Genomic DNA, 230,686 nt, shown 5'->3' on the forward strand with positions numbered 1-230,686 from the left:
GGTTCATTGACCGTGCCGGCCTGGCTCGAAGACGAATCACTCACGTTGACCGTTCTGCCCGGCGGACACTACAGGCTCACCGATCCAAAAGGGCGAACCCTGCTAACGGGCGCACCTGGCGTACCGACCCAGGCCAACGGCGTGGCGCTCACGATGGATCGCCTCATCGCGCGCCCCGGAACGGAATTCACGCTCGTGCGCTTTAGCGATGTCAAGGCAATCGAGCGTTTTCAGCATCAGTTGAAAGTCAGCGAGTCGGGTAAGGACACCGGGGTCGTGCAAATCATCTACGAGAATCCCGATCCGGAACTGGCTCGCGCAATCGCCAACGGCATTGCCCAAGGCTATATCGCTTCTCATATCGCGCAGCATCGCGCCGAAGCGCTGACCACTCGCGAATTTATCGTGGGCGAGTTGCCGCAGCTTCACGCTAACCTGACGCAGGCAGAAGCCGAACTGAGTCAGTTCAGAACTGCATCGAGCTCGATGCAGGCGAGTACCGAAGCCGCGTCCTATCTCCAGGGCAGCATTGAGTTTGACCGTCAGATCGCAATGCTCAAGGTGCAGAAAGCCGGTTTGGAAAGTCACTTTGCAGCGAACTCGCGCGACGTGCAGGCCATCGATAACCAGCTCCAGCTCCTTGAAAATGCCAAGAGCGCTTTCGAGGCGCGCTTTGATCAATTACCCGCGTCCGAGCGACGGTCGGCTGACCTCACGCGCAACGTCAAGGTCGCCGAGGATATCTATGTAGCGATGGTCAACAAATCCAACGAACTGGCGGTGACGCAGGCCGGAACGCTGGGGAACGTACATATCATCGACACCGCCCTGTTGCCCGTAGACCCTGTGAAGCCGAAGCGACCGCTGGTGATAGCCGTGGGCGCCGCTGGCGGTCTGATCCTGGCGATCCTGTACGTCTTTATCCGGCGCCTGTCGTCGTCCGCGCTTGGGAACTCGATCGTGGCCGAGCGCCATCTGAACCTGCCCGTCTTTGGTCACGTATTGTTCAGTGACGAGCAGGCGCGCCTTGACCGCGTGCAGAATTCGAACTCGCAGCTGGCGAAAAAAGGGCTTTCCGGTAAGGTGCAGCAGACAGTGGCCGCAAGCGCAACAGGATCGGCGCTCAGATTGACCTATAGCGGCGTTACTCCTCAAGACAGTATGTTGGCCGGCGGCCGCTTCCTGCTCGCCACTGACGGGTACGACGACATACCGCTTGAGGCTTTGCGCGGTATACGCGCGACCTTGCAACGGCAGATTCAGGACGCGGCCAATAACGTGCTCGTGGTAACGGGCGCGACGCCCGGCACGGGAAAGAGCTTTATCTCGTCGAATCTGGCCGTGCTCAGCGCCGAGGCCGGCAAACGGGTGTTGCTGATCGACGGCGATATGCGCCGGGGCCAACTGGCCGCGATAATGAAGCAGACCGGTGCGGGCGGTCTCTCCGAAGTTCTGACTGGCCGGATCGATGTCGACCACGTCATTCGAAACACAGATGTTCATGGACTTTCGTTCATCGCTGCTGGGCGCTATCCGTCCAATCCGTCGCAGCTGCTCTCGACATCGCGCATGCAACAGCTACTCGAGCGACTTGGCGAATTGTATGACGTGGTCATTGTCGACACTCCGCCCGTGCTGGCGGTGAGTGATGCAAACCTGATCGCCTCTCTTGCAGGATCGACTGTGCTCGTGGTGCGTCCGGATGCCCAGAGCGACCGGGAGCTGGAGGAGGCCGCGCAACGTCTCGATCGCGCCGGCGCCCGTCTGGTCGGCATGATATTCAACGCGATGCCGCGACGGCGCAGCGAGAAGCGCAGCTACGGCTATGCGGCTGCCTATTCCGCAGCGAGCGTCCCACCCCAGCAACAGCATGGCGCCTCGTAATCGCTGCCGGCCACCGGCCGGCTGTCGTGCGTCCCTGCTTTGAGAAAACAATGTACCCCAGACTGGTATCCCTGCTGTTCTACATGTTCTTTACCTGCGTGATTCTCAATCCGCAGGTGAACGGAATCACGCTTTATTTCTACCTCGTGATCCCGTTTCTCGATCCGGATTTTTCCCGCTTCCTCGCGAGCACGGCGCGTCGCTGGGCTGGTCCGTTGCTGATCGCGGTAATCGCGAGTGCATTGACTTCTCCTTCCTCCGCCGTGCGGATCCTGTCGATCGGCATCTGCATTGGCTACCTGATGTATACGACAGAGCGCCGCATCGGTTATCTCCATACATGGATGGTGATCAACATCCTGTTTGCGACCGTGCAGTTCGCGATGTACTACATCAATCGGGATTTCTCGATCCAGCTCGGACCAACGAACCTTTCGACGTTGATCTGGGGTGACTATGCGACGATGACCAACACGAACTTCTACGAGGTGTTCTACTTTACGCGCGTGTCCGGATTTTCGCGCGAGGCGGGGTTCTTCTCTTCGCTGCTGGTGGCTTCCCTTATCCTGCATCTTTTCAGCGATTCGCCCAATAAAAAACTCATCGCTCTTTACCTGTTCGGCCTCTTCATCAGCTTCTCGAAGTCGTCGATGGTGCTTTTCCTTTTCGCCGCGCTCTATCCGTTCCGTGACAGATTGCGCCAGGTCCATCCGCTGGTAGTCATGATCGCCTACTACGTAGTGGTTTCAGCGATCTCGGTCTACCTTGCACACAATGATTTCTTCGGCTCGGACACATTTGCCCATCGGCTAGCCGGCTACGCGTTCATGTTCGATGCGCGGCTGGAAGATATCGTCAAGGGTATTACTGCACAGGACATGATGGCGCACTACAAGTACCTGCCCTACATTCGTTTAATCCAGGACGATATGTCGCTCGGTGCGCTGTTCGGCGGCCTTCCCGGCACGATAGCGGAATTGGGAATCTTCAGCGCGCTGGTCGTTTTTGCGGTCATCGCTTTTACCGCAAGCGACGGTTTCGTCATGATGATATTTCTGTTCATCAGCGCTACCGTAAGCGTCACTACCGTTACCTCTTTTATTCCACTTGCGTATCTGATCTGCTATTGGCCTCGATTCGTTGAATACAGCGCGCAGCGGGTGAAATCTGCGCATCACTATCAGCCGCTCCCGGGGTATTGCAAGACCTAGATTGGCCGGGTCGGAATGCATTGGTGGAACGCGGTGGTCACGCGCGTAGCCGGGCACCGACCGGCGCCCCATAGCCGAGGCGTCCATCGTATTGATGGACACCTCGCGTTTTTCTGGAAAGCCCGCCGCTGCGTAATCAGGCCATCTGCTGCAGCAGCGTCTGCTTGAACTGGCCGAGCGTATGGCGCGATAGCAGGTCGTCGCGTGCGGACGGCGCGGCTTGCGGCGCGTGCGGCCATGAAGTCATCGTCTCGGTGATCGCACGGCCGATCGACGCGGAGCTCAGGTCGCTCAGGATCGGCCCCAGTTCGCAACGCCGGCTGAACCAGCCGATCAAACCGTCTTCCGTCGCGATGACAGGCTTGCCGAAGCGGTACGCCTGCACCAGCACGCCGCTCATGCCGTAGTGCCCCTTATAGCCGAGCCAGACCGCGTCGCACGCGGAGAACAGATCGCGCTCGGTGTCGTTGGAAATGAAGGCGTCGAGTATCAGCGGCGCGGGCTTGAGACTGCGCACGTGATTGCGCATGAAGTGGCGCGTGCCCGCGTCCTGTTCGCCGGCGACGATCAGCGTAGGCGCATGGTCGAGACGCGTGAGCGCATGCACCAGTTCGTAGATGCCCTTGCGTTCCGTGATTGCGCCGTACACCAGCAGATAGCGCTGATCGGGATCCAGCCCCAGACGCTGGCGGGCCAGTGCGGGATTTTCCGCCTGTTCGTCGGGAAAGGGATCGGCCACATAGGCAATGGCCGCGCTGTGTTTCGACGTACTGCGCGCCGCCCATTCCGGCAATGTGGGGTCGATCGTCAGCAGCGTGCGCAGGCCGGTGGTGCGGATTGCGCGCTTGAAGAGCTGCGCCTTGATCGCGTTGACGAACGGACGATCGGGCGCCTTGATGCCGACCTTGTGATGATGGAACGTCGCGCGCATCGTGATGCCGATCCACGGCGTGTCGCCGAACGGCGAGCCGAGAAACGGCAGCGAGTAAAAGAAGTAATCGACATAGGGCACCACCACGAGCCGGATTGCCTGCATGCGGCTGATGATCGTGTACACGCGCCTGAAATAGCGGTGGAAACGCCAGTATTCGTTGGGTTCGCGCAGGCGGTTGCGCGGCCGCTCCTCGGGATCGACGAAGGCGATCTGCTGGTCCGGGCGGTTGGCGGCGGTGATCTGCCGCGCGAGCCGGTGATCTTCATTCGCGCATTCGGTCACGAGCATGCACGGATAGCCGGCCTCCGCGCAGGCCTGCATGGTCCACTCGACATATCGCCAGCGGTGGCCGGTGAGATTCGGTTCCACAATCAGGACATAGTCTTGTTCCATCGCGTCGGCAGCCATTTGCGTTGTGTGAAAAAGTGCCCGGGCGCCGGTGCCCGCACGGCCCTGGCTGAGCAACGTTAGCACTGCCGGAATCCGTGGAACCACTAATTTGACCCGCTTTGTGGGTAAACGTACTAGGGGGCGCCGGCTTCGGCTGAACCGGCCTAGCTGATGGCGGTTGTTAGCGATTCTCTCGCGGTAAGGTCGTGCTTGGAATTCGATGAAAAACTTCGCCAGCTTGCTGGTGCAACCTAACTGATTATGCGCCGGCGGCGTTCGCAGCGATGCGTGAAATCGCTGTGCGTGGCCGGGTCAACGGCGCTGCGATTCGACGGAGAAACAGCTTGCGGGCGATCAGGCTTCCGGCGTTCTCGATGGCGGGCAGCTTCGGCGCGAGCGCGGCGACGTGGGTCCTGCTGCAACAGTTCGCCGTGCGTGGACTTGTAGCGATCAAATTTCTGGCGATCGGCCGGATGCTCGGGCCGGCGGCGATCGGCAGCGTGAGCGTGGCTTTGCTCGCGGTGGCGATTGCCGAGGCGCTCTCCGATACCGGACTCGCGCAGGCGGTCATTCAGGGCGAACACCCGCCGTCGCGCTCGCAACTCGGTGCGGTGTGGACGACATTGACGGCGCGCGGCGTGCTCATCTCGCTGCTGCTGGTCGCGCTCGCTCCTTTGTTGAGTAGCCAGTTCCATCTGAACGGCTCGCTGGTGCTGATCCAGCTCGCGGCGCTGCTGCCGTTGCTGCGCGGCCTGGCGTCGCCCGCTTATTACGTGGTGCAGCGCGAGCGGCGTTTCCAGCACATCGCCGGAGTGGAAGTGGCGGCGGCGTTCGTCGATTGCGCGGTCGGGCTCGTGCTCGCGTATTTCGGCGCTGGCGCGGCCTCGGTGCTGATCGGCCTCGTGGCCGGTGAAAGCCTGAAAAGCACGCTGACCTGGGCGACCATGAAACCGCGCCCGCCGATCCGCGCCGTGTGGTCGGGCATCGGCCACTACGTCGGCTTCAGCCGCTGGATCTGGGCAAGCAGCGTGATCAATCTGCTGCTTAACCAGTTCGACAAGGTGGTGGTCGGCAAGCTGCTCGGGCCGGCGCAACTGGGTAGCTATCAGATGTCGTCGCGGCTCGCGCAGATGCTGCTCGCGGATGCTGCGATCGCCATGTCGCAATACCTGTTCCCCACTTTCGCCGCGCATTACCGGCGCAATCCGCAGGCGGCCTCGCGTGTCATCAAGATTTACCTGCTGGTGATCGCGATCGGGCTCACTGCTTTCGTCGCGTTGCTCAGGCTGATCGCCGAGCCGCTGTTCTCGCTGATTCTCGGCGCGGCGTGGCTGCCGGCGGTGCCGCTCTTCAGAATCCTCGTGATCAACATGGCGATCGGCGCGTTGATCGCGGTACTGGTGGCTTATCTGCGCGCGGTGGGCGACGCGAAGGCGACCGTGCACGCCTCGGCGATTCAGGTCGTGGTGTTGCTGTTGAGCGCGCCTCCCGCGGTTCACTTCTGGGGCGTGACCGGCATTGCCTGGTCCATGACGCTCGGCCTTGGCTGCGCCGCCGCGTGGATGCTGTTCCGAACGCTGACGGCAAGGACCTCATGATGCGCGTCTTTCATCTGGTCCTGGCGCCGCGGTTGTCGGGCGCCGAAGTCCTCGCCAAGGACCTCGCGCTCGATCAGTGCGCCGAGGGCATGGCGGTGTGCGTGGCGTCGCTGTTGCCGGCGCATGCCGAGTTCGCACCCTTACAGGACGACTTGCAGCGCCACGGCGTGCAGTGCGTGTTTCCGCGGCGGCGGCATCGCGCGCTGGTCAAGTTGTGCCATCTGTTCGGCGCGGTGCGGCGCTTTCGTCCGGATGTGATTTTCGCGCATGCGACCATTCCGTCGTTTTACGCGCGCGCGTTGCCGCTGCGCGTGCCGGTGGTCTATGTCATGCATTCGGCGACCAACGATTTCGAGCGCCCGCTGTTCAGACGCATCGAACATATTCTCTCGGGACGCGCCCGCGTGGTGATCGGCGTGTCGGAGCAGGGCGTGACGGACTATGTGCAGGCCATCGGGCCGCATCCTTCAATGACCGTGGTGCCGAACGGCGTGGACCTCGCGCGCTTTTCGTTTACCGACGGCGTGGAGCGCGACGGCCGCACGCCGCAAGTGGTGCAGATTGGCCGATACGCGGCCGTGAAGAATCAACTGGCGACGGTGCGGGCTTTCAGTGAAGTGCTCATGAAGGGGAAAGACGCGCGTCTGGTGTTGTACGGCGTGGTCGAAGATCCCGACTATCAGCGCGCGGTCGTCGCGCTGGCGAAGGAACTGGGCATTGCGGAGCGCGTCGTGGTAGCCGGCCCGCGCACCGATGTCGCCACGGTGCTATCGGAGTCGAACGTTTTCGTCATGCCGTCGCAATCCGAGGCGCACAGTGTGGCTTTTCTGGAGGCGCTCGCCTCCGGCGTGCCGATCGTGGCGAGCAAGATTCCGGCCTTCGCCTTCGCGAACGGCTTTCCCGGTGTCCAGCTGATCGATACCGACAATGTGCAGTGCTATGCCGAGGCAGTGATCGCAGCGCTGGGGCAGGAGCGGGCGCAACGCTCGCTGACCGGGCTGACGCTCAGGGATACCGCCGACCGTTATCGCGCGATTGCACGGCAGGTGAGTCTCGCCGTGCCGGCCCGTTAGCGCGCATCGAACACACCTTCGGCTCGCGGCCGGGCCGCAAGGCCACTGCATCATCATCAATGATGGCTGTTCAGGTCGCGCATGTCGGGTGCGGGCTCGGGTGCGGGCTCCACAGGCGGTGGAATCTGGAGTTGGGCTTCGTGTTGCGCGAGCATCACGAGGCGCTGGGCTTCCTTGCTGCTCGAATCGATCTGCAGCGCGGTGCCGGCATTGTGCGACACGCAGTTCCAGCGCGCGATATATCCGCAGCCGCGCGCCAGGCTCAGCAGCGCATCGCGCTGCTGTTCGCGTGCGTTCAGTGTTGCGCGCATATTCAACGCGTCGCGATTGTCGGGTTGCACGGAAATCGCCGCCGCAAGCCGCACTCTGGTCGCCGACAGATTGTTCTGCTGCAGATCGGCACGCGCGGCTCTGAGATGCCGGGACACGTCCGCGCGCGGTTTGTCCGGCGGTTTGCCTGACTGGCCGCCCGGATTGCGTTTCGCATCGGGCTCGACGGAGGCGACGCGGCGCGAAAGCGGCGGCGTGGCGGCGGCTGGCGGAGCCGGCGGCGAACGCACTGGCGCGCTCCGGATGGCGGCGCCGCTCGCGGGCTTCTGCGCGACCACGATGGCCGCGGGCTTTTGCGGCACGGCGGCGGCCGGCGTCTGCGCCAGAATCGTTATGGATTTCTGAGGAATTGCGGTTGCGGATCGCTGGGTAACAGCCGCCGCGGGCTGCTGGGGAACGACGGCAAGCGGCGCGGCATTCTGTGTCTGCACCTTGCCGGAGACCGCGATAGGTGTGCCGACTTTCGAGTCGTTGCTATGGATGAACCCCAGGTACACCGCGGATGTCACCGTCAGCGCCGACGCGGCGACCACGAGGGGCTGGCGCAGTCGCTGATAGGCGGACACGGCGACGGCGGGTTCCTCGACGAACTCATAGGAGTTGACCAGCGCGCGCGAGGACGGATCCCATAGCTTGCGCGCCGGCAGCCGGCTGTCGACCAGCGATTGTGGATCGTTCAGTGGCTCGTTTAACGGGACTTTCAGGGAAGGACGCGGCGCCGCATGGGCGCGAGGTGCATCGACCGGCCGCTGATGACACGAAGGACAGGGCGTGAAGCGACCGGCTAGCGGGACACCGCAGTGCCCGCATCGGGGTGAGTCGTGCTGATCGGAGGTCAAGTCGCTAAGCATCGCCGTGTCGCTAAAGGGCGTCGAATGCCGGCGCCACAATCAGAAAAACAGGGCACCGCAACGAGGCTTGCAAGCAGGGTTACTGTGCGACGACGTAACCCCGCGCCTGCATGCACGCGCCATACGCGGCCCAATACTGTGTCATTGGCGGCTCCGGTGCCGGCAGCGGCGGCAGCTTCACGCCGGATGCCGCCGCTACCTGTGCCGCGCTCGCAGCCGCCGTTTCCGAGGCGCCGTTGTCCGCGCTGGTTGCGGATGCACCCGTGGCGGCCGTAGCCGTGGCCGTAGTCGTGGTGCCTGCCTGAGTCGCGCTCGCCGCTTTGGGCGCGGCGGCGCCTCTGGCCGCCGCCGCCGTGGTTGCGGCGGGCGCGCTTGCACCCGGCGCTTCGGCTGCGGCCGGCATGCTCGCGCCGATCGGCGTGCTCGAGAAGGTGCTGGAAGGCAACGGCGGCCGTGACGGCACGCCGGTCGACGACGTTTTGGCGGCAGCCGGCTTGCGCGGCGGAGTCTGTGGTTCCCGGGCGATGTTGACCTTGGTCTGCCTGTTGGCAGTCGCATAGCACATCGCGGTATCGATGCTGCGCTGATAAGGGCTTTGACTTCGAATCGGATAGGTAAGCGGCTGCCATGCGAAGGCAGCACTGCTAAACACCACTAGCGTCAGTACGGTATATGTTTTGATTTGCATCGCAGTCGCTCCCGCAGCGATGTTTCGCCTCTCGTAGGCAATCGCGCTTCGCGGTATGTTCTTGATAGCTGCTGATTCTGCCGCTGAACGGCGGCTCACTGCCGCGAAGGCTGCTTTCCCGAGCGTAACACCGTGTATTGTCGACGCAATACACTGGATAGCGCGCGAAACCGCCATCCTGCAGTCGAATCAAGCCAGACGGCTGTGAAGTGGCGGAAAAGTCAGGGGTATCCCTGGGCGATGCTGCTTTCCTGCGCGATCTATGGATTGGGCTTGGCGCGGCCCGATTGCTCGACGTCGCGGAACCAGTGTTCCGCGCGAGAGCGTTCGGCAACGGAGGATTGAGGCCGTCGCGCGATCAATTCACGATCGATGAACTGATAGCCCCATTCCACCCCGTCCCTGACGGCTTCCTCTTCAGTCAGCCATTCCGGTTGGGTTGTCATGGGACGGTCATAGACCGGCGTTCCGGCACCTCGACTGATGCTTACGCTGGCAACCCACGCGCCGCGCTCGTTGGGTTCGGGCCGTACGACGATCTCAAACTCGCCATAAGAAACAGTGCATGTCGGCATCGTTTTCTCCTTTGCAGCGTTCGTGATCGGCATTCGGCGCGGCTGCTTCCCGCAAGAGCCCATCATGCCGTAATTCCATCACCCCCGACAGCAGGATATTCAGCCTGGTTTCGGCGCGGTGAGGCATGATATACGGGTATGGCCGGTGAGAGGGATCGGCGATACCGGGCTTCACGCTACCGCGTGTCAAGCGAATCCACGCAAGGGGGAAAATCATGGCGCAGCAACAGAGTGAGTTGAGTGGGGAGTTCATCGCGCAACAGCGCGAGCGTCTCGAGGCGCTTCGCCGGGAAGTGCTGGGCGGAGAGGAGAACACGCTCTCCGAGGAGCAGGCGGCTCAGGGGGAGCGTGGCGACGAAGCCGAGGAGTACGAGGACGAAGCGCAGACAATGGCACAGAAGGAGGTCAGCCAGGCGTTGCGTGACGTGAACGAGCATCGCATTGCGGACATTCAGCGCGCATTGCAGAAGATCGAGCAGGGCACCTACGGTCTGTCCGACGAGAGCGGTCTGCCGATTCCAAAAGCGCGGCTCGAAGCCACGCCGGAGGCGATCTTCACCGTTGAGGAGCAGAGCCGCCGCGAGACCGGCAAGTGAGCGCTTCTCCGTGACGCCTCGCGGCCGCAGTCGCCAATGCCTGTCATCGGAAAAATCAATATTTCCTTCTTTATGATCCGTTCATAGAATGGCATTGGCGCAATTGTGGGGCCTTGCGCCGTGGGTGGCGTAAGCCCCTTCGAGTCAGCCTCCAGGGCCCCTGAAGCAGTTCATGGAGTCTCCTATGACCACGCGACGCGAAGTTCCGGGAATCCGGCCGTATGACGGTCCGGCCGGCGGTTGGGGCGCGCTGCGGGCGACGGCTCAGGCCGTTCGCACGCAGATGGAGAACATCGAGGCGCCGATTACGCTGATGCGGACCAATCAGCCCGATGGGTTCGATTGTCCGGGTTGCGCGTGGCCGGACAAGGAGCACAAGTCCACTTTCCAGTTCTGCGAAAACGGCGCCAAAGCGGTGACATGGGAAGCGACCACCAGGCGCGTGGGACCGGAGTTTTTCGAAAACAACACGGTGTCCTCGCTGCTGCAACGCTCGGATTTCGAACTGGAGGATCTCGGCCGGCTGACACATCCTCTCGTCTACGACCGCGCCACCGACAAGTTCCGGGCAGTGGAATGGGAGGACGCCTTCGCCCGGATCGGTGAAGTGCTGCGCGGCTTGTCCTCTCCCGACGAGGCCGAGTTCTACACATCAGGCAGGGCGTCGAACGAAGCCGCGTACCTGTTCCAGTTGCTCGCGCGGGAATACGGCACGAACAATTTCCCCGACTGCTCGAACATGTGCCACGAGCCGACCAGCGTCGGCCTGCCGCAGTCGATCGGGATCGGCAAAGGCACGGTGTCGCTGGACGACTTCGACTCGACCGAGCTCATCCTCTCGATCGGTCACAATCCCGGCACGAACCACCCCCGGATGATGGGCACGCTGCACGAATGCTCGCGGCGCAATGTGCCGATCATCGTGTTCAATCCGCTGCGCGAGCGCGCGCTCGAACGCTTCGCCGATCCGCAGAGCGTGGTTGAAATGGCGACCTTCGGCTCGACCCGCATCGCGTCGACCTATTTTCAGGTCGATGCCGGCGGAGACGCGGCCGCCCTCAAAGGCATCATGAAGGCGCTTCTCGTGATGGACGCGGAGCAGGGAAAAACCGTCCTCGACCACGAGTTCATCGCGACACATACCCAGGGTTTCGAAGCGTTCGCGGCGGATCTGGAAGCGACCTCATGGGACGACATCGAAAAGGCGAGCGGGCTGACCCGTGAAGATCTCGAAGAGGTCGCCATTGCCTATGCGAAATCGAACGCGACGATCGTCACTTACGGAATGGGCGTGACCCAGCATAACAAGGGCACCGCCAATGTCCGGCTGATTGCCGATCTGCTGTTACTGCGCGGCAATATCGGCAAACCGGGCGCGGGCATCTGTCCGTTGCGCGGACATTCGAACGTGCAGGGCAACCGGACCGTCGGCATTACCGAAAAGCCTTCCGAAGCCTTCCTCAAGCAGATCGAGAACGTGCTCGGGTTCAAGCCACCCGCGGCGCACGGACACGACGCGGTCCAGGCAATGCAGGCGATGATCGCCGGCACGGCCAGGGTGCTGATCTGTCTCGGCGGCAACTTCGCTGTGGCGTTGCCGGACTCCGGGCAGTCGTTTCCCGCCATGAGCAAGCTCGATCTGAGCGTTCACCTCGGCACCAAGCTCAACCGTTCTCACCTGCTTGTGGCGAAAGAAACGTATGTGCTGCCCGTGCTCGGCCGCACGGAACTCGACATACAGGCAAACGGCCGGCAATCCATCACCGTTGAAGATTCGATGTCGATGGTCCACGCTTCCTCGGGCAAGCTGAAACCTGCTTCAGAGCACCTGCGATCCGAGCCGGCGATCATCGCGGGTATCGCCACGGCCGCGTTGCCGAACAGCAAGGTCGCATGGTCGGAACTGGTGGCCGACTACGACAGGATCCGCGATCTGATCGAGCAAACCGTGCCGGGATTCGAAGCATTCAATGCACGAATCCGGGTGCCGGGAGGATTCCGTATGCCGCTTCCGCCGACGGAGCGCGCGTGGCCCACGCCGTCGGGAAAAGCGATGTTCTCGGTGTACGGCGGCGTCAGGGAAGACGCCGACGTGCTCGGCGCCGACAATGTGCTGCGTCTCATCACGATCCGCAGCCACGACCAGTACAACACCACCATCTACGCGCTGGACGATCGTTACCGGGGTGTGTTCGGCCGGCGCGACGTGCTGTTCATGAACGAGGACGATCTGGCCGAACGCGGACTCGAACATGGTGATCTGGTCGACATCGAAACCGTTCTGGCCGGCAGGCAGCTTCGCCTGAAGAAGATTACTGCAATCGCGTACAACATCGCGCCGGGTTCGGTGGCGGCCTATTATCCGGAAGCCAACGTGCTGGTGCCACTCGACTTCATCGACAAGGAGAGCGGCACGCCTTCGTACAAGTCTGTTCCGGTTCATGTCATGCGCTCAGCGGAAACCTGATTTTCCGCACAAACGCCGCTATCACCTGGAGCCGTTCACCCATTATGGAAATCTTCGATGCATTCCACCTTGCCAGGTTGCAGTTTGCATTCACGGTTTCGTTTCATATTATTTTCCCCGCCATCAGCATCGGCATGGCCAGCTTCCTCGCCGTGCTGGAATGGCGCTGGCTGCTGACCGGCGACGTCGCCTACAAGGACATGTTCCTGTTCTGGTCGAAGATCTTTGCGGTCGGCTTCGGCATGGGGGTGGTCTCGGGCGTGGTGATGGCCTACGAGTTCGGCACTAACTGGAGCGGTTTTTCCAGTGTGGCCGGCAATATCACGGGACCGCTCCTGACCTATGAAGTGCTGACGGCGTTCTTTCTCGAAGCCGGCTTTCTCGGCGTCATGCTGTTCGGCTGGGAACGGGTCACGCCGCGCGCGCATTTCTTCGCCACGCTCATGGTCGCGGTGGGCACGCTGATTTCCACTTTCTGGATTCTCGCGTCGAACAGCTTCATGCAGACGCCGCAAGGATTCGCTATCGAGGGTGGCCGTATCGTGCCGGTTGACTGGATGAAGGTGATTTTCAATCCATCGTTTCCGTATCGCCTCGCGCATATGACCATTGCCGCGTTCATCGTGGCGGGCTTCATCGTTGCCGCTTGCGGCGCGTGGCATCTGTTGCAGGGGCGGCGCGACAAACCCGTCACGCGTAGTTTTTCGATGGCGCTATGGATTCTGCTTTTCCTCACGCCGATACAGATCTTCGTCGGCGATGCGCATGGTCTGAACACACGCGAATATCAGCCGGCCAAGATCGCCGCGATCGAAGGGTTGTGGGAAACCGAGAAGGGCGGCACGGCGCTGAACCTGGTCGGTCTGCCCGACATGGATGCGGAAGTGACGCGATATACGCTGCAAGTGCCGCATCTGGGCAGCCTTATCCTGACGCACAGCTGGGACGGAGAAATTCGCGGCCTGAAGGAATTTCCCCCGCAGGACCGCCCGTATTCGCCGATCGTGTTCTGGACGTTCCGGATCATGGCGGGTCTGGGCATGCTGATGCTATTGACCACGCTGCTCGGCCTCGTGCTCAGAGTGCGCGGCCGCCTCTACGAGACGCGGTGGTTTCAGCGTTTCGTTCTGTGCATGGGGCCTTCGGGAATCGTGGCGTTGCTGGCCGGGTGGATAACCACGGAAGTCGGCCGTCAACCCTGGACGGTGTACGGCGTTCTGCGCACAGCGGACTCTGTGTCGCCGATCGGTTCCCAGCAAGCGGGCGTTTCATTGCTGATCTTCGTGATGGTGTACTTCCTGGTATTCGGCATGGGCTTCTACTACATGATGAAAATGATGAAGCGCGGACCGGAAGAGCATGTCGAGCGCCGTGATTCACGCAGGCATCCGGTCCTGCGCAATCGCCCGCTGGATGCACTGGAAGGGGAGTGACGCCATGCAGATCGATCTTCCTGTCGTATGGGCCGCGATCATCGGACTCGGCGTCTTCATCTACGTGATGCTGGACGGTTTCGATCTCGGCATTGGCCTGCTGTTTCCGTTCTTCGAGGAGAAAGGCGACCGGCAGGTGATGCTCAATACCATCGCGCCGGTCTGGGACGGCAACGAGACGTTTCTCGTGCTCGGCGGCGCCGGGCTTTACGGGGCGTTTCCGGTGGTCTATTCGACACTGCTGCCGGCTAACTATCTCCCGCTCATCCTGATGGTGGTGGGCCTGATCTTCCGCGGAGCGGCCTTCGAACTGCGCGGCAAGGCAGTCAGGACCCAGCATGCGTGGGACCTCGCCTTCATGGGCGGTTCCGCGCTCGCGGGGCTTTGCCAGGGCATCGTGCTGGGGTCGCTGCTGCAAGGCATCCGGATCGTCGACGGCCGTTTCGCCGGCGGCCCGTTCGACTGGCTCTCGCCGTTCAGCCTGTTCTGCGGAATCGGTGTGCTCACCACCTATGCGGCGCTCGGCTGCGGCTGGCTCATCCTGAAGACGGATGGTGAATTGCAACGCAAGATGCGCGAGGTGATGCGCCCGCTCGTGAGCGTTCTGCTCGGCGTCATGGCCGTCGTGAGTCTATGGACGGTGATCGGCTTGCCGGCAGTCGCACATCGCTGGTTCGGCAGCGGCAATCTCGGCTGGTTCCTGCCGGTGCCGGTTCTCGTGATCGTATGCGTGTGGGGCATCTTCCGCTCGCTGCGGTTGCGGCACGAAGCGACGCCTTTCCTTCTCACGCTCGCGCTATGCTTTCTCGGCTACAGCGGTCTGCTCATCAGCATCTGGCCGAACATCGTTCCGCCTTCCCTGACGATCTGGGAAGCGTCGTCGAGTCATTCGAGCCAGCTGTTTACGCTGGTCGGCACGGTGATCGTGCTGCCGGTCATTCTTGTCTACAACGTCATGCAGTATCGCGTGTTCCGCGGCAAGGTGAGGGAAGGGGACGCCGGCTACCATTGAGGGTGACGGCGCAGTCGGGTGATTACAAGAGCACATCATGATTGTGAGGCCAGGGCAAAACTGGTTCCGGCTGCTGTTTGTCTGGAACGGTTCCGTGTTGCAGTCGATCATTCCCCAGCTGATCTTCATGGCGATTGTCAGCAGTCTCGCCGTTCTGACACAGGGGCGTATTTTCGGCGCGAAGATTCCGCTCAATACGGCGCCCTTTACCTTATTCGGCCTCGCTCTGGCGATCTTCCTTGCGTTCCGCAACAACGCAAGTTACGAGCGCTTCAACGAGGCGCGTCATCTCTGGGGCAGCCTTCTGATCTCGGCACGCGCGCTGACCTCGCAGATGCTGTGCTATGTCCCGCGCGGCGAAGACAGGATTCGAATGGCTCATGGATTGATTGCGTGTGTGTACGCGCTCAAGCATCAATTGCGCGGGACCGATCCGAATCCCGATCTCATCCGCTTTCTCGGCCGCACCCGAACCGAGGCGTTGCAGCACGCCTGTTACAAACCGGCCGCGCTTCTCAATGAGCTTCGGCGCGACTTTGCCGATCTGCAGGTCCGGGCCGTGGTGTCGGAGACCAAGCTGTGGATGTTCGATGCGCAGGTCAACGAATTGGGAAAGACCATTGGCGGATGCGAGCGGATCGCCTCCACGCCGATTCCGTTTGCCTACAGTGTGTTGCTTCACCGCACCGTCTATGCCTATTGCGTTTTACTGCCATTCGGTCTCGTCGACTCGACGGAGTTTTTCACGCCGCTTCTTTGCGTTTTCATTTCCTATACGCTGATCGCGCTCGAAGCGATTGCCAGCGAAGTGGCTGAGCCGTTTACCGTCGCGCCGAATGCACTGGCGCTCGACGCAATGACCCGCAATATCGAACGATCGATTCTCGAACTATGTGGCTGCGAGCTGCCCGATGAGGTCGTGCCGGTGCGCCCGTATCAGCTGACGTGAGTTGTCTTCATCGACGCATCCTGTCGGTCCGCTTCGCTGTTGCACCGGACGACACCCGATGACACCAGACGCGGCGCACAAACTGTACTCCTGGAATTCCGCGCAGACTGTGCGTCCCCTACACAGCGCCCGCGCACTATCCTGCCCGCAGGTCGATCATGGGCTGGCGGCGCGTGCTGTCAGCCAGGTTGACCGCCACCGTTTCGTATCCCGCCGCACGCTGCCCACTTCCGGATAGACCGTGACCATCATCGACCTGCCAGTAGCCGCTGATATGGCATCCCGCTTTGGCGTAACCGCCGGCGGGGTTGTGTCCACGTTCGACAAGCTCGGTCGTCCGCTGCGGGATCTGCGTCTGTCCGTCATCGATCAATGCAATTTCCGCTGTACGTACTGCATGCCGCGAGAAACTTTCGGCGCGGACTATCCGTTCCTGGCGTCTTCGGAACGCATGTCGTTCGAACAGATTCTCAAGCTCGCGAAAGCGTTCACGCTTCTCGGTGTGGAGAAGATCCGCATCACCGGCGGCGAGCCGCTCCTGCGGCGCGGGCTCGAATCCCTGATCGAACAGCTCGCGAAACTGACGACTGCGAGCGGCAAGCCGGTCGAACTCGCATTGACGACCAACGGCTCGCTGCTCGCCGCGAAGGCGCGCTCGCTGCGCGACGCCGGCCTCGGTCGGGTGACCGTGAGCCTCGACGCTGTGGAGGACGCCGTGTTTCGCCGGATGAGTGACGTCGACATGTCCGTTGCACGAATACTGGATGGGATCGAGGCAGCGCGCGCAGTGGGACTCGAACCGATCAAGGTCAATTCAGTGATCGAGCGGGGCGTGAACGAGAGTCAGATCCTGCCGCTCGTGCGGCAGTTCAGAGGCACCGGCGTAGCGGTGCGTTTCATCGAATATATGGACGTGGGCGGCGCGGGCGGCTGGTCGAACACGAAGGTAATGACCGCCCGCGAGATACGCGGGATCGTCGAATCGGAGTTTCCTCTGGTGCCCGTCGTCGTTCGTGAGCAGAGCGGCACCGCCGTCAATTATCTCCATGCCGACGGCGCGGGCGAAGTCGGATTCATAGCGAGCGTGTCGCAACCGTTCTGCGGGTCCTGTTCGCGCGCCCGCGTATCCGCCGACGGTCAGCTTTATTCCTGTCTGTTCGCCACACATGGCACGGATCTCAGGCCCTGGCTTACCGACACCGCCACTGCCGGCCAACTGGCGGAGCGTGTGCGCAGCCGCTGGACGCAACGCGACGATCGCTACTCGGAGCTACGCTCGACACAGCGCAAGCCGGCATCGGGAAAAGTCTATCCGACGGTGCGCATGTCGCTGGTCGGCGGTTGAGGCTTCGTCGGTCTTTGTGAAGGACGCCGGGCACAACGTGCAGAGCCGCCATGAAAGCGCGGGCGGCGACGGCCGGCATACCGCTAACTGGCACACATCGAAACGAGCTTGCCGACGGTAATCACCGCCTGCTCGATTTCGCCCGACCACGGGCTGCTGTAATTGAGGCGGATGAAATTCCGGTAGGTCGTCTCCGAAACCGAGAACATATAGCCCGGTCCGATCGTGATGCCCTGATCGAGAGCGAGTTTATAGAGCCGCATCGAGTCGACCCTGGGCGGCAATTCGACCCACAGCACGTATCCGCCCGCAGGGTTGGACATGCGTGTGCCCTCGGGAAAGAAACGCGAGACGATCGCTTTCATGAGATTGGCCTGCTGCGCATACGCTTTGCGCACCTTGCGCAGATGATGCTCGAAGCCATCGCGTTCGAGGAATTCCGCAATCGCCAGTTGCGGGATCGACGGAGAGGTCAGCGTGTTGAGGAACTTGAGCTTCTCGACCTGATCGCGATAGCGCCCCGGCAACGCCCAGCCGATCCGGTACGCCGAGGTAAGGCTCTTCGAGAAAGACGAGCAGTGAAGCACCAGCCCTTTCGTGTCGAACGACTTCAACGTGCTCGGGTGCGGACTGTCGAAGTGCAGTTCATTGTAGACACCGTTTTCTATGACCGGAATGTTCCGCTTCGTCAGGAGTTCGACCAGTTCGCGCTTGCGTTCGTCGGGCATCAGAAAACCCAGCGGATTCTGGAAGTTCGGCATGACCATGCAGGCGGCGATGGGTTGCGATTCCACGATCGCCGCAAGCGCCTCGATATCGATGCCATGTTCCGGATGGGTCGACACCTCGATCGCCTTCATGCCCATCCGTTCGATTGCGTGGAGCATTGCGTAGAACGTCGGTGACTCGACAGCGATCACATCACCGGGTTTCGCGACCGCCTGAAGGCAGAGGTTGATCGCCTCTGTCGCGCCGACCGTGATGATGATCTCGTTCGGATCGACGGCCATGCCATTCTCGAGGTAGCGGCGCGCGATCTGGCGCACGAGCTTCGCATTGCCGGGCGGCAGCGCGTCCGTAACGCCCCATTGCGCCTTGCCGCGCCCGGCGTCGTAGGCGTAGCGGTTGATCCTTTCGAATGGGAACAGGCTAGGGTCGGGGTAGGGCGAACCGAGCGGCACCGCATCGTCCACACCGATCGAGCGCAGCGTCGAGAGCACCAGCCGGCTGACGTCGACAGGCGAAGAAATCGGGATCGGTTTCGACGGCCGGAGCTCCAGCGCCTTACGCTCGCTCTCGTCGCGGCGATTGACGAAATAGCCCGACTGGGGCCGGCTTGTCACGAGGCCACGGCTTTCGAGCAGCAGATACGCGCGGATCGCGGTGGTGACGCTGATCCGGTGCTGCTGGCTGATCTGCCGTACCGACGGCAGGCGTTCGCCATGACGGTACACGCCTTGCCGGATCGATGTTTCGATGTCTTCTGCAAGCTTCTCATAGAGATTCATCGCACGATTCCTTTGGTGCTTTGCTGCGGCATGGTGGCGTGCCCGGTGCAGGGCTTCCGGCATAACTGTACTGGCGCGAGCCGGGCCGATTTGTGCACTCTGCGGCTGACAACATCCCCTTACTCTGTTCTCCATTGAAATGCACGTTGCCGGATCCCGGGGCCGGGATCCCGCGACACGCCAGGATTGGAGCCCAAGCATGGAAGACGCAAAACGGAAGCGAAGAACCCGAGCCTACCGGCAGATCGCCGCAAAGGCAGGACAGACAACATGAATCTGCTGGAAGCCATGCGGATTTACGTCAGGGTGGTTGAGCGGGGCAATATCTCCAGCGCGGCAAGAGACCTCGATATCGGCCAGCCTGCTGCGAGCGAGCGTATCGACCGGCTCGAGAAGTACCTTGGCTGCCGGTTGCTGCTCCGCAGTGCGCGCGCACTCAATTGCACGCCCGATGGCGTGACCTTCTACGAGCGCAGCAGGAGGATTCTGAACGCGGTGGAGCAGGCGGTCGCCGAAGTGTCGAATGAAGAGCAGGCTCTCAGGGGAACGGTTCGCATCGCGGCGCCTCACTGCTTTGGCGAGACGGTCGTGCCGCGGGCGCTGACCCTGGTTCGCGCGGCCTATCCCCAACTGGATCTCGAACTGATCCTGAACGACAGGACCGTCGATCTCGCCACCGAAGGTGTGGACGCGTCCTTTCGTCTTGGGCAACTCGGAGAAGGAGCGTTCATTGCCTGTCAGCTCGGTCAGGTTGGGCGCGTTCTCGTGGCGGCGCCGGAGTATCTGAGCCGGCATGGTCCGGTTGCGGCGCCGCCGGACCTGGTCAAGCACCCGTTCATCCGGCTTCAGGGCATGTTCGGTACGGACCAGCTGCCGCTCAGGCGCATGGAGAACGTCGTGGAGAGCGCGCCGGTTCATACCGTGGTCAAAACCAGTCATTGGCGGCCCATGTATGAAATGATCGTCTCGGGCGCCGGCATTGGAGTGGTGGAAGAACCCGCGTGCGTCGATGCGCTGACGGACGGCCGCCTCGTGCGCATACTGCCGCGATTCGATGCGCTCCCTTTCGATCTGCATGTGCTGACCCAGGCGCAACGTCCTGTGCCGGCACGGGTACGAATGGTTGTGACGATGCTGAAGACGTGCATTCAGGAAATCCTGCTGGGCGTGCACGTCGATGGCAGAAGCGTGGCGAGCCGCCTCGAAGTACTGCCGGAGGACGAGGCGTCCACGCTCCTCAAGTCATCGTTGCGTGCGTGAGCCCGCAACGATGACGCGCACCTGGCTACCGGTTCTGGCCGGCAGCACTTGACCGGCAGAGCGTGCAGCCGGGTAAGGCCATCAAGGCCATCAAGGCCCATCAAGGCCCATCAAGGCCCATCAAGGCCCATCAAGGCCATTGCCGGCGCATGGAGCGGCTTATTCCGCCTGCGTCACTGAAACCGATGCTTCGCTCGTCAGCATCAGGAACGTCAGCGTTTCGCGCAGATAGAGACGCACCACGGTGTCCGTATGGCTCGTGTAGCCGATCGACAGATCTTCGCCGAGGTGAAGCTCGAAGTCGCCGCCGCGCGTGGACAGCACGCTGCCGCCGGCGAGCGCCGGTGCCCAGATGATGTCGCCATTCACGATCCGCTTGATGTGCTCGATGACCGGGTAGCCCTGGTCGCGTGCCTCACCCAGTGCGGTGTACGCATCGGCGCCCAGCAGGACGGAATACGGGCCGTCCACGCCGGCGAGACGCAGTTGTTCGAGCGCGTTGCTGATGGCGTTCGGATAGTCGCTGACGTCGGCCGGCAGCGCAAGCGAAGGGTTCGACGAGCCTTCGCGAATCCCGCCGATGCCGGCTGCCTGATAGCCGTCGAAGATCGCGCGATCTTCGGCGTAGGCGAGTTGCTTTGCTGCTTCTTTGGCGGGTTGCCAGTCGGCATCTTTCGCGCCGCGCACCACGCTGTCGATCGCCTCGCGCTGCAATTCGAACGGCACGGTCAATTCGACGAGGCTCTTCACCTCGGACAGTTTCGCGACGACGCCCTGCTGCGGCGCCGCGATCGCGGTCTGATGCCCGGTGCCGACGCCGGAGAGTTCCGTTCCGCCGGGGCCCTTCACGTCGACCACGCGACGGCCGGCGACGCTGCGCCTGAAGGTGCGCGCCACTTCATCTTCGATCTGCGACCAGGCCGCACGGGAGATGGGGGCGAGCTCGCGATGCAGGTTATTCATATTGGGAGATTCCCTTGAGAGAGCCAATGTTCAACGAGCCGCCTTCCTGCGGCTCTGCGGACGAAGACGTATCGGGCTGTTGCCCGCCATCGGCAGCGGCAGCGCTCGCTTGCGGATCGCGGTCTGCGAGTGCTTCGAGCAGGGTAGCCGATGGGACGAAGAAGAGGCCGCCGGTAACCGCGCGGCTATAGTCGAGCAGCCGGTCGTAGTTGCCCGGCGGCCGCCCGACGAACATGTTTTCCAGCATCTGCTCGGTCGGTGCGGGCGAGCGGGCATAACCGATGAAGTAGGTGCCGAACTCGCCTGCGCCGGGCCTGCCGAACGGCATGTTGTCGCGCAGGATCTTCACTTCCTCGCCGTTCTCGGTGAGGGTGGTGAGCGAGCTGTGCGAGCACGACGGCTTCACCGCTTCATCCAGTTCGATGTCGGATAATTTCGTGCGGCCGATAATGCGCTCCTGAGTCTCGACGGAGAGCGCATTCCAGCCGGCCATGTCATGCAGGTACTTCTGCACGATAACGTAGCTGCCGCCCTCGAACTCGGGATCCTCATCGGCGATCAGCGTGAATTTCTCAGCGGCGCGACCCGCCGGATTTTCCGTGCCATCGACGAAGCCCACCATCGCGCGCATGTCGAAGTTGCGAAAGCCGTGAACTTCGTCAGTTACCGTGACTGCGTCGCCGAGCGCTCCCAGCAGTTGCGTGGCGAGCTCGAAACAGAGGTCCATGTGCTCGGCGCGAATATGCAGCAGGATGTCGCCGGGGGTCGCTACAGCCAGGCGTTCGCCCGAGCCGAATTCCCGGAACGGGTGCAGGCCTGCGGGGCGCGGGGCGCCGAATAGCGTATCCCATGCGTCGGAGCCGAAGCCGCACACGCACGACAGATTGCCGGAGGGGACCCGCCTGCCGACCGAGCGCACGAGGGCGGCAACATCGCCGCACCATGCACGCACCTTGTCTGCGTGATCGCGGCCGGCTTCGATCGTCGCGACAATGAAGATCGCGCTACGGGTAACGTCATTACAAATGGCTTGCGGCTCTGGGATGTCTTTGGGCATCGGGTTGGGTATGGATAGATCGTTGCGAATTCCGGCAGCAGTACTGCGAATGCGGTTCCGACTGCGCGATCACCTGCCCGGGACAGCCAGGAAGGGTTCGTTCGATTGACTGAAGCAGGTTCGCCGCGGTGTCCGTGTCAGGCATCCGTATAGCGTTGGCTTACCGCTATGAGGAGCGTAACTGCGCAACGTGACTGCACGACGAAGTTGGCGTTCACGATTTTCACAGATCTTATACCGCTGCGGCACTTTATGGAAACTCCATAAAGGCATTGGCGTTCAATTTCCATATGCATGTCTTGTCGATACCGCATGGCGATACCACGACTGCTTTCCGATACTTGATATCGGAATCCGCAGCTTCTTATTTTCTGTCACATGGTTATTAAAATGCATTGCGCCGGACAGCGGGTCCGAACGCGGGCGCGTTGCTGGATCCCGCACGGAAAACGTGTAGTATGGTTCGGTCCACGCCTTGCCGTGCGCATTCGCCCATTCGCCAGGAGTATCGGAATATGACCCTGCCCGCCGACGAACATCTCACTCGTCAAACGATCGAAGGGTTCTATCGCGCCATCGAGCAGAAGAGCGTCGCATTGCTGCGGCAGGTCGTCACCCCGGACTGGGAATATATTCCCGAGCCCGTCGGGGCTGCCGCGGGACCCGACCAGATGGTGCAGTTCTTCGAGAACATCGCTAAAGCAATTCCCGACATGAAAGTCACTATTCTCGACGTGCTCGTTCATGGCGATCGGGTGGGCGTGCGCGCGGAAATCAGCGGCACTCAAACCGGGACATTACTTGGCATTGCCGCGAGTTCCAAACACATCAGATTCGCGATTCACTCTTTCCACCAGATGCGCGGAAATCTGATTGCGAAAACATGGCACCTGGAAGATTGGCTGTCTGTGTTCCGGCAACTTGGGGCGTTACCCCAGACTCTTGAGCGGTCGTGAGCGCGCAGACTGCGTAGACCAAAGGGGACGTCATGTCACAGATAAGTCGCGACAACCGCAAAGCATCTCGTCGGAGCCTGCTCTGGTTCGTTGCATTGTGGGTGCTAGGAGTCGCTGGCGCCGCGCTGCTTGCGCTACCGTTTCATCTTCTTGTCGCTGCGGCGCTGCATCGGTAATCGCGCCGGATGGCGGTTACCCGGTCTGTCTTTACGGCAGGCGGATCGCGTCGTCGATCTGGTCGATCATCGACAGCAGGCGTGTGACTCGCCGGGCACCATCAGGAAGCGATCCCTGCTCTGTTTCGAGCGCTGTAATGCGCTGCCGCCAATAGCCTAGTCCAAGCGCACTGTTGGCGACGAGTTGCGGGAATATGTGTTCCAGGTGAGCGAGATCCTGTTCCAGCTGATGATGCGACACGTCGGTCCTTGCTATGGAGGTGAATCCGGAGCGCCCCACCTGGCGGCGTTCGTCTTTTCCCGCCCAATGAATCTTCCTGTCCGACTCAACTTCCTTCCAGCGCCACTGAATAGCGCCACTTGCTGGCGTTGGAATCAATGCGGGCGTCGTTGACGCGCCGCTGTTCCGCCCGTGCCTGGTCCGCCTGTTCGAGCATGAGTGCTTGTGCCTGACGCGACAGGGCATACTCGCTCATGCCGCCGCTCGTACGTGGTGCAACTTTGGTTTGTGATCGCATGGTCATTCCGAGAACAAAGGGGCGCTGAACGCGTCCCGTACTCCGACTGTATACCCTTCAGTCGCTGCAAGCACGCTTTCCTTTGCAACGGTTGCAACCATTGGCACCGGAACGGCCATTTCCCGTTCGCCGCGAACGCGAAACGCAGATGTCATCGGCGTTGCCAACAATTCGTAGCCCGAAGTGCGCATCGCGGGTATGACCGCAGATGCAAACTGTCATGAGGACGCCAAGGCAGGCAGTGCGATGAGCAAGACGGATTTCAGCCGGGTACGCCACCGTACCGACTTCCGGTCGCTGTACGGGCGCCGTTGGCCGGCAGGCCCGGCCTCGCGTAGCTGGCTATAGCACACCAGCTATAGCAAAGGGAACGCGCTCGCAAACGGGAACGCGCTCGCGTGTGAAGAATTCGCCCGGCACGCTCAAATGCGTGCGAGGAAAGCTCAACGTCAAACTACCGCTTCGACCCGGGAGAATCAACGTGACATCCGCTGTCGTGCCGGCGCCGATCCCTGAAGCGGCAAGCCAGCCGGACGCCGTGCCCGGCACCGGTTTGAGCAGCACTGAAGCACGCCGTCGGCTTGCCGAGTCGGGCGCTAACACGCTCCCCGATACGGCGGCGAGCACGTGGCGCATGATGCTTGGGAAATTCTGGGCGCCCGTGCCGTGGATGCTGGAAGCGGCCGTGGTATTGCAATGCGTGCTCGGCCGTTTCGTCGAAGCCGGAATCATTGCCGGACTGCTGGTATTCAACGCCATTCTGGGTGTTTTCCAGGAAAGCCGGGCACAGGCCACACTGGCCGCATTGAAGTCGCGCCTCGCCATGAATGCCTCCGTGCTGCGCGACGGGGCATGGTCGATCGTCCCGGCAGCGGATCTGGTTAAGGGCGATGTCGTCAAGCTCTCGCTCGGCGGCGTGGTGGCGGCGGATATGCGGATCGTCTCCGGCAATGCGCTGCTCGACCATTCGATGCTGACTGGCGAATCCGTACCTATCGAAGCCACGTCCGGCACTCAGACGTTCGCCGGCGCGCTGGTGCGGCGCGGAGAGGCATTGGCGCTCGTGACGGCCACCGGTACGCACACGCGTTTTGGCCGGACCGCGGAACTGGTCCGTACCGCGCATATAGCGAGTTCTCAGCAAACAGCCGTGCTGCTGGTGGTCCGCAATCTCGCCGCATTCAGCGTGGCCGTGATCGCGTTGCTGGTGGGCTACGCGTTATATCTGCACATGCCGCTCGCCGACATCGTGCCGTTGATCCTGACAGCGGTGCTGGCGTCGATTCCCGTTGCGCTGCCCGCTACCTTCACGCTGTCGGCCGCGCTCGGCGCGCGTGCGCTCGCGGCGCAGGGCGTGCTGTCGACCCGGCTGTCCGCCGTCGATGAGGCCGGCACGATGGACGTGCTGTGCGCCGACAAAACCGGCACGCTGACCTGCAATGCGCTGACCGTGAGCACCGTTGCGCCGATGCCGGGCTTCGACATGAACCGCGTGCTGATACTGGCGGCACTGGCGAGCGCTGCCGGCAGCCAGGATCCCGTCGACAAAGCGATTCTCGATGCGGCGTCGAGCGTTGCGCCTACCCCCGAGGACAGCGTGCTGAAACTGGTCGCGCTCAAGCCATTCGATCCGTCGACCAGGACGTCGGAAGCGAGCGTCAGCGATCCTTCGCATGGGATCCAGCGGATCGTCAAAGGGGCATCCGCAGCCGTGATCTCGCTTTCGCAAGCTTCGCCGGAGGCCGCGGCGCGGACGGCGGAACTTGAAGGGCAGGGCCTGCGCGTGCTGGCGGTAGCGGCGGGCACGGCCGATGCCTTGCAGGTGGTTGGACTCGTCGCGCTGAGCGACCCGCCGCGCGCCGATTCGGCTGCATTCATCGAGGAATTGCACGGGCTCGGCGTGCGCGTGGTGATGGTATCGGGCGATGCCCCGGCCACGGCCGCGAGCGTCGCGCAGGCAATCGGACTCACCGGTCCGGTTTGCCCGCCGGGCAGCATGCCCGATCGGGCCGACCCGCAGTCGTTCGCCGTGTTCGCCGGCGTCCTGCCGGAAGACAAATACAAGCTCGTGAAGGCGTTCCAGCAGACCGGCCATACCGTAGGCATGTGCGGTGACGGCGCCAACGACGCGCCCGCGCTGCGCCAGGCTCAGATCGGCATCGCGGTTTCGACCGCCACGGATGTTGCCCGCTCTGCCGCCGGCATGGTGCTCACCGAAGCCGGGCTGGGCGGCATCGTCACGGCGGTCAAGGAGGGCCGCCTCACGTTCCAGCGCATCCTCACCTACATGCTGAATTCGGTCCTCAAGAAGATCGCCACCGCGTTCATGCTGGTGATCGGCCTGCTAGTTACCGGGCACGCCATTCTGACTCCGCTGCTGATGGTGATTCTGATGATCGCGGGTGATTTTCTCGCGATGTCGCTCACCACCGATCGCGTCGAGCCGTCTCCGTCGCCGAATGTCTGGCGCATTTCGAATCTGACCGTGGTCGGTGTGTTCGTCGGGTTCGCGCTCGTGGCGTTCTGCAGCGGTGTGCTCGCGCTCGGCAAGTTTGCGATGGGCCTGAATCTCGACGCCTTGCGCACACTGACCTTCGTGCTCCTCGTGTTCGGTGGGCAGGCCACGTTATACGCGATCCGGCACCGGCGGCACATGTGGGGTACGCGGCCGAGTGTGTGGGTGATGGCGTCGTCGGTTGCGGATGTGCTGATTGCCGCCGGCCTTGCGATCGGCGGAATCGCGATGACGGCGCTGCCGCCGATGCTGATTGGCGGGGTGTTGGCGGCCACAGTGGTTTTCGCTTTCGTGCTCGCGGCCGCCAAAATCCCGCTGTTTGCGCGGCTGAAGATCAGTTAGACGTTGCATGAATCCGCGCCGCGTGTGGTGTCGTGTCGTGTCGTGAATGGACCCGATCACCTCGAATGCGATCCGCGCCGCCTAATGAAGCCGAATCTCCCGGCGAGCCAGCCAGATGCCGGGCAGCATCGGTAGCCAGAAGGTCAGCGCGCGCAACAGAAGCGTGGCGGCGAGCGCCGCCTCCACCGACACGCCGAGCAGATTCAGCATTCCCACGGAGGTGGCTTCGAAGGTCCCCAGGCCGACCGGAATCGGACCGATGGTGGCCACCATCGACGCAATGATGAAGCTCACGAACACGACCCAAAGCGGCGGCACTTCGCCGATCGCATTGAACGCGAGCCAGAGCGTCAGGGCATCGCAGACGAAGATGGCCAGTTGCAGCCCGACAGTTTGCAGTAGCAGGCGCGGGCTGCGTAGAAGATGAGTGGGCGCGTCGGTCAATTGTCGAAGCAGTGTGGTGACGCCCAGCCACTTGCTGAGCCACGCGATCGGCGCACGTTGGCCCCATTGTTTGAGTCCCAGCACGGCGGCCGGCACCGCTACGGTGACCACTACGAAGACCGCCACGCCGATGACCAATGCCGTGTTCAGCCGGTGCTGCCACCACAGCATGCCGGCGCTTGCGAGCACCACGAGCAGATAGGCGATGTCGTAGGACACCATGCCGACCAGCATGGCCGCCATCGCTATTCCGGCCGGGACGTGCCGGCCGGTCAGGCCACGCACCACCAGCATCGTGCCGCTGATGCCGCCGCTCGGCAACACCTGATCCGTGAATACCTTGGCGATGCCGAGTGGTGTCAAGGTGCGCAGGGACAGAGGATGTCCGGCCTCGCGCAAAGTCTGGCGCCATACGAACGCCGCGCTGACATACGTGCCGCATTGAACGGCGAGTGCGACCAGCATCCAGCCGGGGCGCGCCGAGCGTATCAGTTCGGCCATCTTCTGCAGTGAGCCGAGGTGCAGCACCACCAGGATGACGGCGATACAGCCCATCACTCCGACGACCCAGACCATGACTGAGCGCAGCCGCGATGTTTTGCCGAGCAGGCCAGGCGCGATACGCACGAGGCCGGTCTCGACGCCAGGCTTCGCCGGCGGCGGCAACGCGCCGCTTTCCGGCATGAGCGGGGTGCTGGCGGAGCGGCGCTGCGGAGTGCTCATGGGTCGGGACGCGTCGGGACGCAATAGAAGGCACTGCAGGAGTGCGAGCCCGGACGCGTAGCCGCGCTTCGCTCCAGTGCCGAAATGATTCTAAAGCAGGTTGCTCGCGGGATGGCGGGCGCCGCGGCCGGCGAGCGCGCTCGAGTTCATCATTGCGGCTGGGCGTCGCCACCATGCACGTGGCCGCCGCTAACGGGCAATTCGTACATCGCCGCGGCGACGTCGGCGTGTCCCGGTCTCGCGGCCTGCACGACCGTGGTCTGCGCTTGCCGGCTCGGCACCAGCAATACCGGCAGGCTCGCACTGCGTACCACGCGCTCGGCCACGCTGCCTAGAAACAGTCGCTTGAAACCTCGTCGTCCGTGTGTGCCGAGCACCAGCAGGTCCGCATTGAATTCGTTGGCCGAAATGCGGATCCGCTCCGAGATGTCTTCGCCGATCGGCGCGACGTCGACGATGCGCGGCTCGCCGGCCACGTTCTCATGTTTCATGCGCGCCAGTGCATCCGCCAGCAACTGCCGGCCTTCCTGCATGGAGGCATCGCGCAAGGCGGTCGGATCGTAGCCGGACGCGTCGTATGCCATCAACGGGTTGTCGATGACATAGAGCGGTTGCAACTGCGCGCCGTTGTCGCGAGCGAGTTGCAACGCGGTGTCGAACGCATGTCCAGACGTCTCGCTGCCATCGATCGCCACCAGAATGCGTTTATACATATTGGCCTCCAGGAATTCGTGCGGACCGCGAGCACCGTCGCCGACGACGACGGGCTACTCCCGACAGTTTACTCCGCTGGCTACGGACTTCGACAGCGTAACAGCCGGTCGGAAACAGCGCGGTGAGTGGCGCTACCTTGCGCTCAATGACGGCGTAACGCAATGAACACATCGCCGCGATGCCGCGATGCCGCGACGCCGCGATGCGGTACGGCACCGTACCGACTTCGATCGCCGTGACGCGCACCGTGGCAGTGGAAGTTTTTCTGCCTACCTGACATCTTCATTTCATTCGCTCCGGCATTCGTCACGGGATCGTCACGAGCCGGGCACGCTCACTTCAAATCAGGAGCTTCACGCCATGACTTTTCTCAAATCACCACCGCCCACGCCCGAGGACGTCGCCGATGAATACGCCGCCACGATCTCGGGTTCATCGCTGCCCAAGTACCGGATTCCGGAGGCGTCGTCCGATCGCCGCGCGGTATTCGATCTGGTGCGCGACGAACTGTTCATGGACGGCAATTCACGGCAGAACGTCGCGACGTTCTGCACCACGTATGCCGACGACGAAGTGCGCCACCTGATGGATCTGTCGATCGACAAGAACATGATCGACAAGGACGAGTATCCGCAAACGGCGGAGATCGAAATGCGCTGCGTGCACATGCTCGCGGATCTGTGGCATGCCAGCAAGGCATGGAAGACCACCGGATGTTCGACCACGGGTTCGAGCGAGGCTTGCATGCTCGGCGGTCTCGCGCTCAAGTGGCAATGGAAGAAGCGCCGGGAAGCACAGGGCAAGCCGACCGACAAGCCGAACTTCGTGTGCGGACCGGTGCAGGTGTGCTGGGCCAAATTCGCCCGCTACTTCGACGTCGAGATGCGCCAGGTGCCCTTGCGCGGCGAGGCAACCGGGCTGACGCCGGAAGATCTGGCCGAGTATTGCGACGAGAACACGATCGGCGTGGTGGCCACACTCGGCATTACCTTCACCTGCGTCTATGAACCGGTGAAGGCGCTGGCAGGCGCACTCGACGCGTTGCAAGCCAATGTCGGACTCGATATTCCGATTCACGTCGACGCTGCCAGCGGCGGCTTCGTCGCGCCGTTCATCCAGCCGGACCTCGAGTGGGACTTCAGCGTGCCGCGCGTGAAATCCATCAACGCGTCGGGCCACAAATACGGACTCGCGCCGCTCGGGGTCGGCTGGGTAGTCTGGCGCAGCACTCAGGATCTGCCCGACGAACTGATTTTCCGGGTCGATTATCTGGGCGGCGACATGCCCACGTTCGCACTGAATTTCTCCCGTCCGGCCGGACAGATCATCGCGCAGTACTACATGCTGCTGCGCCTGGGCCGCGAAGGCTACCGGCGGATCCAGCAGGAATGCGCCGACACCGCGCAGGCGCTGGCCGACGGGCTGGCGAAGATCGACCAGCTGGAAATGATCTACGACGGGCGCGGCGCGCTGCCGGCTGTCTGCTACAAGCTGAAGCATCCGGAAACAGCGGGCTTCACGCTATTCGACCTGTCCGATCAGGTCCGCATGCGCGGCTGGCAGATCGCCTCGTACGAACTGCCGGCAGGGCGGGAAGACACCATCGTGCAACGCGTGTTGATCCGGCGTGGTGTGACGCGCGACATGGCGGCGATGCTGCTTGAAGACATCAGGCACGCCATCGGGCATCTGACGAAGAATCCGGTGCTGCATTCGAGCGCCGGTCCGACCTTCCACCACAATTGATATCGCCTGTTCACAGGGGCACACGAAATGGACAACACAGTCACCGCCGCGGCCGCAGCGCCGGCAGCGGACGCCGCAAAACGCGGCAAGTATCTGAGCGTGACGGCGATCGGTCTGATGACGGCCGCCGCCGTGGTCACGAGTCTGCGCGGACTTCCTTTACTGGCGAAGGAGGAGATGACGATGTTCGTCTATCTCGCCTTCACGGTCGTTTTCTACCTGATCCCAGCGTCGCTGATTTCCGCCGAACTGGGCGGCGCGTTCGCCGACCGGCCCGGCGGCATCTACACGTGGGTCGCGGAGGCGTTCGGCACGCGCTGGGGTTTTCTCGCGATCTGGCTGCAATGGATCCAGAACGTCGTGTGGTATCCGGTCGCGCTGACCTTCGGCGCGGCGGCGCTCGCCTATACGATCGGCCGGCCGGAACTGGCGAAGAACGGCGTGTATGTCGGCATCTTCTGCATCGTCGCGTATTGGCTCGCGACGTGGGTCGTGCTGCAAGGCGTCGAAGTCTTCGCGAGGATCGCCAACTGGACCTTCGTGATCGGCACCATCGTGCCGGGCCTCGTGCTGCTTGCGCTGCTGGGCTACTGGATCAGCAGCGGACACCCGCTCGGCTGGCAACACCTGAACGATGCGGCTCTCTCGCAAGACGGTCACGCGCGCTTCTGGCCCGCGATTCACGGCTTCGGCACGATCTCGTTTCTGGCCGGCATCATGTTGCTGTTTGCCGGTGTGGAGGTGCAGGCGGTTCATGTGATCGACATGCGCAGCCCGAGTCGCGGTTATCCCGCGGCGATCGGACTGGGTGCGCTGATTTCGGTGCTGATTTTCGCGCTCGGCGCGTTGCCGATTGCAGCGATCTTGCCGTACGAGAAGATATCGCTGCAATCCGGCGTGTTCGACGCATTCAGCGCGGTGCTGGTGGACATCTGGCACATGAACTGGGCTGTGTCGGCGTTGTCGCTGCTGGTCGGCGTCGGGGCGATCAGTGGGGTGCTGGCCTGGCTCGGCAGTCCGTCGCGCGGCCTGCTTGAAACCGCGCACGAAGGCGAATTGCCGCCGATCCTTCAGGCTAAGAATCGCAAGGGCATGCCCACTCATATTCTGCTGGTGCAAGGCCTGATCGTGACGGTCATCTCGTGCTTCTACTTCGTGATCCGTGATGTGTCGGTCGCGTTCTTTCTGATCTCCGCCATGACGATCGCGCTCTACCTGATCGCCTACATGCTGATGTACGCGGCGGCGATCCGGCTGCGCTACTCGGCACCGGCCTTGCCGCGTCCGTTCACGGTGCCCGGCGGCTTTGCCGGCATGTGGCTGACCGCCGGCATCGGCTTTGCCGGGGTGCTGTTCAGCTTCGTCGTGTCGTTCTTTCCGCCGGATCAGTTGCCGGTCGGTTCGCCTTGGCTTTATACGGGACTCGTCGTTATCGGCATTGTGGTGTTCGCGGGGATTCCCCTGATCATCCACCACGTGCGCCGCAGCGACTGGGCGAGCGTGCACGACACGCCGCGCGTTCCTCCGGCCGTGATCCCGGTGGAGTAGGTACGCGCGTGCGTGGCTGGATCGTCAGGTAAGCCAGGTGAAGCTGTCTGACTGGACTTCGGGGCAGCGTGTCCACGAGTGTCCGTCAGCAAGGCCTCTCCTGGCTGCCGGCCGTCAGGCGGTTTCGTGCGTGGAGGGTTCGGCGGGCGTGAGGCCTTCGTGCGAATCGAGGCGCGTGGGTTGATGGAGCGCGAGAACGGCCTTTGCGCGCGCCATTTCGTCGGGCGTGCCGTGACCCATCACGATGAATCCGTCGGCCTTGATGGCGGCCTCGTAATGGATCACGCTGTCCTTCGGCAGCCCCATATGCACGAGCGTTGCACCCAAAGCACTGAGGGCGCCTACAACGACCGCCCCTTCGACAGCCGACACGATCATGACGGCGAGATGACCCAGCACGACGACCGGGCCGAGCACCGGAATCGTCAGGAATACGCCGCCCATCAGCAAGCCCCACAGGCCGCCCCAGAACGCGCCGTATTTGCCCCACATTTTCATGCGGTCGCCGACCGTGTAGAGACCGACGATCTTTTCCTCGGTGTGATAACCCTTGCCGATCACACTGAAATTCTTCATGTCGAAGCCGCCGTCTATCAGCTTGCGCACGGCGGCGTCGGCATTATGGTGGTCATCGAAGACCGCGATTACGACATCATAGGGAGTCATGCGGGTTGTCCTTGAAAGATGAGCGGTACGCAGACCATTGCGTCATGCACAATGGGGATTGAAAGTGCGGTGGTGTGCTATTTCAGACTGTCGAGCTCGGCACGCGCAAGCGCTTCGACCGATTCCCATGCGAAATCTTCGCGTTCGAAAACGGCATCGAGTTTGATGAGCTGGTTGCCCTTGGGTGCGCCCTTTGGAACGATACACACGCTTGCCACCCATCCATCGGCAATATGGTCCTCGACGCTCATGTGAGCGTCGTGAGTCGTGCCTGAAATGATTCTGTCTGCCATAGCCGCCGTCCGTCTGATTGAACGACGGCCACACGGGCGTCGTCACTGCCGGGTGAAGTTTCTGTCTGTTCGCGTCTGCCTGCGTTTCGCCAATGAACTTCGGTGTTGCTACATCCCGAACTTATGTTCCGCAATGTATTTGTCGCCGTACGCAAGGGCAGCCGCATAGCCTTCCTCGCTCGTCGAAAAAACGCCGACCTCATAGTGCCTGTCAGCCGAAGGAAGCGTGCCCTCCACCGCATGCCGAAGATGAAAATCGAATGTACCGTCCTGCAGTTCCACACATTCGGGGGTGAATGTATGAATACGGGCCTGGCATAGCTTCTGAATGTTTTGTCTCATGACCTGCTCTCGCGTTTTAATGCTTCCGGGTACTTTCGTTTTCGATTGATCCGGCACTGTCCGGATTCGACGAGGACCGCGGTCCGCGCGGCACCTCATTGCGATGGGATTTTCTCGTCGCCGGCACCCGGCCAATATCCCTGCTTGTCATAAAACCGATGCAGATCGACTTCGTAGCGCCGGCCGACCGGCATCGAGTCGTCATAAGCCGGGCTATTCCTGATGACGTCGCGCGTCAATGCTGTCGATACGGTCGAATCGAGCCAATTTACTGCGTCTATCCAGCGAGTCGCGATCAGCACCGCTTTGCCGCCGGGCCACCAGTTGCGCGTCTCCACGACCAGGTAGCGGATCGCCCAGTCGGTGTCGTCATAGATGAAATCGGATACGTGACCGATGCTGCCGTCGGCGGTTTTGAGGTGATAGCCCTTGACCTCGTTGGTGCTGCGCAGATGAACGTCGGGCTGCGTGTCGTTCGCGGGCAAGGTGGGATCTGGCGGCGCGTCGGGCACGGCGTCCGGCGCCACACCTGTTGGATCATAGGCGGGGTAGGCGCCCATGCCCCACAGGTTCGGACCGCCCCAATAAGTCGGATAGCTGTAGTAGTGCAGATATTCGATCTCGTGCTGCCGCGACACCGGCTTGTGGGTGTCCAGTATCGGGCTGTCGCTCACCTGCTGCCGCGAAAGGCTGACATGCACGATATCCGATCCCGGGTCGGTATGTTCCACCGAATACGGCGAAACCAGCACCTGCCGGTCATTGAGCCAGTTGCCCGTGTCGACCACCAGATAACGCACGCCCCATGACTCGTCGTCGAAATAAGCCTGAACGACCGAGCCGATGTCGCCGTCCAGCGCGCTGACGGTGCTGCCGTGCAAGTCTTGTATGCTTCGCAACATGGTTTTTCCACTCTGTGTCAACGATGTGTGTCAACGACGAGGGGCGCGCATCGCGCGCTCCCCGGTTTGAATGTCAAAGCGACGTGAGCCGCGTGACTTTGGTGCCTTGCAGCGACGCACCCGCCATCAGGCCGGTGTTGGTCAGCACGAAAGCGTCGACCTGTCCGCTCGCCGTACTGGTGTCGAGATCGCCGTTCGCTCCGACTTTCAGCACGGCCACGGAGGCATCGCCGCCGGCCGACCAGCCGTCTCTGCTCCGGAAGCGGTTGAGCGAATCGTCGGTCATGAACAGGAATACGATCGCGCGCGATTGCGCGCCGATCTGCCAGCCGATCGAACCGGTCGCCGTACTGTAGTAGCCGACCGTGCGCCCGCCGACCCGCAAGGACCCCTCGCCATACTGGCCGCCGACCACGAAGCCGGCGTCGATCACGGAGGGGAACGTCAGTACGCCGTGCGCCTTGCCGACCAGTTCGCGCGAGCCGCCCGCGAGCCCATAGACGCGCGCGAGAGTCGAGTCGACACCTGCGTCGATAGAGCGGCGCTTGTCCCTCTGCTCGCTACGGCTCGCATCGGAGGAAGGCGTGGTGGTACAGCCTGAGAGCACAGTGCCAAGTGCCAGAAGCGATCCGGGCGTGCCCCAGATAAAGGTGCGTCTAAGCATGATTTTCTCCCCGCTGGTCGACGATAAGAGACACGCTACGCGCTCGCGCGGGAGAATGCGGTACGACAACGTACAGACCGCTGTCTATGTTCGAACGCACAATCCATGCTGGCTCGCGGTCGCGAATTGCTCAATCTCATGGCGATCCCGTTCCGGCAGCGAATGCGGCTCCCGGCGACAACAGCGAGTTCACGCTCACGCCGCGCAACCCACCTTGCGCCGTGGCGCGATGCCATGCCAGGGCGCGAATCTGCGTCGTAGTACCATCGCGACTTATAATCAGCTACATAACGGCCAGACTTTGGGGCGCACGAAGATTGCCGCCTCGCGCCGTGCTGCGGTCTGGTCCGTCGAGACCCTGGAGCATTCCTCCTTCTATCCATTTTTATCGTCAGGAAATCGTCGGCGAAAGCGGCGCGGTTCCGGGCGAGTTGCGGAGAGTGTGAAATGGCCCAAGGTCATCAGGAAAACGAAAATCATCTGCTGGCCGTGCTGCCCGACCTGGAGTGGGAGCGTTTGGCGCCACATCTTGTGCTCATGGATATGCCGTTGGGCAACGTCGTCTACGAATCGGGCGATCGCCTCAATTACGTGTATTTCCCGACCACCTGTATCGTGTCGCTGCTGTACGTGATGGAGGACGGTGCTTCCGCCGAAATCGCGATTGTCGGCAACGAGGGGCTTATTGGCATCGCGCTGTTCATGGGTGGCGAGACCACGCCCAGCCGGGCGGTCGTGCAGAGCGCCGGCAAGGCGTATCGGCTGGACGCTCAAATCCTGAAAGAAGAATTTCATCGCGCGGGCCCCGTGCAGCGCCTTCTGCTTCGCTATACGCAGGCGCTGATCACGCAGATGGCGCAGACCGCCGTGTGCAATCGACACCATTCGATTGACCAGCAGTTGTGCAGGTGGCTTCTGCTCAGCATTGACCGCCTGTCTTCAAACGAATTGAAGATGACCCAGGAACTGATCGCCAATATGCTGGGTGTGCGCCGGTCCGGGGTAACCGAGGCCGCGCTGAAATTGCAGGACGCGGGGTTGATTCGCTACAGTCACGGCCACATCGAGGTACAGGACAGACCGGGGCTCGAAAAACGTGTGTGCGAATGTTATGGCGTGGTGAAGCGCGAATTCGACCGGTTGTTGCCTGCTTTGAAAGCGTTATAAGGATCTCGCGAGGATCTGGCGTCGGCCGGCTGGAAAATCCTGCTTCTTGCGTACCAAGGCATTTCCTGGTGCGGCGGCCGTCAATTAACTTCGAACTTTCCGGAGCGCATCCGGAAATAGAACGACCAACAACTGATCCTGGGGCATTAGTCCTGAGTGGCCATATCGGTAGCGTCGGCTTGTACCAGGGCACGCACGAGCAGGTACACGGCCGGCAGGTCGTCGTCGTCACGTTTCCAGTCGACGGGTTCGTCGAGATCCACCCCGGACAAGCGACTGTCGCCAAACCGGACAAACGTTGAGCGTACGGCCTCGTTGTGCCTTGCCCGGAAGCCCCGATTCTCAAAGACCTGTTCGTCGATTGTCAGCAGCGTGCGCCACGTGGGCGATCGCGCGCCACTTGAGTAACGGCGACGGCCACTGTCGAGATAACGACCGGCGACCGTGGCGATGATCTGCTGGAGGTCGAGCGACGCGCTGCGGAGTGCGCGTTCGAGGGCAGCGGGGTTGAGGTCATGGGCGTCCATATCGAGATCAGCCTCGTTAATCATACGGTTATCTTCCTGAAGACTCGCAACTCGCAGCATCAAAGTTGATGTTTCAACGATGCCCGGTTTCGCTGTGCCAACAGCTGGCGGATCTGGGCAAGATAGTCGTCGCCGACCGTGCAGTCTTCAACAGGCCGGCCAGGCTGACGAGGCATTGGTGGACGTACGCCGAGATAGCGGCACACCGCGGACAGGTACGGTTTGCCGTTGCTTCCCAGATGCCGCGCAGCAGCGGCCACGCGCACGTCTCCGACATGCTTGCGCAACCACTCAAGCGTTTCGCGGTCACCGTCGTTCAAGATGCGGATGAGCTGGTTCATGGCCGATCCTGTATATAAGCACAGTACTGTTAATTTATACAGTATTTGACTGGGATGCAAGTCAATTCGCAGGATGTTGGACATGGCGGAGAAAGAAGACGGCGGTCAAGGTCGATGCGCAATTGGTGGTAGGGCAAGCAGCGGCGGCCGGCGCACTTCTACCGTGCCGCGCGGCGCGAGATGGGCGGTCTATAAAGACCATGAAAGTTCCGGCCCGCATGACATCGGGAGCGCAGCGATCGGCGGTGGCGTGGCATCAGCAACTGTGGGGTCTGGAGTGAGCGGTGACGCTCGAGAGCGCATCTCAGTGAGGGCGGGCACTAACCAATTCATGGTCATTGCACCGACGACGAACAAATCGAGTAAGGGGTTTCCCTGGACGGCGGGACCTACTACTCCGGACGAACGAACGCCGCCAGATAGGGCGTTGCGCCGCACTGTGGTGTGGCCGTACTGTGCATGCGATGTCGCGAATAGGTGGGTTCTGCTATAAGTATTTGTTTTTACTATAAATAGTCTACTGAGGTGGCGGGCCGGGCACGGCCCGCGAGTTCGACCTTAGATGAGCAGAGTTCAAAACCGCGCGAATCTCGACAACGAAGTTAAGTGAACCTCCGCCGTCATCCCTTCTTGAATTTGTCACCACCCGTCCATATAATTAGCACTCGCTGCACGAGAGTGCTAACAACATCGCCGGTTGGCTCAGCCAGCCGGGTTTTCTCAGCGTTCTTCAGTCTCAATCAAGAGAGGAGTATGTATGAACCTTCGTCCTTTGCATGATCGCGTGATCGTCAAACGTCTGGATCAAGAAACCAAGACTGCGTCGGGCATCGTGATCCCCGAAGCCGCAGCAGAAAAGCCGGATCAAGGCGAAATTCTGGCAGTCGGCCCGGGCAAGCGTGACGACAAGGGCGCACAAATCGCGCTCGACGTGAAGGTTGGTGACCGCGTCCTGTTCGGCAAGTACGCAGGCCAGACCGTCAAGGTCGACGGCAACGAACTGCTCGTGATGCGCGAAGAAGACATCATGGCCGTGGTGCAGAAGTAAGCGCAAGCCGCTACTTTTCCCGGTTATATCCCAGAGAATTCAAGGAGTTAGAAGATGGCAGCTAAAGACGTCGTATTCGGTGATTCCGCCCGTGCCAAGATGGTTGAAGGCGTGAACATCCTCGCGAACGCTGTGAAGGTCACGCTGGGCCCGAAGGGTCGCAACGTTGTCCTGGAACGCAGCTTCGGCGGCCCCACGGTCACGAAAGACGGTGTGTCGGTCGCGAAAGAGATCGAACTGAAAGACAAGCTCCAGAACATGGGCGCGCAAATGGTCAAGGAAGTGGCTTCCAAGACCAGCGACAACGCAGGTGACGGCACCACGACCGCAACGGTCCTGGCACAGTCCATCGTTCGCGAAGGCATGAAGTACGTTGCATCGGGCATGAACCCGATGGACCTGAAGCGCGGTATCGACAAGGCTGTGTTCGCAGCGATCGAAGAACTGCGCAAGATCAGCAAGCCGTGCACGACCAACAAGGAAATTGCACAAGTCGGCGCGATCTCGGCAAACAGCGACTCGTCGATCGGCGATCGTATCGCTGAAGCAATGGACAAGGTCGGCAAGGAAGGCGTCATCACCGTCGAAGACGGCAAGTCGCTGCAAGACGAGTTGGACGTTGTCGAAGGTATGCAGTTCGACCGCGGCTACCTGTCGCCGTACTTCATCAACAACCCGGACAAGCAGGTTGCCGTGTTGGAGAACCCGTTCGTGCTGCTGCACGACAAGAAGGTGTCGAACATCCGTGATCTGCTGCCGATTCTGGAACAGGTCGCCAAGGCTGGCCGTCCGCTGCTGATCATCGCGGAAGACGTTGAAGGCGAAGCACTGGCTACGCTGGTGGTGAACAACATCCGCGGCATTCTGAAGACCGTTGCTGTCAAGGCTCCGGGCTTCGGCGATCGTCGTAAGGCCATGCTGGAAGACATCGCGATCCTGACCGGTGGTCAGGTCATCGCTGAAGAAACCGGCCTGACGCTCGAAAAGGCAACGCTGGCCGAACTGGGTCAGGCGAAGCGTATCGAAGTGGCGAAGGAAAACACCACGATCATCGACGGCGCAGGCGAAGCGGCCAACATCGAAGCACGTGTGAAGCAGGTTCGCACGCAAATCGAAGAAGCTACGTCGGACTACGACCGTGAAAAGCTGCAGGAACGCGTTGCCAAGCTGGCAGGCGGCGTTGCAGTAATCAAGGTCGGCGCTGCGACCGAAGTCGAAATGAAGGAAAAGAAGGCACGTGTCGAAGACGCACTGCACGCAACGCGCGCAGCTGTGGAAGAAGGCATCGTCGCTGGCGGCGGCGTCGCGCTGATCCGCGCACGTACGGCTATCGCTGGCCTGAAGGGCGCTAACGCCGATCAGGACGCAGGTATCAAGATCGTGCTGCGCGCGATGGAAGAGCCGCTGCGTCAGATCGTCACGAACGGTGGCGAAGAAGCCAGCGTCGTGGTGGCGGCAGTTGCTGCTGGCACGGGCAACTACGGCTACAACGCTGCAACCGGCGAGTACGTCGACCTGGTCGACGCTGGTGTTGTCGACCCGACGAAGGTAACGCGCACGGCGCTGCAGAACGCAGCTTCGGTGGCAGGTCTCCTGCTGACCACCGACGCAGCTGTTTGCGAACTGCCGAAGGAAGATGCACCGATGGCCGGCGGCATGCCCGGCGGCATGGGCGGCATGGGCATGGACATGTAATTCCGGGTTGGGCCTCATTGCGAGGCTCACCAGGAAGACATGGGGAAGCGCGCTGAAAGGCGTGCTTCCCATAAAAAAACCCGCAGACACTGCGGGTTTTTTTATGGGCGCTCGCCGCAAGCTGAAGCGCCCGGATCAGAAGGCGCGGCCCCAGCTCGGGTGGCCGGCGCGCACCTCGCGCAAGCGCTCAGTGGCGCGCTTCGCCTGGTGCTGCGTCCTTGCCGGCGGCCGGCGGCGTTTCGTCATCGCTGCTGCGCGCCCAGAAGAACCGGTCCGGCATATACGCGCCCATGCCCGGCCGGAACGCGTTGCGCACGGCCTGATACAGATACTCCTGCGCCTCGCGCACGGCTTCAGCCGGCTCCTGGCCGTTGGCCAGCAACGCGGCGATGGCCGACCCCAGCGTATCCGTCAGCCCCATGATCCGATGGCTGCCACGGTCCCACATGTCCTGGCGCAACTGGCCGTCTTCGCTGAACAGCGTGTTGACATGCCGGTGCGTGCCGGTTTCCGTCGACAGAATATATTCGCAGCCTTGCGACAGCAGATGCGAGATCGCGGCGTCGAGGCTCGGTGCTTCGGCGTCGCCGTCCGGTTGAGCGAGCGCGAGCAGCGTGGTCGCGTCGGCGACCAGCAGGGTGGTTTGCGGCGCGAGCAGATCGGCGATCGCTTCGCGCAGTTCGTCGGCGGAGAGCACGTGCTCGTCGTCGAGCGTGAAGTCGGGGGCGAGAATCAGCGGAATGTCGTCGTAATCGGCGACGACTTCGGCAATCGCGCTCACGACTTCCGCGCGCGTGCAGGCGCCCACCTTGAACGCGGCGATCGGCATGTCTTCGAGCAGCATCCGGGCCTGGGTCGCGACCACTTCGGGGTCGAGTCCGGTGACTTCGTCGCAGCTCGCCGAGTCGCGCACGGTGTAGCCCGTGAGCACGGAGACGCCGTGGCAGCCCATGCTGGCAAGGGTCATCAGGTCGGCTTGCAGGCCGGAGCCGCCGGTGGGATCGGAAAGGCCGAAGGTGAGGACGATCGGAGGCGTGTCGCTGGGCATGAAGATTGGCTGAAAGAGGCTGAATTTGGGCGCAGAGGGTGCGCAATCGGCTCAATTATGCGGCCTAAACCGCCGCCGGGGCGTTTTTTCGCATCCCGCCACGCGTTGCCGCGGACGGGCGGCGGCCGGGCGCGGCAACGCGCCGCAACCGCGGTGGCGGCCGACGCAAACGGCATAGCCGAAGGCCGTCGCAGGCTACGATTGCGTGTTTCTGGTTGCTAGGCATTGGGGCGGCAACACGGTACCATCATGGCTCCCGTTTCCACGGACTCTACGACGCGACACAAGAATGGAATATCAAAGCTGGATGTGCCTGATTTGCGGGTGGATTTACGACGAAGAAGCCGGTTTGCCGGAGGAGGGCATTGCGCCGGGCACCCGCTGGGAAGACGTTCCCATCAACTGGACCTGTCCGGAGTGCGGCGCGCGGAAAGAAGACTTCGAGATGGTCCAGATCTGAAGTGCGGGCGCAGCCGGCATGCCGGTCCAGGGCGCGTGCCGCGTATTCCGGGCGCGGCGGCGGCACCGTGTTTCGCGGCCGGCGTGGCGCACCGGACCGAATGCGCCGGGCGCGCTCCGGGTTCTGCCCCGATGCGTCCACGCGGAACGTCCTCGCTCGCGCTGTGTCGCAACGTTAGTCTGTCATTGTCCTGTCGCCGGTTCGCGCGTTAGCCGATCAGTCGGCGCGCGGCGCGAAGCGACGGCCCGTCAGCTTCGTGTCGCCTGCCCATGACCCTTCGATCCGCTGCACCCGTTTCCTTCGATGCCTTGCCGAATCCGCGCGGCGGCGCTGTCCGTCCCGCCGAACTCGCGTTGGCCGAGGCGCTGCTGGCGTTCGAACAGCACGGCGAGAGCACCTCGGCGCTGCTGCGTGCGTCGCATGCATTACGCGGGGCCGGCTGGCTGAGCGCGCAGCGCTTTGCCGACGCGCTGGTGCGGCTCTCGCCGCTCGCGGCGGGCGACCCGGCCGAGGCGGCAAGCGCGCGGCCCGTGTTCGGCGCGGCTTTGCGCGACTTCCGCGCGGCGCTCGAACGTCACAATCTGCGCGAGCTGTCCTGTTCGCCCGTGCTGTTCGATCATTACCGGGCGCTCTGCGCGCATCTGTCCGAGCACACACCCGGTTCAACCGTCGCGTTCGAAGATCTCGCGCTGACCGCGCGGCCGGTGCCGCCGGTGTCGCTGCATGCCAGGTCCGCCGACCAGCTGGCCCATCTGCGCGCACGCTATGAGCGCGCGCTGCTGCCGGTGCTGCGCTCGCAGGCCGATACCGGCAGTGCTGCGGCGCTCGCCGTCACCAACGCGGCGCTCGACGAACTGGACGCCGTTTTCAGCGAACTTGCCGGCCCGGACCCCTACGATTTCTGGCGCCTCGCCAAGGCTTGCGGCAAGGCCTTGCGGGCCGGCGGCCGCGCCGCGGGTGAAACCGACGCACGGCGTTTCTACGCCCGTTGCAACCTCGCGCTGGCCGACCACGCACGCGGTATCGAGCTTGCGCCGCGCTCCCTCGTGCGCGCGACGCTCGCGCTGCTGTGGCGCGACTACGCGCTGTTCGGCGCCGCCGCGGAAGACGCCGATCAGGTGGAACTGCTGCACGACTACGGCTTGACGGTCGACTGGCATGTTGCGGGCACCCAGGCATCGGAAATGCTTTGGGAAGCGGGCGCGTTGCAGGCCCAGGCCGTCAGCGCCACCCGCAGCGCACTGACGCGCGAATTGGGCGTGCTGACCGTCAATGCGAACGCGTACGAAGATTTTCTGCAGACGGCAGATGCCTCGATCGCCGCGCTGACCGAACATGCCCGTGCGGCCGACCAGCCGGAGAAAGCCGATCCCAGCGAAGCACTGCAAGCGGGCGACGCCGCCTACCGGCTCGGCTCCGCCGCGTGCGCGCTGGGGCTCGGCCACGTTGCGCTGCTGGCCGATGCGCTGGGACTTGCCTGGCGGCGTCGGGCGCATGCTGGCGTGTCGACGCCCGCGGTGCGCGCGCATGTGATCGTGGGCGCGCCTGCGGCGAGCACGCTCGAACAGGCCGCGGAGGCCTTGCGCGCCACGCTGCACAAAGTCGCCGCGGGCGTCGCACCAGCCGGTGGCAACGCCGCGCTGGCGGCGTTGACGCGTTCGATCGAACAGGGCGGCGCGTAAGCTGTATTCATGAGCTGTATTTGTGCGAGGCAGGCGCGCTGAGCCGTATATAAGCCGCATATGAGCCGGCGGCAACGGGCCGCCATCACACAACCCGGGCGGCACGCAACAGCTGTGCCGCAAAACAGCGCGAACCCGCACGGTGGCGAGCGCCCGCGTGCGTGATAGAGTGCAACCTGATTCGCCGTCGATGGCTCACGGCTCGCTTCATGGCACACATCGCGGTTCCACGCTCAAAGCCCCGCCATCCTGCATCGTCTTTGCTAAAATCCGAACTATGTCCAAGAGTACCGATCGCATCAATCTGACCAACCAGTTCCTGATCGCCATGCCGAACATGGCGGATCCGACGTTTTCAGGAACGGTGGTCTACCTTTGCGATCACAGTGAGCGCGGCGCGCTCGGCCTCGTGATCAACCGGCCGACCGATATCGACCTGCAAGCGCTCTTCAGTCGCATCGATCTCAAGCTCGAGATCGAACCCCTTCTCCATGTACCCGTGTATTTCGGCGGCCCGGTGCAAACCGAGCGCGGCTTCGTGCTGCACGATCCAAAAGACGGCAACGCGTACACCTCGTCCATGTCGGTGCCGGGCGGTCTCGAAATGACCACCTCGAAAGACGTGCTCGAAGCCGTGGCGAGCGGCACGGGGCCCGAACGTTTCCTGCTCACGCTCGGCCATGCCGGCTGGGGCGCGGGGCAGCTCGAAGAAGAGATTTCGAAAAACGGCTGGCTGACGGTCGAAGCCGACCCGAAAATCGTTTTCGACGTGCCCGCCGAAGAGCGCCTCGAAGCGGCTTTGGCTCTTCTCGGCATCAATCTGTCGATGCTTTCGGGCGAGGCGGGTCACGCATGAGCCTGGCCGCCGGACGTGAGGCGACGCTGCTTGCGTTCGACTACGGTGAAAAACGCATCGGCGTGGCGGTCGGCAATTCACTGACGAAGAGCGCGCGGCCGCTCGTGATCGTGCAGAACCGCAGCCGCGAATACCGGTTCGAAGCGGTCGGCAAACTGATCGCCGAGTGGAAGCCGAACGCGCTGGTGGTCGGCTTGCCGATGCATCCAGACGGTACGCCGCACGAAATGACACAACTCGCGAAGCGCTTCGGCAATCAGCTGAACGGCCGCTTCAATCTCCCGGTCACGTGGATCGACGAACGCTATTCGTCGGTCGAGGCGAAGGCGGAGATCCGCGCCGGCAACGGCCGCGCCGACATGCTCGACGCCGAAGCCGCCAGCATCATCCTCCAGCAGTATCTAGACGGACTTTCCGACGATCATGAGTTCCATTGACGCCGAAGCGCTCTATCGCGCGTTGCTCGACCAGATTCGCGCGGTATATGGCGACAGGCTCGGCGCCGCGCAGGACGGCAACGAAGGCGCCGTGCTGGCGGGCATCTACAGCGGCGGCGCGTGGCTCGCCGGGCGGCTGGCGCGCGACCTGAACCTGCCGGGCTTCGGCGTGGTGAACGTGGCGCTGCATCGCGACGACTACGCGAAGAAAGGCCTGCACTCGCAGGCGAGCCCGACCTCGCTGCCGTTTCCGGTCGACGGCCGCCGTATCGTGCTGGTCGACGACGTGCTGTACACCGGCCGCACGATTCGCGCGGCGCTGAACGAGTTGTACGACTACGGCCGCCCGGCAGCGGTCGATCTGGCGGTGCTCGCCGATCGCGGCGGGCGCGAATTGCCGGTGGCGGCACGCTTTGTCGGCGGCGTGGTGGACATTCCCGCCGACGCCACGCTCGTGCTGGCCCGCACCGAAAGCAGTGAGGCGGACGGCACGCCCGGTTCGCAGCGTTTCACTTTTCACACTGAAGCACGCGTCGATTGAGCGCGGCGATATGCGCGATGCGCATGTCGCGCCCGCGCCGCAATTGGCGCGTCGATCAGCGCATCGATCGGCATCGGCGGCATTGCACCGCGTCATGAGCACCGCGCAAAAAAGATTGGTCGAGCCGCTCACCGCAACGTCGCGCGAATGCCAGCCCGGCATCGTCACACGCAGTCCGCTCGACACCGGTCACGTTGAAGCCCGTATTTGAAGCAGGTATACCCATGAACACCGCCACCCAGGCTCCCAAGGATTCCGCCGACAGCGCCACCGAGCGCTTCCGTTATGGCTTCCTGAAGGGCAACCCGCAGCTCACGAAAAACGGCGAGCTGAAACATCTGTTGTCGATCGAGGGTTTGCCGAAGGCGATCGTCAATCACATTCTCGACACCGCCGACCAGTTCGTCAGCGTGACCGATCGCGAAGTGAAGAAGGTGCCGCTGCTGCGCGGCAAGTCGGTGTTCAATCTGTTCTTCGAGAACTCGACGCGCACCCGCACCACTTTCGAGATCGCCGCGACGCGTCTTTCTGCGGACGTGCTCAATCTGAACATCAACGCGTCGTCGACCAGCAAGGGCGAATCGCTGCTCGACACGATCAACAACCTCTCGGCGATGCACGCCGATATGTTCGTCGTGCGCCACGCATCGAGCGGCGCGCCGTATCTGATCGCCCAGCATTGCGCGCCGCACGTGCACGTGATCAATGCCGGCGACGGCCGTCATGCGCACCCTACGCAGGGGCTGCTCGACATGTACACGATCCGCCACTACAAGAAGGATTTCACCAAGCTGCGCGTGGCGATCGTCGGCGATATTCTGCATTCGCGGGTCGCGCGCTCGGACATCCATGCGCTGACCACGCTCGGCGTGCCGGAAGTGCGCGCGATCGGTCCGCGCACGCTGCTGCCGGGCGGCCTCGAACAGATGGGCGTGCGCGTGTTCCACAATCTCGACGAAGGCCTGAAGGACGTCGACGTGATCATCATGCTGCGTCTGCAGAACGAACGGATGAGCGGCGCGTTGCTGCCGTCGGCGCAGGAGTACTTCAAGAGCTGGGGCTTGACGCCCGAGCGTCTCGCGCTCGCCGCGCCAGAGGCGATCGTGATGCACCCGGGCCCGATGAATCGCGGCGTCGAAATCGATTCGCAGGTGGCCGACGGACCGCAGTCGGTGATTCTGAATCAGGTGACCTTCGGTATCGCCGTGCGCATGGCGGTGATGGGGATCGTGGCCGGCAATCACGACTGATCCCGCAGGCGGCAAGCGGCGTCACGCGACAAGCGTCACGGCACCGCGAAAGCACAGTGCGAACACGCGGCTTGGCACGCGCAACGCAGCTGAACACCAGGCTGAACATAAGGTAGCGCATGAAGATTCATATTCAAGGCGGCACGCTGATCGATCCGGCGGCGGGCACCGAACAGCAGCAGGACATTTTTATCGCGGCGGGCAAGATCGCCGCCATCGGCAATGCGCCTGCGGATTTCAACGCGGACAAGACGATCGACGCCCAGGGCCTCCATGTCATGCCGGGTCTGGTCGATCTGTCCGCGCGTTTGCGCGAGCCGGGCTACGAACACAAGGCCACGCTCGAATCCGAAATGACCGCGGCGCTCGCAGGTGGCGTGACGAGCCTCGTCTGTCCGCCGGACACCGATCCGACGCTCGATGAACCCGGCCTCGTCGAGATGCTCAAGTTCCGCGCGCGCAATCTGAACCAGGCGCATGTGTATCCGCTCGGCGCGCTGACGGTCGGCCTCAAGGGGCAGGTCATCACCGAGATGGTCGAGTTGACCGAAGCGGGCTGCATCGGCTTTTCGCAGGCCGACGTGCCTGTGGTCGATACGCAGGTGCTGCTGCGCGCGCTGCAATACGCGAAGACCTACGGCTATACCGTGTGGCTGCGTCCGGTGGATGCGTATCTCGGCAAGGGCGGCGTGGCCGCGAGCGGCGCGCTGGCGTCGCGGCTCGGGCTGTCGGGCGTGCCGGTATCGGCGGAAACCATCGCACTGCACACCATCTTCGAACTGGTGCGCGTGACTGGCGCGCGGGTGCATCTGTCGCATGTGTCGTCGGCGGCGGGCATTGCGTTGATGCGCGCGGCGAAGGCCGAGGGCTTGCCGGTATCGTGCGACGTCACGGTGAATCACGTGCACCTGATCGACCTCGACATCGGCTACTTCGACGCGCAGTTCCGGCTCGATCCGCCGCTGCGCCAGCAGCGCGATCGCGAGGCGATCCGCGCGGGTCTCGTCGACGGCACGATCGACGCGATCTGCTCCGACCACACGCCCGTGGACGACGACGAAAAGCTGCTGCCGTTCGCCGAAGCGACGCCCGGCGCGACCGGACTGGAGCTGTTCCTGTCCTTGACGGTGAAGTGGGCGGACGAAGCGCGCGTGCCGCTCGCCAAGGCGCTGAACCGCATCACCGCGGCGCCCGCCAAGGTGCTCGAACTGGACGCGGCAGGCCGTATCGCGGTGGGCGGCGTGGCCGATCTGTGCGTGTTCGATCGCAACGCGCATTGGCGCGTTGAGCCGCGTGCGCTGAAGAGCCAGGGGCACAACACGCCGTTCCTCGGCTACGAACTGCCGGCACGTGTGCACGCGACGATCGTGTCCGGTCACGTCGCATTCGAACAGCGCTGATGGCCGCGGCGTTGCCGCGCTTATTGTCCAGTAAATTGGCCGGCTTGCCGGCCAGTCAAGGAACGCCCCGACCATGAAGCTCGCGTTACGCAAGGCCCGTCTCGTCGTTCATCTGCTGCACGGCATGTGGACCGTGGCGACGCGCTTTCCCAAAGCCAGCGCGGACGTGCGCCACACGCTCAACCGCGAATGGTCGCTGAAAATGCTGCGCCTGTGCGGCATGCGGCTCGTCGTGCATAACGACAGCGCGCGGCTCGATCGCGGCGCGCTGGTGGTCGCCAACCACATCTCGTGGATCGACATCTACGTGATCAACGCGTGGCGGCCCACGCCGTTCGTCTCGAAGGCCGAGATCCGGCAATGGCCGGTGGTCGGCTGGCTCGCGCAGCAACTGGACACGGTGTTCATTCAGCGCGAGAAGCGCAGCGACGCGAAGCGCATCATGCATGAACTGTCCGACCGCCTGGGCGCGGGCGAGTTGATGTGTGTGTTTCCCGAGGGCACCACGTCCAATGGTCTCGCGGTGTTGCCGTTTCACGCGAACATGTTTCAGGCGGCCGTGTCGGCGTCCGTGCCGGTGCAGCCGCTGTGCATCATGTATGAGGACGCGCAGGGCCGGCAATCTACCGCGCCGGCTTATATCGACGATCTGTCGCTCGCCGATTCGCTGAATCTGCTGCTGCGCGGCGGCCCGCTGACCGCGCATGTTCATGTCGGTGCGCCGCTGGCGCCGGGCGCGGACCGGCGTACGCTGGCGGCGGAAGCGGAAGGCGTGATCGTGGCCGCGTTACGGCAGATGCAAAGCGGCAGCGCGATTAGCGGTGCGGTCATGGCCGGGCAGGCCGCCACGCCCGCGCCCACGGCCACGCGGATCGAACCGGCCAACCAGGCCGGCCAGGCGGGTCAGGTGGATGAGGTCGATCAGATCGATCAGTCAGGGCGATCGGCCTAGCGGCCGACCGGGGTTGCGGCGCCTAGTTGCCGCCGCCCGGTGCGCGGCAGTTTTCGCAACCCACCTGCGTCAGCGTGCGTTCCGCGGGGTTTTGCGCAAGACGCACGGCGGACAGTTTTTCGCCCCACACGCAGCCCGAGTCGAGTCCGATCAGATTGTCGCGCAAGGTCAGGCCGAGCGCGGCCCAATGGCCGAATACGACCGTGACGCCGGCGGTTTCGCGCGACGGCACATCGAACCACGGCATGCAACCGGGCGGCGCCGCGTTCAGGCCGCCGCTGCTGCTGAAATCCATTACGCCTTCGGCGGTGCAGAAGCGCATTCGGGTCAGCGCGCTGCAGGTCAGGCGCAGCCGCTCGATACCCTTCAGGCCGGGCTTCCAGCGGTTCGGCTCGTTGCCGTACAAACCGGCAAGCGTCTCTTTCCAGTTCGGCGCGCACAAGGCGCGGTGCAATTCGTCGGCGAGTTCGAGCGTCATGGTCACATCCCACTGCGGCAGAACGCCCGCATGCACCATCAGCATGCCGTTGTCGAAATGCGCGAGCGGACGGTGGCGGACCCAATCGAGCAGGTCGGCGGCGTCCGGCGCGGTGAGAATCTCGTCGATGGTGTCGCCTTTCTTCGACTTGCGAATCCCCGCCGATACCGACAGCAGATGCAGGTCGTGATTGCCCAGCACCGGCACCGCGCGCTCGCCCAGCGCGATCACGTCGCGCAGCGTGGCGAGCGATTCGGCGCCGCGGTTGATCAGGTCGCCCGCGAACCACAGCGGCGTGCCGGCCGGCGGCGCGGCCTTGGCGAGCAGTTGCTGGAACGGCGTGCGGCAGCCTTGCAGATCGCCGAAAGCGAGCGGGACGAGGGGCTGACCGGAAGGAGCGGGAGACGAAGTGGCGGGTGTCATCAAGGAAGTGAGTGCGGTTTGATACACGCTGTTACGCACGAGGCGTGCCGCGTTGGGCGGTGCAGCATACTAGCGTGACATAATAGCCCGTTTGAAGTGCCCATATCGCGTCAGGCGGCGTAAGGCGCCGCTGGCAAGCGTCACGGCGAACGGCGCGCGTGATAGTGCGGCACAACACGACGACCCTCGTGAACGGAGAAAAGCATGTCGTCTCTTCATGCAAAGCAGCCTATCCGTACGCTCGTTACCGGCGCAAGCGGCTTTACCGGCCGCTACCTGGTCGATAACCTGCTCGGCCGGGGCCACACTGTGATCGAAACGGTCGCCGGGCGCGATGAGCCTGAAACGCCAACCCGCGTGAGGCTCGACATCACGTCGCCGGACGCCTGCCGGCGCGCGATCGAAATCGCGCGCCCCGACTATATTGTCCATCTGGCTGCGATCAGTTTCGTGGGGCATAACGACCCGCTCGACTTTTACCGCGTCAACGTGATCGGCACGCTGAATCTGCTGGAGGCCTGTGCCGCCGTCGGGCATACGCCGCGCAAGCTGCTGATCGCGAGCAGCGCGAACGTCTACGGCAACGTGACGAGCGAGGCTATCGACGAGAGCTTTCCGGTCACGCCGGTCAATCACTACGCCGCCAGCAAGGCGGCGATGGAAACGATGGTGCGGACCTGGTTCGACCGGCTGCCGATCCTGATTGTGCGGCCGTTCAACTATACCGGGCGCGGCCAGGCGTCGAACTTCCTCGTGCCGAAGATCGTCGGGCACTTCGCGCGTCGCGAAGCGTCGATCGAACTCGGCAATATCGATGTCGCGCGCGATTTCTCCGACGTACGGTATGTGGCAAGCGCTTATGAAGCGCTGCTCGACTCGGAGGCCGCGGCCGAAACCGTCAATGTCTGCACCGGCACGCCTTTTACGCTGCGCGAAATTCTCGCGGCGGCAAGCGATCTGACCGGACATGAGTTGGAGATTCAGATCAATCCCGCCTTCGTGCGGCAAACCGACGTGAAAATGCTGGCCGGTTCGCCCGCCAGACTGCGCACGCTCGTGCCGACCGTCGAGGCGATTCCGTTCATGGATACGCTGCGCTGGATGCTTGCGGCATAAACCCGCATCGGCGCTGATCGGCGGTTCTTTTTGAGTCGTGATGACGCGCGACTTTCGTTCGCGTATAAACAATCGTAGTGCGCCGCGCGGACGCTGCGGGTTTGTTCAGACATGTGCGGCGTCCGATTCCCGTTTTCCCTCACGCGCATTGCGCTGATTCAGCTGCCAGCCGTTTCATCGGTATGACGATTCGTCATGCTTGCGGTCGCTTGCCGCGACATTCGTCGTGAAAGTGACGACCGAATTAAACGATCGAAACCAAATTTGTCAAGCTGTTTCAAGTTGTTAGGGTTCTAGTTTTTAACCTGGGTCCCTTTATAATCGGGGCTTCATAAGATTGGCGTTTGAACGCCCGCCTGCTGTGCAAGGCGGTGGCGGCGGGCGTCGACAAGATTCCGCACCACAACGCGCGGTGGCAGATCTGCCAACCATCCGATCTGCGGCCAACATCTAGAAGGGAATTTCATGATTCTGGTAACGGGCGGCGCCGGTTTTATCGGCGCCAATTTCGTGCTCGACTGGCTCAATGCCTCGGACGAAGCGGTACTGAACGTGGACAAGCTGACGTATGCCGGCAATCTGGGTACGCTCAAGTCACAACAGGGCAACCCGAAACACGTTTTCGTGCGCGCGGATATCTGCGATCGCAGCGCACTCGACGCGTTGTTTGCCGAGCACAAGCCGCGTGCCGTGCTGCACTTTGCCGCGGAAAGCCACGTGGACCGTTCGATTCATGGACCGGCCGATTTCGTGCAGACGAACGTGGTCGGCACCTTCACGCTGCTCGAAGCAACCCGCCAGTACTGGAACGCGCTCGGCGAAGCCGGCAAGGCCGCGTTCCGCTTCCTGCACGTTTCGACCGACGAAGTTTTCGGCTCGCTGTCCGCTACCGATCCGCAGTTCTCCGAAACCACGCCGTATGCGCCGAACAGTCCTTACTCGGCCACCAAGGCCGGTTCCGACCACCTCGTGCGCGCCTACCATCATACGTATGGGCTGCCGGTGCTGACCACGAACTGCTCGAACAACTACGGTCCGTACCAGTTCCCCGAAAAGCTGATTCCGCTGATGATCGCCAATGCGCTCGCCGGCAAGGCGCTGCCGGTCTACGGCGACGGCCAGAACGTGCGCGACTGGCTGTACGTGGGCGACCACTGCAGCGCGATCCGCGAGGTGCTCGCGCGCGGCACACCCGGCGAGACGTACAACGTGGGCGGCTGGAACGAGAAGAAGAACCTCGAAGTGGTCCACACGCTGTGCGACCTGCTCGACCAGTTGCGTCCGAAGGCGGGCGGGTCGTACCACGACCAGATCACGTATGTGAAAGATCGTCCGGGCCACGACCGCCGTTATGCGATCGACGCGCGCAAGCTCGAACGTGAGCTTGGGTGGAAGCCCGCGGAAACGTTCGAAACGGGTCTCGCGAAGACGGTCCAGTGGTATCTGGACAATCAGGCGTGGTCGGACGAAGTCGCCTCGGGCGAGTACCGCAAGTGGGTGGCCAAGCAATATGCGTGATAAGGCCAGTTCGGTGCCCATCCTCCTTGTTACCGGAAGTCGAGGCCAAGTTGGCTTTGAGTTGCGCCGGAGTTTGGCTTCGCTCGGCAACGTGGTAGCGCTCGACCGTTCGGTCTGCGATCTGAGGAGTCCCGACTCCATCCGTAGCGTGGTGCGAGAAGTGCAGCCGGACGTGATTGTGAACCCGGCCGCGTACACGGCCGTTGACGCAGCGGAAAACGACGCGGAACTCGCATACGCCATAAACGGCGTGGCCGCCGGCGTGCTGGCTGAAGAAGCAAAGTCGCTTGGCGGCCTCCTGGTGCACTATTCGACCGACTATGTTTTCGATGGTCGGAAGGATGGTCCATACGTCGAGACCGACGTTGTCAATCCCCAATCTGTCTATGGCAAAAGTAAGCTTGCCGGCGAGCAGGCTATTGCGGAAAGAGGTGCAACGGCAATCGTGCTGCGCACTTGTTGGGTAGCTGGTGCGCATGGCAGCAACTTCGCCAAGACTATGCTGAGGCTCGGTCGCGAACGCGACAGCCTGCGCGTGATCGCTGACCAATACGGAGCGCCGACGACAGCGGCGTTGATCGCCGACGTGACCGCGCAGATCGTCGCGCGCCACTGGCTTCACGGGGATCGCGCGGCATTCGCGTCGGGTGTCTACCATCTTGCTGCGGCCGGCCAAACATCGTGGCATGGCTACGCAACCGAGGTGCTGCAATTTGCTGCGGCGCGCGGCGTCGAACTGAAAGTCGATCTCGCCCGTATCGAGCCCATTGCTACAGCTGACTATCCGCTACCCGCTCCGCGTCCGGCCAATTCCCGTCTCGATACGCACAAGCTGCGCCAAACCTTCGGTATCAATCTCCCCGATTGGCGCGACGGTGTGCACCACCTGCTAGAACAGATTCTTCCGTGAGTAAAAAACATGCGTAAAGGCATTATCCTAGCCGGTGGGTCCGGCACGCGTCTTTACCCGATCACGCGGTCGGTGTCGAAGCAACTGCTACCCGTCTACGACAAGCCGATGATCTACTATCCGCTGTCGACGCTGATGCTGGCGGGTATTCGCGACATCCTTGTGATCTCCACGGCGGAAGATACGCCGCGTTTTGCAGAGATGCTCGGCGACGGCAGCGCTTGGGGCATCGATCTGCAATACGCCGTGCAGCCTTCGCCCGATGGACTTGCGCAGGCCTTTATTATCGGCCGTGAATTCATCGGCTCTGATCCTTGCACGTTGATTCTCGGCGACAACATTTTCCACGGGCATGATCTCGTGCGTCAGCTGACACGTGCGGGGCAGTCCGAGCAGGGCGCGACTGTATTCGCCTATCACGTGCACGATCCGGAGCGTTATGGGGTAGTTGAGTTCGACGAGAATTTCCACGCGCTATCGCTGGAAGAAAAGCCGCTCAAGCCGCGCTCCAATTATGCGGTGACTGGTCTTTATTTCTACGACAACCAGGTCTGCGACATTGCAGCTGACGTCAAGCCGTCAGCACGTGGCGAGCTCGAAATCACGGATGTCAACAAACGATATCTGGAAATAGCTCAGCTCGACGTTGAGATCATGGGGCGTGGATATGCGTGGCTGGATACAGGCACGCACGATTCGCTGCTTGAGGCCGCCAGTTTCATAGCGACGCTGCAGAGTCGGCAGGGGCTGATGGTGGCCTGCCCGGAAGAGATTGCGTACCGCAGCCATTGGATCAGTGCCGAACAGGTCGAACGCCTCGCTGGACCGCTTGCCAAAAATCGATACGGCCAATACCTGAAACAGATCATTTCGGAAGCAGTTAAATGAGCATGACCGTCATCGCAACCGAGATCCCGGACGTATTGATCCTCGAACCCAAGGTGTTCGGAGATGATCGCGGCTTCTTTTATGAAAGCTTTAATGCTCGTCGTTTCGAGGAGCTCACTGGTGTGAAGCGCGAGTTCGTTCAAGACAATCATTCGCGGTCGGCGCGCAACGTGCTGCGAGGACTGCATTACCAGATTCAAAATCCGCAAGGGAAGCTGGTGCGCGTCGTAACCGGTGAGGTATTCGACGTAGCGGTAGACCTGCGCAAGCAATCGCCGACATTTGGGCGTTGGGTGGGCGTCACACTGTCGGCAGAGAACAAACGGCAGTTGTGGGTGCCGGAAGGCTTTGCGCACGGCTTCGTCGTGACTTCCGAATATGCCGAGTTTCTGTATAAGACTACGGACTATTGGTACGCGGAACATGAGCGCAGTATTGTTTGGAACGATCCTCAGATTGGCATCCAGTGGCCGATCGTTGGCCAGCCGGCGCTTTCGGGAAAGGATGCTGCAGGGGTCAGCTTCGAGTCAGCTGAGGTCTATCGGTGAATCCACATGCACCCTATTCAACGGGGCCGCTTAGCGTCGTACGCAGTGTCACGAACCATCGTCAGCTGATCAGGCAACTCGTCGCACGCGAGGTGGTGGGCCGGTATCGTGGATCGATCATGGGTCTGGCGTGGTCGTTCCTCAACCCGCTGCTGATGCTCATCATTTACACATTCGTCTTTTCCGTAGTTTTCAAGGCGCGCTGGGGGACCGGAGGTACTGAGGATCGCAGCGAGTTTGCTCTGATCCTGTTCGCCGGACTGATCATGCATACGCTGTTTAGCGAGTGCGTAATCCGTGCGCCCGGCGTTGTTCTTGGTAATGCGAACTATGTCAAGAAGGTCGTGTTCCCTCTGGAGATTCTTTGCTGGGTGAGCCTGGGCTCGGCTCTGTTTCATGCTCTCGTTAGCTGCGGCGTGCTGCTGGTTGCCATGGTCGTGATTCGCCATACTATGCCCTGGACTGTTGTCCTGTTTCCGCTGGTGCTAATCCCATTCGTGCTTGGGGTGATCGGCCTAAGTTGGGCGCTGGCCGCATTCGGCGTATTTGTCAGGGATATCGGTCAGTTGATGGGGATGGTGACAACGATCCTGATGTTCTTGACGCCGATCTTTTATCCGGTGACTTCGTTGCCGGAGCGCTTTCGTGTCTGGGTCTATCTGAATCCATTGACCTGGGTAGTTGAGCAAGCGAGGAACACATTGATCTTCGGCAAGGTACCGTCTTTCCATGGCTGGGCGATCAGCATGATTCTCGGTGCGCTCGTTGCATGGGGTGGCTTCTGGCTTTTCCAAAGGCTGCGCAGAGGATTTTCCGATGTCATCTGAGATTGTCATTCGCGTTAAGAATCTCTCGAAGTGTTTCAATATTTATGATCAGCCTCGAGACAGGTTGAAACAAGCGATCTTGCCGCGCCTGCAGCGCTTGTTCGGCCGGCCGCAAAAGAGCTATCACAAAGAATTCTGGGCACTCAGAAACGCGGACTTCGAGATCAGAAGAGGGGAGACGGTTGGGATTATCGGCCGTAACGGCTCGGGAAAGTCTACCTTGTTGCAGTTGCTGTGCGGCACTCTGACGCCGACTCACGGAGATATCGAGGTCACCGGAAAAGTCGCCGCGTTGCTCGAACTGGGCGCAGGTTTCAATCCGGAATTCACCGGCCGTGAGAACGTGTTTTTAAGCGGTTCCTTCTATGGACTGACTCGCGAGCAGGTGCAGGAGCGTTTTGATCGCATCGCAGCGTTTGCAGACATCGGCGACCATATCGAACAGCCGGTCAAGACGTATTCGAGCGGTATGTTCGTGCGCCTCGCGTTCGCAGTGATTGCGCACGTCGACGCCGATATTCTTGTGATCGACGAGGCGCTGTCGGTCGGCGACGCGGTATTTACGCAGAAATGCATGCGCTTCATCCGCTCATTTCAGGAGAAGGGGACGCTGTTATTCGTGAGCCATGATATGCAGTCAGTCGTGAATCTGTGCCGCAATGCGATCTGGCTGAATGCGGGCGAAACGAGGATGAAAGGCACTTCCAAAAATGTGTCGGAGGCTTACCTCAAGTACACGTTGCAGGAAGTCTACGGGGAAGAGGCGATTCTGCTGTCGGCCGCGCCGAAAGAAAGCACGCTGGATGCGCCGATGTTTGAGGAAGCGGGTCCGCCGATGCTGGACTATGAAGCGGTCGCATCTGTGAGCTCTAACTTGTTTGACGCGAAAGGTTGGAAGACTGGCGACGCGGAAATTGAAGCGGTACAACTCGAGAGTCTCACCGGCGAGAACGATGGCATTTTGCGAGGCGGTGAATTGGTCAGAATGGTGGTCAGGGCTCGTGCGCACCAACCGCTTGAGCGGCCAGTTATAGGTTTTATGGTGCGTGACCGTCTTGGTCAGAACTTGTTCGGGGAAAACACATTGTCGCTTACTGCTCTCGATCAGGCGCGCGTTGCTGCCGGCCAGATGTTCGAGGGGGAGTTCGTATTCCGCCTGCCAATGTTGCCGGATGGGCAGTACTCAGTCACCGCGTCGGTGGCAGACGGAGATCTCCATAACAACGTACAGCATCATTTGCTTCACGACGCACTTATCATCAACGTGGCGTCGAGCAAGGTTCGCTGGGGATTGGTCGGTGTGCCCTTCGAGCGGGTTACCCTGAATTGCATATGATGAAATCGATAAGACAACTCTACAAAGAGCACGAAGGCAAAGTCTCCGACAAATGGTCGCTTTACCTCGATGAATACAATCGTCTGTTTGCACCGTATCGGGACCAGCCGATCCGCATGCTCGAAATTGGCATCCAGAACGGCGGTTCGCTGGAAATCTGGTCCAAATACTTTGCGCAAGCAAGGACCCTGGTCGGGTGCGACATCAATCCCGATTGCTCGAAACTGATCTATGCGGATCCCCGTATTTCTGTGGTGGTCGGTGATGCGAATACCGATGAAAGTGCCGCGGAGATCCTTGGCCACTCGGCTCGCTTCGATGTGGTTATCGATGATGGATCGCATCGTTCCAGTGACATCGTGCGCTCATTCGCACGCTATTTTCCTGCACTCAACGACGGCGGCATTTTCGTTGCGGAAGATTTGCATTGCAGCTATTGGCAGGACTTCGAAGGCGGACTTTACGATCCGTACTCGTCGATCAATTTTTTCAAACGTATCGCCGATGTTGTCAACCATGAGCATTGGGGCGTAGCGAAAGCAAACCGCACTGTGCTTCAGGGAATGTTCAAACGGTATGGCTGCGAATTGTCTGACGCTGAGCTTGATCGCATTCATTCGGTGGAGTTTATCAATTCGATCTGCGTAATCCGGAAAGCGCCACCCGACCAGAACCGCTTGGGCAAACGTTTCATCGCCGGTGAGCTTGAAGTTGTCGTGCCGGGCCATCGAGCGCTTCTTGGCACGGATGCGGATGTGCCGGATCAGTCCGCCAATCCGTGGACGGTCATGGCGATGCCACCGGACGAGGAATATGAACTCCTCAAGACGCAAATCGAGTATCTGAAGCGCGCGGCGAGCGTGCACGACCAAGAACTCCGTGCGCGAGACACGGTGATCAGGCAGCGCGATCAGGAGATCGAGCGGCTCAACGGCGTCGTCAATGAATTCAAAAACGAAATCGGCAAATATCATGGCGTCGTCATGTCGCGTGATGCTGAGCTCGAAGCAATCAGAACCTCTAACAGTTGGCGTATCACCGCGCCCTTGCGTCGGGTAGGCGGGGTTGCGCCGAAGCTGCGCTATCGCGTCGGCGGAGTGGCCGGCCTCGTGCGTCGGCATGGCGTCGGCTATCTGGCCGGCAAAGCATGGGATATTTTCCGCCAGCAGGGCGCGGGCGGTTTGCGCCAGCGCGCTTCGCTTACATTGCGGCAGCATCACCTCAGCGTAGCGCCGCCCGTTGCGCTTCGCCATCCTGAGGCGAACTATTTTCCAGTTACGCCGGTCGATCGTCCGCCGCTGCCTGCGGTAACAGTCGACGTTGTGATTCCCGTATATCGAGGTCTCGATGAAACACGCAAATGTATCGAGTCCGTGCTGAAAGCGCATTGTGCAGCCAACATGCGCGTCATCGTGATCGACGATGCGAGCCCTGAGCCTGCAGTTTCCGCTTATCTCGACAGCCTGCCACAAACGCCGGAATTCAAGGTCATGCGCAATGAAGTCAATCTCGGCTTCGTCAAGACAGTGAACCGCGGTATGCGGCTTGAACCTGCCAATGACATTGTCCTGCTGAATAGCGACACCGAGGTGGCTGATGGCTGGTTGGACAGACTCGTCTGGCACGCGTACAGCCAGTCGAAAATCGCATCGGTGACCCCGTTTTCCAACAACGCTACGATTTGTAGCTATCCGACTATCTATGGCACGCGCGTGTTGCCGCATGGGGAAACGCTCGAAGCTCTGAATCAGGCTTTCTATACGGCCAATGCTGGGCGCGCGGTCGAGTTGCCGACAGGTGTCGGTTTTTGCATGTACATCCGTCGCGCGTGTCTCGATGAATTGGGTCTGTTCGATGAGGAAGCGTTCGGCAAAGGCTACGGCGAAGAGAACGATTTCTGTCTGCGCGCGTTAGCGCGCGGTTGGACGCACTTGCTGGCGACCGACACATTCGTGTATCACGCCGGGGAGGTCAGCTTCGCGGATTCCAGCTCACCGGGCAAAGCGCGGGCTATGGAAGTTCTGCGTGAGCGTTACCCCGATTACGAAACCAGGATCGTCGAACACGTGACTCAAGGTGACGCTGAGCCGTTCCGCATTGCAGCGACGGCAGCGCGCTTCCGGCTTAGCCGTAAACCCGTCACGCTCATGATCGGTCATCATCTGGGCGGCGGTACCGAGAAGCATCTGCTAGATCTGGCTGATAGCCTCGTGCCGGACGCGTTTTGTCTGGTGCTGTCGCCGGCGAGTGACGTTGCTAACCGGATAGTCTTGCGCGCGGCTAATGTCGCCGACAGCTTCGAACTGCCGCTTGATCTACCGCAACATGAACGTTTCCTTTGGGAATTGCTGAAGTCGTTTGGCGTAACGCGCGTTCACTTTCATCATTTGCTCGGTTTGCCCGAATCGGTCCGGGAGGTCGTTCGGCAGCTTGGTGTACCGCACGACTTTACGGTGCACGACTATTACACCATCTGCCCCCAGGTCAATCTCGCGATTGAAGGGCGTTATTGCGGTGAGCCGGAAAACGGCAAATGCAACGCTTGTATTGCAAAGCGCCCATCGCACGGTGCGCAGGATATCGATTGGTGGCGCCAGAAGCACGCGTGGGTCATTGATGACGCGGCCCGGGTAATGTGCCCGACGCACGATGTGGCGCAACGCATCCGCCGTTACCGTCCGGCAGCCAACACGGTTGTCGCCAGCCATGAGTGTGCAGCGCCGGTACCTGTGAAGGCGCCGACGCTGAGCGCTGACGAACCACTGCGTGTGGTGATGCTCGGCTGGCTCGCCACTCACAAGGGTGGCCCACTGGTCGCCGAATGCGTCGACTTCGCCAGACGCCAGAAGCGTCCGATGCACTTCCACCTTATCGGTCGCTCGGTCGATCCGATTGAAACGTCGAGCACATATAGCGAAACAGGCGAATACACGGACGACAATGTCCAGAGCCTGATTACCGAAGCCGATCCACACCTGATCTGGCTACCGTCGACCTGGCCCGAGACGTACAGCTACACGCTCAGCGCAGCGTTGACTGCCGGCGTGCCGGTGGCTGCGCCGAACATCGGTGCCTTTCCGGAGCGCTTGAGTGGCCGCGATTGGAGCTGGATCGTTCCGTGGGATAGCACGGCCCTGCAGATGCTGGACTTCTTCGAGGAAGCACGTGCGTTCCTTGAGCGTGGTCTGTCGCCGGCTCCAGGTGAGGGCGGCGAAGCTCCTCCGCAAGGTTTTTATAACGGTGCCTATCAGGCTGAGTTGACGAACGCGCAAGTTACACCGATTGACCTACGGCGTCCGGGTGTACCCAGTGTGCTTGCCGTTGTGGAGACCTACGGCAAGCATGCTAGCCCGTGTGCTTATATTCGAGTTCTACTACCGTTGCTGAAGATTGCATCGAAACGACCGTTGACTGTCAAAGTCGTCGAAGCAGACTACCTCAGCGATTACGTTGCAGATGTAGTCTATACGCATCGAGTCGCGCTTTCGGGTGGCGACGCACTTACCGCGGTCGAGCATTGCCGCCGCAACGACATGCGGCTTGTGTACGATCTCGACGATGATCTGCTCGCCATTGCCGAAAGCGATCATCCGGAACGTGAAGCGTATGCCGGCTACGCGCAGAGTATTCGTCTGCTGGTGTCCGAGGCGTCCAGCGTGCATGTTTCAACCGATCCATTGCGCCAGAAACTAGCAGCATTCAGTCGCCATGTGAAGCTCGTTCCGAACGCTTTGGACGACGGTCTGTGGCACCTGTCCGACGCGAGACCGGCCCGAGCGTCTGGGCAGTCGGTATCGATCCTGTACATGGGTACGCAAACGCATGCCGTCGATTTTGAAATGGTCAAACCGGCCCTCGCTCGTCTGAAGAGCAAGTATCGCGACCAGGTGAGGATTTGCGTGATCGGGGTGACGCAAGATCGCGAGAAATCCGATGTCTACGAATTCGTCGATGCGCCGTCGCGGGTGAGCGGCAGCTACGCCGCCTTCGTTGAATGGCTGGTCGAGAAAGGCAACTTCGATATCGGGATTGCGCCGCTGCTTGATAGCGAATTTAACGCCGGCAAAAGTGGCATCAAGTTCCTCGACTATGCAGCGTTGGGCTTGGCGATCGCGTGTTCGGACGTGCGTTCCTATCGCTCCGTAGTTAGGCATGAGGAAACTGGTGTGCTGGTCAAGAACGACGAGAATGCGTGGTACGAGGCGTTGGACCGACTTGTGTCCGATTCGCAATATCGCACCCGTCTTGCGACCAATGGACGAGCTGATTTGATCGCGCATCACACGCTGTCGAGCGTATACGAGAATTTCCCGGGAATGTGGTTGCTCTGAACCCAAGCCGAATCGCGTCGACAACTATGTCGACCCTGAGGTCAAGGAGCTGGCGCAAGGCAGCTCCTTTGTTTGACAACCCCGGTCCGACGGGTTTGCCGTCGCAGAAGGATGCCGAGTTCCATGAGAGAGTTGTCTCCGCAAACGATGGATGTCCGGGTCGACGAGTCCACTGAGGCTCGTCTTTCGTCGAAAGGTTGGATTGCCGTTGCGGCACTAGCCGTCGTGACCTATTTCATCCGCGATTGCTACCAATTTCTTAAACCCCAGTTTTGGGCTGAAGATGCGACGATTTTCCTCGCAATGTCAGTTCGTGAGGCGTTGCTCAATTTAGTCCACCCCTACGCCGGCTATTTTCATTTTGCCCCAAGAACGCTTGCGCTTCTGGGCGCATTTTTCCCTACCGTACTAGCGCCCGCAGTTTTCTATTATGGCGCGGTCGCCGCTGCCGTCGCATCGTGCGTCGCTATCTACCTCATGGTGGGCACATTCCCTACACATCTGCGCATCCTGTTTGCGCTAGCGCCAATGCTTGTTTTGCCGGCGGGCGAAGTCTATGGGAACGTCACCAACATCCAATGGTTCTTCGGCGTCGCATTTGGAGTCCTCGTGCTCACTTACCGCGGAGACACGTTTCGTTCGCGCGGTTGGCTTGTGATGGGCGAAGTGCTTGCGCTAACCGGCCCATTTTCCGTTGTCTTCTGGCCTTGCCTGCTGGTCTGGTCCTGGCTAACCGGAAGGTTACCGGTCAATGCGAAGATGCTCGTTGTCGTTGGTATCGGGGCGTTTGTTCAGCTTGCCGCCGTGGTGTTGATGGGTGTGAACAAGTATGGCGTGGGCATTGCTGCGGCGTCGGCGTGGGTGCGCGCTGTCAAAATTTTTGTGGGTAGTTTCGTTACGCTGAGCGGCGTTACCGGCGGCGTTGCCGTTCTCGCAATTTTCGTCTTGCTGGCGTTCGGCCTTCGCCGAAATTTCGTGGAAAGGCTGCGAGGCGGCTATCTGCCGTTCGGACTTGTCTGCATGGCATTGCTGACTCTGTTGATGGGCTTGTGGACCCACAAACACATGCCAGACGAGATCAATCCACTCGGGCCCGGAGAGCGCTACTTTTTCCTGCCGTTCAATTTCCTGTTTATGGCCGTGATCGCGTCTGCACAGGCGGTAGGGAAAAAATACCACTGGTTTTGCCTCGTTGTAGCTCTATCGCTGGTGTTCGGTTGGAGCCGCCATTTCCGCAAGGGTGAGCTGAGCGATTTTAGGTGGCGCGACTACTATGCGTTGTCGCAAGTAACGCAGGATTCGCTGATCCCGATCCAACCGGGATGGGTATTGCGTCTTAATAATGACCGACCGGATCGCCTCGTTTCTGTGATGCCGGTTGATCTGTCTAGATTAGAGCCGTTTTATGGTGTCCTTCATACAGATGGTGACGAGACGACGCTAATCGAGGAGCGGGTATCAGGTGATCCTGCATCGCAGATCGTATTCGACGTTCCGTCGTCCTGTCTTAAAACCGAACATCGTTTTGTGCGCGTGGCACTTAAGGATGCCGCGCGAGTTCATCTTTACCTGCCCGATGTCAACGATATTTCTTCGAAATCGGCGTCGCTGATTTGGCACGTTGGTGCGAACGACCATTGGTACTTCGACGTACCAAATCGGGTCAGTACGAAGATAGTCCGCCTCGGTGTAACCAGCGACTCAGGCGGTATAGTGCGCGGTTTGAAGTTATCTTGGGTTTGCTGGTAAAAGGATCAAGTTTGAGCGAAGCAGAAAATGAGTTCATCCAAGACGCTCGGCAACCGTGTGCCGAGGTATCGATGACAGCGCGCAAGCTGACATGCGGCATTGCTATGTGCACATGCAACGGTGCGGCTTACCTTGGTGCGCAGTTAAGCTCGCTCATCGAGCAAACACGCTTACCCGATTCTATTGCTATCAGCGATGACAGGTCAGATGACGGTACCTGGGATGTGTTGAATGCATGGGCGGCCGAGGTCCGTTCTGTGCATGCGATACAGGTGGTCCTGATGCGCAACGAAACGCGACTCGGCGTCACTCGGAATTTCGAACAGGCAATCGGAGCGTTGGATACAGATATCATATTTCTCGCGGACCAGGACGATATTTGGGCAAACAACAAGATCGAGATGTTGGCTGGGACACTCGAAACCGATTCCGACGTTTTATTGGTTCATTCTGATGCGTTTCTTATAGATGAGGACGGCGCAGACATCGGACGATCACTTTTCGAAGCGCTCTACCTTACGTCCGCAGATCGTGAACTGGCACGGCAGCAACGTTTCTTTGAAGTGTATTGTCGTCGCAACCTCGTTACCGGCACCACAGCGGCTTTTCGGCGTAAATTGCTCGAGCTCGCGCTGCCGTTTCCCGACACCTGGATCCATGACGAATGGCTGGCGGCGTGCGCGGCCGCATGGAGACGCGTGGCGATGCTGCCGGACAAGCTGACGTTTTATCGGCAACACGGTCGCAATGTGATCGGCGTGCCGGCAGGTCGGTTGTCACTTCTCGTCAGGTATGTGCGGCGGGTGTTGGAAATTCCGCGGGATGACTATCTTGCGGGCAAGATCAACCGACTCGGAGCGCTTCACAAAAGACTGGACGAGACGAGTTTGGCACGCGACGACGCCCAGGTATTGCTTGTTGAAGCTGAACAGCATTTCATCCGACGAAGGGCGTTTAACAGGCGATTTCCATCACGACTCGTTTCGATCATCCGCGAGTCGCGCCGGAATGGCTATAGGCGGTTTGCTGACGGTGCTGCGGGCATGCTTCGGGACATCATCGATCTTTGACGCCGATTTACCGCAGGTAGTCACAGCGCCTGGAGCTGCCGCGGCAAACTCGGTTCCAGGCAAGGGATTTCCATGTCGGCCGTTTCAGGCTGCGCTCTTTCTGCCCGCAGAGCCGTCAAACGGTAAGCGCGCAGCAAACCCATCTTGACGGGTCGGGTTAGTCGACGATCCCCGTTGGTTGCCAGCGATGCGGCAACAATGCCGAGATGTCGCTGGCCTTGTGGATAGGAAGCCGCGTGAGGATGTCCTTCAGATAGGCGTGCGGGTCATGGCCGTTAAGTTGTGCCGACCTTATCAGGCTCATGATGGCGGCAGCGCGTTGACCCGCCCGTAGCGAGCCGGCAAATAACCAGTTGGCCCTCCCGATGGCCCATGGACGGATCTGGTTTTCTACCCAGTTGTTATCTATTGGCACGTGTCCGTCGTCGAGATAACGCGTGAGCGCCTCCCAACGCTTGAGACTGTAATCCAGCGCTTTTGCAATCGCTGAACCTTCCGAAACCAGCTTGCGCTGCGCCACCATCCATTCGTAAAGTGCGTCGCACAATGGTTTGGCCCGGCTCTGCCGCAGTTTGCGCCGTTCCTCTGCATCGAGCACTGCAGCGTCGCGCTCGATATCGTAAAGCGCAGCGAAGAATGGCATGGCCTGTCCGGCAACCTGACTGCTGTGATTGGCATGCAGGTCGAAGAACTTGCGCCGTGCGTGCGCAGCGCATCCGATTTCAGTGATGCCCTGCTGGAAGCCAGCCTTGTAGCCGCCGTAATCGTCGCACACCAGTTTGCCCTGCCAGTCAGCGAGGAACGCACGGGCATGTTCGCCTGCACGGCTGACGGCGAAGTCGTAGACCACAGCGCGAAGCTCGCTGAAGTGCGTGGGTGTATACGCCCACAGGTACGCCCGGTGTGTCTTCCCTTTACCGGGACTGAGCATCTGCACCGGTGTCTCATCCGCGTGCAGCACGCCCTGCTGCAGGAGTTCCTGATGGAGCGCGTCGACCAGTGGCTGCAACTGTGCGCCGCACGTGCCAACCCACGCACCCAATGTCGATCGCGGTATCGCCAGACCCGCCCGCGCAAAGATCTGTTCCTGACGATACAGCGGAAGGTGATCCGCATATTTGGCGACCAGCACCGAGGCCAGCAGTCCCGTAGTCGGGATACCCTTGTCGATGACGTGTGCGGGCACCGGCGCCTGAATCAGCGTTTCACAGTTCTTGCACACCCACTTGCCACGGATATGTCGCTCTACTGCAAAGACACCGGGCGTGTAGTCCAGCTTCTCGCTTATGTCCTCACCGATTCGCACGCGCTCGCAGCCACAGTGACACAGGATGCTGTCCGGTTCGTGGTGGATCTCCGTGCGCGGCAGTTGCGCTGGCAGCGATGTGCGCTTCGGTTGCTGGGTTGACTGGTCGGCGGGCGCTTGTGGCTGAAGCTGCTCGAGCTCCAGTTCGATGGCGGCCAGATCGGCGTCGATTGCTTCGTCCAGCAGGCTCATCTGCTCGCTGGTGAACTGTTCGCTACGCCGGCCAAACTGCTGGCGTTTGAGGATGGATATCTCGTGGCTTAACTGCTCGATACGCGTCTGCCGGTAATGCAGTTCGCGTTCGTTCTCTTCGACCTCCCGCGTCTTCTCCTCAATCTCCCGGTCCCTGTCCTGCACCTGGGCAATCAGCTGCGCGGCAAGGGCGCGTAACTGTTCCGGGCTAAGGGCGTTGAGGTCGGCGGGCAGGGTCATGCAAACCAGTCTGCCAGAACCCCAGGCACCGTGGAAGCGCAACTGTTTACGTCCCTGTTGGCCTCATACGACGCGGATCACACCATTCGGGCCGATGCGCTGCCACGGCAAGCCCACCACCAGAGCGGCGAGCTGTTCCTGCGTGAGTGCATGTTGCTTCGGCTCGCTGCCAGCGTGAGGCCAGGCGAACTGTCCCTCGTTCAAACGTCGCGCTGCCAGCCATATCCCGATTCCGTCGTGAACCAGCACCTTCAGGCGATTGGCCCGCCGGTTGGCAAAGAGGTAAGCATGGTGCGGATGCGCAGCGCCGAACACCTTGACCACACGCGCCAGTGCGGTGTCGAAGCCCGCACGCATATCCAGCGGCTCGACTGCCAGCCACACTTCATCAATGCGGATCACGCGAGCCACTCCCGCAGCCAGGCGGCGCATTGCGCCGCCTCTGATGTCGGCCAGCTAACCGTAATCGACTGGTCCGCGCGACGAACTTCCACGCGGATCTCAGCCGCACGCGCGGTCCGCGTCTCCAGAGGAAGCGGAACGAACGCCGGTGCCGCTACTGATGGTGCTGATATGTCGCCACGCGCCACCAGCACGCAATCGTTCCTTTCGGCCTGCTCTACCCAACGTCGCAGCAGATTCGCGTTCAGCTTGTGGTGCAATGCGATGGCCGCGAGCGACACCCCGGGGCCTTGGCAAGCCGCCACCACCTGGGCTTTGTACTCGACGCTATAGCGCCGGCGTCGACGACGGCCAAGTGGCGCTTCTTCTTCGATAGTGTTCACGTGTCCACCTATTCAAGTGGATACGATGCTCCCAAGACCCTCCACGCAACTCAAGACGGGATGGCCGTGCGCTTACGTCAAACGGCATCCAAGTGAGCGCCGTATCGAGCCTGCCTCCTCATCTGATACCATAAGATTATTCGACGGCCACGGAAGGTGCTTACAGCATGGACAGGCGAGATGCGGTACTCAAGTTTCTCACGAAAGATATGAGGGGCTTGGAAATTGGTCCGTGGTTCAACCCACTTGCTCCAAAGGCAGAAGGATATAATTGTTTGGTGCTCGACGTTTTCGATTCCGACGCGTTGCGTGAGCGGGCTCGAAGCGTTGCGAATGTCCCGATGATCTTGTGGGACAGAATTGAAGACGTGGATGTTGTTGGTTCGTCAACGCACATTGACGAACTGATTCATGAGGTGGCGAGCTCGGCACGTTCGACTATATCGTGTCATCGCACAATTTCGAGCACCTTCCCAACCCGATCCGATTTCTTCGAGGCTGTGCGAAAGTGCTCCGTCCGGGCGGCGTTATTTCGATGGCGATTCCTGATCGTCGCGCATGCTTTGACTATTTTAGGCCTGTGACAACGCTTTCTGCATGGATTGCTGCGTTTCTGGAGGATGTAAGTCGTCCAAGCCGGGCCCAATATTTCGATATGGTGACGTGTACCGGTCTCTTTGATACAGGAGACAGTAAGACTATCTCTTTCCATCGTGGTGTTGAACCAGAAAAGGTGTCGGCGGGGTTACGACTCGACGAATCTTTCGCTGAGTGGACAGATCAATCGCGTGACGGTGAGTATTTTGACTCACACTGCTCGGTGTTCACGCCGTCATCATTTGAGTTGCTGATTAGAGATGTGGCTTATCTTGGACTGGCTCCATTTGAGGTTGTGGAGATCTTCGATTCGCCCGGAGTGGAATTCTATGTGCGCCTTAAGATGAATGACTCAAAGGAGGCGCTGCGGCCAGAGGGCTATGAAGAGATGCGCAATCTGCTGCTGCATCGGATTCTCGATGAGGCGGCCGAAACATCCTCCACATATATGACCGCACGTGAACTGCCCGGCACGGTGGCGTCTCTGCAGGAACGACTCGCTGCCTTCCAAAAAAGTACTGCTGTTCTGGAGGAGGATCTAGAGACGAGACGCGCCGAGGTTGAGCGGCTAGCAGAGAGGGGCCGTATTCTCGAAAGTGACCTGCAGGCTATACGCGCATCGACAAGTTGGAAGGTTACGTCACCTCTCAGGCGCATGATAGGCAAGTTTCGGTAATCTGTTTTGACAATGTGGGTACTTCATCCGTGAGTTCGAACTATGACTGAAGTACTGGTAAAATTTTCGATTGCCTCAGGCCAAGTTTTGATCGGGCTGAATGATTTCAAAAATTTACAGATTAAATAAGCTTTCCAGTCATTTATAAAAAGTACCAATCTCCAGGCAGTCTGAAAAAAGAATCCCGGTGAGAATGGCATATTTGTAGGCTGCAGGGTTATATTGTGGATTCGACTCCTTCACAAATCCAATCAAGTACCACGTCCACGCGGGGGCCATTTGCGGCGCCCCTTGCAATTTTTGCGCTAGTGTTGTCGGCGCTACTTGTTATCCCTTTTTTACCTGCCATGCCGTCAAGTGGGCTGGATGCCTCTTGGGGATATGCGCTCAATGAAGCAATCGATCGTCGCATCGTATTCGGAAAGGATCTGATCTTCACTTTCGGACCGTTGGGGTCCGCCTATACGCAGATGTACCATCCCGCAACGGATGGGATCATGCTGCTGACATGTACGGTACTGTCTGTTGCTCTATGTGCAGGATTTGCGGTTCTAGCGATTCCACGTCGGCCGCTCGCACTTCTTCTGCTGCCCGTCGTGTTGGCGACGGCTCAGAGTCGTGATGCGATCTTTGTCGCGATTCCATTCTGTATGGCGATGGCCACGTTTGTGGTAACGCGTCGGGGTCGTGGCGGTGTGACTCGTGCGCTGCCGAAACCGGTCTGCGCGGCATTGATCTTTATCGGTGCCGCGTGCGGGATGTTGCCCTTGGTCAAGGGCAGCTTCGTTGCCGTGACGTTGTTCTTGTGCTGCTGCTCGATCGTATTGCTGGCGAGGGCGCGCCATTTCAAACTCGCGGTCGCAATCCCGATCGTGGTACTGGTCTCGATGGTTGGGTGTTGGATCGGCGTTGGCCAATCTTTGTTCACGCTCCCGAATTTCTTTATCGCGCAACTCCCGATCATTTCCGGGTACGCGGGAGCCATGTCATCCGAAGGATCATTTTGGGTCGTGGCAATCTGGCTGCTGCCGACCGCCGCCGCTCTGGCTATCGTCTATTTTTGCTTGAGTCGCGGGGAGGGCGCTGACGGCGTGGTGCTGTGGATAGGCGTTCTTGGATATTTCTTTATAACATTCAAGGCGAGTTTTGTTCGTCAAGACGATGGGCACCTGTATACGGCGCTGGCAGCGCTGAGCCTCGTGTCGCTGATTTTCGTCATGTCGGTGCGGCTGCGCATCGCACTGCTGTACGCGGTGCTAGCGTTCTTTAGCTGGTCCTCGATCGAAATTCAGACGAACAACTTTCATCCGAGACAAACAGCAATGTCGACCTGGTACGCGGTCCACCGCACGGCCGTCGGAATGAAATTGCGGCTGGCGTCACCTAGGCGCTTGCGCACTGACTTCGATAATGCGAATTCGGCAATAAGGGCAGCTTTTCCGATCGGAAAGGTGGAAGAGCCTGTCGATATCTATCCGACCGAGCTTGCCCCGATTTTCGCGCACGATTTGAAGTGGGCAGGGCGACCAGTGCCACAAAGTTATTCTGCTTACACACCGACTTTGGACTTAAAAGACGCTGAACATCTTAAGGGAGCTAATGCCCCCCGGACGGTGTTCTATTCGGTGGCATCTATCGATCTGCGTCTTCCATCGTTGGAAGACTCTAGTAGCTTACCGATTCTGCTAACGCAATATCGTGTCGCCGGGAGGTCGGAGACGGCCTTGCAGTTTGTGCGTTCGCCTCATCCGGCGGCGATTGATTTTAGAAAGCTTGACGAGCGTGAGGCTGAACTCAATAAGGACATCAATGTTCCGCCGTCTCGTGATCCAGTGCTAGCCAAGATCGTCGTGCGTCAAACTATCTTGGGAAAGCTCATGTCGGCCGCTTTCAAGCTTCCGTCGCTGTACATCGAGACCAAGTTTGAGGACGGACGGGTCCAACGGAACCGGTTTATTCCCGGAATGGCCAAGAATGGCTTCGTAGTCGCGCCATACGTTGGGTCGGTCGATAGCGTCGTAGACATAGCCGCTGATATGTCTACGAAGGAGGTTAAGCAGATCCGGATTGTGGGTTCGGAGGCGGGGTACTGGAGAAAAAAGATTCATGTGGAGTTCTTTTCATTCCCGGTAAGCCCTCAAGATACGGCCATGTCTTTAGCGGGCGTAGCGCCGAAGTCTGCATCTCCAGCCTTACTGCACGGGGTGTCCTCGACACTGGCGCAGTGTTACCTAGAGTCGATCAACGGTGTTTCTAAGGCAAAATTCCCCGCTGACGGCGTCGAAACAGGAAATGCCGCGTCCGTGGTCGGGTGGGCATCACCATCTACCGAAAAAGGGATTGCCCCGGACGAAATATGGCTGGCGCTCGCGTCAGAAAGCGGCGCAACAGAGTTCTACAAGGCTCGCATAAAGGAGCGTTCGGACGTCGCGGCAGCTTTCCATCATGCCGAGATGGCTAATGTTGGATTTAACGTCAAAGTGCGCGAAACAGCCACGGGACCGATGAGCATAAGCATCCTCACCGTTCGGGAGGGTGTCGTACAGGACTGTGGAATCAGACAGCGGGTGATATTTGCGAAGTAATTTTGGCGCGGCACGACAAGATCGTGCCGCGAAGGCTTGGCCGCTAGTATGCGCAGCCTGTTGCCAGCTCAGTGCTTAAAACTCCACCGCTTATGCCCCACATAACTCGTAAAGACCGGCACAGCGACTCCGACCGCATGCGCAACATCTCGCGCATGCCAAGTCATCCCCGTCCGAGGGAACACGTAGTAAGCCAGTCCAACGCTGACTGCCCACGTTTGTACGACGGCAACCAGATTCACGAGAGTAAAGAAGAACACTGACCGCCCTGTCGATTGTGTACTCTCCGTAAATACAAACAGCTTCGCGAGCACGAACGCCGTAATCATCCCAGTGATATAGGCGACCACGATCGCGGCCGAGTACGGCATCCACAGATTGTAGACCATCCGGCTGCACCAGTTGACCGCGGCGGCGAAGCCGCCGGCCAACAGAAACAGCAGGAAGCTCTTCGAGACGAATGCACGTTTGACGACCGTGTGAGCGCGCGTCATATCATCTTTGCCATCTTGCGGGACAGTCCGATACTCTCCGAGATGCCACGATCTTCGGGATAGTAGTAGGAGGTGTCCGCCACGAGCAAGCCCTTTACAGGAAGCTGGATTGGAGGCAGGCGGTCCAAGTACCCCGGTTCGCAAATCGGTTGCGCAAAACGATAACGGCTCGCGCGAACGTCAATAAAGTCGCCCTGCGTAAGCGCCGGATTGATCTTCATCAGGTAGCGTTTCACCTTATCGATAAACACTGAATTCGCTTCCTGATACTTCGGGTGCTCGCCCGGAATATAGAAAGGCACGTAGACGACGTGGTGATCGAGCGGACGCAGGTTCGTGTATTCCACGATGCCCGGAATATCCATCTCAGGATCGTTCGTATTCAGCCAGAAGTTTTCCGTGACGGGCTTCTTCAGCTTCGCGATGACGCACACCACCGCCACGTTCTTGACACTGCGAAACGCATCGAGAATGCTCGCCGGCAGGTCGGGTATCACGCCCGGCACGTAGGGCAGCGGAATCGTGCTAATGACCTTATCGAACGGCAGAAACTCGCCGCCTGCTTCGATGCCGGTAACTTCGCCGTTCTCGATGACGACCTTCTGCGCTGGCGTGCCGAGGCGAAATTCACCGCCGTTCGCTACGATGTAATCACGCATTCCGTTGAGCAGCGTATCGGACCCTCCTTCAAGATAGCCAAGCTTTTCGTGAAAGAGGTTGTAGCGCGACCGGCCGATGCGGCGGATGCGACTCCAGATCCAGGCTGCGGAAAGGTTATAGGCGTAGTCGTAAAACTTGTAGTCGAACAGTCTGCGCCACAGCACTTCCCATGCTTCTTCACCGATCCAGCGGCGAATCCAACCGGTTGCCTCGACATGATCGAGAGGCTCCCAGTCGTTACGCTTGGTCGACAGAAATGCATGCAAGCCATAGCGGAATTTAGCTTGAAGGCTGAGGCCCTTGAACTTCAGCAGGGCCATCGGGTTACCCCAGGGCTGCACGCGACCTTGATAGAAGTAGCCCATCTTGGTCTCGCGCCACTGCATTTTCTTTTCGATGCCGAGCTCGCGCAGCAGCTCAAAAAAGGCGTGGTCGGAGATAGCGTGGAAATGATAGTAGCGTTCGATCGACAGGCCACCGAAATCGAAACACGCAGCCATCCCACCGACGCGGTCGTCCGCTTCGAAAATGATCGGCTTGCGGCCGTCTTTGACGAGCTGATAGGCCGCGCCGAGACCCATGGGGCCGGCGCCCAGTACTGCAATACGTTCTGCGCTCATAGTGTTCGTCCGCCTCAGAATTCAAGTGCGATATGGCTATACGTTGGATCGTTGAAGGTTTCGTCCATTGCCTTCGCAAACGGAGTAGCACGGATCTTAAAGATGCCCTCCCAGTCGATCACTTCGAATTCGTCACCGGCCGTCAGTGCTTTGAGCTGGTCGGCGGTAAAGGGCGGATTCTTGCTGAAGAGCGCATAGACCTTCAGCAGCACATAGAAGAGGCCGTAGGGAATCCGGACGATCGCACAGCGGGCTTTCGTGGCGCGCTTGATCTGTCGAATGATGTCGATATAGTCGACGCGCTCCAGCCCGGTAATGTTGAACGCTTGGCCTTTGATGCGCGATTCGATGCAACTGATGATCACGTTGCAGAAGTCTCCGACGTACAACGGCTGGCGCATGTAGCGTCCGCTGCCCGGAATCGGAAATACCGGAACGCGATGCATGAAGCGCGACAGCCAGCCCAGATGTTTGCGGTCGAACCAGCCAAACATCAAAGTGGGCCGCAGCACGACGCATTCGATGCCCGACGCGAGCACGATTTCCTCCTGCTCGCGTTTGGTGTCCGTATAGAAATCTTCGCCGACCGAATTCACGACCGAGGAGCTGATGTGTACGGTGTACGGGATCTGGTAACGCTTGATCACCTCAAGCAGATTTCGCGTCGACGTGATGTTGTTGCGAATGAACGGCTCGAGCGTCGGTGCGCCGATCTGCGCCTGCAACATGACGACGAGATCGGCAGCCTTGAAGTGCTGTTCCCATTCGCCTCGCTCGGCCAGATCGGCGTAAATTGCCGTGACGTCCGGATGGACCTGGCGAAGCACTTCGAGGTTGGCCTTATGCTTGTCGATCACGACCAGATTGCTATACCCGCGCGCTTTCAGTCGCGCGACGAGGTTCTGGCCGACAAGGCCGGCGCCGCCTGGAAGAAGAATGCGGGTTTGGTTCATACGGAGCTCGTTGAATAGGGGTGTTCTGCAACTTTGTGAGGGCTAGATCATACAAGCAAGCCCGAAACGTCTAGAAAAATGCCTGGTTTGACGACGTGGCGAAACTACGTGGCCGCCTACCTGGCCGGAATTTGCAGTGTCGCGGACATCGGCCTATCCGCAGCCAAGGCGCAATACTCATCTCCAGCCGTCTGCCCATTTACTCGTATCCCGCCGCTTGCCGGGGCCGTAAAGAATGCGGTCCAACCGCTGTGCAAGGCGTTCCCGCTGTATGTCCCGCGAAGATCGTTGCGCTCGCCGCCAGTCACGCCTGTGCCTAACGTTGCGTGGGTGGTGGCGTCGGTCAGAACGACGGCCCGAGGTGTGTGGCCACGAGCTGTCTCGTAGATCCACCCCGTTGCACGATAGACGCCGGGAGTTGTGGTGGCCGATATTCTGTCGAGAGATCCGTCGCACAAAACGGTGGGGTCAACGGTAACCGGTGCTACCAGATAGTCCGGCTGATTGGGTGCGAAAATCGAGAGCTGGGCGGCCTCTGCCAGCTTTGCGTCGTTAACCAAAATCTCGGGAAACGGATAGACTGCCTTGGTGATGTCTGGATCATATACATGGGCTCTCAGCGCCAAGCCCGCGACGAGACGAGCGTAGCTGACGTCGCGATCAGCCCTGAAACTCAGGCGCTGCCCTGAGGCAACCAGCAGCGTTGCCAGTACAGTTACGAACAGCACGCGCCTGCATTGTTTGCCAGCCTCGACGTTCAACACGGCAAAGATGCCAATCGCGAGCCAACCCATCAGCGAAGCTGTCGTGTAGCGCGAGGCAAGGGCGGTTCCGAGACCGAACCACAGGCGTCCGCTCGCCGTCAGTAACGCGTTGCCCGTGACGAACAAGGCAAATGCAAGCAGGGATACGCCACGCGGACGACTTTCTCCGGACTTGACAGCATTGATGCTGTATACCGCTAGCGCAGTCAACGCGAGCGCTCCCGTCACGTACGAAGCTGGGACACCAAGCCGTACGTTGAACGCGGGTGCGCCAAGATAGAGCAGCATGTATTGAAGCGCAGCAAACGGATGCTGAGGCAAGCTGGTCATCAAATCGCCGCTGCTCGCCGACTTTTGCCAGTCGACGAAATACACGACCCAGACTGCGACTGTTACGGCGCAAATGACGGTGAGGTCGCGCCGCCTCAATCGCCGATAAATCGCTTGAACGATCAGGACTGGAAACACGAGAACGCCGCTCGACATCGAATACGCCGCGACTGTCGCGCTTATGAGTGCCACCGCTAGCCATCCGTGCGACTTCGCTCGCTCGCTTTGGGCGAGCGCTTCGGCCGTACGGTCGAGTGCATGGAACGCAAGTAGAGCAAAGAGATAGACAGCGAACCACTGGCTTTGGAAGCCCCACGTGAAGTTCTCTTTCTGAGCCCACGAAAAGACGAACACGAGGACGGCGCCTGCGAGTCCGAGGCGCGCTTCGCGCCCAAGCGTGGCGCAGTGGTGGACTGCAATGCGAAAGAAGGTCATCGCGAGCAGGGCCGCCAGTGCGAGATTCGCCACGAGCGAGAAGACGTTTCGTCCACCAAAAAAACGAACGTCGGCGAAAAAGATTAGCCGTGAGAATGCGAGGCGGTGCTCATTGTGTTGTTCGAAGAACGCATGCCATGGGTTTTGTATGGCACGCATATAGAAGCCGATGGCCCCGTCCCACGAATCGCCGAATGGTAGGGGCGAAAAGTGCTGCCAAACCCCGAGTGTCGTTGTCGTGAGCGTAAAGACGCCCAGTGCGAACACTGCAAAGTTACCAATTCTTTCTCCTCGACTCATAGTTACCGCCGCCTCACAGCGACGCGCGCTTGAACAGGAATCGCGGCACGCAGCGGATGATCAGCATGATGATTGCCCAGAACCAGCGGGTGTACAGGACGTCCTTGCGCTTTTCGACCGCCCGTACGATGTCGGTCGCCACTTGATCGGGCGTTGCAACGAGTGGTCCCGGCAAAGGCAAACCTGCCGTCATCGGCGTAGCGACGAACCCGGGCTTGACCGTCATGACATGTACGCCAGACTTGAATAGCCTTGCATTCAATCCTTCGCAGAATGCGGAAAGCGCCGCCTTCGCGCTGCCGTACAGATAGTTCGACGGACGGCCGCGATCACCCGCCACGGACGAGATTACCGCCAACGCGCCGCGCTTTTGCGCTTCGAGGATGTTCGCGATTGGCGTCAACAGGGCAATGACCGAGACGGCATTGGTGTTAAATTCGCGCACCGCCAGTGCGGGATCCGCTTGGCACCTGGCCTGGTCCGGCAGCGTGCCGGGCGCGACCAGTACGATATCGAGCGCGCCCAGTTCGGTCTTGCAGCGCTCGAGCATGCCCGCATGACGATCCAGACTGTCGATGTCGAGTTGATGGCACGCGGCGAGTTGAGCGCCGCGCGAGGTCAGATCGTCGGCGATCTGCTGGAGGCGTTCGCCATTGCGAGCCACCAGAAAAAAGCGTGCGCCTTCTGAAGCCCATTTGCGGGCACAAGCAATGGCAATCGCCGACGTAGCGCCGACGATAAGAATGTTTTTCATGTTCGAGTAGTCCGTTCCCAGAAGCGCGAAAGCAGGGCAGGGTCGCGCAGCGCTTCGAGTTGATGCCATTGAGGGTAGGCGGTGCGAAAGTCGGCGCCAGACATGTGCGCGTCCTTGGCCGGGTAGATGCGACCACCCGCTTCGCTCACGATCGCATCGAGTCTGGCGAAAAGTCGTGTATTCAACGCATCGCGCTGGGGGAAATCAAGTGCGAGCGATGTGCCTTCGCGCGGAAAGGATAACAAACCGGGCGAACGCAAATCGCCGCAGCGTTTCATCACCGCGAGAAACGAGCCGGTGCCGCTTTCGGAAATGGCGTCGAGAATCTCGCGCGTTGCTTCACGTGCCGAGCTCGGCGGCACCACGCACTGATACTGCTGAAAGCCCGCGCGGCCATAGATGCGGTTCCATTCCAGCAAGCTGTCCAGCGGGTAGAAGTAGGTGTCGTAACTGACCGTTGCGCTGACTTCGCCGCTTTGTTGCTTCTGATAGTAGAGCTCGTTGAGTGCACGTAATGTAACGCGGTTGAACACTGGAATCGGCAGCGTAAACGGGACGATGCGCTTCGTGCGGCGTTCAACTTCGAGCGGGCCCTCCGTTGCATGGTCGCCCACCATGAAGATGCCGCGCCCGAGCGCCGAGCCGCGGCTTTGGCAATCAACCCATGCAACGCTGTATTCGTGCAGGGGGTCGAGCCGTTCGGATAGTGCGAAGAACTCGTCGAGATTGGTGAAGCGAATGCTCTTCATGGCGATCATGCTCGAGCGGATCGGCATCAATTGAATCTCCGCCCACAGGATCAAACCGGTGAGACCGAGTCCACCAATTGTTGCGGCGAAGAATTCAGGCTGTTCGTCGGGTGAGCATTCAAACTGCGTGCCGTCACTGCGCGCGAGCGCAAAGCGGCGCACGTGCCGGCCGAAGGTGCCGCGCACGTGATGATTCTTGCCGTGGACATCGTTGGCGATAGCGCCGCCCAAAGTCGCGTATTTGGTGCCAGGCGTCACCGGCAACATCCAGCCGCGGGGAATGGCGACATCGAGAATCTGTTCGAGTGTCACGCCAGGTTCCGCGCGCAGCACGCCGGTTTGCCAGTCCGCTGCAATCAGGCGGTCGAGCGCTAGAGTCTGCACGACATGGCCCGAGGCGGCGAGACAACTGTCGCCATAACTGCGGCCATTGCCGAACGCGAGGGTGGTTCCGCTTTCGCGGCTCGCGTCCAGCCACGCGGCTTGTGCGGAGTCACGCCATGCAACGCCGTGGACTTCCTGCGGCAGATGTGGGTAACGTCCCCAGGACAGTACAGTACTCATCGATTAGATGGCCGCCCAGAAAACCAGGCCGCACAGCACGACGACAGCGAGGCTGACACGATCGCGCGCCGCGAAAACGATCGGGTCGTCGTGCATCAGACCGCGATGCGCAATGATCCAGGTGCGGCTGACCCAGTAGAGCAGTAGCGGGCAGGCAAGCCAGATGACTTGCGGATGACGATACATGCCGGCGGTTTTTGCGTCCTGAATGTAGAGAGCAAGCACGAGCACGGCCAGATAACCAGACGAAGTCCCGAGCGACGAGATGAGCGACAGGTCACTTGCGACATAACCGCGCCCGCGCGTTTTAACGAGACCTCGCTCTTTCATCGAATGCAGTTCCGCGTATCGCTTGACAAGCGCGAGACTCAGGAAGATGAACATCGAGAAAGCTAGCAGCCAGAACGTCAACTGCGCGCCGACTCCCGCTGTGCCGGCGATGATCCGGATCGTGTACAGCATGGCCAGCACGACGACGTCGACCATCACCTGACGCTTGAGGAACATCGAGTACGCCAGCGTCAATGCGTAATAGCCAAGCAGGACCACTGAGAATCGCCACGGCAGGAAGAACCACGCCATGGTGAACGAGCCGACCAATAGGACAGGAAAGAGGCCTAGTCCCCAAGTGAGTGGCAGCGCGCCTGACGCGAGCGGACGCCTGCGCTTGACGGGGTGGTGGCGGTCGTCTTCGAGATCGAGCAAGTCGTTGAGCAGATAAACACTCGATGCACACAGGCCGAACGTGAGAAACGCCACGATGGCAGCAATCGCGAGGTCCGGGGACGACAACTTGTGTCCCGCCAGCAACGGGACGAAGATTAGCAGGTTCTTCAGCCACTGATGTAGGCGCAACGATTTGGCCCAGGTCCTCGCGAAAGGGGGGCGGGATTCGATCACACGCTCCACGTTGCCGATCTCGCGAGCGGCGCGCTCCACACCATTCGAGGGGTTGACCACGTACGCGCGGTCGGCGGATTGCCACACCGCTACGTCGTCATGCGAGTTGCCGGCATAGTCGAAGCCTTTTTCGCCGTATTCGGCTACGAGTTTTTCCCGCTTTTTGTGGGCCGATAAGTTTACGTTTTCATTGCTGGCGAACGTTTTGTCGAACAGACCTAGATGCGCCGAAATGGCCTGCGCGTAGCGCTCATGGCTTGCGGTGGCCAGTACCAGCGTGCGGCCGGATTTGCGCTCCGTTTTCAGCCATTCGAGCACGGTGGCGTCGTAGGGCAGAACGGCAACGTCGACGTTGGTCGCCCCGGCAAGACGCGCCTTCAGGCCAGGCTTGCCCTCGCGCGCGAGCCACAGCAGCGGCTCGTAGAAGCGGTGAGGGGCGGCCTTCAGGTAGGCGAAACCCGACTCGATCAGGACGTCTGAGCGAATCAAAGTGCCATCTAGGTCGACGACGAGTGGTTTGCTGCGCATTCAGTCTGCCCTATGGGCGATAGTCATTTTGATGAGCGACGGGCCGCCGTGGGAGACGCCGTACTGCCGCTTTTGTTTCGCCCAGTTACTGGGCGCTCGGAGTTGGGCGGCGTTACTTTACTATTCCGTGATAGCGGGCACAACCTTACATGTGAAAGTGCTCAATTTTGAGGCACAACTACCGATCTGGGGAGAAAAATAGGGCTGATGCATGCGTATCTGGCAGTAACAAAAGGAAAGGCGGGTTGCCGAAGCTTGGAATTTTGAGCAAAATTCCGGTTTGTTGCGGCCACACAACGAAGCACCCACACAACGTGCCCACCCATAAGGCACGCAGTTACTACACATGAAAGCTACGCACGCGCCGCATTCCGAATCCGAGGGGTTGTCCGTGTCGGTGGTGACCTACCGCCCGGATATCGAACAACTAACGTCCACGCTCGCCGGCCTTGCGGCGGCATGTGACGCGTTACGTGTCGGCCGCCCTGCTTTGCCGGTGGTGCTGTTTCTGGTGGATAACGGTGGTCTGCCTGCCATTCAGGCTGCACTGGCCGAACTCCAACGGCACGACGTATCCACGACCATCATCGCTGGACACGGTAATGTGGGCTACGGCCGTGGTCACAATCTCGCGATTGAACGGAGCGCCAGTCAGTATCACCTTGTGCTGAACCCCGACATCGATCTCGCTCGTGACGCGCTTAGCGAAGCCTTTGATTTTTTCGAGGCGCATGCCGAAGCGGGGCTCATCACGCCGTGGATCGGCGACGAGCATGGCGATCAACAGTTTCTGTGCCGGCGCTATCCGACTTTAATCGATCTGTTTGCGCGCGGCTTTTTGCCTGCGGGGTTGCGGCGACTATTCTCGCGTCGCCTCGCTCGCTACGAGATGCGTGACCAGATCAACGCGCGCGATATCGTCTGGGATCCACCGATCGTCAGCGGCTGTTTCATGTTGTTTCGCACGAGCGTTCTGAAGCGGTTGGCGGGTTTCGACACCCGTTACTTCCTGTACTTTGAGGATTACGATTTGAGCCTTCGCGCACATGACGTAACGCGTGTCGTCTACGCGCCTTCGGTGCGCGTATTGCATCACGGCGGCGGGGCGGTGCGCAAAGGCTCCGCGCACATTCGCATGTTCATGGCGTCGGCGTATAAATTCTTCAACCGGTTTGGCTGGAAGTGGCTATGAGTCATGTGCTCGTCACGGGGGCCAACGGCTTTGTCGGTCATGCGCTATGCCGCGCATTGCTTAACGCTGGACATACGGTCACCGGCCTCGTTAGGCGCTCAGGGCAGCTTGAAAGCGATGTGAACGAATGGGTCGATGTCAGCGTGGATTTCGCCGACGTCGACGCGACATGGCCCGCCGCGCTGCAAGTGGACTGTGTCGTGCACCTAGCGGCGCGAGTCCACGTGATGCGCGAAGAGTCTGCCGATCCCGACGCGGCGTTTCGCGCGACCAACGTTGATGGCGCGCTTCGCGTTGCCCAGGCCGCACGGCGTCATGGCGTGAGGCGTTTTGTCTTTGTCAGCAGCGTTAAGGCGCTGGCCGAAGGCGATTCGGGCCGTCCGGTGTGCGAAGACGATCCACCGATGCCACAGGACGCATATGGGCGCTCGAAGCTAGCCGCCGAACAGGCGTTGTGCAGCTACGGCGAAGAGTCCGGCTTGGACGTCGTGATTGTGCGGCCGCCACTCGTGTATGGGCCACAGGTACGCGCCAATTTCTTGCGATTGATGGACGCGGTCTGGAAGGGGATGCCGTTGCCGCTAGCTTCGATCGACGCGCGGCGCAGCCTGATCTATGTCGGGAACCTTGCAGACGCCCTGATGCATTGCGCGGTAGATCCGCGCGCAGCGTACCAGTGCTTCCATGTTGCAGACGCCGCTGCTCCGACGGTCGCCGAGCTGGCCCGGTCGCTCGCTGGGTATCTGCAAAAGACCTCACGGTTGCTGCCAGTACCGCTGGGCTTGTTGCATATCGCGGGTCGGCTGACAGGCCGCTCGGCGCACGTGGACCGCCTTGTGTGCTCCCTCCAGCTCGACACCACGCGTATACGCACAATGCTCAGCTGGCAACCGCCATATTCCACCGACGAGGGGCTGGCCGAAACCGCCCGTTGGTATCGATCCACGCATTGAGGGAGCGCATGCTGATGCACCTTTCGACCTTCCCAACGTGGGTTGCCGTAACCTTGATCGCGCTTGGCGCTGCCTGCGCATGCGCCGCCATTCTGTGGACGCTACTCCGAACCGGCATCGCATGGCGGCTTGCCACGGATATCCCCAACGACCGCTCACTACACGTCTTGCCGACGCCGCGCGTCGGCGGCTGGGGCATTGTGCCGGTGGCCGTAGTGGCGACCTTGCTGCTGGCGCCAAGCCTTTGGTATGCCGCTCTTGGTACCGCTTTCCTAGCTGCGGTTTCGCAAATCGACGACCGGCGCGGATTATCTGCGAGAGTCAGGTTCGCCGCGCATCTGATTGCTGTGGTCGGCATAGTAGTACTTTTTCCCGCTGATGCCCGTTGGTGGGTCTTGGTAATCCTTGTTTTTTTGATGATCTGGCTGGTCAATCTTTACAATTTCATGGATGGCGCGGACGGTTTGGCGGGCGGCATGGCGCTGTTCGGCTTCGCCGGTTACGCGGCCGGTGCACTGCTTAGCAAGCATCCTTTGCCAGAATTGGCGTGGTCAGCGACGGCGATTTCGGGTGCCGCGCTAGGCTTCCTGTTGTTTAATTTCCACCCGGCACGCATTTTTCTTGGCGATGCTGGATCAATCGCGCTGGGCTTTCTTGCTGGAGCGCTTGGTTATTGGGGGTGGCGCGGAGGAGTGTGGCCTGTTTGGTTCCCGATCTTGGTGTTCGCGCCGTTTATCGCCGATGCGTCGATCACGCTGGCCCGTAGGTTGCTACATGGCGAAAGATTTTGGCAAGCGCACCGCGAGCACTACTATCAGCGTATGGTGCGTTCCGGGACCGGACACGCCAGGACAGCTTTTACGTGGTATGTAGTAATGGTGGCTGGCATAATGTTTGCTATTTATGCGCTTGGCCGCTCAGTAATTTTTCAGTCATGTGTGCTGGCCGTTTGGATCGCCGTTCTCTGTGTAGCAGGCGCTTTGGTCGATTTGCGCTGGCGTCGTTTCCAATCAACACTGTCCGATAACTGAGGTATAACGCTGATGCTAAGAAGCAAGGCCGCTTGGCTGTCTTTCAGCGCTTTCCTTTTCGACTTATGCGCGGTCGCGGCCGCTTGGCTGATCGCGTACATCATTCGTTTCAACGGCTTGGTTCCCGAAGATTTTCGGCTCGGGGCGATGCACTCGCTCGTCTGGGTCCTGCCGACGTACGGCATCATGTTCCGCATCTTCGGCTTGTACCGCGGCATGTGGGTGTTTGCGAGCTTGCCGGATCTCGTACGTATATCGAAAGCAGTTATCGCCGGGGCGCTCGTCGCCATGGTCGTTTCGGTGCTGGTCCAACCTATGCCGATCGTGCCGCGCTCGGTGCTGGTGGTGTCGCCGCTATTCCTGTTTCTCGCGATGGGCGGATCGCGCGCGCTGTACCGTGCGACCAAAGAGTTCTACCTGTATGGCGGCCTCGTTGCGCAGGGTAAGCCGGTCGTTGTGCTTGGCGCCGGCAACGCGGGCGCGAGTCTCGCCCGCGAGCTGTCGCGTTCGAGCGAATGGCGTCTGGTGGGCTTGCTCGACGACGATGTCTCCAAGCATGGGCGCGAAATTTACGGCTACAAGGTATTTGGCTCGATAAGCGAATTACCGCAATTGGCTGAGACGCTGAAAACTGAATACGCGATCATTGCCATTCCGTCCGCTACAGTGGATGTACAGCGGCGTGTAGCGACGCTATGTGTGCGCGCCGGCGTACGGGCACTCGTGCTGCCTGCGCTAACCGACGTCACGCAAGGCCAGGCGTTTCTGTCGCGCGTGCGACAGATTGACCTCGAAGATTTGCTGGGCCGTGATCCTATCAATATCGATACGCCCCATGTAGAAGCCCTGTTGCATGACAGAGTGGTGATGGTCACCGGCGCAGGCGGGTCTATAGGCTCCGAATTGTGCCGCCAAATCTTGCGATTCCAGCCGGCTCAACTGATTGCTTATGACTTGTCCGAATTCGCGATCTATCGGCTTACTGAAGAGTTGAGCGAGCGTTTTCCAGGCGTGTCAGTAATTCCGGTTATCGGAGATGCGAAGGATTCGCTGCTGCTCGATGAGGTGATGTCGCGTCATACGCCGCACATCGTATTTCATGCGGCCGCGTATAAACACGTCCCGCTAATGGAAGAGCAGAACGCATGGCAGGCCGTGCGTAACAACGTGCTCGGCACGTACCGGGTAGGTCGCGCTGCGATTCGTCACGATGTAAAGCATTTCGTGCTGATCTCCACCGACAAAGCAGTCAATCCGACCAACGTTATGGGTGCGAGTAAACGTCTTGCGGAAATGGCGTGTCAGGCCTTGCAGCAGACCAGCCCGCGCACCCAGTTCGAGACAGTTCGGTTCGGGAACGTACTCGGGAGCGCCGGGAGTGTCATACCGAAGTTCCAGCAGCAGATTGCAAAGGGCGGTCCCGTCACGGTGACGCACCCGGAGATCACGCGCTTCTTCATGACCATCCCGGAAGCGTCGCAACTGGTGCTACAAGCGTCCAGCATGGGGCACGGCGGCGAGATTTTCATCCTCGACATGGGCGAACCGGTAAAGATCGTCGACCTGGCTCGCGATTTGATTCGTTTGTACGGATTTAACGAGGAGCAGATCCGGATCGTGTTTACTGGTCTACGGCCTGGTGAAAAGCTCTACGAAGAACTGCTGGCTTGCGACGAGACGACAACACGTACACCTCATCCTAAGTTGCGGACTGCGCGTGCGCGTGAAGTATCAGACGATCTGTTGGATAAGTTGTTGCCGTGGCTTATGCAGCATCGCGTGTTAGGCGACGACGAAGTACGCCGCGACTTGCGTCGCTGGGTGCCGGAATATCAACCGGCAAGCTCGCCGACGCTTCACAGCGTCGCCGCGTTTCCCCGTGCTTCGTAGCGCTATGCGGAAGGGCGTCAGGAAATCACGATCTTGTGTACCATTCGCGCTTGATTTCGCGAGCGGCCTACGTCTTAAAAGGAAACCAGTTCGAGTGGTTTTGTAGATCACCTGGAAGCTCTGCTTGGCGTTGCGTCGCTGTAGGTCATTTAATGGTCTGGATGGAAATCGGATCCTAAACAGCTAAATGGACGAAGCCGATATGGAAAATTCATGGCCCGCAACTGACGTTGGCGTGCGCTTTGATCGTTTTTTAATAGTGCCGGTTTTCCTTGCGATTGGGGGCGTGCAACTGGCGATATTGTTCGCCGGGTACCCGATATTTCTGGGGGGCAGGATGCTTCGCTAATTGGTGCCAAAATCCGCTGGCGCTATTCGCAATTCTTAAAAGCGGCACTTTTATATCTTCAACGCTCAATTCGAATGCATGGGCGCTGGAGATCGAGATGCTTGCATCGGCAATTTTGCCTATCATCGTATGGTGATAGGGGCAGCGTAGCGCCCTACGAACGGTTCCTGAGGAAATGCGATCTGTGGTGACAGCCGGCTGGCAATCAAAGGTCCCACTGCCGCTCCTTTCTCAAACGGGTTTGTGCGCGTCGTCCCGTACTATGGACGCTTGATCCGTAATAAATGCGTTGCCTGCCGTGGATCTGGATTTGGTTCTTTTCATCGATAAAGCACGCTTCTCAACGACGTGAAATGAGATCCACGCAACGAGCATTGACAGAACAGTGCTCAAGGCAATCAAGTATCCATTTTGTAAAGCATCAATTTTCCACGAGCGGATCAGTTCGGCGACCGCGAAATGGTAGATGTAAATACCATAGGAAATGTCCCCGAGCATCTTGGGCACCGGGATGACAATCTTTTGAGCTACTCCGATTCCTATGATTGTTAGGGGAAACAAAACCATTTCCGTGACATCATAGACACGTCGATCATGTCCGAAAAGCGCGATCAGCCATATCACTATGAATAATGGTGCGCAGCTCGCAAGCAGCTTTGCATTGGGCGCGAGAAGTGCAATTGCTGAGCCGGTCAAAAGGTAAAACACACAGATCAGTCCAAGGCGAACCGGGAAGGTGAAAAGAATCATCTGCCCGGCCTGCATCGAGAGAAGGCTTGAAAACGATAGGGTTGAATAGTCGAAGTGGATAAACACCGAAAAGACGAGCGCCAAAAGAATGGCAAGCAGCTTGCCGTAGTGCATCCATCGTCCCAATAAACCAACAAAAACGTAAAAACCGAGTTCCGCAGTCAATGAATAGAGCTGGGCAACTAGGGGGGCACCTCCAAAGACTCCGGGCAAAGTCGGATTGAGCGGAAATACAAAGATAGTACCGAGGAAGTGCCACATTCCTGGGGACGAAAAATAGCTTGTAAATTTTAGGTCCGACACCATCGGACCCAAAACTAGGGCCATCAATGGGATCGCCAGAAGTAAGGCAGGGAAAATGCGAAGCGCACGCGAGGTGAAGAACGCTGCCGGCTCGTTCCTCATCCGGCTATTCGTAATCAGAAAACCGCTGATTACGCAAAAGATGTTTAGTCCGATCCCGCCTAGAGACTGATTGCCAGTCATGCCAGCGATTGGATCCGATCCGAGCATGACGTCGAACGTATGGCTTACCGCGACAAGAAGTGCGCCAGCTAGCCGGAGTACGTCGAAGTTATTTGACCTGGTGGACATTGTTGCGCGAAAAGCTTACGAGAAGTTACGGTAGCGGATGCTAGCACAAGGCAGGAATAGACGGTTGTGCTGGGTCGGTCGGGCAGCTGGCCATTCTCGCGCCACCGTGAGGCTCCGCGAGCTTGGAAAATAGCGACAGTCACTGACGGTCCTAGTGCTGGAGTCGCAGGTATGGTGCGCCAACCCGGCCAGAAACGCACGGCACTACATCGGCTTAGATGGTATTGAGCGCGTTTGACCTCGGCTTGGACGGCGACAATGAACTTGTCTGGTCGCCAAGATGTTTGTCGGTAAACCACACTTCCTGCTTGACGCTGTCCACGGCTAGAATCCGACTGAAAAAGTGATCCCCAAACCGAACTGCATCGCGCCCTACTTCAAATTCGAGGCTGGAGGGTGTGGCACCTTTCGTCGACACCGGCGCCTGAAGATAGAAAACCTTACGTTGCTGGCGAGCTCTACAAAGAGGCGCAAGGCTGGGCGATTCGAAGGTAACCGTCCGACCGCGACCGTTCTTGACGGCGTGGCGAGTCAAGCGACGTCATGGTGGAGTTGATCGGCGACGACCCATGGCAACAGTTCGTCGACGCGATTGACAGGGTGCTCGGCGATGCGAGCGATGACGTGGCGCAGGTAGGCCTCGGGATCAAGGCCGTTTAGTTTGGCGGTACCGACCAGGGTATAGATTGCGGCGCCACGTTCGCCGCCGCTGTCGGAACCGAAGTGCAGGAAGTTTTTTCGGCCGAGAGCGACGGCACGTAAAGCGCGTTCGGCTGCGTTATTGTCGATTTCCACGGCGCCGTCATCGACGTACAGCGTGAGCGCTGCCCACTGATTCAGCGCGTAGTTGATGGCTTTGGCGGTATCGCCTTTCTGCGACACCGCACCCAATGTCGAGCGCAGCCAGATCTCGAAAGCAGCGAGTAACGGACGCGCCTGCTCCTGCCTGACACGTCTTCGTTCGTCTGGTGGTTTGCCACGAATCGCGGCCTCAATTGCGTACAGTTCGCCGATCCGGCGCAACGCTTCAGTGTTAACCTCGTTCCTGCGTGCGACGAACAGATCGTGGAATTTGCGGCGCGCGTGCGCCATGCATGCAGCCTCACGCACATCACCACGTTCGTAGATTGCGTTGTACCCCGCGAACGCATCGGCCTGCAACGTTCCCCTGAAGTCCTTCAGATGGGCCTGTGGATATTCACCAGCCCGTGTGGGACTGTATGCGAACCAGACCGCCGGCGCGTCCTTCGAGCCAGCCGGCCGGTCATCCCGGACGTATGTCCAGAGACGTGCGGTACGGGTCTTGCCATTGCCGGGCTCGAGCACAGGTACCGGCGTGTCATCCGTGTGGATCTTCGGGGCGGCCATCACGTAACGGCGAACGACCTCTACGAGTGGCCGGAGCAACGCACTGCACTGGCCGACCCAGTCCGCGAGTGTCGAACGGCTGAGTTCCACGCCGTCGCGCGCGTAAATCACTGACTGCCGGTACAGGGGAAGGTGGTCACAGAATTTGGCGACCAGAACATGCGCGAGCAACCCGGGACCGGGCATGCCGCGATCGATTGGCCGGCTGGGCGCAGCCGCCTGCACGATGCAGTCGCAACAGCTACAGGCCTTCTTGAGCCGGCGGTGACGAATCACTCGCCAATGCCCCGGTACATAGTCGAGTTGCTCGGAAACGTCCTCGCCGAGGTCGCCAAGCGCGCCACCGCATTGCGGACAGCAGGCGTCGTCGGGATGATGAACAACATCTTCGCGCGGTAGATGTTCTGGAAGTGGCTTGCGTCCCGTCGGCTTGCCAGCTTCTGAGCGGGGCCTTGTCGGTGCGTCGACCGTCGCCGCACCATCGTCGGCCTGCAGATCTTCGAGACGCAATTCGAGTTGCTCGATCTGGCGATCAATCTTCTCCGATTTGCGACCAAACTGCATGCGCTGGAGTTTCGCGATCCACAGCTTCAGGTGCTCGATCTCGAGCGCCCGGTCGGAGAGTGTCTTCTGGAGCGTCGTTACAGTGTCGCGCAGATCCGTGAGCTCGCCTTCGCGCTCACGTAACGCAGCCTCACGCGCGAGCAGGAGAGCCTTCAAGGCCTCGATATCGTCTGGAAACGTAGCGTCGCTGGATGCCATGGAGGCAGTTTACGCGCGTGCATTGCGCTACGCCCGGGTTGTCACATACGTTTACAAAGCACTGCAGGGGCGCGCTGCATCGACGGGCTGTCGCCAGTCGAATCCTTCGAGTAGGAGGCCGAGTTGAGCGCTGGTCAGCGAAACAACACCGCCGTCAGCACGAGGCCACGCAAAGCGCCCACGCTCCAGGCGTTTGGCGAACAGGCATAGGCCGCCGTCGCGCCAGTACAGGCACTTGATGAGGTCGCCACGTTTGCCTCTGAACACGAAGATGTGGCCAGAGAATGGATCCTTCGCCAGCACGGTCTGCACCTTCGCGGCCAGGCCGTCGAAGCCGCAGCGCATATCCGTAAATCCGGCGGCAACCCAGATGCGCGTGTTTGTGAGCGGACCAATCATCGGCTCAGGCACTGGATCACCACGCGCAGCGTGTCGGGATCAACGCTCCCTTCAACGTGTATCTCGCCTCGCGGCAACTGGATGCGTATCTTGCCGGACACCGGTGCCGAAGGCGTAGATGCTGCCGGTTCGGCCACGCCGCTGTCGCTAGCGTCATTCACGGTGACCGGCAGCAACGCGCATTCGTGACCGTTCACGCCAAGTCGTCCATCCAGATACTGCTTACGCCAGTCGAACAGCTGATTCGCGTTCAATTCGTGACTGCGTGCAATCTCCGCCACCGAACGACCACTGGATAACGTCTCTTCGACGATCTGGCGTTTCTCGTCCACGCTACGCCGGCGATACTTCCGGGCGACTTTGACTTCGGAGAATTCAGTCACTGTGTCCATGATTCCTTTGTGGACACAGTCACATTTGTGCCCCGGGAAAGCATGGCTTCGCCTTCATCAGGCGTCTATACGGTCAGGGTCGGACGGTTACATTCGAAGCGCTGCGGGAACGACATCAGCGACCACCAGACGTCGCTAGTCCACTAGCATCATGGACATATGGTCGCGCGTTGATACCACACCCTTGCACTACCGCTTACTTGCGCGCTTCGTAGCCTCCAACCTGTAACCACCCGCGCGTTCCTGGCGAGTCCCCGCCAGCAGTTCGATCGCGAGGTATGATTTCTGCTGAAAGCCGGTCGAACGACGATTTGGTGTCGGGTTATATATCGACCCGCATCCGAGGCGCGAGCTAGATTCAGAAAAATAATTTGCGGTTACGAACAAATTTTTCTCTAAATGGATTGTATACCTTCGGGAACTAGATTTATGTTGACGCAACTTCAATGTCCATCGTGTGGCGGTAGGTTGTTAAGTAATAAAGAGGGGCGCAATTCTATATTGTGTCAGTCGTGTAAAAAAGAATTTAGCGCGCGCGAGGGGGTTTTGTGTTTTGTGCCAGATAACGTGTTTACGCAATTGGATAATATTGATTATGACAAGCACTACTCGATTTCTGATGAGTCGTCGCAGCAGGCTTTTGCGAGCCTAAAGGGTGTGCTGGGAAATAGGCTGAAGAATAACTATGGAGTTTTGCTGGAGATCGGGGCTGGAACCGGCGGGTTTACAAAAGGGCTGCTAACCAATATCAAGGTTAATAGAGCAATAGTTACGGATATTTCGCCAAAAATGTTGTCGATTTGTAGGAAGAGGGTGCTTGGGGAAAGTCATTTGGCCGATGATGTTATTTTTGCGACATATAGCACCGGAGAAAATATCCTTCCTTCCAATAGCATTGACTGCATCATTGGGAGCTTCGTTCTGCATCATATTTTGGATTATAAAAGTTTTATTAGAAAATCATATGACCTGCTAAAGAAGGATGGCGCGTTTATCTTTTCGGAGCCCTGCTATAAATTCCATGATGCTTTGGTGTTGACAATGTCGGAGATATTGGAGACGCTAATAGGTGAGGGTGATAATTCTGAAGTGGATTTGACTCGTCTAAGCAACTGGATTCATGAGTTGCATTTCAATCTTAAATATGTCGGCGATCAGGATGTATTATCTGGGCGGGAAGATAAACATCTCTTTATAAGGAGTGAAGTTGAAAATTCTGCGTTTGATGTGGGCTTCGAATTGGTGGAGATATTACCGTATGGCGACCCTGACGCAATCAACCAGTGCCTTTTAAGTTACTTGCCACAGCTTGACCTATCACATATTTTTTTACAAAAAGTTAGCAATTTGTTCGATTTGTACCATATTAAATATTTTGGCCTTATTGAAAGAGAAGATGCTGTGCCGGCCTACGTCTTTTTTTTCAAAAAAAAGATGAATCTATTTTCGAGGCTATTTAAAAATGTTTAATTTAATAGAATATAATTCGCTGCGATTTAATTTGGAGTTTTCTATTGATAGGTCGAAGGATGTCGGGCGTATAAAAATTTTTGGTTGGATATGTTGCCGTGCTGACATTTTCAAATTAGTTGTATATCTTGATCAAGCAGTTTTCTATGCTCCTGTCGGGTTTCCTCGTCCTGACGTGTTTAAGGCAATCAACCCGGATCGTAGATATCCATTTATGAATTCATATTTCTGTGGGGTTGATTCTACCTTTAATTTTCCTGCTGAAAGTCTATCCAACGCGTCCGGTTTGACGTGCAGGGCTTCGATGTCTGATAAAAGGGATATGATTTTTGCAGATGTGCCTTTCGAATTTGATTCGAATGACGAAGCAAGCCTGCATGCGTAGAAACGCAGTGGTGGGTACCGTATTCAAGGCCGTCCTGGCAACCTTCACAGCCTTGCGATGAGGCGCTGAAAGTTGGATCGGGAAGCGAAATTGGCCGGCTTGGCCAAGGTTGAGATGAGTGATTTAGGTGTGGCCGCCTTCGATGCGTAAGATCGGTTTTGTGAGGGCTGAAACGTCATTCACCATCGACTGGCAAGATCGTCATCTTTCGTGACGTCTCAGACGGTCTCCAGTATAAGCCAAAGAAGTAAAAGCAGATGCCGAGTTTCAGTTTTAACGGTACGAAACGCCGTGCAGCGCCAGCACCACGGCGATGCATGCCAAGGTAGTAGCGCTACGGAAAACGATCTTTCCATCGAACTTTGGCTTTGGCACACGTTTCATGCCGACATCATTTCGCAAACACAACAGAGATCAGCGCAGCCAACCAAGCTTTACCTTGATAGTCGGCCCTCAATAAAGCGTTTCATCCGCGGTCGGCGTCAGACGGCGGACGTTGTCTGATCGACAGGAACGAACAACGCAACGAGAACGAGGGCGCAAAAAAGCCGCAGCGTCCTGAGGATCATCCGCGGGTTGTGACCGGCGCCGCACAGCACCGCGTGCATCGCGTCGCCGAGTGCGCCTTTGAGCCAGTTGCGATCAGGTTTTCCGTCTGTCTTCATGTGACCGATGGCTGGCTGGATCGCGCTGCGCCGTCTGATCATTGCACGTAGTGCGCGTGTGATGCCGCGCCGCAAGCCCGGGTGGTAGATTTCACACCGTCGATGGCGACGCCCTTGTAACTGCGGTCGACGACGGCGACCCCCGGCGTGACGTCGCTGAGGATCGCCGCCTGCTCCAGCGCCTCGGCCAGCGTGGCCATCGTACGGGTTGCCCGGCATTGAGCGCATTCCCACCACGAGCCCTTCCTTGTGAGTCGTCGTGATCGACACCTTCACGCCGAATTCGTATGGCGTGCGCGCCTTGCCCTTGGCCAGACACTCGACTTCCGGCGCGTGCAGCGCATACGGCTTGTTCTTGTCCTTTGGCTTCTGCGACAGAATCCGCCTGGTGCGGCCAATCAGCTCCTGCAACGCCGCGCGGCCGCAATCTGCCACGGCGTCGAGTTGCCGCTCGACGTCGCGCATCGCCCGGCCTACACGCGAGCGCAACGTGCGTAGTGCCTTTCTCATCCGTTTGTATTGCTTCGCATGTGCGTAACGACCGATCTGGCTGGCCAGCCGTGGCGCCTCGCGGTCGTAGTTCTGCCGCAGCTTCAGGCCGTGCCTCGCGGCGGCCTTCACCAGATGTTCGCGACATCGCTCGAGCAGCCGTGAATCGGTCGGATGCGCGATCGCCTCTGCACGACGGTCGTGTCGACGATTACGCGTTTCACGCTCGAGGCCTTGATCACGCCGGCGCGCTTTGCCGCTTCAATCGTCTCTGCCAGCAGTCCTCAACTCCGGCTTCGCCCAGCCGCTTGCGCCAGCGTGTCAGGCTCGATGGGTCGATTGGTGGTTCCGTCTGCAGGTAAGTCTCGCCGGTGAACACCTGCCAATACGGGTTCTCGAGCCATTGCCAGACGACCTCTTCGTCGGACAGGTCAAAGGCGTGTTGCAGGTAGAGCAGACCCGCAATCAGACGCGGCGATGTAGCTGGGCGCCCCTTGCCGGACACGAAGCTCTCACTCATCGACGCGGCCCAGCCGTTCCCAGTTGATCAGATCCGTCAGGCGCACCAGCGGATGCTTCAGGTTGATCTGTTCACGCAGCGGTTGCCGGAAGAATGAGCTTGCCCCGGAAAAACGAATCCCTTGCTGAGCAGGTAAACTCAAGCAAGGAGAAGAACTATGACAAGCAAGGCAAAGCGAGCGCAGTACACGCTCGAGTTCAAGCTGGAAGCGGTGCGACTGGTCAAAGCCGGGCAAAGCATGGCGGCGGTGGCGGCGACACTGAGTGTGGTTGAACAGACGCTGTACAACTGGGTGAAGGCTGACCGGGAAGGCAAGCTGACGGGAGCCGGCACGAAGCCTGTGAGTCCGGAGCAGATGGAGCTGGCGCGGCTGCGTGCCGAAGTGGCTCGCCTGAAGATGGAGCGAGATATTTTAAAAAAAGCAACCGCGTACTTCGCCAAGGAGTCGATGTGAAGTACGCGTTCATCGAGCGCAATCGACACCACTGGCCGGTCTCGGTGCTATGTGAAGTGCTGGAAGTCAGTCCCAGCGGATATCATCAGCGCAGGCAACGCACCGCGCAGGCCAAGCCGCACCGAGGCCGCGTGAGTGACGACGCACTGCTTGCGCACATCAAGACGATTCACACGCAGGTCAGGGGCGAATACGGCTGGCCGCGCATGTGGAAGGAGCTGCTCACGCATGGCGTGCGCGTGGGCAAGGAGCGGGTTCGCAAACTGATGGCACAGCATGGCATTCGAGCCCGGCACAAGCGCAAGTACATCGCGACGACAAACTCGAACCACGATTTGCCGGTTGCGCCAAATCTGCTGGAGCGCAATTTCACTGCAACTGCACCGAACCAGGTCTGGACGACCGACATCACGTATCTGGCGACAGCCGAGGGCTGGGTGTACCTCGCGGTCATCATCGACCTGTTCAGCCGGCAGGTGGTGGGCTGGTCGATGCAGCCGCACATGAAGGCTGAACTGGTCACGGACGCATTGCGCATGGCGTGGTTCCGACGCCGCCCTGAAGCCGGCGTAATCGTGCATAGCGACAGGGGCAGCCAGTATTGCAGCGGCCTGTTTCAGGACACGTTGAAGGCCTATGGCATGCGTTCGTCAATGAGCCGGCGCGGCGATTGTTGGGATAACGCGCCTACTGAAAGTCTATGGAGTTCGCTAAAGGTCGCACGTATGCATGGGCGGCACTTCGCCACGCGGCGTGCCGCAATGGATGAAGTGATTGATTGGCTAGGCTTTTACAATGCGCGGCGCCTACACTCGACGCTCAACTACGTCAGCCCCATGACGTTCGAGAAAAACTGGGCCGCAGTTCAGCGAGGCGAAGCGGCCTGATTTCCGTGGCTATGGGATTCGTCAAACAGGGGCAAGGTCAGAAATCTCCCTCCGTCACAGGCGTCTTTGGACCCATCCGAACCTCGTCAGAAATTGCAGGATTCACGTATCAATATGCCAGGCCCCTGCAATTCCCACAACACCATTTCGGCCTTAAAGCCTCGCCACATAAGGGTTTCCGGATTGTTTGGGTTCGACTTGATAATCATCGTCGCTTGGAAAGTATTCACATGGGCTCACCATGTAATGATTTCTTCGATATAGCCACGGCGCAAAGGATAAGGGTATCGAGACGCATGAACACCGCTGTCGTCACGATATAGTTCGCGTACGGTATGCGAGTTGAACTCGTGGTTGATTGAAAGCACTTTGCACGTCGAATTGCGTGCAAACTTCCAGTAAGAGTGAGCCACGTCCTTTGGCATTTCTGTCCAAGAATCAACATTGACGATAAGATCGTATTTCTCGTCGTGTCCGTCGATTTCCGTATTGGACATAACCCGAATGGGGCTGATGCTCTGCTCTGAACCAAGCGAGACCTCGCCGTCGCCCAAGACGCGACCCAGAAAATATCCCTGAGCGGCGTTTGTCAGCGGTAGATCTACGATTGTGTAATTTTTCACGCCGAACTGACGCGCGAAGTATGCGGTACGCCCAAGCCCGGCACCAATTTCCATAACCCGAAATTCAGGCTTGCCCTGCGCCAGTTGCCCAATACGCCAGCCTTGATACAAAGACTGAACCGAACGAAACCCGATGACGCCGCGCTTGGACGAAACGCCAAGTTCATTGGGATATGGGTTGGGGAAGGCGAGTTGAATTCGCAGTTCACTTTCTATCTCGTCGAGCAAAGAGTCGACATCGAGTACGCCTGAGCGATCGGCCAGAGTCTTATCGACCTCGTATTCTGGATAGTCCGCTCTGCGTGCGCCGATGGCTTCCGAGAGGCTAACCAGCGCGTCGGAGATCCAGTATGAATACAGTTCGCGCCAATCCGCCTTCCTACTGAGCCGTGTCAGTACTAGCTCGTGGGGCTCCATCTCGCCTTCTGGCGAACTTGCAATCGCATCGAAACCCCAGAAGAATGCGCTTGATGCCGGATCCCTGAGAAATCGAGCGGCAGTGTCAACATCGTCGCCAGAAAGCGCGTCATGAATTGGCTTCTTGAGAGCAAAATGCCAAACGTCCCAGAATCCATCTGTCGGCGCAAAGTGCTTGATCGCGTCCCGGTAGGCTTTCATCACGCGGCGCACCAAATTTTGATCTGCGGGCGATCCGGGCTCTGACGATAGGGTGAGCTCCGGAGGCAAATACGAAGGCATCCGGTTCAATGCCCACACAAAGTTTTCCAGTGTCTCCATGCGCTCAAGAAATTGGGCCCGGCAATCAGGGCCGCGCTTATATGCGCGCCCTTCCTGATGTCCATAATTTAGATAGTGAGCGGCAGGATCGACACCCGCATTGCGCACGTCAGGATTGAGGTCAAGGTAATCGTTGGCGTCAAAATCGGGAGGCAGCGCTATTTGGTTCATTGCGGATACTGGATAGATTGAAAGGCGGTACATAGTCGACAGCCCTCCTATTATCCACCAAGAGCGACAACGATCGGCCTGAGCACGACTAGCCCGCGTTGCGCTTGCGACGAGCGCCGCTGCCAGATCGCGACCAGTTACCGGGAGCTTTAAGCAATCAATGTTCGGCGCGGAGTTGACCTTGCGCAGTCGCACAGTCGAAGGGGGTACTGGGAGGCATGGGGTGCGTTGATCGCCTCCAATGTGATTCGCCGTGAGATCGCCAGCGCTGCGCGGGAGGTAAAGCTCGAACTGACTACTGAACCTGTCCGCATTTTTGTGTGCGAGGCGGTTAACTGATTTACCCGCGTGCGTTGGTGTCCTGTGGGTAAGCGTCAACGGCTATCGCGCCTGGAAGCGTGGCGGCACGCCCAAGCGCAAGCGGCTCACTGACGCCCAGTTGCTTACGTTGATTCGGTCCATCCATGCAGAGTTCAAGGGAGCCTATGGCTCGCCGCGCATGACCGAGGAGATTCGCGCGCGCGGGTTTCCGGCCGGCAAAGCTCGCGTGGAGCGTCTGATGAGCAAGAACGGCATTCGGGCACGCCACAGGCGTCGTTACCGGGTCACGACCGATTCCAGGCACAAGCTGCCGGTCGCGCCGAACTTGCTGAACCGCGAATTCACGCCGGTTGCACCGAATCAGGTGTTCAGCTCGGACATCACGTACATCTGGACCGACGAAGGATGGCTGTATCTTGCGGTCGTGCTGGACTTGTTCAATCGGGAAGTCGTGGGCTGGTCCATCAAGCCGCGCATGACGGTGGACCTTGTGACTGACGCGCTGATGATGGCGTGGTTCCGCCGGAAGCCCGCGCCCGGCGCGCTGTATCACTCGGACCGTGGCAGCCAGGGCGCGAGCCACGAGTTTCAGCGCAAACTGTCCGACTATGGCATGCGCTGTTCGATGAGCCGCAAGGGAAATTGTTGGGACACTCAGTTCAGAATACGCCTCGAACGTCGGACCGATCTGACCCGTGTTGGGATTGGCCGAGCTGCCCTGGCGTTGACCTGTCGATCGGGTTCCGGCGTTCCCCGAGCGTTGCCGGGCTCACCGTCTGTGACCTGATAGGAGCTTTGTACTGCACCATGAGTGTCCTGTCCTGCGAGTGGGGTTGGCGATGCGCCCACTACAACGGATACACGCATGGAACAAAACGAAGTGATTCTGGGGGTTGACACGCATCTGGATACGCATGTCGGGGCTGTGATCAGCGACACAGGCAAGCTTCTCGGAACGCTGTCGGTTACGACCGACACGGCAGGATATCTCGACCTGTTGACATGGGCGAACTCGTTCGGCCGGCTACGCCGCGCCGGCGTTGAAGGTACCGGCACCTACGGAGCGGGTTTGGCCCGCGTGCTGCGCGATCATGAGATCGAGGTGCTTGAAGTGAATCGTCCCGATAGCGCCATGCGCCGATCCAGAGGGAAGTCAGATCCCACTGATGCCGAAAACGCTGCGCGTGCGGTCCTCGCCGGAAGGGCTACGGCTATTCCAAAGGAGCAGTCCGGTGCCGCCGAGGCGATGCGCGCCGTCTCCGTTGCCAGGCGCAGTGCAGTCAAGGCAAAGACGCAAGCTATCAACCAGTTACGGGCTTTGCTCGTCAGCGCGCCGCAGGAAATCCGTGATCGTCTTCTGAAAGCGAAGGTTGCTAGACGGCGTCAAGCAGCACGCCGGCCAAAACAATTGTCGCCCCCCAGGTTGTAGAATGCGTTGAGGATTGCGTCCGTCTTCGCTCGTTGGGTAAAACGCCAATGTTGCAAACGCTTACCACTACGCTGCGGTTGCTGGCAAAGCGTTGGCTGACGCTGGCAGAAGAGCTCAAAGCACTCGATACCATGCTTGACAGCCTCACCAGCGAGCATGCCAAGCGAGTTCGCGAAAGATTCGGCGTTGGCCCGCAGACCGCGGCGGTACTGGTTGCTGTCGCAGGTGACAATCCCGAACGTCTGAAAAGCGAAGCTGCGCTGGCGGCACTTTGCGGCACAAGTCCGTTGCAGGCGTCGTCCGGCAAGACGGTCCGGCATCGTTTGAACAGGGGCGGAGATCGGTCTGCAAATAACGCCCTATGGACCATTGCCATGGTTCGGATGCGCAGTGATCCGCGTACCCGTGCGTATGTGGATCGTCGGACAAAGGAAGGCATGTCGAACAAGGAAATCCATCGCTGCCTGAAGCGCTATATCGTCCGTGAACTGTACCCGCTCATCTTGGCCGATCTGGCCGATTCGACGGCCGCTGCTTGACATAGGAGCGTCAACGCGCCGACGGAGAGCTTCTTCAACAGCCTGAAGAATGAACGGGTACATGCTACGCGCTACCGAACGCACCGCGAGGCCGCAGCCGACTTGTTCGAATACATCGAAGTGTTTTATAACCGCAGTCGTCGTCATTCGTCGCTCGGCTTTGTATCGCCGACCCAGTTCCTGCAAGACTGGCTCAGTGCTCAGCAGGCAAAGGATGCGGCTGCATAACCCGGGGCCTCTGGAAGGCGAAAAACAGAGGGAAGGTCACACTTCAGTGCCGGGCATTGGCCAACTGACGGCTACGGCCATTACTGCTTTTGCCGGCACGGGAACCCAGTTCAAATCCGGACGTCATCTGGCCTCCTGGCTCGGCCTCGTACCAAGGGAATTTTCGACAGGAGGGAAGCAGCACCTCCTCGGTATCAGCAAGCGTGGTAATCCATATTTGCGCAAACTACTTGTTCACGGCGCACGTTCGTGCGTGCTGCATCTCGACCGGACAAAGGACCACCTTGGTGTCTGGATAAGCGCAATGGAAGCGAAAGGCATACACCGTAACAAGGTTATTGTTGCGCTCGCGAGACAACCACAGCAGCAATAGGAGTTTGACCACTTCCAAGTTTGCTTGCCCGCAATTGATGACGAAACAGTGCAACGGCGTTTGGTAAGTCCGGGACAAAAAAGCGGCCTTCGTGGCCGGTCCAATTTATTGGGAACCAGACGCGCATATCCCATCATGGCCTTGCCGCCAAAAGCGGCTGACTCGCGAGAGGCCGGATACATTTACGCAAACTGCTTCGCTGCCAATGCTCGCTTGCAAAACCGGGGGGGACCATACATTTTTTGCCCGGCCGTACTCCACTGCTTCGCGGAAGATTTCCACTTCCATCGTCTTTATATGGACGCCTCCAGCTTGCCAAGGACTTATTGCGTTGTCGAACAGATACAGGCTGCGGTTTTATATTCGGCCTGTGCAGGTCGATGCCCGCTGGCCCTAATGGAATCCGCTGACTCAATCCTCATTTTTGCCACGGACCATGACGTCCGGAAGACGATGCAGGTTTGATGAGTCCCGGTCTTACCTGTTTGCCATTGCAACGTTACCTTGCGCAACCTTGAACTAGAGAGTTGAGAATCTGAACGACGCGGTGACGCGGGGGGTCAAGTCGCCGTGAGGGGCGGTGGGTAGCTAGCGCTGTATGAGCGACCGTGGGCCAGAAGGGCCCATATCGTTCGGGCTATCTTGTTTGCCATCGCGACGACTACGACATTGAGGGGACGCCGCATGCATAATTGCACAGCCCACGACCCCGGGTCTTTCGCGTGTTTCATAACGGAGCGGGCACCGTGAATCATGAGAGTACGCAGATACCGGTCTCCTCTCTTGCTGATGCCAAGCAGGCGGACCTTGCCGCCGGTTCCGAACTGCGCGGGAACAAGGCCCAGCCATGCCGCAAATTCCCGCCCAGAGCGGAAGGCTTTCGGGTCGCCCATAGAAGCGACGGCGGCAGTGGCAGTGAGAAACCCCACGCCCGGGATTTCTGCGATTGTCCTGCAGGCCGGGTTCTCACGTAACCATGTACGGAGTCGTTGCTCGATGGCAGCAATCTGCTTGTCGATATCGACTAGTCGTTGCCATTGCTCTCGAAGAGAATCTATTAATACCCGAGGCAGGCGTGAATCGAGGCGCGACAGGACGTCTGGCATGGCCCGGTTCATTGCTGCACGCCCGACGCCCATTACTTCTCCGTACTCTCCCAGCAAGCCCCTCAGGCAGTTCGACTGGGAGCGGCGGAATATCACGAGCTGCTGCCGTATTCGGTGCAACGCGAGAACGGCCTGCTGGGCTTCAGTCTTGACCGGCACCGCCCGCACGCCCGGATGATTTGCTGCTGCCCAGATGGCGCGCGCATCTGCTACATCGTTCTTGTTTCCTGTGACGAACGCTTTGACGTGCTTGCCGGGCATCAGCTTGACCTCGTGCCCGAGCTCAATCAGACGACGCGCCCAGTGCTGTGAACCTCCACAAGCCTCCATCCCGATAAGACATCGTTCGCGGTTAGCAAAGTGCTCCAGGAACTGGCTACGACGAAGCTGTCTGTCAAACACCGCGCCGGTATCTGAAACTATCCAGTGAAGTTGGAAAACCCGCTTGGCGATGTCTACGCCCACGACTGTCGGTTCCATTTCTCTCTCCGGTAGGACGGGCCTCAATTATGCGATGAGGAGGCGTCCATACCATTTTTGCCCAGCAGTCGCTGGAGTTCACGAATCTGTTTCATCGCTTCGGCCAGGTCGGATGCCGGCACGACCTGCTCGCCAGCACTAACTGCTGACAGGCTTCCGTCCTGGTAGAGCTTGCGCCAGGCGAACACCTGGTTTGCATTTACCTGATGACGACGGGCAACTCCGGATACGGTTGCGCCGGGCTCGAAGGTCTCGCGCACTATCGCAAGCTTCTCCTCGACAGAGCGCCGGCGGCGCTGTTCGGGCTGGGTCAGAACTTCAATGGGTTCCACGTTAGAGCCGGGCTTAAAATCGGGTAAGGCCACAGCGTCGCCGCTGCGGCCTCCCCTAAGAACCGTACGTGCAAGTTTCCCTGCATACGGCTCAAGCATTCCAAAGTCACACGCCGGTGTGACCGGCGTCCACCATCTGACGCCTGCGCATTGTCTTGCCGAGGTTCTTCCGCCGCAGCGAAGGGCGCAGACACCGCGAACGATGCTCTTTCATGCTTCCATCTACGAAGTCTTTCGACAGCTTTGCGCTGGACACCGGACGGAAGTCTGCACGCTTTCGCGTAGGGTAATGTTGAAACCCTTATCTGGACCGTTTCAGCCCAGCATTCGCTTTTTCCGTCTTCTCTTACCCGCACAGTCAACAACTCGCCTTGCGACTCGTCTGCCTCGTGGGCAACTGTATGGGCTTACCACGTTCCCGCTTCATCACACGACCGGGTTAGGGTCCGCCTTTTCGCCGGCGGGCATCTCGACGACGTGCTCCGACCTATGAACGGAGCATCCGCCCGTGCACCTGTTTGGTAAATGCCTGACAGCAGCTTTGGCATTCTTCTTCTGACGACGTTTATCAGCGATTCACATGTGTTACCCATACCGGCCAGCCTTGCGTCTCGGCCCCGTCGCTGCTCAGAGCTTCTACACGTCACCTCGCGGCGGCGCATACAGTTGGACTACGTTGTCGGAAAGGCTTCATCCAGCGTCGTCGCCAACGAAAGATGCTTTCCTAGGCCACCTCTGGTCGCACAGCGGGTCCTCTATCGTACGAACATGTTCGCGACTGGACAATGATGAAGCGGACATGCACTGCGCTCTTCAACAACGAGCCTCATGCTTCGTGTCGCACCATAGGCGTAAGACTACCTCAAAGTTTAAGCATTACCTCGTGTCCGGTTATCGCCGGGGCCGGCCCAAAGCCGAACAAGGTTGTTCTGGTTGCCTGCATGAGAAAACTGCTGGCTTATCCTCAACGCCATCGCAAAAACAGGAAAGCCATGGGACGAATTCATCCACACGGCTTGACTGGTAAGACAGTTGCTCACTATTCCTGACAGGCCCTCGGCGCGCGCACCATAGCACACGCTGCCGAACAGGCTCAGTCCGGCATGAGTCTTGCGCTCAGCACAATGCCCCGTTCGTCAATCCATACAGTTTCTAGGAGCTTTTCGCGATACTTGTCAGGCTCTGATTCAATCAATATTTCCTCGTCCATCCCGCGCTCTTCCAATGCTTTTAACAGATCTTTAACTTTCATGCCTTTCCTCCTCGATTTGCGCCGGTTGACGCGTTGTATGATCCGTGCGTAGCCCGCTGCACCAGCGTTCCCTCGCCTAATACACGGCGACCGTCCGCGCTGCATTTCGTTAGTTTAGCCGACCGGGCCGCGTGGCATTGCGGTTGCCAAGAAAACCCTAGATGCCACTCCGAAGGCTTTCATTCGATTACCTTACCAAACCTGCCGTGCACAGCGCATGCGCTCATCGTCGAATTGACACGCCGCGATGAAGTCACACGATTGGAGGTCGTCTCATCGGGGCGGAAAATTCTTGGAAAAGACCTTGTCGGTCTGCCGCTTGACGTTGTGACCTTGCCCCTGTTTGACGAATCCCATAACCGAGGGAGTTGTGCGGCCTCGTCTTGGTGAGCTGTCAGCCGGTTCTTCTCGAACGCCATGGGCTGACGTAGTCGAGTGTAACCGGCGTGCGTTGGAAAAGCCCAGTCAGTCAATCACCTCATCCGTTGCGGCACGCCGCGTGCGTGGCGAAGTGTCGTTCAGGCATGTGTGCTATCTTCAGCGAACCCCACAGACTTTCCGTGGCGCGTTGACCCAACAATCGCCACGTCGGCTCATCGATCAACGTATGCCACAGGCCTTCCGCGTGTCCTGAAACAGGAGCTGCATACTGTTTAGGTTCCAGGAGTCGTTGCAACATCTGATGTTTATGACGCGAGTAGTAGATGTCTCAGTGCTTCTGCTGGCGCTTTCCATCCAAGGCTTTTACGCGGTCTGCAATTCAGTGCGTATGCGGCGGCATCGAGTTCACTCTCCGTGTACCGACTGATGTCATTGCCTTTGGGAAAGTATTGACGTAACGGACCGTTCGTATTCTCGTTGGTCTCACGTTGCCACGGGCTTTGAGGATCGCCGAAATAGATTTCCAGACCTGTATCGATTCGACTGCACATGCTGGGCCGTCTCTGCGCCTTAGTCCCGTGAGTGATCGTCTCAACCGTTCTGGTACTAACACGATCTTCGCAGCTATGGCATTGCGGACAGCCGCCGCTCCATAACCCGCCAGCGGCGGCCCATTCTTGATTCGCACGCCGTTGTCATGGCCCTCCATAGGTCGGAGATGCAGCAACATTGTAAAGCGGCTGGTACGCTCGACCAGCGTGCCCACTGCGGATCGGTTAAGGCCGATGATCAGGTCACCTTCCCAGTGATCCGGGACAGCACGATCAGCAGTGTGAGCCGGTCGTTCACTGATCATGACCTCCGGAGTGAGGGAGTGCTTTCCACGCTGTTGCATCCTGGCTCGAGGCAAACGAAGTGCACGGCCCGTACATGCCAGACCGGCAATGGTGGGGATCTGTTGTCGTTTCCAACGTTGCAAACGACGCGTTGCTGCAGGCGGTCCACACGAACCAATTTTCCACCGCAATAGCATCTCGGCGGCAAACAGGGCCGCTCGTTCGAACCTAGGGAAGATTTGCAAAAAGTCCTGCCGTCGACGTACGGTTGCACTATCCTGGTAGATAGGAAAGTTTAAGGGGTGCCTCGATGACGCAACTTGGCCTTGGTCTGGATCTGTCAACGAAACGTACCCGAAAACGGGAATTTCTCGATGAGATGAGGTGCGTTGTGCCATGGTCGAGGTTGATTGCGTTGATCGAATCGCACTATCCGAAGAAGACTGGACGGCCGCCGTTCCCGATTGCGACGATGCTGCAGATCCACTTCATGCAGCAGTGGTTTGGTCTGTCAGACCCGGCGATGGCCGGCGATGGAAGAGGCGCTTTATGACGCATCACTGTATCGTGAGTTTGCGGGGCTAGACGGCGGGATGACGCGTTTGCCGGACGAGGGCACGATTCTCCGGTTTCGCCACCTGCTCGAAACGCTCGGCCTGGCTGCGCAGATGCTCACGCTGGTCAATGAGATCTTGAGCGAGCAAGGCTTGATGCTTAAAACACGGTCGGCTGTCGACGCTACCTCGATCTCTGCACCCAGCTCTGCGAAGAACGGCTCTGGTACACGAGACCCGGAAATACACCAGACGAAGAAGGGAAATCAGTGGTACTTCGGGATGAAAGCGCATGTCGGCGTGGATGCAGACTCGGGGCTGGTGCACGCCGTCGTCGGTACTGCGGCCAACGTTCACGACATCAACGCGGCCGAAGCGTTGTTGCACGGCAGGAAATGGATGTGTACGCTGACGCCGGATATCAGGGTATCGAAACGCACTGCAAGGCAAAGGCGGTTCGCTGGCATGTCGCGATGCGGCCAGGCAGGCGTAGACAACTGGACCTGAACGATCGCCCGGACGCGATTCGTTCAGATTGAACGTCTGAAGGTCGGCGTCCGCGCCAAGGTCGAACATCCGTTCCGAGTCCTCAAGCAGCAGTTTGGCTACACGAAGACCCGGTACCGGGGTTTGATGAAAAACACCGCCCAGATCACGATACTAATTGCGCTGGGTAACCTGTGGATGGCACGCAAGGTTTTGCGGAAACGTGAAATGCTCGGAGATTGAGGCCACAAGTCTCAGCAAACAAGGGGCGTCGCGCTTCAGAAGCCGGACGACCAGCCTGTCGGCAGATTCTCATCTCTGACTCGGTTCAAGTGGCAAGAGATCTGCGCTCTGAAAACGCGTTGTGCAGACCTTCCCTAATTCGCTCCGCGTCCAACGCGGGCAAAGGCATAGCGACTCAACCGCTCGTCGCACTGCGTCCGCGCTGCCGCGCAAAGATAGTTCGCCGCGTGTTCTGCCCGCTCCCTCATCGTGTGCTCCGCATGCATGTACCGCGAAGGTCCGCAAGCACGTTAGACAAACGAAGCTCTTTCTCAAACATTGCGCTGGCTCCGAGCCGCGCGCTTGGCCGCAGCAGTTCCACTTGCCGCGCGTCAAACAAGATGAGAGCAGCGCGTCAATCTGGATGAGAGTACTGGCGTTGCGGCAGCGGTGGAGGGCGTAGCCCGGAACCGCTGCCGCAACGCCGCGCCGAGGAGTCCGCCCCGCTGCCGGGGTGCCTTGTCGGTGGTCGCGGTAAATCGGGTATGAACAGCTCTTCCATGTAGCGAAGGGAGGCTGAGTTGCCCGGCCGACACATCAACGACCATCAGATGAGGCTCTACATGAAGTACAGACTCAAGGAAGGACCAGCTCAAGCGGCTGCGCGCGCCGGGTTCAGCGCCGCCACGGGTTATCGCATCGATCGGGACCGGCGACTGCCATCGCAGAAGAAGGCCCCGCGCGGGCGTCGCCGGGCCGATCCCCTCGTCGCGATCTTTGACACCGAGATCGTGCCGCTGCTCCAGTCCGCCCCCGGCATCCGGCCGATAGCCGTACTCGACGAGATGCTTCGGCGCCATCCCGAGCTCCCGGGCAACGTGCGTCGCACTCTCGAGCGGCGTATTCGCGACTGGCGCGCCCTTCATGGCGAGGAACGTGACGTCATGTTCCGTCAGGTACACCAGCCCGGTCAGCTAGGCTTGTCCGACTTCACCGAGATGGACAGCCTGGGCATCACCGTGGCGGGTATCGCGCTGGACCACCGCCTCTATCACTTCCGGCTGGCCTGCTCGGGCTTTGAGCACGCTCACGTCATTCTCGGCGGCGAGAGCTATGTCGCGCTGGCCGAAGGGCTTCAGAACGCCATCTGGGCACTCGGAGGCGCACCGCGCGAGCACCGCAGCGACAGCCTGTCGGCGGCGTTCCGCAATCTCGATGCCGACGCGCGCGAGGATTTGACCACGCGTTATGATGCGCTGTGCGCTCACTACGGCATGCAGCCCACACGCAACAACCGTGGCGTTGCCCACGAGAACGGCTCCATCGAGAGCCCTCATGGGCACCTCAAGAACGCAGTGCGTGATGCGTTGCTTCTGCGCGGCAGTCACGACTTCGACGATCTCGATTCCTATCGCCGCTTCATCGACGAGATCGTCGGTCGAATCAACGCGCGTAATGGCAAACGCATTGAGGCCGAGCGTGCACTGCTTCAGCCGCTTCCGGTCCAGCGTACGTGCGACTACGAGGAAACGCGCGTGTACGTCACGACCACCTGCGGCTTCGTCCTGCGCAAGGTGTTCTATACCGTCCCGTCACGACTGATAGGCCATCACCTGCGCGTGCGGCTGTATGACGACCGCCTGGAGCTGTTCCTGGGCGGCACGGCCCTGATGACACTGCAGCGCGGCCGTGCGGGCCCCAATGGCAAGCACGGCCACGTCATCAACTACCGGCACGTCATCCACGCGCTGCGCCGCAAGCCCATGGCGCTGCTCAACCTGGTCTATCGCGATCAGATCTTTCCGCGCGAGGCCTATCGCCTGACCTTCGATCGCCTGCTCGAGCAGCTCCCGGAGCGTCAGGCATGCAGGACCATGGTTGAACTGCTTAGCCTGGCCCACGAGCACAACTGCGAAGCGCAACTGGCCCAGGCACTGCAGCAGTGTCTGGGCGATGGACGGTTACCCGACCTGGACACACTGTGTTCGCGTTTCGAAGCGAAGCGCACGAACAGCATGCCGGAGGTGAACGTCCAGCTGGCACCGCTGAGCGACTACGAAGCCCTGCTTGACATGGCAACGGAGGTGACGGCATGAGTCTCGACATCGACGCCACCCGCCTGTCGCTGCTGCTCAACGATTTGCGGCTGCCCGCCATCAAGCAGATCTGGTCCAGCTTTGCCGAGCGATCCGACACGGAAGGCTGGCCGGCAGCGCGCCTGCTGATGGCGCTGGCCGAACACGAGATCGCCGAGCGCGATCGACGCCGGGTCGAACGTCACCTCAGGGACGCAAAGCTGCTGCCGGGCAAGACGCTGGAGAACTTCGATTTCGACGCGGTGCCGATGGTGTCCCGCGCGCACGTCTCGGCGCTTTGCGCTGGCGACGGCTGGCTGCGTAACGGCACCAACCTGATTCTTCTGGGACCGAGTGGCGGTGGCAAGTCGCACTTGTCGTCGGCCATCGGACTGAGTCTGCTGGAGAAGGGCTGGAAGGTCCTGTTTGCGCGTACCACCGACCTCGTGCAGCGGTTGCAGGTCGCGCGCCGCGAACTCGCTCTGGAGTCCGCCATCAACCGGCTGGATCGCTTCGATTTGGTCATCCTGGACGATTTCGCCTATGTCAGCAAGGATCAGGCCGAGACGTCGGTCCTGTTCGAGCTCATCAGCGCCAGATATGAACGCCGTTCTCTTTGCATAACAGCAAATCAACCGTTCGGCGAATGGGACAAGGTCTTCCCCGACCGGGCCATGACGGTGGCCGCCGTCGACCGGCTGGTCCATCACTCGACCATCTTTGAGCTGAACGTCGAAAGCTACCGTCGCCGTACGGCCCTGCAGCGCAAGCAGCAGGAACCGGGACGCCCGGCCAGTCGCGCGACACCAAAGAACGTTGGCGTGCCACCGACACAGGAGGATCAGCACGGCATTGACCTCACCAACTGACCCGCTGTCTCATCCTGATTGACGCGCGGCTCGCAGGTAAAGCTAGCCGGCGTCAATCAACCCATCACCTTCCACGCCACCCCATTCTCATCCTGATTGTCGCGCAGCCAGAATACCTGCGGCGTCACACATTACACAGCAATCCTCAACGACGGAAGGCTTCAGCTTGATTGTCGCGCGACACCCGCTCGCCCGCGTCAATCAACACCGCGCGTCAATCAACAAACGCTTGCCAGCGTCAATCAACATCGGCATCATCATTCCTGCCGCGACATTCTCAACTTGATTGTCGCGCGTCTCTCATCCAGATTGTCGCGCCACATCCACTTTCCTGAGGAATTAACCCCTTTGTTTCGTAGTCGCGTCGAATTCGCCTTCGCGCTCTCCGCGAAATGGAAAACGACTGCTGCCTCGGTGGTAACAGATGACAAAGCCCATCGCGGGTGCGATTCGACTGCTTCTCTTCTCGACCCGTTGTCTTGACTTCGTGATGAACGTGGCGTGCTGAAGTTATCGGGATGCTGCTTGGCGACGTGAATTATGCCAGCCGTCTAGCAGACGTTCTGATGCTTCATCGGCATGGGCGCGTTGGACATGGCTGCCGTAGGGAGGCTTCTCGAGCGCAGCATTGCAGACATCAAATATATGGAGATAGACGTCGCGTTACCGGTTTTTATATATAAGTAATACTAATTATCAGAATGAGGAATGATCGCATAGAAGATTTTTATGTTTACCGTATGAAGTCAAACCAAAGGAAAACAAATGAAACAGGTCAAGGCGCTGTTTTCTCTTACGGGTACACGTGCACCCAACGCTGCCGCATGCCGGCAAGAACTGGCCGTTGAGCGCGCGGGACTCGCCAGCGACCGCAATGGCTGGAAAAGGCATCAACGCAGTTTGTCTCTTCCGTTATCAAAGAAGATGGCATCAATCGTGCTTCATACTTGAGCACGCGCCCGGCACGCGCAATCCTATGACGTGGACAGAGTGTCTTGCTGTGACTGCGTTTGGCGCATTTGTCATTGATCGATACGATTGGACCGGGACCGTGAAGCGCTCGTCAAACGACGAGGAGCTTCTTGTACATGAAAGGCTTGGTGTTGTCTCGGTGCAGACGTCTCCGTTGCGCAGGGCAAAGCCCGCCCTGCGACACCTGCGTGGTCTACTGATCGAATACGACTGCCCGGTTGAATGCATTGCGGTATTCGCTGCACCGCATTGCGCGCTTGATCCCACCTTGCCGGAAACAACTCTGCAAGCGTCAGAGCTTCACCATTTTATGCGCACGCGGTTCAACCGCTTTCGCGACAGTCATCGCCAGTATCTCGATTCGGAAAGAATCGCCGCGTATTTGCAGTTGCATTGTACCGATTGGGGCGAGAATTGCGTATAGGGCGAAATGTTAGCGAACGGCGTTGGTCGTCGTGCAACCTGATGGCACTTCATGATCTTGACGAGTTTCTCCGCCATGCCATTATTGTTTTTGGGGGGCTTAAGCGCTAGACGAGGTAGGTGGCAAACCTGCGGTATTCCCGGGCAGATGCTGGCTGTTCTCCGTAAGCTGGTAATGTAATTAGGTTCTCTAAAAGTGGATTCGCGGTAGTCGCGAGGATGCTCTGTATGGGACGAAACACGAAATCACCCGAAACGCGGGCGCCTGTCAGTTCTGGTCATATACTGGATTCACCTCGACGCAGCGACCGTGGCGGTATAGCGCCACGCGCTCATCCAAAAGAATCGGCCGAGCCGAATGCGAGAGGCGTCGAGGGTCAAAGGAGTTGTGCCCGGGCGCTCCCCGCTGGCTTCCGACCACAAGAGCGTCGAGCTCGGCTAACTCGTTGGCCTCCCAAACCCAGTGGCTGATAGGTCAGATACAAAGCGTTTTTGCGAACCGATACTTACCGTTCTCATCGTTGGCAAGCCGATCCCGTCTAATGCGAACACTAAGTTCACTCAGCTGATTGCGGAGGAAACCGGATTCCAGTAGCACCATTCTGATGCAGGTGATTTCCAGGAGAAGTAATTCAACATCAACGCATCGCTTCGAGCGCGCTTGGATAAAGCCCGCAAGCAGAGCCAGATCCAGGTCCGGCAGCCGGCCTGGAAGCGATGAGTACGGAGCTATGGATCGTTCAAATTCGAGCCAGACGTTTGACATGATGGCGCGCATCATGTCGTTGCATCCGATCTTGTCGGCGCAACGCTTGACTTGCTTGAGGAGTGAGGAATCGGACATGGAGGCCTCTCAAGTTTTGGAAGGGTGCTCTTCCATTAGTGCGTCGTCAGCCGGACATGCCAGATCGTGCGTCCCATTGGGCAGGCCGATAGGATAGCCGCTTAGCGCGCCATGTCGACGTTTTGCCAGAAGGCGCGCTGTTGCCCGGGGTAGTTTGCTCGGCGCGCGGCGACGATCGGCTTCGATATGGTGCACTGATATATGCCCCTCGAACCTCGCCCGGATCGGCTGGCAATAGTGTCCAAGAATCATCTGGATGCGGCTGGGGCCGTGTCCAAGCGATTCGCTCAGTTCCGCAAGAACCTCGTAGGGGGCCATTCCCGCCTCCAGCATTTCGAGTGCACTCTTGAGCGCATATGTGTAACGAAGCGAATGAAAGCTGGTTGGCCCGACCATACCAGCCCTGCGCAGTAGTGCTTTGAGTCGATTCATTGCGGATTTGAGTGTCTTGCCGTTGCCAGTAATCAATTCGAGATTGTGTTCGCGCGCGTACGCGAGTGCGGAACGGATCGCTTCGATCGTCTGCGGGCGCTCGCACTCGATGATCCGCACGTGCCTCGGCCTTGCGTTTTTCGAGCCACGCATCAGCGGAAGCGTGGAATCGCCGCGAACGAGTGCGTCAAGCCACATTCCGAGATCGCGCGCACACATCAGTGCCTCCTTGCGTCGGAGTCCGAGGTGCAGGGCGAGCGATATCATGTGCATGAGCCCCTGATCTATCCATTTAGCTTTGCCGATCAACTCGTCAATTTCGGTCGGGTTCATGGCGCGTTTTGTCCCCTTCCGTATTCGTCGAACGAGCTGAAGTTCCTTGTTGTTGCACACCTCGTCAATGTTCCGGCCGGCATGGCGCGATGTAACACGAACAGCCGAAAATATGTTCGCGAGGGTGCCCGCGGTTTTGCCCTGTGCCATGCAGTATTGGGCATAGGCATGAATCACCCATTCCGGGATTTGACTGACCGATGCGCGTAATTCCCCCACCTGCCTGGCAAAGCGCAAAAGGCCTGTTGTATCGAACCGCCTGTTCTGCTGAGTTGCAAAGCTGCCGCCTGCTTTTTTGCTGCTTATGGCGGAATTGTGTATGGCCTTTGACATCATGCTCATGAGCTAGCTCCTGGCTGTCACCCGCATGTCAACTCATGTTCGCCCGCGGGGAAAGGCAAACACGGCCCCGGTCACGATGAGCTCGTGACAGATCCGGAATACGTTCGGATGTCTGCGATGACGGGCTTGGCCGGGGCGGGGCGAGCGCGTACGTAAGCAATTGAATTCAGGGAGGGGGCCGGGTAATGCGTTGAGCTATGGGATCCGGTTACGGATAGGCCCTTGGTGAAAGCAGGTTCTGGATGGAAAGTGGAAGTCCGCGAAGAGAAATTGCGTCAATGCGGGAGCGGTGAGCGGCGGGTGTCTGACAGAGACACTCTTTCTGCGCCCGTCATGGGAGCCGGCACCGCGATTGGAGCGCTTGCGACCTTCATCCGGAGATGAATGAATCGCAAGGTTTGTCTTGATGGATACCGCGGTGTATATCGCAAGAAGATGCTTCCTCGACATCGGGAAGATATTGGCGGCATGGCCGCGTCACGAACACTGCTCGTATCTGGGGCGTAGGCGTCAGGGAGCGAATCCCTGGTACGTTGAAAAGACTCGCTTGTACGGAGCTTCCGTTGGCGAGCGATCACTTACCGCACAGGCGGTAACTGGTCGCGACGCGACACCGACTGCGCGTGCTGGCCTGAAAGAGTGAGAGAGGCACCACGCGAATGACGCTGTGGGAACTTCTTGCTTTGGAAAAGGCTCTGGCTCGATTGAGCCGTGCACGCCCGATTCATGTTGATGCTGCTAACACGAACTTGGCAAAGTGCTTTGCTTCGCCGTGAGGCTGAGCAATGCTTGTATAGAAATTGGGCTAAAAAGCCCCCAACCCCCAGCAAGGGGTGTAATGGTCGATGCTCGTGACGTGAGCGAACGGTACTGCAATCATTAGAACATAGCTGCAGAGATAGCAAAAGGGGGGTGTCGCTTTCGCACAAAAAGCAGGTCGCCGCAGCATGGGCAACGTCCTCGAGTGGCCCGCGACGCAACACTAGGTGGTGACCTTCGATCGCACACCAGTCCACGGTCGGCGATTACGTTCGGCCCCCATCCTGGCGCGCTTCCTTGCCTGACCAACGGGTTGGCGGCGTACGTCACTGCGAATGGGGGACGAGAGAGATTCTGTTGTCTGGCCAACGCAGATTTGAGCAATCGTTGAGCGAATCGTAGTCAGTCGGTGGCAGCCGCATTGTCTCAGCGCGGTACATCAGTGGGGAGTAAGGTGGCCGCCACGATCGACGCAAACAGCGTGGCCGCGTCCGCGAAGTGCTCCAACGAGAAATTGGCCGATCCGCGCAGTGCTCTGAAAAGTCGTCCCTTCCGCGCGGCCTGAAGGCTGAATATCGCGGGCTACGTGAGCGTCAGTGTGTTCGCGCTCGGATGGGTGGCCGTCTGGAATACGGTAATTCGCGTGTCGGCCGCTAGGTCGTCCGCGCATGCGGCCGTGCGAAATCCCGGTCACCGATGGTATGGCCGCAATGTGGGCAGTGCAGTTCTCTCCGGTGCAACGCGACGGCGCGCGGTTGCGGTTCCCTCTGGGACGAAGCTGCGACCGATGAACGTCGCGCAATGAGCTGCCTCCTCTGCCGGCGCGCACCACGGTCCATCATCCAGCCCATGCCTACAAACATTACATTGAGTCCAAGTAACGGCCATGCGATGTCCATGCTGGCTCCCCGCTGTTTCGGTGTGTCGAGCATAGCATGGGTACCGTGAGCCGCCGGCTTGCCAGTTTTGACGGCGTGGGGGTATATTCACGCCTGCGTCCACAACGCATCGATCTTGCACTGCCATAGCCGTCCGTATTTTGCGATCGGCCTGTCGGCAAAGCCGTTCGCCCGGACGCTTCTGGTTGGCTCTCTGGACACTGTACGCGCTCCTTTGGCACTGTGAGTTTTAGTGCCTGTCTTTCGGCTGTCCCTCCTCCTTCCCTTTTTTCTTCTTTGCGAACTTCTGACGGCCGTCCCAGTCCAGGCGGCGTGGAGCGTCGGCCGTTCCAACTTCACCTCTGACTGCGTCTCGATGGCATCTAGCCATCGTCTGCACACTTCCTTGCCCGTGGCGCGCGCGGCCCGATAAACAGCGCACTCAAACGGCAGCGCGCTCGCCGCGCCGCTGAACGCCGGTCGGTGCCGGTGTGGCATCGACCAAGTCACGGAATCAATACAAGGAAAACAAACATGTACATTCTTTACGAATACCGGTACGTGATTGCCTGCAGCAGTCTGCCGCATGAATTCAGGCGGGAATTCCGCAGGCTTGCCCGGGGCCGTGTCACGTCGACGTACGATTGGCGCACTCGGGCCAAGGATCCTGTGCCGGCTGAAACCCAATGCCGGCGGGTGGCGGAGGTATTGGCGGGTTTTGAGGCGCTGCGCGCCAGCGGGTATGCTTTACAAACACCGTGGAACTTCGGCAGCAAGCATTTGCGGGTCCTCATCAATCGCTGGTCCACGCAGCGGCTGACATCTGAAGAGGCGGCCGAGAGGCTCGAGCATTGGCGCCAGTTTTTGCAATGGATCCGAAAGCGCCAGCTCATCGCTTTACTGAGTGCGCCTCTCACCGTGGGTGCGTCGAGTGTCGAGAGTAGACATGTCCAATGCTCGCATGCGGCAGCCTACTCGCGACCAGACATACCGATGCTCACAAGCGATAAGGTCATGGAGGCCCTCACGGAACACCGTGGCGACCTGCGCAAGGCGGCCCGCGCGCTGGGGACAACCACGCATTCTGTCTGTGAGCCCCTGAACGATGGTCAGTCACGAGAAAAGCGGCTTCCTCCCGGGCTCACGATCCTGACCTGATGCTTGACTTCCCGTAGCGCTCGATACGCTGGGTTCACCTACATAAACAAAGGAGAAGCCAGCATGCTGATTCACACTATCTTCGGGCTCGCGAGTGCATTGCTGTATGCGTATCTGAGCTTTAACGATAAACGGTCGGCTAAAGAGGAAGTTCGAGAAGCGCGGGCGGTCTCTGCCCGAGGGCCGGGGGAAGAAGGAGAGAGGGAGGTGTCAGCCGAGCTGCGCTGGCACCTCACGCGTTTGTGCGGCGAAAACTGGGAAGTATTGGATGGTCTCGTTCTGATTCATGCGCCGGGGAGCACCTTTCCGACTGCTGAAATCGATCATCTGGCGATTACGCCGTTCGGAGTCTTCGTGGTCGAAACAAAGCATTGGGCTGGTGTGGTCACACACGGTGAGACCGACGACACGTTGACGCTCACGACGGTTGACGGACAGCGGTGTGTGCGCACCTCGCCGATGAAGCAGAATGCGGCGAAGGTGCGGTTTTTGCGCAAACTGCTTCCGCCGCGGCTGTGGATCGTCGAAGGGCTCGGTGTCTTTTCGCATGACGCGGCAATGGTGGCACCCACGCTTCACGCTTCCAACGGCGCTGCTTGAGCGTAGTGAACTTTACCGGCACCTGCGGGTGCGACAGCAGCAGTTTGCGCGCACGGGAACAGGGCGTCTGCCCGTTCGCAAGATAGTTGACGCGATCTTGCAGCATGCAGACACGCGCCCCGAGGCTCTCGTTGAACACCGACAACGAATCCAGGAGGGCCGCTCGCGCGGCCAAGGCTAGTCCTTGACCCTAACACTGCTGACACGAGGAGGGGTGAACTGTGCTCACCGTCTCCTCTTCCTGACCACCATCCACCGTGGTGACTTGAACCGCACGATACTCACGTAGAGCCAGACATACGTCGCGGCGAACACCGCCACGAAGCAGAACAGATGCAGCGTATGCCGCCAGAACAGCGTGGCCGGCACGACCGCGATCAGACACAGCAGCCACAAGTACGGGGACGTCAGCGAGTTACGCCGTGTCAATTCACGTGCGGTATCGTCGAGTACGTCATCGATGACCGTGGCGACGATACTTCGAATCGCCAGCGCGCCCAGGTTGGGGCTGGAGCTCTTGTAGGTTTGCGTATTTCACACCAAGCTGGACAAGGATTTCGCGGCAAGCTGGACAGGCTTTTCACACGAAGCTGGACACGGATTTCACGGCAAGCTGGACAGCGATTTCGCGTCAAGCTGGACAGTAAGTTCGTAAAATAGCGACGCAGGTCAACCGGGGCACCCTCGATGATTTCGTCGGGGCGTCTACATGGCATTTCCAAAGTTGACCATGCGTAAAATTCGAGAAGCGCTGCGCCTACATTTCGATTGCGGCTTCAATCATCGGGAAGTTGCTCGCGCGCTGGGCACTTCGCCCACGACCGTTGGGCAATATGTTCGCCGTCTGGAGCGTGCCGGCTTAAGCTACCCGCTGCCGTCAGCGCTCGGTGACGTCGAACTCGAGGCACGCCTGTTTCCGCCACCGCCGCGCGTGGAAGGAGAGCGTCCTGCGCCGCACTGGCCGACTGTGAGGCGCGAGCTCGCCCGCAAAGGCGTGACGCTCGATCTGCTCTGGAACGAGTACAAGGCCGAGCACCCCGACGGTTACGCGTACACCTGGTTTTGCACACGATACAGCGAATGGGCGAATTCGCTCCCGCTAACCTTGCGGCAAACACATGCTCCGGGCGAGAAGCTGTTCGTCGACTACTCGGGCGACAAGGTTGCGATCATCAATGCGGAAACGGGTGAGAATCGGGAGGCCGAGTTGTTCGTGGCCGTATTGGGGGCGTCGAACTACACCTATGCGGAAGCAACTTGGACCCAGCAGAGTTCTGATTGGATCGGCTCTCACATTCGAACCTTCGAATTTATGGGCGGTTGTCCTGAGATCGTCACGCCCGACAACCTTAAATCGGGCGTGCACAAGCCGAGCTTCTACGATCCCATTATCAATCGGACATACGGAGAAATGGCCTCGCATTATTCTGTGGCAGTCATCCCAGCCCGCAGTAAAAAGCCCCGTGATAAAGCTAAGGTTGAGCAAGGCGTGCTCCTTGTCCAGCGCTACATTCTCGCTCGACTTCGCAAACACCGCTTCTTCAGCCTGACCGAGGCAAACTCCGCGATCGCGACACTCCTGGTCGACTTGAACAACAAAGCCTTCAAGAAGCTGCCGGGATCTCGCCGCAGCACTTTCGATGAATTCGAGCGCTCATCGCTGAAAGCGCTTCCGTCACAGCGCTATCAATATGCTGATTGGAAGGTAGCGCGCGTGGGGCCTGATTACCACGTCGACATTGACGTTCACTACTACTCTGTACCGCACCGCTTCGCGCGTCAACAGGTCGACGTTCGATATACGAACGGGACAGTCGAGATCTTCCACCAAGGCACGCGTATCGCCGCTCACGTGCGAAGCAGTCGGCGCGGTCACCATAGTACGGTTAATGCGCACATGCCGCCTCATCATCAAGAGGTCAGTGGGTGGGGGCCGCAGCGTCTGTACGACTGGGCCATACGCATCGGGCCGCACACCGCCGCCGTGATCCAGCACCTGCTTGGCGGCCGGCAGCATCCCCAACAAGCCTATCGCGCTTGCCTTGGCGTCCTTCGCCTGGGCAAAGACCACGGCAATGCACGGCTGGAGGCCGCGTGCTGCCGTGCCATCGATCTGAAGGCGCCAAGCTACCGCTTCATTAGCTCGACGCTCAAGAACGGCCTGGACCAGTCGCCTCAGACAAAAACGGATCAGGCCAGCTTACCGCTCACACATCCCAATGTGCGCGGACCGGACTACTATCATTGAAGAGGCCATATGCTCAAACATCCAACGATCGACAAGCTTCACGCGCTGAGGCTGAGCGGCATGGCATCCGCCTTGACGCAACAGCAGAACAATCCTGATATCGAAGCGCTGGGCTTCGAGGAGCGTTTAGGCTTGCTTGTTGAGCGCGAAGCAAGCGAACGCGAATCCAGGCAGACATCATCGCGCCTGCGCCGTGCCAAACTGAAGTTCTCCGAAGCCGTGGCCGAAGACATCGACTACCGCACCCCACGCGGGCTTGATCGCGCACTCATGAGCCGCTTGCTCACTGGCGATTGGATCCGGGAGAAGCACAACACGCTAATTATTGGCGCGACCGGCCTGGGTAAGACCTGGCTTGGATGCGCGCTCGCCAATCAGGCCTGCCGTCTGGGCTACACGGTGGCCTATCTCAAGATGCCCAGGCTCGCCGAGGAGCTCGCTATCGCGCACGGCAGCGGTCGATATGCGCGAGCACTCGCGCAGTGGGCCAAGACGGATGTGCTGCTGATGGATGACTTCGCAATGGCGCCAATGCCCGACAGCGCTCGGCGTGATCTGCTCGAAATACTCGATGATCGCCACGGCCGTCGCTCAACCATTGCAACAAGCCAGATTCCGGTCGACAACTGGCACGGTGCGCTCGGCGATCCAACGCTTGCCGACGCCATCCTGGACCGGCTTGTTCACAACACTTATCGAATCAACATGAACGGTGAATCGATGCGAAAACTAAAAATTAGTTTGACCGAAAACCGTAAGCGCGAAATTTTCCCCACCTAGCTTTTGAGTCCAGCAAGATCCACGATTGCGTCCGCAACTCACAACTTGCGGACGCAATTTATGACCCAGGATGACCTTTCATTTTTGCCCCTGCGGGTGACCCGCGTTGGCGTGGGTGGCAAGCGCAGCTTCGATCCTCTAGGCAAGCGGCGGCTGGTCGAGGCCTGCGAGCAGCCCGGTGCGTCATTGTCCGGTCTGGCGTTGAAGGCCGGGGTGAACGCCAATCAACTGCGTAAATGGGTTCGGCTGCATCGGCAGGCGCAAACGCGCATGAGCAACGACGGCATGGCCGCTTCACCGTCGGCGTTCGTGCCGGTCGTCGCCATCGCCGATACGGCGCCGGCGCCTGCGTCGATGCATTCTGTGCGCATGCAGCCAGAACAGCGGTCATCGCATCTGTCTTCGCGCTCACCAGCGTCAGCATGGCTGTCGGCCCAGTTGCCCAATGGCGTAAAGCTTGAGCTCGAATGCTCGGAACGCGACGCCGCGCTCGTGAGCGCCATGATCGCGGCACTGGGACGGCGCTGATGTTTCGCTTCGAAGCTGATTTGAAGGTGTTCCTGCACCGCGAGCCAATCGACTTCCGGGCAGGCATCAACAGTCTGGTGACGCTGGTCGAGCAATCCATGCAACTGGACCCGTTTGCGCGTGCCGTGTACGCCTTCCACAACCGCAGACGCAACCGGATCAAGCTGCTACTTTACGAGCGCAACGGTTTCTGGCTGATGTTGCGGCGTCTGGAAGAAGATCACTTCATCTGGCCGCGTCGGCAACAGGCGGTGATCGAACTGACGACCGAGCAGCTACGCTGGCTGCTCGAGGGTATCGACATCGAGGCAATGTGCCGTCATCCGGCGCGGCGGTACCGCCACGCCAGCTAATGACCGGCCTGCCGGCCAGCAACGCGCGCGAGGGACTGTTACAAATCTCCGTAAACCTGTAGCGCGCGGCATTCGACTATCCTGGGAGCATGAATGAAGACGACTTCTCCCGATTGCCGCCCGCCGCCCAGGCCTATATCCGTGAACTGGAGTCACGCAACCAGCAGCTGGGCGAACGTATTGCCCAACTAGAGGAGCAGTTCCGCCTGGCGCAGAGCCAACGTTTCGCCCCGAGCAGTGAGAGGCTACGCGATCGTGTGTTCGACGAGGCTGAGCAGATCGCTGCGACCGAAGCGCATGACGCGGACGTCGCTGCCGACACCTTCACACTGCCCGATACTGGCCTGCCCGATGCGCCGCAACCGCCACGGCGCAGTCCTGGGCGCAAACCGCTACCGGCCCATCTGCCACGTCAGCGCATCGAATACGACCTGCCTGATGACCAGAAGATATGTCCGTGCTGCGCACACGAGCTTCACCGTATGGGTGAAGAGATCAGCGAACAGCTGCATATCGAGGCGAAGGCCTCGGTGCTGCAGCATGTACGTTTCAAGTACGCGTGCCGGCACTGCGAGCGCCACGCCGAACGCACGCCGGTGATCACCTCACCGATGCCGGCGCAGCCATTGCCGGGCAGCAACGCGAGTGCGGCGATGATCGCCACCGTGACTGCCGGCAAGTATGTCGACGGAACACCGCTATACCGGATGGCCAACGCATTGGGGCGCGCCGACATTGAAGTTGGACGCGGCACACTGGCCAACTGGATCATCCGGCCCGCCGAGCTGCACTATAGCCGGCTCTATGAGGCTCTACACAGGACACTGCTGTCGCAACCGCTGATTCACGGTGACGAGACAACGGTGCAGGTACTCAAGGAACCCGGCCGTGCTGCGCAGAGCACCTCGTATATGTGGACATATCGCAGTGCCGACGGCAGCACGCAGCCGGTTGTGCTGTTCGACTACCAGCCGGGGCGCGGGCAGGAATATCCTCAAGCGTTCCTCGCGGGCTATCAAGGCCTGCTGATGACGGATGGCTATGCCGCCTGGCGCACACTCGAAGGCCCCACGCACTTCGGCTGCCTGGCTCACGCCCGTCGCGCCTTCGTTGAAGCGCTCAAGGGCATGAAGAAACCCGGTGGCCGTGCCGCGCAGGCGCTGGAATACTTCAAGGCGCTGTATCAGGTCGAAACGCTCACCAAAGCCGATCTGCCCGAAGGCGAGACGCGCGCTGACTACACATACCGCCTGCGTCAGCAACACAGCGTGCCACTACTCGAAGCATTCAGAAAGTGGCTGGACGACCAGGCACCGCAAGTCCTGCCAGAAAGTCTGCTGGGCAAGGCAATCTCATACACGCGAAACCAGTGGACGTATCTGTGTCGCTACGTGAGCGACGGGCTGGCCCCCATCGACAATAACGTCATCGAGCGAGACATCCGTCCATTCTGTACCGGCAGAAATTCATGGCTGTTCAGTGACACGGTTGCCGGCGCGAAGGCAAGCGCCATGATCTACAGTCTTATGCTGACCTGCAGGGCTTGCAACGTCGAACCCTACGCCTACCTCGTGCACGTACTCACCGAACTACCGAAGCGCGAACCGGATGCTGACGTGACCGACCTCTTGCCGTTCCACCTTGCAAAACTGACCACCGCCGCTCGTTGAGCTTGATCTGGTCGCCTTGCCGATCGATGCGCCGCCGCCTGGCACGTCAACCTCCGTGCACCCCTATGAACTCGGTGTGCTAGATCGCGCGCTTACCGAAAACCAGCAGTCAGAGTAAAAACAGAAACCCCTGCGTCGCTGCGCTCCGACTGTCCAGCTTCGCGCGAACACCTGTCCGGCTTCATGCGAAACGCGTGTCCAGCTTCCGCGAAATACGCAGTAGGTTCGCGTGGCTCGCCAGCAAGATCGCTAATTGATCAGCTGCGTTTGGGCGAACGGCGGTCGAAATCTGCGAGTGCGCATTGGTCGCTAGGCATGCGCGAGCTTTGCTTTTCTTCTGTTTCGAAGACGCAGCGGCGCATGAGTTGCACGTGCAAATATCGTTGCTTCGTCCGGCGTTCTGCTTATTATTCAATGGGTTAGGGCGGCTGCCCGGAAATCACGTGTCTGAGCCAGTTCAGACACCTCTTTACCCTTTGGTAACTATCCAGCGGAGCAGCGCACGATACGGCCGTTTTGTTACGGCTAACGTAAGAAAACGGCATGGGGCGTTTGCAGGATCTGGAGAAAAGGGGCGCCGGGAAAAGTCCCACCGTGAGTTCGCTACACGCCCCTCTCGGCCGTTCGTCGCGTCTGGGGCCAGCCATGCCCGGTGTGTTTTATGGACGGGTGATGTCCCTGAGACCAAGAGGTCGGCCGGGCGGAAGCTGTCTTGCGACGATGCGCCCACGCGTCTCGCGCCGCAAAGATGCCCGAATCGCGGAGCTTTCCGGGTTAGCTGTCTGAACCGGCTAAATCGTCGTCCGGTCATCGGTGCGGTGGGCAAGATGTTGTCGCCTTCCCATACACGGTGCTTGATCGCGTATTGTCATCCATTCGGTTCCTGTTTCGGACTGTTGCAGCCATACCTGAGAAATAGCCGCGTCTTCCCAGCTGCCGAAGATGCGCTGCGTATGGGGGTGGACGATATAGCGCAAAATGACTATGGGCGGCCGCCTCCACTCAACGCAGACTTGCTCGAACCCGGCTCGGGTCACCTGGGACTGGGTGACGCTGTCTGCGGGGACAACATAAGCCGCGTGAACATGTGCCCGCTGCGATTTACGCACAGCAGGGCATCAAAGCCCCCGAATAGTTCTCGCGTGGGAAATCACCCACCGCGCTGCGGTTTCAATGTTAGCCTCCCGCGCAGCTTGAAATGCCGTACTACCCGGTTTTCGAAACTGCCAGTCTAATCAGGCGAGAAGTTCGACCGACGAAAAAGCGGTGATTCGCGTGCCGTCCCGTAGGCCCGCCACGCCTGATGTCGTGCGAAATCTTGGTCGCCGATGCTGTGACCACAATGCGGACAGTGCAGCTCTCCGGATTGCAAGGCAGGGGCTTTCGGCGCTTCTGACCGGGGCGAAACGAAGCCCGATGATCGTCGCCGGATGCGCTGCGCTTTCCGCTCGCGTGAACTGCGGTTCATCGACCAACCTATCCCTAAGAGTATTGCATTGAATCCAAGTAACGGCCATGTGAGTTCCATGCTAGTCCCCGCTGTTTGGGCTCATTTAGCATAGCACGCGTACCTTTCCTGCGGAGTTGCCCTTGACCGCATTGATGGCACATCTTGCTCTGCTCTGGCTCCTCCTTTTTGCTGTCTACTGCGGAATTGTGTATGACCTTTGCCGATATACGCAACTTCACCAGTGGGGAGAATGCGTCTGAACACTTCTGCACATCCGCAATTGGAGGTCGCCTTGATTCGCGGCCAAAACTCAGAGATATTTCCTCGCGTCTTGAGCAGCCGAACAGGATATTAACGCTGCGCGGGCCGACGCCGATTTGATAGGAAAACTTGACAAGCGCGGCGGACACTGCGGATATGAACACCAGCCTGATACTAGACCTGCAACGCTCGTTTCATGTCAAACTCGGGTCGACGCGCCGATACAGGAAGGTGAGAAACAAGAAATCCTGTGAACGGAGACTCGTGAACGTGCTCGCCACGATTGCAAAGGAGCGGGACACACTCATGTTGTTGAGAGTTTTTCGCCCTCTGTTGTATTCCGGCGGCTTATTGTAAGAGGCTGATTCTCAGATAGAATTTATTACTCGGCTACGCTGGCCATATCGTTTAACATTAATATACTGACATTGAGAGGCGCCTTGAGAAAACGTAAAATCATTGTCACTGTCGGCACCCGCCCCGAAGCAGTGAAGATGGCGCCGCTGATCAAGCAACTGCAACATGAAGAATGGGCAGACTGCCGTGTGCTCGCGACGGCGCAACACCGGGGTATGCTTGATCAAGTACTGCGTCTGTTCGAGATCAAACCAGACATTGACTTGGATATCATGCAGCCGAACCAGTCTTTGCCCACGCTAACCTCACGACTAATAACGAAGTTAGACGAGGTACTCGCGACTGAGGAACCAGATGTTCTTCTTGCGCAAGGGGACACGACTACAGTCCTGACGGCAGCGCTAGCGTGCTTCTACCGGCGAGTACCTTTCGGGCACGTCGAAGCGGGTCTTCGAACAGGCGATCTTTCGAATCCGTTTCCGGAGGAAATGAACCGCGTCGTCGCGGGCCGGATGGCACGCTGGCATTTCGCGCCGACAACCTGCGCGAAGGAAAATTTGCTTCGGGAGGGAATTGATCAGTCGAGTGTGTTTGTTACCGGAAATACCGTTATCGATGCGTTGCTGGATGTCGCCAAACGTTGCGACGGTGCGTCACCATATAAAGGCGATCGACGATTGATTCTCGTGACGTCGCATCGTCGCGAGAATTTTGGTGAGGCGTTTCAAAACATATTGCGAGCGATTAAAACAATCGCAGACGAGAACGTCGACATTCAAGTGCTTTATCCCGTTCATCCGAATCCAAATGTACGGACGGGCGCGTACGCATCCCTGGGCGATCATCCTCGTATTACACTCTGCGAACCGCTTGACTACCTGCCATTCGTCGCCGCGATGAAACAAGCTTATTTGATCCTGACGGACTCGGGAGGCGTGCAAGAGGAGGCACCGGCGCTAGGCAAACCCGTGCTCGTCTTGCGACGAGAGACGGAGCGCCCTGAGGCGGTCAGGCACGAAGTGGTAAAGCTGATAGGTACGGACTACGCGGATATTGTCAGCAATACGCAACGCTTGCTCGATAACCCTGCAGACTATAGGCGTATGGCGCGTGGCGTATCGCCATACGGTGATGGCCTGGCTTCCGGACGGATTGCTCGTATTTTGAAGGGATATTTCGACTTATCCAACTGAACGGGGCGGGACATGGCCGTTCCTTTATGAATCGAGTGGAGGCAACAGATCTTAAACGATCGCTGTGCTTTCGCGTTGACGGCTCGTTCCGCTTACCTGCGGTCAATGCTGGGAGGGCTTCGCCTGTTGGGCGAATGCGCCCAAGGGGTAGTCATTGGCTGGTGAAGGTCATCATATCTGCGATGAAACGATCTGCGTGGCGAACATAATATAATTTGCACCGCCAGCACTTACGCGGTGTAATCGATCAGGTTGTGGACCGGCAATGGCACCTCAGGATTGCCTGAGGGAGGGCCTGCTAGACAGATCAAGGCTCAGTGGCGTTCGCTGACGCTCTGAGGGCGCTGGCATGAGTTCGGAAGTACGAAGCGCGACGCAACATCTTTATAGCGTTGCGCCCCCGGGGACACTGCGGCTGCGCTGTCTTTGGGACGATTGGACTGCTGCGAAGCCGCAACAATGGCGTAGGTGTCAACCTATGTCGGAGCAGGTCACCGCTTGGCCCGCCTTACCACCATCCATCTCGGTGACTTGAACCTCACGATGCTCACGTAGAGCCACACGTACGTCAACGCAAACACGACCACGAAGCAGAACAGATGCAAAGTATGCCGCCAGAACAGCGTGGCCGGCACGACCGCGATCAGACAGAGCAGCCACAAATAGGGCGACGTGAGCGAATTGCGGCGCGTCAGTTCGCGCGCCGTCCGCGCACCCACGGCCCAGCGCATCAGCCGCTTATACACCAGCATGTGCAGATGCACGCCGTCGGGGATGCCCGGCGACATGCCGCGAATGAATTTCTTCCGGTAGATCGAGAAACACGTCTCGAAGATCGGATACATGAACAGCAACACGGGATACCAGGCCGACACGTCGCGATTGCGCATCACCAGCATGATCGACAGTTCGGCCAGCATGAAGCCGATGAAGTAGGCGCCGCCGTCGCCGAGAAAGATCAGCCCCGCCGGGAAGTTCCAGATGAAGAAGCCGAGCACCGCGCCCATCATCATGAACGAGGCGGACAGCACGATCGGATCGGACACCTGGAACGCCACGTAGGCGAGCGAGGCGAACATCATGAACGCGACCATCGACGCGAGCCCGTTGAAGCCGTCGATGATATTGATCGCATTGGCGAGCGCGGCAACCGCTAGCACCGTGACCGCGCAGGAGATCACCGCATACGAGAGCAGGAAATCGAGCGGCGGCACGCTGATGCGGGTCACGGCGATATCCAGCAGGAAATAGGCGAGCGCGGCGGCTGCCATCGTGCAGACGAGTCTTGCGAGCGGCGACACGCGCTTGGTCAGATCTTCGACCAGACCCGAGCCGAAGGCGGGCATGCCGCACGCAATCAGCCCGAGGATGCCGCCCGACACGGCCGGATACGCGGGATGCAACTGCACGGCGGAGGCGATCAGCCCGAGCAGAATCCCGATCCCGCCGATGCGCGGCACCGGATGCGCATGGAATTTCTGCACGCCGGCCAGATCGGTGTCGGTGGAGAATTTTTCATGCAGATGCGCATAGCGCACGATCAACAACGTGATCAGCAGTGAAACGAGGAAGCCGAGCGCAAAACTGAGCATGAAAGTGGGCCTGAGCGAAGACGCCGAATTATACAAACGAAACGCGCGGGGTCCGGAAAAGCGGCGGCCCGGCGCGACTGCGCGAAGATCCCAGACAGTGAGGCGCAAACTGCCCGCAAACGCCCGCCAGTCATGGATTCCACCTATTTAGCAGGCGCCGCGCGAGGTCGTTAACCTGGATGCGGCGAAGTGTAAGTCACGCGCAAGAAAGACGGCATGCGCACCTGCCAACCCGTTTTCGCCGCCGATCGGCAAGACGTTCCGGAGACCCAATGCTAAACAACATCACAATTCGTGGCGGCCTGACGCTGGTGGTCAGCGTATTTGTCGTCTTCCTGCTGACAGTGATCGGTGTCGGCTATGGCGCGCTCAAGCTCGCCAACAGCAGTCTCGACGACACGCAGCGTAGCGCGGCCGCGCTGGCTCATCTGAAGGCGAGCTCGGAGAAGCTGCTGCAGGTTCAACTGGCGCTAGGTTCGTATCAGACGCTCTTTAGCGTCGGCAAGCAGACCGACGACCTGTTGCCGGCCGCGCACAAGGTGCTGGTCGAATCGAACAAGGACTTCGGCAACTACATGACCGGCCCGTTTGCCAACGAGAGCGAGCAGAAACTCGCGCAGAGCGTGGAGCAGGCGCGCAGCGCGCTGGTCGACAAGGCCATCGAACCGGAATTCAAGGCGCTCGCCGATTTCGATTTCAATACCTTCCGCAACATTCAGGGCGAGACGGCCAACGGCTTTTACGCCGTCTATTCGAAAGCGATCGACGCGCTCCAGCGTTCGCAGGTGGACAGCCAGCATCGGCAAGCCGAAACAGCGGCGCAGCGTTTCCAGATCGCGACGCTGCTGTTTGCGGCCATCGGCGCGGTTGCGATCGTGATCGGCGTGGCGGCGCGCATCGGTTTGTCGGCGGCGCTGATCAAACCCGTCAACGCGACCGTCAAGCACTTCGAGCGGATCGCCGCCGGCGACCTGACGGGTGCCATCAAGATCAGATCGCGCAACGAGATGGGCCAGCTGCTGACAGCGTTGACCCGGATGCGCGAAGGCCTCGTCGAGACCGTCTCTAAAGTGCGCGGCAGCACGACGGCGATCACGCAGGGAGCGAACGAGATCGCCTCCGGCAATGCGGATCTTTCTTCGCGCACGGAGCAGCAGGCAGCCGCGCTTCAGCAGACCGCCGCAAGCATGGAGCAATTGTCCGCGACGGTGAAGCAGAACGCGGACAATGCGAAGCAGGCCAACCGGCTCGCTCACGGCGCGCTCGACACGGTTACGCGCGGCGGCACGGTGGTCTCGCGGGTTACCGAAACGATGGATGGGATCAGCGAGTCGTCGCGCAAGGTGACGGAAATCATCGGCATGATCGAAGGCATTGCGTTTCAGACCAACATCCTGGCGTTGAACGCGGCGGTCGAAGCGGCGCGGGCCGGTGAACAGGGGCGCGGCTTTGCAGTGGTGGCCTCGGAAGTGCGCAGCCTTGCACAGCGCTCCGGTGCGGCGGCGAAGGAAATCAAGGAACTGATCGGCGAATCGGCGGCCAAGGTTCAGGAAGGCACATCGCTGGTGGCGGACGCGCAAAAAACGATTCACGAAGCCATGAGCGCCGTTGAACGCGTGACCGGGGTGATGAACGAGATCGAGGCGTCCGCGCTCGAGCAGAGCGACGGCATCGAGCAGGTGAATAAGGCTGTTGCGCAGATCGACGAGGTCACGCAGCACAATGCGGCACTTGTCGAAGAGGCCGCTGCGGCGGCGAAATCGCTGGAGGAGCAAGCAACGATCCTGCGCGATGCGGTGGCGGTATTCCAGATGGCCTGATTAAGCCGCGAGGCGCTTGCGACCGTTGCGAGCGCCGTATTTCGGCATCTTCAGAAGCTCATTTTAGTTAAGATGCCTAATTGTTAGATTTTGTAAAACATATCTACATGTGTAACGGTTTATGTCCATGAGCGATGCGTTGGACATGTAGAGAACTTTTTCCCGGTGTCGATCTGCAGGCCGGAAATTTGTTCCGTACAACCAAATTTTTAGCAGATTGACACTGAAAAATGACGATCCGGATTATTGTTTGTGCGCGAGCGCACAGAGGGACAACTCACATCAGAGGATATTGATCCAAAGCCCGATCCGAGGATTTTTCTCGACGCCGGCGACGCGCAGGGTGCGTTCAACTCACGGTGGATAACTATCGAGCCCCAAGTCATGCAGAGGTCCTCAGAGATGTATCCGGACGGTTCCCGGAGTGTGCCAGGTGATTACTCGTGTGTGCTGTGCGGCGCCGGTCCGGCAGGAATGGGTTTCCTGTTTTATGCGTTCAAGAGCGGCAAGCTCGCAGAGGTGGCAAGAAACGGCTTGCTGATCATCGACAAACGCATGAGCCTCGGCGCAGGCAAGCTCGGTGACTATGTCAACGTCACGGGCAACTCGGTCTCCAAAACTTTCCTCGCCTGTCTCGAGCACGAACGCTTCGATGAAGTATTTGGCGACATTCGCGAGTACAACGAGTTGCACAGGAAGCTGGCTGCGGATCCGGACGGTGCGCCGCTGCTCTCCGAGGTTGGCGAATTGCTTACGCTGGCAGCCGAGCGGCTTATCGCTCACATCGTCGAGCATTACGACGTCGATGTATTACGCGGCCACGAAATCGATGCGGTCCGGCGTGGCCGGGACGGTCGTTTCGAAATCGCCTATCACGACACGCGCAAACCAGCGGCACGCCGCATGGTGATCAGCGACACCGTCGTGATGAATCTCGGCGGTGCGCAGCGAGTCGAAGAGGTCGATGATCTATGCCGCACGCTCGACATTCCATCGCCGGACAGCGGTATCGTCACCTGCACGTCGGACGAGCTGCTTCGCCTCACGAGCACGCAACTGGTGGACACGTTCGCGCCGATGTTCGCTCCGGCTAGTGCCAGGCGTACGAACCGCATTACGATCATCGGCGGCTCGCACAGCGCGTTCACGATGGCCGAGCGTCTTGCGACTGATCTGGGCAGTGCGGGGCTCGATGAAATCGCCCTCGTTCATCGCTCGCCGATACGCCTGTTTTTCGAAACCGAAGATGAAGCGCGCGCGTGGGGCTATAACGTCGACCCGGTCAACGATATCTGCCCGATCACACGGCGTGTGAACCGTTCCAGTGGTCTGCGTTACCGCGCGTTCGAGATTGCCTGTCAGGTGATGTCGCAGGGTCGAGTTGCTGGAACGCTGCCGCGTGTCGAATTGATCGATGCCGCCGCGGGAGAAATCGAGCGTGCTCGCGCCGCCAACTGTCTCAGGCATTCATGTGGCGTCGTGCATAGCGCGGGCTATGGGCCGAACCTCTCGGCGTTGGTCGACTATCGAGGGAAGACGATTCCGCTGCAATTCTGCCAGGGTGGCATCGAGGTCGACAGAGTCGGCCGGCCGTTGGGCGCCGATGGCAAGGCGATTGACGGACTCTTCACCTTCGGGCTCGGATCGGGTTTCCGGCCGCAGCCGGAGATCGGCAGCGAGCCTGCATTCACCGGACGAATCTATGGCGTCTGGATTTTTCACCATGAGATCGGCATGCGGGTTCTGGCAGGCGTTCTGACAGCACTGGCCGAAAAATCCGCCATGCGGGAAACGGAAATGGTCGCGACCGCTGACGACGACGCAAACGTAGGCGACCGGCCACGTCCCGGTCGAGCCGGCCGCCGCCACTGAGCGAGTGCCTTGCAATTTGCCGATGGCGTGCCTCGGGCTCACCTATTCGTAGCGCCGAGTCGGGGCGCTCTGTCCGCTTCGTTTATTCCCGTAGATATCCTTAATAAAATAGTAATGATTGTTTCTGTAATACTGCGTATTGATATTGAAACCATGTTTGGCTTTCGGTCCACCTGCTACAAAACAGCGGGTATGTTCAGCGCTCTGACGAACGTTCGAAGCAAATAAATCCCCTCAATTCCGCCGTACGTGCGGGCTATTCCGCCAGCTTTATTGGCGCGGCCTCTTTTGCGGGTTATGCTGCGCTGCGACATCGAACGCAACGCGATGACCAGTGCGATGCTTTGATCGTCTCCATTGCCGCTTCTGTTTGCCGCCCGCGCGGATGAGAACAATGCATCTTCATTGGCCTTCCGATTCGAGCGGAGCCCGCCATACCCTGGCAGGCTGCATACTTACGTGAGGGAAATGATGACGATATTTCAGTCATACCGCCGTGGTAACCGTCTGCTCGAAGCACTCCCGACGCATGAATGGGAAGTGCTACATCCTCACCTTGAACTTGTCGAACTGAGTCCAGGGCAACTTCTGTCGAAATCGGGCGAACTCATACGAACCGTTTATTTCCCGGCTACTGCCATCGTGTCTTTGCTACAGACCATGGAAAATGGCAGTTCGGTGGAGATCGCCGCAATCGGCAGGGACGGCACGACAGGGGTGCCGATCCTGACAGGCGGGGACACCATGCCCGCCAGTGTTCAGGCTCAATGCCGGGGCTTCGCTTATCGGATCAGCGCGACGGCGCTGCGCGAAGCGCTGCGTAATTGCGCTTCCCTGCGTTCGCTGATGCTGCTCTACATGCAGGCCCTCCTCACCCAGGTCGCACAGACTGCAGCGTGCAACAGGCTGCACCGACTGGACGAGCAATTGTGCCGATGGCTACTCGTCGACATCGATCGTTCAGGTACAAGCGATTTGCAGGTTACCCAGCAACTTATAGCGGATATGCTCGGCGTGCGCCGCGAAGGCGTAACCGAGGCCTCCGGCAAGCTTTGCGAAGCCGATCTGATCCATCATAGCCGTGGCCGGGTCCAGATCATCGACCGGACCGGACTCGAGGAACGGGCATGCGAATGTTATGCGATCGTCAAACGGGAATTCGACCGGCTCTTGCCGCGCATCAACGCAATGGAAGTGACGCGTTGAGGGCTGCAGCGCTGTCCACCGGTCGAACTGACGGCGCCCGACCCTGACGTTCGAACGAATAGGTGGCAGGAGAGGAAACTGCAGCATCCGGCCACCGTCGCTCGCATGCCGTCGACCTTGTCGAGGCTATACCTTGATCCACCTGGTGGCAGGCCTTGTTTATCGCAGACCTGCAACTGATTGATCGCGCCGTTCTTGGCCGCGAGGGGTGCGCAAGACCTATCGGGCCCGTTGCGTTCGCACGGGCCGCGCCATCTGTCTGAAGAGTCGCTGTTGATTGTCGTCCGTTTTGTCTGGTCGAACTACCACTTCGCAGCGGCCTTGCCGTTTTCACCCCGTCTTGCACATCACCCGGGCTTTTGCCGAATTTGCCGTGCCTATACGCGGCTGGCTTCATGCCTTGAATTCCGCTGGCGCGGCCAGCCGTATTCCGGTGCGGACTTCACGTCGCATGCCCTCTCACGCAATAAACTTTTCAGATGGTCCGGATTGAGCCCTTGGTTGCGGTTCCAGTAAAGTATGATGTTTGACGCGACGAGCGTCGCGCTGTGTCATCCTTGCCCGTATCTTCGACATTCTGCCGGCCTCCGCGCGCCGTTTCCGGTTAATTGCGAAGAACGTGAATCGTCATAGTTTCAATCTCGTCTCAATTGAGAGGACCAGGTCAATGCTGAGCGTCGTGACACATTTCCTATGCTTCATATTCGGCGTGTTAGTTGGCGTTTTCGTATGTGCATTATGTGTGGCGCGTTCAAGAACACCCCGAGACGACAAATAATTCTTTTTCTTCGGACGGTGCCGCAAAAACACGAAGGCCGTGGCGACCATTTCAATGACACAGGCGCGGCCCTCAGCGAATAATTATCGAGCCACCAGAATAGGGCAACCTCACCACCTGGACTACACGGTTCAATAAGGCCGATGCAAAAACCACGGGTGCTGTCCGGCCGCGCTTGGCGCTTCCTTTCTTACTCCTGCTAGTCCGAGCCAAAGGCAACGGGTCTATGTTGCTTTCCGCACTGAAACAGAACTTCTTGAGCCCTACACTGGGCTGGTTGCATCTGTTCGCGGCGATGGAAGTCGCGATGGAACGCTATACCAAAGCTGCTTAGCGACATAACGTGGATGTGTCGTCCACGTCAGGTCAGCCGGACTCCAATAGACCTTCGGCGTACTTGCGCGAAGGTGGCTTCCAGAGGGCTTCCATGATCCTGGTGACAGGCGGCGCCGGTTTTATCGGCGCCAATTTCGTGCTCGACTGGCTGCGGCTCCATGACGAACCGCTAGTGAATGTCGACAAGCTGACTTATGCGGGCAATCTCGGTACGCTGAAATCTCGGCAGCACGATCCATTGCATATTTTCGTGCGCGCGGATATCTGCGATCGCAGCGCACTCGACGCGTTGTTTGCCGAGCACAAGCCGCGTGCCGTGCTGCACTTTGCCGCGGAAAGCCACGTGGACCGTTCGATTCATGGCCCGGCTGATTTCGTGCAAACGAACGTGGTCGGCACCTTCACGCTGCTCGAGGCAACCCGTCAGTACTGGAACGCGCTCGGCGAAGCCGGCAAGGCCGCATTCCGCTTCCTGCACGTTTCGACCGACGAAGTATTCGGCTCGCTGTCCGCTACCGATCCGCAGTTCTCCGAAACCACGCCGTATGCGCCGAACAGTCCTTACTCGGCCACCAAGGCCGGTTCCGACCATCTGGTGCGCGCCTACCATCATACGTATGGGCTGCCGGTGCTGACCACGAACTGCTCGAACAACTACGGTCCGTACCAGTTCCCCGAAAAGCTGATTCCGCTGATGATCGCCAGTGCGCTCGCCGGCAAGGCGCTGCCGGTCTACGGCGACGGCCAGAACGTGCGCGACTGGCTGTACGTGGGCGACCACTGCAGCGCGATCCGCGAGGTGCTCGCGCGCGGCACACCCGGCGAGACGTACAACGTGGGCGGCTGGAACGAGAAGAAGAACCTCGAAGTGGTCCACACGCTGTGCGACCTGCTCGACCGGTTGCGTCCGAAGGCGGGCGCGTCGTACCACGACCAGATCACGTATGTGAAAGATCGTCCGGGCCACGACCGCCGTTATGCGATCGACGCGCGCAAGCTCGAACGTGAACTTGGGTGGAAGCCCGCGGAAACGTTCGAAACGGGTCTCGCGAAGACGGTCCGGTGGTATCTGGACAATCAGGCGTGGTCGAACGAAGTCGCCTCGGGCGAGTACCGCAAGTGGGTTGAGACCAACTACGCGCAGCGCGCGTAAGGGCAAGGCAATGGCGCGTAAAGGCATTATTCTCGCGGGCGGCTCGGGCACGCGCCTGTATCCGATCACGCACGTCGTCTCCAAGCAGTTGCTGCCGGTGTACGACAAACCGATGATCTACTACCCGCTGTCCACGCTGATGGTGGCGGGCATCCGCGACGTACTGATCATTTCGACGCCGCAGGACACGCCGCGCTTCGAGGCGATGCTCGGCGACGGCAGCCAGTGGGGGATGAACATCCGGTATGCGGTGCAGCCTTCGCCGGACGGTCTCGCGCAGGCATTTATTATCGGTCGCGACTTTGTGGGCAACGATCCGTCGGCGCTGATTCTGGGCGACAACATCTTCTACGGTCACGATCTGGCGAAGCAGCTGGAAAACGCCGACGGGAAAACGGAAGGCGCGACCGTCTTTGCGTACCACGTGCAGGACCCGGAACGGTATGGCGTGGTGGAATTCGACCGGCAGTTCCGCGCGCTGTCGATCGAGGAGAAGCCCGTGAAGCCGCGTTCGAACTACGCGGTCACGGGTCTGTACTTCTACGACAACCAGGTCTGCGATATCGCCGCCGACATCAAGCCGTCGCCGCGTGGCGAGCTCGAAATCACCGACGTCAACTCGCGGTATCTCGCCAATGCGGCGCTCAATGTCGAGATCATGGGGCGCGGTTATGCCTGGCTCGATACCGGCACGCATGATTCGCTGATCGAGGCGGCGACGTTCATCGAAACACTGCAGAAACGTCAAGGTCTGGTGGTGGCGTGTCCGGAAGAGATTGCGTTCCGCCAACAGTGGATCGATGAGGAGAGGTTGCTTCAACTTGCGAAGCCACTTTCCAAGAATGCGTATGGCCAATATCTGCTCAATCTTCCGCAAGATCAGGTGGCATGGCCGGCCCGTTGATCCGGGTGATCGAATGGGGCAAGCGTTTGCGCTGTCCTTGCAATAGCCGATACGTAACTTGCGGAACGTGCGCCGGCGCACATTTAATTTGAAACTGCGCAGGTACGCTTGACGGCGTAGACCGCGATTGCGCGCGCAATAGGGCGGGATGCGTAAAGCGTTAGGCCGCCGAGACAGGCTCGCGCGGCGAGGGGCGTCAACGGGCGTCAACGGGCGCCATGAGGCGCCTTCCAGCCACGTCAATATTTCAGTAATACGTCGGGTTTCACAAGTAGTAGCTTTCCCGATCATCGATACGCATGCGCTCAAGCGCGAATTGTCATTCCGGAATCGACCGGCCGGAATGGCGGCGGCATCTTTCGGTCATTGGCAGATCAAGCACTCGCCCAAAGATGCGTTCGCGAAGCGTTGGAATTGACGACGTCAAGGCAGTATTCGCAGCGATTGTGGCGGTACCTTCAGTTCTTACCTAATTCACTGGCAGCCGCGATGTTGAGACGAACCCTGCTCGCAAATTTCGCCGGCCAAATGGTGACGGCGCTGCTCGGCATCGTCATGGTGCCGATATACGTGCGTCATCTCGGGGTCGAAGCTTATGGGCTGATCGCCATCAACGCCGTGGTGCTCGCCTGGGTGCTCGTTCTCGACTTTGGGCTTTCACCAACCCTGTGTCGCGAACTCGGCAGTCTGCGGGCCGGCACCGGAGTGAAAGCGGAAGTCGGGCTGTTGCTGGAATCATTGGAAAAACTGATTCTCGGCACCAGCACGATCCTTTTCGTGCTGTCGATTTTCATTGCACCGTATTTCGCCGAACGATGGCTGAACGCGTCGACTTTGCCGCCGAGCGAGATTCGTACCGCATTCGTGCTGATGATGCTCACTGCCATTGCACGTTGGCTCGGTGCGCTCTATCGGGGCGGCGTGGTCGGCATCGATCGACAGGTCGCACTCAACGGCATTGTCATCACGTTCGCCGTGATACGCACCGTGTTCGTCGTGCCGATCATCATGATCTGGCCGCGCATCGAGTTCTTCTTTGTCTGGCAGCTTCTGGCGATTGTTACGGAAGCGGTTGCGATGCGGACACTGCTCGCCCGTGCGATCGACATACCTTTCCTGTCGACGCGTTTCTCATGGAAGGTACTGTCCTCGCGGGCGAAACTTTCCATGTCGATTGCATTGGCAACGGTCATCTGGGCCTGCACGACACAGATCGACAAGATCGTCCTTTCCAAACTTCTGCCGCTGGCCGACTTTGCGGTGTTCAGCCTGGCGACACTGCTGGCGAGCGGAATCCTGTTGCTGGCGAACCCGATTCAACAGGCGTTCATTCCTCGCCTGACCACCGAGAGTTTCGGCGGTGGCGAACGGATTCGTCAGATGTACGCGCTGGCTACCGAGTTGACTTCACTGGCGGTGATCCCGGTCGCCGCCGTGTTCATCTGCGCGCCAGAAGCCGTTCTCCGATTCTGGTCCGCAAGTGCCCCGTTGAGTCCTGAGGCCGTGCGAACGATGCAGTGCTATGCGGCAGGAAACGCATTCTCTGCAATCGCTTCGCTGGCGTTCATCGTTCAGTACGCTAAAGGCGATCTGTCCTTGCATTTGAAGGGCATCATCGGCTTTCTGATCCTCTATGCCCCGGCCGTCCTGTTCGGCGGCATGCATTTCGGTGCTGTCGGCGCCGCTTATGCGTGGCTGGGCATGAACTTTCTGCTTCTGTTTGGTTGGGTGGCGATCGTACATCGCAAGTTTATTGCTGGTATCAATGCAAGCTGGTATCGCGGTCTCATTGCGCGTATCGCCGCACTCGCACCGGTTGGACTTCTGTTGAGTCGTGCGGATCTGACAAACACCTCACGCATTGGGCTGTTCTTTGTCCTATCAGGAGCGTGGCTCGCGATGGTTGCCTTGACCATCGCGGTATCGCCAATCATCCAACGAAAGGCTCGCCACCTGGCCGGGCGACTCGCCTTCAACTGAGAGAAACAGCATGGGAGCTACCCTTAATTCACCGGTCCCGGAGCGAACTGCGCCGGTATTGTCGGTCATCGTGCTTTGTTACCGGCAGGACGAGTACGTCGGTGCATGTCTGCAAAGCGTCGTCGACCAGCATCTCGATGTGCCATTCGAGATCATCGTGGGCGATGACAATTCGCCCGACAATTCACTGGCTGTCATCGAGTCCTTCCGGGCGCGTTACCCGGACCTGATCAAGGTCGTTGCGCACGACACCAACGTCGGCTGCGCAGCGAATTTCGCCGATACCGTGGCGATCGCGAAGGGCGAATTCATCGCGAACATCGACGGCGACGATGTCATGCTGCCCGGCAAGCTTCAGCGCCAGCTCGACTTCCTGAAAGCGCATCCCGAATGCGGCCTCGTGGTGCACAGGATGCGCACGGTGGACCAGGATACTTTGGAGCCCGTGCTGTATCCGTTGCCGAAAAAAAAGCCCGCCACGTTCGACGCTGCCTACCTCATCAGAAATGGACCGTACTTCTTTCACAGCTCCGAAATGTATCGGGCTCGCCTGCGCCGTCGCGGGCCCGTCGACGTAGGTCTGAAAGCAGTCTGCGATCTGGCCCATCTGCTACAGGTCGTGGTCGGTACGCAAGGCTGCTACCTGGACGAAGAGTTGGGTCTTTACCGCGTCAACCGGACCGGCATGACCTCCATGCGAATCAGGAATCCGGAGCGTCATAGGGAAAGCATGAACGACATGATCGAGACCTGTCTGATTGCGGCCAATCTGGGTGTGGAGAGTGATGCGGTCAACCGGGGCCGCGCGAGGTTCTATCTGACCTCGGCCATCTTCTATCTGGAGCATGGGCGCGAGGACAGTTTCGAGGATTGCATCGAAGCGAGCCGGCGTTCCGCACGAATCGGTATGAAGCAACTGGTTCTGTACTCCATGCGCCGGTGGCCGCGTGTGTTGTGCACTGTCTATACGCGAGCCAAGCAGGTGGCGGGACGACAACGGATGAACGCATGAGTACAGCCATGCAGGAAAACGAGAGGCCCGTTACGACCGGAGTGAGGCTTCTCGACGTAATGAACCGGATCTTGCTGGCCTGGTATCGGCTCAAGACCCGCTTCTGGTACGCCCACGTGTTCGAGTCGATCGGCGCGAAGACGACGATCTTCCGTCCCATGCTGCTCGTCAACGTGCAGTACGCGTCGCTTGGCGAGCGTGTGCTGATCCGGCCCGGCGCGCGCATCGAACTTGTCGTGACGGACCCGGCCGCGCCACCACGGCTCACCATAGGCAGCCGGGTCAATATCGAGCAGAACGTTCACATCGTATGCGGGTCATCGATCGAGATCGGCGACGGTGTGACGATTACGGGCAACGTCGCCATTGTCGACGTCGAACATCCCTACGAGGACGTCAACGACCCCACGCGCATTGGCGACCGGATTCGCACGCGGGGCAATTACGTGCGGATCGGGCAGGGCGCATTCATCGGCTTTAACACAATCGTTCTGCCGAACGTGAAGATCGGCCGCCACACGGTGGTGGGCGCGCATTCAGTAGTGACTCGCGATGTTCCTGATTACTGCGTGGTCTCGGGAAATCCCGCGCGGATCATGAAGCGCTACAACTTCGAAACGCAATGCTGGGAAAGGGAGAAGCAATGAAAGTCCTCATTACGGGTGGCGCCGGCTTTATCGGCTCGAGTCTGGCGCGTAAGCTCTGCGCAAGCAATGCGGAAGTGACGGTGCTCGATAATCTCTCGCCGCAGATTCACGGAGACAATCCGGATGTCACGTCCGCGATCTTTGCGTCGTTGCCGCAAAGCGTGCACTTCGTGAAGGGATCGGTGACGGATCGGGCCATGCTCGAACGTGTGATGGAGGGGCAAGACGCGATCGTCCATCTGGCGGCCGAGACAGGCACGGGACAATCCATGTACGAGGTCGACCGTTACGTCGATGTGAACGTGCATGGCACGGCGCTGATTCTCGACATACTGGTCAAGAACAGCAGCAATACCGTGCGCAACGTGGTCGTCGCTTCGTCGCGAGCGATTTATGGCGAGGGCAAGTACCGTTCTCCGGCCGCCGGCATTCTGTATCCCGGCCCGCGCAAGGAAAAAGACATGCTGGAGGGGCAATTCGAGCACCTCTGCCCGATTAGCGGCGAGCCGATGGAATGCGTGCCGACCGACGAGGAATCGAAAATCCATCCCACATCGCTCTACGGCATTACCAAGCAGACTCAGGAACAGATGGTGATGACGACCTGCCGCTCCATCGGCATCGCTGCGTCGGCCTTGCGTTATCAGAACGTCTATGGGCCGGGGCAGTCGCTGTCCAATCCCTACACCGGTATTCTTTCGATCTTTTCGACGCGCATCAAGAACGGCAATCCGATCAATATCTTCGAGGACGGCCTGGAAAGCCGTGACTTCGTTTATATCGACGACGTGGTCGCCGCAACGTACTCCGCACTCACCAATCCCAATGCCGCGGACAACGTATTCGGCATCGGCTCGGGCGTGCGCACTTCGGTGATCGACGTTGCGCGGTCGCTGTGCGAGGCGTATGGCAGCAACGTCGACATCAGCGTAACGGGCGCCTTCCGCCTTGGCGATGTCCGCCATGTCTACGCTGACCTGGCGAGAGCAAGGGAAATGCTCGGCTTTGAGCCGAAAGTGTCGTTCAGCGAAGGCATCGCGAAGTTTGCCCAATGGGTCGACCAGCAGCAGGTAATGGCCGACACTTACGAGAAGAGTATTGCGGAGATGCGGGAGAAAGGCCTGTACAAGGGCTGTGAACGGGCGGCATGACGCGCACGCTGTCCACGCCATGCATGACGGAGGCGCCGCCACGGCTGCCTTCGCAACTCATTTGAAGGACGCAATATGCCGACGAGATATGGTTCGCCGCTGATCGGAATTGTCACCGTACTGTATCGCTCCGATTCGGTGCTTCCCGATTTTTTCAAGAGTCTCGCCGCCCAGCGCGAGGCGAACTTCAAGCTGTACGTGATCGACAACAGCGAAAAGGATACGGGATGCACGATATCGCGCGAGCTCGCCGCTCTCAACGGCATTCACGCCGAGATCGTATTCAATAACGACAATGTCGGCGTTGCTCGCGGTAACAATCAGGGTATAGAGATGGCGCTGGCAGACGGATGCGAATATGTCCTGCTGGCCAATAACGACACTGACTTTCCGGAGCCCGACGTGATCGCTGGACTGGTGCGGCACACTCAGGAAGCCGGTGCGCTCGCTTCGGTACCCAAGATCACCTACCACGGCACCAATCGGATATGGTGTGCGGGCGGAAGGTTCTCGCCGCTTACCGCCACTACACCGCACGTAGGTGATCGGAAAGAAGATCGTGGGCAGTTCGACAAGGAAATGTTTACGGAATATGCGCCAACGTGTTTCATGTTGTTGCACAAAAGCATTTTCCAGACGATTGGGATGATGGACGAAAAGTACTTCGTTTATTACGACGACAGCGATTTCGTCTGGCGTATGAAGCGCGCGAATATCGGCTTGCTGTATGTACCGACCTCGAGCGTCGGTCACAAGGTGGCGGTGTCCACCGGCGGTAACGAAAGTCCGTTCAGCCTGTTCTACACGGCACGCAATCGTGTCTACTTCAGTCGCAAGCATCTTGCACCCGCGCATCGCGCCGTTGCGATTGCGTATGCGATTGTGACCTTGACGGTCAAATGCGTGAAGTTTTCGCCGGCAGCGAGGTCGAGCGTGTTCAAGGGGCTCAGGGCCGGCTTCTCACTGTCAGTCGCGGATCATTGATCGGCAGGCTGCCACGTATGGGGATCCGTCGTCCTGGCAATGTTTCGATATGACAGGACGACGGATCGGCCAATTTCGGTTCAGATATCCGAGATGATCCCGATGATGTGATCGAGCATGTCATCCGTCAGCGCCGGGAAAATCGGCAGACACAGTATCTGTTGTGAAGCGGCGTGGGCGACCGGGAGATTATCGGGCCGCGCGGAAGGCAGGCTGCGATAGATCGGAAACTCCGAGACCAGTGGGTAAAAATAGCGGCGCGTGTAAATATCGCGATCGCGGAACTTCTGGTACAGCGCGTCGCGGCTGAGAGGGTAGTCCGGGCCGACGAGAATCGGGAAGTACGCGTGATTCGCCACTGTTTCGCCCGCCTTCGCCACGCAAGCAATTCCGCGCACGTCGCGCAGCCGTTCCCTATAGATCGCGTCGATCCGGGCGCGCCGTGCCAGTGCGTCATCGATATGCTGTAGCTGGAGCAACCCGAATGCCGCGTTGATCTCGCTCATCTTGCCGTTGATGCCGCATGCAACGACAGTCACTTCATCGACAAAACCGAAGTTCTTCAAATGGTCGATCCGCTGTTTCGTTCTCTCGTCCTGACAGATGATCGCGCCGCCTTCAAACGTGTTGAAGACCTTGGTGGCGTGGAAGCTGAGGATGGAGAGGTCGCCGTGCTCGAGCACGCTTCCGGTTTCGGTCTGCACACCGAAGGCATGGGCAGCGTCGTAAATTACCTTCAGATTGTAGTTGTCAGCGATCTTCTGAATCGCTTCGACGTCGCATGCCTTGCCGTAGCAATGCACCGGCATGATGGCGGTGGTCTGCGGCGTGATCGCGGCCTCGATTTTTGAAGGGTCGAGATTCAGCGTGCGCGGATCGATGTCGACGAATACCGGCTTGATACCGTTCCAGACCAGCGAGTGCGCGGTTGCAACGAATGAATAAGGCGTTGTGATGACCTCGCCGGTGATGCGCAGCGTCTGCAGCGCGGTAAGCAGCGCAAGCGTGCCGTTGGTGAAGAGCGCGAGATGCTTGACCCCGAGGTACTTGCACAGCGCGGCTTCGAACTGCTGGTGAAACGGGCCGCCGTTGGTCAGCACCTTACTGTCCCAGATCTGCTGAAGATAGGGAATGAATTCTTCGAGCGGCGGAAGATGCGGTTGGGTAACGTAAATGCGCTCGTCTATCTGTGGCGCAATAGCCCTAAGCGGTACGACAGCATTCATTTTTTTTCCCTATTCTGGACGGCGTGGTGGAGTCGCCGTGGCGGCAATGGCTTCTTCTGCGGTTACCTGAAACGCGAGGGGCGGCTGATCGCCGCACCAGCGTTGTCACATGATTCTCAACGCGTGCGACAGCAAACTTTGCAGCGGCGATAAATGCCAGTGTTGTCCAGATGGGGTCTCGCAGCAGACAAAAGCACATCGTGCAATGAAGTCCTCCTCGTTGCACGCGCGAGACCATCGTAAATAGAGATTACGGGTGTTCAAAAGCGCCAACTCCTCGACCCGAGGGTAACCAGCTTCTCGGTGCGATGGAGCGGCAAGCTCCGCCGCTGCTATCACGGAATCCCGGTTCTGCGATATGCCGTGACTGGGATTCGTGCATGGATTTACTGATTCGACGAATCGATGCTTCGGATGTGATGCCGTCGCCCGGTTCGCCACCCGCCGATTTATCGCAGCCGCACTGGTAATGCGACACTTTGGCAAGTGTTATATGAATACCGCCTTGCCACGATGCAGTCTGTGGTTTAGCGCACGTTGCGCAACGTTGGTGCATTCACGTAAGAGGATTGAGGGCGGCCCGATTATTATTTGCTTCGCAAAATTGTGCAGTGATGGGAGCGATTACTGGCTAATCAAAAGCGCGCTGTGAAGTAATGCCCGATACGAACACGCAATCAGCAGAAACTACTGGAGCGGCAATATCAGTTGTCAATGACCACGCCAGATGTCAAATTTATGTTATTCGACGCTTGCGAACTTTTGGCGGAGCGCCGCGAGTAGGCAGCGTAGTCTTTAACAGGCAGACGCGCACACCGCCTCACTGCTGCGATTGATCGAACATTCGGTTTGATTATATAAGTAGTACTGGGTATATAGCCGACCTTCGCGGCCGGGTCAGTACCCGTGCGACTTTTCACAACATGCGCCCGCGCCTTCGCCTGACCATCAAACGTTCGGCTCCGCACAGACACGGCATGTTCCAGCACGGATCATGCAGTTACATCATCCGGCAGTGCAGAGGTTCGGCGCCCGGTAGCGCCGTCCGTCGTGGTGATCGTTCTGCTCCGGCCGAGCGTGCGGGCCTGTCGAGCGTCACACTTCGCTAACGAGCAATCCACCGTCGATACGTCAGACGGCCGGATCAGCAAACAACGGTACAGCAGCAACGTTGGGCAGCCTGATAGCGCTGATCCAGCGCGGTGCCTGTCAGATCAACCCGCACACGGTCGAGGCTGAATTGGCGATATTGCTCGAACAGTACGACAACCTGACGACGCGCGGCGACGATTGCACGCTCGTCTCGCCTTTCGCGTGCAAGCCGGCGAAGCTGTGCGACCGCCCGGCTTCGTGCCTGAAGTTAAATTCGATGGTGCTGGGCCCGAAATGAAAAATGAGCGTGGACAGAACCTTCTGAAGCGCGTCGATCTTGTTGTCGGCGGCGCCCTCCTGTCCCTGTTGGGGATGTTTCGCAGAAAGCGGCGCCCGCCGGCCGAATGCACGACGGCGGGCATTTTCGCGTTCGCCGCAATCGGCGATTCGATCTTGTCCTCGATAATTATTTCTGAGTTGAGGAAAGTAAGAAACATTTCTAAAGTAGTAGTATTCGCATCGCGCAGCAACGCGCGCATTTACGATCTGTTCGACGGGCTGGACGAGGTCGTGGTGGTTCCGTTGACGAGCCCGTTGAATGCGTTGAGGGAAATAAGGAAGCATGACGTCGATGTCCTGATCGATACGTCGCAATGGCCGAGGATCTCCGCCATTCTGGCCGCCTTCATGAAGGCAAAGTTCACGGTTGGTTTCAAGACCCGGCGTCAGTTCCGCCATTACGCTTACGATGCATGCGTCGAACATCGCGACGACATTCACGAACTGGATAATTTTAGAAGGCTGCTGCGGCCGCTAGGAATTGAATCCACGGAAACGCCCCAGATCGGCAAAAGTATTCGCCCATCCGGTCTGCCGTTCGTCATGGACGATAGATATATCGTCTTTCACCCTTGGGCTTCTGGAACAAATTTCGCCATGCGCGAGTGGCCAGCGGAGTACTGGCAAAAGTTCGCCCGCATGCTGATTGGGAGTGGATACGCCATTGTCATCACCGGGGGGCCGGAAGACGCTGCACGGGCGCAGCAACTCGTCGACCTGATCGGCAGCAGCAAGGTGGTCAGCGTCGCGGCCAAGGTGAGCCTCGCCGAGGTGGTGGGAATCGTAAGGCGGGCGGACTGCATAGTTTGCGTGAACACCGGCATCATGCATTTGTCCGCAATGCTGGATACCCCGATGATCAGTTTGCATGGTCCAACCAATCCATTCCGATGGGGCCCTGTCAGTAAGGAGCGCGGCGTCCTCGCGGTGTCCAGACAGGACGGCGGAATGTTTCTGAACCTCGGGTTCGAATATCCGAAAGATGCGAAGTATGTGATGGACAAGATAAGCGTCGCTTCTGTCGCCGACGTTCTGAGTGAAGTTTATTCAATCAATTTAGGCCGCCATGACAAGAAACCCGCTGGTGAAGCTTTCGCCCCCTGAGTTCGACTGCGCTCAGTTAATGGTCGTAGGCGACGTGATGCTCGATTGGTATTGGCATGGTTCGACCTCCCGGATTTCGCCGGAGGCGCCTGTTCCTGTCGTCCATGTGCAATCCGAAGAGACGCGAGTGGGTGGGGCGGGAAACGTCGCATTGAATGCGGCGGCCCTTGGAGCGCAGGTTCGGCTCCTGGGTCTGGCCGGAGAGGACGTGCACGCCGACCGGATCGAGAATCTGCTGCGCGAAGGTGGCGTCGAGTGTTTTCTTCAACGGGTCGCGGGCAGCAAGACGATCACGAAGTTGCGCATTCTGTCCCGTCATCAGCAGATGATCCGGGCGGACTTCGAGGACCATTTCCCGGCACGCAATGGCGACGAATTGATCTTCAGTTTCGAGCGGCATTTGCAAGAGGTCGATGCCGTGGTTTTATCCGACTACGCCAAAGGGTCGCTGCACGATTCGAAGAACCTGATCGCCGCCGCGCGGCGAGCGGGAAAACACGTGATCGTGGATCCGAAAGGAGCAGATTTCGAGCGATATCGCGGCGCGACTGTCATTACGCCCAACCTCTCGGAGTTCGAGGCCGTGGTCGGACATTGCGACACCGAACTCGCTATCGAACAGAAAGGCGCCGCCCTCTGCGATGCATTTGAACTCGAAGCGGTGCTCGTCACGCGTAGCGAGAAAGGCATGACGTTGATTGCTCGTGGCCATGCTCCTTTACATTTGCCCACGCGCGCGCGCGAAGTGTTCGATGTGACGGGAGCCGGCGACACGGTCGTTGCCACGCTGAGCGCCGCGCTCGGCGCAGGCATGCCGCTGGACGAAGCGGTCGTGCTTTCCAATGTCGCGGCAGGTATCGTCGTGGCTAAACTGGGGACCGCAACGGTCCGCCGCCCCGAACTTCAGCAGGCATTGCAGCATGATTTGCATACGGCACGCCGAAGCAATATTTTCGCGCGCGTTTCCCTGCTGCCTTGGCGAGCGAAACCCCGCTCAGAGAAAACGAGTACCGTGGGTACCTGATGGGTTGATTCGCGCGCATGGGATGAGCGGCCTGAAGAGTAAGGGCCCGCGAACCGAAACTGTTCGCGGGCCTTGTTTTTTCAGGCTGGAATCAAGCCGCGGCAACGTTGCGAGCGGCGTTCTCTTCAACCGGGAGCGCCGCATACGCGGTGGCGAGATGATAAGGCGTAGTGGATGGCATGTCAGCGCGCGACACTTCACCGGTCGCGGTCATGCATTCACGCCAGCCGAGCGGATGCAGAAACCGCTGGCGAAAGCGCCCGATTTGCCCGGACAGTGCGGCGGCGCCTGCTGCGTCGTGGTCGCGGGTAGCAAGGGCACGCAAATATTCGCTTTGTGCCCAGATGCGCTGTGTGGCGTCCCTGACCTGGCCGGTTTCGTCGAGCGAAGCGCATACGCCCCCCGTTGCAGGATCCACGCCATGCTGCTGGGCAAATATGAAGGCTCGCGAGAGCGCGTCGTCGAGCGCCGTTCCGTTCAGTACGGAGCTCGCCTGTCTGGCCAGCCAGAACCACTCGAACTGGTGACCGGGCTCCAGACGGTTGTCGTCGGCACCCACCGGGAGTTCCGCGATGCAGCCCGTCGGTGCATGCACGAAGGTGCGTTCGATCGCATTGGCCAGTTTGCGCAACGCGGAGTCGAACGCGCTGTCCTGGGTCGACTCGCGCGCGGCGAGCCAGGCTTCGGTGAGATGCATCAACGGGTTTTGCACCGGCGTGCCGGTCACCGTCGAGAAATCCGCGTTGAGCGACGCATTGAACAATCCGTGTGGCGCGGCGAAACGCGTTTCGATGAGCGCCGAGGTGCTACGCACGACGTCGAGTGCGTCCCCGCTGCCAAAGCGTGCGGCGTATTCGGCACATGCGAAGACCAGGAACGCATGCGTATAAAGATCCTTTGTCGTATCGAGCGGCTGACCGTGTGCGTCGATGCTGTAAAACCAGCCGCCGCGTTGCCTGTCCTTGAAGTAGTGCAGCAGCGCCTCGAACAGCACGTGAGCGTGGGCCGCTTCGCCGGCCTGCGAGAACACGAACAGCTGCCGTGCGCACGCCATCGCGCGATAGCGTTCGACCGGCATGGGCGAATGCCCCGCCTTGGCGCTGACGGCTTCGTAAGGCAGATGCATCGCGCTGTTGAAGCCTGGCCCGCGCCAGATCGGCAGGACGACGTGTGCGAAGTGGTGTCGTAGCGTGGCGGCAGAGGCGATCGGGGAGGCAGGTGCATTCATGCTGCGAATCTCCTTCGATGAGGGCGTGGGCGGCGGAGCGTCTTGCATCCCGTCATGGTGCTGCGCGTGCCATCCGGTGCTACAGGCGCACCAGGTCGTATGCATGCAGCGCCGCTCCGCGCTACACGCGCGATGGTGCGGATTGGTCGGACTGGGCGGATTGTGCGTGAACCGGCGGGGCCACCTCTCCCGCGAGTTCACGTTCGAGAATACCGAGCAATTGGCGTGCGGACCGTTCCCACCGGAAGCCGCGTGCATGCTCCCTTCCGCGTTGACGCCAGGTTTCGCGTGCCGCAGGGTCTGCCATCATCTGTGTCACTTTGTCGACGATGTCGTCGACCGAATATGCGTCGCAGTACAGGGCGGCATCGCCGCATACTTCAGGAAGCGAAGCTTCACGCGATACGATGACTGGACATCCGCAAGACATTGCTTCGAGCGGCGGCAATCCGAAGCCTTCATATAGCGAAGGAAACAGAAAACAGGCTGCGTTTTCGTACAGCGCTCTCAACTCCCCGTCCGATACGAATCCCGCGGGAACGATGTTTTTCGACAAATCGAAACCCACCTTCGCCCCCGAATTGAAGACCCGCAAATCGCATCCGCCGACGACGACGAACTTCCAGTCGTGACTGTCATTCAGTCGCTCCACGGCGGTGAGTATGCGCGGGAGGTTCTTTCCCACCGAGAGATTGCCGACAGCGAGTACGTAGCCATCTTTCTGCAGATTCAAGCGTGACAGGATGGCCGTGTCGGGTGAGATTTTTTCAAAGTGGTCCACGCCGTTCAAGACCACTGAAATGCGCGACGCGTCGATGCCCAGGCGCTCCACGATCCGTTTCTTCGAGAACTCCGACACTGTCACGATGTGCCTGACGTTGCGCTTCAGCAGCGAAAGTGCAACGCGATACCAAAGCCGGTACTTCCACGAGTAATTTTGAGGCAGATCGTAGATTGCCACGTCATGTACCATCACAACCTGCCGCCGAACGAACAGCGGACCCATGTTACACAGGCTAAGCAGCGTGCGGCGGCCAGTCGCGAACGGCAGTGAGAACTGCTCCCACAGAGAACCCTTCAGGCGGCGGCCAATCACTTTCGCGTTCGGAAAGACAACGTCTGTTCGCGCGTTGGGGGGGACGAGCAAAGGCAGATCGGTTCCGTGTGGAAACAGATGCTGGAACGCCACGGCCAATTCATAGCCGACACGTTGCACGCCGGTGATGCGCTGAGAGGCGAACTTGCCGTTGATGGCAAACCCGCCAGAGGGACCCTGCCATTGCGGGTCCCGTGGTGAACCAGCGTCAGGTGACAAGGCGAGGCGGACAGGAGCCTCCTGCGGTCCCAGGCTGGAACGCTCCAGCTCCACTAACTGTTTCATACGTTATCGCTCCAGTGTGCTGGCCGACGCGGGCATGGAGAATACGGATTACATTGCCGTGACCGGAGCGCAGGCTGCTCAATACGCGCCGCCGCCGTCAAAGACCACTTTGAAGGTTCTTAGCAGAATGCTGATGTCGAGCAAGGTGGAACGTTCTTTAACGTAAGAGACGTCCAGTGCGACTCTGGTCGCGTAGTCGACGTTATTGCGCCCGCTCACTTGCCACAATCCCGTTACACCAGGCCTGACCGACAGGTAGTAATGCGCGTCGGCGCCATAACGTTCCAGTTCCTTGGTGACGATGGGCCGCGGGCCGACGAGGCTCATGTCGCCGCGAAGCACATTCCAGAGTTGAGGTAGTTCATCGAGGCTCGTCTTGCGTAAAAAGCGGCCGACGCCCGTGATGCGCACATCGTTCTTCAGCTTGAAATCGCGATTCCATTCCTCGCGCGCACTGGCGTCGGTGGCAAGAAGTTCGGCGAGAACGACATCGGCTTTCGGCACCATAGAGCGGAATTTCAAACAACGAAACGAGCGTCCGCCTTTGCCCACGCGAGGGTGTCCAAAGAAGGCCGCCCCCCCATCGCGCTTGACGATGCAAGCCAGCACGAGAAAAATCGGCAGCAGCACGAGGAGCAGGAAAGACGCGCCGAAAATATCGAGCGCGCGTTTTGTGAAGTCACCCTTTGTGGAGGGGATGTCCGGGTCGTTTGCCGCGGACGTGTCCGAGGGAAAGGACTCTTCACTGCGGTTGAAATCCGAGGTGCTGTCCATATGCGAAGATAAGAAGCCGCGGCCGCCCAATTCAGGATTGTCGGCATGCGAACGACCTTCGTAGCGGGTATCGAAAGGAGTCGCTTCCTCTGATACTGATTCCGATACCTTGCCGACTAAAGCCATTGCTGCCCCCATTCGAAGTGCGTTAACAGGTACATCGAGTGTTTCGGCATTGCGGGTTGTGTCGGTCATTACAACCGCTGAATGCTGGGCGCTTTGCAGAACCAGAAAAAAGTGCGCTTTCAGACGATTGCGACAAGCAACTCGAGTTAGGACAAAAGGGATATAGCAGGATTTAATTGCTATCGAAATTACTCAGGTAACAAAGAGAAAGGTCAAAAAAAACGAATAAAACTGTCATGCAGGCGCGCAAAGCGCACGCGCAGGCTGTATGCCAAGCGTCGCATTCCCCGGCACCCCGAAACCCATTATTTCGACAGAAAGTATTGCTTTGCAATGCGGCGTCCGTTCCCGGACAAGTCGTAAAATGCCGATGTTCTGGCCGACTCAGAAAGATATGTCAATCGTTTCGCTACCTTCAGACAGCAACCGTTGACACTACGAAAATGTTAGTCGTTATCGTATTTCATGCTGTTCCCGTTTGACCCCTATGGCGATCAAACCCATAAATACGCGCCTGCTCGGTGTGTGGTCGAGCATGTGTAGACGTAGAGTATCTGTACGAATGCCGCTACTCCGTTCGGTACAGCACACAAAGCACGGTTAGGGCATGTCTGATTCGCCGCGTCCATGTGTATGATGAAAGCGGCTCGACGCGCAGATTTCGGTGTCGTCGTGATGACAGTGAATTGTCATCGCAATACATTGCGCTCTTTCCAGATTGCAGCCAGACCAGGTCGATAGCGAGAATGGCATGGCCTTGAGTGTGAGGGCTAAGCCATCCGGACGAGTGTGCGATCTCGCACGTAATACGCAAGTTCGATCATCCGATTTCATGCGGCGGCGAGGAACGGTGGAAGTGATCGACCCGATATCACCCGCCGGCCCACACCCCACACCGCGAAACGCGAAACACATCGGCACCACGCCAGCCCGACTGTCGTGTGCGCCTCAATGACTCGCGCCGAGATACGCGGCCTTCACCGAAGGATCGTTGCGCAACTCCGCTGCGGGTCCATGCGCTGCGATCCTGCCGTTCTCGAGCACATAACCATAATCGGCCACATTGAGCGCGGCCGCGGCGAACTGTTCGACCAGCAACATGGTGACGCCCTGGCTTTTCAGATTCCCGATAATGCGGAACACTTCTTCGACCAGAATGGGCGCGAGTCCCATCGACGGTTCGTCGAGCAGCACCAGCTCCGGGTTCATCATGATCGCGCGCGCCATTGCCAGCATCTGCTGCTCGCCGCCGGAGAGCGTGCCGGCGAGTTGATGGCGGCGCTCCTTGAGCCGCGGAAACATCTCGATTGCGCGTTCCAGATCGGCCTTCACGTCGCCGCGCGGCCGCGCCGAGGTCAGACGCGGGAAGGCGCCCAGTAGCAGGTTGTCGGTCACGCTCATCGTCGCGAACACGCGCCTGCCTTCCGGCGAATGCGCGAGTCCGAGCCGTGCGATGCGGTGCGATTCCAGTGCGTCGATGCGCTTCGCGTCCGCGCCGACGCCCATCGTGATCTCGCCGGCACTCGGCCGGATCATGCCAGAGATCGCTCGCATGGTCGTGGTTTTGCCGGCGCCGTTCGAGCCGATCAGCGTGACGACGGATGCTTTCGGCACGTCGATCGAAATGCCGTGCAGCACTTTGACTTTGCCGTAGCCCGCATGCAGATTTCTGATCGATAACATGTCTGTTCCTGTAAAGGCGCCCGGCGAGCTCATGCCGTCTGGCCGGCAGGCTGGCCGCCGAGATAGGCTTCGATGACTTTTTCGTTGGACTGAATATCGGCGGGCTTGCCTTCGGCGATCTTCTGCCCGAAGTCCAACACCGAGACCAGGTCGCACACGCTCATCACCACGTCCATGTGATGCTCGATCAGCACGACGGTAATGCCGTGATCGCGCACCTTGCGGATGATCGCGACCAGTTCCTTGATATCCGGCGCCGTGAGTCCGGCGGCGGGTTCGTCGAGGAGCAGCAGTTGCGGATCGAGCGCGAGCGCCCGCGCGATTTCGAGTAGCCGCTGTTTGCCGTACGGCAGGTTGCGCGCTTCTTCGGCGGCGACATTTTCCAGACCGACAAACCGCAGCATGCCGAACGCGCGCTCGCGGGCGGCGCGTTCCTCGCGCCGGTAGCGCGGCGACATCAGCCCGACATCCGCGAGATTCGCGTTGAATGTGTGATGCAGGCCGACCAGCACATTCTCGAGCGCGGTCATTTCGCCGAACAGTTGCACGTTCTGGAACGTGCGCGCAATACCGGACAGCGCGATCTGCGAAGAGGTCTTTCCCGCGAGCGAGGTGCCGCGATAGGCGAGCGTGCCGGCGGTGGGGACATAGATGCCGGTCAGCACGTTCATCATCGTGCTCTTGCCCGAGCCGTTCGGTCCGATCAGTCCATGAATCGTGCCGCGCTGCACGGTCAGATCGACGTTGTTGAGCGCCTTCAGTCCGCTGAACTGCATGAGGATGCCGCGCAGTTCCAGAATGTCTTCCGTGCCCGCGGATTGCACCGCCTGAATCGCATCGCCGCCGATCGTGGCCGGTTTCGTGGTGTCGACGGTAATCGTGCGAACCCTGCCATGCATCACGATCTTGCGCACGAAGCCGACTACGCCATCCTGCAGGTAATACACCACGAGCAGGATCATCAAGCCGAAAATGGTGAGGCGCCAGTCGGCGAGCGTATCGATCCGGTAGGAAAACGCGGCAAGGCCCACCGTGCCTATAACGGGAATCGCGACCTTGCGCGGCGTGGACACCTTGCGGGCCAGCGCGACGCCCGCGCCGATCACCACGACCGCCGCCAGCACCGAGGCCACGGTGCGGAACATGTCGATGTCGTCGAGCAGTTTGGGCAGCAGCACGATGATCGCCGAGCCGAGCAGCGCGCCGGTGCGGGTTTTGCGGCCGCCCATGATAATGGCGAGCAGGAACAGAATGGTCAGTTCGAAGTTATAGGTGTTCGGCGAGATGTACTGCTCCGAGTACGAATAGAGGCAGCCGGCCAGCCCGGCAAACCCCGCGCTGATCACGAACGCATAGACCTTGTAGCGATACACCGAGACGCCCATGCAGTCCGATGCGATCGGACTGTCGCGCAGCGCCTCGAATGCGCGGCCCAGATGCGACCTGAGCACGCGGTGCACGACGATCAGCGAGGCGACCAGTAGCGCCGCGACGAGCCAGTAGTACTCGACCTCGTTCATCGGCCGGCCGCCGAACGAAGGCTTCGGAATCTTCACGCCCATCGGCCCGTTGGTCAGAAAATCCATCTCGTTGATGAGAATCTGGATGATCGTGCCGAACGCGAGCGTCACCATTGCGAGGTAGGGACCGGACACGCGCAGCGCCGGCAGCGCGAGAATCGCGCCGAAGCCCGCGGTGACCAGAATAGCCAGCGGCGCGGTGACGAAAAACGGCATGCCGAGCTTGAAGAACAGCACGCCGGCCGTGTAAGCGCCCACGCCGAACAGACCCGCATGGCCGAGCGATACCTGCCCTGTATAACCGACCACGATGTCGAGACCGAAAAGCAGGATCGCGTAGATCATGATCGTCTCGAGCAGGTGGATGTAGTACGGATTCCCCGAGAGCACGGGAAACACCGCGAGCGCGATCAGCGCCAGTGCGGACGCAATGAGTTTCTTCGGATTCACGGCGGCCCTCACACTTTCTTGATCGAGGTCTTGCCGAACAGGCCGGCAGGTTTCAATGCGAGCACCATCAGCAGCAGCACGAGCCCGGGTACGTCCTTGTAGCCGGTGGAGAGATAGAAGCCGGTCGTCGTCTCCGCAATGCCGAGAATGACGCCGCCCACCACGATCCCCAAACCGCTCGACAGTCCGCCGATAATCGCCACCGCAAACGCCTTGAGCCCGAGCACGGCGCCCATCGTCGCGCCGGTGAGCGTGAGCGGCGCGATCAGCACGCCGGCAAAGGCGGCGGTCAGTGAAGACAGCGCATACGAAAACGTGATCACGAGGCCGGTGTTGATGCCCATCAGCGCCGCGGCGTCGCGGTCGTTCGCCGTGGCCACCACCGCCTTGCCGAAAATCGTCTTGCGGTTGAAGAACTCGACCGCCAGCATCATGACGAGGGCGCCGCCCACCACCAGCAATTCCATTGGCAGCACGTTGGCGCCGAATATTTTCAGCGGCGCTTCCGGCAGCGGGGAAGGGAAGCGCAGATCGTCGCGGCCCCAGAGGTTCTCCGCGACGTTCTTGAAGATAATGCCGAGCGCGATCGTCGACATGATCCAACCGAATTCGGATTTGATCCTGATCGCGGGCCGCACCCCGATCCGTTCGACGAACGCGCCTTGCAGCAGACCGAACACGCAGACGAGCGGAATCATCAGCCAGTAATTGACGCCGAGCGTGACGAGCGTGAGGCCGACCAGCGCGCCGAGCATCAGCGCATCGCCCTGGCCGAAATTCAGCGTGCCGGAGGTGGCGAACGTGAGTTGATAGCCGAATGCGATCACGGCGTAGATCATGCCGAGCGCAATGCCGCTATAGATGAGCTGTAGAAGAATGGCCATCGCCGGGCGCCCTCGAATTCACCGGATATGAAGCAAAGCCGCGCCCGCCTTCAGGCGGGCGCGGCTCCGTAACATGCTGCTGCTGCGCTTATTTCGAGCTCAATTCGCGGCGCTCGCCTGCTTGGTGCGCAACTGGCCGCCGCCTTTGCGGTCGGCCTCGTACGCGTAGACCACGCGGCCGCCCTTGACCTCGCCGACCACCGGCACGTTCGGGCTGATCGCTTCGTGGTCGTCGTGGGTGAACGGCTTGTCGTAGACCATCACGACGCCTTCCACTTTCGTATTGAGGTTTTCGAGCGCGGCGCGCACCTTCGGGCCGTCGGTCGAGCCGGCCTGGGTGATCGCGGCGGCCAGCAGATAGATCGAGTCGTAGCCTTGCGCGGCGGAAACCGGTGAGTCGATGCGGTTGTTCTTCGGCTTGAATTCCTTCAGATATGCGTCGATGAAGGCTTTGCGTTTCGGCGTGTTCGCTTCCTGAATGAAGGTCTGCGGCATGCGCGCGCCTTCGCCGTTGGTGCTCGCGTTGTCGATGTAGTTCGCCATCGAAAGAGTCCAGCTGCCGATCAGCGGCACTTTCCAGCCGAGCTTGGCCATGCCGTTGGCGATCTGAGCGAGTTCCGGTCCAATGCCATATGTCAGCACCGCTTCCGCGCCGGCCTCTTTGGCCTTGAGCAGCTGCGCGGTCATGTCGACGTCCTTGATATTGAATTTTTCGACGGCGACAGGTTTTACGCCTTTGGCGGCAAGCGCCTTTTCGAGGTCTTCGCGGCCGAGCTGGCCATAGTTGGTCGAGTCGGCGAGAATCGCGACCTTCCTGAAACCGCGTCTGGTCACGGCTTCTTCGACGATCATGGGCGCCTGGATGCGGTCCGCGGCGGCATTGCGGAACACGTAGTTATCGGGCTGATCGGTGAACTGCTTCGTCACGACGCTGCCTGTGGCGACGTTGTTGAAGACCGGAATCTTCGCTTCCTGGAAGAAGCGCTGCGAGGCGAGGGCGACGCCGGTGTTGATGTAGCCGACCACCGCCACGACTTTTTCCTTATTGATCAGCTCTTGCGCAATCTGCACGCCGCGTTCGTTCTTCGCTTCGTCGTCGCGCTCCACCAGCACGATCTGGCGGCCCAGCACGCCGCCGGCCTTATTGATCTCGGCAGTGGCGAGACGCACGCCGTCTCGCATGCTCACGCCCATCGAAGACGAGCCGCCGGTGAAAGGTCCGTCAACGCCGATCTTGATCGGATCCGCCGCATAGCCGACATTGGCGAGGGCACAAAGCGCGAGCGCACCCACAACGCTTTTCAAGCGAATTCCCATGACTGTCTCCGTAGCATGTCTTTTCTTGCACGAAGCCTCGAACCAGGCCCGTGCGCGCCGATTCGAACGTTCTTAGGAAGCCTGACCGTCAACCGGTGAGCCAGTATAGAAATCGTAAAGTTTTAGTAATATTCGGAATTACCCGCTTGGTGCAATCCCTCAATCGACGGCGGCGGCGCCCCTGCCAGGCGGCGCCTTCGCGCCGCCGTCGACCTTCCTTCAGCTCACGCGAATCCTTGCGGATTGGTGGACTGCCAGCGCCAGTGATCCGCGCACATCCGTTCGATACCGAACTGCGCGCGCCAGCCGATGATCTTTTCGGCGGCGGCCGGGTCGGCGAAACACGAGGCGACGTCGCCCGGGCGGCGCGCGACGATCTCGTAGGGCACCGGCCGTCCGGCGGCTTTCTCGAACGCCTTGACCACGTCGATCACGCTATAGCCCTGACCCGTGCCGAGGTTCACCACGAAACTGGCGTCGCGCGTGACGAGTGCGTCGAGCGCGGCCAGATGCCCGCGCGCCAGATCGACGACGTGGATATAGTCGCGCACGCCGGTGCCGTCGGGCGTGTCGTAGTCGCCGCCGAACACGCGCAGTTTCTCGAGCTTGCCGACCGCCACCTGTGCGACATACGGCATCAGGTTGTTCGGAATGCCGGCGGGATCTTCGCCGATCAGGCCGCTCTCATGCGCGCCGACCGGGTTGAAGTAGCGCAGCGTGGCAATGCGCCACGACGGATCGGCCACTTCCAGATCGCGCAGCACCTGCTCGGCGATCAGCTTCGACTGGCCATACGGATTGGTGGCCGACAGCGGGAACGACTCGTCGATCGGCGAGCTTTTCGGCACACCATAGACAGTCGCCGACGAACTGAACACGAATTGCTTGACGTTGCGCTCGCGCATCACGCCGAGCAAGGTCAGCAGGCTGCCGACGTTGTTGCTGTAGTACTCGATCGGCTTGGCCACCGACTCGCCCACCGCCTTCAGCGCGGCAAAGTGAATCGCGCCCGTGATCGGGTGGGCGTCGAAAATACGGTTGAGCGCCGCTTCGTCGCGCGCGTCGGCTTCGTAGAAAGTCACCGCCTTGCCGGTGATCTTTTCCACGCGCCGCAGCGATTCGCGGTTGCTGTTCACGAGATTGTCGATTACCACGACGTCGTAACCGCCGTTCAGCAGTTCGACACAGGTGTGCGAGCCGATAAAGCCCGCGCCGCCCGTTACCAGAATCGTGCCCTTCGTGGTCATGCTGTTGCTCCGTTAAAGTAAAACGCCCGTCATTTTCTGCACCAGGTCCTTATACATTTCGACGACCACGCGCTCGTCGAATTCTTCCGCGACTTTCTTGCGGCCGCGTTCAGCCAGGGCCCGCCGTTCGGCGCCGCTCATGTCGAGCATGCGCGCCAGCGTGGCCGCGAGGCTTGCTGCATTGCGCGCCTCGCACAGCAATCCGTTGACGCCGTCCGCCACCACCTCGCGGCAGCCCGGCACGTCCGTCGTGACGATGGGCCGGCCCATTGCCGAGGCTTCCATCAGCGTGCGCGGCACGCCTTCGCGATACGATGGCAACACCACGCAGTCCGCTTCGGCGATGAAAGGCCGCACGTCATGCGCCTCCCCAAGATACTCGATGATGCCTTCCCGTTCCCACGCCGCCACTTCTTCGCGCGTAATCGCACTGGGATTGTCGACACCCACCGGGCCGAGCAGTTGGAACCGTGCATGCGGATAACGTTCACGCAAACGCCGCGCGGCTTCGACATATTCGCCCACGCCCTTGTCCCACAGCAGCCGCCCGATCAGCACGAAGCGGTAATCGGCCCGCTCGGGCAACGGCGTGAAGGCGAACTGTTCGAGGTCCACGCCTTCGCCATGCAACAACCTCGCGCGCTCAGGATGCACCAACAAATTCTGTTCGACAAACGCGGCCTGATCGTCGCGATTCAAAAACCATATTTCGCGCGGGAAACGGAAGGCGAAACGATACAGTTTTTTGGCCACCTGGGCGGCGCGGCTCTGCTGGATGAACACATAGCCCAATCCGGTTGTGACCGCAACCGATTGCACGCCCGCCAGCCTCGCGGCGATCGACCCGTAGATATTCGGCTTGATCGTGTAATGGAACACCACGTGCGGGCGGATCGACCGGTATTGCCGGTAGAGCGCATACAGCGTGCGCAGGTCGTCGCGCGGACTGGTGCCTTTGGAGGCGACCGGCAACTCGATGCAGCGGCAGCCCATCGCCACGAGCAGTTCGAACGTGCGGTCGCGCGGCGCGAGCACCGTCACGTCCACGCCGCGCCCCACCAGCATGCGGATCAGCCCTTGCCGGTAGGTATAGATTGCCCAGGCGGTGTTACAGACGAGTGTAATGCGTAACGCGGGCGTCGACTTCAGGGCAGGCTTCATGCGGGAACGAACTCGGCGGTGAATGAGGTGGCGAATGATTCAGTGGCTCGCGCGCGACGTGAGCAGGCTGCGCTTGATCCGTTGCAGCGCGCGGTAAGGCGTCACCAGATGCAGCAGATTTTTGGCGAGGCCCAACCAGTCGTACGGATTGGCGACGTTGAAGTAGCGCAGTTGCAGTCGCAGCGTCGAGCTCACCTGGCGGCGCCGTTTAGTGGCGCTGATGCCGCCTTCGTTCAGTTCGTAGTAGAGCCCGAGCTCCGGCAGGTTCGCGCAGTCGTAGCGTTGCATCAGCCGCACGAACAGATCGATGTCCTCGGCGGAGCGGTACTCGGCGCGGTAGTTGCCGACCGCGCGCACGGCGTCGATGCGCAGCATCATCGAAGGATGCGCGAGGCATGAGCGGAAAAAGCGCAAGCGGCGGATCGCGTCCGGTTCGGCGGGCGGCGTCAGCATGAAAAGCGGCTTGCCTTCGCGGGTGACGACTTGCGTCCACATGCCGAGGCCCGCCACGCGCGGATGCAATTCCATGAACAGGCGTTGTTTGGCGAGCCGCTGCGGCACGCTGCGGTCGCCTGCGTCGATGCGCGCCGCATAGCGGAAGCCGCGCTGCGCAAGGACGTCGATGCCGGTTTGCAACGCGCGCTCGATGCCGCCGTTCCGCGCCATGCGCAGCACTTCGATCGTCATGTTGGCGATGGCCGGCGCGACGATCGGCGGCGTGCTGCCGTCATCGACGATCAGCACGTGCACCGGCGCGCTTTCGCTGAACGACGCGAGCGTGAGGTCGACGTCGGCCTGGCCGTTGTAGGCGGGTATCAGCACCGCGACGTCGTCGAGGGTCATGTGCGCGGTGGCGGGTGAGTTCGTCATGGGCGCAATTTGAAACGGATGTAATAAAGATTGACCGACGCCGCCGCCAGATAGCCGGCCGCGAGGCCCGCCAGCGCGCCGTAAGCGCCGAGCCGCGGAATCGCCAGCAGATTGACCACGAACGCGACGGCCAGCGCGAGCAGCCACTTGGAGAGCAACACGAATTTGGCCTGATACTTGAGCACGATCAGATTGCCGATCGCCTCGATGCCGGCCGGCACGGAGAGCCACACGGCCCAACGGAAAATCCCGATCGCGCCTTCGAACTGCGGCCCGAACACGCTGCGGATGATCAGGCCGGCCAGCAGGTCCAGCACGATCGCGCCGCCCACCATCAGCGCCGCGGTCATGGCGGTGAGCCGCCACATGTTGCGGCGTAGCTGGGCAGCGTCCTGCACGCGGTAGACGAAGGCGGGCGCGATGGTCTGCGCGAGCATCAGCGCGAGCGTGATCCAGTTTTCGTTCAACTGCTGGGCGGCGGAATAGCGCCCGAGGTCGGCGAACGAAATGGCCCGTTCGAGCATGAGCCGATCCAGCTTCAGGAACAGGTACATACAGATCAGGCCGAGCCAGAACACGGTGCCCGCGCTCGCGAAATGCCTGAAGAGCGCCCGGTCGAGATGCCAGCCGAGCTTGCCGCCATGCCGGCCGATGTAGTAGATCACGAGCACGGCGCCAATCGCCGCCGATTCGAGCGCCCACAGCCAGCCGAAGCGCGCGGGCGTGGCCGCCGCGCGCACGAGCAGATAGACAAGAGCGGCCTTCAGTACCGCGGTGCTCATGCTGGTCAGCAACTGCGGCTTGCTGTAGGTCATGCTTTGCAGCCACGCGTTGATCACGCCGACGAACGGCTCGCGAAACAGCATGGTCACGGCGAGGCCGGCGAGCATGGCGCCGACCAGCGGCTCGAAGAAGTGCAGGGCAATGCCGAGCCATGTGAGCAACAGGGCCGCGGCCGACACCGAAATGCGCAGCGCGAAGGCGCTGCCGAGCACGGTGCCGAGTTGCGCCGGCGGCCGGTTGACGATGGTGGGCACGAGGATCTCCGCGCCGCACACCCAGGTGATGGGCGAGAGCACCAGCAGCAGCGTGTTGGCGTACTGCCATTTGCCGAAGATGTCCGGCCCGAAGTAGCGCGCCAGCATGCCGCTGATCGCGATCGCCACGCCGATCTGCGTGAGCCGCTCCAGCCCGAGCCACACGATATTCGTGAAGGCGCGCGTGACGTCCGGATTGGCGAAGCGTTTGAGCGTCAGCATCCGGTGGAGGCCCGGCGGTCCGCTTGCGCCGCTTGCGCCGCTTGTGCCGACGGCGCCGATAGCACGCGCGGCCCGAACGCCCCGAGCGGCGCGGTGCGCACGTTTGCCCACCCAGCCGAGTGTATCGGCAACTTTACAATTGGAGGGCGTCTAAGCATTAGAATGGCGTTATAAGGCTGGTCTGAAAAGCGCAATTATAAGTTGGAACCGGATCGCTTCCGGCAAGGGCGCATCGCTGGGGTTTTACCGATTCATCGCCGGTGCGCCGGTCAAAATTTTCCATTGCACGCAAGTGAGCCAACATGATCTCCAAGTCTATTTTCAAGGCATATGACATTCGCGGCGTAATCGGCAAGACGCTCGACGCCGACGCAGCGCGTTCGATCGGCCGCGCGTTCGGCAGCGAAGTGCGGGCGCAAGGCGGCGACGCCGTGGTGGTCGCGCGCGACGGCCGCCTGTCGGGTCCCGAACTGATCCAGGCCCTGTCGGACGGCCTGCGCGCGGCCGGTGTCGACGTGGTCAACGTCGGCATGGTGCCCACTCCGGTCGGCTATTTCGCGGCCAGCGTGCCATTGAAGCTCGAAGGCGGCGAGCGCCGCGTCGATTCATGCATCGTCGTGACGGGTAGTCATAATCCGCCGGACTACAACGGCTTCAAGATGGTCCTGCGCGGCGCGGCGATTTACGGCGAACAGATTCTCGCGCTGCATCAGCGCATCGTCGACGAGAACTTTTCGGCAGGCAGCGGCACGTACACCGAGTACGACATTGCCGAGGCCTATCTCGATCGCATCGCGAGCGACATCAAGCTCGCGCGCCCCATCAAGATCGTGGTGGACACCGGCAACGGCGTGGCCGGCGGCCTCGCGCCGAAGCTGTTCAAAAAGCTCGGCTGCGAACTGGTCGAACTGTTCACCGAGATCGACGGCAACTTCCCGAACCATCACCCGGACCCGGCCCACCCGGAAAACCTGCAGGACGTGATCCGCGCGCTGAAGGAAACGGACGCTGAAATCGGCTTCGCTTTCGACGGCGACGGCGACCGCCTGGGCGTAGTCACCAAAGACGGCCAGATCATCTACCCGGACCGCCAGCTCATGCTGTTCGCGGAAGAAGTGCTGTCGCGCAACAAGGGCGCGCAGATCATTTACGACGTGAAGTGCACGCGCAACCTCGCGAAGTGGGTGAAGGACAAGGGCGGCGAGCCGCTCATGTGGAAGACCGGCCACTCGCTCGTCAAGGCCAAGCTGCGCGAAACCGGCGCACCGCTCGCCGGCGAAATGAGCGGCCACGTGTTCTTCAAGGACCGCTGGTACGGTTTCGACGACGGCCTGTACACGGGCGCGCGTCTGCTCGAAATCCTCACGCGCGTGGCGGATCCGAGCCAGCTGCTGAACTCGCTGCCGAACTCGAACTCCACGCCCGAACTGCAACTGAAGCTCGAAGAAGGCGAAAACTTCGAACTGATCGCGCGCCTGCAGCAGAACGCAAAGTTCACCGGCGCGGACGACGTCGTGAAGATCGACGGCCTGCGTGTCGAATATCCGGACGGCTTCGGTCTTGCGCGTTCGTCGAACACCACGCCGGTCGTGGTGATGCGTTTCGAAGCCGATAACGACGCGGCGCTCAAGCGCATTCAGGAAGACTTCCGCCGCGTGATCCTCGCGGAGAAGGCTGACGCGAAGCTGCCGTTCTGAACGCTGAAGCGGCGGCGCGGTTCGATTTGAACCGCGGTCCGCCGTCGAACGCGGCGCGGGTTTCTTTTACCGCGCCGCGTTTTTTCATGCGATTCACATGCAACGCGCTAGAATTGCCGTCCCCCTGAGAAAACGCCGGGCCGCCCCAGGTTTTTCTCGTCCCTTGCCCGGGGGCCTGGCGCGAAACGACAGGTTCGGGGCTCTCTCAACGCATCTTCGGGCCGGACAGCCGGTTTTCCCACTCTTGAGCGTGCAAAAGATATTGATCGTGAGGGTGTCGTCGTTGGGCGACGTCGTCCACAACATGCCGGTGATCGCCGACATCCGGCGCCGCCACCCCGAGGCTCAGATCGACTGGCTCGTCGAAGAGAGCTTCGTGGGGCTGGTGCAACTCGTGAGCGGCGTGCGCCGGGCGATTCCCGTGTCCCTGCGGCGCTGGCGCAAGCGCATTCTGTCGCTGGACAACTGGCGCGAGATTGGCGCATTCCGCCGCGCGCTCGCCGCCGAAAACTACGATCTCGTGATCGACTGCCAGGGACTCATCAAGACCGCATGGGTGGCGAACATGGCGCGCGGGCCGCTGGTCGGCCTCGCGAACCGTACCGACGGCGCGGGCTTCGAATGGCCGGTGCGCTTCTTTTACGACAGGCGCGTGCCGATCGAGCCGCGCACCCACGTGGTGGAACGTACGCGCCAACTGGTGGCCGCGGCGCTGAACGACCCGCCGCCGCAACCCACCGACCACATCGACTTCGGCATCGACACCGGGCGGGCCGCGCTGGCTTTGTCCGAGGCGAATCTGAACCTGCCGGTGCCGTATGTGGTGTTCGTGCACGCCACCTCGCGCGCCGACAAACAGTGGCCGGACACCGCGTGGATCGAGTTGGGGCAGTCATTGGTGCGGCGCGGCGCGTCGATCGTGCTGCCGTGGGGCAGTGAGGCGGAACGCGCCACCAGCGAGCGCCTCGCCAAGGAATTCGGCGCGGCGGCCATCGTGCCGCCGAAGCTCTCGTTGCCGGCCGTGGTCGGGCTGATCGAAGGCGCGGCCGCGACCGTCGGAGTTGACACAGGTCTGGTTCACATCGCCGCGGCGCTGAAGCGCCCGACCATCGAGTTGTACAATTTCGCCACCGCGTGGCGCACCGGCGGCTACTGGTCGCCGAACGTCGTCAATCTCGGCACGGCCGGACAGCCGCCCACGCTGCAACAGGTGAAGTCGGCACTCGCGGGCTTCGGCCTGCTGTAACACGTCCGGGGCGCTTCGCCTTGCGCTCCAACCGTTTTCAAGGGCGATCATGAACGAAACCCAGATCATCGAAGTAGCGAACGCCGACTGGCACGGGCGCAACCTGTCCGTGCCGCGCGAGACGCTGCTCGCCGGCGTCGAACGCGGCAAAGTGCTGTATTTCCCGAATCTGCGCTTCCCGATCGAAGGCGGCGAGCAGGCGCTGCTCGACCCCGCGCTCGCCGACCCGAACCGCAAGAACATCAGCCTCGAACCGAATGGCGGCGCGTTGCACGGCGTGGCCGGCGACGCCGTCACGCAATCCGCGGTGCGCGCGTTGATCGCACGTTATCAGGCCAATGCGCGCACGCTGGTGGACGGGCTCTTTCCCGAATACAACGGCCGGTTGCGTGTGGCGCCGACCAGCCTGCGGCTGCACCAGGTGGAAACGCGCGAGACCTCGTGGCGCAAAGACGATAGCCGCCTGCACGTGGACGCCTTTCCTTCGCGGCCGAACTACGGCGAGCGCATTCTGCGCGTGTTCACCAACGTCAATCCGCATGGCGCGCCGCGCGTGTGGCGTGTCGGCGAACCGTTCGAGGACATGGCCAAACGCTTCCTGCCGCGCATCAAGCCGCAGATGCCGGGCTCGGCCTGGCTGCTGAACCTGCTGCACGTGACCAAATCGCCGCGCAGCGAGTACGACCATCTGATGCTGCATCTGCACGACGGCATGAAGGCCGACCTCGACTATCAGAAGTCGAGTCCGCAGGAGACCATGCCGTTTCCGCCCGGCAGCGTCTGGGTGTGCTTCTCGGACCAGACCTCGCACGCGGTGATGTCCGGCCAGTTCATGCTGGAGCAGACCTTCTTCCTGCCCGTCAAGGCGATGGTGCAGCCAGAATGTGCGCCGCTCGGGATTCTCGAACGCCTCAAGGGCAGGGCGCTGGTTTGAGCGCCGCGGTCCGTTTTGCGGTTTCGTTCGGCGCGTCGGCTTCTCCGTTCAGGCACGCGGAGTGCCGATGCTGAGGACCGTCTATCGCGCGCTCTGGTGGATCATCGCGCCGCTGGCCGTGCTGCGCCTCATGATCCGCTCGCGCAAGGAGCGCGGCTATCGCGAGCATATCGGCGAGCGTTTCGGTTACTCGCGCGGCCGGCTGCCTGAAGACAATGCGCCGCTGATCTGGGTGCACGCGGTGTCGGTGGGCGAGACGCGCGCCGCGCAACCGCTGATCGAAGCGTTGATGAAGGCGCGTCCAGACGCACGCATTCTGTTGACCCACATGACGCCGAGCGGGCGCGCCACCGGCGAGCAGATTTTCGGCGACCGCGTTTTGCGCAGCTATTTGCCGTACGACATGCCGCATGCCGTGCGGCGGTTTTTGCGGACATGGCGGCCGTCGCTCGGTCTGGTGATGGAAACCGAAGTGTGGCCGACGCTGATCGACGAATGCCGTCGCGCGGACGTGCCGCTGGTGCTGACCAATGCGCGGATGTCGGCGCGCTCGTATAAGCGCGCGGCGAAGTTCGGCAGTGCGACCAAAGACGTGTTCGGCGGCTTTGCGCGTGTGCTGGCGCAGAGTCCGTCGGATGCCGAGCGGCTGACCGCGCTCGGCGCGCGCAACGCGGCGGTGCTCGGCAATCTGAAATTCGACATGACCACGCCGCCGGAACTGGCCGCGCGCGGGCATGCGTGGCGCGCGGCGATCGGCGCGCGTCCGGTGTGGGTTGCGGCGAGCACGCGCGAGGGCGAAGAGGAACTGGTGCTGCAGGCGTTCGCGGCGCTCGGCATCGACAACGCGCTGCTGATTCTGGTGCCGCGTCATCCGCAACGTTTCAACGAAGTCGCGGGGCTGGTCGAGAAAGCCGGGCTGCGGCTCGAGCGGCGTTCGGCCTGGGCGCCGGATGCGAAGGTTGCCTCGGCGGCGGTGTCCGCGAGCGGCGGTTTGCCGGCTTTGCCCGCACACGTGAACGTGCTGCTGGGCGATTCGATGGGCGAGTTGGGCGCTTACTATGCGGCTTCGGATCTGGCGTTCATCGGCGGAAGTTTGCTGCCGTTGGGCGGGCAGAATCTGATCGAAGCGTGCGCGGTCGGTGTGCCGGTGCTGATCGGGCCGCACGTGTTCAACTTCACGCAGGCCACTGCGGATGCCGTGGCGGCGGGCGCCGCGGTTCAGGTGCAGGATCCGGCCGATCTGGCGCGGGCATTACGCGAATTGTTCGGCGACAAGGCCAGAAGACTGGCCATGAGCGGCGCGGCTTCGGCGTTCGCCGCGCGTCACCGCGGCGCGACCGCGCGGACCGTGGATGTGTTGATGGCGTTGTTGCCGGAGGTGGAGTGAGGGCGGGGTGCAAAAGGCGTCATTGCACCCGGGCCTCAAACCTTCAACAACCCCTTCTTCTCGATAAACTTCACCACCACGTCCAGCCCGTCGAGCGCCTTCAGATTGCACATCACGAAGGGCCGCTCGCCGCGCATTTTCTTCGCGTCCGCGGCCATCACTTCGAGATTCGCGCCGACCATCGGCGCCAGGTCCGTCTTGTTGATCACGAGCAGATCGGACTTCGTAATGCCGGGGCCGCCCTTGCGCGGAATCTTCTCGCCACCGGCCACGTCGATCACGTAGATCGTCAGGTCCGACAGTTCCGGACTGAATGTCGCCGCGAGGTTGTCGCCGCCCGATTCGATGAACACGATATCCGCGTCCGGAAAACGCGTGAGCATACGGTCGACGGCTTCGAGATTGATCGACGCGTCCTCGCGGATCGCCGTGTGCGGACAGCCGCCCGTTTCGACGCCCATGATCCGTTCGGCCGGCAACGCGCCCGCCACCGTCAGCAGCCGCTGGTCTTCTTTCGTATAGATGTCGTTGGTGATGGCGACGAGGTCGTACTGTTCGCGCATCGCCTTGCACAGCATTTCGAGCAGCGTGGTCTTGCCCGAGCCGACCGGGCCGCCGACGCCCACGCGCAGCGGCGGCAGCTTTTTCGTGCGGACGGTCGAGTGGGCGGGATGATGAGGTGCGTTCATGATGGATCGTGTTAAGAGCGAAAGAGCCGCGAATACTGCGACTCGTGGCGCGCCGACAGAATGCCGAGTTGCGGCGCGAAGGTGTTGATGTTGTCCGGCGATGTGGCGAGAGCGCGCGTTACCGCGGCATCGATCGGCTCGCGCAGCGCGACGATGATGCGTTGCCCGGCAAGTTGTCCCAGCGGCACGGCCTTGAGCGCGGCGGCCGCCTGGTTTTCCACCCAGCTGAACGCGTAGGCGGCGAGGGTGGCGTCGACGGCGGCGTCGTGGGCGTAGGCGGCGAACGCAAATGCGGTGGGTTGAGCGAGCGGCGTCATGGAGGCGAGCGTCGCGCGCCGGTCGGCATCGCCCCATTCCAGCGATACACACAACTGCCGCAGCGACCAGCCCATCTGCTCGGTTTCGCGGCGCAATTCCGCGGATTCACGGCTCGCCAGGAATTCGCTGTTGGCAACGCGCAGGCTTTCCGCGTCGTGCGTGCGCCAGCGTTCCATCTGATGCGCGAGGAACGGCAGTTCGCCGCGCGCGAGCACGTCGGTCAAGCCGCTGGCGATCCACTCGCGGGCGGAGTCGGCATCGGTGATCAGTTGCGCTTCGATCGCGGCTTCGAGGCCTTGCGAGTAGCTGAATGCGCCGATCGGCAGCGCCGGCGACGCAAGGTGCAGCAGCGCCGTCAGTTCAGCGATGCGCATGATGGTGGTGATGCCCGTGGCCGCACGATTCGTCGTGGACGTGATCGCCGTGATCGTGGTCGTGACCGTGCGTATGGTCATGGCCGTGCGAATGCTCATGCGCCGCGTGACTATGTCCATGCTCGTGGTCATGAGAATGCTCATGACCATGATGCTCGCCGAACACCTGTTGCGCTAACGCATAGTCTTCGGCGAACGTTTCGTCGTGACCATGCTTATGCCCGCCGCCGTACGCGCCCGATTCCGGCTGAAACGGCATCGAGACCTGATCGACGGTCGCGCCGATGCGCTTGAGCATATCGGCCAGCACCGGATCGAATTCGAGCTTCAGATAATCGGCGCCGACTTCCACCGGCGTGTGGCGATTGCCGAGGTGATACGCGGCGCGAGTCAACGTCAATGCATCTTTCGCGCGCACGTAGAGTACCGCTTCCGGCGCGGCGATCACCCGCACGAGGCCGCCGTCGTCCGCGACCAGTACATCGCCGTCACGCAGCACGGTGCCGCGCGGCAACAGCAGCGCGACTTCTTCGCCGCTGTCGAGCGTGGCCGCGAGGCGGCTCTTGCGCCGGTCGTCGAACGCCAGCGTCAAGGTCGGTGCGCGCTTCACCAGCACGGGCGCGAGCTTCAGATGCGGTGCAATCAGTTTGTCGATGGTGCGCATGGTCAGAACAGGAAGTAGCGTTGCGCCATCGGCAGCACGGTGGCCGGTTCGCAGGTCAGCAACTGACCGTCGGCGATCACCTGATAGGTTTCCGGATCGACGCTGATTGCCGGACGCCACGCGTTGTGGATCATGTCTGCCTTCGAAATGTTGCGGCAGTTCCTGACCGCAACGATACGCTTGTTCAGGCCGTAGCGTTCGGCGACGCCGGCGTCGGCGGCCATCTGCGAGACGAAGGTGAGCGACGTGCGGCTCAATGCGCCGCCGCGTGTCGCGAACATCTCGCGATAGTGCACCGGCTGCGGCGTCGGAATCGATGCATTGGGGTCGCCCATCTGCGCCATCGCGATCATGCCGCCCTTGAGGATCAGCGACGGTTTGATGCCGAAGAACGCCGGCTCCCAGAACACCAGATCGGCCCACTTGCCCGGCTCGATCGAACCGACCTCATGCGCGATACCGTGCGTGATCGCCGGATTGATCGTGTACTTGGCGACGTAGCGCTTCGCACGGAAGTTGTCGTGCCGCGCGTTGTCTTCGGGCAGCGCGCCGCGTTGTACCTTCATCTTGTGCGCGGTCTGCCACGTGCGGATGATCACTTCGCCCACACGTCCCATCGCCTGCGAATCCGACGACAGCATCGACAGCGCGCCGAGGTCGTGCAGGATGTCTTCGGCGGCGATGGTTTCGCGGCGAATGCGCGATTCGGCGAACGCAATGTCTTCCGCGATCGACGGATCCAGGTGGTGGCACACCATCAGCATGTCGAGATGTTCTTCGAGCGTGTTGACGGTGTACGGGCGCGTCGGATTGGTCGACGAGGGCAGCACGTTCGCCTCGCCGCACACCTTGATGATGTCTGGTGCGTGGCCGCCGCCCGCGCCTTCCGTGTGGTACGTGTGGATCGTGCGGCCCTTGAACGCGGCCACCGTTGCTTCGACGAAACCCGCTTCGTTCAGCGTGTCCGTGTGGATTGCGACCTGGGTGTCGGTGTCGTCGGCCACGGAAAGGCAGTTGTCGATCGCGGCGGGCGTCGTGCCCCAGTCCTCGTGCAGCTTCAAGCCGATCGCGCCCGCGGCGATCTGCTCCAGCGCCGGCTGCGGCTGGCTCACGTTGCCCTTGCCGAGAAAGCCGAGATTCATCGGATAGCCGTCGGCTGCCTGCAGCATGCGTTCGAGATGCCACGGACCGGGCGTGCAGGTGGTCGCGTTCGTGCCTGTGGCCGGCCCCGTGCCGCCGCCGAGCATCGTGGTCACGCCGCTCGCGAGCGCTTCTTCGATCTGCTGCGGGCTGATGAAGTGAATATGCGTATCGATGCCGCCCGCCGTGACGATCAGGCCTTCGCCCGCGATCACTTCGGTGGAGGCGCCGATCGCGATCGTCACGTTCGGCTGGATGTCGGGATTACCCGCTTTGCCGATGGCGGCGATACGGCCGTTCCTGATGCCGATGTCGGCCTTGACGATGCCCCAGTGATCGAGAATCACCGCATTCGTCACGACGGTATCGACCACGTCGGCATGCACGCGTTGCGACTGGCCCATGCCATCGCGAATCACTTTGCCGCCGCCGAATTTCACTTCTTCGCCGTAGGTGGTGAAGTCGCGCTCGACTTCGATCAGCAATTCGGTGTCGGCGAGGCGCACGCGGTCGCCGGTGGTGGGGCCGAACATTTCCGCGTATGCGCGGCGGCCAATGCGTAAGGTCATGGTGTGGGTCCGGAAATGAGCAGGGCGGTTCAGGCGAAGGAGCGCGTGGCGCTTCAGAGCTTGCCCATCACCTTGCCGTTGAAGCCGTAGACGATGCGATCGCCCGCCAGTTCGACCAGTTCGACGGTGCGTTCCTGGCCGGGCTCGAAGCGCACGGCGGTGCCCGCCGCGATGTTCAGCCGGAAGCCGCGCGCGGCGGCGCGATCGAACGCGAGGGCGTCGTTCACTTCGTAGAAGTGATAGTGCGAGCCAATCTGCACCGGCCGGTCGCCGGTGTTCGACACGACCACCGTCACGGTGGCGCGGCCTGCGTTGAGCTCGTGTTCGCCGTCGTCGATGAGGAGTTCGCCGGGGATCATCTGGGCCTGCCTTATGGTGATTGCTGTGATTGCCGCGATCAGGGAATCGGATGGTGAACCGTGACGAGCTTGGTGCCGTCGGGGAACGTGGCTTCGACCTGGATGTCGGGGATCATCTCCGGCACGCCTTCCATGACGTCGTCGCGGGTGAGCAGCGTGGTGCCGTAGTGCATCACCTCGGCGACGGTCTTGCCGTCGCGGGCCGCTTCCATCAGCGCGGCGGTGATGAAGGCGATCGCTTCCGGGTAGTTCAGTTTGAGGCCGCGCGCGCGGCGCCGTTCGGCAAGCAGCGCGGCGGTGAAGATCAGCAGCTTGTCCTTCTCGCGAGGTGTCAGCTTCATCGAATATGTGCGTAGGGTTGCGACGGTCGTGGCGGCGGTCCCGTGCGGGACCGGCTGCGACAATGATAGGCGCTGCGCGTCATGGCCGCGATCGCGTGCTACGCACGGGATGAGTCCATGACGAGTGCAATGCCGGATAAGCCAGTCACGGTATCAACTTCGCCTAACGGCACGCTTACAGATCCGCCGGCAGCGGCGCGCCGAACCACTTCTTCGACATCGTATTGAGCGTGCCGTCCTGCTTCGCCTGCGCGATCGCGGCGTTCACTTTCTGCTGCAGGCGCGGCTCGTTCTTGTTCATGCCGACGAAGCACGGCGAATTCTTGATGACGAACTTCGGCTCCGGCCGGCGCGGCGGATTCTTCGCGAGGATCGCGGCCGCGACGATATTGCCCGCGGCGATCAGTTGCACCTGACCCGAGAGAAATGCCGCGATGGTCGCGTTGTTGTCCTCGAAGCGCTTGATGGTCGCGTTCGGCGCCATCTGCGTGAGACCGATTTCCTCAAGCGCGCCGCGGGTTGCGCCGACCGTCTTGCCGGTCAGGTCGGCGGGGCCGCTGACCTTGATGTCGGCGGGACCGAACACGCCCTGATAGTACGGCGCATAAGCGGTCGAAAAATCGATCACCTTCTCGCGCTCCGGCGTCTTGCCGAGCGACGAGATCACCAGATCGACCTTGCCCGTTTGTAGATACGGAATACGGTTGGCGCTATTGACCGGCACGAGTTCGAGTTTCACGTTCATCGACTTCGCGAGCAGCGCGGCGGTGTCGATGTCGTAGCCTTGCGGCTTCATGTCCGCGCCGACCGAACCGAACGGCGGATAGTCTTCCGGCACGGCGACTTTCAGCACACCGGCCTTGGCAATGTTATCGAGTGTGTCCGCATGGGCGGCGGGCGCGGTGATGGCGAGGACGGGCGAGAGCAGCAGTGCGGCGAGCCAGGCGCGACGCGCGGGGCGAAGAGTCGATCGTGTCATGTTTGTTCTGTGAGCGGAGGTGGCGCGTAGCCGGTCGGCTGCCGTCAGGGTGCGGCAGCATCGTGTGAAATGGCGATGCAAGGTATGTGCCATGACGGTGCAGCATGGGCTTGCCGGGCGTTGGAACATGGGGCGCACGCAATTGAAGCGGCGCGATGCGTCATCCTGGTGCGCGCTTCGTCTTACGACGGTGAAAGGCGCCGCTGTGTATGCCTGACACTGCCTGGGCTTTCCCGATTGACCGACGTCATGCACGTGACTTGACGGCCTTGCGTTGAGTCCGAGCCGCGAGATCCGAAACCTCCGTGTCTTCGCAGCGCGTTGCCGCCGGTTCCTCGAAGCCTGCCCAGGCGGCGATTCCCGCGCGCTTTGTGATCAGATGGATCGCTATCGGTACTGCCAGACCGGCCGCAATACCAAGCACAACGTGGACGACCGGCTGACGGATGCCGAGCGCCAGCAACGCGTTCCAGATCGCGGCGATTGCCAGCACATGCAGCAGATAGACCGGCTTCCACGACGAGCAAAGCGAGACGATCCAGCGCGAGCTTTGCCAGGTTGCCAGGCACGTCCCAATCGAAATGGCCGCTGCGATACCCAGAAAACTCACGGGCAACGAATAGATGTTCAGGTAGTCGCCCAAAGGCTGCGCTATTGTCGCGGCGGCTGCAAAAGCAATTCCCGTGGCCAACGCAACGGGAAGGCCAGGAGCCGCGCGCTCACTCTGCCCATTCCGTCGGGAGGCGAACAGCATGCCGGACAGAAAGAAGACAAGTCCCCAACACGTCATCGTGACGATGCCCCAGTGACTGCGCGTCGCGACGATGGCGCCGATAACCGCCGGTGCAGCAAGCACGCCGCGATTCGCCGCCGTCAACGCACTGCCGGACGTTGTGGACCGTGGCCACACCGCAATGCACGCAACGATCTGGCAGATGAAAAGCGCGTAGAGAAACCAGAATTGTCCAACGGGCGCCCATGCCAGACGAGTCGGTCCCATCTGCTGGAGGGAATAGTCTCTATATTCGGCCACGAACCATTGCACTCCCGTCTGCAATATCGACCAAAGCAGATAGGGATAGAGAACGGTCAGGGCGACCGATTTCAGCAAGTGGACGCGTGAGCGCTGCAAACATGCCACCGTACTCAAGCCGAACAGGAAGAAGAGCGTGGGATATCCAAGCGTGCTCGCGGCGTACAGAAGAATTTTCATGAGACGGGCCACGTGCCCGTCCTGCAGAAAACCGGCGTCCACGACCCGGCGAATGGCCTCGGCGCAAACGATCGCCACAATGGAGACAGCCTGACCGCCTCTGATGCGCTCTTCTTTCACCATTGCCTCGTCCCGGTTCCTGTTTCCATGCGATGCGGCCGGCTCTTCACGAAGTGCTAAAGCTGCACGTCGAAAATCACGCACCAGTTGTCGAGACGCATCGATTCGCGTCCATCGTTGAAGCGGATCGCGTCGCCTTGCGAATCCCGCAGATTGCCACGCGGACCATAACGGCTGCCTGCGACGCCGACACCATTGAATGCATATTCGACGTGCGTACCGGCAGGGATAGGCGACTGGGCGGTAATTCGCACTTCGTCGGGGGCGGTGATCGACACTGACCGGATCGGCAGCAAGGTGCCGGATGGCAGACGCAGTGAAAAACCGTAGTCCGAGTTGCCCGCAACCTGCGTCGTATCCCATTTGAGAGGCGGGGCGGGAACATTGAAGCGCAGCGTGGCCGTAGCGCCCGCGCGCTGCCAGGCCAGCGGTTCGAGCGGCTTCCACGTTTCCTGGTCGATCAGAATCCTCTTCAGGACCAGTCCGTAATAGGCGCCCATCCATTCCGTGCTGCGATTATCGGTATGTCCGCCGTCCACATACCGAAAGAGATACATTGGCACGGCCAGATGAATGTGCGGATCTTCGTGGCTCGCCTGTAGAAGCGCAAGCGCGATATGCGGATACGGCTGATCGAAATGGCGATTCGTGGCCACTTGATACGTGATCATCTCCACGTCCTGCTTCTGTCCCGTGAGCGCCTTTGCATCCCGATCGACGTCGGCCCGCAGCGTTTTCAGCCTGGCGATATAAGCCGGAACAGGTGTATTGATGGAATCATCGGCTTCCCCTTGAGTCCATGTGATCGCGCCGACGCCATATGTCTTGCCCTGAGCGTCTGCGAGCCGCTTTCCCTGGGCGATATCGCGCAGCAGCCGCGTGTAATAGCGGCCCGGTGGCGACAGCGTCGCGATATCCATCGAGCCCTCGCCCGGTGCCGACCCGACGAACCGGTAGGGGAGCTTCATATGGTTTTGCAGGTTTTCCTGTTCGATCAACTGCATGGCCATATTCAGCGTCCCGCTGGTTGGCGTCTCGGCCTTGTCACCCCATTGGGTCTCGATTAGCGGTACGAACTGCCGGTACGCCGCGTCTTCGCCGTCGCTTTGCACGCCGTCCTGAGTCCGCACACCGCCGCTGAATCGCAACGACGAATAACGCTGTCCAACGGACAGAACAGGTTTATTAAAAAACCCCTGACTAAGCGATTGACCATAGGTAATAACGTGCGTGATCTGCCAGGGCGCGGCGCCGTGAGGAATCCAGGCCGAATAGGCCGGCTCGACGCGCCCATCACTGGAACCTGCGTGCGCCCCATCGAAGATAGTCACCGCAGACTGGGCGCTTGCCGCCGACACTTCCCGCACCTTCCAGCCGCCGGCCGAGGAAGCGAGAATAAAACGGACCTGGCTCCCAGGTCGCCCATTGGCGTTTTGCACGACCACGCTAGCCTGATTGCCGTCGACGTGTGCATAGTAGGTTTCCGGCAACAGCGTTAGACGGTCACAGGCAGTTGCTGTCGACACATGCAGAAGCTGCCGAACCAGACCTTTCAAGTCAGAGAACGCGTCGGCCCTGGTGCTGCACGTTGTGCGGCGATATTGCCACAGCGGATCAAACTGATCTCTCCAGGCGATCACTGCGTTGTCGACACCGCGATCTCCTGAAGAAATAGCGAAGTGATTATCGTGCTGCGAACACGCGCCACAAACGATCATGAGGAGGACGGGGTATACGAAACGCATTGAGTGATCCTTAGCGTTCATCTGCGCGGACGATTGTAAGGGGAATCACCACATACCTTATGTGCGACCTCGCACGCAAGAGTCTGGACGGACGACACGGCAAAGAGCGGACTACCGAGTAAGTCTGCGAGCACAAAGACCGCGACGGCGCGCGCAGCGCCGCCGGAAGAATGACTGCCTTGTCACTGGGGCAGAATGTGCGAGAACACAGATTCCAGATGAGCCACTACCGTGACTGCGCGGGGACCCCGCTTAAGAGCTGGCGGTGTGAGCCGCTTTCTTTGCTTACTTTCTTTGCGGCCGCAAAGAAAGTGAGTGCCGCCCCGCACAGGGGCAACCCTAATAAACCACAAAGATCACAAGAAAAGGAAAAGGCCAAAACCAGAACCAGAACCAGAAAAAACCTCAAGTAGCCCAAATCCTCAAAGGCACCCCTTGAACCCCATGCACAACGGGCCGCAACTGAACCCAACACCGGGTCAGAGCCTTCTGCAGCATCTCCATAGACCTCGAAACAGCGCGCACCACCAGCACTCCAGAAGTCACACAGGAAGCCGCAGCCCGAATCGACTCATCAAACCCCAACTGAGCTGTCAAAGCTTCGGCAAGAGCATCATCGCAAGCCGCCCCCACCGCCCAAAGCGTTCCATAAGCAGAAAACCCATCAAGCCCCTGAGCCGCTTCGCGCAGCGAGTCATTTGCGGCGAGACTGGCCCGCTCGAACCACAGCAACTCACCATCAGCGCCAACGATCCGCGACACAGCGTGCAAACTCCCCTCGGACCACCTCTCCCCAGCGGCCTGCCGCCCAAGCTGAGTCGCATCCCACCCAAGAGCCGTCGCCCCATCCCCAAGCATCAACGAAAAATCCAACTTCGCATTAGCCTGATCAAAAACAATATTATTCTGCGGCAACCAGTCAAGTTTCCCCCCCGCGCCGACGCGCACACCGACACACTGCTGCGCCGCGCGCCCATTCGACTTGTACCACTTGGTCGCCCCAGGCGTGGCAATCACCGCATGCGCGCCCGCGCCGACATCAACATCGATAGCAAGCTGATCGCCGCCCGCGATTCCCCCAGGCGGATGCACGATCACCGCATGACAAACGCCATATCCTTCCGGATACAGCGGCCTCTGAACCCGCAACGGCCCGTCATGCAACCGATGCTTGAGCGTAGTCCGCTCCCCCTCCCTGACAAACCCGAGTTCGAGGCGCGCGCGCCATTGCGAATGCGCGCCGGCTTGTGCGGTAGCGAGAGTAGCGTGATTTTCGTGAAGCGACATGCGAATGGAATGCGACCGGACGGAGAAAAGCAAAGCGTGCCTGCGCACATCAGACAACGCTCAACCGCGCTGCCACAGGATGCATCGAGAATAGCACGCGCGGTGGCCGGCACCGCTCACACGGCGATCAGCGCACGCACGCCGTCCGCGTCCATATTGGCGCCTTCTCCGCCCGCGATGATCTCGCCGCGGCTCATCACCCAATACCGGTCCGCAATGTCTTTGGCGAAGTCGTAATACTGCTCGACGAGCAGCACCGTCATGCCCATTTCCTCGACCAGTTGCCGCAGCGTGCGGCCGATGTCCTGAATGATCGACGGCTGGATACCTTCGGTGGGTTCGTCGAGAATCAGCAGTTGCGGATCGCTCATCAACGCCCGGCCAATGGCAAGCTGTTGCTGCTGCCCGCCGGAGAGATCACCGCCACGGCGGCTGCGCATATCCTTCAGGACCGGGAACAACTCGTAAATACGATCGGGGATTTTCTTGGGCGCTTTCTTGCTGGCGGCGCCCACCAGCAGATTTTCTTCGACAGTCAGCCGCGGAAAGATATCGCGGCCTTGCGGCACATAAGCGAGGCCTTTTTCCACGCGCGTATAGGTGGGCAGTTTGGTGATCGGCGTGCCGCGCCAGGCGATCGAGCCGCTCTTCGTCTGCACGACACCCATCAGGCAGCGCAGCAGCGTGGTTTTGCCCACGCCGTTGCGGCCGAGCAGGACAGTGAGTTTGCCGTCGAGCACGGTGAGCTTCACATCGCGCAGAATGTGGCTGCCGCCGTAGTACTGGTTCAGGTTTTCTACTTCTAGCATGTCCGTTCGACCCTTCGTTTCACCGACCCGTTTGAGAGACCCGCTTCACCGGCCCAGATAAGACTCGATGACCGTCTCGTCGCGCTTCACTTCGTCGAGCGTGCCGTGCGCGAGCACGCGCCCTTCGGCCATCACCGTCACCTTGCCGGTCTCGCCGGATAGCGCGGCCACGAACTCCATATCGTGTTCGACGACCATCATCGAACAGGTGCCGCGCAGATGATTGAGCAGCTCGGCCAACTGCATGGTTTCGTCGTCGGTCATGCCGGCGGCTGGTTCGTCGAGCAGCAGCAGCGCCGGCTGCTGCATCAGCAGCATGCCGATTTCGAGCCGCTGCTTCTGGCCGTGCGAGAGTTCGCCGGCGAGGCGCCGCGCTTCGCTTTCGAGCCCGATCAACGCCAGCGTCTCTTCGATGCGCGCCTGCGCTTCACGATCGAGCCGCGCGCGCAGCGAGGCCCACCAGCCCTTGTCGGTCTTCATCGCCAGTTCGAGGTTTTCCCATACGGGATGCTGTTCGAACACCGTGGGCTTCTGAAACTTTCGTCCAATCCCCGCACGCGCAATGGACGGCTCGTTCATCCGCGTCAGATCGATCGACTGGCCGAGAAATACCTTGCCGGAATCCGGCTCCGTCTTGCCGGTAATGACGTCCATCATGGTCGTCTTGCCGGCGCCGTTCGGACCGATGATGCAGCGCAATTCGCCGGCGTCGATCGTCAGCGTCAGCGCATTCAATGCACGAAAGCCGTCGAAGCTCACGGTCACGTCTTCGAGATACAGGATCGTGCCGTGCGACACGTCGATCTCGCCGGGCACGACCGCGCGGCCCATGCTCGCCACGCCGCTCAACGACGATTCGGCGGGATCTTCCGGCAGGGCTAAATCAGGAACCATCGGGTTTTCGTTCATGAGCGGTTCCTCTTGCGCGTCACGAGTTCGATCAGCCCCATGATGCCGTTCGGCAGGAACAGCGGGACCAGCACGAAAATCAGACCGAGAAAGAACAGCCAGTATTCAGGGAAGTTCGCCGTAAAAAAGCTCTTCGCGCCATTCACCGCGAAGGCGCCGATGATCGGGCCGATCAGCGTGCCGCGTCCGCCCACGGCGACCCAGATCGCCATTTCGATCGAATTGCCCGGTGACATCTCACCCGGGTTGATGATGCCGACCTGCGGCACGTACAGCGCGCCGGCAATCCCGCACAACACGGCGGACACCGTCCACACGAACAGCTTGTAGGCGAGCGGGCTGTAGCCGAGGAACATCAGGCGCGTTTCGCCGTCGCGCACCGCGGTCACTACGCGGCCGAGCTTCGAGGTGACGATGGCCCGCGCGCCGAGGAACGCGAGGATCAGCACCGCGAACGTGATCAGCAGCAACGCGGTGCGCGTGCCCGGATGGGTGATCGGAAAGCCGCCGATGCGCTTGAAGTCGGTAAAGCCGTTATTGCCGCCGAAGCCCGTCTCGTTGCGATAGAACAGCAGCATCGCGGCGAAGGTCATGGCCTGCGTGATGATCGACAGATACACGCCTTTCACCCGCGAGCGGAACGTGAAGAAGCCGAACACCCACGCGACCACCGCCGGCACCAGCACCACCAGCAGCAGCGCATAGCCGAGATGCTGCGTGCCTTGCCAGTACCACGGCAGTTGATGCCAGTCGAGGAACACCATGAAGTCGGGCAGGTCGCTGCCATATTTGCCTTCGTGGCCGATCGCGCGCATCAGATACATGCCGATCGCGTAGCCGCCGAGCGCGAAGAACAGCGCGTGCCCCAGGCTCAAAATGCCGCAGTAGCCCCACACGAGGTCGAGCGCCAGCGCCGCGATCGCGTAGCACATGAACTTGCCGGTGATCGTCATCGCGTAGGCGGACAGATGCAGCGCGCTCGTCTCCGGCACCACCAGCGTGGCGAACGGCACGCCCAGCCCGAAGACGATGATCAACGCGATCAGCGCGAGCCACGCGCGCCGCGACAGCAGCGCGGGACGCGGCGGCAGGCCGAGCGCGAAACCCGCTTGCGCGTCGCGGCCGGGCAGGGCGCCGCCGCTTGCGCCGACGTGAGCCGATGAAGTTGCAGACGTCATCTCATGCCTCCGCGCTACGGCCCTTGAGGGCGAACATGCCCTGCGGACGCTTCTGGATGAACAACACGATCAGCACGAGCACCGCGATCTTGGCGAGCACCGCGCCCCAGAACGGCTCAATTGCCTTGCTGACGAGTCCGAGGCCGAAGCCGCCGATCACCGTGCCGGCCAACTGACCGACGCCACCCAGCACCACGGCCATGAACGAATCGATGATGTAGCTCTGGCCGAGGTCCGGTCCGACGTTGCCGATCTGCGAGAGCGCACAGCCGCCCAAACCGGCTATGCCCGCGCCGAACGCGAACGCATACGAGTCGACCCGCGCGGTCTTCACGCCGACGCAGGCCGCCATGCGCCGGTTCTGCGTGACGGCGCGCACGAAGAGACCGAGACGCGTCTTCGTGAGCACGGCCCACGCAATGCCGACCACGATCAGCGAGAACGCGAGAATCGCCAGCCGGTTGTACGGCAGGATCAGATTGGGCAGCACCGTCACGCCGCCGCTCATCCACGCCGGGTTGACCACCTGCACGTTCTGCGCGCCGAACAGCATGCGGGTCGCCTGAATCAGGATCAGGCTGACGCCGAAAGTGGTCAGCAGCGTTTCGAGCGGGCGGCCGTACAGATGCTTCAGCACCAGCCGTTCGAGCACGATGCCGACGATGCCGGCCGCCGCGAACGACGCCGGCACCGCCAGCAGCGGATACCAGTCGAACGCGCCGGGTGCGAAGCGCTGAAAGAGGTTCTGCACCACGTAGGTGGCGTACGCGCCGATCATCAGGAATTCGCCGTGCGCCATGTTGATCACGCCGATCAGCCCGTAGGTGATGGCGAGGCCCAGCGCGGCGAGCAGCAGCACGCTGCCGAGCGACAGGCCTGCGAACAGCGTGCCGGCGATCTGGCTGCGGCGCTGGATGGCGTCGAGTTCGTCGATGCCGCTTTGCGCGGCGGCGCGCACGCGGTCGTCGGCTTCCACGAAGGTGCCGTCCGGCTTCTTCGCGATGAGCGGCCGCAGCAGTTCGTTCATGTCGAGGTCGTGCCGGGCGGCCACCAGTTGCACGGCTTCGAGGCGCTTGGCCGGATCGGCGTCGTGCAGCGCCGTCATGGCCCACAGCGTGTCGAGGCGCTTCTTCAACGCGGGATCGGTTTCCTTCGCGCGAGCCGCATCGACGAGCGGTTTGATGGACGGATCCGGGTTCTGCAGCAACGAGGTGATCGCGGCTTCGCGCGTTGCCCTGTCTGGCGAATCGAGTTGCAGGCCGGACAGTGCGCCCGCCACTTTCGAGCGCAGCAGATTGTTCAGCGTGACCGGCTGGGCGTCGCCCGCGGCGACGGTCTTGCCGGTGACCGCGTCCTTCGCGGTGTCGCCGTCCTGCAGCAGCACGGCGCCCGAGTCGGTGGCGAGCGCGCTGTCTTCGGACAGGGCCTTCAGTACCGCCATCGACTCCTTGTCGTGATTGGCGATCAGTTTGTCGATGGCCGCGGATTTCGCATCGAAGTCGTCGCCGGCAAGCGGCGCCACATCGGCCGGGGTCAGTGCGAAGGCCGCCAGCGGCGCGCCGGCGAAGAGCACGAGCGCCATGCCGCCGATGCGCGGTGCGAGCCGCCGGGCGAATCGTTGTGCGAACCGTCGTGTGGATGTCAGGAATGAGGACGCCATAGTGGCCCTTGAAGGAAAACCGGCGGGGCGGCGCGGTATGTGGGCACGCGCCGCAGTTGCGCCGTCGGGTTGCTGCGCGCGAAAGTCGTACCGTCGGGAAGCCCGCGCACGGCACCAACCCAGGCGCGGTGGGCGCGCCTGTCGCGGGATTGCTTCAGCGTGCCGCGACGGCCAGAGTCGCCGTCGCGGCACGCGTTCCCGTCATCCCGTCAGGCGACGCGCGAGCGCTTCAGGAACGCTGGAATCGAGCTGACCACGTCCGGCTTGCTCGCATTGCCGGCAATGTACGGGCTCCACGGCTGCGCGCGAATCGCGGTCTTGGTCCGCCACACCACGTTGAACTGGCCGTCGGCGCGCACTTCGCCGATCATCACCGGCTTGTGCAGATGGTGATTGCCGTCCATTTCGAGCGTGAAGCCCGAAGGCGCCGCGAAGGTCTGGCCGACCATCGCCACGCGCACCTTGTCCACATCGGTGCTCTTGGCCTTCTCCACCGCCTGCTTCCACATGTGGATGCCCACGAAGGTCGCTTCCATCGGGTCATTGGTCACGCGCTTGGTGCCGCCCGGCAGGTTGTTCTGTGCGACCCACGCGGCCCACTGCTTCTTGAACTTTTCGTTGGCCGGGTTGCGCAGCGACATGAAGTAGTTCCATGCCGCCAGGTTGCCGACCAGCGGCTTCGTATCGATACCGCGCAGTTCTTCCTCGCCGACCGAGAAGGCGACCACCGGCACGTCCGACGCCTTCAGCCCCTGGTTGCCCAGTTCCTTGTAGAACGGCACGTTCGAGTCGCCGTTCACCGTCGAGATCACCGCGGTCTTGCCGCCTTGCGAGAAAGTCTTGATGTTCGCGACGATGGTCTGGTAGTCGCTATGGCCGAACGGCGTATAGACCTCCTGAATATCGGCTTCCTGAACGCCTTTCGACTTGAGGAACGCGCGCAGAATCTTGTTGGTCGTGCGGGGGTACACATAGTCGGTGCCCAGCAGGAAGAAGCGCTTGGCGCCGCCGCCTTCCGCGCTCATCAGATATTCGGTCGCCGGAATCGCCTGCTGATTCGGCGCTGCGCCCGTGTAGAACACGTTGCGCGACATTTCTTCGCCTTCGTACTGCACCGGGTAGAACAGCAGGCCGTTCAGTTCCTCGAACACCGGCAGTACCGATTTGCGCGACACCGAGGTCCAGCAGCCGAACACCACGGCGCACTTGTCCTGTGTGATCAGCTGACGCGCCTTTTCGGCGAAGAGCGGCCAGTTCGACGCCGGATCGACCACCACCGGCTCCAGTTGACGGCCCATCACGCCGCCGTTCTTGTTGATGTCCGAAATGGTCATCAACGCGGTGTCCTTGAGCGAGGTCTCCGAGATCGCCATCGTGCCTGACAGCGAATGCAGAACGCCTACCTTGATCGGACCGCTGCCCGACTGCGCCTGTGCAAACGGAACCTGACCAGCAAGCGCCAGCGCGCCCGACATGGAGCCGAACTTCAACAGACTGCGACGTTTCATGTATATCCCCTTGCCATTGATGGTGACTGTTTATGGGCGTCGATTTCAGCCAGCAGGGCTTATCCCGCATGACTTGCCGCTTGTGTACTGCAAGCCACATGCCATGCAGTAAATTCGACCCGAACGTGGTGAACGGCATGCTGCGACGCGCCTGCGGGGCAGCCGGCTGATGTGTCTTGCGGCGCAGAATTGGTGCAGGATCGGATGCCGCGCCTCGTTCAGGTGCGTGCCGCGCCGCGACGAAGCGTTCGTATCCGCCAGCGGGCTTCGGCGGTGCATATCCGCCGCCCCTTTGTGCATGCGCCGCGCTTTCGCGGGAGGCAACGAGAAAGCAGGCCGGCGCTTCGTGGTGCGCCGGCCTGCGTGTCACATGAGCAAGGTCGCCGCGCTCAGAACGCGACGAAGGGGCCGGTTTGCGCGCCGATCCTGGCGCCGTTCAACGCGGTGTACACGTCGCGGCCGAAGAAGAACGGCAGGCCCCAGATGAAGTAGCTGGAGAGCGACGTATAGACGGCCAGATCGTCATGCGCCGCGTATGGGCCGTTCATCAGATTGGCCGTGTTGGCTACCTGGAATGGCACGGTCGCGGACGCCGTTGCTCCGCTGCCGGGTTTGAGTATCGCGGACAGGCTGAGCGTGGTCGGCGGCGTGTAACGTCCCCACGAGTCGAACGGGATCGCGCGGTCCTGGAACGTGTTCGTGTTCGAGCCGCTGTCCATCACACCTCGGCCGAACGACGCGCCCTTGTAGGTGGTCGTAAAGAAGCCGTTGCTGTCGAGCGCAATGATGCTGGCGTTCGACGGCAGCCTGTTGTTCTGGCGCGTGCCGATGCCGAACACCAATTCGCCCGTGGCGCTTGCCTGACCGCCCGCCGGCAAGGCGGGCAGACGGATGATCGTGCCGTTGTTGTCCGAAGTGAAGCTGGCCACCGGATTCATGACCTGCGTGTCGAGCGGGACGCGTGTGCTCCTGCACGAACCGGTGGACGGGCAATAGTAATAGGTCGCCGACAACGCGTATTGGGCCGCGAGCGGAAAGTCGCGCACCGCGGAACTGATGCCGACCACGCCGTTGGCGCCGAGGTCGGTTACCGTGCCGATGTTCCCGAGACCCCCCGACGCGCAGTCGGCAGGGGTGGCATACGCGCTGTCGCCGATGACCTGGATCGGCAGGTTGCCTGCCGCCTTGGCGCCGATCGTCACGTCGGCGCGCCGGATCGGCCCCCACGCGTAACCCGACGCGAACTGCGCGCATTGGGCAATCGGCGCTCCGCTGGTGGGGTCGTCGGTGGCGCCGGTTTGCGCCGGCAACTGGCCCGCGAGCGCCGGGCCGAGCGCGCTCGCCAGCACGCGTACGCCTGCTGAACCCGTGTCGACCAGCATGTGGTCGATGGTTGCGCATTGGTTTGCGCCCTGCACACCGGGGATGCAGAGGGTGACAGTTACGTATGGCTGGTTGGCGTAGTCGCCGGTCCAACGTTCGATGGTGATTGGGACGGTGTTGGCTTCGGTTGTGGGTGTGGGTGTTGGTGTTGGTGTTGGTGTTGGTGTTGGGCTCGGAGTGGGAGTTGGTGCCGGAGTTGGGCTCGGAGTTGGTGTCGGACTCGGACTCGGACTCGGACTCGGACTCGGACTCGGACTCGGACTCGGACTCGGACTCGGACTCGGCGCCGGACTTGGACTCGGAACTGGACTCGGCGTTGCAGCCGGACTCGACGTGGCTGTCGCTGCCGGGCTTGAAGCCGGCGCGGGCGTCGGGCTCGGAGCGGGGCGTGGCGTCGGCGTCGGATTTTGCGTTGGCGCAGAACCCGATGTCGGCGTACCCGATGCCGGTGTGACCGGCGCCGGCCTTCCCTTGTCCTGCGTCGCACTCGAATCGCCATTATCACCGCCACCGCCGCCACCGCAGGCGGACAGAACCGCACTGGCGCTCAGGATCGCGAAGCAAAGGGAGTGGTTGAATGTCTTCATGTTTCTTGTCATGCGTGTGTCGCCCCGCCGCTTCATTGCAGATCTTCCACACGCACATTCGCGGGGACGAGGCGCGGCAGGAACGCTTTGCCGGAGGCGTGCCCCGGTGCGCCTGCTGACTCGATCTGGAAGTCGCCGTTGCGCTCGATCAACGGACCCGTGCCACGCGCGCGCGCCGCGCTGGCCGCAACCGCGTTGGGGAAGTAACTGCCGAGCAGCGCGCTCATATCCGGCCGTACGGGTCCGTCCCATGTGACGGCAAACACGACGTTCGCCGGCAGAACGTATTCGCGCACCGTCACGCCATTGGCGTCACGCGACGCGCGCACGGTGTAAGCCGCGGCGGTGGAAGCGGCGTTAGAGGTTGCCGCGCGAAACAACGGTTGCGGCGCCGAGCCCGCACCTGGTGCACCGCCCAACGCCGCATACGACGCGAGCGGCAACAATGCCGCAGCGGCCAGCGCGACCTTCGCAAATTTCATCACATTGCTCCAGAAACAGATCGGAGCATGGTGCCAGCGGGACGTTATTGGGATTGCCGGAAAAGTCTGAATGGAAAATCGGAAATGGCGTGAGACGCCGCGGTAGCGCGGCGCCTCCTGTGCCGGTTAGAGACTCGTCGTCAGAATGCGACGAACGGGCCGGTCTGATTGCCGATCTTCGCGTTTCCGATCACCGTGTAGACGTCGCGGCCATAGAAAAACGGCAGCCCCCACAGGAACATATTGTTGTTGCTGCTCGTGAAGTTCTGACCAATGTTGTTAAACGCGGCATAACCGCTGGCCATGAGACTGGTGGCGTTGCCGACGGTAAAGGGCATCTGGAGCGGCGCGCTTTTTCCGTTGGTGGGATCGATCGTCGCGGTCAAATTCAGCGTGCTGGTCGGCGTATATAAGCCGGCGGCGGATACGGGAATCGCGGTATCCGGGAAAGCGTAGCTCATGGTGCCGCTGTCGATTGCGCTGCGGTTGAACACACGGCCTTGGTACTGCGTCGTGAAACTGCCGTATTTGTCCACTGCAACGACGGTGGCATTGGCCGGTAACGCATTGTTCGGCTGCGTGCCGATGCCGAACACCAGCAGGCCCGCAACGTTTGCCTGGCCGGCGGCGGGCACGGCGGGCAGGCGGATGACCGTGCCGTTGTTGTCCCTGGCGAATCCGGCAACCGGGTTCATGACTTCCTGGCTTGCCTGCATGCGCGTGCTGATGCAATGGTTTTGCGACGGGCAATAATAATAGTTGCCGGGGATCGCGGTGGTTACGGCGTCCGCGGAATCGCTCGTGAAGTTGTCGATACCGAGAATGCCGTTGATGCCCGAGCCTTCGAGCGCGGCGCCCAGGTCCCCGCCGCCGTGCGCAACGCAATCGTCAGGCGCGGAGAACGCGCCGTCGGAATACAACTGGATCGGAATATTGCTCGCCGTCTTGCTGCCGATCGTGATGTCCGCGCGCTTGACCGAACCCCACGTGAAACCCGAGGCAAACGGCATGCATTCGGCAATCGGCGCCGAGCCGATCGGGTCGTCGGCTGCGCCGGCTTGCGTGAGCAATAGAGGCGCCAGCGTGGGTAGGGCGCGGGCTGCGATGCGCACGCCCGTCGAGCCGGTATCGACCAGCATCCTGTCGACCGTCACGCACTGGCCGGCGCCCTGTGCTCCCTGCGCTCCCGGCGCTCCCGGTACGCAGACCGTGACCGACGCGAAAAGCCGGTTGACGTTGCCCGTCGATGCATCGACGCGAACCGGCACCGTGTTGTCGCCGGTAACCGGCGGTGCTGAATTGCCCGAGTTACCGGAGTTGCTCGAACCACTGGAGCCGCCCGACGGGTTGATCCAGTCAGGCGAGGCGTTCCAGCCAATCGAGTTGCCCGCCTGGTTGCCGCTTGCGTTGCCGCCGCCCCCGCATGCGGAAAGCGCGATTCCCGTAATGGCCGCTGCGAGCCAGAGCGTCTTTTTCAATGTGTTCATGTTTTGTTTTTTCATCGCTCGACGCACGCCTTATTGCAGATCGCCCGGACGCACGCCGGCGGGCATCAGGCGAGGCAACCACGCCATGCCGCTGAAGCGTCCCAATCGGCCTGAGGACTCGATGCGAAAATCGTCGTTGCCGTCGACCAGCGGCCCCGTGCCACGTGCGTGGCTTTGCCCGGCGTTGACGAAGTTGGGGAAATAGCTGCCGAGCAGCGCGGTCATATCAGGACGGATTGGTCCATCCCACGAGACCGCGAACACGACGTTGCCGGGCAGTGCGTATTCGCGAAGGGTGACGCCGTTGGCGTCGATCGACTGGTGCAGGGAGTAGGGCGCTGCGTTCGCCGGTTGAACCGGTGCCGTGGCGGCGGACGGCGATACGGCGCGCAGCACGGTCGGAGAGGATGTGCCCGCGCCCGGTGCGCCGCCCAGCGTTGCATGCGACGCAAGCGGCAACAAGGTTGCGGCCAGCATCGCGATCTTCGAAAATCTCATCACATTGCTTCCCCAAAAAAGGTCGAAGCATGTTGCCTGCGCGATGCTCAGGAAACCGTATGAAATTTCTGAAGTGCATGCGTGAAGCGGCGCAATGAAAGCGTGACGTTAGCTGTATGCCTGGGGGCGCAAACTGGAAGCGAGGGAAGCGGAGAAAAACTGATGGCCTGCGCGTAGAGCGCGTGGCGCGCATAAGCAAGCATTAGAGCGGCCGTCAACAACGGCCGCTCCATTTTCACCGCGGCTGAATAATCAGTAGGTCGGAACGGACGGATCGACCTGACGCGACCATGCGTCGATTCCGCCTTGCAGATTGAACACGTTGGTGTGGCCGCGCGATTCGAGGAACATCGCGACCTGGGCGCTGCGCGCGCCGTGATGGCAGACGCAGACGATCTGTACATCGTCGTCGAGTTCTTCGCTGCGCGCGGGAATCTCACGCATGGGGATCGACACGGCGCCGGCGATGGCCGCCGTCTGGATTTCCCACGGCTCGCGCACGTCGAGCAGGACGGGCGCGGGACGCGAAGTGTCGGCGAGCCATTCGGCGAGCGCCGGAGCGGTCAGGTTTTGCATCAGGAGGACATCCGGTTCAATTCAGGGACGGCGGGCAGGCCCGCCGTCCGGGTCAGCGTGCCAATCAGAACTTGAAACGCGACGGCTGCACGGCGTTGATGAGCGGCTCGACATACGTTTCGAATACGTCGGCAATGCGGTACTGCTTCTCGTCGATACGCGTGATGATCTGCGCCTTCATGACCGGCGCGGTGCCGACGAACGCGGCCAGACGGCCGCCGATCTTCAGATGGTCGAGAATTTCCTGCGGTAGCACCGGCAGGCCGCCCGACACGCAGATCACGTCGTACGGCGCGGCGGCGGGCCAGCCGCGGGAAGCGTCGCCGGTGGCGACTTCGGCGTTCAGCACGCCGTTGGCGATCAGGTTGGTTTTCGCCAGTTCCGCCAGTTCCGGTTCGATGTCGACCGTCAGCACGTGCTGCGCGCGGTGCGCGAGCAACGCGGCCATGTAACCCGAGCCCGCGCCGATTTCGAGCACGCTTTCGTGTTTCTTCACCGCCAGTTCCTGCAGCACGCGCGCCTCGACGCGCGGCGCCAGCATGTGCTGGCCGGCCGGCAGCGGCACTTCGAAGTCGACGAAGGCCAGGTCGCGATAGACGGCGGGGACGAAGTTTTCACGCTTGACGATCGACAACAGATTCAGCACGTCCTGGTCGAGCACTTCCCAGGGGCGGATCTGCTGTTCGATCATGTTGAAACGCGCTTGCTCGATGTTCATGGTGGATTCGGCTCTGTGGTTTGGCGAGTTTTGCGATGTGCCACTGACCGCCGGCCTCGCAAGGACAACTCGGCACGCAAGGCGCGTCAGGGTAACTGCGGGATTGTACCAAATGACTGTCACGATCCGCGCTGTGGCGGGCAGGGCGCCGCCCGCCGTCCGGCCGCAGCGCGGCGTCGCGGCGCCCCCGCCGGCCTCACCGGCCCCCGTGTTAATCCCTAGCGATCGGTCCTTGCGCTTCGCGTGCCGATCGCTCAAAAATGTAATCGATTACATTTTCGAGGCGGGTTCACTTGTCCAGATCGTCGTCCAGGAAAGCGTCGGCAGCGGTGCCCGCGGCGCATGCCCAGCCCGGCGGCCAGCCGTCGCGCGGCGCGGCCGAAGGCCTGTCGATTGCCGGTGTGGCCGAGCAGGCGGGCGTTTCGGTCGCCACCGTGTCGCGCGTGCTGAACGGTCACGAGAACGTGAGGCCAGCCACGCGCGACAAGGTGCTCGCCGCCATCGACGCCAGCGGCTACCGCGTCAACGAACTTGCACGCAACCTGCGCACCGCCGAGAGCCGCCTGCTGCTGACTATGGTGCCGGACGTCGGCAACCCGTTTTACGCGGAGATCGTGCGCGGCATCGACAGCGTGGCGCGTCAGCACGGCTACTTCATGTTGCTGTGCGACACCGGCGCCGATCCGGGCCGCGAGCGCAGCTACTTCGATCTGCTGCGACGCCGCCGCGCGGACGGCGCGATCTGTCTCGATCCGGCCACCATCCAGCAGGCGCTCGGCGAGGCCTCCGGCGCGCTGCCGTGGGTTGCGTGCTGCGAGTTCGACCCGGCAATGGGCGTGCCGTACGTGGGCATCGACAACTACCGGGCCGCCGGCGACGCTGTCCGGCACCTGCTCGCGCGCGGTCATCGCCGCATCGGCCTGATCAATTCCGATGTCGATTATCTGTACGCGCGCCAGCGTCAGCAGGGCTATCTGGATGCGCTGACCGAAGCGGGCATCACGCCGGACGAACGCTGGCGCATGAACCTGAACAGCCTCGATTACGAAGCGGGCGCCTCGGCCGCGGCCACGCTGATGAATCAGCCGCAGGCGCCGGGCGCGATCTTCGCGGTTTCGGACACGCTCGCGATCGGCGTGATCCACGGCTTGCGCAGCGTCGGCAAGCGCGTGCCCGACGATATCGCGGTGGTCGGCTTCGACGATATCTCGCTCGCCGCGCAGATCGATCCACCGCTCACCACCATCGCGCAGCCCATGCGCGAGCTGGGCGAAACCGCCGCGCGCCTGTTGCTGCAGCGGCTCGCCAATCCGTTGGCGAATGTGCCGGGCGTCTTGTTGCCGCACCGGCTCGTGATTCGCGGGAGCGCCTGAGTCATGAGCCTCGCAATCCGCTTCGACGATATCCGCAAAGACTTCGGGCCCGTGCGCGTGCTGCACGGCGTGAGCTTCGAACTGGCGCCGGGCCGCATCTACGGTCTGCTCGGCGAGAACGGCGCGGGCAAATCGACGCTGATGAAAATCCTCGCCGGCTATGAAACCGCCACCTCGGGCAGCTTGCTGATCGACGGCCAGCCGCAGCAGTTCAACGGCTCGCGCGATGCCGAAGCGCAAGGCATCGTGCTGATTCACCAGGAGTTCAATCTCGCCGAGCATCTGACGATCGCGCAGAACATGTACCTCGGCCATGAAAAGAAGCGCGGCTGGTTCGTCGACGATGCGGCGATGAATATCGAGGCCGCCCGTTATCTCGCGCAGGTCGGTCTGGAGAAAGCGCCGGACACGAAGGTGCGCGAACTGATCGTCGCGGAAAAGCAGATGGTGGAGATCGCCAAGGCGCTGTCGCGCCGCGCGCGCCTGCTCGTTATGGACGAGCCGACGGCGACGCTCACGCCGTCCGAAACCGAACGCCTTTTCACGCTGATGGCGAAGCTGAAGGCCGACGGCGTGACCCTCATCTACATTTCGCACAAGCTCGACGAAGTGGAGCGCATCACCGACGAAGTGATCGTGATGCGCGACGGCCGTTTCGTCGCCCGCGGCGAAACCGCGGGACTTTCGCGGCAGCAGATGGCGAACCTGATGGTCGGGCGCGACGTGTCCGACATGTTCCCCGAGAAAATCACCGTGCCCGCCGACGCGCCGGTCGCGCTGAAGGTGCAAGGCCTCGTCGTGCCGGACTGGGTGGAGGACCTGAGCTTCGACGTGCGCGCCGGCGAGGTGCTCGGTTTCGCGGGACTGGTGGGCGCGGGGCGCACCGAGGCGTTCGAAGCGATCATCGGCCTGCGCAAGCGCACGGCGGGCCGCATCGAGATCGCCGGCCGCCCCGCCGATCTGAAAAGCCCGCGCGACGCGATGCGCCACGGCCTCACCTATCTCAGCGAGGATCGCAAGGGCAAAGGCCTGCACGTGAACCTGAGCCTGCAGGACAACGTCACGATGATGACGCTCGAACGCTACGCGCATCCGCTGCTCGACATGAAAGCGGGGCGCGCCGCGTTGACCAAAGCCGTGAGCGAATTCGGCATTCGCACCGGCGACCTGTCGAGCCGCGCGCGCATGCTCTCCGGCGGCAATCAGCAGAAGCTCGCGCTCGCCAAGTTTCTGCAGCCGGAGCCGGACGTGATCGTGCTCGACGAGCCGACGCGCGGCGTGGATGTCGGCGCGAAACGCGACATCTATTTCCTGATTCATCGTCTCGCCGCGCAGGGCCGCGCGGTGATCGTCATTTCATCCGAACTGATCGAGCTGATCGGCTTGTGCCACCGCGTCGCCGTGATGCGGGCGGGACGCCTGCCAGCCACGCTGACGCTCGAGCATCTGACCGAAGAGGAGTTGATCGCCCATGCGACCGGCACCCACTGAAGCCGTTCAATCCGGCCGCGCGTTGCGCTTCGCGCATCGGCTGTATGCGCTCGGTCCGCTGGTTGGACTGATCGCGCTGTGCATTGTCGGCACGCTGCTCAACCGCGATTTCGCCACCGTCGACAACATGATGAACGTGCTTACGCGCACGTCGTTCATCGGCATCATCGCGGTCGGCATGACCTTCGTGATCATCTCGGGCGGCATCGATCTCTCGGTCGGCTCGATGGCGGCGCTGATCGCGGGCAGCATGATCTGGCTGATGAACGGACTCGCGGCGGGCATAGGCGGCCATACATTCGCGCCTTTGCTGATCCTCACGCTCGGCATCGTGTTCGCGCTCGTGCTCGGTGGGCTGTTCGGCTGCGCGCACGGCTTGCTGATTACCAAAGGGCGGATCGAGCCGTTCATCGTCACGCTCGGCACGTTGGGCATCTTTCGCGCGGTGCTGACCTGGCTTGCCGACGGCGGCGCGCTGACTCTGGATAACTCGCTGTCCGACCTGTACGGCCCGGTCTATTACGCGAGCCTGTTCGGCGTGCCAGTGCCGATCTGGGTGTTTCTGGTGGTCGCGGCGGGCGGCGCGCTGATTCTCAACCGCACGGCGTTCGGCCGCCATGTGCAGGCGATCGGGTCGAATGAACAGGTCGCGCGCTACGCGGCGATTCGCGTGGATACCGTAAAGATCGTCACCTACGTGCTGCTCGGCATTTGCGTGGGCGTTGCCACGGTGTTGTATGTGCCGCGGCTCGGATCCGCCACGCCGACGACCGGTTTGCTGTGGGAGCTCGAAGCGATCGCGTCGGTAGTGGTCGGCGGCACGGCGCTCAAGGGCGGCGAAGGCCGCGTGATCGGCACGGTGATCGGCGCGATCCTGCTGTCGGTGATCGCGAACATTCTGAATCTGACCAGCATCATCAGCGTGTATCTGAACGCGGCGGTGCAGGGCGTGGTGATTATCTTCGTCGCGTTCGTTCAACGTGGACGGCGGTAGCGGTAGTGCTTCGGTAGTGCTTCAGATTGCGCTTCAAACTGCAATAACGGTGAATTGAGATCGGGGCGCACGAACGCCTCACACAAGGAGACATAACCATGAAGCAGGTCCTTCGAGCGGTCGGCGCCGGCATGCTGGCGTTGGGAATACTGGGTACGGCGAATGTCGCGCGCGCCGATGAAAAAGTCACGCTGGGCGTCGCGATTCCGACAGCCGACCACGGCTTTACGGGCGGTATCGTCTGGTGGGCGAATAAAGCCAAAGCCGATCTGGAGAAAGCGCATCCCGATCTGAAGGTGATCGTGAAGACCGCGGCCGGCGCGCCCGAACAGGCGAACCAGTTGCAGGATCTCGTGACCGTCAACAAGATCAACGCGCTCGTGATCTTCCCGTTCGAATCGGCCTCGCTCACGCAACCGGTCGCGCAGGTGAAGAAGAAAGGCGTGTACGTGACGGTGGTGGATCGAGGCCTGACCGACACCAGCGCGCAGGACGCCTACGTGGCGGGCGACAACACCGCGTTCGGCAAGATCCCCGCCGAGTTTCTGGCGAAGGAGCTGGGCGGCAAGGGCAACATCGTCGCGCTGCGCGGCATTCCGACCACGCTCGACAATGAACGCTGGACCGCGTTCACGAACGTGATCAAGAACTACCCGGAGATGAAGATTCTCGACGCCAAGTATGCGAACTGGAATCGCGACGACGCGTTCAAGGTCATGCAGGATTATCTGACGCGCTTCAAGCATATCGACGCCGTCTGGGCCGCGGACGACGACATGGCCGTGGGCGTGATCAAGGCGATCGAGCAGGCGAGGCGCACCGACATCAAGATCGTATTCGGCGGCGCGGGATCGAAGGGCATGGTGAAGAACGTGATGGACGGCGCGCCGATGATCAAGGCGGACGTATCGTATTCGCCCAAGTTCATCTACGACGCCATCAAGCTCACCGCCGAGGCGCGCCTGAAGGGCGAGAAGCTGCCGCCCACGACGATCATTCCGTCGGTGCTGATCACGAAGGAAAACGCGCAGCAGTTCTATTTCCCGGACTCGCCGTTCTGATCCCAGCATCCGGGGCGCGCCTGCCTGATTCCGGTCAGTGGGCCGCGCGGCGGGCGCGCCCCCGTTCGAGGAACCGTACGATGAAAACCATCCAGGGCCCGGCCATCTTTCTCGCTCAGTTCATGGGCGACGAAGTGCCGTTCGACAATCTCGCGCATCTGGCCGAATGGGCTGCGGGTCTCGGCTTCAAAGGGATTCAGGTGCCGTGCGACAGCCGCCTGATCGATCTCGAACAGGCGGCGTCGAGCCAGACCTATTGCGACGAGTTGCGCGAGACCGTGGACGACGCCGGCGTGACGATCACCGAATTGTCGACGCATCTGCAAGGACAGCTCGTCGCCGTGCACCCGGCCTATGACGCGCTGTTCGACGGCTTTGCCGCGCCGCAGGTGCGAGGCGATCCCGCCGCGCGCACGCAGTGGGCGATCGAGCAGATGAAGCTCGCGGCGAAGGCTTCGCAGCGGTTGGGCTTGAGCACGCACGTGTCGTTTTCCGGAGCGCTGGCGTGGCCCTATCTGTATCCGTGGCCGCAGCGTCCGGCCGGTCTCGTGGAAGCCGCATTCGACGAACTCGCGCGCCGCTGGACGCCGATTCTCGACGCGTTCGACGCAGCCGGCGTGGACGTGTGCTACGAACTGCATCCGGGTGAAGACCTGCACGACGGCGTGACCTTCGAGCGTTTTCTCGATGCGGTCAAACAGCATGCGCGCGCCAACATCCTCTACGATCCGAGTCATTTCGTGTTGCAGCAACTCGACTACCTCGCGTTTATCGACATCTATCACGAACGCATCAAGGCGTTTCATGTGAAGGACGCGGAGTTTCGTCCGACCGGCAAACAGGGCGTGTACGGCGGCTACAGCGGTTGGGTCGAACGTGCGGGGCGGTTCCGCTCGCTCGGCGACGGGCAGATCGATTTCGGCGCGATCTTCTCGAAGATGGCGCAATACGATTTCCCCGGCTGGGCCGTGCTCGAATGGGAATGCGCGCTGAAGCATCCGCACGACGGCGCGCGCGAAGGCGCGGAGTTCATTCGCCGGCACATCATCCGCGTGGCCGAGCATGCATTCGACGATTTCGCGGGAAGCGGCGTGGACGCCGCGCAGTTGAAACGCGTGCTCGGCATCTGACGGCAATCAGGCGCATAGGAGTAAGAGCGATGTCACAACGAAGGCTCAGGCTAGGGATGGTCGGCGGCGGACAGGGCGCGTTCATCGGCGCGGTACATCGGATCGCGGCGCGGCTCGACGATCGGTTCGAACTGGTGGCGGGCGCGCTGTCATCCGATCCGCAGCGCGCGCAGGCGAGTGCCGCCGAGGCCGGCATCGCGCGCAGCTATGCCGACTGGCGCGAGATGGCGCGCGCCGAGGCCGCTCGCGGCGACGGCATCGACGCGGTGGCGATCGTCACGCCGAATCATCTGCATGCGCCGGTGGCGACGGCGTTTCTCGAAGCCGGCATTCATATTGTGTGTGACAAGCCGCTGGCGATTTCGCTCGCCGAAGGCGAAGCGCTGGCGAAACTCGCTCGCGAGAAGAACCGGTTGTTCGCGTTGACGCATACGTACTCCGGCTATCCGCTGGTGCGTCATGCCCGCGAGTTGATCGAGAGAGGCGAGTTGGGCGAGATACGCGTGGTGCAGGTCGAATATGCGCAGGACTGGCTGGCGGAGCCGATCGAAACGAGCGGCAGGAACAAGCAGGCGGGTTGGCGCACGGACCCGGCGTTAGCGGGTCCGGCGGGATGTCTCGGCGATATCGGCACGCATGCGTATCACCTTGCCGCGTTCGTCACGGGTATGACGCCGCGCGCGCTGTCCGCGGAAGTACATACGTTCGTGCCGGGACGCCGCATCGACGATCACGTGCAGGCCATGCTGCGCTATCCGAACGGAGCGCGCGGCATGCTATGGGCGAGCCAGGTGGCGAGTGGCGCGGAAAACGCGTTGCGTTTGAGGGTGTATGGGACGAAAGCCGGTTTGAGTTTCGACCAGGAGAATCCGAACGAATTGTGGGTCACGCCGTTGGGCGGTGCGGCTGAGCGTTTGACGCGAGGGCGCGTGAAGAGCGCGATCGCGGCGCATGCGACGCGTGTGCCGCCAGGGCATCCCGAAGGTTATCTGGAAGCGTTCGCGCAGTTGTACAAAGATGCGGCGTTGCAGATCGAAGCGCTGGACGCGGGCCGCGCGTTGCCCGCCGAAAGTCTCTTGCTTACGACGGTGGAAGACGGAGTGGCGGGTTTGCGCTTTATCGATGCGATGCTCGCGAGCAGCGCGGCGGATGGGCAGTGGCGCGAGATTGGCAACGCCTGAAGCGTTGATACGGTTAAGCGTGTGGAGCGGCCGCCCCGCTCAACCGCCCTTGCTCTTCTTGATCTGCTCTTCGAACGCGATATCCAGCTTGCTCGCCTTGCGCGGCTTCGGCGGGCCGAAAGCGTCGACGAATTTGACGAAGTCGTCGAGCGTCAGCGGATCGGAGACTTTCTTGTCCGTGCCGCCCGATTTGTCGACCAGATAGAACAGGCCGCCGGACAGGCTGATCGCGGCGAACTGCGGATTGCCGCTGCGGGTTTTCAAACGCTCGACGGCGTGGATGGCTCGGGTGGTGCGCATGGTGGGGGACTGCTGATCGGGGAAAGATTGCTACTTTAGCAATAAAACTCATTGATCAGGGCTGAGCTAATTGTTCCGCGAATCGGGCGACAACATGGGCAAAATCTGCAAAATGTCCGGCGTTGTCACGTGTCCGATAGACAGTGCGAATAGTTTCCAGTTCTGCACTGGTTGCAGACTCAAGGAACGCATTGTCGAACACGCCTTCAAGGACCGCCTGCCGTCGATTGCGCAAAGACGGAATGCCAAGTTGTAGGAGTTTGATCATGTAGGCCGCGCTTTCGTCGGCAGGATCGGCTGCCAACACTGCGCCGTCCAAGGCATATTTAAAGCGCTGCTCGCAAGTTGGATCTAAAGGCGATATGCATAAGGCTTGATCAAGCTCTTCCTCCTTCGCGTGGCCGCAGTGCAGAGGCAAATTGGGAGAGCGCTCCCGAATACAGGACGCGTGCAAGTTTTCGTAGTCGAGCGCCTGATCTGGAGCGCTAGCTTGGGGAACGAAGTGCTCGACGTGACTATCAGCCAGATCGATCTCCCGTCCGCAATAGCAGCATGTTCCACCCTGCTCGGCCACAAGTGAGCCGTGCAGTTCCTTCTTCTCTGGATTCATAAGGTCCTGATAGCTAGGCTTCCAGTCCCTATTTGCTAATTTTTTCCAGGCCGCGAACGATTCAGGTTCTTGGTTTTTTACAACATATCTCATCGGCCAAGCACCTCCTTTCTCTTGAGAAGGGCCTCGGCGCGGTTCAGTTCGACAATGCCCGGCGCGCCAGCACGCAATTTGGCGAGGTGTTGGCGCGCAACATTCAGTTCATTTCGCTCTAAAGCTTCGAATAGTGCCGACAGTTCATTGGCGACTTCTAACGGACGAGCGGGGACGTCCATAATTTCTTCAAGTACCGCGCTCGAGTCGAGTCCGTAGCTGACCTGAGGATTGGAGGTCGTTCCTCCGGTTAGCACGATAATCTGCTCTGGCTTCATCTCTCCTAAAATTTGCGGCGAATGGCTCGCAACGATGAATTGAACGGAGGGGAATGCGGACTGCAAGCCCAAGGTAAGTGCTCGTTGCCACTTGGGATGGAGATGCATGTCGAGTTCATCGATGAGGACAATTCCCGGCGTCTCCTTAATGGCTGATTGCCCCAACTGAGGATTTAGGAGGCAGATGCGTCGTGCAATGTCTACGATCAACCCCACGACCGCTTTTTGCCCATCGCTTAGATTTCCAAAAACGGTAGCTGAGCGGCTTGAACCAGCGGACTGCTTCCATTCGACAAGCAGGCTTTTCTCCCGCATATCAAATTTGATACCTTGAATTTCCCCGATCGCGTTGGCGAGCGCACCGTTAACTAAAGCAAGCTCGTCGTCAGTTACCTCGTCGAACAGTCTGTTTGTTTCCGAGGAAACTTGAAAGCGCTCCAGGCATTTAGATATGACCCAGGTTTGCAAAGAGGCAGCATCGCTAGACGCATTGAAAAAATTGTTATAAGCGTTCATACGACCGTCTTTGCTCGTTGCAGCCTCAAGCTCACTTGCCCGGTTCAAATTCCATTGGCGATTTGCCTGGTAGAACGCGAGGATAGGGAGTTTTTTTGCGAGAGCAGTGTTTACGCCTTTGTCACTTGCTGTCTTCCATACATCACCTGGTTGTCCGCCAAGGTACGTAAAGTTTCCGGTAGGCGCTTCGCGGGTGACACCCCACGACAGTCTTTTATCGCCGATGCTTCCTTCGGCAAGAACCGATACTGGATACTGCTCCTCAAATCTCAGTCTGCCTTGAATGTCGATGCGTTCGACCCGGACGGAGTCAGCCGTCAGCGTTGGAGCAATGCTTTTCGAGCTAACACCACCTACAAATCCATTGAACAGCTCGGCTATCCCCTTCAGCAACGACGTCTTTCCGCTCCCGTTTGCTCCCACCAACACATTAAAATGCGGCGAAAAACTAACAGCGATGTCGCGATGGCAGCGATAGTTAGTCAGCCGTACTTTGTCGATTTTCATAGGAATTCCGGTTTGCGCCTGTCACCAAGATCAAGTCTTCGGTAGATTCTACATTCACAGACTTAAGCTGTCTCAATCACTATTTTCGCAGGTCATCTACCTCCCAAGGTTCGCGCGCCGAATACCCTACCGGGATCACCGGCGCCAGAATCGTCGGACGTGTCGTGCAGGCCGCCTTGTTGCGACTCTGCTGACGGTGAAGACCGCCATCAGAGTCGCGTTCTTGATTACTTGGTTACGAACCCATCCGCGGCACGAAGCTGACAATCGGGAAAGTGTGCCGCGTGCTGCCGAGCAGCAGCACGGTTAGCGTTCCGACTGGCATCAGCAGCAATGACGCCATGATCGTGAGCGGCTGCGCGAAGCTTGCGAACTCGGACGCGAGACCGATGTAGATGATAATCTCCACCAGCGCCACAAATGCGTAAATGAACAATTCGTTCATGCTTCTGGTCGAGCCTTCGAAACGGCAGTGATAGATAACCGGCAGGACGTCCGAGCGCAGGAGATGCGATCTGCGCTTACTGGCTCAAATAAACAAACTTGCCATTCCTGATCACGCCCATCACGCTCGCGCGCTGATCCAACCCCACGTGATCCTTCGGGCTCGTGTTGACCACGCCGTTCGGCACGACCAGTTCATGCGCATGTTCCAGCTCGTCACGCAGCGCCGTGCGGAACGCCGGCGTGCCCGGCTGCGCCGTCTTCAACGCACGGGCTACCGCGTCCTGCAAACGCGGATACACACCCGCCGCGTCGCCCGCGAACTGCGTCACGCTGCCCGGGCCGTACTTCGCTTCATATTCGTTCGTGAAGGCGAGCGCCGCTTTCTTCGCCGGATGATCGGCCGGCAGCGTACGCGCTACCACGACCGGCTGGGTCGGGAACAGCGTGCCTTCCACGTCCTTGCCGCCCAGCTTGATGAACTCGGGCGTGGCAATGCCGTGCGTCTGATAGATCGGGCCTTTGTAGCCGCGCTCGATCAGCGTGCGTTGCGGCAGCACCGTCGGCGTGCCGGCGCCCGCGATCAGGATCGCGTCGGGTTTGGCGGCCATCAGCTTCAGGATCTGGCCGGTCACGCTCGCGTCGGTGCGGTTATAGCGCTCGGTGGCGACCAGTTGAATATGGCGCAGCGCCGCGAACTTGCTGAACTCGTTGAGCCAGCTTTCGCCGTAGCCGTCCGCGAAACCGATGAAACCCACCGTTTTCACGTTGTGGTTCGACATGTAGCGCGTCATCACGTCGGCCATCGCGCTGTCGGTCTGCGCCATCTTGTAGGCCCACACCTTCTTGCCTTCCTGTGGCTCGACCACGCTCGCCGAGCCAATCAGCGTGATCATCGGAGTCTGGCTCTCGGCGACCGGATCGAGCGCGGCCATCGCGGCCGGCGTGATGTTCGGGCCGACGATCACGTCCACGTGGTCTTCGTTGATCAGCTTGCGGATGTTGCGCACGGCGGCGCCCGGGTCGGAGGCGTCGTCGAGGAAGATGTAGTCGGCCTTCTGGCCGGCGATGGTGGCGGGCCACATCAGCATCGCGTTCTTGCTGGTGATGCCGATCACGGCCGCCGGGCCGGTGCTCGACAGATCGATGCCGACCTTGATGTCGGCGTGGGCAGCGGTGGCGAGCAGGAGCGCATTCAAACCAAAAGCGGCGGCGAGGCCGCTGATTCTTTTCTTATACGACGTCATCGATGGGTCTCCGTAGCGAGAAAGCGTGGTGATATCAAAGTTCGTAGGTTTCGTGTTCGCCCTTGAGCGCCTGCTCGATCAGCTTGCGGTTCATGCTCGGCGACAGCAGTTCGACGAGCGTGTACACATAGCTGCGCAAATAGGCGCCCTGTTTCAGCGCGACCCGCGTCACGTTGCTGCCGAACAGGTGGCCGACCGGCATGGCGCGCAGATGACGGTCGCGCTCGGCGTTGAACGCGATATCCGCCATGATGCCGACGCCCAGACCCAGTTCCACGTAGGTCTTGATCACGTCGGCGTCGATCGCCTCCAGTACGATGTCCGGATGCAGACCGCGCAGGCGGAACGCCTCGTTGATCTTGGTGCGGCCGGCGAACGCGTTGTCGTAGGTGATCAGCGGATACTGGGTCAGATCATCCAGCGACAAAAGTTTGCGGTCGAGCAATGGATGATCCGGTTGCATGACCGCCACGTGGTGCCACTGGAAGCACGGCAGCGACACCAGTTCCTTATAGTTGGCGATCGCCTCGGTGGCGATGCAGAGGTCGGCCTGGTCGTGGATCACCATTTCGGCGACCTGAGTCGGGCTGCCTTGCAGAATCGAAAGGTGGACCTTGGGAAAGCGCTTCTTGAATTCGGCGATCGCAGCGGGCAGCGAGTAGCGCGCCTGGGTGTGGGTGGCGGCGATCACCAGATTGCCCTGATCCTGCGCCGCGTAATCTTTACCGACCCGTTTGAGGCTCTCGACTTCCTGCAGAATCTTCTCAACCGATTGAAGAATGATGCGCCCCGGCTCGGTCAGCGAGCGCACCCGCTTGCCGTGTCGTGTGAAGATTTCCACGCCGAGTTCGTCCTCCAGCTCGATGATCGCCTTGGAAACGCCCGGCTGGCTTGTAAACAGGGCTTTCGCCGCTTCCGTCAGGTTGAAATTCTGCCGCACAGCCTCGCGGACGAAGCGGAATTGATGCAGGTTCATATATAACCTCTCCGCATATCAAAAGAATTTTTTAGTCGTTTGAAATATAAGGCGAGTTTATTACGATCTGTCCATCTTTTTCAATATGGATATCTGTATTTGTCATAAGCAAATGAGCGATGGGTCTAAACGTTCATCTGCGGCTGCTGACAAACGGAGGTATTCAAGGCGCGGCAGAACCGGACTGCCGCGTATCACTTGCAAAAAATTGGGGTCCCCGAATGTACCAATACGATCAGTACGACCAGACCATCGTCGATGAACGGGTCGCGCAGTACGCCGATCAGGTTCGCCGCCGCTTGTCGGGCGAATTGAGCGAAGAGGAGTTTCGTCCGCTGCGCCTGCAGAATGGCCTGTATATGCAGCGTCACGCGTACATGCACCGTATCGCGATTCCGTACGGCAACCTGCGCAGCAACCAGATGCGCGTGCTGGCGCAGATCGCGCGTGAGCACGACCGCGGCTACGGCCACTTCTCGACGCGCTCGAACATCCAGTACAACTGGATCAAGCTCGAAGAAACGCCGGAAATCCTGCGCAAGCTCGCCGCGGTGCAGATGCACGGCATCCAGACCTCGGGCAACTGTATCCGCAACATCACCGCCGACCAGTTCGCCGGCGTGGCGCCGGATGAAGTGGTCGATCCGCGTCCGTGGGCAGAAATCCTGCGCCAATGGTCGACGTTCCACCCCGAATTCGCGTGGCTGCCGCGCAAGTTCAAGATCGCCGTGTCCGGTTCGAAAGAAGACCGCGCTGCCGTGCAGATTCACGACATGGGCGTGTATCTGAAGAAGAACGAGCAGGGCGAACTGGTGGCCGACATTCTGGCCGGCGGCGGCATGGGCCGCACGCCGATCATCGGCGCGATCATCCGCAAGGATCTGCCGTGGCAGCATCTGCTGACGTACTGCGAAGCCGTGCTGCGCGTGTATAACCGCTACGGCCGCCGCGACAACATATACAAGGCGCGCATCAAGATTCTCGTGAAGGCGTTGAGCCCGGAGAAGTTCTCGGCGCAAGTCGAAGAAGAATGGCAGCACCTGAAGGACGGTCCTTCGACGCTCACGCAAGCCGAAGTGGATCGCGTGTCGCAATACTTCCAGCCGCCGGTCTACGAAAAGCTCGCGGATACGGACGCTTCGTACGAAAAGCATCTGCTGGAAAATCGCGCGTTCGCCCGTTGGGTCGAGCGTAATGTGCGCCCGCACAAGGTGTCGGGTTATGCGTCGGTCACCTTGTCCTTGAAGCCGACCACGATCGCCCCCGGCGATGCAACGGACGCGCAGATGGAAGCGGTCGCCGATTGGGCCGACGAGTACTCGCTCGGCGAAATCCGCGTGTCGCACGAACAGAATCTGATTCTTGCCAACGTGAAGAAGCGCGACCTGTTCGCGCTGTGGGAAAAGGCCAAGGCGCAGGGGTTCGCGACGCCGAACATCGGTTTGCTGACCGACATCATCGCGTGCCCGGGCGGCGACTTCTGCTCGCTCGCGAATGCGAAGTCGATTCCGATCGCGCTCGCCATTCAGGAGCGTTTCAACGATCTGGACTACGTGTACGACCTCGGCGACGTGTCGCTGAACATCTCGGGCTGTATCAATGCGTGCGGTCACCACCACATCGGCAACATCGGCATTCTGGGCGTCGATAAGGACGGCTCGGAGTGGTATCAGGTGACGCTCGGCGGCGAGCAGGGCACGGGCGCCAGCGGCGCGCAACTCGGCCGCGTGATCGGCCCGTCGTTCTCGGCGGAAGAAATGCCGGACGTGATGAGCAAGGTGATCGATACGTTCGTGGAAAACCGCCACGAAGGCGAGCGCTTCATCGAAACGTATAACCGCATCGGCATCACCCCGTTCAAGGAACGTGTGTACGCTTCGCGTCAACCGGCTCACGCGTAACCGCGAAAAGGATACTGAACAGATGGCTTCTATCATCAAGAATCGCGCGATCGTCAACGACGACTGGACGGTGGTGCGCCCGGCGGAAGACGGCACGCTGCCCGCGGTGAACGAATTGCCCGCCGGCAAGGTGCTGGTGCCGCTCGCGCTGTGGCAGGCTGAACGCGATGCGCTGAGCGCTTCGCGCAGTGCCGCTGAAATCGGCGTGTGGCTCGCGCCGGATAGCGAACCGGCGGATATCGTCGCCGACTTCGACAGGATCGCGCTGATCGGCGTGGACTTCCCGGTGTTCCGCGACGGCCGCGGCTACAGCATTGGCCGCCTGCTGCGCGAGCGTTATGGCTACAAGGGCGAACTGCGCGCGATCGGCGACGTGCTGCGCGATCAGCTTGCGTTCATGTTCCGTTGCGGCTTCGACGCTTACGCGCTGCGCGCCGATAAAGACTTCGACGACGCGCTCAAGGCATTCGACGAATTCAGCTTCAACTATCAGGGCGCGGTGAACTCATTGCCGCTGTTCCGCCGCCGCGAATTGGGCGAGTTGGCGAAGGCTTCGGCATGAGCGAAGTTCAAGCCCTCACGCCGGAACTCGCCGCGAAGGTCGAGCGCCTCGACGCGCTGCTCGATTCGATCGCCGCGCGTCACGCGAACGTGAAGCTCGCCAGCAGCCTTGCCGCGGAAGACATGCTGCTCACGCACGCGATTCTTTCGCGCGGCGTGAAGATCGGCATCTTCTCGCTGAACACGGGCCGCTTGCATGCTGAAACGCTGGGCATGCTCGATCGCGTGAAAGAGCGCTACGGTTACGAGATCGAACAGTTTCACCCGCAACCCGCCGCGGTCGAAGAGTATGTCGGCACGCACGGTCTGAACGCGTTTTATGAAAGCGTCGATCTGCGCAAGCGCTGCTGCGAAATTCGCAAGGTCGAGCCGTTGAACCGCGCGCTGTCGGATGTCAGCGCATGGGTCACGGGCCAGCGCCGCGAGCAGTCGGTGACGCGTGCGGAGCTGCATGCGGAAGAGCACGACGCCGCGCGTAATATCGCCAAGTTCAATCCGCTGACCGACTGGACCGAGGCCGAAGTGTGGGCCTACCTGAAAGCGTTCGACGTGCCCGTCAATCCGCTGCATGCGCGCGGCTACCCGAGTATCGGTTGCGAACCTTGTACGCGCGCCGTGCGCCCCGGCGAAGATAGCCGGGCAGGGCGCTGGTGGTGGGAGTCGCGCGATACGAAGGAATGCGGACTGCACATCACGACGATTACGCCGATCGCGATCGAGCGCAACGCGGACGCCCAGGCCTGAAGTTTCAGCGAGCGGGCCTTGGCTTTTCGCCCGCACGCCGCACATATCGATTTGAATACTTGCGCGACGCGAGCAACCGCTTGCGACGCGAACCAACGAAGGACCCAAACATGAGCACCACGCTCGATTCCACTGTGAACGCACCGCTAGCCAACACGGCAAACCGTATGGATCACCTCGATTGGCTCGAAGCCGAGTCGATTCACATCCTGCGCGAACTGGTTGCCGAGTGCAGCAAGCCCGCGCTGCTGTTTTCGGGCGGCAAGGATTCGGTCGTGGTGCTGCACCTTGCGCTGAAGGCCTTCGGTATCGGCGCGAATCGCAAGACCGTGCTGCCGTTCCCGCTCGTGCATATCGACACCGGCCACAACTACGAGGAAGTGATCGACTTCCGCGATCGTCGCGCGAAAGAGATCGGCGCTGAACTCGTGGTGGGTCACGTTGAAGATTCGATCAAGCGCGGCACGGTGCGTCTACGCCGTGAAACGGATTCGCGCAACGCCGCGCAAGCCGTGACGCTGCTCGAAACCATCGAAGAGTACGGCTACACCGCGCTGATCGGCGGCGCGCGCCGCGATGAAGAAAAGGCCCGTGCGAAAGAACGGATTTTCTCGTTCCGCGACGAATTCGGCCAGTGGGATCCGAAGGCGCAGCGCCCGGAACTGTGGAGCCTGTACAACGCACGTCTGCATAACGGCGAACACCTGCGCGTGTTCCCGATTTCGAACTGGACCGAACTCGACGTGTGGCAGTACATCGCCCGTGAAAAGCTCGAACTGCCGTCGATCTACTATGCGCATCAGCGCGAGATCGTGCGCCGCAATGGTCTGCTCGTGCCGGTCACGCCGCTCACGCCGATGCGTGAAGGTGAAGTCAGTGAAACCGCGCTGGTGCGTTTCCGTACCGTCGGCGATATCAGCTGCACGTGCCCGGTGGAAAGCGATGCAGATGATCTCGAGAAGATCATCGCCGAAACGGCCGTGACCGAAATCACGGAACGCGGTGCGACGCGGATGGACGATCAGGTCTCCGAAGCCGCGATGGAACAGCGTAAGAAGCAAGGTTATTTCTAAGCACACGGACGAGGGCAAGACAATCATGAGCGGTATTCACCAACCAGAAGACCTCGGCGTGCTGCGTTTCATCACTGCGGGCAGCGTCGACGATGGCAAGAGCACGTTGATCGGCCGCCTGCTGTACGACAGCAAGGCTGTGCTTTCAGATCAACTCTCGGCCCTGTCGCGCGCGAAGAATAAGCGTACCGTAGGCGACGAAATCGATCTGTCGTTGCTGACGGACGGCCTCGAAGCAGAACGCGAGCAGGGCATCACGATCGATGTCGCGTACCGTTACTTCGCGACGGCGAAGCGCAAGTTCATCATTGCCGACACGCCGGGTCACGAGCAGTACACGCGCAATATGGTGACGGGTGCATCGACCGCGCACGCGGCGATCATTCTGGTCGACGCGACGCGCGTGACGTTTGTGGACGGCGTCGCGCAACTGCTGCCGCAAACCAAGCGTCATAGCGCGATCGTCAAGCTGCTGGGTTTGCAGCACGCAATCGTCGCGATCAACAAGATGGACCTGGTCGATTACAGCGAGCAGCGCTTCAACGAGATTCGCGACGCGTATGTCGAACTTGCGCGTCAACTGGGCTTGAACGATGTGCGCTTCGTGCCGGTGTCGGCGCTCAAGGGCGACAACATCGTGACGGCGAGCGAAAGCATGCCGTGGTACGCGGGCGAACCGCTGCTCGACCTGCTCGAAGCGCTGCCGGTCGAAGTACCGACGGGCCAGGCGCTGCGTTTCCCGGTGCAATGGGTGGCGCGCCAGGACGGCAGCCAGGCCGACGATTTCCGCGGCTACATGGGCCGTGTGGAAGCCGGTGAAGTGAAGCTCGGCGATACGATCGTCGTGTTGCCGGCCAATCGGGAAGCGACGGTTGCAGAGATCATCGCGCCGGTGCCGGGCGGCACGGCTGCGGTGGACCGCGCGTTTGCCGGTCAAACGGTGACGATTCGTCTGGCGGAAGACGTCGACGTGTCGCGCGGCGACACCTTCGTGCTGCGTGAAGCGGCGCCGGAGCCGGCGAAGAAACTGGAAGCCGACCTCTGCTGGTTCGACGACACGCCGCTGTCGACGCAACGCAAGTATCTGTTGAAGCAGACCACCAACACGGTGTTCGCGCGGATCGGTGCGATCAAGGAAGTGCTCGACGTGCATACGCTGTCGCAGGCGACCGATCGAAAGGAACTGACGATGAACGATATTGGCCGTGTGGCGCTGACGTTGCAGAAGCCGCTGGTGTGCGACGTGTACGACTCGCATCAGGGCACGGGTGCGTTCGTGCTGATCGATGAGGCGACGCATCACACCGTTGCCGCTGGGATGATTCGGGCGTTTTCGGCTTAAGCGTTTGGCACGTCACTGCGTCGTGCTGGCGACCTAACAGGCAGGTTTAGGCAAATGGGTAAGGTTTATCTGATCGGCGCAGGCCCGGGTGCTGCGGACCTGATTACGGTGCGTGGCGCGCGGCTGCTTGGGTTGGCCGATGTCGTGCTGCACGATGCGCTGGTCGAGCCGGCTATGTTGGACTATGCGCCTTCGCATGCGCGGCGGATTGCTGTTGGGAAGCGTTGTGGGCAGTTGTCGACCGCGCAGCAGTTCATCAATAAGCAGATTGTGGATGCTGCTTTGGAGCATGACGTGGTCGTGCGCCTTAAAGGCGGCGATCCGATGTTGTTCGGGCGCGCTGATGAGGAAATGCGGGCGCTCGAGGCTGCGGGCATCGAGTATGAGGTTGTGCCTGGGATTACGGCGGCTCTCGCGAGCGCTGCCTCTTTGAAACGGTCGCTGACGTTGCGGGGTGTGTCGCGCAGCGTTGCGTTGGCTACTTTTAGTCGGGCGCCTGGGTCTGAGGAGATTCGCGAGCAGGTTAATGCGGATTCTCTGGTGTTTTATATGGGCCGGGATAGTGGGGTTGAGATTGCGCAGCAGTTGATTGAGGCTGGGCGGTCTGTTGCCACGCCTGTGGCTATTGTTGAGGCTTGTTCTACTGCGCGGGAGCGGATGCTTTCGCTTACTCTTGAAGAACTGGCCGCCGGCGATGCGCAGAAGTGGGTCGATGCTTCGCAGCCTAGTTTGCTGATGATTGGGGAGGCTTTTGCTGCGCGGCAAAGTGGGGTGGTTCGCTCCGCGGGTGGGTTGTTGGTCGCGGCTTGAGGTTTCTCCTTGCTGCTGTGCGCTTCGCTTGTTGGTGCTTTTGCGGCTTTGGCCTTTCCTTGATTTTTCAGTGGTTTATTAGCGTTGCCCCTGTGCGGGGCATTTGCATACGGCGCATAGGTATCCTATAACAGCGTTTACCGTTATAAATCAGATACTTATCGGCGTATAGCAGCGTGATACAGCGACGTTCAGCGTATCGCGCGCTCCCCACAAATTCCCCACGGCCACTGCCGTGGGGAAATACTTTGACAGGGACACGCACATGGCCAGAATCAACCTCACCCGCGAACTGCTCGACTCAATCCGCAAGAGCGGCTCAGACGGAAAGCACCGCGAACTCGCCGACATCCAGAAGGGTTTCGGCGCGCGCATCACACCGAACGGCGCCATCAGCTTCTACTACCGCTACACCGGTTCCAACGGCAGGCACCGCCGGCAGACCATCGGCGCGTATCCGGCGATGACGGTCTCCGAAGCACGCCGCCGCGCGCTGGAACTGACGCAGGAAGTCGAGCATTCAAACGATACGGCAAGCGAGATCGTACGTAAACGCGAACGCGCGCACCGCACCGAACACGCCGCGAAGGTCGTGCCGACGATCGACGGATTCATTGATGGCCACTACGGCAAGCGCCTGCGCGCAACCATCAAGACCGCGCCGAGGACCATTACCGAACTGCGCAAGCTGGGTAAGGCTTTTCCTGGCACGCTGAACCGCATCAGTGTGCAGCAGGTGCTGGAGTGGGCCTATGCGGAACTGGAAAAGGAGGTCGGTGAGGACCGCATCATGTGCCCGGCGTCGGTCCGGCGCAAGCTGACCTCGCTGCGCGGACTATTCTCGCACGCGATCAGGCTCGACTTCATCACCGCAAATCCGGTCGCCGAGGTGATGGACGATAACAAGGCGCTGTTCGACGAAGGCGAAGGTCGCGACCAGTGGCTGCGCCCGGACATGGAAATCCGGTTGCGTGCGGCGCTCGATGCACGTGAGGCGCGGCTGCGCAAGAGTCATGCGCAGATCGACTCAGATGCGCGCTGTGACATCGTCTATGGTCCCGATGCTGCCTACGTCGATCATGTTAAGCCAGCGGTGCTGGTCGCGCTTGGCACCGGCCTGCGTCGCGGAGAACAGATGCAACTTCAATGGCCCGACGTCGATTTTGACAACGAGCGTATCCGCGTTCGCAAGGCAACCAGCAAGGGCGACCGCACGCGCTATGTGCCAATGTGCGACGAAGTCATCCAGGTGCTGAAGGCATGGAAGGCGCAGACCTGTAGCGGCCCGGTGCAGCCGATCCTGGTGTTTGGTAACGCGCTCGGCGAAGTGCGCCGCGAAATCGGACCTTACCGGCACGTGCTGGCTGAAGCGAAGATCGACAGCTTCACGTGGCATGACCTTCGCCACAGCTTCGCGACGCGCCTCGCCCAGCACGGCGTGCCAATCGAACGCATCGGCAAATGGCTCGGACATAGCAGCCTCCAGCAGACGATGCGTTATGCGCACCACTGCCCGGAGCAGCAGCGTCACGACATCCGTGCGCTGGACCGTGCGAGTGCAGCTGCCGCGACGGCGCATGCTGCACAGGTTGCCGCATAGACAGATAGCAGGATTTTTTCTCGAACTACCCCCGGCGCAGCGGGGGCGTTCTTTTCCCGCCGACACTGATTGCAACGTGTTGCGTCAGATTGAGCAGGGATGAAGCGCGCATGCCCGTGCGGTTGAAGGTCGCCATCAGAAATGATCTTCCCGGCGAAGCCATGTGTGTCGCATTGCTAACGACTACCATACGCGCAGATGTACCGTCATACGCGCTAGGGAGTGGTCATATGGTTACCTCTGCTTCTTCCGTCAACGCCCGTGCGCCGGAACTCGACGCAATGTCGATCCCGCAGTTCTGCCACCGCTACTCGATCAGCGAATCGTTCTACCGCGCCCTCCGGCGCAAGGGCCTGGCGCCCCGTGAACTGCGCCTCTCGCGTCGCCGCGTGCTGATTACCACCCGGTCAGCGCGCGAGTGGGAAGGTTCCTTCGAACAGAGGAAAGCCGCTGCCGATGCTGCCGAGGTTCCCGAGGCGGCGCAAACAGCCCGAAAAACGGATAATGCGAAACCGCCGGGGGATGACAGATGACGGTCCGATCCATTCCCGTCGCTCCTTTCAGAACCCTGCTGCGGCAGTTTTTTGTTGTCCACAAGCCGCTCAATCCATCGGTATTTCACGTCAGGCCATATCACGTAAAATCGATACGATGCGGCAATTCCCTCGTTGCCGGTGGAGCATCGATGGGCACGGCCAGCAACGTGCCGCCCGGCACGAACTCAAATGCGGACGACAGGCGCACGGAGCGCGCGAGACGGCGTTATGACCGGTTGGCTGCGCGTTACCTGCCCGCCTGGGCGCCTGACCCGCTCGTCCTGCGGTTTCATGAGCGTCTGCAGGATCTGGCCTTCGCGCGGTTCGAACGCCGTGCCTGGGGCGGCAACGAGTCGTCCAGCAAAGAAAGCTGGTATGCCGCCGCGCTGGAGCGGACGGCGCGGCTCAGTACGTACCATGCCGACATGCGTTCCGTGTGGGAGACTCTGAAGACCACACCCGCTAATCCGGGATATAACATTTCCCGTGACGGCGATAAGAACATTTCCCTACTGCTGCTGATGCTCGACGGCATCGTGGGCCGGTTTCACAGCGCGCCCAAGCTGCCACCGGCCGCACGGAAAAGATCGCTCGCGCGCGTGGTTGAGGCTGGCACCAAGCTGCTCGAAGCGATCGAGGCTGCACCCGAGACGCGCAGCATATTCAGATCGGCGCTGGGCGATTACATCGGTCAGCTTTATCTGGCAGAACGTGAGGCCAGCGCGGAACAAGAGATCCCGGGCTATGGCTGGTTCCTGATGCTGTCAGATCGACAGCCCACATACCTGCGCGAACCGGGCCAGGACGCGAATGCGTCATGGTCGTCGTGGACGGCAGCAGAGCGAAACGTATGGATGCTCGATACTGTTGCGGAACTCTCGCTCACCGAACCACTACGGCTCGCCCTGCAACGTGTCGAGCAACTGCGCCAGCGAGCGCCCGCCGTCGCGCAGCCGGGACGGCAGGACAGCGGACTGCTGCCCTTCCTGGTGCGCGAACTGTCAGCCACCATGCGCATGATCTACGGCAGACCTCTACATAATGCTGTGGCCCTGCTCGTATCCGCGATAGCGAATCTGCAGAACCCGCTTTCGCGCGACGATATCCGGCCCTACCTTCGGCAGACCAGGAAGGCTTCCCAGCGCTGATCATGAGGGTTATCCCACGAGGAAGATTTTGCGGGCAAATCGCTCAAAATCTTCCCGGGAAAATTTCGCACACTTTTCGTTGAAATTCCTCCCGTTACACGGTTGCTTCAGCGGTGTCCAATGGCCCTGCACTGTGTTTCATTCATGAACGCGGGGCGATACCGTTCAGCGCCATGCGTATCGCACCGTATCCCTGCCGGAGCGACACGCTATGTCTAAAGCTACTCTTCCTGTCGCATTACGCATTTTTGACGAACTACCGGGCAGCGCCTGGGTTGATGTTCGAACTGTTGCCGCGTTGTACGGTTGCTCAATCGGCACTGCCTGGAGACGCAGTGCCAGCGGGCAGATTCCGCCGCCCCGCCGGTTCGGCTCAAGTGCACGGTGGTCCGTCGCCCAACTTCGCGAATCGCTTTCGCCGATAAGTGGTGAGCCGGCGTCGTGCAGATCGTAGGCGGCGATCATGGCCGGCGAACCAACACAGAGGCACGACTTGATGGCCCGGCGTGGATGCGTCCGGATGACGCCAGGCGCGCCTCTCTCCGATAGACCCAGCTACTGGACACCGGACGCGCTGCGCCAGCGTGTCGAAGCCATGATTGCACGCGAATTGAGTCGCTGCGAGCGGTCGATGACGCCGGTCGAATGGCACCGGAATCGTGAATGGATCACCGCGAACGTAGTCGAAGCCGCGCGCCTGTGGATGCGCGAGAAGGCGACGCGGGGTGAATTGTGAGCCCCCCCTTCATCGACTCCGATGAATACGAGCGTGCCAGCGTCCGCGACCATTTCGCGAAGAATGGGGACGAGCGCGCCAGACAGCGTCGCGCCGAGCGACCGGCCGCGGGACCGCACGCGCCTGCGCCCTACGCGACGGAATCCTTGGCAGAACTCGCCACACAGTCGCCGCCGCAGCACTGGATCGTCAAGCCGATAGCGTCGGCGTCGTCCCTGCTCGCGCTGTTCGGCGCGGCGGGCTGCGGCAAGTCATTTCTCGGTTTCGACCTCGGCGTCGCCGTCGCGGGGGCCGCCGACGAATGGTTCCATTACCGGGTTTCCCATGTGCCGGTGCTGCTGGTCGTGCTTGAGGGCGACGCCGGAATCCCGAAGCGGGCCAGGGCGTGGCACCTGGACACAGGGAGCGACTATCCGGCACGCTTCTGGGTGCTGCGCGGACAGCCCTTTGACCTGCGCAGCCTGTCCGACATCGACCGGCTGATCGAGGTCGCCCGGCGACTGGGCATGGCCGGAGGCCTGGTCATTGTCGATACGCTGAACCGCGCAAGCGGCGGCGCGGATGAAAACAGTTCGGCGGACGTAGGCCGGCTGATCGAGGCGTGCAAGGTCATCCAGCTTGCGCTGAGCGCAACCGTGATTCTCATCGCGCATAGCGGCAAGGATTCGAGTCGTGGCCTGCGCGGACACAGTTCGCTGTACGCGGCGCTCGATGCCGCCATCGAGGTTCGCGAATGCGACGGCGGCGTGCGGGAGTGGACCCTCGTGAAGAGCAAGGATGGATGTGACGGTCTGCGCCATACCTTCAGACTTCGGAGTGTCGAGGTCGGTGTCGACGATGACGGCGATCCGGTGACGTCCTGCGTCATCGAACCGCTCGACGCCGAACCTGAGCGGCTGCGCCCGGCGCGGCCGCGTGGCAGCGCACAGATGATTGTCTATCGCGTGGTAGGGGACATGCTGCGCGCGTCGCGCGAGTTCGGCAAGGCCAATGCGCCGCCAACGCACGCATGCGTACCGGTCGAGGCGGCGATCGAACAGGCCGCATTGCATATGGTCTGCAAGGCAAAGAACCGCAGGTACGTCGCGCGGCGCACAGTCACGCACATGATTGCCAGCCGGATTTACTCCGCCAGGGACGACTGGCTATGGGCAGAATGAACCGTGTCAACAATTGCCACAACTGCCACAAAATTCAACTGCTGCGCCGCAGTGGCAAGGGTGTTGCATACAACAGATGCCACACACCCCTTTAGGGGTGTGGCAATTGTGGCATCCCTGCCACCTATTGCAGACGAACTGGAGAGTAACGATGCAGAACGGAATCGACATCGCGCAGCGTGACAAAAATCTGGGCGTCGCACTTTAACGTTCTAGGGAGAACGACATGAAAGTCAGTGTACAAACGAAGTTACCCGCACCGATGACCGTCAAGGAACGCGACGCGCTGCGCGAACATCTGCGCGCGCTGGTGCGGGTCGGAAAGGCGGAAGTGGACAAGCTTGCCGCGATCCGACGCGCTGAAGCCGAACAGGAGCTATCGCGGGAATTCAAGGCCGAAGACGAGCTATGTCGCGATCTGGTGCGCATTGCCGACGAAGCCGCCTCAACTGCCGACGCCGAACTCGCGCGACGTTGCCAGGAGCGTGGCATTCGAGAGAGCTTTCGCCCGAGGATCCAGATGTACATGAGTAACCGCGGAGATAACTCTTACTCGCCCCGACGTGCCGAACTGCGCAAGCTGGCGATTGCACATATCGACGCGATGGCGGCGGAAGGGAAATACGCTCTCGAAAAATGGCAAGTCGACAGGCAAGCCGAATTGCTGGGCGGCGTCTTGCAATCGAGCGAAGCACAAGGCTTTTTTGCGAGCCTGCCGACTGCTGAAACGCTGCTACCGCCGCTGACACTCGCGCAGATAGACGCGCTCGCAACGTCGCCGGGTTTGCGGCTCGTGAACGGCAAGAGAGCTGCCGACAACGCAACCGACACTAGTTGACTCCGCACGGAGACCGGATGGCGACGATCGCCGTAAACTTGAACTGCAACGCAAGGAGGAACGCACCATGGCCACCACCACGATTGCCACGACAGCGAGCAATGCCGCCGTCACCCGGGAAATCGTCACCTGTGAATCATTCCAGCGACTCAACGCCTTGCTGGAAAAAAAGCGGAGACTGGTCGCGCGGATCGAGTCGCTACCGGCCGAGATCACGCGCGCGCACGATACGGTGGGCGCCCTTCAGGCCGAGGCGACGGGCGCAGAGATTGGACTGGCTGACGCCGAGAAGAAACCAGCGCCCATTGACTTCGAAAGGCATGAAGCAGCGCTGGCTGCGCTCGCGAAACGGGAAGTTGAAGCAGAACTGCTTGAACGCGGGTTGCGGGCGCGGCTCAATGCCCTGGAAGAACAGGTGACGGTGACCGATGAAGAAATTTCTGTCGAATGCCGAATTGTGGGTACTGATGCCGCTGATATCGCGAATAAAGTGCTGGATGCGCTCGCCACTGAACTCGAGGTAAGCCTCGCGCCGGTGCGGGCCGTCTACGCGAAAATTGTTGCGCTAACGGATATCGTGCCGATCCGCTCCGTGCAGGATTTCAGGATAAGCGCGCACCTGTCGGATCCGCGCCGAAGCTTTATGCATTACTTTCCACATTGCGGCGGTAGTGACGACGCGCCGAACCTGCTGCAGGTGGAAACCGCGCAGACCGAGGCGGCGAAGGCTGCGGTGCATGCGGCGATGAAGCCCGTCGCGGAAGCGCTGCGGGCTATGCACTCGCATGTGCGCTATGTTCATCTGGACAAGCGCCCGCAGCCTTATCGGGTCAAGTCTGAGGTCGTGACCGAAAGCGGTCCCCGCGGCCGGTTCGCTGGTGAAACCGTCGTTCGTTGAGGCATCCATGACGCCGGGCTATCAGCACCTCGCAACGCGCCTGCTCAACACGCCGCTCGCGATCGAGCAAGGCAGGTTCGCGGCCTTCGCGGCGACCACCTGTGCTACGCCGCGCATCGCAGCTATCGGTAGCAGGGTCGGCGACGACATTGCGCAAGCCGGATCTCGACCGCCGTATGCGATGGTCGCAGGCATTGCGGTCATCCAGGTGCAGGGGATGCTGCTGAGCAGGACCGGCGCAGCGGGCCCGTGCCTGATGACCGGCGCCGACTTCGTGACGGGCTATGACGGTATCCGCGCGAACGTAAGCGCCGCTCTCGCCGATCCTGCCGTGCGGGCGATCGTGCTCGATATCGACAGCCCGGGCGGTGAGATAGCGGGCCTGCTGGACCTCGCCGATGCAATCTACGCGGCGCGTCGGCGCAAGCCGCTATTGGCGGTCTGTAACGAGTGCGCCTTTAGCGCTGCATACTGCCTCGCCTCAGCATGCGAACAGGTCACCGTGCCGCGCACGGGCGGCACTGGTGGCGTCGGCGTGCTCGTCGTGCATGTGGATTTCTCGAAGGCGCTCACCGATGCAGGAATCGCGGTCACGCTGATCACTTCCGGTGAGCACAAAGCGGACGGTAACGAGTACCGGCCACTCTCGCGCGACGCATACCGACGCATCAAGGCCGATGTGGACGCAACCGCCAAGATGCTCATCGCGATGGTGGCGCACAATCGCGGCCTGTCGCAAGCGCAGGTGCGCGACACGGAGGGCGCGACGTATCTGGGAGCGGCTGGCGTACGTGCCGGACTGGCTGACGCTGTGATGTCACCGGACGAGGCGCTTCTCTCACTGCTGCGTGAACTCGACCGACCAAGGGCGCTATCCAGCCACCAGGAAGCGAGGGGACACCAATCGTCCCGGCGGCAGCAGCGCAGGTCGTGGGGCGAGCTTGCCTACCGCGCCGAGGTGAAGGCGGCGCTGCGGTAGCGATGCGGGCCCCTAGGTGGCCGCGACGACTGCCAGACATCCCAAGTGTTGACACGCCTGCGTGAGCGGCATAGCGGCCCGCGTGTGCGGCGGTATGAATATGTCCGCATGTGATGTGCTCAAAGTGCGCGGATCATGTCCTCGATGATGTCATTCTCATGCTGTCCGCTTGCGAAACTCCATCTCGAATGCACTTCCCACATGAACCGGCCTAGTGACTTCTCGAATTCGTACGAGTCGTACGCCGGTTGGCTTCTGTTCTTCAGCCTGTAGATTTGCTCCTTCAGTCGTTTGAAGAACGCGTGCACATTCGGGTCGTTTACATCGACGTGATCTAGCGCATACGCCACCTCGTCTGCGAAGATCTGCATTTCCATTAACAGATCAGAAAGATAATCTTCGCGGCGGCCAAGCTCGTTCAAAACGGCGGACCAATTCGCGCTGTTGTTTCCTCCAAAAAACTCCTTGAAGCGGCGGTGATCGAGCAGTTCCCCCGGAAGTGAAGATTCATAGCTTCCCTGGCAAGCAAACAAAAAGACCGAGATCGTCCCTTCGCGAAAATCCATGTAGCCGCGCAGGAGGTTCGAGCGGATGATAGCTCGCTGGCGACGTTGCGGGACATATACGATGATTATCCAAAAGAACACGCTGACTATGTAGCCGACGGCCAGGTTGAAAACGATCGAGTTAGCGTCGTGAAGCGAGAGTAGTACGGGCTCAAGCCAGCTCCCTTGCAGACAGCTTATGACAGGCTCGGTGCCGGAGCGAAACATCAAAAATATGGCGACTACTACCGATGTGACAAAGAGAGCCGTTTCTACGGAAGGTCTCAACGATGTTCGGATCATTTTCTGAAATGGGTCCGCTTGAAAGTTGCGCAAGCATGAACTATAACGCGGCGTCCGCGTGATACCGCGTCAAAGGTACTTTGAAACGCTTTTAAAAAATCACGGGAATTGCGCAGCGCGATTTTCCCCTAGCTATGACCCTCAAAAAGTCTTTGCATCATGGCTAACGGAATCTCCATCCGCGAGTTCGCGCGCTGGGAGTACGCCTCCGACACGCCGGTTCATCGGGCGCGGAACTCAGAACCCCAGTGACCCTACGTGAATTGGCACATGTTGGCGCGCGAGCGCGTGTTTGCAAAGGACGCTGCAAACTGTCCTTTGCAAAGCGCGGACGCAGTCGGGCATGGCGGCGACAGGAGCAAATTGTCGCGGCAACCGGCGCTCGGCGACCGCCTGCGCAGCCTCAACGACAGCCGGGGAATGGTCGCCCCTGCCGACGCAGGGGGGCGTTGGGTATAATTCGCGTCTTTAGCCCGTCCGGTTGATCGTCTCAAAAAACAGATGGGTTAGATTGTTCCTGCCGTTAGACAGAACGGCGCGGGTTTGACGGCCCGCAGCGAAGTACGGCACTACCCGCGAAAGTGGGTGGTGCTCACCCATGCGTGCCTTTTTCTATGGGCGGGTCGTGGTGAGGGAGCCGAAAGGCTCGCCGGTTTCGTATTTCGCCCGGTCCGTCAACCTTGCTACGTGCCCGCTCACCCATCTACAAGCGAGTGTCGGGCGATTCAGGAACAAACCGGAAATCGCACCATGAACAAATCGGCTAAAGCCCCGTCTCCCCCTCAAACGCGCCGTACGCGGACCATCGACGAAGTTTCCGCGCAACGCGTTGCGACTGCCGCCGCAAAACTGACGAAACGACACGCCGTGCAGTTCAACCATCTGGAATCCCTCGCGAAGTCAGTGCAAAAGTACATGCCGGCGGGCAAGACGGAACGAGCCCGGCAATTTGCCGATCTGGCTCGGGAGCTTGTCACCTTCGCGGAGAAATTCAGTCGCGTCGCGGACGCGGAAGACATCATGTTCGCGCTGATCGCGACCGACAGTCTGATTCTTCTGGATGAAAATGCGCGGGCAACCGTTCTCAAGGCCGCCGACAGATTGCAACCACAATCACTGCCTGAATGAAGTCGAGGGGCGTTTGACGACAGGGAGCGATTATTCGCGCCCTGTCTTTTGGAGAATCCGAAATCGGGTCTATCCGTAATTTAATGGGCGAGACATATCATGAAGGAGGAAAGTCATGGATATACCTCTGCGCAAGCCTCCGGAGGGCTCAGTAACTGTGCTTCACAGCTTCGCCAGCGTCCCTTTGTGACCTTTGGCGGAGACGGTCGCCTTATGGATGCCCGTGCATCCCTCTAAAACTGCTTCGTTTGCAAACAAAACAACGGGAGACTCATGCAGTTCAAAACCATACGTCAGTTTCTCAGTTGGCCGATCGCGAGTGGAACCTTCCGAGAAATGTGAAATCCCTTCAGGTCGGCCTGAGCCAGTCGCCATCCGACTCAGTGCGACGAACAGGAGACATTCCTAACCATTGTTGCTCGGACGTTCAGACGTCATGTTCGCTCAGCAAGCGGCCGTTCAATTGCCTACGGTGAACTTGGTCGGCTTCTGCCGTCATTCGAGGCTCGGTCGTGGTCAGGTTGATGGCCGCCGCTTTCCTGCCGGTCGCATGTTGCCGGCCTAGGGTAATCGACCGCGCATGCCACCAACACGTATTCCCGTCCCTACGCATAGGTAAGCGCCAGCACTGCGCTATACCTGAGCGTCGCTGAAACAGCAGCGATGTCGAATTGGCGTCCCAAATGTTTCGCGGTGGACATTCGCGTTGACCAGCTATACGCACTGGCTGGTCAGTTGAGCCTTAAAGAAGTGGCCGAGCAGTCCACTGGACTTGACGTAGTTGGACAGGTGTCGGTTTTCGGTCTGTTCGAGAGTGCCTTGTCCGACGTTCGAGCACTCACGCCAGGCTCGAACAACGACTCAGTGGATGACGTGGCAAGTTAGATAAACCGATATCCAAGCAGGCGACCGGCGCAGAGACCTCTGCGCTCCGCATCGCTGACCTCTTTTCGTAACCTGCATCGAGAACCCTTTATGGCCCGACTTGCGCGGGCTTTTTCTCTTGCCTGTTCAGGCTAGTTCATATCCGGTCAATGCTCGATAGGACAAATCCGATTTGACATGAAGCGTTGTTTCGGGCGCAAGACTGACGGTCAGTTCGAGCCCTTCCGATTTATCTGGCGCTAGTTTACGGTCGTTACAAATTAGCATAACGAACGGGCCAGATGAACAGGAACAATTGCCGGCTGGTATTCAGCCGACTGAGAAACATGCTTGTCGCCGTCGAGGAAACCGCCACGGCTATGGGAAAGGAAAGCGGACAGACCGCGGTTTACGGTCGCGGTAACCCGGCAGGTTATACAGCGCTATTCACACTCAGGCAGATCGCATTCGCGGCGCTTGCGTTGCTCGGCGCGTTGCCAACGTGGTCAGGCGCGCAGATTGTACCGGGCGGCGCGCACGCTCCTTCCGTCGCGCAAACGCAGAACGGACTGGATCAGGTGGACATCAACCGGCCTTCCGGCGGGGGCGTGTCGGTCAACACGTACAACCAGTTCGATGTGCAGCAGCGCGGCGCAATCCTGAATAATTCGCCGACCATCGTGCAGACGCAGCAGGCGGGCGTGATAAACGGCAATCCGAACCTCGGGGCGGGCCAGTCGGCGCGCGTCATCGTCAATCAGGTGAACAGCAGCGCGGCGAGCCAGATTAATGGCTATCTCGAAGTCGCCGGACAGAGAGCCCAGGTCGTCATCGCCAATGGTTCCGGTATCAGCGTGAACGGTGGCGGCTTTATCAATACGTCGCGCGCGATCCTGACTACCGGGACGCCGAACTATGGCGCGGACGGCAGCCTGACGGGCTTCAACGTGACCGGCGGTAACGTCACCATCGACGGCGCCGGGCTGAACGCGGGCAACGTCGATCAGGTCGATCTGATTGCGCGCGCCGTGCGAGCGAATGCCGCGATCTACGCGAAGAACCTGAACGTCATTACGGGCGCGAACAGTGTCGATCACGATACGCTGAACGCCACGGCCGTCGCCGGCAACGGACCCGCACCGGGCGTCTCCATCGACGTGAGCAGTCTCGGCGGCATGTATGCGAACCGTATTGTTCTCGTCGGCACGGAGTACGGTGTGGGCGTGTCCACTAAAGGCGTACTTGCCGCGCAGGCGGGCGATCTGATTCTGACCACACAGGGCAAGCTCGTCCTCGCGGGGCAGACCAACGCGAGCGGGAACATTGCGATCAACGCGCACGACGGCATCGATAACAGCGGCACGACCTACGCGCAGCAAAACGTCAGCGCGAACACATCGGGCGCGCTGAACAACAGCGGCACGCTGGTCGCGCAGCAGGACGCGACGATCAACGCCGGGAGCGTTGCATCGGGCGGAACGCTTGGCGCAGGTATCAACGGCGACGGCTCGATTGCACAGGCGGGCGAACTAAACCTGAACGCGAGCGGTGCGCTCTCGGCAACCGGCCGCAACGCGGCGGGTGGCAACGCGACCGTACAGGGCGCATCGGTCAATCTCCCTGGCAGCAGCACATCGGCGAATCGCAACCTCGTCCTGACCGCGACGGGTGGCGACCTGAACACATCGGGCGCCACGACGACCGCAGGCGGTGCGCTGACGGCCAGCACGGCGGGCGCGCTGACCAACGACAACGGCGTTATGTCGTCAGGCGGCGCGCAGACCGTCAACGCCGCCGCACTCTCGAACCGTAGCGGCCAGATGGTAGCGGGAGGCACGCTCTCGGAAAACGTCACGGGTGCAGTCTCGAACACAGGCGGCACGATGCAGGCGGCGGGCGCGCTGACAGCAAGCGCCGGATCATTCGACAACACGGCCGGACGTGTCGCGTCGCTCAATGCGGACGGCCTGACCCTCGCAAGTACGGGCGTGCTGAATAACGGCACGGGCGGCAACATCGGCGGCAATGGCAACGTCACGGTGCAGGCCGGGCAGATTGTCAACGCGGGTTCGATTACGGCAGTCCAGAACCTGATTGCGGCGGCGGTTCAAACCCTGTTCAACGGCGGCACGCTCGCAGCGAACGGGAACGTGAACGCATCGGCCGGCACGACGCTGACCAACGCGAACACGATCACGGCCGGCAGGCAGGCAGCCGTCAGCGCCGCGACATTCGATAACAGCGGCGGCTCGGCAAGCGCTGACCAGTTCACGCTTTCCGCGACGAACCTCGTCAATCACGGCGGCTCAATTACGCAGACCGGCAACGGTGCGACCAGCGTCAACGTATCCGGCATGCTCGACAATACGGGCGGCACGATCCAGACCAACAGTACGGATCTCGCGCTCGGCCCCGCCACGCTGCTGAACGACAACGGCAAGATCGCCAGTTCCGGCAGCGGCACGTTGTCAGTGAAAACCGGAACGCTGTCGAACAATGGCGGGACGATTGCGACCAACGGCGCACTGATGATTGACGGCGGCGCAGTTTCGAATCGTGGCGGCACACTCGCGGGCCAGTCGTCGGCCACGCTCAGACTCGTGTCGCTCGACAACAGCGCGGGCGGCTATATCGGCGCGCATCGCGCGAGTGTGATCGATACGGGTACGCTCAACAATGCAGGCGGAACGATCCAGGCCGACGATGCGCTCGCGGTATCCGCGCAGTCGGTGACGAATGACGGCGGCACGATTGCCAATGGTGGCACAGGCGCAACGACGGTCAATGCGGCCGGCGCACTGACGAACACGAATAACGGCCTGATTGGCGGCAATGGCAACGTGTCGGTATCGGGTGCGAGCATCGACAACTCGGGCGGCACGATCACGGCAGCCGGCGCCACGACCGTGCAGTCCGGCAGCACGCTCGGCAACCGCGCCGGCATGATCCAGGGTACGGGCAACGTGAGCGCATCGGCACAGGGTGCAATCGACAACACGGGCGGCCAGATCGAAGTGGACGGCACGAACGCCACCATGCAGCTATTGGCTGCGTCGCTCGACAACACGAACGGCCGCGTCGCGAACACCGGCAACGGTGCGACGACAATAAGCGCGGCCGGTATCACAAACAGCAACACGGGCGGCGTAGCAGGTGCAGGTGCGATCGGCGGTAATGGCGACGTGACTATTAACGCGACGACGCTGTCGAACACGAACGGCGCGCAACTCGTCACCGGTCACGACCTGACGCTGAACATTGCGCAGTTTGCGAACAACACGAACGCGATACTCTCGGGCGCGAATAACGTCACGCTTAACGGTCTGAACGCGGCGGTCATCAATGCGGGCGGCTCGATCCACGGCAACGGCGCGATTGGCCTGAACGTCGCCTCGCTGGACAACACAACAGGCAGGATCGGCAACGATGCCGGGAGCGGCGGCAGCATCGCAATTGCTACGGGCTCGCTTGCCAATCAGGGCGGCGCAATCGGTAGCGACCAGAATCTGAGCGTTACAACGAACCAGCTTACCGGCGACGGCCGGATCATCGCCGGCAACGACGGCGCGGTGACGGTGAACGGCGATTACACACTCGACGGTACGAACCAGATCCAGGCGAATCACGACCTCACCTTTACCACGTCGGGTAATTTCACGAATCAGGGTACGCTCGGCGCGGTGAATGCGCTCACGGTCAACGCGGCCAATGTCGATAACCAGGCCGGCGCAGACCTGAATTCGACGAACACAACGGTCAACGCAGCCGGCTCAATCAGCAACGCGGGCCGCATCGAAGGCGATAGCGTCACCACGCACAGCGCTGCGCTTGTGAACGTCGCGACCATCGTCGGCAATACCGTGACACTGAACGCCGGTTCCATCGCGAACACCGGCGCGGCGGCAGCCATTGCAGCGGCCACGGCAGTGAACCTGTACTCGCCTGGCGACATTTCGAACACAGGCGGCGCGAACATTTTCAGTCTTGGCGACATTAGCATCGCGGCTGACGCCACGCGTGACGCCAACGGGTTACTTGCAAACCGCTCGAATTCAGTCACGAACGACCAGTCAACGATTGAAGCACAGGGCAACATTGAAGTCGCCACGCAGACGTTGACCAATACGCGGCCGGCTCCCGCTGTCGAAACGGTGACAACCGATGTTGAAACGGAACATCAGACGAAGCGCGACAAATACATGGCTTGCACGACAGAAAACGGCGACAAAGGTTTCTGTACGACGGACATGTGGAATAACGGTTATCTCGCACCGATCAATACGACCTTCTCGAATTCAGATGTTGTGTCGCAGAACTCCGGTCCCAATGCCACCGACAAGGTGCTGGTCGTCAACGTCAACGGCCAGCCGCAGACGATCTACTACAACTCGATCACGACCAACGCTGACGGCACGATCACGGCTAACTATTGGGACGGCTACGACCCGAACGTCAACTACGACCCGGCCACGGAGTACACCTCACGCAACGATGCTCATAAGGGCTATCAGCGCGTCGAGATAGCACGCGACACGACCACCACCACGCAGCAGGATCAGGTCACGGGTCCGCAGGCACAGCAGGCCCAACTACTCGCGGGCGGCAGCATGACGCTCGCCAACGTCGGGACCGTGAACAATGCGTATAGCGCGATTGCAGCAGGCAGCGCCATCGCGATCGGCAGCGACGCCTATGGCGGCACGCTCGTGAACAACACCGGCCAGACGCTCTACCAGTACCAGAAGCAGGACATCGTTTCGACCTATGCGTGGAACGAGAACATTTCGCGCGACGTGGGAACCGTGGTCGAGCCGTCGATCGTCCTTTCTCCGGTCGCGATCGGCGGCACGGGCGGCACGATCATCGCGAACAACGCGGTGCAGATCAATGCGACCGACATCAACAACACAAACGTCGCGGCAGCGAACTCGGCCACGGGTGCAACGGGCGGCACACTCGGCGCCAATGGCATAGTCGGCGGCGTGACAGGCGGCGGCGCGCAGACCGTCAATCTCGCGACCGGTCAGACGCAGACCATTAACGCGCCGCAGTCCATCGCCGGACCGACTGGCGCGCTGAATATCACGTTGCCGGCGAGCGGGCTGTACACATTCAACACCTCACCGGGCGCGTCGTATCTCGTCGTGACCGATCCCCGTCTGACCAGTTACACAAGTTTCATTTCGAGCGACTACATGCTCGGCGCACTCGGGCTCGATCCGTCGAAGACCATCAAACGGCTCGGCGACGGCGCGTATGAAGAACAGATGGTGCGCAACCAGATCACCCAGTTGACCGGGCGTGTCTACCTGCAAGGCTATACGAACAAAGAGGACGAGTATCGCGCGCTGATGAACAGCGGCGTCAACGTCGCGAAGGAATTCAATCTTGAGCCGGGCATGGCGCTCACGGCTGCGCAGATGGATGCGCTGACCAGCGACATCGTATGGATGGTCAACCAGACCGTCACCCTGCCGGACGGTTCGACGCAGACCGTGCTTGCGCCCGTCGTGTATCTCGCGCACGCAAACGCCAATGACCTGCAACCGACCGGCGCACTGATTGCGGCCGACGATGTCGAGATTCACGCCACCGGCAGCGCGACGAACTCGGGTGTCATCAAGGGCGGTACGCAGACCGTTATCAGCGCGACCAATATCCTGAATCGGGGCGGCTCGATCGGCAGCAGCGGCGAGAACGGCACGACCGTGATTGCGGCGACGAACGACGTGGTCAACGCCTCGGGCCGGATTACCGGCAACCGCGTGGCCGTGCTGGCGGGTCATGACATCGTCAATACGACGCTGGTGGATACAGTGGGCGTCAGTTCGAGCGCAGGCAACAGCAAGGTCAACCAGAGCCTTGTCGGTGCGCAGGGCACGATTGCATCGACGGGCGACATGGTCATCGCAGCAGGCAATGACCTGATGGTTCACGGCGCCAACATCGCGGCCGGCGGCAACGCGCAGATCGCGGCCGGGCACGACATTAACGTCGATACCGTGCAGTCTGACACCTCGCAGTCCGTGACGAAGAACGACCAGCACCATTGGGAAGCCAGCAGTACGCTCAACCAGACAAGCGGCATCGGCGCGGGCGGCGACCTCGCGATGCAGAGCGGCAACGATATGACGTTCAGGGGGGCCACTGTCGCGGCGGGCGGCGGTATGGCCGTTGTCGCGGGTGGCAATCTGACGGCGACCACCGTAACAAACACTGCGACCTATAACAACGTTGCCACTGACGACAGGACGCGCAAGCAGGCGGACCGCAGTTATGACGAGCAGGCAGTCGGCACCAGTTTTACAGCCGGCGGCAGCGGCACCCTTGCTGCACTCGGTACGGACACCACGAAAGGCAATGTCACGTTGACCGGTTCGTCGCTTTCGACGGGAACCGGCACGGCGAACATCGCCGCAACCGGCAACGTGAACATCAACGAAGCGCGCGAGGAACACGACAGCTATACGGCAACCGAGTCGAAGCGCGGCAGTGCCTTCCATGGTTCGACCACGAACACCAGCCAGACCACGCAGGCGAATATTGGCGTCGCCAGTACCGTTTCAGGGGACTCGGTCAACGTCAGCGCCGGTCGCGACCTGACCGTCAAAGGTGCGACCGTTGCCGGCACGAACGATGTGAATCTCGCGGCCGGCGGCAACGTGGCGATCACGACCTCGCAGGACACACAGAATACGTCCACCTACTACCAGAAACATGAATCCGGTTTCGGCACGGGTGGCGGTATCGGAATATCGGTCGGTAGCCAGACGCAGACCAACACGGGCAGCATGTCACAGGTGACGAATACTGGTAGCACGATCGGGTCGCTGAACGGCAACCTGAACATCGTCGCCGGCAACGATCTGCATGTGACGGGCAGTGACCTGATTGCAGCGAAGAACGTCACGGGTACGGGGGCGAATGTCACCATCGACTCAGCGACTGACACGTACCGCCACGACGAGAAGCAGACGGTCAGCAAGAGCGGCTTCACACTTGCGATCAAGGCGCCGGTTATCGACGCGATCTCGAACACGGTCGATCAGGCTCATGCGGCAAGCCACAGCCAGGACGATCGCGCGGCGGCACTGCACGGCATCGCGGCGGCGAGCAGTGCAGTCGATGCTCTTGGCGCGGGTGGCGCTGCTGCTGGCGCGCTCGCAAACGGCGCTCAACCCGAAGCCAAGATAGAACTCAGTTACGGCAGTAGTCACAGCGAGAACACCTATTCGGAAGCCTCAACCACGAACAGAGGCTCCAATGTGACGGCGGGCGGCACGGCTGCATTCGTCGCGACCGGCAACGGCGAATCTGGAAGCGGCAACGTGACGATTGCCGGCTCGAACGTGAACGCCAGTGACGTGATTCTCGCAGCGAAGAACCAGGTTAATCTCGTCAGCACGACCGACACTGATTCGACGCGCAGCACGAACCAGTCGAGCAGCGCGAGCGTGGGCATATCGTATGGTACGAGCGGTTTCGGTGTGGATGCGTCGATGTCGAAGGCGCACGGCAACAGTAACGGCGACACGGCCATCCAGAACAATACACATGTGACGGCCGCGAATACCGCGACGATTATCTCGGGCGGCGATACGAACATCATCGGCGCGAACGTGAGCGGCAATCAGGTGAACGCCGACATTGGCGGCAACCTGAACATCGCGAGTGTGCAGGACACCATGACGACGGCCGCGCATCAGGAAAGTACGGGCGGCGGATTCGCCATCAGTCAGGGCGGCGGCAGCGCGAGTTTCAGCCACACGAATGCGAATGCGAACGGTAGTTATGCGGGCGTGAACGAACAGGCTGGCATCCAGGCGGGTGACGGCGGTTTCAACATCAGCGTGAAGGGGAACACGGATCTGCACGGCGCGGTGATTGCGAGCGATGCGGACGCATCGAAGAACACGCTTTCGACGGGCACGCTGACCTATAGCGACATCCAGAATTCGTCAAGCTACAACGCGCATACGGGCGGCATCAGTGGCGGCGTGACGACCGGCGACGGCGGTGCGAATTACAGCACGACCGGTTCAACGTCAGGCAGGAATGCAGGCGGCGTGGCGCCGATGTTGAGTCAGAACGACAGCGGCAGCGATAGCGCGACGACGAAAAGCGGCGTCAGTGCGGGCTCCATCAGCGTGACCGATGCGGACCACCAGACGCAGGACATCGCGAGCCTGAACCGTGACACGTCGAACACAAACGGCACGGTTGCCAAATTGCCGGACGTGAACAATCTGCTTGATCGTCAGGGGGACATGATGGCCGCAGCGGGCGCGGCCGGCGAAGCCGTCTCCCGGCGGATCGGTGACTTTGCACAGTCGAAATACAAAGAGGCAGAAGCAAACGGCGATCAGGCCGGAATGGATGCATGGAAGGAAGGCGGAACGGCTCGCGCAGAAATGCAGGCGGCGGGCGCCGCACTTGTGACCGGACTGGCAGGCGGCAACGCAATCGGCGGCGCAGCGGGTGCAGGTATTGCGTCGATTGCAGCAGGCAAACTCAACGAACTGAGCGGCACGATTGCCGGCTCGAACCCGACCGGCAACGCTTCGATGAATGAAGCCCTCGGCAACATCGTGGCGGATGCCATTGCTACAGGCGCGGGCGGTGCGATCGGCGGCGACGCGGGCGCGTTTTCGGGCTACAACGTTGACCGGTTCAATCGGCAGTTGCACCCCGACGAATACGCGCGGGCGAAGAAAGACGCCAAAGTCGTCGCACAGCAGCTTGGAATCAGCGAACAGGAGGCTGAAGGCCGGATCGTAGCTGAAATGCTACGCAATTCGGACAAACAAACGGCGGATGACTCTGGCGGCATTCACGACTATCAGGTGCGGGCCATCATCGGATGCCAGAATCTGAACTGCGACGGCTACAAGAGCGATCCGCAGTATGCCAATCACGACTACAACAGCCAGTACATTGCCAGCAACCAGAGCGCGTACAACGCCGGACAGAGTCAGCTTGGCAAGGGCGTAACTTATAACGATCTGGTGAAGAACAACGTCAAGAACAATCCAGTCAGCACAGCCATCGCTGGCGCGGGCATGATGGCGCTTGGTGGGGTAGCTGCTGGTGGACTGCCGTCGATTGGAGGCGCGTTGATCGGTGGCGGGATTGGTGGGACGGTCAACGCAGGCGCACAGTATATGTACGGCGGGGGTCAGGTTAGCGTGGTTGACGTAGCCATTGCTGGACTGACCGGAGCGATCACATATGGAACCAGTCTTTTGCCGGGCCTTTAATCAATACTGGTGGCGCGCTGGCTGGTTCGGCGGTCAAAGGTGACAATCCCAACCTGAGTATGGCGGGCGCTGCGGCAGGTACGGTGGCTGGCTACGTCGCCGGTGGCAGGATAGAAGGCGCGTTGGATGGAAAACTGAATCCTTGGTATCAACCGGAATGGGTAGACGTCGGTATGGGTATCTCCAAGTATGTCGCCCCCAGCGTTATCCCTTCTGTCTTGGGCACAGCTGGCGGCGCGTTCGTATCGGAAACCACTAATGCAGGCGTTGGCATCCTTCCTAGCCATATTCAAAACAAAAAATGAGTACTCGATTCGAAAGAGATGTTAAGGCGTTCTTGTACTACCTCCTGGTGTTTTTTCTCGGGATCACTTGTCTGGCGATTTTCGAGGAACTGGCCGTGATGCCCTTCGTCGCGTGGTTGCATGGATACGAGGGTTACTTTTGGCCTCCGATGAGCAGGATCTATGCAGCCTGCAAATTTGTACCTTTTGCATCGTTCGTTTGCGCTTTCGGGGTCTGGCTATATGAGCGCAAACGTATTGGCTGGTAGTCGAAACTAGATTCAATCAATTATGAAAATCAGAACGAGGCTGGCGGCCCTGCCGCTCACAGCCCTAGTATCACTCGCGTCGAACGCGCAACACGCGCCGACGCCAGCCGATGAAGCGGCCGCCGCACGCGCTAACGCCGAACAGAACCAGCAGATCCAGCAGCAGCGTGACGCGCAGCAGCGCGACGCAACCGTGCAGGCGCCCACCGTGCGCTCGGAAGTCCCACATGCGGAAGGCTGGCCCGACCTGCCGGCAGAGCAACCGTGCTTTCGCATCGACTCTTTCGCGCTCGACGTGCCGCCAAACCTGCCGGACGCGGTACGCAGTCAGGGCGCATCGGAACGACCGCTCGACCGCTTCGCATTCGCGCGCGAATGGCTCGACCACTACAACGGGCAATGCGTCGGCAGGACCGGACTCGACACGCTCACGAAAGGATTGCAGCAGGCAATCTTGAGTGAGGGCTATATCACCACGCGAGTGCTGCTACCCGAACAGGATCTGTCAACGGGCGTGCTTAAATTCGCACTCGTGCCGGGCGTCATTCGCAAACTACGCTACGCCGATCCATCGACGCGCGGCACGTGGAAGTCCGCCTTTCCATCGCGCGACGGCGACATGCTGAACCTTCGAGCGCTTGAGCAGGGTCTGGAACAGATGAAACGCGTCAGTAGCCAGGACGTGGACATGAAGATCGAGCCGACCGATACGCCCGGCGAAAGCGATGTCGTGCTGACCGTGAAGCGTTCGAAGCCATGGAGTTTCGTCGCATCGGTCGATAACTCGGGCTCGGACGCGACGGGCAAATGGCAAGGCAATGTCAGCCTTGTCATCGACAATCCGCTCGGCCTGAACGACGTGTTCACGGTCGGCGCGAATCAGGATCTGTCGTTCGGCAACAAGTCGCTTGGCACGCACGGCTTCAACGGCTCGTATTCAATCCCCTGGGGCTACTGGACCGCGACACTGTCGGGCAACACCAACACGTACTACCAGAACATCGCGGGGGTGAACCAGACGTTTGTTTCAAGCGGCAACTCTCAGACGGCTGCGTTGCGACTCGCGCGTGTTATCACGCGTAGCCAGAGCGACTTGCTTGGTGGCTACGTGCAGCTATCGAAGCGCTTCGGTGCCAGTTTCATCGACGACACCGACATTCCGCAGCAGCATCGCGACAACACGTTTCTGGAATTGGGCATGACCGATCGCCATTACTTCGGCGCGGCACAGTTCGACGGCACGCTTGCGTACCGTCAGGGTATCGGCGGCCTGGGTGCAACGGCAGACCCTTACGCGGACGGCCCGACCTATCGTTATCACATGGCCACGCTCGACGCGAACCTCTCCGTTCCGTTCGCGATTGCCGGTCAGGGGTTTCGGTACGTGGGAATCCTACACGGGCAGTTCACCAACGACACGCTGTTCTACATCGACGACCTGACCATCGGCAGCCGTTACACGGTGCGCGGCTTCGACGGCGAAACGATGCTCGCGGCCGAGCGCGGCTTCTACTGGCGTAACGAACTGCAATGGCCGGTATTCCAGACGGGACAGACGCTGTATGCAGGTCTCGACTATGGCCGCGTGTTCGGACCGAACACGGCGTTTCTGGCCGGAGAACAACTGGCGGGCGCGGTAATCGGCATCCGCGGTGGTCTGCCTTCACGCTTTGTCGGCGTCTCCTATGACCTGTTCGCGGGGACGCCGATCTACGAGCCGGCCGGATTTCCGACCGCACGGGTGACGGTCGGTTTTCAACTGACTGCCCAGTTCTGAGGCGCACGGCACGGGCGGGGTGGCGCGAGCAGAGGCCCGTGGGATCAATGTGAGCAATCGACGCGAACGCCCGCACAGGGTGCGGAAAACAGCGGCCGTGCAGATTCCTGCGAGGTTCCCGCAAATTCCCCCCTGACTCCCCAAGGAACGTGTCTGGATGGACGCCGTAACAGGGATAACTGCTGGAAGCCTTACCTGGCAAGGGTTGCAGGGAATACGGGTTTACCTGCATAATGTCCCTGTGCGGGGCGGCACCTACTTTTCTTTGCCGGCCGTGTATGGACCGGAGACATGGGTAACAGGTGTGCGGAGACATGGGTAACACTCTGGGCGAGCGAATCGCCTGGAGCCGGTTATGCCCTGGAACCCGAGAGACACCATGAATTTGCGTCTGGAATTCGTTCAACTGGCCTCGCAGGAAGGCGCCAACCGTCGTGAGTTGTGTCGGCGTTTTGGCATCAGCCCGAAGACCGGCTACAAGTGGCTCGATCGCCACGCAAAGGGTGGCGACACCGCGCTGACGGATCATTCGCGACGGCCCCAGCAGAGCCCGGCACGCACGCCACCGTCGGTCGAGCAGCGGGTGGTCGAACTGCGGCGGGCGCATCCGGCCTGGGGTGGACGCAAGATCAGCCGACGTCTGTGCGATCTGGGTCAAACGGATGTGCCCGCGCCCAGCACCGTGACCGATATCCTGCATCGACACGGGCTGATCGAGCCGGCCGCTTCCGCCGCCGCCACGGCCTGGCAGCGCTTCGAGCACGCGCAGCCCAACGATCTCTGGCAGATGGATTTCAAGGGCTGGTTCGACCTGCAGGACGGACGGCACTGTTCGCCACTGACCATGCTGGACGATCATTCGCGCTACAACGTGACCCTCGATGCCTGCATCAGCACCGACACCCGGATCGTGCAGCATCATCTGGAGCGCACGTTCCGCCGCTACGGGCTGCCGCTGCGCATCAACGCGGACAATGGTTCGCCGTGGGGCAGCCCCAGCCAGCCGGGCCAGTTGACCGAACTGGCCATCTGGCTCATCCGGCTGGGCGTGCGACTGTCGCACAGCCGCGTGGCGCATCCGCAGACCAATGGCAAGGAGGAGCGGTTTCATCGCACGCTGAAGGCCGAGGTGATCGCCGGGCGCCATTTCAGGGACCTGCGCAGCGCCCAGCAGGCGTTCGATGAGTGGCGCTCGGTCTACAACCACCAGCGCCCGCATCAGGCGCTGGACATGGCGACCCCGGTTACGCGCTATCGACCGAGCCCGCGTGCCTACCCCGAGAGCCTGCCGCCGATCGAGTACGGCGCAAACGACCACGTGCAGTACGTGAAGTGGAATGGTGAACTACGCTTCAGGAAGCAGCGCTTCAAGGTATCGAGCGCATTGCATAACCTGCCCGTGGCCATCCGGGAGCGCGTCGGTGAAGAGAACTGCTACGACCTGTTTTTTGCGCATCACCGTTTCGGAACCATCAACCTGAGTCCGCAGGAGTGAGCGGAGCATGTGTTACCCATGTCTCCGCACACCTGTTACCCATGTCTCCGGTCCATACAGTGCTGTAGTACTTCATTCGCGTGCTTGCCTGGGAATTTTCGGAAATGGTGGTGGCGCGCGAGTTTTAGCTCGCGCGGGTGATCACTCGCGAAGCGATCCGCTCTAAACTTAGTTCGCCGTCGTTCAAGGACGGTCAGGCTTGACAGCCTGGAAACCAAACCCGCACGCTTGCCCGGGCAAGCATGTGCGTCTGTTTCTGCACGTCCCTTTTGCAATGGGCGGGCCGTGATAGGGAGACCTTCGGGTCTGCTGGTTTGGTTTGGTGCCAGTCTGTCAACCTTGTCACTGTGCCCGCTCACCACCGCGTAAGCGCGTGTGTGGGCGATCGAATACGTTTCAGGGAGATCGCGCCATGACTAAATCCGTCAAGCATTCACGCACCACGTCGCGCCCACCCGTTGATGCATTTCAATACGAAAAACTAGCCTTATCCGCATTCGGACTGGTTGAACGGCAGCTAGGCCAACTGGACAAACTGGTCACGCTTGCGGCTTCGATAGTTAGGAATCCGGCTATAACGCGAGAAGAAAGACACCGACAGCGGAGATTGCTGGAAGTGCTGGTGGACACCGTCGAGGACTACCAACGCGAAGTCGAGAATGACCGTGAGTTATACCAGGTGATCGCGCTCGATTCGAAGGGCATTCCTCAAAGCCACATTACTGCGCGCCACGCGACAGACCTTCTGGATAAGGCGACGCGGACAGCAACAGATAGCCGTGAACGTGCGGGCGGGAAGAGAGTGATGGCGAATGGGCAGGTGCGATTTAAAACGGTCACGCGTCGTACTGCGACGGCACACTGACAACGGCTTACGGCTTACGGCTTACGGCTTACGGCTTACGGCTTACGGCTTACGGCTTACGGCTTACGGCTTACGGCTTACGGCTTACGGCTCACGACTCGGAACTCGAAACTCGAAACTCTGAACGAAGCGCGGGTCACAAATGTGAGGTAAGGCGCAGCGTATGCGCCTGAAGTGTTCGAGGTACCTGCTCAACGGCGTCAGCGCTGGCAAGCGAACGTTAGCTGATACTGCGTCAACGCTTTTCGCCGCGACCCCGCTTAGTACCGGAGACAAATGGTGGCGACCGGAGGTTTTCAACGGCAACTCGCCGAGGCGAAGCCGACGGCCCCCACCACGCCAAGAAAATCCAGGGGGGTGAGCAAACCCTTCCGACGAGCGCGGAGCGCGAGGCGGGAAGAATGAGCGCCTTGTCACGAAAGTGGAGTGTGCGAGGGCGCAGATTCCAGATGCACCACCACCGCGACTGCGCGAGAGACCCACTTAAGAATTAGCGGTGTGAGCCGCTTTCTTTTGCCTACTTTTCTTTGCGGCTGGCAAAGAAAAGTAGGTGCCGCCCCGCACAGGGGCAACGCTAATGGACCACAAAGAAATCAAGGAAAGGCCAACGCCCCACGAGGGGGCAAACAGCCAAAACCCAATCAAACCTGCCGCAGACAATACTGAGCCACAGCATCCAAAACCGCCTCATCCTCACCCACAGCAACAGCGCATTTAATGAGAACAGAAGGATGCAACGCCTGGCATTGCTCAATGACGAGAGGCAGATCTTTCCTGACATGCCCCCCTTGCCCAAAAAACACCGGCACAACGGTAACCACATCACAGCCCTGAGCGACAAGCTCACCCAAAGCCGTAGGCAAATCCGGCTCCATCAACTCGAGAAACGCCAACGCCACAGGCCGTGCGCCAGCAGAAGCCTCCCGCAACTTGACAGCCAACCGCTCAAACGGCTCCCGCCACCGCACATCCCTCGCGCCATGCCCAAACAGAACGATACCGTGCATAGCCATAGCAACCGCTCCTAATGCCGATCGACCCACTTCAACCCAACCAACCCAAGCACCAGATAAACCAACCCAGGCGTAGCCGCAGTCAACGGAGCAGGCCACGTATTCAGCGTGCCGATATGCGAGAACAGCGTATTGAACAGCTGAAAACTCATCCCCAACATGATCCCGCCGAAAACCTTCATCCCGACGACACCCGCCCGCGTATGCAGATACGCAAACGGCAGCGACAAAACCAGCATCACGAACACAGCAAACGGATACAACAGCTTGCGCCACAGCGCAATTTCATACCGCTGCGTATCCTGATGATTCTCGGTCAAATGCTGGATATACCGGAACAGATTGAACATCGACATGCGATCCGGCGACACCAGCAGCACCGAGAGAATCTGCGGCGTCAATTCCGAACGCAGCGAATACTCCGGCACCGCGACTTCCTTCGCACGATAAACCGGATTCAACGCGTCAGCGGGCGTGCCCGGAGGAGGGGGCACATCGATCAATTGCGTATCGGTCACGCCAGTCAACTGCCAATGCCCCGGCGGCTGATACTTGCCACTTTTCGCGGTCCGCACATTGGAGAGCCGGAACTTCGAATCGAATTCGTAGATGCGCACATTGCTGATCGTCGCATCCGGCTTCAATTCGCCGACGTTCACGAAGCGCGTCACCTGCTCGCCATCCGCGCGCGCCGTCAGCGTATCTTTCACCCACACGCCCGACTCGAAATTACTCGACACCGAAGACCCCAGCGCCTCGAGCCGCACACGCTCCGACAACTGATCCGTGTACGGACCAACCACTTCGCCGATCAGATAAGTCAGCAAAACCAGCGGAATGCCAATCTTCAGCAGCGAGCGCAGCGACTGATTCGTCGCAAGCCCGGACACACGAAAAATCGTGTACTCCGAATTCGCCGCCATCTGCGCAAACACATAGATCGCGCTGATCAACGCGGCGACCGGAATGATTTCGTAGAAACGCGACGGCGTCTGCAACGCGACCCGCAACACGGCGTACTGAAACTTGTAATTACCGTGCCCGACCGAATTCAATTCGTTGATCAGGTCGAAGAAAAAGAACAGACCCGAAAACGCAAACAGAATAAAGATGAACGTGAGATAGATCTGACGCGCGAAGTACCTTTCATAGATGCGCATCGGTCAGGCTCCCTGCGAACGGCTGAACATTGCCCGCGTGAATAGCGGCCGGTTGCGCACGCGCAGCCAGAAAATGAACGCGACGATCGCCGCGACGATCACATGTAGGCCCACCAGCCCGACTGGGAACGACATCTTGCCCTGCTCGATCCACGACTGCACCACGTTCAACAGATTCGAATACGTCAGATAGATGAGCACCGCCATCACCAGATTGATGGTGCGGCTGCGCCGCGGGTTCTGGTGCGCGAGCGGAATGGCGAGCAGCATCAGGTTGAGCGCAATCAGCGGCAACCCCGCGCGCCACGCGAATTCGGCAAGATTGTCGTCGGTGGGATTGCGCAGCAGCGTGAGCGTAGGCGTGCCGGTGGTGGTCGGCGTATTGACGACCGGCTGGCTCTGAATCTTCACGCCATAGCGTTCGAACTCCATGATGCGGAAATCGGGCTGACCCGGCTGGCCGTCGTAACGTCGGCCGTTTTCCAGCACGACGAAGCGATCGCCGTTCTTACGCGTTTCCGTATGGCCGGTCTTCGACACGACCACGTTGACCTTGCCGTTCTCCGTGCTGGTCACGAACACGTTCTCGACGCGCGCCTGGTCGGGCGACATCTTCTCGATGAAGAACACGCGGTGGCTGGTGGCCGATTCGCGGAACTGACCCGGCGCGAGCAGCGAGACCTCGTCGCGCTGCTGGAAGCGCGCGCGGATCAGCTTGCTCTGCTGGTTCGACCACGGCCAGCCGACGAACACGAAGAACATGATGAGGATGATGATCGGCGTGGCAAAAATGCCGATCGGCTTGATGAATTGCGTCAGACTGACACCGGACGAGAGCCACACGACCATCTCGGAGTCTTTGTACCAACGGGTCAGGACGAACAGGATCGACACGAACAGGGTCGCGACGAGCATGATCGCCAGGTAGCCGATCACGGTCAGGCCGATCAGGACCAGCACGTCGCGCGGGTCGATCTCGCCCGAGGCCGCGAAGCCGACGATACGGATCATCATCGTCGTCAGCACGAGCGTGAGGAGAACCATGAACACGGCACCAGCCGTATACGCGAGTTCGCGCTGGAGGGAGCGTTCGAAGATCATTATTGATGATGAGAGGGGGCGCTCTCAGTGGCGCACGGGTTGCTTCCCGTCACACCTCCGGTGCAGCCGCCGCGGGAAAAATAGCGGATAATTGCGGCTTTCATCCTAAGCCCAGATTTTATCCGAGGACAAGCGCGATGGACTTTAGCATAAAAGCCTGTGATTGGACCAAAGGCTCGTCAAACGGTTTCCTGACTGGAAAATCCGATTGCATCGTAATCGGTGTGTTCGAGTCGCAAACCCTCTCGGGCGCGGCTCTCGAGATCGACGCGGCCACCAAGGGCCTGTTGACCCGCATCATCAAGGCCGGCGACATGGACGGCAAGGCCGGCACCACGCTGTTCCTGCACGAAGTGTCGGGTATCGGCGCTTCCCGCGTGCTGCTGGTCGGCCTCGGCAAGCAGGACGCTTTCAACCAGAAAGCCTACGGCGACGCCGCACGGGCCGCCTGGCGCGCACTGCTGTCCACCAAGATCGTCCAGGTCACCTTCACGCTGGCGCAACTGCCGATCCTCGAGCGTTCGGCGGATTGGGCGGTGCGCGCCGCGATCCTCGCGCTGCGCGAGCTGACCTACAAGTTCACGCAGATGAAGAGCAAGCCGGACACGTCGGCGCGTGCGTTGAAGCGCATCGTCTTCAGCGTCAACACGGGCGACGAGAAGGCCGCCAAGCTGGCCGCGAAGCAGGGCGCGGCGCTCGCCAACGGCATGGACCTCACGCGCGACCTCGGCAACCTGCCGAGCAACGTCTGCACGCCAACCTACCTCGCCAACACGGCGAAGAAGCTCGCCAAAGACTGGAAGCTGAAGGTCGAAGTGCTGGGCGAAAAGCAGTGTGAAGCGCTCAAGATGGGCTCGTTCCTGTCGGTCACGGCCGGTTCGGTCGAACCGGCGCAGTTCATCGTGCTGCAATACCAGGGCGGCGCCGCGAAGGCCGCGCCGGTGGTGCTGGTCGGCAAGGGCGTGACGTTCGACACGGGCGGCATCTCGCTCAAGCCGGGCGAAGGCATGGACGAGATGAAATACGACATGTGCGGCGCCGGTTCGGTGCTGGGCACGTTGCGCGCCGTCGCGGAAATGGGCTTGAAAATCAACGTGGTGGGCATCATTCCGGCGGTGGAGAACATGCCGTCGGCTACGGCCACCAAGCCGGGCGACATCGTCACCAGCATGAAGGGCCTGACGATCGAAGTGCTGAACACGGACGCCGAAGGCCGGCTGATCCTGTGCGACGCGCTCACCTATGCGGAGCGCTTCAAGCCGGCCGCGGTGATCGACATCGCCACGCTCACGGGTGCCTGCATCATTGCGCTCGGCCACCACAACAGCGGCCTGTTCTCCAAAGACGACGCGCTGGCGGGCGAGTTGCTCGACGCATCGCGTGAAGCGTCGGACCCGGCCTGGCGCATGCCGCTCGACGACGAGTATCAGGATCAGCTCAAGTCGAACTTCGCGGATCTGGCCAACATCGGCGGCCGTCCGGCGGGCAGCGTGACGGCGGCGTGCTTCCTGTCGCGCTTCACGGAGGCTTACCCGTGGGCGCATCTGGACATCGCGGGTACGGCGTGGAAGAGCGGTGCGGCGAAGGGGGCAACGGGCCGTCCGGTGCCGTTGCTCGCGCAGTTCCTGATCGATAGGGCCGCCGACGGTCGCGCCACGCAATGACGCAATGCAGTAAAGATGCAGGCCCGGCCGCGCAAGCAGTCGCCGGGCGGAGCCGCCGATGACGAGAATCGACTTTCACTCGAACGTCGGCGATTCGCTGCTGTATGCGTGCCGCCTGATCCGCAAAGCGTATCAGGCGGGCCAGCCGACCATCGTGCTGGCCGAGCCGGCGCGCCTGAAGGCCTTCGACGAACAGTTGTGGACCTTCTCGCCGCTCGACTTCGTGCCGCACTGCATGGCGGGCACGCCGCTCGCCGCGCAAACGCCGATCGTGCTGGCTTCCACCCTCGAGGATGTGCCGCATCATCAGGTGCTGCTCAATCTCGGCGCCACGGTGCCGGCGCAATTCGCGCGCTTCGAAAGATTGCTGGAAGTGGTCGGTAACGCACACGAGGAACTCGCTGCGGGCCGCGAGCGCTATCGCTTCTATCGCGATCGCGGCTATGCTTTGAACAACTACAAGCAAGGCAGCTAGACGCGGTTCCCCGCGTCGCGTGCCGGGTCTCAGGCATCCGGCGCGCACGCGGCCTGCTTCGGCTTCGACTCAAACACGGAGAGCGCACGTGTCCGATCCCAACGACGATTCGATCCCGGTTCTGCACGAGATT

At 60.5% G+C, this 230,686-nt stretch carries 187 protein-coding genes and 9 pseudogenes (2 of these 196 running past the window's edge); 109 read left to right on the forward strand and 87 right to left on the reverse strand.

The annotated features are described in order from the left end of the window. On the forward strand, positions 1 to 1,884 hold the 3' portion of the coding sequence (locus tag BXE_RS03010) for a polysaccharide biosynthesis tyrosine autokinase (protein WP_011486959.1). Its footprint begins 471 nt before the window's first position; only the last 1,884 of its 2,355 coding nucleotides appear in the window; the start codon falls outside the window, past its left edge; its stop codon occupies positions 1,882 to 1,884. 83 nt (positions 1,885 to 1,967) lie between these two features. Next, positions 1,968 to 3,095, forward strand: a complete 1,128-nt coding sequence (locus BXE_RS03015) for a hypothetical protein (RefSeq protein WP_233518834.1) — start codon at positions 1,968 to 1,970, stop codon at positions 3,093 to 3,095. A 136-nt stretch (positions 3,096 to 3,231) separates the two neighbouring features. On the opposite strand, the gene BXE_RS03020 is transcribed toward BXE_RS03015, so the two are convergent. Next, positions 3,232 to 4,422, reverse strand: coding sequence for a glycosyltransferase (locus BXE_RS03020; RefSeq protein WP_407668612.1), 1,191 nt, complete (start codon positions 4,420 to 4,422; stop codon positions 3,232 to 3,234). A gap of 341 nt (positions 4,423 to 4,763) precedes the next feature. Here BXE_RS03020 and BXE_RS03025 point away from each other — a divergent pair, with 341 nt between their 5' ends. Together BXE_RS03025 and BXE_RS03030 are read left to right on the forward strand one after the other, a co-directional pair. Continuing rightward, on the forward strand, positions 4,764 to 6,017 hold the full coding sequence (locus tag BXE_RS03025; protein ID WP_035517622.1) for an oligosaccharide flippase family protein: 1,254 nt from the start codon (positions 4,764 to 4,766) through the stop codon (positions 6,015 to 6,017). Further along, entirely contained in the window at positions 6,017 to 7,090 is a 1,074-nt protein-coding gene (locus tag BXE_RS03030; RefSeq protein WP_038456930.1) for a glycosyltransferase family 4 protein, read from the forward strand. Before BXE_RS03025 ends, BXE_RS03030 begins: the two co-directional genes overlap by 1 nt. A 56-nt stretch (positions 7,091 to 7,146) precedes the next feature. Here the strand turns inward: BXE_RS03030 and BXE_RS03035 are convergent, their stop codons facing one another. The 3 genes from BXE_RS03035 to BXE_RS03045 form a co-directional block, all read right to left on the reverse strand. Then, a complete protein-coding gene (locus BXE_RS03035; protein ID WP_011486964.1) occupies positions 7,147 to 8,271 on the reverse strand; it encodes a hypothetical protein in 1,125 nt (374 codons plus the stop codon). 79 nt (positions 8,272 to 8,350) lie between these two features. Next, entirely contained in the window at positions 8,351 to 8,959 is a 609-nt protein-coding gene (locus BXE_RS03040) for a hypothetical protein (protein WP_011486965.1), read from the reverse strand. 260 nt (positions 8,960 to 9,219) lie between these two features. Next, positions 9,220 to 9,567: a DUF6566 family protein gene (locus BXE_RS03045; protein WP_232064095.1), complete on the reverse strand. Its 348-nt coding sequence runs from the start codon at positions 9,565 to 9,567 to the stop codon at positions 9,220 to 9,222. A 182-nt stretch (positions 9,568 to 9,749) separates the two neighbouring features. Here BXE_RS03045 and BXE_RS03050 point away from each other — a divergent pair, with 182 nt between their 5' ends. The 6 genes from BXE_RS03050 to moaA all read left to right on the forward strand — a co-directional run bounded on the left by BXE_RS03050 (position 9,750) and on the right by moaA (position 17,336). Then, positions 9,750 to 10,130: a TraR/DksA family transcriptional regulator gene (locus BXE_RS03050; protein WP_011486967.1), complete on the forward strand. Its 381-nt coding sequence runs from the start codon at positions 9,750 to 9,752 to the stop codon at positions 10,128 to 10,130. Positions 10,131 to 10,314: 184 nt separating this feature from the next. Beyond that, on the forward strand, positions 10,315 to 12,597 hold the full coding sequence (locus BXE_RS03055; RefSeq protein ID WP_011486968.1) for an FdhF/YdeP family oxidoreductase: 2,283 nt from the start codon (positions 10,315 to 10,317) through the stop codon (positions 12,595 to 12,597). A 44-nt stretch (positions 12,598 to 12,641) separates the two neighbouring features. Beyond that, positions 12,642 to 14,030, forward strand: coding sequence for a cytochrome ubiquinol oxidase subunit I (locus BXE_RS03060; RefSeq protein ID WP_011486969.1), 1,389 nt, complete (start codon positions 12,642 to 12,644; stop codon positions 14,028 to 14,030). Between the two features lie 4 nt (positions 14,031 to 14,034). After that, complete coding sequence (cydB, locus tag BXE_RS03065) at positions 14,035 to 15,042, forward strand: cytochrome d ubiquinol oxidase subunit II (RefSeq protein WP_007179036.1); 1,008 nt, start codon at positions 14,035 to 14,037, stop codon at positions 15,040 to 15,042. A 37-nt stretch (positions 15,043 to 15,079) separates the two neighbouring features. Further along, positions 15,080 to 15,991: a bestrophin family protein gene (locus BXE_RS03070; RefSeq protein ID WP_011486970.1), complete on the forward strand. Its 912-nt coding sequence runs from the start codon at positions 15,080 to 15,082 to the stop codon at positions 15,989 to 15,991. Positions 15,992 to 16,265: 274 nt separating this feature from the next. Then, on the forward strand, positions 16,266 to 17,336 hold the full coding sequence (moaA, locus tag BXE_RS03075) for a GTP 3',8-cyclase MoaA (RefSeq protein WP_011486971.1): 1,071 nt from the start codon (positions 16,266 to 16,268) through the stop codon (positions 17,334 to 17,336). A gap of 83 nt (positions 17,337 to 17,419) precedes the next feature. On the opposite strand, the gene BXE_RS03080 is transcribed toward moaA, so the two are convergent. Beyond that, a complete protein-coding gene (locus BXE_RS03080) occupies positions 17,420 to 18,844 on the reverse strand; it encodes a PLP-dependent aminotransferase family protein (RefSeq protein WP_011486972.1) in 1,425 nt (474 codons plus the stop codon). 270 nt (positions 18,845 to 19,114) lie between these two features. On the opposite strand from BXE_RS03080, the gene BXE_RS03085 reads away from it, so the two are divergent. After that, complete coding sequence (locus BXE_RS03085; RefSeq protein WP_011486973.1) at positions 19,115 to 20,104, forward strand: LysR family transcriptional regulator; 990 nt, start codon at positions 19,115 to 19,117, stop codon at positions 20,102 to 20,104. Positions 20,105 to 20,263: 159 nt separating this feature from the next. Here the strand turns inward: BXE_RS03085 and BXE_RS03090 are convergent, their stop codons facing one another. Then, the gene (locus BXE_RS03090; protein WP_007179031.1) at positions 20,264 to 21,067 is read right to left on the reverse strand and encodes a family 1 encapsulin nanocompartment shell protein; all 804 of its coding nucleotides are present in this window, start codon (positions 21,065 to 21,067) and stop codon (positions 20,264 to 20,266) included. Further along, the gene (locus BXE_RS03095; protein WP_007179030.1) at positions 21,060 to 22,124 is read right to left on the reverse strand and encodes a Dyp-type peroxidase; all 1,065 of its coding nucleotides are present in this window, start codon (positions 22,122 to 22,124) and stop codon (positions 21,060 to 21,062) included. The genes BXE_RS03090 and BXE_RS03095 overlap by 8 nt, the downstream gene beginning before the upstream one ends. 515 nt (positions 22,125 to 22,639) lie before the next feature. Between BXE_RS03095 and BXE_RS03100 the strand changes: the two genes are divergently transcribed. Beyond that, positions 22,640 to 23,080 carry an ester cyclase gene (locus BXE_RS03100; RefSeq protein WP_007179029.1) on the forward strand — a complete coding sequence of 147 codons (441 nt, stop codon included), beginning with the start codon at positions 22,640 to 22,642 and terminating at the stop codon, positions 23,078 to 23,080. 207 nt (positions 23,081 to 23,287) lie between these two features. Here the strand turns inward: BXE_RS03100 and BXE_RS03105 are convergent, their stop codons facing one another. Then, positions 23,288 to 23,497, reverse strand: a complete 210-nt coding sequence (locus BXE_RS03105; protein WP_007179027.1) for a hypothetical protein — start codon at positions 23,495 to 23,497, stop codon at positions 23,288 to 23,290. A gap of 85 nt (positions 23,498 to 23,582) precedes the next feature. Next, on the reverse strand, positions 23,583 to 23,732 hold the full coding sequence (locus BXE_RS46370) for a hypothetical protein (RefSeq protein WP_007179026.1): 150 nt from the start codon (positions 23,730 to 23,732) through the stop codon (positions 23,583 to 23,585). A 523-nt stretch (positions 23,733 to 24,255) separates the two neighbouring features. Between BXE_RS46370 and BXE_RS03115 the strand changes: the two genes are divergently transcribed. After that, positions 24,256 to 26,631, forward strand: coding sequence for an HAD-IC family P-type ATPase (locus BXE_RS03115; RefSeq protein WP_038458337.1), 2,376 nt, complete (start codon positions 24,256 to 24,258; stop codon positions 26,629 to 26,631). 81 nt (positions 26,632 to 26,712) lie between these two features. Here BXE_RS03115 and BXE_RS03120 read toward each other — a convergent pair whose 3' ends face one another. Both BXE_RS03120 and BXE_RS03125 read right to left on the reverse strand, forming a co-directional pair. Next, positions 26,713 to 27,798 carry a lysylphosphatidylglycerol synthase transmembrane domain-containing protein gene (locus tag BXE_RS03120; protein WP_007179024.1) on the reverse strand — a complete coding sequence of 362 codons (1,086 nt, stop codon included), beginning with the start codon at positions 27,796 to 27,798 and terminating at the stop codon, positions 26,713 to 26,715. Positions 27,799 to 27,947: 149 nt separating this feature from the next. Further along, complete coding sequence (locus BXE_RS03125; protein WP_007179023.1) at positions 27,948 to 28,511, reverse strand: universal stress protein; 564 nt, start codon at positions 28,509 to 28,511, stop codon at positions 27,948 to 27,950. Positions 28,512 to 28,872: 361 nt separating this feature from the next. Here BXE_RS03125 and BXE_RS03130 point away from each other — a divergent pair, with 361 nt between their 5' ends. Beyond that, positions 28,873 to 30,258, forward strand: coding sequence for a glutamate decarboxylase (locus tag BXE_RS03130; RefSeq protein WP_007179022.1), 1,386 nt, complete (start codon positions 28,873 to 28,875; stop codon positions 30,256 to 30,258). Positions 30,259 to 30,285: 27 nt separating this feature from the next. Beyond that, positions 30,286 to 31,806: an amino acid permease gene (locus BXE_RS03135; RefSeq protein WP_011486977.1), complete on the forward strand. Its 1,521-nt coding sequence runs from the start codon at positions 30,286 to 30,288 to the stop codon at positions 31,804 to 31,806. A 114-nt stretch (positions 31,807 to 31,920) separates the two neighbouring features. Here the strand turns inward: BXE_RS03135 and BXE_RS03140 are convergent, their stop codons facing one another. From BXE_RS03140 to BXE_RS03155, 5 genes are all read right to left on the reverse strand, one after another. Continuing rightward, positions 31,921 to 32,472: a general stress protein gene (locus BXE_RS03140; RefSeq protein WP_011486978.1), complete on the reverse strand. Its 552-nt coding sequence runs from the start codon at positions 32,470 to 32,472 to the stop codon at positions 31,921 to 31,923. Positions 32,473 to 32,549: 77 nt separating this feature from the next. Next, positions 32,550 to 32,765 (reverse strand): hypothetical protein, encoded by a 216-nt coding sequence (locus tag BXE_RS45645; RefSeq protein WP_148222893.1) that lies wholly within the window; start codon positions 32,763 to 32,765, stop codon positions 32,550 to 32,552. A gap of 108 nt (positions 32,766 to 32,873) precedes the next feature. Further along, positions 32,874 to 33,107: a hypothetical protein gene (locus BXE_RS03145; RefSeq protein ID WP_007179018.1), complete on the reverse strand. Its 234-nt coding sequence runs from the start codon at positions 33,105 to 33,107 to the stop codon at positions 32,874 to 32,876. 95 nt (positions 33,108 to 33,202) lie between these two features. Further along, positions 33,203 to 34,009 carry a PRC-barrel domain-containing protein gene (locus BXE_RS03150; protein WP_011486980.1) on the reverse strand — a complete coding sequence of 269 codons (807 nt, stop codon included), beginning with the start codon at positions 34,007 to 34,009 and terminating at the stop codon, positions 33,203 to 33,205. Between the two features lie 73 nt (positions 34,010 to 34,082). Further along, a complete protein-coding gene (locus BXE_RS03155) occupies positions 34,083 to 34,673 on the reverse strand; it encodes a BPSL1445 family SYLF domain-containing lipoprotein (RefSeq protein WP_007179016.1) in 591 nt (196 codons plus the stop codon). Between the two features lie 447 nt (positions 34,674 to 35,120). On the opposite strand from BXE_RS03155, the gene BXE_RS03160 reads away from it, so the two are divergent. Then, entirely contained in the window at positions 35,121 to 35,840 is a 720-nt protein-coding gene (locus BXE_RS03160; RefSeq protein ID WP_011486981.1) for a Crp/Fnr family transcriptional regulator, read from the forward strand. A gap of 146 nt (positions 35,841 to 35,986) precedes the next feature. Here BXE_RS03160 and BXE_RS03165 read toward each other — a convergent pair whose 3' ends face one another. Beyond that, a complete protein-coding gene (locus tag BXE_RS03165) occupies positions 35,987 to 36,391 on the reverse strand; it encodes a DUF2471 domain-containing protein (protein WP_007179014.1) in 405 nt (134 codons plus the stop codon). Between the two features lie 35 nt (positions 36,392 to 36,426). After that, positions 36,427 to 36,708 carry a hypothetical protein gene (locus BXE_RS03170; protein WP_011486983.1) on the reverse strand — a complete coding sequence of 94 codons (282 nt, stop codon included), beginning with the start codon at positions 36,706 to 36,708 and terminating at the stop codon, positions 36,427 to 36,429. Between the two features lie 757 nt (positions 36,709 to 37,465). On the opposite strand from BXE_RS03170, the gene groES reads away from it, so the two are divergent. Further along, positions 37,466 to 37,756, forward strand: a complete 291-nt coding sequence (groES, locus tag BXE_RS03175; protein ID WP_007178996.1) for a co-chaperone GroES — start codon at positions 37,466 to 37,468, stop codon at positions 37,754 to 37,756. Between the two features lie 54 nt (positions 37,757 to 37,810). Then, positions 37,811 to 39,451 carry a chaperonin GroEL gene (groL, locus tag BXE_RS03180; protein WP_007178995.1) on the forward strand — a complete coding sequence of 547 codons (1,641 nt, stop codon included), beginning with the start codon at positions 37,811 to 37,813 and terminating at the stop codon, positions 39,449 to 39,451. A gap of 187 nt (positions 39,452 to 39,638) precedes the next feature. On the opposite strand, the gene BXE_RS03185 is transcribed toward groL, so the two are convergent. Continuing rightward, positions 39,639 to 40,499 (reverse strand): hydroxymethylpyrimidine/phosphomethylpyrimidine kinase, encoded by an 861-nt coding sequence (locus tag BXE_RS03185; protein ID WP_007178993.1) that lies wholly within the window; start codon positions 40,497 to 40,499, stop codon positions 39,639 to 39,641. 289 nt (positions 40,500 to 40,788) lie between these two features. Here BXE_RS03185 and BXE_RS03190 point away from each other — a divergent pair, with 289 nt between their 5' ends. The 8 genes from BXE_RS03190 to BXE_RS03230 all read left to right on the forward strand — a co-directional run bounded on the left by BXE_RS03190 (position 40,789) and on the right by BXE_RS03230 (position 48,077). After that, positions 40,789 to 40,959, forward strand: coding sequence for a rubredoxin (locus tag BXE_RS03190; RefSeq protein WP_007178992.1), 171 nt, complete (start codon positions 40,789 to 40,791; stop codon positions 40,957 to 40,959). 269 nt (positions 40,960 to 41,228) lie between these two features. Beyond that, positions 41,229 to 42,641 carry a hypothetical protein gene (locus BXE_RS03195; protein ID WP_011486985.1) on the forward strand — a complete coding sequence of 471 codons (1,413 nt, stop codon included), beginning with the start codon at positions 41,229 to 41,231 and terminating at the stop codon, positions 42,639 to 42,641. A gap of 277 nt (positions 42,642 to 42,918) precedes the next feature. Further along, a complete protein-coding gene (locus tag BXE_RS03200; RefSeq protein ID WP_007178990.1) occupies positions 42,919 to 43,497 on the forward strand; it encodes a YqgE/AlgH family protein in 579 nt (192 codons plus the stop codon). Next, positions 43,494 to 43,934 carry a Holliday junction resolvase RuvX gene (ruvX, locus tag BXE_RS03205; protein WP_007178989.1) on the forward strand — a complete coding sequence of 147 codons (441 nt, stop codon included), beginning with the start codon at positions 43,494 to 43,496 and terminating at the stop codon, positions 43,932 to 43,934. The genes BXE_RS03200 and ruvX overlap by 4 nt, the downstream gene beginning before the upstream one ends. Then, the gene (gene pyrR, locus BXE_RS03210; RefSeq protein WP_011486987.1) at positions 43,921 to 44,475 is read left to right on the forward strand and encodes a bifunctional pyr operon transcriptional regulator/uracil phosphoribosyltransferase PyrR; all 555 of its coding nucleotides are present in this window, start codon (positions 43,921 to 43,923) and stop codon (positions 44,473 to 44,475) included. The genes ruvX and pyrR overlap by 14 nt, the downstream gene beginning before the upstream one ends. 224 nt (positions 44,476 to 44,699) lie before the next feature. Then, on the forward strand, positions 44,700 to 45,725 hold the full coding sequence (locus tag BXE_RS03220; protein ID WP_007178987.1) for an aspartate carbamoyltransferase catalytic subunit: 1,026 nt from the start codon (positions 44,700 to 44,702) through the stop codon (positions 45,723 to 45,725). A gap of 119 nt (positions 45,726 to 45,844) precedes the next feature. Beyond that, a complete protein-coding gene (locus BXE_RS03225) occupies positions 45,845 to 47,125 on the forward strand; it encodes a dihydroorotase (RefSeq protein WP_011486988.1) in 1,281 nt (426 codons plus the stop codon). 73 nt (positions 47,126 to 47,198) lie between these two features. Further along, complete coding sequence (locus BXE_RS03230) at positions 47,199 to 48,077, forward strand: lysophospholipid acyltransferase family protein (RefSeq protein ID WP_011486989.1); 879 nt, start codon at positions 47,199 to 47,201, stop codon at positions 48,075 to 48,077. A 22-nt stretch (positions 48,078 to 48,099) separates the two neighbouring features. Here BXE_RS03230 and BXE_RS03235 read toward each other — a convergent pair whose 3' ends face one another. Then, positions 48,100 to 48,978 carry a symmetrical bis(5'-nucleosyl)-tetraphosphatase gene (locus BXE_RS03235; RefSeq protein ID WP_011486990.1) on the reverse strand — a complete coding sequence of 293 codons (879 nt, stop codon included), beginning with the start codon at positions 48,976 to 48,978 and terminating at the stop codon, positions 48,100 to 48,102. 204 nt (positions 48,979 to 49,182) lie between these two features. On the opposite strand from BXE_RS03235, the gene BXE_RS03240 reads away from it, so the two are divergent. The 10 genes from BXE_RS03240 to BXE_RS03290 all read left to right on the forward strand — a co-directional run bounded on the left by BXE_RS03240 (position 49,183) and on the right by BXE_RS03290 (position 63,271). Next, the gene (locus BXE_RS03240; RefSeq protein ID WP_007178983.1) at positions 49,183 to 50,094 is read left to right on the forward strand and encodes a GDP-mannose 4,6-dehydratase; all 912 of its coding nucleotides are present in this window, start codon (positions 49,183 to 49,185) and stop codon (positions 50,092 to 50,094) included. 465 nt (positions 50,095 to 50,559) lie between these two features. Next, on the forward strand, positions 50,560 to 51,612 hold the full coding sequence (gene rfbB, locus BXE_RS03245) for a dTDP-glucose 4,6-dehydratase (protein ID WP_011486991.1): 1,053 nt from the start codon (positions 50,560 to 50,562) through the stop codon (positions 51,610 to 51,612). Continuing rightward, on the forward strand, positions 51,605 to 52,522 hold the full coding sequence (gene rfbD / locus BXE_RS03250; protein WP_011486992.1) for a dTDP-4-dehydrorhamnose reductase: 918 nt from the start codon (positions 51,605 to 51,607) through the stop codon (positions 52,520 to 52,522). The genes rfbB (BXE_RS03245) and rfbD overlap by 8 nt, the downstream gene beginning before the upstream one ends. Positions 52,523 to 52,531: 9 nt before the next feature. Beyond that, positions 52,532 to 53,410, forward strand: a complete 879-nt coding sequence (rfbA, locus tag BXE_RS03255; protein WP_011486993.1) for a glucose-1-phosphate thymidylyltransferase RfbA — start codon at positions 52,532 to 52,534, stop codon at positions 53,408 to 53,410. Further along, positions 53,407 to 53,958: a dTDP-4-dehydrorhamnose 3,5-epimerase gene (gene rfbC, locus BXE_RS03260; RefSeq protein ID WP_011486994.1), complete on the forward strand. Its 552-nt coding sequence runs from the start codon at positions 53,407 to 53,409 to the stop codon at positions 53,956 to 53,958. The genes rfbA (BXE_RS03255) and rfbC overlap by 4 nt, the downstream gene beginning before the upstream one ends. Continuing rightward, a complete protein-coding gene (locus tag BXE_RS03265; protein WP_011486995.1) occupies positions 53,955 to 54,785 on the forward strand; it encodes an ABC transporter permease in 831 nt (276 codons plus the stop codon). Before rfbC ends, BXE_RS03265 begins: the two co-directional genes overlap by 4 nt. Beyond that, positions 54,775 to 56,121 carry an ABC transporter ATP-binding protein gene (locus tag BXE_RS03270; protein WP_011486996.1) on the forward strand — a complete coding sequence of 449 codons (1,347 nt, stop codon included), beginning with the start codon at positions 54,775 to 54,777 and terminating at the stop codon, positions 56,119 to 56,121. Before BXE_RS03265 ends, BXE_RS03270 begins: the two co-directional genes overlap by 11 nt. Further along, complete coding sequence (locus BXE_RS43195; protein ID WP_011486997.1) at positions 56,118 to 60,452, forward strand: glycosyltransferase; 4,335 nt, start codon at positions 56,118 to 56,120, stop codon at positions 60,450 to 60,452. The genes BXE_RS03270 and BXE_RS43195 overlap by 4 nt, the downstream gene beginning before the upstream one ends. A gap of 123 nt (positions 60,453 to 60,575) precedes the next feature. Next, positions 60,576 to 62,201, forward strand: a complete 1,626-nt coding sequence (locus tag BXE_RS03285; RefSeq protein ID WP_011486998.1) for a hypothetical protein — start codon at positions 60,576 to 60,578, stop codon at positions 62,199 to 62,201. An 11-nt stretch (positions 62,202 to 62,212) separates the two neighbouring features. Next, the gene (locus BXE_RS03290) at positions 62,213 to 63,271 is read left to right on the forward strand and encodes a glycosyltransferase family 2 protein (protein ID WP_233518833.1); all 1,059 of its coding nucleotides are present in this window, start codon (positions 62,213 to 62,215) and stop codon (positions 63,269 to 63,271) included. Between the two features lie 157 nt (positions 63,272 to 63,428). Here BXE_RS03290 and tnpC (BXE_RS03295) read toward each other — a convergent pair whose 3' ends face one another. From tnpC (BXE_RS03295) to tnpA (BXE_RS43795), 3 genes are all read right to left on the reverse strand, one after another. Next, the gene (gene tnpC, locus BXE_RS03295) at positions 63,429 to 65,009 is read right to left on the reverse strand and encodes an IS66 family transposase (protein ID WP_038456920.1); all 1,581 of its coding nucleotides are present in this window, start codon (positions 65,007 to 65,009) and stop codon (positions 63,429 to 63,431) included. A 63-nt stretch (positions 65,010 to 65,072) separates the two neighbouring features. After that, a complete protein-coding gene (gene tnpB, locus BXE_RS03300; RefSeq protein ID WP_011488195.1) occupies positions 65,073 to 65,411 on the reverse strand; it encodes an IS66 family insertion sequence element accessory protein TnpB in 339 nt (112 codons plus the stop codon). Next, positions 65,408 to 65,794, reverse strand: coding sequence for an IS66-like element accessory protein TnpA (tnpA, locus tag BXE_RS43795; RefSeq protein WP_158340929.1), 387 nt, complete (start codon positions 65,792 to 65,794; stop codon positions 65,408 to 65,410). The genes tnpB (BXE_RS03300) and tnpA (BXE_RS43795) overlap by 4 nt, the downstream gene beginning before the upstream one ends. A gap of 439 nt (positions 65,795 to 66,233) precedes the next feature. Between tnpA (BXE_RS43795) and BXE_RS43800 the strand changes: the two are divergent. After that, positions 66,234 to 67,067: pseudogene (locus BXE_RS43800) on the forward strand (methyltransferase domain-containing protein); the annotation flags it as partial. A 311-nt stretch (positions 67,068 to 67,378) separates the two neighbouring features. After that, positions 67,379 to 69,652, forward strand: a complete 2,274-nt coding sequence (locus BXE_RS03310) for a hypothetical protein (RefSeq protein WP_148222894.1) — start codon at positions 67,379 to 67,381, stop codon at positions 69,650 to 69,652. Positions 69,653 to 69,720: 68 nt separating this feature from the next. Here BXE_RS03310 and BXE_RS03315 read toward each other — a convergent pair whose 3' ends face one another. The 7 genes from BXE_RS03315 to BXE_RS03345 form a co-directional block, all read right to left on the reverse strand. Continuing rightward, positions 69,721 to 70,146 (reverse strand): GtrA family protein, encoded by a 426-nt coding sequence (locus BXE_RS03315; RefSeq protein ID WP_011487004.1) that lies wholly within the window; start codon positions 70,144 to 70,146, stop codon positions 69,721 to 69,723. Beyond that, positions 70,143 to 71,426, reverse strand: a complete 1,284-nt coding sequence (locus tag BXE_RS03320) for an NAD(P)/FAD-dependent oxidoreductase (RefSeq protein WP_011487005.1) — start codon at positions 71,424 to 71,426, stop codon at positions 70,143 to 70,145. The genes BXE_RS03315 and BXE_RS03320 overlap by 4 nt, the downstream gene beginning before the upstream one ends. 14 nt (positions 71,427 to 71,440) lie before the next feature. Next, a complete protein-coding gene (locus tag BXE_RS03325; RefSeq protein WP_011487006.1) occupies positions 71,441 to 72,379 on the reverse strand; it encodes an NAD-dependent epimerase/dehydratase family protein in 939 nt (312 codons plus the stop codon). A 116-nt stretch (positions 72,380 to 72,495) separates the two neighbouring features. Then, positions 72,496 to 74,208 carry a hypothetical protein gene (locus BXE_RS03330; RefSeq protein WP_011487007.1) on the reverse strand — a complete coding sequence of 571 codons (1,713 nt, stop codon included), beginning with the start codon at positions 74,206 to 74,208 and terminating at the stop codon, positions 72,496 to 72,498. 13 nt (positions 74,209 to 74,221) lie between these two features. After that, positions 74,222 to 74,962: an SDR family oxidoreductase gene (locus BXE_RS03335; protein ID WP_011487008.1), complete on the reverse strand. Its 741-nt coding sequence runs from the start codon at positions 74,960 to 74,962 to the stop codon at positions 74,222 to 74,224. Next, positions 74,959 to 76,275 carry an FAD-binding oxidoreductase gene (locus BXE_RS03340; RefSeq protein ID WP_011487009.1) on the reverse strand — a complete coding sequence of 439 codons (1,317 nt, stop codon included), beginning with the start codon at positions 76,273 to 76,275 and terminating at the stop codon, positions 74,959 to 74,961. The genes BXE_RS03335 and BXE_RS03340 overlap by 4 nt, the downstream gene beginning before the upstream one ends. Positions 76,276 to 76,278: 3 nt before the next feature. Further along, positions 76,279 to 77,703, reverse strand: a complete 1,425-nt coding sequence (locus BXE_RS03345; protein ID WP_011487010.1) for a UbiA family prenyltransferase — start codon at positions 77,701 to 77,703, stop codon at positions 76,279 to 76,281. Positions 77,704 to 78,049: 346 nt separating this feature from the next. Between BXE_RS03345 and BXE_RS03350 the strand changes: the two genes are divergently transcribed. Genes BXE_RS03350 through BXE_RS03365 form a run of 4 tightly spaced genes read left to right on the forward strand, consistent with a single transcriptional unit; the run spans position 78,050 to position 82,769 of the window. Next, positions 78,050 to 78,895: a glycosyltransferase gene (locus tag BXE_RS03350; protein ID WP_011487011.1), complete on the forward strand. Its 846-nt coding sequence runs from the start codon at positions 78,050 to 78,052 to the stop codon at positions 78,893 to 78,895. Then, positions 78,892 to 79,848: a UDP-glucose 4-epimerase family protein gene (locus BXE_RS03355; protein WP_011487012.1), complete on the forward strand. Its 957-nt coding sequence runs from the start codon at positions 78,892 to 78,894 to the stop codon at positions 79,846 to 79,848. The genes BXE_RS03350 and BXE_RS03355 overlap by 4 nt, the downstream gene beginning before the upstream one ends. Before the next feature lie 8 nt (positions 79,849 to 79,856). Then, a complete protein-coding gene (locus BXE_RS03360) occupies positions 79,857 to 80,879 on the forward strand; it encodes an MraY family glycosyltransferase (RefSeq protein ID WP_011487013.1) in 1,023 nt (340 codons plus the stop codon). Between the two features lie 12 nt (positions 80,880 to 80,891). Continuing rightward, positions 80,892 to 82,769, forward strand: a complete 1,878-nt coding sequence (locus BXE_RS03365) for a polysaccharide biosynthesis protein (RefSeq protein WP_011487014.1) — start codon at positions 80,892 to 80,894, stop codon at positions 82,767 to 82,769. A 580-nt stretch (positions 82,770 to 83,349) separates the two neighbouring features. On the opposite strand, the gene BXE_RS03370 is transcribed toward BXE_RS03365, so the two are convergent. The 4 genes from BXE_RS03370 to tnpA (BXE_RS03385) form a co-directional block, all read right to left on the reverse strand. Continuing rightward, positions 83,350 to 84,462 (reverse strand): acyltransferase family protein, encoded by a 1,113-nt coding sequence (locus BXE_RS03370; RefSeq protein WP_011487015.1) that lies wholly within the window; start codon positions 84,460 to 84,462, stop codon positions 83,350 to 83,352. A gap of 531 nt (positions 84,463 to 84,993) precedes the next feature. Then, on the reverse strand, positions 84,994 to 86,592 hold the full coding sequence (tnpC, locus tag BXE_RS03375; RefSeq protein WP_011487016.1) for an IS66 family transposase: 1,599 nt from the start codon (positions 86,590 to 86,592) through the stop codon (positions 84,994 to 84,996). A gap of 51 nt (positions 86,593 to 86,643) precedes the next feature. Next, the gene (tnpB, locus tag BXE_RS03380; protein WP_011487017.1) at positions 86,644 to 86,991 is read right to left on the reverse strand and encodes an IS66 family insertion sequence element accessory protein TnpB; all 348 of its coding nucleotides are present in this window, start codon (positions 86,989 to 86,991) and stop codon (positions 86,644 to 86,646) included. Continuing rightward, the gene (tnpA, locus tag BXE_RS03385; protein ID WP_011487018.1) at positions 86,988 to 87,383 is read right to left on the reverse strand and encodes an IS66-like element accessory protein TnpA; all 396 of its coding nucleotides are present in this window, start codon (positions 87,381 to 87,383) and stop codon (positions 86,988 to 86,990) included. Before tnpA (BXE_RS03385) ends, tnpB (BXE_RS03380) begins: the two co-directional genes overlap by 4 nt. Positions 87,384 to 87,812: 429 nt before the next feature. Here tnpA (BXE_RS03385) and BXE_RS46870 point away from each other — a divergent pair, with 429 nt between their 5' ends. Further along, entirely contained in the window at positions 87,813 to 88,853 is a 1,041-nt protein-coding gene (locus BXE_RS46870) for a class I SAM-dependent methyltransferase (protein WP_158340926.1), read from the forward strand. Between the two features lie 867 nt (positions 88,854 to 89,720). On the opposite strand, the pseudogene BXE_RS03395 reads toward BXE_RS46870, so the two are convergent. Continuing rightward, a pseudogene (locus BXE_RS03395) lies at positions 89,721 to 91,030 on the reverse strand (IS5 family transposase). 39 nt (positions 91,031 to 91,069) lie between these two features. On the opposite strand from BXE_RS03395, the gene BXE_RS03405 reads away from it, so the two are divergent. Next, positions 91,070 to 92,253, forward strand: a protein-coding gene (locus BXE_RS03405) for an IS3-like element ISBxe2 family transposase (RefSeq protein WP_085953577.1) whose coding sequence is annotated in 2 segments (ribosomal slippage) — positions 91,070 to 91,325 and positions 91,325 to 92,253 — 1,185 coding nt in all. Because the reading frame shifts where the segments join, the coding sequence is not laid out codon by codon here. 236 nt (positions 92,254 to 92,489) lie between these two features. Here BXE_RS03405 and BXE_RS03410 read toward each other — a convergent pair. Continuing rightward, on the reverse strand, positions 92,490 to 93,818 hold the full coding sequence (locus tag BXE_RS03410) for a putative sugar O-methyltransferase (RefSeq protein WP_038456906.1): 1,329 nt from the start codon (positions 93,816 to 93,818) through the stop codon (positions 92,490 to 92,492). A gap of 325 nt (positions 93,819 to 94,143) precedes the next feature. Here BXE_RS03410 and BXE_RS03415 point away from each other — a divergent pair. From BXE_RS03415 to BXE_RS48110, 5 genes and pseudogenes are all read left to right on the forward strand, one after another. Continuing rightward, positions 94,144 to 94,758, forward strand: a pseudogene (locus BXE_RS03415) (IS3 family transposase); the annotation flags it as partial. A gap of 213 nt (positions 94,759 to 94,971) precedes the next feature. After that, on the forward strand, positions 94,972 to 95,535 hold the full coding sequence (locus BXE_RS47045) for an IS110 family transposase (protein WP_233518832.1): 564 nt from the start codon (positions 94,972 to 94,974) through the stop codon (positions 95,533 to 95,535). Between the two features lie 47 nt (positions 95,536 to 95,582). Then, positions 95,583 to 96,074: a transposase gene (locus BXE_RS47050; RefSeq protein WP_322787377.1), complete on the forward strand. Its 492-nt coding sequence runs from the start codon at positions 95,583 to 95,585 to the stop codon at positions 96,072 to 96,074. Positions 96,075 to 96,086: 12 nt separating this feature from the next. Then, a pseudogene (locus tag BXE_RS43810) lies at positions 96,087 to 96,302 on the forward strand (IS3 family transposase); the annotation flags it as partial. Further along, complete coding sequence (locus BXE_RS48110) at positions 96,289 to 96,675, forward strand: transposase (protein WP_407668613.1); 387 nt, start codon at positions 96,289 to 96,291, stop codon at positions 96,673 to 96,675. The pseudogene BXE_RS43810 and the gene BXE_RS48110, both read left to right, overlap by 14 nt. A gap of 560 nt (positions 96,676 to 97,235) precedes the next feature. Here the strand turns inward: BXE_RS48110 and BXE_RS03425 are convergent. From BXE_RS03425 to BXE_RS43820, 4 genes and pseudogenes are all read right to left on the reverse strand, one after another. Further along, the gene (locus tag BXE_RS03425) at positions 97,236 to 98,261 is read right to left on the reverse strand and encodes an IS110 family transposase (protein ID WP_011487026.1); all 1,026 of its coding nucleotides are present in this window, start codon (positions 98,259 to 98,261) and stop codon (positions 97,236 to 97,238) included. A gap of 44 nt (positions 98,262 to 98,305) precedes the next feature. Then, positions 98,306 to 98,584, reverse strand: a pseudogene (locus BXE_RS03430) (transposase); the annotation flags it as partial. 1,102 nt (positions 98,585 to 99,686) lie between these two features. Further along, complete coding sequence (locus BXE_RS46380; protein ID WP_158340923.1) at positions 99,687 to 99,845, reverse strand: hypothetical protein; 159 nt, start codon at positions 99,843 to 99,845, stop codon at positions 99,687 to 99,689. Positions 99,846 to 100,531: 686 nt separating this feature from the next. Then, positions 100,532 to 101,154 (reverse strand): annotated as a pseudogene (locus BXE_RS43820) (IS30 family transposase); the annotation flags it as partial. A 218-nt stretch (positions 101,155 to 101,372) separates the two neighbouring features. On the opposite strand from BXE_RS43820, the pseudogene BXE_RS03435 reads away from it, so the two are divergent. From BXE_RS03435 to BXE_RS47065, 5 genes and pseudogenes are all read left to right on the forward strand, one after another. Further along, positions 101,373 to 102,345: pseudogene (locus BXE_RS03435) on the forward strand (IS5 family transposase). A 590-nt stretch (positions 102,346 to 102,935) separates the two neighbouring features. Beyond that, on the forward strand, positions 102,936 to 104,420 hold the full coding sequence (gene istA, locus BXE_RS03440; RefSeq protein WP_038456258.1) for an IS21 family transposase: 1,485 nt from the start codon (positions 102,936 to 102,938) through the stop codon (positions 104,418 to 104,420). After that, positions 104,417 to 105,268 (forward strand): IS21-like element helper ATPase IstB, encoded by an 852-nt coding sequence (istB, locus tag BXE_RS03445; protein WP_011487036.1) that lies wholly within the window; start codon positions 104,417 to 104,419, stop codon positions 105,266 to 105,268. The genes istA (BXE_RS03440) and istB (BXE_RS03445) overlap by 4 nt, the downstream gene beginning before the upstream one ends. A gap of 765 nt (positions 105,269 to 106,033) precedes the next feature. Further along, on the forward strand, positions 106,034 to 106,219 hold the full coding sequence (locus BXE_RS47060; protein WP_233518831.1) for a hypothetical protein: 186 nt from the start codon (positions 106,034 to 106,036) through the stop codon (positions 106,217 to 106,219). A gap of 100 nt (positions 106,220 to 106,319) precedes the next feature. Beyond that, entirely contained in the window at positions 106,320 to 106,664 is a 345-nt protein-coding gene (locus tag BXE_RS47065; RefSeq protein ID WP_233518830.1) for a hypothetical protein, read from the forward strand. A gap of 474 nt (positions 106,665 to 107,138) precedes the next feature. Here BXE_RS47065 and BXE_RS03455 read toward each other — a convergent pair whose 3' ends face one another. Beyond that, entirely contained in the window at positions 107,139 to 107,507 is a 369-nt protein-coding gene (locus tag BXE_RS03455; RefSeq protein WP_011487039.1) for a hypothetical protein, read from the reverse strand. 9 nt (positions 107,508 to 107,516) lie between these two features. Further along, a complete protein-coding gene (locus BXE_RS03460) occupies positions 107,517 to 108,614 on the reverse strand; it encodes an integrase domain-containing protein (protein WP_011487040.1) in 1,098 nt (365 codons plus the stop codon). 2,171 nt (positions 108,615 to 110,785) lie between these two features. Here BXE_RS03460 and BXE_RS03465 point away from each other — a divergent pair. Together BXE_RS03465 and BXE_RS03470 are read left to right on the forward strand one after the other, a co-directional pair. Beyond that, positions 110,786 to 111,409 carry a hypothetical protein gene (locus BXE_RS03465; RefSeq protein WP_038456902.1) on the forward strand — a complete coding sequence of 208 codons (624 nt, stop codon included), beginning with the start codon at positions 110,786 to 110,788 and terminating at the stop codon, positions 111,407 to 111,409. A gap of 3 nt (positions 111,410 to 111,412) precedes the next feature. Continuing rightward, positions 111,413 to 112,009, forward strand: coding sequence for a nuclease-related domain-containing protein (locus BXE_RS03470; RefSeq protein ID WP_233518829.1), 597 nt, complete (start codon positions 111,413 to 111,415; stop codon positions 112,007 to 112,009). 225 nt (positions 112,010 to 112,234) lie between these two features. Here the strand turns inward: BXE_RS03470 and BXE_RS43825 are convergent. Further along, positions 112,235 to 112,450 (reverse strand): annotated as a pseudogene (locus BXE_RS43825) (glycosyl transferase); the annotation flags it as partial. A gap of 268 nt (positions 112,451 to 112,718) precedes the next feature. On the opposite strand from BXE_RS43825, the gene istA (BXE_RS03475) reads away from it, so the two are divergent. The 6 genes from istA (BXE_RS03475) to wecB all read left to right on the forward strand — a co-directional run bounded on the left by istA (BXE_RS03475) (position 112,719) and on the right by wecB (position 120,849). Continuing rightward, on the forward strand, positions 112,719 to 114,257 hold the full coding sequence (istA, locus tag BXE_RS03475) for an IS21 family transposase (protein ID WP_011487045.1): 1,539 nt from the start codon (positions 112,719 to 112,721) through the stop codon (positions 114,255 to 114,257). A gap of 9 nt (positions 114,258 to 114,266) precedes the next feature. Continuing rightward, positions 114,267 to 115,037, forward strand: a complete 771-nt coding sequence (gene istB, locus BXE_RS03480) for an IS21-like element helper ATPase IstB (RefSeq protein WP_011487046.1) — start codon at positions 114,267 to 114,269, stop codon at positions 115,035 to 115,037. 60 nt (positions 115,038 to 115,097) lie between these two features. Next, positions 115,098 to 115,565 (forward strand): IS66-like element accessory protein TnpA, encoded by a 468-nt coding sequence (tnpA, locus tag BXE_RS03485; protein WP_011490266.1) that lies wholly within the window; start codon positions 115,098 to 115,100, stop codon positions 115,563 to 115,565. Beyond that, positions 115,565 to 115,918, forward strand: a complete 354-nt coding sequence (gene tnpB, locus BXE_RS03490; protein ID WP_011487048.1) for an IS66 family insertion sequence element accessory protein TnpB — start codon at positions 115,565 to 115,567, stop codon at positions 115,916 to 115,918. The genes tnpA (BXE_RS03485) and tnpB (BXE_RS03490) overlap by 1 nt, the downstream gene beginning before the upstream one ends. Positions 115,919 to 116,007: 89 nt before the next feature. Continuing rightward, a complete protein-coding gene (gene tnpC, locus BXE_RS03495; RefSeq protein WP_011487049.1) occupies positions 116,008 to 117,588 on the forward strand; it encodes an IS66 family transposase in 1,581 nt (526 codons plus the stop codon). 2,151 nt (positions 117,589 to 119,739) lie between these two features. Next, positions 119,740 to 120,849, forward strand: coding sequence for a non-hydrolyzing UDP-N-acetylglucosamine 2-epimerase (wecB, locus tag BXE_RS03505; protein ID WP_011487052.1), 1,110 nt, complete (start codon positions 119,740 to 119,742; stop codon positions 120,847 to 120,849). Positions 120,850 to 121,340: 491 nt separating this feature from the next. Here wecB and BXE_RS03510 read toward each other — a convergent pair whose 3' ends face one another. After that, entirely contained in the window at positions 121,341 to 122,441 is a 1,101-nt protein-coding gene (locus BXE_RS03510) for an MraY family glycosyltransferase (RefSeq protein ID WP_011487053.1), read from the reverse strand. A 272-nt stretch (positions 122,442 to 122,713) separates the two neighbouring features. Between BXE_RS03510 and BXE_RS03515 the strand changes: the two genes are divergently transcribed. The 10 genes from BXE_RS03515 to BXE_RS03560 all read left to right on the forward strand — a co-directional run bounded on the left by BXE_RS03515 (position 122,714) and on the right by BXE_RS03560 (position 136,284). Continuing rightward, complete coding sequence (locus BXE_RS03515; RefSeq protein WP_007176025.1) at positions 122,714 to 124,261, forward strand: methyl-accepting chemotaxis protein; 1,548 nt, start codon at positions 122,714 to 122,716, stop codon at positions 124,259 to 124,261. A 384-nt stretch (positions 124,262 to 124,645) separates the two neighbouring features. Continuing rightward, positions 124,646 to 126,133 (forward strand): hypothetical protein, encoded by a 1,488-nt coding sequence (locus tag BXE_RS03520; protein ID WP_233518828.1) that lies wholly within the window; start codon positions 124,646 to 124,648, stop codon positions 126,131 to 126,133. 471 nt (positions 126,134 to 126,604) lie between these two features. Continuing rightward, positions 126,605 to 127,339 carry a Crp/Fnr family transcriptional regulator gene (locus BXE_RS03525; RefSeq protein WP_011487055.1) on the forward strand — a complete coding sequence of 245 codons (735 nt, stop codon included), beginning with the start codon at positions 126,605 to 126,607 and terminating at the stop codon, positions 127,337 to 127,339. Between the two features lie 1,205 nt (positions 127,340 to 128,544). Further along, a complete protein-coding gene (rfbB, locus tag BXE_RS03530; RefSeq protein ID WP_011487057.1) occupies positions 128,545 to 129,606 on the forward strand; it encodes a dTDP-glucose 4,6-dehydratase in 1,062 nt (353 codons plus the stop codon). Positions 129,607 to 129,616: 10 nt separating this feature from the next. After that, entirely contained in the window at positions 129,617 to 130,510 is an 894-nt protein-coding gene (gene rfbA, locus BXE_RS03535) for a glucose-1-phosphate thymidylyltransferase RfbA (protein ID WP_011487058.1), read from the forward strand. A gap of 489 nt (positions 130,511 to 130,999) precedes the next feature. Then, positions 131,000 to 132,490, forward strand: coding sequence for a lipopolysaccharide biosynthesis protein (locus tag BXE_RS03540; protein WP_007176018.1), 1,491 nt, complete (start codon positions 131,000 to 131,002; stop codon positions 132,488 to 132,490). 10 nt (positions 132,491 to 132,500) lie between these two features. After that, positions 132,501 to 133,502, forward strand: coding sequence for a glycosyltransferase family 2 protein (locus BXE_RS03545; protein ID WP_007176017.1), 1,002 nt, complete (start codon positions 132,501 to 132,503; stop codon positions 133,500 to 133,502). After that, on the forward strand, positions 133,499 to 134,149 hold the full coding sequence (locus BXE_RS03550) for an acyltransferase (protein WP_269739207.1): 651 nt from the start codon (positions 133,499 to 133,501) through the stop codon (positions 134,147 to 134,149). Before BXE_RS03545 ends, BXE_RS03550 begins: the two co-directional genes overlap by 4 nt. After that, positions 134,146 to 135,300, forward strand: a complete 1,155-nt coding sequence (locus BXE_RS03555) for an NAD-dependent epimerase/dehydratase family protein (protein WP_007176015.1) — start codon at positions 134,146 to 134,148, stop codon at positions 135,298 to 135,300. Before BXE_RS03550 ends, BXE_RS03555 begins: the two co-directional genes overlap by 4 nt. 75 nt (positions 135,301 to 135,375) lie before the next feature. After that, positions 135,376 to 136,284, forward strand: a complete 909-nt coding sequence (locus BXE_RS03560; protein ID WP_011487061.1) for a glycosyltransferase family 2 protein — start codon at positions 135,376 to 135,378, stop codon at positions 136,282 to 136,284. A gap of 80 nt (positions 136,285 to 136,364) precedes the next feature. Here the strand turns inward: BXE_RS03560 and BXE_RS03565 are convergent, their stop codons facing one another. Further along, positions 136,365 to 137,510: a DegT/DnrJ/EryC1/StrS family aminotransferase gene (locus BXE_RS03565; RefSeq protein ID WP_011487062.1), complete on the reverse strand. Its 1,146-nt coding sequence runs from the start codon at positions 137,508 to 137,510 to the stop codon at positions 136,365 to 136,367. A 1,171-nt stretch (positions 137,511 to 138,681) separates the two neighbouring features. Here BXE_RS03565 and BXE_RS03570 point away from each other — a divergent pair. From BXE_RS03570 to rfaE1, 3 genes are read left to right on the forward strand one after another with little or no spacing between them, the layout of a single operon-like run. Beyond that, on the forward strand, positions 138,682 to 138,900 hold the full coding sequence (locus BXE_RS03570) for a hypothetical protein (protein WP_038456893.1): 219 nt from the start codon (positions 138,682 to 138,684) through the stop codon (positions 138,898 to 138,900). Then, the gene (locus BXE_RS03575) at positions 138,897 to 140,045 is read left to right on the forward strand and encodes a glycosyltransferase family 9 protein (protein WP_011487066.1); all 1,149 of its coding nucleotides are present in this window, start codon (positions 138,897 to 138,899) and stop codon (positions 140,043 to 140,045) included. Before BXE_RS03570 ends, BXE_RS03575 begins: the two co-directional genes overlap by 4 nt. Continuing rightward, on the forward strand, positions 140,008 to 141,069 hold the full coding sequence (gene rfaE1, locus BXE_RS03580) for a D-glycero-beta-D-manno-heptose-7-phosphate kinase (RefSeq protein WP_007176011.1): 1,062 nt from the start codon (positions 140,008 to 140,010) through the stop codon (positions 141,067 to 141,069). The genes BXE_RS03575 and rfaE1 overlap by 38 nt, the downstream gene beginning before the upstream one ends. Before the next feature lie 91 nt (positions 141,070 to 141,160). Here rfaE1 and BXE_RS03585 read toward each other — a convergent pair whose 3' ends face one another. The 11 genes from BXE_RS03585 to BXE_RS03635 all read right to left on the reverse strand — a co-directional run bounded on the left by BXE_RS03585 (position 141,161) and on the right by BXE_RS03635 (position 154,969). Continuing rightward, positions 141,161 to 142,297 (reverse strand): AGE family epimerase/isomerase, encoded by a 1,137-nt coding sequence (locus BXE_RS03585; RefSeq protein WP_038456890.1) that lies wholly within the window; start codon positions 142,295 to 142,297, stop codon positions 141,161 to 141,163. Between the two features lie 121 nt (positions 142,298 to 142,418). After that, positions 142,419 to 143,678, reverse strand: coding sequence for a glycosyltransferase family 4 protein (locus BXE_RS03590; protein WP_011487069.1), 1,260 nt, complete (start codon positions 143,676 to 143,678; stop codon positions 142,419 to 142,421). A gap of 78 nt (positions 143,679 to 143,756) precedes the next feature. Next, positions 143,757 to 144,647 (reverse strand): sugar transferase, encoded by an 891-nt coding sequence (locus BXE_RS03595; RefSeq protein ID WP_233518827.1) that lies wholly within the window; start codon positions 144,645 to 144,647, stop codon positions 143,757 to 143,759. Positions 144,648 to 145,526: 879 nt separating this feature from the next. Beyond that, positions 145,527 to 146,261: an ABC transporter ATP-binding protein gene (locus tag BXE_RS03600; RefSeq protein WP_011487072.1), complete on the reverse strand. Its 735-nt coding sequence runs from the start codon at positions 146,259 to 146,261 to the stop codon at positions 145,527 to 145,529. Between the two features lie 29 nt (positions 146,262 to 146,290). Next, positions 146,291 to 148,231, reverse strand: a complete 1,941-nt coding sequence (locus tag BXE_RS03605) for a branched-chain amino acid ABC transporter ATP-binding protein/permease (RefSeq protein ID WP_011487073.1) — start codon at positions 148,229 to 148,231, stop codon at positions 146,291 to 146,293. 8 nt (positions 148,232 to 148,239) lie between these two features. Continuing rightward, positions 148,240 to 149,115, reverse strand: a complete 876-nt coding sequence (locus BXE_RS03610) for a branched-chain amino acid ABC transporter permease (protein ID WP_011487074.1) — start codon at positions 149,113 to 149,115, stop codon at positions 148,240 to 148,242. Between the two features lie 99 nt (positions 149,116 to 149,214). Continuing rightward, positions 149,215 to 150,432: an ABC transporter substrate-binding protein gene (locus tag BXE_RS03615; protein ID WP_007176004.1), complete on the reverse strand. Its 1,218-nt coding sequence runs from the start codon at positions 150,430 to 150,432 to the stop codon at positions 149,215 to 149,217. Between the two features lie 224 nt (positions 150,433 to 150,656). Next, the gene (gene galE / locus BXE_RS03620) at positions 150,657 to 151,679 is read right to left on the reverse strand and encodes a UDP-glucose 4-epimerase GalE (protein WP_007176003.1); all 1,023 of its coding nucleotides are present in this window, start codon (positions 151,677 to 151,679) and stop codon (positions 150,657 to 150,659) included. Between the two features lie 12 nt (positions 151,680 to 151,691). Next, positions 151,692 to 152,840: a glycosyltransferase family 4 protein gene (locus tag BXE_RS03625; RefSeq protein ID WP_011487075.1), complete on the reverse strand. Its 1,149-nt coding sequence runs from the start codon at positions 152,838 to 152,840 to the stop codon at positions 151,692 to 151,694. A 39-nt stretch (positions 152,841 to 152,879) separates the two neighbouring features. Continuing rightward, positions 152,880 to 153,710: a glycosyltransferase gene (locus tag BXE_RS03630; protein WP_011487076.1), complete on the reverse strand. Its 831-nt coding sequence runs from the start codon at positions 153,708 to 153,710 to the stop codon at positions 152,880 to 152,882. Beyond that, positions 153,707 to 154,969: an oligosaccharide flippase family protein gene (locus BXE_RS03635; RefSeq protein ID WP_011487077.1), complete on the reverse strand. Its 1,263-nt coding sequence runs from the start codon at positions 154,967 to 154,969 to the stop codon at positions 153,707 to 153,709. The genes BXE_RS03630 and BXE_RS03635 overlap by 4 nt, the downstream gene beginning before the upstream one ends. A gap of 302 nt (positions 154,970 to 155,271) precedes the next feature. Here BXE_RS03635 and BXE_RS03640 point away from each other — a divergent pair, with 302 nt between their 5' ends. From BXE_RS03640 to waaA, 4 genes are all read left to right on the forward strand, one after another. Continuing rightward, positions 155,272 to 156,666: a phosphomannomutase/phosphoglucomutase gene (locus BXE_RS03640; protein ID WP_007175999.1), complete on the forward strand. Its 1,395-nt coding sequence runs from the start codon at positions 155,272 to 155,274 to the stop codon at positions 156,664 to 156,666. Between the two features lie 244 nt (positions 156,667 to 156,910). Beyond that, positions 156,911 to 157,912, forward strand: coding sequence for a lipopolysaccharide heptosyltransferase I (gene waaC, locus BXE_RS03645; RefSeq protein WP_011487078.1), 1,002 nt, complete (start codon positions 156,911 to 156,913; stop codon positions 157,910 to 157,912). A 49-nt stretch (positions 157,913 to 157,961) separates the two neighbouring features. After that, on the forward strand, positions 157,962 to 158,846 hold the full coding sequence (locus BXE_RS03650; RefSeq protein WP_007175997.1) for a Kdo hydroxylase family protein: 885 nt from the start codon (positions 157,962 to 157,964) through the stop codon (positions 158,844 to 158,846). Positions 158,847 to 158,913: 67 nt separating this feature from the next. Next, positions 158,914 to 160,233, forward strand: a complete 1,320-nt coding sequence (gene waaA, locus BXE_RS03655) for a lipid IV(A) 3-deoxy-D-manno-octulosonic acid transferase (RefSeq protein WP_011487079.1) — start codon at positions 158,914 to 158,916, stop codon at positions 160,231 to 160,233. A gap of 35 nt (positions 160,234 to 160,268) precedes the next feature. Here the strand turns inward: waaA and ureG are convergent, their stop codons facing one another. From ureG to BXE_RS43830, 16 genes and pseudogenes are all read right to left on the reverse strand, one after another. Then, the gene (gene ureG / locus BXE_RS03660) at positions 160,269 to 160,922 is read right to left on the reverse strand and encodes an urease accessory protein UreG (RefSeq protein ID WP_007175995.1); all 654 of its coding nucleotides are present in this window, start codon (positions 160,920 to 160,922) and stop codon (positions 160,269 to 160,271) included. 11 nt (positions 160,923 to 160,933) lie between these two features. Further along, positions 160,934 to 161,614, reverse strand: a complete 681-nt coding sequence (locus BXE_RS03665; protein WP_007175994.1) for an urease accessory protein UreF — start codon at positions 161,612 to 161,614, stop codon at positions 160,934 to 160,936. Beyond that, positions 161,601 to 162,278: an urease accessory protein UreE gene (gene ureE, locus BXE_RS03670; protein WP_011487080.1), complete on the reverse strand. Its 678-nt coding sequence runs from the start codon at positions 162,276 to 162,278 to the stop codon at positions 161,601 to 161,603. The genes BXE_RS03665 and ureE overlap by 14 nt, the downstream gene beginning before the upstream one ends. A gap of 2 nt (positions 162,279 to 162,280) precedes the next feature. Next, positions 162,281 to 163,987 carry an urease subunit alpha gene (gene ureC, locus BXE_RS03675; protein ID WP_011487081.1) on the reverse strand — a complete coding sequence of 569 codons (1,707 nt, stop codon included), beginning with the start codon at positions 163,985 to 163,987 and terminating at the stop codon, positions 162,281 to 162,283. A gap of 53 nt (positions 163,988 to 164,040) precedes the next feature. Continuing rightward, the gene (locus tag BXE_RS03680) at positions 164,041 to 164,346 is read right to left on the reverse strand and encodes an urease subunit beta (protein ID WP_007175991.1); all 306 of its coding nucleotides are present in this window, start codon (positions 164,344 to 164,346) and stop codon (positions 164,041 to 164,043) included. Between the two features lie 38 nt (positions 164,347 to 164,384). After that, positions 164,385 to 164,687 carry an urease subunit gamma gene (ureA, locus tag BXE_RS03685; protein WP_011487082.1) on the reverse strand — a complete coding sequence of 101 codons (303 nt, stop codon included), beginning with the start codon at positions 164,685 to 164,687 and terminating at the stop codon, positions 164,385 to 164,387. Positions 164,688 to 164,862: 175 nt separating this feature from the next. After that, positions 164,863 to 165,666 carry a transporter substrate-binding domain-containing protein gene (locus BXE_RS03690; protein ID WP_007175989.1) on the reverse strand — a complete coding sequence of 268 codons (804 nt, stop codon included), beginning with the start codon at positions 165,664 to 165,666 and terminating at the stop codon, positions 164,863 to 164,865. A gap of 247 nt (positions 165,667 to 165,913) precedes the next feature. Further along, positions 165,914 to 167,002 (reverse strand): acyltransferase family protein, encoded by a 1,089-nt coding sequence (locus BXE_RS03695; protein ID WP_011487083.1) that lies wholly within the window; start codon positions 167,000 to 167,002, stop codon positions 165,914 to 165,916. A gap of 53 nt (positions 167,003 to 167,055) precedes the next feature. Then, a complete protein-coding gene (locus BXE_RS03700; protein ID WP_233518826.1) occupies positions 167,056 to 168,525 on the reverse strand; it encodes a sialate O-acetylesterase in 1,470 nt (489 codons plus the stop codon). Positions 168,526 to 169,149: 624 nt separating this feature from the next. After that, positions 169,150 to 170,031 (reverse strand): urease accessory protein UreD, encoded by an 882-nt coding sequence (locus BXE_RS03705; RefSeq protein WP_011487085.1) that lies wholly within the window; start codon positions 170,029 to 170,031, stop codon positions 169,150 to 169,152. Positions 170,032 to 170,147: 116 nt separating this feature from the next. Further along, positions 170,148 to 170,840: an urea ABC transporter ATP-binding subunit UrtE gene (urtE, locus tag BXE_RS03710; RefSeq protein WP_011487086.1), complete on the reverse strand. Its 693-nt coding sequence runs from the start codon at positions 170,838 to 170,840 to the stop codon at positions 170,148 to 170,150. Positions 170,841 to 170,885: 45 nt separating this feature from the next. After that, entirely contained in the window at positions 170,886 to 171,749 is an 864-nt protein-coding gene (gene urtD, locus BXE_RS03715; RefSeq protein WP_007175984.1) for an urea ABC transporter ATP-binding protein UrtD, read from the reverse strand. After that, the gene (gene urtC / locus BXE_RS03720) at positions 171,746 to 172,927 is read right to left on the reverse strand and encodes an urea ABC transporter permease subunit UrtC (RefSeq protein ID WP_007175983.1); all 1,182 of its coding nucleotides are present in this window, start codon (positions 172,925 to 172,927) and stop codon (positions 171,746 to 171,748) included. Before urtC ends, urtD begins: the two co-directional genes overlap by 4 nt. A 1-nt stretch (position 172,928) precedes the next feature. Next, positions 172,929 to 174,587, reverse strand: coding sequence for an urea ABC transporter permease subunit UrtB (urtB, locus tag BXE_RS03725; protein WP_007175982.1), 1,659 nt, complete (start codon positions 174,585 to 174,587; stop codon positions 172,929 to 172,931). Positions 174,588 to 174,796: 209 nt separating this feature from the next. Continuing rightward, positions 174,797 to 176,095: an urea ABC transporter substrate-binding protein gene (urtA, locus tag BXE_RS03730; protein ID WP_011487087.1), complete on the reverse strand. Its 1,299-nt coding sequence runs from the start codon at positions 176,093 to 176,095 to the stop codon at positions 174,797 to 174,799. Between the two features lie 389 nt (positions 176,096 to 176,484). After that, positions 176,485 to 177,594, reverse strand: a pseudogene (locus BXE_RS43830) (DUF3443 domain-containing protein); the annotation flags it as partial. Positions 177,595 to 177,770: 176 nt separating this feature from the next. Here BXE_RS43830 and BXE_RS47070 point away from each other — a divergent pair. Then, positions 177,771 to 177,932, forward strand: a complete 162-nt coding sequence (locus BXE_RS47070) for a hypothetical protein (RefSeq protein ID WP_233518867.1) — start codon at positions 177,771 to 177,773, stop codon at positions 177,930 to 177,932. Positions 177,933 to 178,097: 165 nt separating this feature from the next. Here BXE_RS47070 and BXE_RS03745 read toward each other — a convergent pair whose 3' ends face one another. From BXE_RS03745 to BXE_RS03765, 5 genes are all read right to left on the reverse strand, one after another. Continuing rightward, positions 178,098 to 178,547, reverse strand: coding sequence for a DUF2844 domain-containing protein (locus BXE_RS03745; protein WP_007175978.1), 450 nt, complete (start codon positions 178,545 to 178,547; stop codon positions 178,098 to 178,100). Between the two features lie 140 nt (positions 178,548 to 178,687). After that, entirely contained in the window at positions 178,688 to 180,049 is a 1,362-nt protein-coding gene (locus tag BXE_RS03750; RefSeq protein ID WP_011487089.1) for a DUF3443 domain-containing protein, read from the reverse strand. Between the two features lie 15 nt (positions 180,050 to 180,064). Next, a complete protein-coding gene (locus tag BXE_RS03755; protein ID WP_011487090.1) occupies positions 180,065 to 180,532 on the reverse strand; it encodes a DUF2844 domain-containing protein in 468 nt (155 codons plus the stop codon). A gap of 252 nt (positions 180,533 to 180,784) precedes the next feature. Further along, on the reverse strand, positions 180,785 to 181,108 hold the full coding sequence (locus BXE_RS03760; protein ID WP_007175975.1) for a rhodanese-like domain-containing protein: 324 nt from the start codon (positions 181,106 to 181,108) through the stop codon (positions 180,785 to 180,787). A gap of 64 nt (positions 181,109 to 181,172) precedes the next feature. Continuing rightward, positions 181,173 to 181,826: a protein-L-isoaspartate O-methyltransferase family protein gene (locus BXE_RS03765; RefSeq protein WP_007175974.1), complete on the reverse strand. Its 654-nt coding sequence runs from the start codon at positions 181,824 to 181,826 to the stop codon at positions 181,173 to 181,175. 293 nt (positions 181,827 to 182,119) lie between these two features. Between BXE_RS03765 and BXE_RS03770 the strand changes: the two genes are divergently transcribed. The 6 genes from BXE_RS03770 to BXE_RS03795 all read left to right on the forward strand — a co-directional run bounded on the left by BXE_RS03770 (position 182,120) and on the right by BXE_RS03795 (position 189,056). Next, positions 182,120 to 183,199: a LacI family DNA-binding transcriptional regulator gene (locus BXE_RS03770; RefSeq protein ID WP_038456872.1), complete on the forward strand. Its 1,080-nt coding sequence runs from the start codon at positions 182,120 to 182,122 to the stop codon at positions 183,197 to 183,199. Positions 183,200 to 183,202: 3 nt separating this feature from the next. After that, positions 183,203 to 184,690 carry a sugar ABC transporter ATP-binding protein gene (locus BXE_RS03775; RefSeq protein WP_011487092.1) on the forward strand — a complete coding sequence of 496 codons (1,488 nt, stop codon included), beginning with the start codon at positions 183,203 to 183,205 and terminating at the stop codon, positions 184,688 to 184,690. Next, positions 184,671 to 185,684: an ABC transporter permease gene (locus BXE_RS03780; RefSeq protein WP_007175971.1), complete on the forward strand. Its 1,014-nt coding sequence runs from the start codon at positions 184,671 to 184,673 to the stop codon at positions 185,682 to 185,684. Before BXE_RS03775 ends, BXE_RS03780 begins: the two co-directional genes overlap by 20 nt. A gap of 98 nt (positions 185,685 to 185,782) precedes the next feature. Continuing rightward, the gene (locus tag BXE_RS03785; protein WP_007175970.1) at positions 185,783 to 186,745 is read left to right on the forward strand and encodes a substrate-binding domain-containing protein; all 963 of its coding nucleotides are present in this window, start codon (positions 185,783 to 185,785) and stop codon (positions 186,743 to 186,745) included. A gap of 80 nt (positions 186,746 to 186,825) precedes the next feature. After that, a complete protein-coding gene (locus tag BXE_RS03790; protein ID WP_011487093.1) occupies positions 186,826 to 187,875 on the forward strand; it encodes a sugar phosphate isomerase/epimerase family protein in 1,050 nt (349 codons plus the stop codon). A gap of 29 nt (positions 187,876 to 187,904) precedes the next feature. Then, positions 187,905 to 189,056: a Gfo/Idh/MocA family protein gene (locus tag BXE_RS03795; RefSeq protein WP_011487094.1), complete on the forward strand. Its 1,152-nt coding sequence runs from the start codon at positions 187,905 to 187,907 to the stop codon at positions 189,054 to 189,056. 39 nt (positions 189,057 to 189,095) lie between these two features. On the opposite strand, the gene BXE_RS03800 is transcribed toward BXE_RS03795, so the two are convergent. The 6 genes from BXE_RS03800 to BXE_RS03825 all read right to left on the reverse strand — a co-directional run bounded on the left by BXE_RS03800 (position 189,096) and on the right by BXE_RS03825 (position 194,027). Further along, positions 189,096 to 189,356, reverse strand: coding sequence for a hypothetical protein (locus tag BXE_RS03800; protein WP_011487095.1), 261 nt, complete (start codon positions 189,354 to 189,356; stop codon positions 189,096 to 189,098). 55 nt (positions 189,357 to 189,411) lie between these two features. Beyond that, positions 189,412 to 190,059 carry a retron system putative HNH endonuclease gene (locus BXE_RS03805; protein WP_011487096.1) on the reverse strand — a complete coding sequence of 216 codons (648 nt, stop codon included), beginning with the start codon at positions 190,057 to 190,059 and terminating at the stop codon, positions 189,412 to 189,414. Continuing rightward, complete coding sequence (locus tag BXE_RS03810) at positions 190,056 to 191,360, reverse strand: AAA family ATPase (RefSeq protein WP_038456867.1); 1,305 nt, start codon at positions 191,358 to 191,360, stop codon at positions 190,056 to 190,058. Before BXE_RS03810 ends, BXE_RS03805 begins: the two co-directional genes overlap by 4 nt. A gap of 235 nt (positions 191,361 to 191,595) precedes the next feature. Further along, positions 191,596 to 191,805, reverse strand: coding sequence for a hypothetical protein (locus tag BXE_RS03815; RefSeq protein WP_038456864.1), 210 nt, complete (start codon positions 191,803 to 191,805; stop codon positions 191,596 to 191,598). A 76-nt stretch (positions 191,806 to 191,881) separates the two neighbouring features. Next, positions 191,882 to 193,051, reverse strand: a complete 1,170-nt coding sequence (locus BXE_RS03820) for an ABC transporter substrate-binding protein (RefSeq protein WP_011487098.1) — start codon at positions 193,049 to 193,051, stop codon at positions 191,882 to 191,884. Positions 193,052 to 193,085: 34 nt separating this feature from the next. After that, positions 193,086 to 194,027, reverse strand: coding sequence for a CysB family HTH-type transcriptional regulator (locus tag BXE_RS03825; protein WP_007175965.1), 942 nt, complete (start codon positions 194,025 to 194,027; stop codon positions 193,086 to 193,088). Between the two features lie 221 nt (positions 194,028 to 194,248). Here BXE_RS03825 and BXE_RS03830 point away from each other — a divergent pair, with 221 nt between their 5' ends. The 14 genes from BXE_RS03830 to BXE_RS03895 all read left to right on the forward strand — a co-directional run bounded on the left by BXE_RS03830 (position 194,249) and on the right by BXE_RS03895 (position 208,353). Further along, a complete protein-coding gene (locus BXE_RS03830; RefSeq protein WP_011487099.1) occupies positions 194,249 to 195,928 on the forward strand; it encodes a nitrite/sulfite reductase in 1,680 nt (559 codons plus the stop codon). Positions 195,929 to 195,950: 22 nt separating this feature from the next. Next, positions 195,951 to 196,490 (forward strand): DUF934 domain-containing protein, encoded by a 540-nt coding sequence (locus BXE_RS03835; RefSeq protein WP_011487100.1) that lies wholly within the window; start codon positions 195,951 to 195,953, stop codon positions 196,488 to 196,490. Further along, positions 196,487 to 197,233, forward strand: coding sequence for a phosphoadenylyl-sulfate reductase (locus BXE_RS03840; protein WP_011487101.1), 747 nt, complete (start codon positions 196,487 to 196,489; stop codon positions 197,231 to 197,233). The genes BXE_RS03835 and BXE_RS03840 overlap by 4 nt, the downstream gene beginning before the upstream one ends. 110 nt (positions 197,234 to 197,343) lie before the next feature. Further along, positions 197,344 to 198,306: a sulfate adenylyltransferase subunit CysD gene (cysD, locus tag BXE_RS03845; RefSeq protein WP_011487102.1), complete on the forward strand. Its 963-nt coding sequence runs from the start codon at positions 197,344 to 197,346 to the stop codon at positions 198,304 to 198,306. Positions 198,307 to 198,331: 25 nt separating this feature from the next. After that, the gene (locus BXE_RS03850) at positions 198,332 to 199,648 is read left to right on the forward strand and encodes a sulfate adenylyltransferase subunit 1 (RefSeq protein WP_011487103.1); all 1,317 of its coding nucleotides are present in this window, start codon (positions 198,332 to 198,334) and stop codon (positions 199,646 to 199,648) included. A 54-nt stretch (positions 199,649 to 199,702) separates the two neighbouring features. Further along, the gene (gene cobA / locus BXE_RS03855) at positions 199,703 to 200,458 is read left to right on the forward strand and encodes a uroporphyrinogen-III C-methyltransferase (protein WP_011487104.1); all 756 of its coding nucleotides are present in this window, start codon (positions 199,703 to 199,705) and stop codon (positions 200,456 to 200,458) included. 265 nt (positions 200,459 to 200,723) lie between these two features. Next, positions 200,724 to 202,058: a site-specific integrase gene (locus BXE_RS03860; RefSeq protein ID WP_011487105.1), complete on the forward strand. Its 1,335-nt coding sequence runs from the start codon at positions 200,724 to 200,726 to the stop codon at positions 202,056 to 202,058. A gap of 230 nt (positions 202,059 to 202,288) precedes the next feature. Then, a complete protein-coding gene (locus BXE_RS03865; protein WP_148222898.1) occupies positions 202,289 to 202,591 on the forward strand; it encodes a hypothetical protein in 303 nt (100 codons plus the stop codon). A 152-nt stretch (positions 202,592 to 202,743) separates the two neighbouring features. Beyond that, positions 202,744 to 203,742 carry a hypothetical protein gene (locus BXE_RS03870; protein WP_038456854.1) on the forward strand — a complete coding sequence of 333 codons (999 nt, stop codon included), beginning with the start codon at positions 202,744 to 202,746 and terminating at the stop codon, positions 203,740 to 203,742. Positions 203,743 to 204,205: 463 nt separating this feature from the next. Then, positions 204,206 to 204,478, forward strand: a complete 273-nt coding sequence (locus BXE_RS03875) for a hypothetical protein (protein WP_011487109.1) — start codon at positions 204,206 to 204,208, stop codon at positions 204,476 to 204,478. Between the two features lie 146 nt (positions 204,479 to 204,624). Beyond that, positions 204,625 to 205,638 carry an AAA family ATPase gene (locus BXE_RS03880; protein WP_158340921.1) on the forward strand — a complete coding sequence of 338 codons (1,014 nt, stop codon included), beginning with the start codon at positions 204,625 to 204,627 and terminating at the stop codon, positions 205,636 to 205,638. Positions 205,639 to 205,864: 226 nt separating this feature from the next. Continuing rightward, positions 205,865 to 206,476 (forward strand): hypothetical protein, encoded by a 612-nt coding sequence (locus BXE_RS03885; protein ID WP_011487111.1) that lies wholly within the window; start codon positions 205,865 to 205,867, stop codon positions 206,474 to 206,476. 67 nt (positions 206,477 to 206,543) lie between these two features. Next, a complete protein-coding gene (locus BXE_RS03890) occupies positions 206,544 to 207,374 on the forward strand; it encodes a hypothetical protein (RefSeq protein ID WP_011487112.1) in 831 nt (276 codons plus the stop codon). A 7-nt stretch (positions 207,375 to 207,381) separates the two neighbouring features. Beyond that, on the forward strand, positions 207,382 to 208,353 hold the full coding sequence (locus BXE_RS03895) for a S49 family peptidase (RefSeq protein ID WP_011487113.1): 972 nt from the start codon (positions 207,382 to 207,384) through the stop codon (positions 208,351 to 208,353). A gap of 119 nt (positions 208,354 to 208,472) precedes the next feature. Here the strand turns inward: BXE_RS03895 and BXE_RS03900 are convergent, their stop codons facing one another. Further along, entirely contained in the window at positions 208,473 to 209,186 is a 714-nt protein-coding gene (locus tag BXE_RS03900) for a hypothetical protein (RefSeq protein WP_148222899.1), read from the reverse strand. Between the two features lie 765 nt (positions 209,187 to 209,951). Here BXE_RS03900 and BXE_RS03910 point away from each other — a divergent pair. The 6 genes from BXE_RS03910 to BXE_RS03940 all read left to right on the forward strand — a co-directional run bounded on the left by BXE_RS03910 (position 209,952) and on the right by BXE_RS03940 (position 225,140). Next, complete coding sequence (locus BXE_RS03910; protein WP_038456846.1) at positions 209,952 to 210,329, forward strand: hypothetical protein; 378 nt, start codon at positions 209,952 to 209,954, stop codon at positions 210,327 to 210,329. Between the two features lie 1,166 nt (positions 210,330 to 211,495). Further along, on the forward strand, positions 211,496 to 220,450 hold the full coding sequence (locus tag BXE_RS03920; protein WP_011487116.1) for a hemagglutinin repeat-containing protein: 8,955 nt from the start codon (positions 211,496 to 211,498) through the stop codon (positions 220,448 to 220,450). Positions 220,451 to 220,533: 83 nt separating this feature from the next. Next, complete coding sequence (locus BXE_RS45655; RefSeq protein WP_148222900.1) at positions 220,534 to 220,755, forward strand: hypothetical protein; 222 nt, start codon at positions 220,534 to 220,536, stop codon at positions 220,753 to 220,755. Positions 220,756 to 221,025: 270 nt separating this feature from the next. Next, complete coding sequence (locus tag BXE_RS03930) at positions 221,026 to 222,780, forward strand: ShlB/FhaC/HecB family hemolysin secretion/activation protein (RefSeq protein ID WP_011487119.1); 1,755 nt, start codon at positions 221,026 to 221,028, stop codon at positions 222,778 to 222,780. 355 nt (positions 222,781 to 223,135) lie between these two features. Then, positions 223,136 to 224,275 carry an IS481-like element ISBxe3 family transposase gene (locus tag BXE_RS03935; protein WP_011486500.1) on the forward strand — a complete coding sequence of 380 codons (1,140 nt, stop codon included), beginning with the start codon at positions 223,136 to 223,138 and terminating at the stop codon, positions 224,273 to 224,275. 412 nt (positions 224,276 to 224,687) lie between these two features. Further along, a complete protein-coding gene (locus tag BXE_RS03940; RefSeq protein WP_038456842.1) occupies positions 224,688 to 225,140 on the forward strand; it encodes a hypothetical protein in 453 nt (150 codons plus the stop codon). A 641-nt stretch (positions 225,141 to 225,781) separates the two neighbouring features. Here the strand turns inward: BXE_RS03940 and BXE_RS03945 are convergent. From BXE_RS03945 to lptF, 3 genes are read right to left on the reverse strand one after another with little or no spacing between them, the layout of a single operon-like run. Further along, the gene (locus BXE_RS03945; protein ID WP_011487121.1) at positions 225,782 to 226,153 is read right to left on the reverse strand and encodes a sirohydrochlorin chelatase; all 372 of its coding nucleotides are present in this window, start codon (positions 226,151 to 226,153) and stop codon (positions 225,782 to 225,784) included. Positions 226,154 to 226,164: 11 nt separating this feature from the next. Further along, positions 226,165 to 227,313, reverse strand: a complete 1,149-nt coding sequence (lptG, locus tag BXE_RS03950; protein WP_011487122.1) for an LPS export ABC transporter permease LptG — start codon at positions 227,311 to 227,313, stop codon at positions 226,165 to 226,167. A 3-nt stretch (positions 227,314 to 227,316) separates the two neighbouring features. After that, positions 227,317 to 228,414, reverse strand: coding sequence for an LPS export ABC transporter permease LptF (lptF, locus tag BXE_RS03955; protein WP_011487123.1), 1,098 nt, complete (start codon positions 228,412 to 228,414; stop codon positions 227,317 to 227,319). Positions 228,415 to 228,551: 137 nt separating this feature from the next. Between lptF and BXE_RS03960 the strand changes: the two genes are divergently transcribed. The 3 genes from BXE_RS03960 to BXE_RS03970 form a co-directional block, all read left to right on the forward strand. Further along, complete coding sequence (locus BXE_RS03960) at positions 228,552 to 230,078, forward strand: leucyl aminopeptidase (protein ID WP_007175950.1); 1,527 nt, start codon at positions 228,552 to 228,554, stop codon at positions 230,076 to 230,078. Positions 230,079 to 230,136: 58 nt separating this feature from the next. Beyond that, positions 230,137 to 230,553 carry a DNA polymerase III subunit chi gene (locus tag BXE_RS03965; protein WP_007175949.1) on the forward strand — a complete coding sequence of 139 codons (417 nt, stop codon included), beginning with the start codon at positions 230,137 to 230,139 and terminating at the stop codon, positions 230,551 to 230,553. A gap of 88 nt (positions 230,554 to 230,641) precedes the next feature. Continuing rightward, positions 230,642 to 230,686: the 5' end (the start) of a DUF2486 family protein gene (locus BXE_RS03970; protein ID WP_011487124.1), read on the forward strand. The gene runs 744 nt beyond the window's last position; 45 of the gene's 789 nt are visible here — the first part of the coding sequence; it begins with the start codon at positions 230,642 to 230,644; the stop codon falls past the right edge of the window.

This window comes from Paraburkholderia xenovorans LB400 (assembly GCF_000013645.1).
Taxonomy (GTDB): domain Bacteria; phylum Pseudomonadota; class Gammaproteobacteria; order Burkholderiales; family Burkholderiaceae; genus Paraburkholderia; species Paraburkholderia xenovorans.

Coding starts and splice junctions, on each gene's coding strand:
- BXE_RS03775 (WP_011487092.1), top strand. CDS start 183,203: ATGAGCCTCGCAATCCGCTTCGACGATATCCGCAAAGACTTCGGGCCC.
- BXE_RS03785 (WP_007175970.1), top strand. CDS start 185,783: ATGAAGCAGGTCCTTCGAGCGGTCGGCGCCGGCATGCTGGCGTTGGGA.
- BXE_RS03050 (WP_011486967.1), top strand. CDS start 9,750: ATGGCGCAGCAACAGAGTGAGTTGAGTGGGGAGTTCATCGCGCAACAG.
- BXE_RS03190 (WP_007178992.1), top strand. CDS start 40,789: ATGGAATATCAAAGCTGGATGTGCCTGATTTGCGGGTGGATTTACGAC.
- BXE_RS03155 (WP_007179016.1), bottom strand. CDS start 34,673: ATGCTTAGACGCACCTTTATCTGGGGCACGCCCGGATCGCTTCTGGCA.
- BXE_RS03515 (WP_007176025.1), top strand. CDS start 122,714: ATGCTAAACAACATCACAATTCGTGGCGGCCTGACGCTGGTGGTCAGC.
- BXE_RS03615 (WP_007176004.1), bottom strand. CDS start 150,432: ATGGGAATTCGCTTGAAAAGCGTTGTGGGTGCGCTCGCGCTTTGTGCC.
- BXE_RS03330 (WP_011487007.1), bottom strand. CDS start 74,208: ATGAGTCGAGGAGAAAGAATTGGTAACTTTGCAGTGTTCGCACTGGGC.
- BXE_RS03545 (WP_007176017.1), top strand. CDS start 132,501: ATGGGAGCTACCCTTAATTCACCGGTCCCGGAGCGAACTGCGCCGGTA.
- ureC (WP_011487081.1), bottom strand. CDS start 163,987: ATGACCTTACGCATTGGCCGCCGCGCATACGCGGAAATGTTCGGCCCC.
- BXE_RS03270 (WP_011486996.1), top strand. CDS start 54,775: ATGTCATCTGAGATTGTCATTCGCGTTAAGAATCTCTCGAAGTGTTTC.
- BXE_RS47060 (WP_233518831.1), top strand. CDS start 106,034: ATGAAACAGGTCAAGGCGCTGTTTTCTCTTACGGGTACACGTGCACCC.
- BXE_RS03135 (WP_011486977.1), top strand. CDS start 30,286: ATGGACAACACAGTCACCGCCGCGGCCGCAGCGCCGGCAGCGGACGCC.
- BXE_RS03810 (WP_038456867.1), bottom strand. CDS start 191,360: ATGAAAATCGACAAAGTACGGCTGACTAACTATCGCTGCCATCGCGAC.
- BXE_RS03350 (WP_011487011.1), top strand. CDS start 78,050: ATGAAAGCTACGCACGCGCCGCATTCCGAATCCGAGGGGTTGTCCGTG.
- BXE_RS03840 (WP_011487101.1), top strand. CDS start 196,487: ATGAGCGAAGTTCAAGCCCTCACGCCGGAACTCGCCGCGAAGGTCGAG.
- BXE_RS03320 (WP_011487005.1), bottom strand. CDS start 71,426: ATGAGCGCAGAACGTATTGCAGTACTGGGCGCCGGCCCCATGGGTCTC.
- BXE_RS03815 (WP_038456864.1), bottom strand. CDS start 191,805: ATGAACGAATTGTTCATTTACGCATTTGTGGCGCTGGTGGAGATTATC.
- BXE_RS43195 (WP_011486997.1), top strand. CDS start 56,118: ATGATGAAATCGATAAGACAACTCTACAAAGAGCACGAAGGCAAAGTC.
- rfaE1 (WP_007176011.1), top strand. CDS start 140,008: ATGACAAGAAACCCGCTGGTGAAGCTTTCGCCCCCTGAGTTCGACTGC.
- BXE_RS03160 (WP_011486981.1), top strand. CDS start 35,121: ATGGCCCAAGGTCATCAGGAAAACGAAAATCATCTGCTGGCCGTGCTG.
- BXE_RS03820 (WP_011487098.1), bottom strand. CDS start 193,051: ATGACGTCGTATAAGAAAAGAATCAGCGGCCTCGCCGCCGCTTTTGGT.
- BXE_RS03335 (WP_011487008.1), bottom strand. CDS start 74,962: ATGAAAAACATTCTTATCGTCGGCGCTACGTCGGCGATTGCCATTGCT.
- rfbC (WP_011486994.1), top strand. CDS start 53,407: ATGAGCATGACCGTCATCGCAACCGAGATCCCGGACGTATTGATCCTC.
- BXE_RS03590 (WP_011487069.1), bottom strand. CDS start 143,678: ATGAAACAGTTAGTGGAGCTGGAGCGTTCCAGCCTGGGACCGCAGGAG.
- BXE_RS03120 (WP_007179024.1), bottom strand. CDS start 27,798: ATGAGCACTCCGCAGCGCCGCTCCGCCAGCACCCCGCTCATGCCGGAA.
- ureG (WP_007175995.1), bottom strand. CDS start 160,922: ATGAACGCACCTCATCATCCCGCCCACTCGACCGTCCGCACGAAAAAG.
- BXE_RS03150 (WP_011486980.1), bottom strand. CDS start 34,009: ATGTTGCGAAGCATACAAGACTTGCACGGCAGCACCGTCAGCGCGCTG.
- BXE_RS03360 (WP_011487013.1), top strand. CDS start 79,857: ATGCTGATGCACCTTTCGACCTTCCCAACGTGGGTTGCCGTAACCTTG.
- cysD (WP_011487102.1), top strand. CDS start 197,344: ATGAGCACCACGCTCGATTCCACTGTGAACGCACCGCTAGCCAACACG.
- BXE_RS03750 (WP_011487089.1), bottom strand. CDS start 180,049: ATGAAAAAACAAAACATGAACACATTGAAAAAGACGCTCTGGCTCGCA.
- BXE_RS03070 (WP_011486970.1), top strand. CDS start 15,080: ATGATTGTGAGGCCAGGGCAAAACTGGTTCCGGCTGCTGTTTGTCTGG.
- lptF (WP_011487123.1), bottom strand. CDS start 228,414: ATGATCTTCGAACGCTCCCTCCAGCGCGAACTCGCGTATACGGCTGGT.
- BXE_RS03015 (WP_233518834.1), top strand. CDS start 1,968: ATGTTCTTTACCTGCGTGATTCTCAATCCGCAGGTGAACGGAATCACG.
- BXE_RS03805 (WP_011487096.1), bottom strand. CDS start 190,059: ATGAGATATGTTGTAAAAAACCAAGAACCTGAATCGTTCGCGGCCTGG.
- BXE_RS03565 (WP_011487062.1), bottom strand. CDS start 137,510: ATGAATGCTGTCGTACCGCTTAGGGCTATTGCGCCACAGATAGACGAG.
- BXE_RS03935 (WP_011486500.1), top strand. CDS start 223,136: ATGCCCTGGAACCCGAGAGACACCATGAATTTGCGTCTGGAATTCGTT.
- BXE_RS03235 (WP_011486990.1), bottom strand. CDS start 48,978: ATGACACCCGCCACTTCGTCTCCCGCTCCTTCCGGTCAGCCCCTCGTC.
- BXE_RS03755 (WP_011487090.1), bottom strand. CDS start 180,532: ATGAGATTTTCGAAGATCGCGATGCTGGCCGCAACCTTGTTGCCGCTT.
- urtE (WP_011487086.1), bottom strand. CDS start 170,840: ATGCTAGAAGTAGAAAACCTGAACCAGTACTACGGCGGCAGCCACATT.
- BXE_RS03555 (WP_007176015.1), top strand. CDS start 134,146: ATGAAAGTCCTCATTACGGGTGGCGCCGGCTTTATCGGCTCGAGTCTG.
- BXE_RS03850 (WP_011487103.1), top strand. CDS start 198,332: ATGAGCGGTATTCACCAACCAGAAGACCTCGGCGTGCTGCGTTTCATC.
- BXE_RS03230 (WP_011486989.1), top strand. CDS start 47,199: ATGAAGCTCGCGTTACGCAAGGCCCGTCTCGTCGTTCATCTGCTGCAC.
- BXE_RS03945 (WP_011487121.1), bottom strand. CDS start 226,153: ATGGCTATGCACGGTATCGTTCTGTTTGGGCATGGCGCGAGGGATGTG.
- urtA (WP_011487087.1), bottom strand. CDS start 176,095: ATGAAACGTCGCAGTCTGTTGAAGTTCGGCTCCATGTCGGGCGCGCTG.
- istB (WP_011487036.1), top strand. CDS start 104,417: ATGAGTCTCGACATCGACGCCACCCGCCTGTCGCTGCTGCTCAACGAT.
- BXE_RS03030 (WP_038456930.1), top strand. CDS start 6,017: ATGCGCGTCTTTCATCTGGTCCTGGCGCCGCGGTTGTCGGGCGCCGAA.
- groL (WP_007178995.1), top strand. CDS start 37,811: ATGGCAGCTAAAGACGTCGTATTCGGTGATTCCGCCCGTGCCAAGATG.
- BXE_RS03040 (WP_011486965.1), bottom strand. CDS start 8,959: ATGCAAATCAAAACATATACCGTACTGACGCTAGTGGTGTTTAGCAGT.
- BXE_RS03625 (WP_011487075.1), bottom strand. CDS start 152,840: ATGAAGCCTGCCCTGAAGTCGACGCCCGCGTTACGCATTACACTCGTC.
- BXE_RS03315 (WP_011487004.1), bottom strand. CDS start 70,146: ATGACGCGCGCTCACACGGTCGTCAAACGTGCATTCGTCTCGAAGAGC.
- BXE_RS03875 (WP_011487109.1), top strand. CDS start 204,206: ATGGCCGGCGAACCAACACAGAGGCACGACTTGATGGCCCGGCGTGGA.
- BXE_RS03365 (WP_011487014.1), top strand. CDS start 80,892: ATGCTAAGAAGCAAGGCCGCTTGGCTGTCTTTCAGCGCTTTCCTTTTC.
- BXE_RS47050 (WP_322787377.1), top strand. CDS start 95,583: ATGTTGCAAACGCTTACCACTACGCTGCGGTTGCTGGCAAAGCGTTGG.
- BXE_RS03865 (WP_148222898.1), top strand. CDS start 202,289: ATGGTTACCTCTGCTTCTTCCGTCAACGCCCGTGCGCCGGAACTCGAC.
- BXE_RS03340 (WP_011487009.1), bottom strand. CDS start 76,275: ATGAGTACTGTACTGTCCTGGGGACGTTACCCACATCTGCCGCAGGAA.
- BXE_RS03745 (WP_007175978.1), bottom strand. CDS start 178,547: ATGAAATTTGCGAAGGTCGCGCTGGCCGCTGCGGCATTGTTGCCGCTC.
- BXE_RS03800 (WP_011487095.1), bottom strand. CDS start 189,356: ATGCGCACCACCCGAGCCATCCACGCCGTCGAGCGTTTGAAAACCCGC.
- BXE_RS48110 (WP_407668613.1), top strand. CDS start 96,289: ATGCGGCTGCATAACCCGGGGCCTCTGGAAGGCGAAAAACAGAGGGAA.
- rfbA (WP_011486993.1), top strand. CDS start 52,532: ATGCGTAAAGGCATTATCCTAGCCGGTGGGTCCGGCACGCGTCTTTAC.
- BXE_RS03525 (WP_011487055.1), top strand. CDS start 126,605: ATGACGATATTTCAGTCATACCGCCGTGGTAACCGTCTGCTCGAAGCA.
- groES (WP_007178996.1), top strand. CDS start 37,466: ATGAACCTTCGTCCTTTGCATGATCGCGTGATCGTCAAACGTCTGGAT.
- tnpC (WP_011487016.1), bottom strand. CDS start 86,592: ATGGCATCCAGCGACGCTACGTTTCCAGACGATATCGAGGCCTTGAAG.
- BXE_RS46380 (WP_158340923.1), bottom strand. CDS start 99,845: ATGAAAGTTAAAGATCTGTTAAAAGCATTGGAAGAGCGCGGGATGGAC.
- BXE_RS03930 (WP_011487119.1), top strand. CDS start 221,026: ATGAAAATCAGAACGAGGCTGGCGGCCCTGCCGCTCACAGCCCTAGTA.
- BXE_RS03870 (WP_038456854.1), top strand. CDS start 202,744: ATGGGCACGGCCAGCAACGTGCCGCCCGGCACGAACTCAAATGCGGAC.
- BXE_RS03790 (WP_011487093.1), top strand. CDS start 186,826: ATGAAAACCATCCAGGGCCCGGCCATCTTTCTCGCTCAGTTCATGGGC.
- BXE_RS46870 (WP_158340926.1), top strand. CDS start 87,813: ATGTTGACGCAACTTCAATGTCCATCGTGTGGCGGTAGGTTGTTAAGT.
- BXE_RS03370 (WP_011487015.1), bottom strand. CDS start 84,462: ATGTCCACCAGGTCAAATAACTTCGACGTACTCCGGCTAGCTGGCGCA.
- cydB (WP_007179036.1), top strand. CDS start 14,035: ATGCAGATCGATCTTCCTGTCGTATGGGCCGCGATCATCGGACTCGGC.
- BXE_RS03020 (WP_407668612.1), bottom strand. CDS start 4,422: ATGGAACAAGACTATGTCCTGATTGTGGAACCGAATCTCACCGGCCAC.
- BXE_RS03960 (WP_007175950.1), top strand. CDS start 228,552: ATGGACTTTAGCATAAAAGCCTGTGATTGGACCAAAGGCTCGTCAAAC.
- cobA (WP_011487104.1), top strand. CDS start 199,703: ATGGGTAAGGTTTATCTGATCGGCGCAGGCCCGGGTGCTGCGGACCTG.
- BXE_RS03125 (WP_007179023.1), bottom strand. CDS start 28,511: ATGTATAAACGCATTCTGGTGGCGATCGATGGCAGCGAGACGTCTGGA.
- tnpB (WP_011487048.1), top strand. CDS start 115,565: ATGTTTCGCTTCGAAGCTGATTTGAAGGTGTTCCTGCACCGCGAGCCA.
- BXE_RS03090 (WP_007179031.1), bottom strand. CDS start 21,067: ATGAATAACCTGCATCGCGAGCTCGCCCCCATCTCCCGTGCGGCCTGG.
- BXE_RS03225 (WP_011486988.1), top strand. CDS start 45,845: ATGAAGATTCATATTCAAGGCGGCACGCTGATCGATCCGGCGGCGGGC.
- BXE_RS03795 (WP_011487094.1), top strand. CDS start 187,905: ATGTCACAACGAAGGCTCAGGCTAGGGATGGTCGGCGGCGGACAGGGC.
- BXE_RS03595 (WP_233518827.1), bottom strand. CDS start 144,647: ATGACCGACACAACCCGCAATGCCGAAACACTCGATGTACCTGTTAAC.
- BXE_RS03145 (WP_007179018.1), bottom strand. CDS start 33,107: ATGAGACAAAACATTCAGAAGCTATGCCAGGCCCGTATTCATACATTC.
- pyrR (WP_011486987.1), top strand. CDS start 43,921: ATGAGTTCCATTGACGCCGAAGCGCTCTATCGCGCGTTGCTCGACCAG.
- BXE_RS03680 (WP_007175991.1), bottom strand. CDS start 164,346: ATGATCCCCGGCGAACTCCTCATCGACGACGGCGAACACGAGCTCAAC.
- BXE_RS03185 (WP_007178993.1), bottom strand. CDS start 40,499: ATGCCCAGCGACACGCCTCCGATCGTCCTCACCTTCGGCCTTTCCGAT.
- BXE_RS03520 (WP_233518828.1), top strand. CDS start 124,646: ATGCAGAGGTCCTCAGAGATGTATCCGGACGGTTCCCGGAGTGTGCCA.
- BXE_RS03170 (WP_011486983.1), bottom strand. CDS start 36,708: ATGAACCAGCTCATCCGCATCTTGAACGACGGTGACCGCGAAACGCTT.
- rfbD (WP_011486992.1), top strand. CDS start 51,605: ATGCGTGATAAGGCCAGTTCGGTGCCCATCCTCCTTGTTACCGGAAGT.
- BXE_RS03130 (WP_007179022.1), top strand. CDS start 28,873: ATGACTTTTCTCAAATCACCACCGCCCACGCCCGAGGACGTCGCCGAT.
- urtD (WP_007175984.1), bottom strand. CDS start 171,749: ATGAACGAAAACCCGATGGTTCCTGATTTAGCCCTGCCGGAAGATCCC.
- BXE_RS03285 (WP_011486998.1), top strand. CDS start 60,576: ATGAGAGAGTTGTCTCCGCAAACGATGGATGTCCGGGTCGACGAGTCC.
- ruvX (WP_007178989.1), top strand. CDS start 43,494: ATGAGCCTGGCCGCCGGACGTGAGGCGACGCTGCTTGCGTTCGACTAC.
- BXE_RS03165 (WP_007179014.1), bottom strand. CDS start 36,391: ATGATTAACGAGGCTGATCTCGATATGGACGCCCATGACCTCAACCCC.
- BXE_RS03965 (WP_007175949.1), top strand. CDS start 230,137: ATGACGAGAATCGACTTTCACTCGAACGTCGGCGATTCGCTGCTGTAT.
- tnpC (WP_038456920.1), bottom strand. CDS start 65,009: ATGACCCTGCCCGCCGACCTCAACGCCCTTAGCCCGGAACAGTTACGC.
- BXE_RS03895 (WP_011487113.1), top strand. CDS start 207,382: ATGACGCCGGGCTATCAGCACCTCGCAACGCGCCTGCTCAACACGCCG.
- BXE_RS03345 (WP_011487010.1), bottom strand. CDS start 77,703: ATGCGCAGCAAACCACTCGTCGTCGACCTAGATGGCACTTTGATTCGC.
- BXE_RS03705 (WP_011487085.1), bottom strand. CDS start 170,031: ATGTCGCTTCACGAAAATCACGCTACTCTCGCTACCGCACAAGCCGGC.
- BXE_RS03665 (WP_007175994.1), bottom strand. CDS start 161,614: ATGCGCATCGCTGAACTGACGGCGCTGCTGCACCTTGCGTCGCCGGCG.
- BXE_RS03045 (WP_232064095.1), bottom strand. CDS start 9,567: ATGCCGATCACGAACGCTGCAAAGGAGAAAACGATGCCGACATGCACT.
- lptG (WP_011487122.1), bottom strand. CDS start 227,313: ATGCGCATCTATGAAAGGTACTTCGCGCGTCAGATCTATCTCACGTTC.
- BXE_RS03635 (WP_011487077.1), bottom strand. CDS start 154,969: ATGCTGACGCTCAAACGCTTCGCCAATCCGGACGTCACGCGCGCCTTC.
- BXE_RS03760 (WP_007175975.1), bottom strand. CDS start 181,108: ATGCAAAACCTGACCGCTCCGGCGCTCGCCGAATGGCTCGCCGACACT.
- BXE_RS03690 (WP_007175989.1), bottom strand. CDS start 165,666: ATGACACGATCGACTCTTCGCCCCGCGCGTCGCGCCTGGCTCGCCGCA.
- BXE_RS03885 (WP_011487111.1), top strand. CDS start 205,865: ATGAAAGTCAGTGTACAAACGAAGTTACCCGCACCGATGACCGTCAAG.
- BXE_RS03890 (WP_011487112.1), top strand. CDS start 206,544: ATGGCCACCACCACGATTGCCACGACAGCGAGCAATGCCGCCGTCACC.
- BXE_RS03835 (WP_011487100.1), top strand. CDS start 195,951: ATGGCTTCTATCATCAAGAATCGCGCGATCGTCAACGACGACTGGACG.
- BXE_RS03410 (WP_038456906.1), bottom strand. CDS start 93,818: ATGTACCGCCTTTCAATCTATCCAGTATCCGCAATGAACCAAATAGCG.
- BXE_RS03765 (WP_007175974.1), bottom strand. CDS start 181,826: ATGAACATCGAGCAAGCGCGTTTCAACATGATCGAACAGCAGATCCGC.
- urtB (WP_007175982.1), bottom strand. CDS start 174,587: ATGGCGTCCTCATTCCTGACATCCACACGACGGTTCGCACAACGATTC.
- BXE_RS03055 (WP_011486968.1), top strand. CDS start 10,315: ATGACCACGCGACGCGAAGTTCCGGGAATCCGGCCGTATGACGGTCCG.
- BXE_RS03910 (WP_038456846.1), top strand. CDS start 209,952: ATGAACAAATCGGCTAAAGCCCCGTCTCCCCCTCAAACGCGCCGTACG.
- BXE_RS03325 (WP_011487006.1), bottom strand. CDS start 72,379: ATGAACCAAACCCGCATTCTTCTTCCAGGCGGCGCCGGCCTTGTCGGC.
- BXE_RS03140 (WP_011486978.1), bottom strand. CDS start 32,472: ATGACTCCCTATGATGTCGTAATCGCGGTCTTCGATGACCACCATAAT.
- BXE_RS03630 (WP_011487076.1), bottom strand. CDS start 153,710: ATGACGAACTCACCCGCCACCGCGCACATGACCCTCGACGACGTCGCG.
- BXE_RS03540 (WP_007176018.1), top strand. CDS start 131,000: ATGTTGAGACGAACCCTGCTCGCAAATTTCGCCGGCCAAATGGTGACG.
- BXE_RS03780 (WP_007175971.1), top strand. CDS start 184,671: ATGCGACCGGCACCCACTGAAGCCGTTCAATCCGGCCGCGCGTTGCGC.
- BXE_RS03465 (WP_038456902.1), top strand. CDS start 110,786: ATGTACATTCTTTACGAATACCGGTACGTGATTGCCTGCAGCAGTCTG.
- BXE_RS03610 (WP_011487074.1), bottom strand. CDS start 149,115: ATGGCCATTCTTCTACAGCTCATCTATAGCGGCATTGCGCTCGGCATG.
- BXE_RS03695 (WP_011487083.1), bottom strand. CDS start 167,002: ATGGTGAAAGAAGAGCGCATCAGAGGCGGTCAGGCTGTCTCCATTGTG.
- tnpA (WP_011490266.1), top strand. CDS start 115,098: ATGACCCAGGATGACCTTTCATTTTTGCCCCTGCGGGTGACCCGCGTT.
- BXE_RS03510 (WP_011487053.1), bottom strand. CDS start 122,441: ATGCTCAGTTTTGCGCTCGGCTTCCTCGTTTCACTGCTGATCACGTTG.
- ureE (WP_011487080.1), bottom strand. CDS start 162,278: ATGCGCACCATCGACAAACTGATTGCACCGCATCTGAAGCTCGCGCCC.
- BXE_RS03085 (WP_011486973.1), top strand. CDS start 19,115: ATGAATCTGCTGGAAGCCATGCGGATTTACGTCAGGGTGGTTGAGCGG.
- tnpC (WP_011487049.1), top strand. CDS start 116,008: ATGAATGAAGACGACTTCTCCCGATTGCCGCCCGCCGCCCAGGCCTAT.
- BXE_RS03080 (WP_011486972.1), bottom strand. CDS start 18,844: ATGAATCTCTATGAGAAGCTTGCAGAAGACATCGAAACATCGATCCGG.
- rfbB (WP_011487057.1), top strand. CDS start 128,545: ATGATCCTGGTGACAGGCGGCGCCGGTTTTATCGGCGCCAATTTCGTG.
- BXE_RS03220 (WP_007178987.1), top strand. CDS start 44,700: ATGAACACCGCCACCCAGGCTCCCAAGGATTCCGCCGACAGCGCCACC.
- BXE_RS03100 (WP_007179029.1), top strand. CDS start 22,640: ATGACCCTGCCCGCCGACGAACATCTCACTCGTCAAACGATCGAAGGG.
- BXE_RS03650 (WP_007175997.1), top strand. CDS start 157,962: ATGAACGAAACCCAGATCATCGAAGTAGCGAACGCCGACTGGCACGGG.
- BXE_RS03600 (WP_011487072.1), bottom strand. CDS start 146,261: ATGTTATCGATCAGAAATCTGCATGCGGGCTACGGCAAAGTCAAAGTG.
- BXE_RS03920 (WP_011487116.1), top strand. CDS start 211,496: ATGAACAGGAACAATTGCCGGCTGGTATTCAGCCGACTGAGAAACATG.
- BXE_RS03195 (WP_011486985.1), top strand. CDS start 41,229: ATGACCCTTCGATCCGCTGCACCCGTTTCCTTCGATGCCTTGCCGAAT.
- BXE_RS03455 (WP_011487039.1), bottom strand. CDS start 107,507: ATGTCCGATTCCTCACTCCTCAAGCAAGTCAAGCGTTGCGCCGACAAG.
- istA (WP_038456258.1), top strand. CDS start 102,936: ATGAGGCTCTACATGAAGTACAGACTCAAGGAAGGACCAGCTCAAGCG.
- BXE_RS03095 (WP_007179030.1), bottom strand. CDS start 22,124: ATGCCCAAAGACATCCCAGAGCCGCAAGCCATTTGTAATGACGTTACC.
- rfbA (WP_011487058.1), top strand. CDS start 129,617: ATGGCGCGTAAAGGCATTATTCTCGCGGGCGGCTCGGGCACGCGCCTG.
- urtC (WP_007175983.1), bottom strand. CDS start 172,927: ATGACGTCTGCAACTTCATCGGCTCACGTCGGCGCAAGCGGCGGCGCC.
- BXE_RS03200 (WP_007178990.1), top strand. CDS start 42,919: ATGTCCAAGAGTACCGATCGCATCAATCTGACCAACCAGTTCCTGATC.
- waaA (WP_011487079.1), top strand. CDS start 158,914: ATGCTGAGGACCGTCTATCGCGCGCTCTGGTGGATCATCGCGCCGCTG.
- BXE_RS03425 (WP_011487026.1), bottom strand. CDS start 98,261: ATGGAACCGACAGTCGTGGGCGTAGACATCGCCAAGCGGGTTTTCCAA.
- tnpA (WP_011487018.1), bottom strand. CDS start 87,383: ATGGACACAGTGACTGAATTCTCCGAAGTCAAAGTCGCCCGGAAGTAT.
- BXE_RS46370 (WP_007179026.1), bottom strand. CDS start 23,732: ATGAGCGAGTATGCCCTGTCGCGTCAGGCACAAGCACTCATGCTCGAA.
- galE (WP_007176003.1), bottom strand. CDS start 151,679: ATGACCACGAAGGGCACGATTCTGGTAACGGGCGGCGCGGGCTTTATC.
- BXE_RS03825 (WP_007175965.1), bottom strand. CDS start 194,027: ATGAACCTGCATCAATTCCGCTTCGTCCGCGAGGCTGTGCGGCAGAAT.
- BXE_RS03940 (WP_038456842.1), top strand. CDS start 224,688: ATGACTAAATCCGTCAAGCATTCACGCACCACGTCGCGCCCACCCGTT.
- BXE_RS03035 (WP_011486964.1), bottom strand. CDS start 8,271: ATGCTTAGCGACTTGACCTCCGATCAGCACGACTCACCCCGATGCGGG.
- BXE_RS03560 (WP_011487061.1), top strand. CDS start 135,376: ATGCCGACGAGATATGGTTCGCCGCTGATCGGAATTGTCACCGTACTG.
- BXE_RS45645 (WP_148222893.1), bottom strand. CDS start 32,765: ATGGCAGACAGAATCATTTCAGGCACGACTCACGACGCTCACATGAGC.
- BXE_RS03060 (WP_011486969.1), top strand. CDS start 12,642: ATGGAAATCTTCGATGCATTCCACCTTGCCAGGTTGCAGTTTGCATTC.
- BXE_RS03460 (WP_011487040.1), bottom strand. CDS start 108,614: ATGAGCATGATGTCAAAGGCCATACACAATTCCGCCATAAGCAGCAAA.
- istA (WP_011487045.1), top strand. CDS start 112,719: ATGGCATTTCCAAAGTTGACCATGCGTAAAATTCGAGAAGCGCTGCGC.
- BXE_RS03585 (WP_038456890.1), bottom strand. CDS start 142,297: ATGAATGCACCTGCCTCCCCGATCGCCTCTGCCGCCACGCTACGACAC.
- tnpB (WP_011487017.1), bottom strand. CDS start 86,991: ATGATTGGTCCGCTCACAAACACGCGCATCTGGGTTGCCGCCGGATTT.
- rfbB (WP_011486991.1), top strand. CDS start 50,560: ATGATTCTGGTAACGGGCGGCGCCGGTTTTATCGGCGCCAATTTCGTG.
- BXE_RS03830 (WP_011487099.1), top strand. CDS start 194,249: ATGTACCAATACGATCAGTACGACCAGACCATCGTCGATGAACGGGTC.
- BXE_RS03640 (WP_007175999.1), top strand. CDS start 155,272: ATGATCTCCAAGTCTATTTTCAAGGCATATGACATTCGCGGCGTAATC.
- BXE_RS03240 (WP_007178983.1), top strand. CDS start 49,183: ATGTCGTCTCTTCATGCAAAGCAGCCTATCCGTACGCTCGTTACCGGC.
- BXE_RS03860 (WP_011487105.1), top strand. CDS start 200,724: ATGGCCAGAATCAACCTCACCCGCGAACTGCTCGACTCAATCCGCAAG.
- BXE_RS03575 (WP_011487066.1), top strand. CDS start 138,897: ATGAAAAATGAGCGTGGACAGAACCTTCTGAAGCGCGTCGATCTTGTT.
- istB (WP_011487046.1), top strand. CDS start 114,267: ATGCTCAAACATCCAACGATCGACAAGCTTCACGCGCTGAGGCTGAGC.
- moaA (WP_011486971.1), top strand. CDS start 16,266: ATGGCATCCCGCTTTGGCGTAACCGCCGGCGGGGTTGTGTCCACGTTC.
- BXE_RS03550 (WP_269739207.1), top strand. CDS start 133,499: ATGAGTACAGCCATGCAGGAAAACGAGAGGCCCGTTACGACCGGAGTG.
- BXE_RS47045 (WP_233518832.1), top strand. CDS start 94,972: ATGGAACAAAACGAAGTGATTCTGGGGGTTGACACGCATCTGGATACG.
- ureA (WP_011487082.1), bottom strand. CDS start 164,687: ATGAAGCTGACACCTCGCGAGAAGGACAAGCTGCTGATCTTCACCGCC.
- BXE_RS03355 (WP_011487012.1), top strand. CDS start 78,892: ATGAGTCATGTGCTCGTCACGGGGGCCAACGGCTTTGTCGGTCATGCG.